Here is a 226,867-nt window from a genome sequence, read left to right on the forward strand (position 1 = left end):
ACCAGCAGGCTGATCAGCGGCGGCGTCAATCCGCCGAACAGCGCATAGGCGACGTTGTACGAGAACGACAACCCGGAGAAACGCACCGCCGGCGGAAACGCCGTCACCATCAGCGCCGGCACCACGCCGGTCACGCCGACTGCCAGCCCGGCCAGCGGGTATAGCAGCAGGAAGTGCGCGGCACCGGAGCGCAGGTCGAGGTACAGCGCATAGCTGCACAGCAGCAGTCCGAGCGCACCGAACAGCAACGCGCGGGCGTAGCCGATCCGGTCGGCCAGCCAGCCGTAGCCCAGACAGCCCAGCGCCAGCGCAAACGAGGCCAGGTTGCTGCCGAGGAACGCCCGCGCCGGCGTGACATGAAATGCCAACTGCACGATCGACGGCGTCATCAGGATGATCACCAGGATCGCCGCGGTGAGCATCCAGGTCACCAGCACCGACAGCAGTACCCCCGGCAGATGCCGCTCGAACACCTGGCGCAGTGGCAGGCCGCTGGCCAGTTCCCTGCGCGCATGCATCGCCTCGAACACCGGCGTCTCGCTGAGCCAGCGGCGCAGCCACACCGCGAAGAAGCCGAACACGCCGCCGGCCAGGAACGGCAGCCGCCAGCCATGGTCGAGCACCTCGGCCGGGGTCATCCGGCTGTTGATCGCCGCGGCCAGCAGCGAGCCGATCAGGATGCCCACGGTGAGCCCCGAGGTGAGGCTGGCGCAGGCAAAGCCGATCCGCTGCGGCGGCACGTGCTCGGCTACGAACACCCATGCGCCGGGCACCTCGCCACCCACCGCGATGCCCTGCACCACCCGCAGCAACAGCAGCAGCAGCGGCGCCAGCATGCCGACCTGCGCGTACACCGGCAGCAGGCCGATGGCCAGGGTCGGCACCGCCATCAGGAACACGCTGAGCGTGAACATCCGCTTGCGCCCCAGCTTGTCGCCGTAGTGCGCCATCACGATGCCACCCAGCGGGCGTGCCAGGTAACCCGCCGCGAAGATGCCGAACACCTGCAGCTGGGCCAGCCACGGCGCAGTGCCGGGCGGAAAGAACAGGTGACTCAAGGGGATCGCGAAGAACACGAACACCACGAAGTCGTAGAACTCCAGCGCACCGCCCAACGCGGACAGCAGCAGGGTTTTCACGTCGCGTGGACGCAAGCGTTCGCGGTCGGCTGCGGGCGACGTATTCATCAACGGACAGTCCCGGTGGTGGAAGGCTCGCACCTTAGCGCAGATTGCCCCGTGTCCGGCGGCAACGACGGCATCCGGCACGGCAGACCACCACCGCGCGCCAATCAGCGCGGCCATGGCTTTTTCAGGCGTTGGAAAACGGAAACGCCAGCACGTCGGCGATCGCGTCGGTACCGGCCAGGCACATCAGCAGGCGCTCCATGCCCAGTGCCACGCCGGCGCAATCGGGCAGCGCGTCGAGCACGCCGAGCAGGTTTTCGTCGAGGGGGATGTCGCGCAGGCCGCGCTCGCGTCGCCGCGCGTTGTCGCGCTCGAAACGCCCGCGTTGTTCGGTTGCATCGTTGAGTTCGTGGTAGCCGTTGGCCAGCTCATAGCGGCCCAGGTACAGCTCGAAACGCTCGGCCAGCGGCGGCTCGCCGGGGCGGAGTCTCGCCAGCGCGCACTGGCTGGCCGGGTAGTCATGGATCACCGTGATGCGGTCGCGCGGGAACGCCGGCTGCAGCTTGTGCGTGATCAGCAGGTCGAGCCAGTCGTCGTGGCCGAGACCCGCCGGGTCGATGCCGAACTCGGCCAGCGGCGTGCGCAGTTCGTCGATACCGGCATGTGCCGGGTCAATCCCCAACTCGTCCAGGAACAGCTGCCGGTAGCTCGTCAGCAGCACTTCCGCACGCCGCTCCACCAGCGCCAGCGCGGCCTCGACCAAGGCAATGGTTTCCTGCATCAGCTGGCGATGGTCCCAGCCGACCCGGTACCACTCCAGCATGGTGAACTCGGGATTGTGCCGGCCGCCCGCCTCGCCGTTGCGGAACACCCGGCCCAGCTCGTAGCAGTCGCCGACGCCGGCGGCGAGCAGCCGCTTCAGCGGGTACTCCGGCGAGGTGCGCAGCCAGCGCTCGCGCGCGCCTGCATCCACGTGGCCGCTGAACGTCGTGCGGAAGCTCTCGATGTTCGGCTCGGTGTTGCCGGCCGCCGACAGGATCGGCGTCTCCACCTCCAGCACCTGGCGCTCGGCGAAGTACGCGCGCACCAGCGCGTACAGGCGCGCGCGCAGTTGCAGGGCGGCGAGTGGTTCGACGCCCATCAACCGGCCTCGTGCTCGCCGAGCAGCGCCAGCAGCTGCGCCTCGTCCCATACCGGCACGCCCAGTTCCTGTGCCTTGTCCAGCTTGGAGCCAGCGGCTTCGCCGGCGATCACCGCGCTGGTTTTCTTCGATACCGAGCCGGAGACCTTGGCGCCCAGCGCTTCGAGTCGATCCTTCGCCTCGTCGCGGCTGAGCGAGGCCAGTGTGCCGGTGAGTACGAAGGTCTGTCCTTCCAGCGGTGCCGTCGCTGCTTTCGCTATGTGCGGGATGGCTGCAAGCAGGCGCTGCATCGCCGCCTCGGCCTCGCGCAGCCCGGCAAGGGCGGTCGGGTCGGCGAGACGGTTTTCCAGGCTGATGGCCGCCGCCTGCGGCACGCCGGCAGTGATCCAGTGCGTCGGCCCACCAGCCAGCAGTTGGTCGAGCGTGGGGAAGTGTTGCGCCAGCAACGTGCAGCTCTTCGGGCCGAGCTTGTTGATGTTGGCCATGCCCAGCAGCACGCCCAGGTCGAGGCGTTCGCGCAGCTGCGGCGACGGCGTGCCCTCGTCGCTGAAGGTGATGCCGGCCTTGAGCAGCGCGTCAACCACCCGCTCGTTGCCGGCCTGGGCGAAGAAGCCGGCGATCGAGGTGGCCACCTCACTGCCGATATCCGGCAGCACGCGCAGCACCGTCGCTGGCGTGCTGCGCACGAATTCCAGACGACCCAACCACGCCGCCAGCGTCTTCGCCGTGCTTTCGCCGATGTGCATGATGCCCAGCGCATACAAGAAGCGCGCCAGCGTGGTGTGCCGGCTGGCCTCGATCCCGGCCACCAGGTTTTCCGCCCACTTGGTCGCCACCTTGCCGGCCTTGACGGTTTCCGGCGTGGTGCCGTCACGCTCGTCGATGCGGCGCTTCATCTCGACGAAGTCGTCCAAGCCAAGGCCGTACAGGTCGGCTGGCGAGCGCACGATGTCCAGTTCCACCAGCGCCTCGGCGAAGCGTTCGCCCAGGCCTTCGATATCCATCGCACGGCGCGAGGCGAAGTGGATCAGCGCCTCCTTGCGCTGCGCGGCGCAGATCAATCCGCCAGAGCAGCGCCATGCGGCGGCGCCCTCCTCGCGCAGCAGCTCGGAGCCGCATACCGGGCAGTGCGCAGGCATGTGCCAGGGATGCGTGTGCGGCGGCCGCAGCTCGGGCATCACGCGCACCACTTCCGGGATCACGTCGCCGGCGCGGCGCACGATCACGGTGTCGCCCACACGCACGTCCAGCCGCGCCACCTGGTCGGCGTTGTGCAGGGTGGCGTTGGTGACGGTGACGCCGGCCACCTGCACCGGAGCCAGCCGCGCCACCGGCGTGGCAGCGCCGGTGCGGCCGATCTGGATCTCGATCGCCTCGACCGTGGTGGTCTGCTCCTGCGCCGGAAACTTGTGCGCGATGGCCCAGCGCGGCGCGCGCGAGACGAAGCCCATCTCGCGCTGGCCGGCGTAGTCGTCCAGCTTGTAGACCACGCCGTCGATGTCGTACGGCAGGCTGTCGCGCTTGCCGCCGATGCGGTGGTAGTAGGCGATCAACCCGTCGAAGCCGCGCGCCGTGTCCACTTCCGGCGATACCGGGAAGCCCCACTCGCGCAGCTGCCGCAGCGTGGCCGAATGGGTCGGCGGCAGCTCACCGCCCTCGACCACGCCGATCGCGTAGGCGAAGAAACTCAGGCGCCGTTTCGCGGTGATTGCCGGGTCGAGCTGGCGCAGCGAGCCGGCCGCGCCGTTGCGCGGGTTCGCCAGCGGCTTCTCGCCGTGCTTGCGGGCGTACTCGTTGAACGCCTCGAAATCCTTGTGCAGCATGATCACTTCGCCGCGCACTTCGAGCACGTCGGGCCAGCTCTTGCCACGCAGCTTCAAGGGAATGGCGCGCACCGTGCGCAGGTTGGCGGTCACGTCCTCGCCGGTCTCACCGTCGCCGCGGGTGGCGCCCTGCACGAACACGCCGTGCTCGTAGCGCAGGCTGATCGCCAGGCCGTCGAGCTTGGGTTCCACCGAGAAAACGGGGTCGCTCCGTTTCGTGGTCTGCTCGATGCGCCGCTCGAACTCGGCCACCTCGCGGAAGCGTTCACGCTCGTTGTCGCCGTCCTGCTCGAACGCGTTGCCCAGCGACAGCATCGGGATCGCATGGCGCACCTCGGCGAAGCCGCCGCTGGCGCGCGCGCCGACCTTGCGCGTGGGCGAGTCGGGCGAGGCCAACGTGGAATATTCGGCCTCCAGCGCTTCCAGTTCGCGCATCAGCCGGTCGTACTCGGCGTCGGTGATGTCCGGGTCGTCGAGCACGTGGTAGCGGTAATTGGCCTGCTCGATCTGCGCCCGCAGCGCGGCGGCGTGGGCGACAGTCTCGGCCGGGGCCGGGCGTTCGGTCATGCAGGTCTCCTTCGGATCTCCCCGCAGTTTAACGACACCGGCGCGCGATGCGGATCAGCGGTGGTAGTGCCCCGCCGCCTCCGGCTGGTAGGCGATCTCCAGCACCTTCAGCCGGCGCTTGCGGCCATCCGGCGTGGGCCAGTCGATCTGCTGGCCCTGTGCCAGCCCGAGCAGCGCGCTGCCCACCGGCGCCAGGATCGACACCGTGCCGGGCGTACCGGTGGCTGCCGGATAGACCAGGGTCAGGGTCAGCTTTTCGCGATTGCTCTCGTCCTCGAAGGTGACGGTGGAATTCATCGTCACGATGTGCTGCGGCATCGCCGCCGGCTCGACCACGTCGGCGCGGTCCAGTTCCGCGCGCAGCGCATCGAGCTTGGCGGCCTCGACGGCCGGCAGGCGTTCCAGCAACGCTTCGATGCGTTCCATGTCGATGCGGGAAACAGTGATCGGTGGCTTGCTCATGGCTATTCCTGGTACTCGCGGCTCCTGCCGCACAAAAGCACACGCCGGAACGAAGCCGCCCCGGCGCGTGTGGTTATCAATGGCCGTCATGCCTATCTGGGCATGACTGGCAGTAAAACAAGACTCACTGTGCGGATACTGCCGACGAAAATCAAGCTGCCGCAGCAGTTACCATGCCGGCAATGGCCCCCCACACCGCCGCGGACCCCCACGCCGTCGCCGCCGACGCCACCGTGCCAACGATGGAGGCGGCTGATCTGCGCGAAATTTCCTCGCGCGAGCGCTTCCGCGGACTGCTGTGGCTGGTGGCCGCCGCGTTCTTCATGCAGTCGCTGGATTCCACCGTGGTCAACACCGCGGTGCCGGCGATGGCCGAGGCGCTCGGGGTGACCCCACTAGGCATGCGCACCGCGCTGACCAGCTACGTGCTGACCCTGGCGATCCTGATCCCGGCCAGCCCGTGGCTGTGCGACCGCTTCGGCACGCGGCGGGTGTTCGGCGCGGCGATCGTGGTGTTCGGCCTGGGCTCGCTGCTGTGCGGCATCGCGCAGACGCTGCCGCAGCTGGTCGCTGCGCGCGTGGTGCAGGGTATCGGTGGCGCTGCGCTGATGCCGGTGGGCCGTTACGTGCTGGTACGCAGCATCGACAAGCGCGAATTCGTGCGCGCAATCAGCACGGTGGCCACCTTCGGCCTGCTCGGCTCGGTGCTGGGGCCGTTGCTCGGCGGCGCGATCGTGGAGTTCACCTCGTGGCGGCTGATCTTCCTGATCAACGTGCCGGTGGCGATCGCCGGCGTGTGGATGAACCAGCGCGACATGCCCGAGTATCGGCTCGACCACGCGAACCGCTTCGACTCGGCCGGTTTCCTGCTGTTCGGCGCCGCCTCGGCGCTGCTGCTCACCGCCTCGGAACTGGCCGGCAGTGCACCGGTACCGTGGCTGCGGATGGGCCTGTGCGCCCTGGTTGCCGTGCTGCTGGGCGCGATCTACGTGTGGCACAGCCGGCGCACCCCGCACCCGGTGGCGGACCTGACCCTGCTGAAGGTGCGCAGCGTGTGGGTGTCGCTGGCCGGTGGGCTGTTCACCCGGCTCGGCATCTCCGGCATGTTCCTGCTGCTGGTGCTGTTCCTGCAGGTCGGCTGCGGCTGGTCGCCGCTGATGGCCGGCCTGATGATGGTGCCGCAGGCACTGGGCTCGATCATCGCGAAGTGGGCGGTCAACCGCACGCTGGTGCACTACGGCTACCGCCGCCTGCTGATCGGCAACACGCTGATCGTGGCCGCGCTGCTGGCAACCTTTGCCCTGCTCGGCCCGGGCTCGCCGGTGTGGATGATCGCGTTGCTGACGTTCGCCTACGGCGCCTTCGCCGGCCTGCAGTACACCACCATGAACACGCTGATCTACACCGACCTGGACATCCAGCACGCCTCGATGGCCTCGTCGATGGCCTCGACCGTGCAGTACCTGGCGATGAGCTTCGGCATCGCACTGTCCACCCTGCTGATGGAAGCGATGCTGCAGGGCCACGCCCATGAAGACTACGTGGTGGCGTTCCGCTGGACGATGATCCTGCTGGCGGCGATCACCGCGGCAGCCAGCCGCGTGTTCAGCCGGCTGCGGCACGATCGCCCGTTGTCCGGCGCTGCATGACGCAGGAGGCTGCATGTAGCATGCAGTCTTTGTCGAAAGTCCGGGCGCACGCCACATGCATCACGCCAGCGAGATCCTGTTCACCCTGTTCGTCGTGTTCGTCGCCGCCCAGATCGGCGGCGAGATCGCGCAGCGGCTGAAGCTGCCCGGCGTGGTCGGCGAGATCGCCGCCGGCTGCGCGATCGGCCCTTCACTACTGGGCTGGATTACCCCGGAGCAGATCGCCACCGGCACCCCGCTCGACGTGCTGGCCGAGATCGGCGTGATCCTGCTGCTGTTCGCGGTGGGCCTGGAAACGCGGCTGGAGGATCTGAAGAAAGTCGGCAAGGTGGCCTTCGTGGTCGGCGTGGTCGGCGTGCTGGTGCCGTTCGGCATGGGCAGCGTGTGGGCCCACAGCAACGGTTTCGACTGGGACCGCTCGCTGTTCGTCGCGGCTGCGTTCGTGGCCACCTCGGCCGGCATCACCGCCCGCGTGCTGCAGGAGCTGAACGCGCTGCAGCGCATCGAGAGCAAGGTGATCCTGGGCGCCGCGGTGATCGACGACATCCTGGCCATGTTGCTGCTCGGCGTGGTGGTCTCGCTGCAGGGCGGCGGCAGCATCGACGCCGTGCACCTGCTGGTGGTGCTGGCCGGCGCGGTCGGTTTCATCGCGGTGATCGGCTGGGGCGGCGCGCGGGTGATGCGCTGGAATTCCAGTTGGCTGGACAAGCCGCTGGGTCCGCATTCGCCGCTGATGATCGTGCTGGCGCTGTGCCTGGGTCTGGCCTGGCTGTCCACCCGGTTCGGCCTGGCCGCGATCATCGGCGCGTTCCTGGCCGGCATGATCGCCTCGGAAACGCGCCAGCAGCACAGCCTGGAAAAGCAGACCCAGCCGCTGCTGGCCTTGCTCACGCCGTTCTTCTTCGTGGTCACCGGCAGCAAGGTCGACCTGCACGAGCTGGCCAGCGGCGAGGCGCTGTGGATGCTGGCCGCGGTTACCGCGATCGCGATCGTCTCCAAGTTCATCGGCGGCTGGCTCGGCTCACTCGGCCTGGGCCGGCGCAGCGCCACCATCATCGGCTTCGGCATGGTGCCGCGCGGCGAAGTCGGCATCGTGGTCGCCACCCTGGGCCTGGCCGCCGGCGTGTTCGACAACCGCATCTACGCGATCATCGTGGCGATGTCGCTGCTCACCGCGATGGTGACGCCGCCGGTGCTGGCATGGCTGCTGCGACGTACGCCGGAAAACACACCGCGCTGATCCGCTCTGGCCCGGAAAGACGAAACGCCCCGGGCGGGGCGTTTCGCATGACGGATCGGCCGGCTCAGAAGCTGACTGTCACCCGCGCATACCAGAAGGCACCGTTGAAACCGAACGGCGAGGTGAGCGCGTACTTGACGCCGAGGTACTGCAACGTGGCGTTCTGCTCCTTGCCGGGGTAGGTGTCGAACACGTTGTTGCCGCCGACGGCCACCGTGAAGGTGTCGTTGAACTTGTAGCGTGCCTCCAGGTCCAGCAGCGTCTTGCCGCTGTAATGGTTCACGTCGTCCGGCGGATTGTTGCTGCCGAACAGGCCGACCGTGGTGCTCCAGCTGCCGTAGTGGTTGATCCGCGCGATGGCGTCGAACTGGTGCAGCCCGTAGTCGAAGGTCAGCACGGAGCGGGTCTTCGGCACCTGGTGCTCGAGGTCGTACACGAAATCGTTGTTGAGCGTGTCCGGCTTGACCTTGACCACGTCCTGCTTGTTGCGGTTGTAGCGGAAGTCGACGTTGAGCGTGCCGTCGCCCAGCTGGTGGTGCGTGTCGACCACGAAGTCGATGCCGCTGACGTGGGAGCCGAACGCATTGCCGAAGTAGCTGGCGTCGCTGCCGAGCAGCAGCGGCGCGTTCGGGTAGCCGCCGGCGGTGAGCTGGTCGACGGTGGCCTGGGTAATGGTCTTGCTGACCAGGCCGATGCGGTTGTCGATCCTGATCCGGTAGTAATCCAGGGTCGTGGTGATGTTGTCGATCGGCGTCCAGACGGCACCGACGGACAGGCTCTTCGACGTTTCGGTCTGCAGCGGTGTCGAGCCGAGCGCGCGCGCCACCGGATTGTTCACCGGATAAGTGCCGCTGGGGATCAGGCCACCCTGGGCGTTCGCCGTGGTGGTGACGTTCAGCGTGTTCGCCTGGCCCGGGGTCGGGGTGCGGAAGCCGGTGTTGAACGTGCCGCGCAGCGCGAACGTGTCGGTGAACGCGTAGCGGCTGGACACCTTGTACACCACCTTGGAGCCGTAGCCGTTCGCATGCTCGTAGCGCACTGCGGCGGCGCCCGACCACTTGTCGGTGAGGTTGGTCTCGGCGTCGAAGTAGGCGGAGTCGCTGTTCTGTGTGAAGCGTCCGGCCGCATCGGTTGGGAAGCCCTGGAAGGCGTCCGAGCCCACGCCGAACACCGAAGCGGTCGGCCCCACCTGGATCGAACCGGGGTCGCCCTGGTGGATGATGTAGGTTTCCTGGCGCCACTGCGTACCGAAGGCGAGCGTGAGCGGCGAGTCGTCGAACGAGCGGACGAAATCCGCGCCGGCTTCCTGCTCGCGCTGGGTCAGCTTGCCGGGGCGGAAACTCGTGGGAGAAAGGCTGCCCAGGCTCGGGTTGATCGAGCCCTGCAACCGGTAGTCGACCTCGTTGCTGCCGGTGCGGTAGTGCGCATCCCACTGGAAGTTGCTCTGCGCGCCACCACGGACGCCGCCGACCAGCTGGTGGTCGGCGATGTCGGCGCCGAACATCGGGCTGTAGCCGCCGGGGAACAGCTTGTAGATCGGGTTGAGCAGCTCCCAACCACTCGGGCTGGCCGCATTGGCCGTGAGGTAGTTCGCCGGGTTGCCGCCGCCGGCGGTGATGCTGTCCACCAGCGACTGCGGTGCGTTCGCCGGCGTCAGGGTGCCGTTGGCGTAGCTGACCAGGGTGGAGCGGCCGGAGATGCCGTCCTGCGGCGGCAGCACTGGGGTGCGGTAGAAGAAGCTGGACAGCACCTTCTTGTCCATGAAGTTGCCGTAGCCGTAGAGCTGCACGTCGTCGGCCAGCGGCAGGCCCGCGTTGACGAACAGCTTGTTCGACTTGGTCTGCGGGTCGCCCCAGCGCTGGCCGAGGCCGTTGTACGGCACCAGGTTCGCTCCCACCACCGCCGCCACGGCCGCCGCGGCATGCTGCGGAGCGCCGCGCGAGGTGGGGTCGGTGGTTTCGCGCTCGGCACTCACATGCACGAAGCCGTCGGTGCCGAGCCGGAACCCCGCATCGGCGTCGTAGCGTCGCAGGTCGCCGTCGCCCTTGCCGTACTTGCCCAGCTCGGCGCTGAGCGTCACGCCCTTGGGTTCCTTCTTCAGGATCACGTTGACCACGCCGGCGATCGCGTCCGAACCGTACAGCACTGAGGCGCCGTCACGCAGCACCTCGACACGTTCGATCGCATTGGACGGGAACACCGAGAAGTCGACCGCTTGCGCGCCCTGGTTGAAGGTGCCGAGCGGATCGATCTGCAGGTTGACCAGCGCCGAACGATGGAAGCGCACGCCGTCCACCAGCACCAGGGTCTGGTCGGGCGACAGGTTGCGCAGCGACACCGGCCGCACGAACGCCGTGCCGTCAGCGATGGGAAAGCGCTGGGTGGTCAGCGACGGCACGATGTTGGTCAACGTGTCGCTCAGGTCCGCCGAAGGCTGCTCCGCAATCTGCTTGCCGCTGAACGCGTCGATCGGCGAAATGGATGCGGTCGGCGACAGGCCAGCCCGATGCGTGCCGGTCACCACCACCTCCTGCAGGTTGGTGGTCGTCTTGCTGTTTGCAGTGTTGCTCTTCCCCTGCACCTTGGTTGCCTGGCCGCTGGTGGACTGCCCTCCCCCATCCACCGCACCCGGTTCCTGCGCCTGCGCCGACCACGCCACCAGTGCAGCGGCGGCAAGTGCCGTGCGCACCGCGCGCAAAAGCACCACGTTGACACCCGTTTGTTTAGGCATCTGTTCCTCCCCTTGAATTAACCCCATTGGCCCCTGCATCGCAACCTACTCCTGCTCGACCCGCCGGAAAAGACTCACCACGGTTTCGACGATCGCCATCCGCAAAAGCGACATGGTGCGGGCTGAGCAAACCGCAATTTGATGTGGTTACGCGAAAACTTGCGGCATGGCGGAGAGACGGAATGCGCAGCTTTTTGTCTGGGCGATGGCCCTATTCGATGGCTCGCCGAGTCCAGGCGTTCGGCGACGATCAACCGTCCTTCGCATCCACGCGATCATTGTGGCGATGTCGCGGGTACTGGCGTGGCCTTCGAAGCGCAGCACCGGTGCCCGCCCGGCCAGGGTTCCCGACGTGCGCGACTGCATGCCGCTTCGACGCGCCGGGTCCGGCGGCGCTACGCTGTCCGCACCGGCGCCGCCGGCACCGACCGGAACCGAAGCATGGACCAGACCACGCCCGACACCGCCGCGCCGCTGATCCGCAACCGCACCTTCGACGAGGTCGCCATCGGCGACAGCGCGACGATCGAGCGCGTGCTGACTGCCGCCGACGTGCAGCTGCTGGCGACCCTCTACGGCGACAGCGATCCGCACCAACTGGATCCGGCGCGCGCCGCTTCGCCCGACGCCCACGACACGATCGGCCATGGCATGTGGGGCGTGGCGCTGATTGCCGCCGCGCTGGGCACGCGTCTGCCCGGCGCCGGTACTACCTGCCTGGAACAGTCGCTGCGTTTCCACGTGCCGGTACGCATCGGCGACACGCTGGCGGTGCAGGTGCTGGCGATCGCGCGGGATGCCGCCACCCGGCAGATCCGTTTCGCCTGCCGCGGCGTGAACCAGCATGGCGTGCTGGCAATCGACGGCACGGTCGAGGTGATCGCGCCCGCCAAGCGCATCGACTACGCCGCCACCCGCCTGCCGGCAGTGCGTCTGCCCGACGGCGACGGCCGCCCGCTGCTGGCCCGCGCGCTGGCGCTGGGCGCGATCCGCGTCGCGGTGGTGCATCCCTGCGACGAAACCAGCCTGGCCGCCGCACTGGACGCACACGCGGCCGGCCTGATCGAACCAGTACTGGTGGCGCCGCGGGCGAAACTCATCGAGGTGGCGCGCCAGGCCAGGCTCGATCTGGCCGGCATCGCCATCGAGGACGTGCCGCACAGCCACGCCGCCGCCGCGCGCGCGGTCGAGCTGGCCGCCGGCGGCCACGTCGACGCGCTGATGAAGGGCAGCCTGCACACCGACGAGCTGATGGCGGCCGTGGTCGCTTCCGCCGCCGGCCTGCGCACGGCGCGGCGCATCTCGCACTGCTACCTGATGCACAGCCCGGCGTATCCGCGCCCATTCATCATCACCGACGGTGCGGTCAACATCGCGCCCACGCTGGAGGAAAAGGCCGACATCGTGCGCAACGCGATCGAGCTGGCGCACATCCTCGGCGTGACCACGCCGCGGGTGGCGATCCTGGCCGCGGTGGAGACGGTCAACCCGCGCATGCAGACCACGCTCGACGCCGCTGCGCTGTGCAAGATGGCCGACCGTGGCCAGATCACCGGCGCCGTGCTGGACGGGCCGCTGGCGTTCGACAACGCGATCTCCGCCGCCGCCGCGCGGATCAAGGGCATCGACTCGGAGGTGGCCGGCCTCGCCGACATCCTGCTGGTGCCCGACCTGGAAAGCGGCAACATGCTGGCCAAGCAGCTGGAATACCTGGGCGGCGCCAGCAGCGCGGCGGTGGTGATGGGTGCGCGCGTGCCGATCGTGCTGACCAGCCGCGCCGACTCGCGCGAATCGCGCATCGCCTCGTGCGCGCTCGCCGCGCTGGTGGCCCATCGTTACCGGCTCAGCCCGCCATGAACGACCGCAACGCAGGCTCACTCATCCTGGTGCTGAACTGCGGCTCGTCCAGCATCAAGTTCGCGCTGTTCGACGCGGGCGCGACGCCGCTGGCGCGCGCGCCGGCGTGGGGTGGCAAGGTCGAGGGCATTACCGGCGATACCCCGGTGTTCAGCGAAAGTGGCACCGCCGCCGAGACGCTGACGCTGGACTGCGAGCACCCCTACCACGCCGCGCTGACCTACCTGCGCCAGCGCATCGTGGCGCGGCTGCACGGCCGCCGCATCGTGGCGATCGCGCACCGCGTGGTGCACGGCGGCAGCAAGTATTTCGAACCGGTGCGGGTCGATGCCGCGGTGCTGGCCGACCTGAAAAGCTATATCCCGCTGGCGCCGCTGCACCAGCCGTTCGCGCTGGAGGCAATCAGCGCGCTGCTGGCCGAACTGCCGCAGCTGCCGCAGGTGGCCTGCTTCGACACCGCCTTCCACCAGAGCATGCCGACCGTCGAGAAGATGCTGCCGCTGCCGCGCTCGGCGTGGGAGCAGGGCCTGCGCCGCTACGGTTTCCACGGCCTGTCCTACGCGTACCAGTCGCAGGTGCTGGGCGAGCGCTACGGCGACGCCGCGCGCGGTCGCACCATCGTGGCGCACCTGGGCAGCGGCGCCAGCCTGTGCGCGATGCGCAACCTGCAAAGCGTTGCCACCACCATGGGTTTCTCGGCGCTGGACGGGCTGATGATGGGCACGCGCTGCGGCGCGCTGGACCCCGGCGCGGTGATCTACCTGATGGAGATCGGCAAGCTGTCGCTCGAACGCGTGGGCCGCATGCTGTACCACGAGTCCGGCCTGCTCGGCGTTTCCGGGGTGTCCGCCGACCCACGCGAGCTGCTGCCGCGCGAAGCCGAGGCGCCGGTGCGCGAGGCGCTGGCGTTGTACGTGCGCAGCATCGTGCGCGAGGTGGGCGCACTGGCGGCCACGCTGGGCGGGCTGGACATGCTGGCCTTTACCGCCGGCATCGGCGAGCACCAGGCGGTGATCCGCGAGCGCGTCTGCGCCGGGCTGGGTTTTCTCGGCGTAGCACTCGACCCGGCCGCGAATGCCGCCAACGCGCCGGTCATCTCCAGCGCCGCCAGCGGGGTCAAGGTGGTGGTGGAAGCCGCCAACGAGGAATGGGTGGCCGCCACGGCCGCCGCGGCGCTCGTCCACGCCTGAGCATTCAGGCCAGCATGCCGGCGTCCTGCGCGCCCCACGCCCAGTTGCGGATCTCCGGCAGGTCCTCGCCGTTGTCGTCGATGTACTGCTTGTGCTCGAGCAGCTTGTCCAGCAGCTTCTGCTTGAGGTAGATGCCCCGCTCGCCCGCCTGCGGCACGCGGTTGATCACGTCGATCACCAGGTGGAAGCGGTCCAGCGCGTTCAGCACGGTCATGTCGAACGCGGTGGTGATGGTGCCCTCCTCCTGGTAGCCGTGCACGTGCAGGTTGTCGTGGTTGGTGCGTCGGTAGGTCAGCCGGTGGATCAGGCTCGGGTAACCGTGGAAGGCGAAGATCACCGGCTTGTCGCGGGTGAACAGCTGGTCGAAATCGTCGTCGTCCAGGCCGTGCGGATGTTCGCTGGGCGACTGCAGCTTCATCAGGTCGACCACGTTGACCACGCGCACTTTCAGCTCCGGCAGGTAGCGCCGCAGGATCGTCACCGCCGCCAGCGTCTCCAGCGTGGGCACGTCGCCGGCGCAGGCCATCACCACGTCCGGCTCGCCGTGCTGGTCGCTGCTGGCCCACGGCCAGACGCCGATACCCAGGCTGCAGTGCCGCTGCGCGGCGTCCATCGCCAGCCATTGCGGCGCCGGGTGCTTGCCGGCGACCACCACGTTGACGTAGTGCCGGCTGCGCAGGCAATGGTCGATCACCGACAGCAGGCAGTTCGCGTCTGGCGGCAGGTACACCCGCACGATCTGCGCCTTCTTGTTGACCACGTGGTCGATGAAGCCGGGGTCCTGGTGGGTGAAGCCGTTGTGGTCCTGCCGCCACACGTGCGAGGCCAGCAGGTAGTTCAGCGAGGCGAGCGGGCGCCGCCACGGGATCGCCGCGGTCATCTTCAGCCACTTGGCATGCTGGTTGAACATCGAGTCGACGATGTGGATGAACGCCTCGTAGCAGTTGAACAGGCCGTGCCGCCCGGTCAGCAGATAGCCTTCCAGCCAGCCTTCGCACTGGTGCTCGCTGAGCATCTCCAGCACCCGGCCCTGCGCGGCGAGGAACTCGTCGTTCGGCTTCAGCGCGGCCTCCCACTGGCGGTTGGTGGCCTCGAACACCGCGTTGAGGCCGTTCGATACCGTCTCGTCCGGGCCGAACACGCGGAAGTTGCGCGGCTGCTGGTTCAGGCGGACCACGTCGCGCAGGAACGGCCCCAGCACATGCGTATCGCCGATGCCCGGCACGCCGGGCTGCGGCACCGCGACCGCGTAATCGCGGAAGTCCGGCAGGCGCAGGTCGCGCAGCAACGTGCCGCCGTTGGTGTGCGGGTTCGCGCTCATCCGGCGCGCGCCGGCAGGCGCCAGCGCGGCGATTTCCGGCTGCAACCGGCCGTGCGCGTCGAACAGCTCGTCCGGCCGGTAACTGCGCAGCCACGCCTCGAGCTGCTGCAGATGCTCCGGCGGGCTGCTGGCGGAAACCGACAGCGGCACCTGGTGCGCGCGGAAGGTGCCCTCGTTCGGCTTGCCGTCCACCAGCTTCGGCCCGGTCCAGCCCTTGGGCGAGTCGAGCACGATCATCGGCCAGCGCGGCCGCGCGGTGGTGCCATGTTCGCGTGCATCACGCTGGATCTGCCGGATCTGCGCCACCACTGTATCCAGCGTCGCCGCCATCGCCTGGTGCATCGCCGCCGGTTCGCTGCCCGACACGAAATGCGGCGTCCAGCCGTAACCGTGCAGCAACTGCTCCAGCTCGTCGCGGCCGATCCGTGCCAGCACCGTGGGGTTGGCGATCTTGTAGCCGTTCAAATGGAGGATCGGCAGCACCGCACCGTCGCCCACCGGATCGAGGAACTTGTTCGAATGCCAGGCCGTGGCCAGCGGCCCGGTTTCCGCCTCGCCATCGCCGACCACGCAGGCTGCGATCAGCCCGGGGTTGTCGAACACCGCGCCGAAGGCATGGCTCAGCGAGTAGCCGAGTTCGCCGCCTTCGTGCAGCGAGCCGGGGCATTCCGGCGAGGCGTGGCTGGGGATCCCGCCCGGAAAGGAAAACTGCTTGAACAACCGCTGCAACCCTGCCTCGTCCTGGCTGATGTCCGGGTACACCTCGCTGTAGGTGCCATCCAGGTACGCGTTTGCCACCACCGCGGGGCCGCCGTGGCCGGGCCCGGAGATGTAGAACATGTCCAGGTCGTACTGCCGGATCGCCCGGTTCAGGTGCGCATAGATGAAGTTCTGCCCCGGCGTGGTACCCCAGTGGCCCAGCAGCATGTGCTTGACGTGCGCCAGCGCCAGCGGCTCCTTCAGCAGCGGATTGGCGCGCAGGTAGATCTGCCCCACCGAAAGGTAGTTCGCGGCACGCCACCAGGCGTCGATGCCGTGCAGCTGGGCGAGGTCGAGCGGCGGACGGGCGAGGGTATCGGTAGTCATGGTCTGGCAACCCCGCGAAGGCAAAGAACCCGGTTCGGTGCACTATGTACACCGCGGCTTGTGAATTTCGCTGCGACACCGCGTCACACCCAGGGTTCGACTGTTCCATCATCCGGATAGGTACCCTTGCCACGGCACCGGGCGGGGCCACACAGCGGAATCAGCAGCATGGCCGTGCGCGAAAACACCGAAGACGGCGGCCCGGAAACCCCGCCCTGGAAAGACCTCGGCGCCGGCCTGATCACCGGCGCCGCCGACGACGACCCCAGCGGCATCGCCACCTACTCGCAAGTGGGCGCGGCGTTCGGCTACGGCATGCTGTGGTGCGTGTTCCTGACCATGCCGCTGATGATCGCCATCCAGGCGATCAGCGCCGGCATCGGCCGCGTCACCGGCCACGGCCTGATGGACGGCATGCGCCTGCACTACCCGCGCAAGCTGGTGTATGCGCTGCTGGTGCTGATCTTCGTCGCCAACGTGATCAACCTGGCGGCCGACATCGGCGCCATGGGCGCGGCGCTGAAGCTGCTGATCGGCGGCCCGGCCCTGCTCTACGCCGCGCTGTTCGCCGTGCTGTCGCTGCTGCTGCAGGTGTTCATTCCATTCACCCGCTACGCGCCGATCCTCAAATTGCTCACCCTGAGCCTGTTCGCCTACGTGGCCACCGTGCTGGTGATCGACGTGCCCTGGCGCGCCGTGCTCGGGAGCATCGTGCTGCCGCCGATCCGCTGGGACGCCGCCTACGCCGTGGGCCTGGTCGCCCTGCTCGGCACCACCATCAGCCCCTACCTTTTTTGCTGGCAGGCCTCCGAGGAAGTGGAGGAGATCGAGACGAGCAAACGACGCAAGCCGTTGCAGGACGCGCCGCAGCAGGCGCCAAGCGCGCTGCGCCGGATCGGCATCGACACCACGGTGGGGATGATCTTCTCCAACCTGATCGCGTTCTTCATCATCCTCACCGCCGCCGTGGTGCTGCATGCGCACGGCAAGACCGACATCCAGTCCTCGGCCCAGGCCGCCGAAGCGCTGCGACCGCTGGCCGGCGAGCTGGCGTTCGCGCTGTTCGCCGCCGGCATCATCGGCACCGGCCTGCTCGCCGTGCCGGTGCTGGCCGGCGCCACCGCCTACGCCGCCGCCGGCACCTTCGGCCAGCGCAGCGGGCTGGAACACAAGCCGCACGAGGCCAGGTTCTTCTACGGCGTGCTGATCGGCTCCGCCCTGCTCGGCATTGCCCTCAACCTCACTCCACTCGACCCGATCAAGGCGCTGTACTGGAGCGCCGTGGTCAACGGCGTCGCCGCCGTGCCGCTGATGATCGCCATGATGCTGATGGGCTCCAGCCGCAAGGTCATGGGCAAATTCACCATGCCGTGGCCACTGAAACTGTTCGGCTGGCTGGCTACCGCCGCGATGGGGGTGGCGGTGGTGGGGATGTTCGTGAGATGGGGATGGTGAATCCGACCCCGCTTTCGGCAACCCCGTTTGGGCAGGCATGACGAGCAGGAAGCCGATCGGTCAGACCCTCCCGAAACCGGCCGGGATGGCCCTCGTCGCAACCATCTACAGCGGACTAGACTGCCCCACCTTCGAGGGACCAGCGCACGGCATCAGCCGCGTGGAGCGCCGTCGTGTCGAACAGCGGCACATGGGCGTCCGTCGGTCGAACCAGCAGGGAGATCTCGGTACAACCAAGGACGATGGCCTGTGCCCCGTTGCCGACCAGGCGGTCAATGATGCCCACGAATTCCTTGCGCGACTCTTCACGCACGACGCCCAGGCAAAGTTCGTCGTAGATCACCGCGTGCACCACGGCGCGATCCTGTTCGCCGGGAACGAGCACCTTGAGCCCATGGCTCTCCAGGCGCTCCCGATAGAAGTCCTGCTCCATGGTGAAGCGGGTTCCCAGCAAGCCGATGCGGGTCAACCCGGCGGCCTTGATCGCTGCAGCCGTGGGATCAGCAATATGCAACAAGGGAATGGAAACGGCCGACTGCACTTGCGTAGCCACCTTGTGCATGGTGTTGGCGCAGATCAGCAGGCCTTCGACTCCCGTCCGCTCCAGTGCGGATGCGGCTTGCGCCAGGACCTCACCAGCCTTTTCCCACTCGCCGGTGCGCTGCAATTGCTCGATCTCGTGGAAATCCACGCTGAAGAGCACCAGCCTGGCCGAGTGCAACCCGCCCAGCTGCCGTTTGACCGCCTCGTTGATCTCCCGGTAGTAGGAGACGGTGGACTCCCAACTCATGCCGCCAATCAATCCCAGTGTTTTCACTTGCACAACCTCCTCGCTGATCTGTAACGCCCGATTTCCGCGATGAAGGCAGACAGCTTCCACCTACCGCGGGAAAAAGTCCTTTGCATGTTAGCGAGCTTGAAACGGGGAACGCATGGGCCGGAATGCACGTCGAGGCATCCGGCGTGCGCGGTGCGGCTGCCGGATCAAGGGATCAGCTGCGATGGCCCCGATGCCTTCGTCCACTTCTCGCGAATGAGTTGTCCGGATAACCAGGTGCCTGGCGCGCTGTTCAATAGTGATACCGCAGCTGCGCAATCAGCAGCGCGTCGGCCGTGGGCTTGTACACCATGCGGTGCTCGTCGTTGATGCGGCGCGACCAGTAACCTGCCAGCCCGTGCCGCAAAGGTTCGGGCTTGCCAATGCCTTCGAGGGGATGGCGCAGGGTGTCGTCGATCAGCTTGTTGATGCGCGCCACCAGCTTGCGGTCGTGGGCCTGCCAGTGGAGGTAATCCTCCCAGGCCGAATCGGAGAAGATCAGCTGCATGCCAGCCAAGCTCAGCGGGCCAGCTTGCGCGGTTTACCGCCACCGGATTCCAGCTGCGCCATCGACTCCAGCAGGCGGCGCGCGTTCCTGGGGCTACGCAGCAGGTACGCGGTTTCTTCCATGGACTGGTAGTCGGCCAGCGACATCATCACCACGGACTCGTCCTTCTTGGTGATGATCACCGGCGCATGATCCTCGCAGACGCGCTCCATCGTCTCGGCGAGACTGGAGCGGGCCTTGGTGTAGGTGATGGTGTCCATGGACTACCTCGATATGTACATTATCCTGTACACAATCTAGCCCATGACATACCGGCGGTCAAATGCCATGAAAGCAAAACGCCCCACTCGGGGCGCTTTGCTTTTCTGGCGGAGAGAGAGAGATTGTTCGGCTCATCCATGAGCCTCACCCCTTCGCGCTGCGCGCTACGGGGCCAGCCTGCGGCTGTCCAAATTTGTTCCAGACAAATTTGTCGAACCCGAGTGGGTCCTCACCTAGTCCCCACCGCCAGAAACGCAAAACGCCCCGAACGGGGGCGTTTTGCGTTTCTGGCGGAGAGAGTGTCATCCGTCAAAGTGACCACCCGAAACCGCACGAACGTCTAGGGACAGTAAAACCTTTGTAGGCGTTGCCGTACAACGTTCCTAGCAGTCCACACTAGACCCTTGACAGCCGCCTAAAGCCGGTTCACCGTAATGGGAACGGCGAGTGGTACGCCGGACTTTGGCGGACACTTTTCATGGCGCACAAAATCAATCGTCTGACCGCGCTGGCGATCAAGAACGCCAAGCCTGGCCGCCATGGCGACGGCGGCAACCTTTACCTGCTGGTGAAGGACGACGGGCGCAAAACCTGGACGTTCCGCTACCGCGCTCCGTTGACCGGCAAGGTGCGGGACAAGGGAATGGGGCCGGCGTGGGACGTAAGCCTGCCGGAAGCCCGCGAACGTGCCGCCGAGTTTCGCCGCATGCTCCGCGACGGCATCGACCCCATCGACTCTGCGAACGAGATCAAACAGAAGGCTCGCACCGAACACGCCAAGCGGATGACGTTCGGGCGATGCTCTGAGCTTTACATAGAGGCCCATAGAAGCGGCTGGCGCAACGCCAAGCATGCCGAGCAGTGGGACAGCACCCTGCGCACCTACTGCGCGCCCCTGTGGCCGCTGGACGTGGCTGCGGTCGATACCGCGCTGGTCATGAAGTGCCTTGACCCGATCTGGACGACCAAGACCGAAACCGCCAGCCGCTTGCGCGGCCGTATCGAGTCCGTGCTGGCGTGGGCAACCGTGCGCAAGTATCGCAGCGGCGACAACCCCGCCGCGTGGCGCAACCATCTAGACCAGTTACTCCCCAAGCGTTCCAAGGTGCAGAAGGTCGAGCATCGGGCCGCGTTGCCCTATGTCGGCATTGCCGAGTTCATGGCGCAGCTACGGCAGCGGCAAGGGCTGGCCGCTCGCGTGCTGGAACTGCAAATCCTGACCGCCACGCGACCCGGCGAAGCATCCGGCGCGCGATGGGAAGAAATCGACCTGGACGGCACGCTGTGGATCATCCCAGAGGAGCGCATGAAGGCCGGCAAGGAGCACCGCGTCCCGCTGTCTGATGCTGCCGTGGCGCTGCTGCGCTCCATGATCCCCAAAACCAAGGGAAAGCCCGTCACGCCGCACGGCTACATCTTCCCCGGCAACAAGGGCAAGGCGATCACGACTGCCGCCGGCATGGGGCTGCTGAAAGAGATGCGGCCCGGTATCACCGCGCACGGCTTCCGTAGCACGTTCCGCGACTGGGCTGCCGAGACGACCCAGCATCCCCGCGAAGTGATCGAGGCCGCGATGGCGCACCGACTCAAGGATGCTGCCGAGGCCGCGTACCAGCGTGGCGACTTGCTGCAACGGCGCAAGCGGCTGATGGCTGACTGGGCCGGCTACTGCGCCACGATCCGCAAGGGTGACAACGTGACACCGATCAAACGCAAGGAAGGCTGACAGAGTTCAAAGCGGCGGGAACGGGTGCCACTAACACCCGCCCCGCCTTCCACTACCAGACCGTAGGAGGTCTAGATCATGGCAACTGAAAGTGTAACTGCAGAACAACTTCCGCCCATCAAGTTCACCAAAAACGCTTGCGGTGTTGACGCGGTTAGATCATGCGAGAGGGCTACCGCCGCGCTAAACGGTGTAGAGGCCATCGCGTCCGTAATTAGCGCAAACGCGCATGACGACTACAAAGGTTTTTGGTCCGATGAACTCATCTACATGCTGCACGAAGGGGAGCAAGCACTCCTGTCCTTCGCGCGCCAAGAAATCCAGTTGATGTCACATGAATTATGGTTTGTGCATGCCCATGCTGGAGATTACGGGCCAGAAGCGCAGGCGCGCGCCAAGGCCGAACTGACGAAGCAAGGCCCCGGCGAAGATCCGCAGTCATGAGCGCGCAGATCATCCCCTTTCCAGTTGTGAGCCGTAGCCACTGGACGGCGTTCAATGATCACTGCTTCGCTCACTTATTGGCCGATGGAATGAACGCTAAGGATGCAGCGGCCCATATCGAGGCAGAGATAACGGACAAGCGCGAAAGCGAGTTGCTGCCGGAGAGGGATCGGCCGCTATTCCTGGCGCGTCGCGCACTCCGGCGGTTGCCGTTGAAACGTTCCTGACCCTTCACACCGCGCTAGCTGGCCCGGCTGGCGCGGTTCTTTTGCAGGGGCGTGAGGTGTGCGCGATGACTACCAAGCGGCAAAAAAATGCACCTGGGTTTCAAGCGAAGGCTGCCGCGCGTTTCGCATTGAGTGGTGAGGAAATGCTGAGCATGCTCGCCCGCGCATCCGAGCGGCGCGAGGCCCGCAACGGGTTTACTGAGGCTATGGAAGTCCTAGTGTCCACATTGCCGAAAGCCTTTGCAAAAACTGGCGGACCTACAGAAGAGGAAGTGCGTCACCGGATCATCGATGAAATTTATGGCCCTATGCTGGATGACCGCGACTTCACCGAATCAGCTATGAAGGAGGGGATGAAGGCGGCTTTCGACAGTGGTGCAAATATAGATATCGTTGAAGAGGCGGTGGCATATTGTGTTTTCGCGATCCGGGCTTACTTCATCGGGAATGACGCACTTTCATGGTCATACGCCTGTGACGCCAGGCACTGGAGCGCCATTGTTTTGACTATCATCAAGCGTGGTGAGATGCCAAAACCGGGCGTACTCCTTGCGCAGATTCGACACAGACAAACGCGTAAGGAATACGAAGCGATTGAGAGTTATTGGAAAGCAAACATCGCTCGCAGGCTTTCCGCGCAGAAAGCGGCCAACGAGATTTTGCTTGCCGGTGCATCCAGTTTAAGCCACAAAAAGATCGCGGAAATTGTTTCCGCCTTGCGCAGAGGGGAAACCTTCCGCTAAGCGGTATCTTTACGCTCACGGGTCGCAATGACCGGATACGTGCCATCAAATAGGCGTCGCCCATCCAAGGGCCGCCCGTAGCAACCCGCTACGGCGAAACCCGCACAAGGCGATGCCATGCAAACCCAAGCCGTACCCGCGCAGCTCCTGCGCTTGCCCGCTGTCATTCAGCGCACCGGGCTTTCTCGCTCGTCCATTTATCGCCATGAAGCCGAGGGAACGTTTCCCCGGCGCGTGAAGATCGGCGCAAGCGCCAGCGCATGGCTTGCGTCCGACATTGATCGCTGGATCACTGGCCGCGTTATCGCGTCGAGGGGGCAGCAATGACCGCCGCAACGACAAACACCCCCGCATACCGCCCATTCCTGGAAGCCTGCCGCGAGCACGGCATAAGCAAGACCGTCGCGTATGAGCTGGCAAACGCCGGCCTGGTCGAAACTTTTAAACTTGGCGCCAAACGCTACATTATCGTCGAGAGCCTGCGCACCCTGCCCGAGCGGCTGGGCAAGGCGGGTGAAGCTTGAACGTCGCGCATACGAAAACCCCCGACAACGGCGGCAACCGTTCCGGGGGCATGTCAAACACTTCGTACATCCATCCTATCGCCAACCACGCCGACCGTCTACTGGATCGGCTGGACGGCGTGCGCAAATCCGGCAAAGGCTGGATTGCCAAGTGCCCCGCACACACTGACCGTTCCGCGTCCCTGAGCATCGCGCAAGGCGATGATGGCCGCGTGCTGCTGCATTGCTTCGCGGGCTGCCTGGTGCATGACGTGCTGGGCGCTGTCGGCTTGTCCATCGCCGATCTGTTCCCGCAGCGGATCACCATGAACATGAGCACCGCAGAGCGCAACGCCCTGCGCGAATACGCCAAACAAGCGCAGTGGAAAGCGGCATTGAACGCCTTGCAGCTTGAAGTCGGCGTGGTGCACATCGCCGCCCGCACGCTCGCCGAGGGGCAAGCCCTGACCGATGACGACCTGAAGCGCGTAGGCGTGGCCTGCGACCGTATCCGCGACGCGCGGGAGGTGCTGACCCATGGCCGCTGAAAAGATTGCCGCAATCGAGGAATTGGCGGCGCGGGAATCTTGGTGCACTGGTGCAAACCCTGAGAATGCACCAACGCACCAAGACGAAAAACCGCCGCGTGAGGTGGTGGTGGTAGACGCTGCCGGCTTGCTATCGGCGAAGTTCCCGCCGCGCGACAAGCTGCTGAAGCCGTGGCTGACCACGCAATCGCTGGCGATGATCTACGCACCACGCGGCATCGGTAAAACGCACATGGCGCTGGGCGTGGCTTACGCGCTCGCGTCGGGGGGCGAGTTCCTGGGCTGGCAGGCAACGGCGCAAACCCCGGTGCTGTATCTGGACGGCGAGATGCCCGGCGCGGACCTGAAAGCCCGCGTTGCGACCGTCATCGCCAGCAATGACCAAGAAGCGGCGGCTGGATACCTGCGGTTTGTCACGCCCGACCTGCAAGAAGACGGCTTGATGCCGAACCTGTATCAACCGGAAGGCCGGGAAGCCATCAACGCGGCGATAGGGGCCGCTCGCGTGGTTATCGTGGACAACCTTAGCTGCCTGGTGCGCGGCGGCAAGGAGAACGAGGGAGAGAGCTGGCAGCCTGTGCAGGAGTGGGCGCTACAGATGCGCTCGCAAGGCCTTAGCGTGGTTTTCGTTCACCACGCCGGCAAGGGAGGCCAGCAACGCGGCACGTCCAAGCGCGAGGACGTACTGGATACCGTTATCGCACTCCGCAAGCCTGCCGATTACGAACCCGACCAAGGTGCACGGTTCGAGGTTCACTTCGAGAAAGCCCGCGCGCTGTACGGGCAAGACGTTTCGCCCTTCGAGGCTGCGCTTACCACGCTGCCGGACGGCACCCAGACATGGGCAACGCGCGCGGTATCCGATGCCAGCGAAGAACAAATGATCGAGCTGGCCGGGCTGGGCCTGACGATGCGCGAGATCGGCGGCGAGCTGGGCGTGAATCACTCGACCGTGGTACGCGCACTGAACAAGGCCAAAGACGCGGGCCGCTACACCCCGAAGCCAAAGCCGGCAAAAAAGCCCGCGACGCCGCGAGGTGACAGCTATGTCGACTGACCAGAACGGCGCTTGGTGCGCTGGTGCACCACTAGGGAACGCACCAACGCACCAAAGCCCTAGAACATCGCTCAAAGCCTTGGCAGACAACGCTTTGCAAGGAAATGACCGCGCACCAAAAGAGGCTGCGTCTGGTGCACGTTCGGCTGCCGCTTCTGGTGCATCTGGTGCCCTTGGTGCAAGCGGTGCGCTTGGTGCATCTGGTGCGGTGGAGTCGATGCAGCGTGACACCGACGACCGCCGCGCCGGACGCGTACCGGCTGGCGACACGGGGCGGATGTTGTGCAAAGGGTGCGGCCCGGTCTGGATTCACCCCGACATTGCGGCGGTGCTGCCTGTTGTGGGCGGCTGGCCGCGTGCGCTGGGCTGCCCGTGGTGTTTCGTTCGCAAGGCTGGCGGTCACGTACCGCGCCCATCCGTGACCTGTGAAGGCTGCCGACACTTCAGCCTGGGCACGATCAACCCTGATGCCGGCATGGGCACCTGTGGCGCTGGCAAGGGCAGCCATTACCCGGCGCAGCGGCACAAATGCGACACCTTCGAGCCGGCGAGGGACTGACCGATGACCCAAGCCTGGCGGGGCGAAACCGTAGCGGCGGACGGCCGCGAACTAACCGTGCGGGGACTGGATACCCCGGACGGCAATCCCCTGGAACCTGAGCCGGAGTTCCTGGCCTTTGCCGATGGCGCGGCATTCCGGCCGGAGGCGATGGCGGTTCATTCCTGCCTGACCGTGACGGCTTCCGGTAGTTGGAGCTATCACACCGACAAGCCGGCCGGCTCGCATATCCCCGTGACCGGCTCCGATTGGGTGCAGTCGGCTGCGCTGAGTTTCACCGGCACATCGCCGCATGACGTGAGGCCGCATCTGCTGGCGCTGGCTCGCTGGGAGCTGCCCGGAGCCATAGAGCCATGCCTGAGCTACGGACGGGCTTACCTGCGCGTCTGGTGCGACCGCAAGGGGCAACGGCCACGACCGGCCGTTATCGCGGCGGCAACCCTGGACGCGCTCGCGCTGGCGTTCTGGGGACGGCGTAGGCAGGGCATGCCGACGATCGAGGATCGCCGCGTGGAGCTGCGCGTGGACAAGGGGCGTTATGCCGACTACCGCGCGCTGATGGTGACGGTGTTCGAGCAGCGACTATCCGAAGCGGCGGGCCGGTACAGAACAATCAGCTATTACCGGGCTACCAAAACCGCCGATTACCGCGCAAATGGATTTGCGGGGAGTTCATGGTGGATCAAGGCGCATGCAATGGCGGGGCCGGTGCTGACGTTAATGCCGGCTATTCAACACCCGCAATCCGACATTATGAAAGATAGGCAGGACTTCACCGCCATGACTGCGCCAGCCTCGCGATCCCGTGCCGCGTAATGCACGGTATTCCTTCCCAGTAACCCGACAAGAGCGAGGCGGTTTGAGATGGCTACTCGACGGGCAATCCATGTTTCGCTCGCCATGCCGCGTGACCAAGCCGAAGCGTTGCCAGTATCGCAGTCAACACAGTCGACAGATGGAACAGCCATGGCTGCACGGTTCCTGGCGGCGACATCGTGAACGCTACCCACCACGACAAGCCGGCGAACAGTGCACGCCACCAGCAGCGCCGCAAGATTCTTGCCGCCAACGCGCCGTACTTGGCGTTGATCCCTATCGGCATCGTCACGTTCTATCCCCCTGTGTACCCATACGCCGGGGCAGTGTACTTCGCCAGTTGCATCATTTTCGGGTGCGCCATTTTCCAAGAGCTGCGGCGCTGGACCGGTAAGGCCGCCAAGCCTGTCAAAACCACTCCCTCTTAACCGCATTTTCTCCTGAGCCCATGAAGCTCTCCGCATTGGTCGGTTGTGTCGTCGCACGCCCGGCTTACCCCGTGGAAGGCTTCCCCTATTTTGGCGCACGAATGCTAACCCGTCCGCCGCATAGACCCGGCAAACCTTTGTCGCCACTAGCTTCAAGTTAGTTCTATCTGCTTTGTTCCCTATTCCGTACCCCCGCTGGCGCATTCGATGAGCGTGCCAACGCTCCACTGTGCCGACCCTCCCCAAGGAATCCCCCATGTCCATGAACGCACAACGTAATGCCGCCGCAGTAGCAGCACTGAAGAAGATCACCCCGCAGCAACTGGCGGGAATACAGCTTTTCGTCGAGCGCCAGCGCGTCCAGAAGCTCGCCAAGTCCACCACGACGAGTGTGCATGTGTGGGGCGGCGCGGCGACCGGCTGGCCAACCCCTTCCCAATTTCGCAAGACCCCATAAACCGAACGAGACAACGCCATGACCCCGAAACCGAACCTTACCGCCGTACCTTCGCCCGCCCAGCGCCTACGCGACGCCATTGCCCATCGCGACGCTGTAGCCGTCGAGATTAACGACAACCGCGCAAAGGCCGCGCTTCTCGATCCACTGATCCAAGAGCTTGCCGACGCCGACGCGGCCCTGAAAGACGTGCTCAAGACTGACGCCGATGCGCTGCATGACTGGGCACTCAATGGCGCTCAAGGGCCGTCGCCCTCCCCCGATACGCGCAGCCGAGACGCAGCCTCCCGCAAGGTCGCGGAGGCGAATGCGAAGTTGAACGCGTCGGGTATCGCACGAAATCAGTTTGACGTGGCCTATCACGAGATAGTCAGCCGCCACGAGGAGGCACAGCACGCGGTGCAGGCCGCAGAGCGAGCGGTAATCGGTGATGAGCTTCTGCGCAGCGGCACAAAGCAAAGGGCCGCCGCCAAGGCGTACCTAATGGCCGAATTCATGCACCAGCACGTCATGCAGGCGGCGCGACAAGTCGGCGGCCTGGATCACTACTTCGCCGAGTTGGAGGAAATCACCAAGCCCCTACTTGCGGCAGATGAAGCGGACATACGGCGCGAGGCCGCTGCAATCGCGGCTCAGCATCTGCAGGCGCTCTTGCATGGAGAGGATCACAACGGATAACGATCGCTTTGGGTCCCCGGCTCCGTGCGAATCGGAGCCGGTCTTTTTCATGCCGACAAATGAGCAATGAAAGCTCCCATAGCGGCCCACGCTGGAATCACACACATGATCGTCATACGAGGCAAGAACATCACCCTGCAGCCATTGGGCGTGCGGGAAATCAGCGAGACGCTGGAAAGCATGAAGAAACTCGGTGCCGGGCCCACAACGTCGGGCATGTACGGCCCTGATCTGCTGCCGCACTTTTTGAACGTGGTAACCGCCGCTGTCCGGCGCCAGGTGCCCGATGCGAGCGTGGATGAAGTAGCCGACGCCATCGACATCACCAACATTACCGAGATCCAGCTTGCGCTGATCGGCCATTCCGTGAGCAACACTCACAAGGGGCTGGGCCATGTCCAATGAAAACGAGATCGTCGTCCAGCTAACTGCTGAAACGGCGCAACTGCAGGCAGGCATGGAGGAAGGCGCTGCTACTGTCGCGAAAGCTACCGAGGAAATGCAGGCGACCATTGCCGAAGAGGCCGCTGCCTTCAATGCAGCCGTACAGCTGAAAGTCGATGCGATGGTGCGGCTCAATGCGGCCTTTGCTGGCGGCATCACCAGCACCGCAGGCATTGCCGAAGCAGAGGCGGCACTTGACCAAGCAATGGCCGCTGGCGCACTCACAGCTGCCGAATATGCCGGGTATGTCGGGACGCTGAACACGGCAGAGATTGACCTAGCCGCCAGCACCACGGCTGCCACGGTGGCGACTGAAGCCAACACTGTCGCGATGACGATCAACGGCGGTGTGGCTCGCGAGCTGGGCGTGATGATCGGCGAGCTGGCGCGCGGCAATTACACGCGTCTGGAAGGCTCCACGATCACACTGGCGAACCGCACCGGCGTGCTTTCGACCGTACTGCAGAGCCTAATGAGTCCGATTGGGCTGGCCACGGTCGCGGCAGCAGCATTGGGTTATGAGGTATTTGAGGCAGGCTCAGACTTCCGTGCCATGGAAGGCGCAGTGATCGCCACGGGGCAGGCCGCAGGATATACGGCCGGACAACTGGACGTCATGGCCAACAGTGTTGGCAAGTCTACCGGCGATGTTGGCGCGGCGGATGAGGCATTCCAGAAGCTTGCCGCTTCCGGTCGCTTCGCCGGGAACGACCTGCGACTGGTGGGCACCGCTGCCGCTGAAATGGCCGCCATGACCGGCCAGAGTGTTGGCTCGATCATCGCGCAGATTGAAAAGCTACAGGAAGACCCGCTAAAGGCGGTCGCCAAGCTAAATGACCAGTTCCATTTTCTGACGGTCGCCGAGTTCGAGCAAATGCAGCAATTGGTGGCCGGTGGAGATACGGCCGCTGCGGCAAGCATCGCCTACGCGGCGATGGCCGACAACATGGGGATCAAGACCGAACAGGTTCACCAGCACGTCAACGTTCTTATCAAAGCCTGGCGCGACCTGAAGAACGTCTGGAATGACACGATGCGTAGCGCAAACGTTGCGCTAGGCGGTGGCGACACGGCGGAACAGCTCGCGGAAGCGCAACGCATCCTGAAAAACATGCAGGAGCAGAATGCCGCCCTGCTACAGATACACAGTCATTCGGCCGGCCTTACCGCCGAGATGAACTTGCAGTCGGCCCGCGTGACTGAACTGACGGCAAAGCTTCGTGAACAGAGTGCGGCGGCTGGCGCCGTTGGCGCTTCGGCGCAGAAGAGCGCCGAGCAGATCGACGCGATGGCAAAAGCGTCCAAGAAGAAAGGCGGTGCCGGTCATGCCGACCACGAACAGGCGCAAGCCGACCGCGACGCCTTCAACGAGCAGCGCCTACAGCACAGCATGTCGCTGGCCGAGGAAAAAACGTACTGGCAGGCCAAGCTAGCGGCGGCGAAGGAAGGGACGGACGCCTACCGCCAAGCGGTGAACGAACTGCTGCAGATCCGTAGCAAGCAGGAGAGCGCCAGCAAGTCGGCGGCTCGGCAGGAGATCGCGGACGCCAAGCACGTCGCAGAGGAACAAAAGCGCGCCATCAGGGATGCTGAAACCGCCGAGGAAGAAGCGTCCAAGAAAGCAACGGCACTGAGCTTGGAAAGGCTCAAGGCATCGCACGATGAGGCAATCGGAGAGCTGGCGAACAAGCGTCAGGGCTATGAGCTGCAGTTTTCCGAAGGCGAGATCAATGCTGCGCAGTTACTACAGCCTGAGCAGCAACTAGCAGCGCAGAAGTTAGCCATAGACCAGCAGTACTCCCGCGACAAGCAAAAGCTCGACTTAGGAGATCAGGTAGCGATCACCAAGGATGGCGAGGCCATCGTCAAGGCGATGCAGCAGTATCAGGCGGAAATGACGGCATCGGAAAAGAATTTCCACAAGAACAGCGCCAAGGAGTGGCAGAGCTACGCCAAGCAAATCGAGGGCGCGATGCAGGGCGCCATCAACGGCATGCTGTTCCAGCACCAGACGTTGCGACAGGGCATTGCCAACATCTCACTGGTTATCGGCGAGGACTTCATCAAGGAAGCGGTAATGAAGCCGCTGGACGCGTGGATTTCCGGAGAGTCCGCGAAAACGGCCGCAGCCCTTGCCGGTGCAACACAGCGGCAAGTTATCGAGACTGGCGCGGCAGAAGTATCGAAAGCTGCGGACGCGGCTACCGGCAGAAGCCAGATCACCAGCGCGGCTGCAACTGCCGGCGCGAAGGCGTATCAGGCCATCGTCGGTATCCCCTTCGTCGGCCCGGTGCTGGCGCCCATTGCTGCGGGCGTCGCCTTCGCTGGCGTGGAAGCGTTCGGCAGCAAGATCTCCAGTGCCCAAGGCGGCTGGGAACGCGTCCCGATCGACGGCGCGATGACCGAGCTGCACAAGGACGAGATGGTGTTGCCGGCACATGTCGCCAACCCTATCCGCGATATGGCCAAGAAGGGTGGCGGCCAGCGAGGTGCGGACGGTGGCGGCAACAACTATCACTTTCACAGCTTCGATTCTCGCGGGATCGCGGATTACGCGCGTAGGCGTCCGGCCGATTTTGCAGCCGCCATGAAGCATGTTGCGCGACGAGGGCATTTGAAATGAGCGAGGCAGCAAGGCGGCCCACCGATGACCACTAGATCCATGCAACCGACACGTCGAGGCGTTCCCGCCGACTACGCGGGCACCGACCCATGTCTATGCAACGCGCGCACGAAGTCAGGCATGCCCTGTCGTGCGGTCGGGCTGGATAACGGTCGATGCAAGTGGCACGGAGGAAAGAGCACAGGCCCAGTGACGGAAGAAGGCCGAGAGGCGATCAGGCGCAGCAATGTCGAGCGTGCGCATCGGCGTCTGAGGAAGGGCTTGGAGGCATGGATCGCGCGTATGGGGATCGGAGATATGCCTAGGAAAGCCACCGAAAAGTGAGTTTCTAGAGCAGTACGTGCGCGCGCGAATGAGTCTGGGCGAAGTTGAGACCTGTTAACAAATGTCAAGGCCTCGCAAGCTGGACAAGGGGCGGGCCGGACTGATTCGGACGAGACCGACCGGGCGCTATAAATCAAATCCGTTCATCGCGGACGAAAGGGACAAGTGCGCAAGTGTCCCAGCGGGCAACCGCGAACAACACGCACAGGCGGCAGCGTAGATCACTCTACGGCGCGCGTGGTCGCTATTCTTCCCGGAAGGGGGAAGCATGCCGACCAATTCTGCGATTTATCTGTATCCACCACTGCTGCGATATGGCGCACTTGCTGGTGGCTGGGTGGAACGCATACGCATCCTTGCCGATGCCGAAAGGGTGCGGGCGCAAATCTTCCGTGTGGACGACGGCATCTTCGGCGGCAAAGATCCCTACGCGATCGCATGGGCTGAGGATTATGGCGCCGATCTTCTAATCGTAGACGCAGCAGGGAATCCGCTGACGGACATTCTGCGCATGCTGATCCGCCAGACAATTGCAACGGCGATGCGCGCCGATGCGAGCCACAAAGAAATGGCCGGCATTCTGCGCAGTATGTATGCCTTCAGTCCCAACGCAGCACAAATAATCGCCACAACTGAGATAGGGCTAGCGAATGGTTACGGCGGGCTCGCTGGAGCAATTGCCGTGGGCGCCAAGGCAAAACGCTGGCTCGTGTCCAATGATCCAGGCGTGTGCGATGGCTGCAGCGCGAATGCCGCACAAGGATGGATCAGCATCGACACGCCCTACGCGTCGGGCGCACTGGCGCCTCTCGATCATGCTGGATGCCGCTGTGATGCGGCCTATCGCAGAAAACTACCGTAGGCTACCTGCTGACCAGCAAGCTGCTGGCAGCGTTTCTAAATTAGACGGCAAATAGATAGCCGAGCCGTCGCGCAGTGCGAGCACCAGCCATTGCGGCCAGCGGGGAACCTTGAAGGGAACAAAAATACACGGCCACAAAAAAACCCCATATTTCAGGGGTTTAGATGCTTTTATGGCGGAGAGAGTGGGATTCGAACCCACGGTAGTGTTACCACTACGGCAGTTTTCAAGACTGCTGCCTTAAACCGCTCGGCCATCTCTCCATAAACTCGTTGTCTGCAGCAAGGTGCGCGTTGCGCGCCACTACGGCAGTTTTGTTCCGGGCATCCTGCCCTCCACCCCTTCGGGGCCAGCGGCTGCGCCGCTGTCCGCTTCGGCATCCTGCCTTCGCGTCAAGACTGCTACCTTAAACCGCTCGGCCATCTCTCCATAAGTTCTCGGCGGCAGAGTCTATCAGGGACTCTGCGGCGGGCGACCGTTGCCACCCTTCTTTGACAACGCCACCAGGCATCCCACCAGGATCGCCACCGGGATCAGCGCACCGAGCAGCGGGAACAGCAGTACCGGCTCGCGTATCACCATCGGCACCAGCTGGGTGGCGCTGGCGAAGGCGATGATGCACAGGCGCCAACGGCGGTTGTGGCGGGCGAACCAGAAGCTGCCGATGACCAGCAGCAGCGCGATGATCGACAGCGCCAGGTCGATCTTCGGCATCTGCCACACGCCATCGAAGCCGAGGCGGGTGCCGATCACCGAGGCCAGCACCGCGAGCAGGAAGTAGCTGGTGTAGAACTCGACCTTGTCCCACCGGCCGCCGGGCACCGCCAGGGTGTTCATGCGATGCGGTCCAGGCCAGCCATGTACGGGCGCAGTGCGGCGGGCACGGTGATCGAGCCGTCGGCGTTCTGGTTGTTTTCCATCACCGCGATCAGGGTGCGGCCGATGGCGAGGCCGGAACCGTTGAGCGTGTGCACCAGTTCGGGCTTGCCGCTGTCGGCGTTGCGCACGCGGGCCTGCAGGCGGCGCGCCTGGAAGTCTTCGCAGTTGGAACAGCTGGAGATTTCGCGGTAGGTCTGCTGGCTGGGCAGCCACACTTCGAGGTCGTAAGTCTTGACCGCGGTGAAGCCCATATCGCCGCTGCACAACAGCATCTTGCGGTACGGCAGGCCGAGTTTCTGCAGCACTTTCTCGGCGTGGCCGACCATCTCTTCCAGTTGCGCGTGCGACTGGTCGGCGCGGGCGATCTGCACCATCTCGACCTTCTCGAACTGGTGCTGGCGGATCATGCCGCGGGTGTCGCGGCCGTAGCTGCCGGCCTCGGCGCGGAAGCATAGGGTGTGCGCGGTCATGCGCAGCGGCAGCGCGTCGGCGTCCTGGATGGTGTCGCGTACCAGGTTGGTCAGCGAGACTTCGGCGGTGGGGATCAGGTAGCGCTTCGTTTCGCCGACTTCGGTGGCGAACAGGTCGTCCTCGAACTTCGGCAGCTGGCCGGTGCCCTGCATGCTGTCCGCGTTGACGATCACCGGCACGTTGCATTCGAGGTAGCCGTGCTCGCCGGTGTGCAGGTCGAGCATGAACTGGCCGAGCGCGCGGTGCAGGTGGGCGAGCTGGCCGCGCAGCACGGTGAAGCGTGCGCCGGACAGCTTGGCGCCGGCGTCGCCGTCGAGCCAGCCGTGGCGCTCGCCCAGTTCGACGTGGTCCTTCACCGTGAAATCGAACTCGCGCGGCGCGCCCCAGCGGGCGACTTCGAGGTTGTCGTGCTCGTCCTTGCCGATCGGCACGGAGGCGTGCGGGATGTTCGGAATGCCCAGCGCGATCTCAGCCAGCTTCGCCTGCACCTCGGCCAGCGCCTGTTCGTTGGCCTTGAGCTTGTCGCCGATGCCGGCGACTTCGGCCATCAACGCTGCCGTGTCCTCGCCCTTGGCCTTGGCCTGGCCGATCGCCTTGGAGCGGGTGTTGCGCAGGTTCTGCAGTTCCTGCGTTTCCATCGCCAGTTGCTTGCGGCTGTTCTCCAGCGACTCGACGACGCTCACGTCCAGCTTATAGCCACGGGTTTCGGCGAGGCGCGCGGCGGTTTCGGCGAGGCGCGAACGCAGCAGGGCGGGATCGAGCATGATCAAAGTCCAGGTGAAGGCTTGAACCGCGAATTATCGCTGGGGGGTGGTAGTGGCTGCAATGTGAGTTCAGGTGGCGTGAGGGGCTTCACCCCTCCCCGGCCCTCCCCTGCTGCACGCAGGGGAGGGAGCAAAGCGGCTCCGTAACAAGTCGGCAGAAGCCGGTTAGCTGGCCAGCTTGCGTTCGCTGCGGCCCAGCCACCAGGCCATCGCGGCGCCGGCGAGCAGCCAGCCGACGAGCTGCTCGACCAGTGCCGCCAGCGTGAAGTCGAGCGGGAAGCGATACCAGTTCCAGTACGGCACCATCGTGCACAGCCAGGTGAACAGCGCCGCTGCAGCGGCAAGTGCCACGCGCCGCCGGAAACCCAGTCCGGCCAGCCCCAGCACGAAGGCGAGGGCCAGTGCGGCGAGTGTGTCGGACGCCCACTGCCGGCCGATCTGCGGACCCATCTGCATCATGTCCTCGCCTTGCGGCAGGTAGACCACGAAGGCGTACGGCGACGTCACCGCCTTTTCCGAGTACGCCTTGAGTACCGCCTTGTCACCCATCTGCTTCGGATCCAGCGACGGCAGGATGTAGACGCCGGGCTGGGTGCCGAGCCCTTCATGCAGGCTGCTCAACACGGCGTTTTCGTTGGCCGGCAGGCGGATGCCGGTATCGCCCAGCCCCAGCGCCATGTGCGCCGCCACGCCCCACACGAACATCACGATGCCGCCGATCAGACCCGCCACGAGTATGCGCATAACTCTCCCTCCCCGCTTGATGCGGCAAATCTATGTCGGGTATCGCGGCAACGGCAAGGATGCTTGCAGCATGCGGGAATTATCTGCCGCGGGCTTTCTCGCGGGCGGCGCGCAGGGCCAGCAGCTTTTCGCGCAGCTGCAGTTCCAGGCCGCGCTCGACCGGCTCGTAGAACACGCTGCCGACCAGCTCATCGGGCAGGCATTGCTGGTCCAGCGCGATGCCGCCTTCGGCGTCGTGGTCGTACTGGTAGCCCTTGCCGTAGCCGAGGCCTTTCATCAGCTTGGTTGGCGCGTTGCGCAGGTGCATCGGCACTTCCAGCGTGCCGCCCTGGCGCACCGCGGCGCGGGCCCTGTTGTAGGCCATGTAGGCGGCGTTGCTCTTGGGCGCGATGGCCAGCCAGATCGCCAGCTGGGCCAGGCCGAGTTCGCCTTCGGGGCTGCCCAGGCGCTCGTAGGTATCCCACGCGTCCAGCGCCATGCGCCAGGCGCGCGGCTCGGCCAGGCCAACGTCTTCCACCGCCATGCGGGTCATGCGGCGGGCCAGGTACAGCGGGTCGACGCCACCGTCGAGCATGCGGCACAGCCAGTACACCGCGGCGTCGGGGTCGGACGAACGCACGGATTTGTGCAGCGCCGAGATCTGGTCGTAGAACTGCTCGCCCTGCTTGTCGAAGCGACGGGTGCGGTCGGCCAACACCTGGGCCAGGGTGGCTTCGTCGATGGTGCGGTCGTCGGCCAGCTCGGCGGCGATTTCCAGCAGGGTCAGCGCGCGGCGCACGTCGCCGTCGGCGGCCTGGGCGATCGAGTCGAGCGATTCGTCGGACACCTGCAGCTGCAATTCGCCCAGGCCGCGCTCGCTGTCGACCAGCGCGCGCTTCAGCGCGGCGATGATGTCGTCGGTCGAGACCGGTTCCAGCACGTGCACGCGGCAGCGCGAGAGCAGCGCGGAGTTCAGTTCGAACGAGGGGTTCTCGGTGGTAGCGCCGATGAAGATGATCACGCCGCGTTCGATGTGCGGCAGGAACGCATCCTGCTGGGTCTTGTTGAAGCGGTGCACCTCGTCGACAAACAGCACGGTGCGTCGACCCTGGGCGAAGTTCACCTCGGCCTCGGCCAGCGCCTTGCGCACGTCCGGCAGGCCGGACAGCACGGCGGAGATCGCGCGGAAATCCGCATCGGCGTAACGCGCCACCAGCAGCGCCAGGGTGGTCTTGCCGCAGCCGGGCGGCCCCCACAGCACCATCGAGTGGATCTTGCCGGCCTCCAGCGCGCGGCGCAGCGCCTTGTCCGGGCCGACCAGGCGCTGCTGGCCGACGATTTCGTCGAGGCTGCGCGGGCGCATGCGCTCGGCCAGCGGCTTGAGCGCGTCGGGTTCGGCGAACAGGCCGGCGCCGGGTGTGGGAACGGGACGGGGCATGCCCACATGATACGTCATGCCGCCGCTGCCCCATGGCGTGGCAGGCGAGCTATCCGGACAGGCGCTGGCGCATGCCTGGTCGGCGACGACGGCCGCGAGCCGCGCGATGGTCACACCTCGTCGGGGCGAATTCCCGCCGTTATCGTGTATTGGCGGTAGATGCCGTAGCCCACGCCGCACAGGCCGGTGAGCGTGGCCGGAATCAGCAGGGTGCGCTCGCCCAGCTGGCGGAACAGCACCGCGCCCACCCCGCTGCCGAAGGTGAAGCTGCCGATCACCAGCAGGCAGACGCGGATGCGCAAGGTGTCCACCTCCAGGCCGCGCAGGCGCTGACCGACATAGATGCCCAGGTCGGTGAACATGCCCGAGACATGGGTGGTGCGGAACACCATGCCGCTGTAGGTGCTGGCCATGCCGTTCTGCAACCCGGCCGCCATCGCGGCCAGGTCCAGGCCGTACGAGCTGCCCTGGTCCAGCAGCGGCACCGCGGCGAACAGCAGCAGCGACTCCAGCGCCAGCGCCACGCCGTAGCGCCGGCCGAGCTTCAGCGTGTTCTGCTGCACGATCAGGCCGCTGAGCACCGCGCCGACCAGGAAGGCACCGAGCGACAGCAGCCAGTGCCACGCCTCGCCGCCATCGCCGGTGCCCACCGCGATACCGAGCAGACTGGTGGAGCCGGTGAGGTTGGTGATCGACTGGTGGCGAAAACCCATGTAGCCGGCGGCGTTGACCATGCCGGCGATGAAGGCGAGTATGCCGCCGCCGATCCACGCCCAGCGCGGCAGCCTGCGCAGCACGGTCATGGCGGCATCAGTCCTTCAGCGGCTGCACGTCGATGACCGGCGCGTCGCCGATCACGTCGGCGCCCTTCGGCGGCACGAAGTTGAAGGTGGCCGGCGGAACCGGCGCGTTGCGCCGCCAGTCGGAGAAACGGATCTCGGTGGTGGAGCCGAGCTGGTCGCGGAACGTCATGCGGGCCAGGCCGTTGGCGTCAAAGCCGAGGTCGGCGTGGTCGAACTGCGGGTCCTTGCCGGTGGAACTGAGCCGCAGCCAGAGCAGGCCGTCGTGCTCGCCCTGCTCGACCACCTTGAAATCCTTGTCCATCTGCTTGAGGTCGGTCAGCACGGTGAGCGGGCTGTGCGCCTCCTCGCTCGACTGGATGCGCACGGTGACCTGCTCTAGCTCCGGGTCGTACAGCCACACGCGGCTGCCGTCGGCCACGATGGTCTGCTTGTACGGCGCCAGCGTGTCCCAGCGGAACTGGCGCGGCGCCTGCAGCGCCAGCGTGCCGGAACTGGTCTTGCTGGCATGGCCATTGACGTCGGTGAGGGTCTGGCTGAAGTGGCCGGTCAGCGAATGCAGGCCGTTGGCGAAGGCGTCCAGCCGCGCACGCGCCGGGCCGGTGGCCGCCTGCGCCACGGTGCCCAGCGACAGCGCCAGCATGATGGCGGGCAGGACAAGCATGAAGCGTTTCATCGGATTCCCGGAAGGTGAAGATGACGGTGAATTGTGGAGCGTATCGGCTTAATGGATCTGTAGGGCGGGCACTGCTCGCCGCTTTTACCCCATCCGCTTTTACCCCATCGGAGAGGAGAGCAGAAGCCGACGGGCGATGCCCGCCCTGCCAAAGGCTCAATTCTTCGGCGGCGGCGGCGCCAGCACCTCGCGGTTGCCGTTGTGCTGGGGCGCGCTGACCACGCCATCCAGCTCCATCTGTTCGACCAGCCGCGCGGCGCGGTTGTAGCCGATGCGCAGGTGCCGCTGCACGCCGGAGATCGAGGCGCGACGGGTCTGCGTGACGACCGCCACGGCCTTGTCGTACAGCTGCGTATCCGCGTCGCCGCCCTCTTCGCCTTCCTGCGGCAGGCCCGAGTCGTTGATGAACTTGCCGTCGCTGGTGGCCTGGACTTCCTCCAGCACGCCCTCGATGTAGTTCGGCGCACCCTGCGATTTCAGCCAGGCCACCACATGGTGCACCTCGTGGTCGTCGACGAAGGCGCCGTGCACGCGTTCCGGCGTGGCGGTGCCCGGCGGCAGGTACAGCATGTCGCCGTAGCCGAGCAGCGTCTCCGCCCCGGACTGATCAAGAATCGTGCGCGAGTCGATCTTGCTGGACACCTGGAACGCGATGCGGGTGGGAATGTTCGCCTTGATCAGGCCGGTGATCACGTCCACCGACGGGCGCTGGGTCGCCAGGATCAGGTGCACGCCGGCAGCGCGCGCCTTCTGCGCCAGGCGGGCAATGAGTTCTTCCACCTTCTTGCCGACGATCATCATCATGTCGGCGAATTCGTCGATGAACACCACGATGTACGGCAGCGGTTCCAGCGGCTCGGCGGCGAGGTTCGGCATCTCCGGATTCGGCCGGAACAGCGGGTCCAGCAGCGGCTGGCCGGCGTTCTCGGCGTCCTTCACCTTCTTGTTGAAGCCGGCCAGGTTGCGCACGCCCACCGCAGCCATCAGCTTGTAGCGGCGTTCCATCTCGGCCACGCACCAGCGCAGTGCGTTGGCGGCTTCCTTCATGTCGGTAACCACCGGCGCCAGCAGGTGCGGGATGCCCTCGTACACCGAGAGCTCCAGCATCTTCGGGTCGATCATGATCATCCGCACGTCTTTCGGGCTGGCCTTGTACAGCAGGCTCAGCACCATCGCGTTGACCGCCACCGACTTGCCCGAACCGGTGGTGCCGGCCACCAGCAGATGCGGCATCTTGCCGAGGTCGACCACGACGGGTTTGCCGCCGATGTCTTTGCCCAGCGCCAGCGCCAGCGGCGATTTCTGCTGGTCGTACTTGTCCGAACGCAGGATCTCGGAGAGATACACGATCTGCTTGTGGGTGTTGGGGATCTCCAGGCCGATCACGTTCTTGCCGGGGATCACATCGACCACGCGCACGCTGACCACCGACAGGCCGCGCGCAATGTCCTTGTCCAGGCTGGACACCTGCGAACCGCGGATGCCCGGCGCCGGCTCCATCTCGAAGCGGGTGATCACCGGGCCCGGATAGGCGCCGACCACCTTCACGTCGATCTTGAAGTCCTTCAGCTTGAACTCGACCTGGCGCGAGAGCACCTCGAGGGTTTCCTCGGAATAACCCGGACCCTGCGGCGGTGCCTCGTCCAGCAGCGACAACGGCGGCAGTTCGCCCGGCGCGGCTGCGCCGACGAACAGCGGAATCTGCGTTTCGAGCTTCGCGCGTTCGCTCTTGGTCACCGGCGCCGGCGGCGCCTCGATGCGCACCGGCTCGCGCTTGGCCTGGCGCACCGCGTCGGCTTTCTTCACCACTTCGCGCTCGGTACGCGCCTGCCGCGCGGCCAGTGCCTGCGGCGCCTCGCGCAGCTTGCCCTTGAGCCAGTCGACCAGCTTCAGCACGCCATGCCCGGTCCAGTCCATCACCTTGAACCAGGACAGGCCGGTGGCCAGGGTCACCGCGATCAGGAACAGCGCCAGCAACAGCAGCGGCGCGCCCTTGGCGCCGAACGCGCTGAGCAGAGCGTCGCCGACCCACACGCCGATGATGCCGCCCACGCCCTGCGGCAGCACCGGCTCGTCGTGGAAATTGAGGTACAGCAGCGCCGGGCCGGTGATGAAGAAAAACACGAAGCCGACCAGCCGCAACGCCGGTTCCCACGGATGCACCACCTGCTCGCCGCGCTGGCGCAGCACCTGCACGCCCAGCAACAGCAGCAACAGCGGGAAACAGTAGGCGACCAGGCCGAAGATCCAGCGCAGCAGGTCGGCGATGTAGGCACCCACGGTGCCGCCGAAATTGCGCGCGTGTTCCAGCTGGCCGGCGTTGGTCCAGCTGGGGTCGTGCGGGTTGTAGCTGAACAGGCACACCAGCAGGTACAGCGCCAGCGGCAGCAGCAGCAGGGCCCCGGCTTCGCGCAGCCGGCGCTTCAGCTCCTCGCTGAGGCCTTGTTTCGGTGATTGTCTGACATTCGTGCTGCGCGCCACGCCTGGTATTCCTTTCCTGCCCAAGGTCAGAGCATACCTTGCAGCGCGGGGTGCACCAGCTTGCCGCCGTCGACGTTGATGCCGCTATTCAGCGGGGCGAACTGGCGCCACTCGCTGCCCGCGGCCAGGCGCTGCACGTACGGCAGGATCGCGGCGGAGATCGCCAGCGACGAGGTCTGCGGCACCGCGCCCGGCATGTTGGTCACGCAGAAATGGGTGACGCCGTGCACGTCGTAGGTGGGTTTCTCCCAGGTGGTCGGATGCGATGTCTCGAAGCAGCCGCCCTGGTCGATCGCGATATCCACCAGCACGCTGCCCGGCTCCATCGTCTTCACCATCGCCTCGGTGACCACGTGCGGCGCCCGGGCGCTGGGGATCAGCACCGCGCCGACCACGATGTCGGCATCGCGCACTTCCTCGGCCACCGACGACTCGTAGGCGTACAGCGCGGTGACGTTGTTGCCCATCGCCATCATCTCGGCGAGGCGGTCGTGGCGCTTGTCGAACACCACCACGTTGGCGCCGGCAGCCGCGGCCAGCGCCGCGGCGTTGCCACCGGCGGCACCGGCACCGAGCACCACCACCTTGCCACGCGGGGTGGACGCCATGCCGCCGAGCAGCTTGCCCTTGCCGCCCTGCGGGCGATGCAGCAGCGTGGTGCCGAGCTGGGTGGCGATGCGGCCGGCGATCACCGACATCGGCAGCAGCAGCGGCAGCATGCCGTTCTCGGTCACCGACTCGAACGCCACGGCGGTGAGGCCGATGTCGAGCAGGCGGCGGGTCAGCGCGGGTTCGGCGGCCAGGTGCAGGTAGCAGAACAGCAGGTGGTGCTTCTGCAGCAGGGCCAGGTCGCCGGTGACCGGCTCCTTCACCTTGACGATCAGCTCGCCAGCCGCGTACAGCGCGGCGGCATCCGCCACCACCGTAATCCCTTCCCGGGCATAGGCTTCGTCGGCAAAGCCGCTTTTCAGGCCGGCGCCGGACTGGATGAATACGTCATGGCCGCGGCGCACCAGGTCGGCGGCGGCGGCGGGAATCAGGGCAACACGCCCTTCCATCGTCTTGGTTTCGGAGGGAATGCCGATGCGCATGGAATATGGTGTCCTGTGAAAGGTTGAACCCATCGCGCCACCGACGCGGTCGTGCCGCCGATCAGCCGATGCCTTGAATCGGTGCCGCGTATTCCCCATTCTTCCGGGGTCGTGTGCTCCATCGTCATCACCTGCTGCGTCCCGAAAGGAAACGGCCGCAGGAGCTGGAGCGAATAGCCACTCAAGTCACCCGAAAACCCAAGGATTATAACCACCATGAGCACCCCCAAACACAGCCGCCTGCTGATCCTTGGCTCCGGCCCCGCCGGCTACACCGCCGCGGTGTACGCCGCCCGCGCCAACCTCAAGCCGACCATGATCACCGGCCTGCAGCAGGGCGGCCAGCTGATGACCACCACCGACGTGGACAACTGGCCGGGCGACGTCGAGGGCCTGCAGGGTCCGGCGCTGATGCAGCGCATGGCCGAGCACGCCGAGCGCTTCCACACCGAGATGATCTTCGACCACATCCACACGGTGGACCTGAAGCAGCGCCCGTTCCGGCTCAAGGGCGACTCCGGCGAGTACACCGCCGACGCGATGATCATCGCCACCGGCGCCACCGCCAAATACCTCGGCATCGCCAGCGAGGAGAAGTTCAAGGGCAAGGGCGTGTCCGCCTGCGCCACTTGCGACGGCTTCTTCTTCCGCGACCAGGACGTGGTGGTGATCGGCGGCGGCAACACCGCGGTCGAGGAAGCGCTGTACCTGGCCAACATCGGCCGCAAGGTCTACCTGGTGCACCGCCGCGACAAGCTGCGCGCCGAGAAGATCATGCAGGACAAGCTGTTCGAGAAGGCCGCCGCCGGCAAGATCGAGCTGGTCTGGAACCACACCATCGACGAGGTGCTGGGCGACCACACCGGCGTCACCGGCGTGCGCGTGAAGGACGTCAACTCCGGCGTCACCCGCGACATCGCCGCCACCGGCTTCTTCGTGGCGATCGGCCACACGCCGAACACCGGCATCTTCGAAGGGCAGCTCGACATGCACGACGGCTACATCAAGATCCACAGCGGCCAGCACGGCATGGCCACGATGACCTCGGTGCCCGGCGTGTTCGCCGCCGGCGACGTGGCCGACCACATCTACCGCCAGGCGGTCACCTCGGCCGGCTTCGGCTGCATGGCCGCGCTGGACGCCGAACGCTGGCTGGACCAGCAGACGCCGGCGGGCTGATGAAGCAGGACTGAGTGGAAAGGAGTGAGGAATGAGCGGTGGCATGAACCGTACCGCTCGTTCCACACTGCATGGCCATGCACGAGATCCGCTTCCACGACGCGATCGCCGAACTGCCTGCCGCGGAATGGGACGCCCTGCGCGCCGAGGCGAACCCGTTCGTGTCGCACGCGTTCCTGCACGCGCTGGAACGCAGTGGCTGCATCCGTCCCGACTGGGGCTGGCAGGCGCATCACCTGGGACTGTACGAAGACGGCCGACTGCTGGCCGCCGCGCCGCTGTACCTGAAGGGTAACTCGCACGGCGAGTTCGTGTTCGACTGGAGCTGGGCGCGCGCCTGGGAGCGCGCCGGTGGCGAGTACTATCCGAAGCTGCTCAACGGCGTGCCCTACTCGCCCGTGCCCGGGCCACGCCTGCTGGCCGGCCATGACGCGCGCACGCCGTCGCTGCAGCGCGAACTGGTCGAGGCGATGCGCGGCGAAGCCGAGCGGCTGGGCCTGTCGTCGGTGCACGCGAACTTCCTGCAGGGCGCCGAACTGGCCGCGTTCGGCGACGACTGGCTGGCTCGCTCGGACGTGCAGTTCCACTGGCACAACCGCGGTTACCGCCACTTCCCGGACTTCCTCGCCGCGCTCAGCCACAAGAAGCGCAAGAACATCCTGCACGAACGCCGCCAGGTGGTGGCGAGCGGACTGGCCATCGAGTGGCGCAGCGGCGACACGCTCGGCCCCGATGAGTGGCAGCGCGTGCATGCGCTGTACGAAGCCACCTTCGACATGAAGGGCAACCACGCGGCGCTGACCGCCGCGTTCTTCCAGCGGCTCGGCACGCTGGGGTCGACCGTTCAGCTCGCACTGGCCCGTGCTGGCGCAGCCATCGTGGCGATGGCGCTGTTCGTGCAGGGCGGCAACGTGCTGTACGGCCGCTACTGGGGCGCGTCGACGGACGTGTCCGGCCTGCATTTCGAGCTGTGTTACTACCGCGGCATCGAATACGCGATCGCGCACCGGCTCGACCGCTTCGAACCCGGTGCGCAGGGCGAACACAAGCTGGCACGCGGCTTCCTGCCGGTGCGCACGCACTCGCGCCACTACCTGGCGAACCCCGGTTTCCGCGCCGCAGTAGCCACGGCGCTTGCCAGCGAGGCCGAAGCGGTCGACGCTTATGCCAACGAGCTGCAAGACCACAGCCCCTATGCCGAACACGGCAAGGTCGAACGATGAACCGGCTGCCGCTGCTGGATGCCGAAGCCTGGGACCGCTTTCCCGATCCGCGCCAGGCGCTGGCCGAACCGAACGGCCTGCTCGCGGTCGGTGGCGACCTGTCGCCGCAGCGGCTGCTGGCCGCGTACAGCCTCGGCATCTTCCCGTGGTTCGGCGAGCATGAACCGATCCTGTGGTGGTCGCCCGATCCGCGTTGCGTGTTCCGTACCGAAACCCCGCGGATCAACCGCAGCCTGCGCCGCCAGCTCAGGGGCAAGCCGTGGCGACTCAGCGTGGACCACGCGTTCGAGCAGGTCATCTGCGCCTGCGCCGCGCCGCGCGCCAACGACTCCGGCACCTGGCTGGTGCCGGCGATGATCGACGCCTATCGGCAACTGCACCGGCTCGGCCATGCGCACAGCGTCGAAGTCTGGGACGGCGAGCGCCTGGTCGGCGGCATCTACGGGGTGGCCATCGGCCGGCTGTTCTGCGGCGAATCGATGTTCAGTGCAGAAAGCGGCGGCTCCAAGCTCGCCCTGGCCGCGCTGGCGCACCTGCTGCGCGACATGGATTTTCCGCTGATCGACGCCCAGGTCAGCAACTCGCATACGCTGGGCCTGGGCGCGATCGAGATGCCGCGCGTGGAGTTCCTGCGGCAGGCTGCGCGGCTCGGCCAGATGCCCGGGCTGGTCGGCAGCTGGGCCGCCTTCACGCCGCGCCTGCTGCAGCCTGCCGCCGGCGGCTGAGCTGTCAGCCGGCCCGCGCGGTGTACTTGCGCGCCACGTAATCGTCGAGGATGCCCACGAACTCGTTCGCGATGTTGTCGCCGCGCAGGGTCATCGCCTTCTCGCCGTCGATGAACACCGGTGCCGCCGGCGCCTCGCCGTTGCCCGGCAGCGAGATGCCGATGTTGGCGTGCTTGGATTCGCCCGGGCCGTTGACGATGCAGCCCATCACCGCCAGGGTGAGGTTCTCCACGCCGTCGTACTTGATCCGCCACACCGGCATCTGCTCGCGCACATGTTCCTGCACGGTCTTGGCGAGTACCTGGAAGAACTCGCTGGTGGTGCGCCCGCAACCCGGGCAGGCGGTGACCAGCGGCGTGAACGAGCGCAGGCCCATGGTCTGCAGCAGTTCCTGCGCCACGATCACCTCGCCGGTGCGCGAGGCACCCGGCTCCGGCGTGAGCGAGATGCGGATGGTGTCGCCGATGCCTTCCTGCAGCAGCACGGCGAGCGCGGCGCTGGATGCAGTGATGCCCTTTGAACCCATGCCGGCCTCGGTCAGACCCAGGTGCAGCGCGTAGTCGCAGCGCGCGGCCAGGTCGCGGTACACCGCGATCAGTTCCTGCACGCCGGAGACCTTGCACGACAAGATGATGCGCTCGCGCGGCAGGCCGATCTTCTCGGCCAGCACGGCCGAATCCAGCGCCGAACGGATCAGCGCCTCGCGGGCCACGTGCGAGGCGTCCCATGGCTCGGCGCGGCGCGCGTTCTCGTCCATCAGCGCGGTGAGCATGCCCTGGTCCAGCGAGCCCCAGTTCGCACCGATGCGCACCGGTTTGCGGTACTGGATCGCCTTCTCGATGATCGCGCCGAACTGGCTGTCCTTCTTCTTGCCGAAGCCGACGTTGCCGGGGTTGATGCGGTACTTCGCCAGCACCTCGGCGCAGGCCGGCTCGCGCTCCAGCAGCTGGTGGCCGTTGTAGTGGAAGTCGCCCACGATCGGCACCTCCACCCCCATCATCGCCAGCCGCTCGGCGATGCGCGGCACCGCGGCGGCGGCAGCCGGCGTGTTGACCGTGATGCGTACCAGCTCGGAGCCGGCACGGGCCAGCTCGGCAATCTGTTTCGCGGTGCTGGCCGGGTCCTCGGTGTCGGTGTTGGTCATCGACTGCACCACCACCGGCGCGCCGCCGCCCACCATCACCTTGCCGATCTGCACGGCCACGCTGGGCCGGCGTAGCGCCGGCGCGGCCGGACGCGGTTTCTGTGCAGCAAGCTCACTCATGGAATCAACCGGAATACAGGTCGCGAAAGCTCGCGGCGATGGCGACAAGAATAACCGATCAGGCTTGCCCTCTTGCGACAAATCAGCGCACGCTGGTGCCTGCGGGGCCGGAGGTAGCCCATTCCCGTCTTTTTTGCACGTGGACGGATTGCCGCAGCGACTTGATCGTGGTCAAGGTGGCGTCGCATTCTTGCCTTAGAATTCGCCAGTTATCCAGCCGGGAAACCCCATGCCGAACACCGAGTATTACAACGACAGGGTCGTGCGCCAGTTCCTGTTGGCCGCCGCCGTATGGGGCATCATCGGCATGTCGGTCGGCGTGTACATCGCCGCCGAGCTGATGTGGCCGGCGCTCAATTTCAACTTGCCATGGATCACCTTCAGCCGGCTACGCCCCGATCATACGTTCGGCGTGATCTTCGCTTTCGGCGGTTCGGCGCTGATGGGCACCTGCTACTACGTGGTGCAGCGTACCGGGCACGCCCGGCTGGCCTTCACCAAACTGGCCGGGTTCACGTTCTGGGGCTGGCAACTGGTCTGCGTGCTGGCCATGACCACGATGCCGCTGGGGCTCACCCAGAGCAAGGAATACGCCGAACCGGAATGGTTCATCGACATCCTGATCGCGGTGGTCTGGGTCAGTTTCGGCGTGGTGTTCTTCGGCAGCCTGGCGCGCCGGCGCATCAAGCACATCTACGTGGCGAACTGGTACTACGGCGCCTTCATCATCGCCGTCGGCCTGCTGCACATCGTCAACAACCTCGCCATTCCGGTCTCGCTGACCAAGTCGTACTCGATCTATTCGGGCGTGGTCGATGCGATGGTGCAGTGGTGGTACGGCCACAACGCGGTGGCGTTCTTCCTGACCGCCGGCTTCCTCGGCATGATGTATTACTTCGTGCCGCGGCAGGCCCAGCAGCCGCTGTGGAGCTACCGCTTCTCGATCGTCAATTTCTGGGCGCTGATCTCGGTCTACATGTGGGCCGGCGCGCACCACCTGATGTACACCGCGCTGCCGGACTGGGTGCAGTCGGTCGGCATGGCGTTCTCGCTGGTGCTGCTGATGCCGAGCCTGGGTTCGGCGGCGAACGGGCTGCTCACCTTCAACGGTTCGTGGCACAAGCTGAAGACCGACCCGGCGGCCAAGTTCATGGTGATGTCGCTGGTGTTCTACGGCGCCGCCACGTTCGAAGGCTCGATGATGGCGGTCAAGACGGTCAACTCGCTGTCGCACTACACCGACTGGACGATCGCCCACGTGCATTCCGGCTCGCTCGGCTGGGTCGCGATGATCACCATCGGCTCGCTGTACGCGATGGCGCCGCGCGCGCTGGGTCGGCCGGAGATGTATTCGCACAAGAGCATGGAGCTGCACTTCTGGCTGCACATCATCGGCACCCTGCTCTACATCGGCTCGATGTGGACGGCCGGCGTCACCGAAGGCCTGATGTGGCGCGCCACCAACCCGGACGGCGCGCTCACCTACGGCTTCCTGGACAGCCTGATCGCGATCAAGCCGATGTACCTCATCCGCTGGCTGGGTGGCGTATGCATCCTGTCGGGCATGTGGGTGATGGCTTGGAACCTGTGGCACACGGCGGCGGACGCGCGCGCGCGGCTGATCAAGCCGATCCCGGTTCCCATCCCCGAGCCGGTACCGCACCAGGTACCCGCGCCACTGCCGGCCGTCGGCTGAGGAACACGTCATCATGGCTTACAAGCATTTCGAAGCAATCGAGAAACACGTCGGCCTGCTCGGCGTCCTGATCGCGATCATGGTCTCGCTGGGCGGCCTGGCCGAAATCACCCCGCTGTTCATGGAGGCGCATTCGGTGAAGGCGCCGCCGGGCGTGCAACCGTACGACCCGCTGCGACTGATCGGCAAGGACGTCTACGTGCGCGAGGGCTGCTACCTGTGCCATTCGCAGATGATCCGCGCGCTGCGCTTCGAGACCGAACGCTACGGCCATTACTCCACCGCGGCGGAATCGGTCTACGACCGCCCGTTCCAGTGGGGCTCCAAGCGCACCGGCCCGGACCTGGCACGCGTGGGCGGCAAGTACTCCGACGACTGGCAGCGCATGCATCTGATGGACCCGCGCCAGGTGGTGCCGCAATCCAACATGCCCGGCTATCCGTGGCTGGCGCACAACAAGATCGATGCGGCCGACGTGCAGGCGCGCATGCGCACGCTGCGCCGGCTGGGCGACCCGTACACCGACGCCGAGATCGCCGGCGCCCCCGCCGCCGTGGAAGGCAAGACCGAGCTGGACGCGCTGATCGCCTACCTGCAGGGGCTGGGCATCAAGAATGAACCGGTCTCGACGGCGGCCGCCAATGCCGCGGCCAGTGACGGAGGCGCGCCATGACACCGATCAACCCGATCTGGGGCCATGTCGCCGGCGTATTCATCGTGCTGATGATGATCAGTTTCATCGGCATCTGGATCTGGGCCTGGCGCAAATATCACAAACCGACCTTCAACCGCATGGCGCACCTGCCACTGGAAGATGAGCCGGAAACCGATGGCCGCACGAAGGAGAATCGCCCATGAGCAGTGGCTGGTCGTTATGGGTGATGTTCCTGGTGGTGCTCAACATGGGCATCACGCTGTTCCTGTTCCTGTGGGGCCCGCGCGCGAAGATACCGACCCTGCCCGACGGCACCAGCGGCCATGTGTGGGCGCACGGCGTGCTGCGCGAAGGCGTGCGCCGGTTGCCGACGTGGTGGGTGGTGTTTTCTGCCAGCATGTTCGTGGCCGGCTTCACCTACCTCTACCTGTACCCGGGTTTCGGCAACCACAAGGGTGCGCTGAACTGGACCTCGCACGGCCAGCTGCAGCGTGACCAGGCCGCCAACAACGCCAGGCTCGAACCACTGCTGGAACGCTTCCGCCTGTACCCGGTGGAAAAGCTGGCCGGCGATCCGGAAGCGCTGGCGATGGGCAAGGTGTTGTTCGAGGACAACTGCGCCGCCTGCCATCAGCGCAGCGGCAAGGGCAACATGCTGCTCGGTGCGCCCAACCTCACCGACAACGACTGGCTCTACGGCGGCAGCGGCAGCGACATCACCACCTCGATCCACGACGGCCGCAGCGGCGTCATGCCGCCGTGGGCCAGCCTGGGCGCGGACAACGTGAAGAATCTGGCGCAGTACGTGCTGAGCCTGTCCGGCTCGCCGCACGACGCGACCAAGGCCGCCGCCGGCCAGCCGCTGTTTGCTACCTGCGCGGCGTGCCATGGTGCCGAAGGCAAGGGCAATCAGGCACTCGGTGCACCCAACCTCACCGACAAGATCTGGCTGCACGGCGGTAGCGTGGCCGACATCGAGAAGACCATCGGCGAAGGACGCCAGGGCCACATGCCGGCATGGAGCCCGCGTCTGAACGACGACCAGATCCATGTGGTCGCCGCCTATGTCTACCAGCTGTCGCACCCTGTCGATGAAAGCAGGCAATGAACCTTCGGCCCGGCACGGATCGGCGTGGTATCGGCAACCGATCGCGTGGCTGGGCGTGTTCGTCTTCGTGGCGTCGATGGCTGGCTGCATCTGGCTGATCGTGGTCGGCAACCGCTACGCCGACACGCCACTGGATACCGCGCACACCGTGTTTGGCGTGCCGGTCAGTGCACACAGCAGCGCCCGTCCGGCACCCAGACCGTCGACTGACCCACCGCCATGAACAGCTACGCGGCGTGGGCCCATCCGCAACTCGCCGCGCAGGTACTGCGCCCCCGCCGCGACGGTTGCAGCGAGATCGCACTCTCGGTCGAGGCGCTGACCGATGCCCGCCAGGTCCTGCAACTGGAACAACTGATCCGCTCACTGCCCGGCGTGCAGCGCGTTGCCATCGATCGTCCGGCGCGCCGGGTGCGGGTGGTGCTGGATGTCGGCCGTACGCCCTTGCCGACCCTGCTGGCGAATTTCGCCGCCGCCGGTTGCCCGGCACAACCGCTGCAGCACGACAGCATCGACGATGCCCGCGCGCAGGAACAGCACGACGCGCTGAAGCGCCTGCTGGTGGCCGGCATGTGCGCAATGCAGGTGATGACCTATGCATTCGTCATCTATATCGGCGTGGTCGACTTCGTCGATTTCAGCACGCGCAACCTGTTCCGCTGGCTCGGCCTGCTGACCAGCGTACCGGTGGTGTTCTACTCGGCCATGCCGTTCTTCCGCGGTGCGCTGCAGGAACTGCGCGAGCGCCGGCTCGGCATCAACCTGCCGGTCGCGCTGGCGGTGGCCCTGGTGTTCCTGGCCAGCATGATCAACACCCTGCGCGGCAGCGGCGAGATCTATTTCGATTCGGTGACCATGTTCGTGTTCCTGCTGCTGGGCGGGCGCTACCTGGAACTGCGCTCGCGCCACCGCAGCGGTGCGATGGGCGATGCGGTGATCGACACCGCGCCGCTGCTGGCGCAACGCCGTCGTGCCGATGGCGAACTGGAAACGGTGCCGGCAATGACCCTGCTGTCCGGCGACCGCGTGCACATCGCCGAAGGCACCCGGGTGCCCGCCGACGGCGTGCTGCAGAGCGCGGATGTCCGGGTGGATGAAGCGCTGCTGTCGGGCGAGTCGCGACCGGTGCGACGCATGCGCGGCGACCAGCTGATCGCCGGCAGCGTGCTGTTGTCCGGCCCGGCCGAACTGATCGTGGAGCACAGCGGCAACACCACCACCGTGGCGCGGCTGGGTGAACTGGCCACGCGTGCGCGGCAGGCACGTACGCTGGGCGCCGCCAGCGATCGCGAGGTCGGCCGCTTCGTCGCCCGCGTGCTGGGGCTGACCGTACTCACCGCACTGGGCTGGTCGCTGGTCGATCCCGCGCGTGCTTTCGAAGCGGCAGTGGCGGTGCTGGTCGTCGCCTGCCCCTGTGCGTTCGCGCTCACCCGCCCGGCCACGCTGACCCGGGCACTGGGCGTGCTGGCCGGTCGCGGCGTGCTGGTCACCCACGGCGAGGCACTCGGCCGGCTGGCCGCGGTCGACTACGCGATGTTCGACAAGACCGGCACGCTGACGGTGCCGCAACTGGACCGCCACGCGGTCGAGCCCTTGCGCGGCGACAGTGCCGAGCAGGTGCTGCAACTGGCCGCCGCACTGGCGCATGAAAGCTCGCACCCGCTGGCCCGTGCGCTGGCCGACACGGCACGCCAGCAGGCGCTGCCGCTGCAGGCGCAATCAGTACAGGTGGCTGCCGCTGCCGGCATCTGCGGCGAAGTGGCGGGCCGCCCGTTGTGGCTGGGGCGGGCTGACTTTGCACTGGCGCCGAGCGGCCAGGCGATTCCCTCCGGCATCAGCGATGCCTTGCTGCTGGCCGATACGCAGGGTGCCATCGCCGCCTTCCATCTGGACGAACAGCCGCGCGCCGATGCCCGCCGCATGCTCGACTTCCTGCGTGCCGACGGCATCGCGACCAGCATGGCCAGCGGCGATGCCGCCAGTCGCGTGGCGACGGTGGCTGATCGCCTCGGCATCGCCGACTGGCATGCACGGCAATCGCCCGCGGACAAACTCGAACGCTTGCAGGCCGCGCACGCCAAGGGACATACCACGCTGGCCGTCGGCGACGGCAGCAACGACGCACCGCTGCTGGCTGGTGCCGATGTCTCGGCGGCGCTGGCCTCCGGCACCGAGCTGGCCCAGGCCCATGCCGACCTGTTGCTGCTGGATGGACGGCTGAGCGGACTGGTCGACGCACGCGCGATCGCCTGCCAGCTGCAGCAGATCACCGCGCAGAGCCGCCGCTGGGCGCTGGCCTACAACCTGTGCGCGGTGCCGTTTGCGGCATTCGGCCTGGTACCGCCATGGCTGGCCGGCATCGGCATGTCGCTCAGTTCGCTGGTGGTGGTGCTGAACGCACTGCGCGTGGGCAGCCGGGAAGCGACTTCGGACGAACGCTCCGGCCCGGCAACCGGCGCACGCGAGTTGCCGGCATGAACATCCTGCTGGTGCTGATTCCGGTAACCCTGGTCATCCTGATCGTGGCCGTGCGGCTGTTCTTCTGGGCGGTCAACCACCAGCAGTTCGACGACCTGGACAGCCCTGCGCAACTGCCGCTGATGGACGACCAGCCCGAGCCGGCGCCACCAGCGGAAACCTCCGAAAGCGATTCCGCCACGCCACCGTAAGGGCGGGCACTGCCCGCCAGCAGACTCCTACGGCTTGCGGCGCAAGGCGGCTTGCAGCAGACGTTGCTGCACGCGTTCGGACACGCTTGCCGGCGCGTCCAGACCCATCCGCGCCAGCGCCTCGCCCTCGCCAGCAGCCACCTCGCCAGGACGCACGACGGCGCCCAGCAATCGCCATTTGCCGCGCCAGTTGCCGCTGCAGGATTTCAGCCATTCCAGTGCCGGCAGCAGGCGCTGCTCGACCCCGGTGAAATCGCTGCCGAACGGAAACGTCGGCAGCAGGCCTTTCTGCCGGAACGGCGCCAGCACCTCGTGCAGGTGGCCCGGGCGATGGCGGCGCCAGGCTTCCGGTATCACGAAATCCGCGGCCAGCTTGCGGTGCGCCTTGGCCTGCGCGCACAGCGCGTCGAGGAAGCGCGCATCGGCGATCGACAGCATCGCCTCGACGCACTCGCCGTCGCTCTTGCCGCGCAGGTCAGCAACACCGTACTCGGTGATGACGATGTCGCGCAGGTGGCGCGGGATGGTGGTCTGGCCGTAGTTCCAGCGGATATTGCTCTCGATGCCGCCGCGACTCTCGCGGGTGGCGCGCAGCAGCAGCACCGAACGACCGTCCGGCAACTCGTGCGCCATCGCCACGAAGTTGTACTGGCCGCCGACGCCGCTGACCACGGCGCCGTCCTCCAGCGTATCGGACACCGCCGCGCCGAGCAGGGTCGCCATCATGCAGGTGTTGAAGAAACGCGCGCCGCGCCGCTGCAACATCGCCAGCGCCTGGTGGTCGCCGTACAGCTGGTTGACGTTGGACACCGCGCACATGTCGATCGCGTCCGGATCGGCCGCCTCGGTGGCGTCGAGCCAGTCGTACAGCTCGCGCGAACCGAGGAAGAACGCGCCGCGCAGGTAGTGTCCGCCCGGCGTGGCCGGGTCCAGGCGGCCGTCCGCGGCGGCGCGTTCCAGCGCCAGGTCGTCCCAGCTGCGCCGCTTCAGGATGCCGCCGCGCTGCAGGTGCATGAAGCCGTCCATCACCATCTCGCTGGCGCCGTACAGGCCGGCCCCGAACGGCGCCAGGCCGCCCAGCTGGCCGGCCAGTGAGTGGGTGGCGCCGCCCGGGTCCAGCGCCACCAGCGCGCGCCGCCATTGGGTGTTGTCGTGCTGGCGCAACAGCAGCGCCTTGACCAGCGCGTCGGACAACGCGCCGATGCCGATCTGCAGACAGCCGCCATCCCTGACCAGCGCGCTGGCATGCAGGCCCAGCGCGTATTCGACGAGATCCACCGGCGACCGCGGCAACGCAAACAGCTGCGATGAATGTTCCGGGCGCAGCTCCACGTCGAAATACGCTTCCGCCACCTCGGCATCGCCGCCCAGGTACGGCAGCTCCGGATGCACCACCGCCACGCACAGCGGCCGCCGGCCGCTCGATTGCGCCTGGCGCAGGAAATCCAGGGTCAGGTCAGGGTTGCACGACAGGCTGTAATGCACGCCGTCCGGCCCTTCGCGCCGCGCCACCAGTTGCACCAGCAGGTTGATGTCCTGCGCCGCCAGGTCGCGCGCCACGTGGGTGTAGTTCTGGCTGATGTAGTTGCGCTGGGCGCTGGCCGAATGCAGCAGCGCGCCGGACTGCAGGTAGAACTCGTGCACCTCGACGTTCACGGGCAGCGCATTGCGCGCCTGGTCGAGCGCGTACTGCGGGTCGATCGCGTCGGCGCCGAAGTGGCGTTCGACGAACGGCCCGAGGAAACGCTGTTCCAGCCCCAGCGCTGGCTGCGGCCGGGTCAGCGACAGCGCGGTATACAGGCGCATCGAGCGCCCGGCGTCGGCGGCGACCAGCCGGTACAGCGCATTGAGCAAGCCATGCGGCTTGCCCAGGCCCAGCGGCGCGGCGATGCGCAGGTGCGGACCCAGTGCATGCGCAAGATGGCGTGCGCAGGCCTCGGTGTCGGCGTAGCGGTACTCGATCGGCATGCGCGCGATCATGCCAGAAGCCCCGCGACGTCGGCGCGCCGACAAGCCATCGCCTACACTCGGGCCATGCCCACGCCACTGATCCCTGCCACCCGGAGCCGCCTGCTGGCCGAACAGGCGCTGAGTCGCGCCGCCGGCGCACCGCTGCTCAGCGGCAACGCGGTGGACCTGCTGATCGATGCCGCCGCCCATTACGAAGCCTGGCTGGCGGCCATCTGCGGTGCGCGCCAGCGCGTACTGCTGGAGAACTACATCATCCGCGACGACGCGGTGGGACGCGCCTTCCGCGATGCGCTGGTCGAACGCGCCCGGGCGGGCGTGTTCGTCGCGGTGGTCGCCGACTGGCTCGGCTGCCTCGGCCAGTCGCGCGGCGCGTTCTGGGCGCCGCTGCGCGCGGCCGGCGGCGAGGTACGCGTGTTCAACCCGCCGCAACTGGGCGAACCGCTGGGCTGGATCAGCCGCGACCATCGCAAGCTGCTGGTGGTCGACGGCGTGCTCGGCTTCCTGTCCGGCGTATGCATCAGTGCGAAATGGCTGGGCGACCCGGCACGCGGCGTGCCACCGTGGCGCGACACCGGCGTGGCGCTGCGCGGCCCGGCGGTGGCCGAGCTGGAGGCCGCGTTCGCGCAGAGCTGGGGCGAGACCGGCGCGGCGCTGCGCCAGCTGCCGGCCGCCACGGAGCCGTCCGCACCGGCTGGCGACGTGGCGTTGCGGCTGATCGCCACCCAGCCGGCCACCGCCGGCATGTACCGGCTCGACCAGCTGGTCGCTGCGATGGCGCGCAAGACGCTGTGGCTCACCGACGCCTACTTCGTGGGCCTCGCGCCCTACGTACAGGCGCTGGTCGCCGCCGCGCGCGACGGCGTGGACGTGCGCCTGCTGGTACCCGGCAGCAGCGACATCCCGGTGGTGGCCGGCATGTCGCGCTCGGGCTACCGGCCGCTGCTGAAGGCCGGCATCCGTGTGTTCGAATGGAACGGTTCGATGCTGCACGCCAAGACCGCGGTGGCCGACGGCCAATGGGCGCGGGTCGGCTCGTCCAACCTCAACATCGCCAGCTGGTTGGGCAACCGCGAGCTTGACGTGGCGGTCGAGGACGCCGGCTTTGCCGGCCAGCTCGCCGTGCAATACGAACAGGACCTGGGCAATGCCACCGAGATCGTGCTGGCCTCGCGCCGGCGCCGGCACGGCAACGGCAGCCGCGAAAAGGTGTGCAGCAGCGAAACGCGGCCGCCGCGGGTACGCCACGGCGGCGGCAGCTCCGGCCGCGCCGCCGCCGGCGCGCTGCGTATCGCCAACAGCGTCGGCGCCGCACTGGCCAACCGGCGCGTGCTCGACGACACCGGCAGCGGCTCACTGGTGATCGGCACGATCGTGCTCATCGTGCTGGCGGTGGTCGCGTTCGCGTGGCCGGCGTGGATCGGCTGGCCGTTCGGCGCCCTCGCTGCCTGGTTCGCGCTGAACCTGGGCATCCGCAGCTGGCGCGCGCGCAAACGTCGCTGGCGCGAACTGCGCGACGCGGATGACGAGTGAGGCCGGCCCGTCCTCTTCAGGCTTTCCCTGCGCTTCCCGTGTCAAGCGGATGTTTTCTCACAACTTGATACAACGCGCATGTTAGGCTCGCGCCCCTATGTCCGCGCCGTTCGACGACACCACGCCACGCCATGTACTGACCCCCAGCTCGCTCAATCGGCTGGTGCGCGACCTGCTGGGCGACGCGCTGCCGCAGGTGTGGATCGAGGGTGAGCTGTCGAACGTGGCCAAGCCAGCCTCGGGCCACCTGTACTTCACGCTGAAGGACAGCGGCGCCCAGGTGCGCTGCGCCATGTTCAAGATGAAGGCGTCCGCGCTGCGCTTCCGCCCGGTCGATGGCATGCAGGTGCTGCTGCGCGCCAAGGTCGGCCTGTACGAGCCGCGCGGCGAGTTCCAGCTGGTCGCCGAATACATGGAGCCGGCCGGCGAAGGCGCGCTGCAACGCGAGTTCGAGCAACTCAAGGCCAGGCTCGACGCCGAAGGCCTGTTCGACCCGGCGCGCAAGCGTGCCCTGCCCGCCTACGCGCGGCGCATCGGCGTGATCACCTCGGCCACCGGCGCAGCAATCCGCGACGTGCTGAGCGTGCTGGCGCGACGCTGGCCGCTGGCCGACGTGGAAGTGCTGCCGGTGCCGGTGCAGGGCCGCGAGGCGCCGCCGGCGATCGTCGCCATGCTGAAGAAAGCCTCGGCCTGCGCACGCTACGACGTGCTGCTGCTCACCCGCGGCGGCGGTTCGCTGGAAGACCTGTGGGCGTTCAACGAGGAAGCAGTGGCGCGGGCGATCCACGCCAGCGCGGTGCCGGTGGTCTCCGCGGTCGGCCACGAGATCGACTTCAGCATCGCCGACTTCGTCGCCGACCTGCGCGCGCCCACGCCTTCGGCTGCCGCCGAATTGCTGGTGCCCGATGCCGTGGCAGTCGATCGCCACCTGCGCCAGCTGCAGCAGCGCCTGGCCACCTTGCAGCAACGCCAGTTACAGGCGCATTCGCAACGCGTCGATCACCTGCTGGCGCGACTGCAGGCGCAGCGGCCACAAGCCCGCTTGCAGCGCGACCGCGAACGGCTGCAGCACCTGCAACGCCGCCTGATTGCCGTGCTGCGCGAACAAGGCCAGCGGCGCCACACGCGACTGGAGCGCCTGCACGCGCGCCTGCTGGCGCAGCATCCGCGTGCGCGCCTGTCGCTGCTGGCACGCCGGCTGGCCGAACAGGATCAGCGCCTGCACCGCGCGATCACGCACATCCTCGAACGCCGGCAGACGACGCTGCACCACGCCGGCCATGCACTGCACGCGGTCAGCCCGCTGGCCACGCTCGAACGCGGCTACGCGATCCTGTTCGAGGCGGACGGCCAGGTGTTGCGCTCGGCCCGGGGTGTCGCCGTGGATACGCGGTTGCGCGCACGCCTCGCCGACGGCGAGTTACCGCTGCGGGTCAGCGACGACTGACCGCCCCGCTCACGCAAACTGAACGCCGCGGCCCGCATCCTTCACGCCTCTCCACGGAGGCGATGCATGAAGGCGGCGGCGTTGTTCGTGAAGGCCCTCGAGGCCGAGGGCGTGCATTGCATCTTCGGCGTGCCCGGCGAGGAAAACCTCGACCTGGTGGAAGCGCTGCGCGAATCATCGATCCGGTTGATCGTGACCCGCCACGAACAGGCCGCCGGCTTCATGGCCGCGACCTGGGGCCGCCTGACCGGTGAGGCCGGCGTGGCGCTGGCCACGCTCGGACCCGGCGCCACCAACCTGGTCACCGCGGCGGCCTATGCCCAGCTCGGCGCGATGCCGATGCTGATGATCACCGGCCAGAAACCGATCCGCACGCACAAGCAGGGCCTGTTCCAGCTGGTCGACGTGGTCGACATGATGCAGCCGTTGACCAAGTACACGCGCCAGCTGGTCTCCGCGCCGACGATCCCGGCGCGGGTGCGCGAGGCGTTCCGCCGCGCGGAGGAGGAGCGCCCCGGCGCGGTGCACCTGGAACTGCCGGAGGACATCGCACGCGACGACGTCGAAGACGCGATCCTGCTGCCCACCGGATACGCGCGCCGTCCCTCGCCCGACGATGCCGCGCTGGTGCAGGCGGCCGAAGCGATCGGCAATGCAGGGAAGCCGATCCTGATGATCGGCGCCGCCGCCAACCGGCAACGCACCGCAGTGGCGTTGCGCGCGTTCATCGACAAGCTGGGCCTGCCGTTCTTCACCACCCAGATGGGCAAGGGCGTGGTCGACGAGGACCACCCGTTGTGGCTGGGCAACGCCGCGCTGTCGGACGGCGACTTCGTGCACCGCGCGATCGACGCCGCCGACGTGATCGTCAACGTCGGTCACGACGTGGTGGAGAAGCCGCCGTTCTTCATGCAGAAAGGCCGGCGCACGGTGATCCACATCAACTTCGCCTCGGCCGAGGTGGACACCGTGTACTTCCCGCAGATCGAGGTGGTCGGCGACATCGCGCATACGGTCGAGCGGCTCACCGATGCGCTGGAGCCGCAAGCGCACTGGGACTTCGCCTGGTTCGACACGGTGCGCCACGCCTTCCACGCGCAGCTGAAGGAACACGCGGACGACGCACGCTTCCCGATGCACCCGGTGCGCATCGTCGCCGACACCCGCCGCTTCATGCCGGACGACGGCGTACTGTGTCTGGACAACGGCATGTACAAGCTGTGGTACGCCCGCTACTACCGTGCGCGCCAGCCGAACACCGTGCTGCTGGACAACGCGCTGGCCACCATGGGCGCCGGCCTGCCCTCGGCGATGGCGGCGAAGATGGTGCACCCGCAGCGCAAGGTGCTGGCGATCTGCGGCGACGGCGGCTTCATGATGAACGCCCAGGAACTGGAAACCGCGGTGCGGCTGAAGCTCGACCTGGTGATCCTGCTGCTGCGCGACGACGCCTACGGCATGATCCGCTGGAAGCAGGCGGAGATGGGCTACGCCGACTACGGCATGCAGTTCGGCAACCCGGATTTCGTGCTGTTCGCCGAAGCGCATGGCGCGCACGGCCACCGCCCGGCCAGCGCCGACGAGTTCCTGCCGACCCTGCAGCGCGCCCATGCGCAAGGCGGCGTGCACCTGATCGACCTTGCCATCGACTACAGCGACAACCACCGCATCCTCGACGAGGAAATCCGTCGACTGAGCGCGGCCGTCTGACCCGGAGACCCCCATGCTGGACAAGACCTATCCCTACTACCTCGCCAACCAGCCGCAGACGTCGAAGAACATGCTCGACGTGCGCGACAAGTACAGCGGCAAGCTCGCCACCCGCGTCGCCGTGCCGGACGCAAAAGCCACCGAGAAGGCGATCGCCGCCGCGGTGAAGGCGGCCCGGCCGATGCGCGAGTACAAGCCGTGGGCGCGCCAGGCGGTGCTGCTGCATTGCGCGCAGCGCTTCGCCGAACGCCGCGACGAACTGGCCGAGGCGCTGTGCATCGAGGCGGGCAAGCCGATCAAGGATGCGGCCGGCGAGGTGACCCGGCTGATCGAGACGTTCCGCATCGCCGCCGAGGAGGCCGTGCGCATCAACGGCGAGACGATCAACCTGGAACTGGCCAGCCGTCTGGACGGCTATCACGGCTACACCAAACGCGTGCCGCTGGGACCAGTGTCGTTCATCACGCCGTTCAACTTTCCGCTGAACCTGGTCGCGCACAAGGTGGCACCAGCGATTGCCGCCGGTTGCCCGTTCGTGCTCAAGCCATCGGAGAAGACGCCGATCGGCGCACTGATCATCGGCGAAGTGCTGGCCGAGACCGACCTGCCGAAAGGCACGTTCTCGATCCTAACCCTGGACGGCGCGCATGCCAGCCCGCTGGTCGAGGACCCGCGCCTCAAGCTGCTCTCGTTCACCGGCGGGCAGATCGGCTGGGACCTGAAGGCCCGCGCCGGCCACAAGAAGGTGACGCTGGAACTGGGTGGCAACGCCGCCTGCATCGTCGACGCCGACCAGGGCCCGAAGCTGGACAAGGTGGTCGCACGGCTCATCTTCGGCGCGTTCTACCAGTCCGGCCAGAGCTGCATCGGCGTGCAGCGCATCTACGCCCATGCCGACATCTACGACGCGCTGAAGCGCAAGCTGGTCGCCGCCACGAAGAAGCTCAAGGCCGGCGATCCGAAAGACAAGAGCGTATTCCTCGGCCCGATGATCGACGAGGCTGCCGCCGAGCGTTTGCACGGCTGGATCCTCGAAGCGAAGAAGGCCGGTGGCAGGATCCTCTGCGGCGGCAGGCGCCAGGGCAACATGCTCGACGCCACTCTGATGGAAGGCGTACCCGCCGACGCCAGGGCAAACCGCCTGGAGGCGTTCGGCCCGTTCGCCCTGCTCGCCCCGTTCCGGAAATTCGACGAAGCGATCGCGCTGGTCAACGACTCCGACTACGGCCTGCAGGCCGGCATCTTCACCGACAGCCTCGCCCACGCGATGCGTGCGTGGAACGAACTGGAACAGGGCGGCGTGATCGTCAACGACATCCCCAGCTTCCGCGTGGACAACATGCCGTACGGCGGCGTGAAGCTGTCCGGCCTGGGCCGCGAGGGCGTGCGCTACGCGATCGAGGACATGAGCGAGATCCGCCTGATGGTGATGCGCGAAGGCTGACGATTACAGCGCGCCGGGTTTCGTGGCCGTGACGTTCCAGCCCATCGCGTTGTACACGTGATAGCGCACGATGCCGGCGTACTCGTGCAGGGCCAGGTCGGCCATGGCGAAGTTGTACGACAGCGGCAGCCAGGACAGCACGCCGTCGACGTGGTCAGCAGGCACCGGCACGGCGTGGATACCGAAGTGCGTGAAGTACAGCATGGCGCGGCGCAGGTGGAAGCCGGACGACACCAGCAGCACGCGGTCGGCACCGTACGCTTTCAGCAGCGGGCCGCTGAACTGCGCGTTCTGCCAGGTGTTCATGCTGCGCGATTCCAGCAGCAGGTCGGCGGCCGCCACGCCGAGCCGCTGCAGCTCGCCGGCGTAGACCGCCGCCTCTGGCCGGCCCAGTCCGCGCGCGTCGCCGCCGCTCAGCTCGACCTTGCACTCGCGCCCGGCCTGCCTACATGCGCGGTACAGCTGCACCGTCTTGCCGATGCGGCCGTAGGCGAACAGGCTGGGCTCGACCTCGCCGCTGCCGGCCACGCGCACGGTGCCGGCGCCCAGCAGCACGATCACGTTGCGCTGGCCCCAGTCGATCGCTGCGGTCGTCGCATGGCCCGATTGCAGCCGCGCCAGCAGCCAGCGCGGTACCGGCCCGCAACCGACCGCCAGCAGCACGATCAGCGCCAACCACAGCAGCACGCGGCTGCAGCGGCACCACTTCAGGCAGGCCAGCACGACGGCCAGCGCAATCAGGGCAAGCAGCACATTCAAGGTCATGACCAGGCCGGTGGAGATGGCGGAATACCGGTGCCATTATGCCGATGCGCCGCACAGCTGGATCGCGATGCACCATGAACCCGCAGCAACAAGCCTTCGACGGACCGAACCTCTGCACGGGAGCTGAGCCATGACCACCCTCGTCTTCGTTCACGGCTGGAGCGTCACCAGCACCTCGACCTACGGCCAGCTGCCGCAGCAGCTGCAGCAACAGGCGTCCGCCGCTGGCCTCTCGTTGACCCTGGCCGACCTGTGGCTGTCCGAATACGTGAGCTTCAACGACGCAGTGACCATGCCCGACCTGGTGCGCGCGTTCGACCATGCCTTGCGCGACCTGCACCTGCTCGATGCCAGCTTCGCCTGCATCACCCACTCCACCGGCGGCCCGGTGGTACGCGAGTGGCTGCGCGCGCAGCGCGACAAGCCGGCCACGCACAGCACGATCCGGCTCAGCCACCTGGTGATGCTGGCGCCGGCGAACTTTGGCTCGGCGCTGGCGCAACTGGGCAAGGGCCTGCTCGGCCGGCTGAAGGCCTGGTTCGGCGGCGTGGAGCCGGGCCAGCGCATCCTCGACTGGCTGGAGCTGGGCAGCGCCGAATCGCTGTCGCTCAACCTCGACTACATCCACAGCGACGACCCGGTGAAGCGCGGGCAGTTCCCGTTCGTGCTGACCGGCGACCGCCCCGACCGCCAGCTGTACGACCACCTCAACAGCTATACCGGCGAGGACGGCTCCGACGGCGTGGTGCGCATCGCCGCGGCCAACCTCAATGCCCACCACGCCGTGCTGTCGCCGCAGGCCGGCAGCGACACGCTGATGCTGAACCTCAGCCGCGGCCCGCGCTGCGCGTTCAAGCTGGTGGCCGGCGCGGCCCACTCCGGCGACGAGCTGGGCATCATGGCCAGCGCCGCGCCGGCCACCGTGCAGGCGATCCTGCGCTGCCTGCAGGTGCGCAGCGTCGACGACTACGAGCGCCTGTGCGACGCCTTCGAGCGCGAGAACGCCGCACGCGATGCCGACAAGGTGGAACTTGAGCCGGCCGGCCCGTTCGCCCCGCGCGTACACATCCACGACCCGCGCAGCCTGCTGATCGTGCGCCTGACCGACGAGGCCGGCGAACCGCTGACCGGCGCCGGTTTCCTGCTCACCGCCGGCGCGCAGGCCAGCGCCGACCTGCTGCCGGCCGGCTTCCTGCTCGACCGCCAGGCCAACTCGAAGCAGCGCACCACCATCTCGCTGTTCCTCGACCACAGCCTGCTCGCCGGCGACGATCGCGTGGCCGACCCGCGCAACAGCCGCAAGACGCTGCGCGCCGCCGTGGCCAGCCACCGCCCCTACGGCGCCAGCGTGCAGCCGCTCGACCTCGGTGGCCTGGTCCATCACGCGCTGGCTACAAGCGCCGCCAGCGACGACCTGTTCGCCCTGCTCGGCCCGCACCAGACCACCGTGCTCGATGTGGTGCTGCCACGCAAGATCCACGAAGGCGTGTTCCGGCTGACCCAGACGCTGACGCCGCAGGATTTCAGCAAGCCGGTGGCGGGGCCGGTAATCGGCTGACCGGGTCCGTACGGGACAAGGCACGCAGATCGGCACGTTCGCCGCAAGCGAGTCCGCGCCTGCCCAGCGGATAGCCAACGCAAACTGACCGACCCTGCCGGCCCGCCGCGTGAAGGGTCTCATATCGGCGATACTGTGCATCCCCGACCCGCGCCAGCCCAGGGCGGTTCCGGGACCCACGCAGAGCCACGCCTGTGGCGTTCGCCGGCCCGACCCTCGCATGCAAAAGAAACCGATTTTCTTCGACCCCACCGGCCGGCGGGCCAGCCACGTCTCGCGGCTGGCGCTGGCCGCCGCGGTGATCAGCACGCTGTTCGTGGTGGCGTGCGCGGCCAGCCTGTTCGTGTGGCCCAGCATGGTCGGCCTGCACATCGGCGAACACAGCCGGACCCGGCACGCGCTGGCCAACGTGAAGGCCGCCGAACCGGAGCTGCTGAAGCCGGCGGCGCGGCTGGCCGCCGAGGTGCGCGCCCGGCAGAAACTGCTGCACCCGCCGCGCACGCATGCCGGCAAGGCTTCCGGGCACGCGCCGCCGCTGTCGCTGGACAAGCCCGCCGGGCGGCCGCTGGCAGTTGCCTTCTACGTCAACTGGGACGAAAGCAGCTACCCGTCGCTGAAGCGCGGCTTGCCCACGCTGGACTGGGTCATCCCCTCGTGGATGTACGTTTCCGGCCCGGACATGGCGTTGCACACCGAGATCGACGCCAAGGCACTGAAGCTGATCCGCTCGCAGAAGCCCTCCACGCCGATCCTGCCGCTGCTGCAGAACATGGTGAACATGGCCTGGGACGGCCCCGGCCTGGCGCGCATGCTGGCCGACCCGGCGGTACGCCAGGAGCGCATCGCGCAGATCGTCGCCTTCATCGACGCCAACCACTTCCAGGGCGTGACCGTCGACTTCGAGGATGTGCCCCCAGCCTCGCAGAAGGATCTGAAGGCCTTCCTCGGCGAGCTCAAGGACGCGTTCGATCCGCATGGCTGGGGCATCGTGCTGTCAGTGCCGTTCGACGATGCCGACTGGGACTACGCCGGCTACGCCGACATCGTGAACTTCGAGCTGCTGATGGCCTACGACCAGCACTGGGCCGGCAAGGACCCCGGCAGCATCGCCGGCCAGGGCTGGTTCGAGGACACGCTCGACAAGCGCATGAAGGTGCTCGACCCGAACCAGGTGATCGTGGCGATCGGCAGCTACGGCTACGACTGGTCGCATGGCAAGAACGCCGAGGCGCTGACCTTCCAGGACGCGATGGATCGCGCCAGCGACGCGCAGGCCACCATTGCGTTCGACCCGGATACGCAGAACCCGACCTTCTCCTACGGCGAGGACGACGGCAGCACGCACCGGGTCTGGTTCCTCGATGGCGTCACCGCCTACAACCAGATCCACGCCGCCGACGACTACCAGCCATACGGCTACGCGCTGTGGCGACTGGGCTCGGAAGACCCCTCGGTGTGGTCGGTGCTGGGGCGCCCCTATGGCACCGCCGCACCGGATGCGCTGCGCACCATCGGCCAGGGCGAGGACATCGACATCCAGGGCCAGGGCGAGGTGCTGGAAATCGCCGCGCAGCCGTCACCCGGCGCACGCACCATCGAGGTCGACAAGGACGACGGCAGCATCGACGACGAGAGCTACAGCGCGCTGCCCAGTTCCTACGTGATCCGCCGCGCCGGCACGCTGCCGCACAAGATCGCGCTGACCTTCGACGACGGCCCGGACGCGCAGTGGACGCCGCAGATCCTCGACATCCTCAAGGCCAAGCACGTGCCGGCGACGTTCTTCATCATCGGTGCCAGCGCCGAGATGTCGCCGAAACTGGTGCAGCGCGAGGTGGCCGAAGGCCACGACGTCGGCAACCACACCTTCACCCACCCCAACCTCGGCGACACCCCGCCCGGCATCGTGTCGCTGGAACTCAACGCCACCCAGCGCCTGTTCGAGGCGCTCACCGGCCACTCGATGCGGCTGTTCCGCGCGCCCTACTTCGGCGATGCCGAACCGACCACCGCCGACGAGCTGGTGCCGATCGGCATCGCGCAGAAGATGGGCTACATCTCGGTCGGCCTGCACGTCGACTCGGAAGACTGGCAGCGCCCCGGCGTGGACCAGATCGTCAACAACGTGCTGACCCAGGTCGCCGCCAGCAATTCCGAGCGCACCGGCCAGGTGGTGCTGCTGCACGACGCCGGCGGCGAACGCTCGCAGACGGTGGCGGCGCTGCCGCGCATCATCGACGGCCTGCGTGCGAAGGGCTACGACTTCGTCACCGTGTCGACGCTGGCCGGGCTCACCCGTGAGCAAACCATGCCGTCGCTGCCGCCCGGCTCGCTGTCGCGCTGGGCCGACCGCTCGGTCTTCCTCGCACTGGGCTGGTTCGGCCACCTGATCGGCTGGCTGCTGACCACCGCCATCACCCTGGGCGTGGCCCGGCTGCTGCTGCTCGGCGGCCTCGCCCTGTTCAACCGCTGGCAGGAACGCCGGCGCGTGATTCCGACCCTGCCGGATGACCCGCCGCTGGTCTCGGTGCTGATCCCCGCCTACAACGAGGAGAAGGTGATCGTCAGCTCGATCCGCCGCATTCTCAAGAGTCGTTACACCAACCTCGAGGTGATCGTGGTCGACGACGGCTCCACCGATGCCACCTCGGCAGTAGTGCGTGAGCACTACGCCAGCGAGCCACGCGTGCGGCTGATCAGCATCCCCAACGGCGGCAAGGCGCACGCGGTCAACACCGCGCTGCGCGAGTCGAACGGCGCGGTGGTGGTGGCACTGGATGCCGACACCCAGTTCGAGCCGCACACCATCTCGCGGCTGGTGCGCTGGTTCGCCGACCCGAAGGTCGGCGCCGTGGCCGGCAACGCCAAGGTCGGCAACCGGATCAACCTGATCACCTTGTGGCAGGCGCTGGAATACATCACCGCGCAGAATCTGGAACGCCGCGCGCTGGCCGCGCTGGGTGCGATCACCGTGGTGCCGGGCGCCGTCGGCGCGTGGCGGCGCGAGGCGCTGGAACAACTGGGTGGCTTTCCTGCCGACACGCTGGCGGAGGACCAGGACCTCACCATCGCGGTGCAGAAGGCCGGCTACCACACCCTGTTCGATGCCGAAGCGATCGCCTGGACCGAAGCGCCTGACACCGCCCGCGGCCTCGCCCGCCAGCGCTTCCGCTGGGCCTACGGCACCCTGCAATGCCTGTGGAAACACCGCGACGCCACCTTCAACCCGCGCTACGGCGCGCTCGGCACGGTGGCGCTGCCGCAGGTGTGGCTGTTCCAGATCCTGTTCTCGGTGGTGTCGCCACTGGTCGACCTGGTGCTGGTGTGGCAAATCGTCAGCACCGGCATGGACTACCTGCAGCACCGCGCCCAGTTCGACGACACAAACCTGCTGCGTATGCTGGCGTTCTACGCCGCCTTCATGGCGGTCGACCTGGGCGCCTCGGCGCTGGCCTTCGCGATGGAGAAGAAGGAGAAGTGGAGCCTGCTGTGGTGGCTCGTGCTGCAACGCTTCGGCTACCGCCAGCTGATGTACTACGTGGTGGTGCGCTCGGTCTGGACCGCCATCCGCGGTCCGTCGGTAGGCTGGGGCAAGCAGGAGCGCAAGGCGACGGTGAATGCCAGCGAGGAATTGAAATCATGAGCGACGCCGGCGGGCACTGGTTCGCCAGCGGCTCCGCCAGCGCGGGCCGTTGCACAGATTGCTGATGGCCCCTGGCGGCAATGTGCGGCGCGACCGGCTCAGCCGGCGCCGCGCACGCGCATGGTCAGCCCCTTCAGGAAATTGCGCAGCAGCTGGTCGCCGCACAGCTTGAAGTTCTTGTGGTCGGTCTGGCGGAACAGCGCGCTCAGTTCGGGCTTGGAGACCGGGAAGCCGGCGCTTTCGAGGATCTGGTGCATGTCGACGTCCTTCAGCTCGAACGCCACGCGCAGTTTCTTCAGCACCACGTTGTTGGTGACGCGCTTCTCCGGCGGGCGCGGCGGGCGGTTGTCGTCCTTGCCGCGGCGATGGAACACCAGGCCGTCGAGGAACAGCGCCAGCACCTTGTTGCTGCATTCGACGTAGCCGGGCTCCTCGTCCTTCTTCAGGAACGCCTGCACGTCCTCCTTCGCGACCGGATAGCCCGCATCCGCCAGGTGGATGAGTTCCACCACCTTGCCGTCGCTGAGATCGAGCATGTAGCGGATGGCGCGCAGTACGTCGTTGTTGATCATGTCGTTCCGATGGGTCACTGAGGACGCCATGCTACCGCGCCACGCCCGTCGCGATTAACCCCGTTCACTGCACGCCCGCGTTTCATCTTCCACCACCGGAGGAGAAACCGCCCCATGACCGCGAAAGCCCTGTTGAGCACCCTGCTGCTGGCCCTGCTGGTGATCCTGGCCGGCTGCGGCATCTCGAAGAAACCCGTCGCGAACATGCCGGTGACGGCCGGTGCGACACCGGCCGAACCGGTACCGGTCAAACCCGTGGCACCCACCGATCAGATGGCGAATGCGGCTGCCACGCCGATGCCGACGAGCCTGCCGCCGGCGCCACCGCAGCAGCCCGCCCCCGCGATGCAGCGCATGATGACGGGCCAGGGCGTGGCCGCCAACGCCTACCTGGCGCACCCGATGCTGATGCTGCCGATGCCCGGCGACATCAACACCGAGAACTACACCCATCGCGACAGCAACTCGGTGCAACTGGTCAGCGAGCAGCCGGTGTCCACCTTCGGCATCGACGTCGACACCGGCTCGTACACCAACGTGCGGCGCATGTTGAACGCAGGCCAGCTGCCGCCGGCCGACGCAGTGCGCGCCGAAGAATTCATCAACTACTTCGACTACGGCTACACGCCGCCCGCCGATCGCGAACAACCGTTCAGCGTCACCACCGAACTGGCGCCGGCGCCGTGGAACGCGCAGCGGCAGCTGCTGCTGGTGGGCATCCAGGGCTACCGCGTGCCGGCCGCGCAGATCCCCGCCTCGAACCTGGTGTTCCTGATCGACACCTCCGGCTCGATGGACGAAGCGGACAAGCTGCCGCTGCTCAAGGCCTCGCTGAAACAGCTGGTGCGCGAACTGCGCAAGCAGGACCGGGTCGCCATCGTCACCTATGTCGGCGCCGCCGGTGTCACCCTGCCCTCCACCTCCGGCGACCAGCACGCCGCCATCGATGCCGCCATCGACAGTCTCCGCGCCGGCGGTTCCACCAATGGCGGCGCCGGCATCGAGCTGGCCTATGCGCAGGCCGAACAGGGTTTCATCAAGGGCGGCGTGAACCGGGTGATCCTGGCCACCGACGGTGATTTCAATGTGGGCACGGTGAGCGAGGCAGCGCTGAAGACCACCATCGAGGACCATCGCAAGAGCGGCGTGGCGCTGACCACGCTGGGCTTCGGCGAGGGCAACTACAACGACGCGATGGCGGTGATGCTGGCCGACGTGGGCAACGGCAGCCACCACTACATCGACAACCTGCAGGAAGGCCGCCGCGTGCTGGTCGACGAGATGTCCGCCACCCTGCTGACGATCGCGCAGGACGTGAAGATCCAGCTCGAGTTCAACCCCGCACAGGTGCAGGAATACCGCCTGATCGGCTACGAAAAGCGCCTGCTGAAGCGCGAGGATTTCAACAACGACCAGGTCGACGCCGGCGAGATCGGCGCGGGCGCCAACGTCACCGCGATCTACGAGATCACCCCGAAAGGCTCGGCTGCCGCGCGCATCGATCCACTGCGCTACGGCGCACGCTCAACGCCGACCGAAGGCGGTCATGAGCTGGCCTTCCTGCGCCTGCGCTACAAGCTGCCGGGACAGTCGACCAGCAAGCTGATCGAACGGCCGATCGCCGCGCATGCCGAAGCACAGGCCAGCGAACGCCTGCGCTACGCCGCCGCGGTGGCCGCGTTCGCCGATGCCCTGCGCGGCGGCAAGTATCTGGACGGCTACGGCTACGCGCAGATCGCGCAACTCGCCGGCGGCGCGCGCGGCAGCGATGTCGACGGCTACCGCGCCGGCTTCGTGCAACTGGTGAAGCTGGCCGACGGACTGGCCACGCACGGCCATGACGACGCCGGCAACACCGCGGCGCGCTGAGGCTGTTTGCCGGGCGGCGCAGGCAGAAGCACCCCACCCCAACCCTCCCCTGCACGCAGGGGAGGGAGCAGGAGTGGCACGCTCCGTACGCGGGAGCCGACTGTCTATGCCTGGCGCGGTGCTGCCGTGCTTTTCTCCTCCCCCTGCGTGCAGGGGGAGGCCGGGAGGGGGTGAGGCTTTGCGCAGAACACCCCACAACCTATCCGCCACCCGGCAATTTGCCTTACCCTCGCCCTCCATGGATGCTGCGGTCGATCCCGATGCAATGCTGATGCTGGCTTACGCACGCGGCGACCTCGCCGCGTTCGAGGCGCTGTACGCACGTCATCGCGGCATGCTTTACCGCTTCCTGTTGCGCAGCATGCGTGATCCGCAGCGCGCCGACGAGCTGTTCCAGGAAACCTGGAGCCGGGTGATCGGCGCGCGGGAGCGCTACCAGCCGCAGGCGAAGTTCAGCACCTGGCTGCTGCAGATCGCGCACAACCTGATGATCGACGGCATGCGCCGCCAGCGGCCGATGGCCGACGGCGACGAGGCCGAAGCCGCGCTGGCCAACGTCGCCATGCCGGAGCAGGAACAGCCCGATCACGCCCTGTCCGCGTTCGAGCGCCGGCGCAGCCTGCAGCGCGCAATCGAGCAGTTGCCGGACGAGCAGCGCACCGCGGTACTGCTGCGGCTGGAACAAGAACTGAGCCTGGAGGAGATCGCCGTGATAACGGGCGCCGGCCGCGAAACGGTGAAGTCACGCCTGCGCTATGCCATGACCCGTCTACGCGAAGTTCTGTCCGAATGACTACCCCACTGCCACCACAGGATCCGCGCGCGCCGGACGAGAGGCTTCCCGGCGAAGCCGAGCTGGCCGCGCTGTATCGCCAGCTGCCGCAGAGCGAGCCCGGCCCGGCGCTGGACGCGGCCGTGCTGCGCGCCGCCGCGCAGGCGCTGGAACCGAATGGCGCGCAGCCCGCCGTCCTCGCTCCCGCAGCGCCAGCCGGGTCGGCCAGGAAACTCCGGCCACGCTGGCTGGTCGGCCTGAGCAGCGCAGCCGCCCTCGTGCTCGCCGCCGGGCTCACCTGGCGCATGCACGAATCGCCCCGAATCGAATCCGCACCGGTCGCGAACGGCAGCGTTGCACCGGTGCAGGCCAAGGGCATCGCTGCGGCATCCAACGCACCTGCGCCACCCGCTCCGGCAGCTGCACCGCCGGAGCAAGCTGCCCCCCTGACCCTTGCCGCAACGCCTCCCGCGCGCATGGCCGCCAGGCCACGCCAGATCGTGGCCGACAAGCAGGCCGCGCCTGCCGCTCGCAAAGAGCAACTGGCAGGCGCGACGCGGCGTGCCACGGCCGAGGCGAATGCACCAGCCGACAGCGGGATTGCCGCCAAGACGGCCCAGCCCGTGGCGGCGGAAGCCGCCGCCGGTATGCCGTCCATGCAGGCCACGATGGTCGCCGCGCCGGCGCCACCCGCCGCTGCAGCCGACACCACGGCGAACACCAGCGACACGCCGGCGCAGGAACTGGACAAGATCCGGCAACTGTTCGCGCAAGGCCACGACGATGAGGCACGGCAGCGCCTGGCCGCGTTCCGGCTGGCGCATCCGCAATGGAAGCTGCCGCCGGAACTGCAGGCGACATTGCGCCAGCCATGAGCGAGGCGTTGTCCACGCTGGCCCAGCCGTGCCGCCACCAGGAAGAGATCAGGAAAAGCCGCTTCCTCGCGCTGGCCGCTCCGGTCGAGTCCACCGAACAGGCAATGGCCTTTGTGCGCGAGGTGGGTGACCCCTCCGCCACGCACAACTGCTGGGCCTGGCGCATCGGCCAGGACTACCGCTTCAACGACGACGGCGAACCTGGCGGCACCGCCGGCCGGCCGATCCTGCAGGCGATCGAGGGACAGGGCATGGACCGCGTCGCGGTCGTGGTAACGCGCTGGTACGGTGGTATCAAGCTCGGCGCCGGCGGCCTGGCGCGTGCCTATGGCGGCACCGCGGCGGAATGCCTGCGCCGCGCCGAACGCGTGACTATCGTGGCGATGGCGCGGCTGGGCCTGCGCTGCGACTTCGCCGAACTGGCCCTGCTCAAGGCCCGCCTGAAAGACCTGCAGGCCGAGGTCGAGCACGAGGCATTCGGCGCCGACGGCGTGGAACTGCAACTGCGCCTGCCGGACAGCCGCGTCGCCGAGGCATGCCTGCGCATCAGCGACATCAGTCGTGGCCGCAGCGAGGCGCGGCGGCTGGACTGAGCCTCCATCGCGCGGCCGCGGATTGAATCGGCGGCAAGCCGCCCCACCTTGAACGGATCGCCCGTGCGCGGGCCCGCGTCATCCTTGATCCGCCTGCGAGAGCCCATGAGCGACGCCGCCACCGACACCTCCCGTCCTGCCCGCCGCATCGGCGCGCTGCGCGAACTCTGGCCGTTCCTGAAGCCGCACCGCGCGCTCGCGCTCGGCTGGCTGCTGTTCCTGGGCCTGTCCTCCGGCGCCTCGCTGGTGCTGCCGCTGGCCTTCCGCCACATCATCGACCAGGGTTTCGGCCACTCCAGCAACACCGTCATCAACCAGACCTTCATCGCGCTGTTCGGCGTGGCGCTGGTACTGGCCTTCGCCACCGCCGCGCGCTACTTCTGCATCACCCTGCTGAGCGAGCGGGCGCTCGCCTCGCTGCGGCAGACGCTGTACGCGCACGTGATCCGTCTCGACGTGGGCTTCTTCGAAAAGAGCCGCGTGGGCGAGCTGCTGTCGCGCCTCAGTGCCGACACCGAGGTGGTGCAGGCGCTGATCGGCTCGGGTGTGTCGGTGGCGCTGCGCAGCGCGGTGATGCTGGTGGGTGCGGCGGTGGCGATGGTGTGGACGGCACCGTCGCTGGCCGGCCTCACCGCACTGGTGATCCCGGCGGTGATGCTGCCGATCCTGGTGTTCGGCCGCCGCGTGCAGAAGCTGTCGCGGGCCAGCCAGGACCGCCTCGCCGACGCCGCCGCGATCGCCAACGAAACGCTCAACGCCTCCACCGCGGTGAAGGCGTATGCGCGCGAGCGTATCGAGAGCACCCGCTACGGCAGCGCGATCGCCCGCGCGCTGGCCACCGCGCGCCGGCGCATCGGCATGCGCGCGCTGCTGACCATGGCGGTGATCGTGCTGGTGTTCGGCGCGATCACGCTGGTGCTGTGGGCCGGCGCACGCCACGTGCTGGCCGGCACCCTGGGCGCCGGTGTGCTGGGCCAGTTCGTGCTGTATGCGGCGTTCGCCGCCGGCTCGGTGGCGGGCCTGTCCGAAGTGTGGGGCGACGTGCTGCGCGCGGCCGGCGCGATGGAGCGCATCGGCGAACTGCTGGGCGAACGCGCCGACATCGTCGACCCGGCGCAGCCGCGCGCGCTGCCGCAACCGATGCGCGGCGAGCTGCGCTTCGACGGCGTGACCTTCCACTACCCCACCCGCCCCGATACGGCGGCGCTGCACGACTTCACTTTGACCGTGCGCCCGGGCGAGACGGTGGCCTTGGTCGGCCCCTCCGGCGCCGGCAAGAGCACGGTGTTCGCCCTGCTGTTGCGCTTCTACGACCCGCAGAGCGGCAGCATCCGCATCGACGGCGTCGACCTGCGCGAAACCACCCTGGCTGGCCTGCGTGGCGCGATCGCGCTGGTGCCGCAGGAGACCGTGATCTTCGCCGGCAGCGCCGCCGACAACATCCGCTTCGGCCGCCAGGATGCCGGCGACGACGAAGTGCGCGAGGCCGCCCGCGCCGCCGAGGCGCACGAATTCATCAGCGCGCTGGAGCACGGCTACGACGCCGAACTGGGCGAACGCGGCGTGCGCCTGTCCGGTGGCCAGCGCCAGCGCATCGCGATCGCCCGCGCGATCCTGCGCGACGCGCCGCTGCTGTTGCTGGACGAGGCCACCTCGGCGCTGGACGCGCAATCGGAAGCCGCGATCCAGCAGGCGCTGGCACGGCTCGAACAGGGCCGCACCACGCTGGTGATCGCCCACCGCCTCGCCACCGTGCAGCGCGCCGACCGCATCGTGGTGATGGACGGCGGCCGCATCGTGGCGCAGGGCACGCACGAGAGTTTGCTGGCCGAGGGCGGCCTGTACGCGGAGCTGGCAAGGCTGCAGTTCGTGGCCTGACCGTAGCTTCCCCCTGCCTGCAGGGGGAGGTTGGAGGGGGTCAAGCTTTTGACTTTGCACCCATGCCTGACGAAGAGCACCCCTCACCTGAAGGACTCCCTTCGGTCGCCCAACCCTCCCCTGTTGCGCAGGGGAGGGAGAAGGCTGGAATCAGCCGGCCAGCGTCGCGTTGTCGATCACGAAACGGTACTTCACGTCGCTCTTCACCATGCGGTCGTAGGCCTCGTCGATCTGCTGTGCCGTGATCATCTCGATGTCGGCGACGATGCCCTTGTCCGCGCAGAAATCCAGCATCTCCTGGGTTTCGGCGATGCCGCCGATCAGCGAGCCGGCGATGGCCCGGCGCTTGAAGATCAGGTTGGCGATGCTCGGCGACGGGTGCGGATGCTCCGGCACGCCGACCAGCACTAGGGTGCCGTCGCGTTTGAGCAGCGAGGTATATGCATCCAGCGAGTGGCTGGCGGCCACCGTGTTGAGGATCAGGTCGAAACTGCCCGCATGCGCCTTCATCTCGTCGGCGTTGCGCGAAACCACCACCGCGTCCGCACCCAGGTCCAGCGCCGCCTGGCGCTTGCTCTCCGAACTGGTGAACGCCACCACGTACGCGCCCATCGCGTGCGCGATCTTCACGCCCATGTGGCCCAGCCCGCCGATGCCGACCACGCCGACCTTCTTGCCCGGGCCGGCGTTCCAGTGCCGCAACGGCGAGTAAGTGGTGATGCCCGCGCACAGCAGCGGCGCGACCGCCGCCAGCTGCTCCTCGGGATGGCGGATCTTCAGCACGAACTTCCGGTCCACCACGATGCGCTGCGAGTAGCCGCCCAGCGTGTGGCCGGGTGCGTCCGAAGTCGGACCGTTGTAGGTGCCGACGAAGCCGTTCTCGCAGTACTGCTCCAGCCCTTCGTCGCAGGACGCGCAATGCTGGCAACTGCCCACCAGGCAGCCCACGCCCACCGTGTCGCCAAGCTTGAAGCCGGTCACCGCGCTGCCCACGGCGCTGACGTGGCCGACGATCTCGTGGCCGGGCACGCAGGGATACAACGTGCCGCCCCATTCGGAGCGCACCGTATGCAGGTCGGAATGGCAGACGCCGCAATAGGCGATGTCGATCTGCACGTCTTGCGGACCAGGCGCGCGGCGCTCGATATCGATCGGCTGCAGCGGCTTGTCGGCGGCGTGGGCGCCGTAGGCTTTGGTCGTCATGGGGTTTTCCTGGCTGGGGAACGGGAGTGGGAACGAAGGAATGGGGTCAGGATGCCAGACCCACAAGGTATTCCTTGTCAGTGACCTTCTCCATCCATTCGACCACCTTGCCGTCCTTCGCTTCCTGGATGGCGATATGGGTCATCGCCGTGGTCGGCGTGGCGCCGTGCCAGTGCCGGTGGTTCGGTGGACAGCTGATGATGTCGCCGGCGTTGATCTCGACGATCGGGCCGCCTTCGCACTGGGTCCAGCCCTTGCCGGAGGTGACGATCAAGGTCTGTCCGAGCGGATGGGTGTGCCAGGCGCTGCGCGCACCCGACTCGAAGGTCACGAAGGCTCCGGAGATGTTCGCGCCGTCGGCACCCTTGAATGGTGAATCGATGCGCACCTTGCCGGTGAAGTACTCAGCCGGCCCGGTGACGGAGGGCTGCGAGCCGTTGCGGATGATGTCCATGGTCGTTGCTCTGATGAATGAAATAGGTGCCAGACATGCGGAATGAGAGCGCGTGGCCATTCGATACTTCGAGGGACCCCGCTCATGCCTGATCGATCGGTCTTGCTCAGGCCGGGGCACCCTCGTTGATCACTTTTATGGCATTCAACGTACGTGGATAACCGATGAAGGGCAAAAGCTGCGTGACGGTTGCGATGAGCGTCTGACGGTCGTTGCCCATGGCCAGGTTGCCCGCGAGGTGAGCCGTCAGCTGCGGCTCGCAGCCGCCGAGCGAGGCGAGGATGGCGAACGTCAGCAGTTCACGTGTCTGCAAATCCAGGCCGTGGCGCGTGTAGTAGTCGCCGAAGCAGTTCGCGGAGAGGAAGCGCGGGATGTGTTCGAGATCCGCGGGTGACTGCGCGGCCGACGTCTTGCTGCGGTCGCCGAAGATCCGCCTCTGCGTCTCCATCCCCTTGTCGAAGCGCGTCTGCGCCGTGGTGGTCGCCTGCGCCGGCAGCGGCAGGTCGATGCCACGTTCCTTGAACACCTCGTTGGTGGCGTGCAGGAAGTCGAACGCCCTGGCCATGCCCACGTAAGGCACAGCCTGATACAGGATCTCTTTCGCCTGCACCGGCGTCACGCCGACGTTGAGCGCGCCGCCAAGCATGACGCAGTATTCGTTCACCGCCTGGCAGGCGATCAGCGCCGCCAGTTGCACCATCAGGCGCAGGCGGATATGCATCTCGGTGGCTTCAATCACCTCGTCGAAGGCCCAGTTGTCGAAGATCTCGATCAGCTCGGGGTCGGTGACCTTCAACGTGGAGACGTGGCCGGGAAACAGTTGCTTGTGATTGCGCAGTGCGGCTTCGGTAATTGCCATGGTGTTGCCTCATTGATCCTGGTTACTTGCCCACGAGCGCAGCCAGGTGGGCCGGATAGCGATCGCCCTGCACCTGGATATGGGCGAGAGCATCCTCGATCTGGCGCAGTTCACTGGCGTTCAAGGTGATTGCGGCGGCGCCGATGTTTTCCTTCAGGCGATGCAACTTTGTGGTGCCCGGAATCGGCACGATCCACGGCCTCTGCGCGAGCAACCACGCCAGCGCAATTTGCGCCGGTGTCGCCTGCTTGCCGGCTGCGATCTTGCCAAGCAGCTCGACCAGCGTCTGGTTGGCCTGGCGTGCTTCCGGCGAGAAGCGCGGCACGATGTTGCGGAAGTCGTCCTTGGCGAACGCCGTGCCCGCATCGATCTTGCCGGTGAGGAAACCCTTGCCGAGCGGGCTGAACGGCACGAAGCCGATGCCCAGTTCCTCACACGTCGGCAGCACGTCTTGCTCGGGCTCGCGCCACCACAGCGAGTATTCGCTTTGCAGCGCGGCGACCGGCTGCACCGCATGCGCACGGCGGATCGACTGCACCCCCGCTTCGGACAGGCCGAAGTGCCTGACCTTGCCTTCCGTGATCAGCTCCCTGACGGTGCCGGCCACGTCTTCCATCGGTACGTTGGGATCGACGCGGTGCTGGTAGAACAAATCGATGCGATCGGTCCGCAAGCGCTTGAGCGACGCGTCAGCGACGGCGCGGATGCGCTCCGGCCGACTGTCCGTGCCGGTCTTCGAATCGCCATCCTTGAAGCCGAACTTGGTGGCGATCACCACCTGGTTGCGGATCGGCGCCAGTGCCTCGCCGACCAGTTCCTCATTGGTGAACGGCCCATAGGCCTCGGCGGTGTCGAAGAAGGTCACGCCGTTGGCAAAGGCATCACGGATCAGCGCGATCGCCTCCTGTTTGCCCGGGCCTGGGCCGTAGCCGAAGTTCAGGCCCATGCAGCCGAAGCCGAGGGCCGAGACGTCAAGGCCGCTACGGCCAAGGGTGCGCGTTTGCATCGCATTGCTCCGCTAGGGAGTGGTGATGCGCCTAGTCTGGACCTCCCGATTTAACTTGATTAGCCGGTGCAATGAGAATGCACTTATGATTTCCACTCATCAATGAGCTCCGGTCATGGCACGCGAAAACTACAACGATCTGCTGGCCTTCCTCGCCGTGGCGCGCGAGCGCAGCTTCTCGCGGGCTGCCGCGCAGCTTGGCGTGTCGCCCTCGGCGCTCAGTCATACCATCCGCGCCCTGGAAGCCCGGCTTGGTCTGCGCCTGCTCACCCGCACCACGCGAAACGTTGCTCCCACTGAAGCGGGCGAACGACTGTCCAGGGAGCTGACGCCGAACTTCGAGGACATCGACGCGGCGCTCGCCAACCTGAGCGAACTGCGCGACAAGCCCAGCGGCACCCTGCGCATCACCACCGGCGAACATGCCGCCAGCACCATCCTGTGGCCGGTGCTGCGCAAGCTGCTGCCGGATTACCCGGACATCCGCGTCGAGGTGATCAGCGATTCCAGCCTGACCGACATCGTGGCCGAACGCTTCGATGCCGGTATCCGTCTGGGCGAGCAGGTAGCCCGGGACATGATCGCCGTACCCATCGGTCCACCAATGCGGATGGCGGTGGTCGGCTCACCAGGCTACCTGGCCTCACGCCCGCCGGTGAAAACACCGCGCGACCTCACCGGCCACGACTGCATCAACATCCGCTTCCTCACCCACGGCGGCCTGTACGCCTGGGAGTTCGAGAAGAAGGGCCACGCCTTGAACGTGCGCGTGGATGGACGGCTGACTTTCAACAGTACTCGCCACATCCTCGCAGCGACACTCGATGGCTTCGGCCTGGCCTGCGTGCCCGAAGATATGGTCGAGACGGACATTGCTGACGGCAAATTGCAACGCCTCCTCGCCGACTGGTGTCCACCCTTTCCCGGCTACCACCTCTACTACCCAAGCCGACGGCAATCTTCGCCGGCGTTCTCGTTGTTGGTGAAAGCGCTGCGAAAAAGCAGCTGACAAAAACGGCGCTGGTCGCGCAACGACAAACCTGTCCCGGCGGAAGAGCGGCCAAGGACAGAGCGGCCCTGCCGATCGACCAGACGCTGCGCAGGGCAAGGGAAGTTCCAACCCCCACGCCTGCATGAGCGAAAGAGGAAACCCGACCATTCCTTCGTGCCGAGTCTGCTGGAGCGCTGGCGGCGGGTGCCCACGGCATGGAAATACTTCGACAGGCCCCGCACGGAACCGATCTCAACGGCAGGCGACATCCCCAGCCTGCCGCGTCGATATCCACGCCATCAGTTCGAGTCGGGTGTAATCCGCTTCGCCGACACCGTGCCGGTGACTCTCCCCAACACCGTTGTGCCATTCGGCGCGAACTGGGTAATCGAGACGCTGCCCGCATAGGTGTCGCCGCCGGCCCCGAGCTGAAGCTGCTCGCGGATATTGGTCGGCCCGATGAAGATGGTCCCGGTCGGGTCCCATGACAGCGCGTAATGGTTGAGCTTGTAGCCGTAGACGCTGGTGTGCCGAAAAACGCCCAGGCAGAAATTGCTGGTCATCGGGGCCCGGCCGGAATTCATGATTTCGGTGCCATCGGCGTGCCAGGACACGAAACCCGCATCCAGCTGGGCGCCGTCCGGGATGCCGACATTGCCCTTCGAGGTGAAGGTGAATTGCCACAGGCCGGTGATCGGATCGAGTTGCTGCAGGAGGTTGTCGGCGCTGACCGCGGCACTATTGGCCGCTGGCGAAGCCTGCAGGGCTGCCGCCGCCTCGACGGCCGCGGCCGCGCTGTCGGGTAGCGCGTGCGGCAACGACCAGTGGGGCGAGCTCATGCTGCGGTAGTCGGTGAGGTTGCAGGCGTGCGCCCCGGTGGAAAGCGTGGCGGCGGCCGTGCCCAGGATGGCAATGGCGATGGCGGTGTGCAGACGGGTATTCATGGCAGGTCTCCTCGCTGGATATTGGACCGGTGACTGGCCGCGCCGAGGCGGCGAGGACGTCACCGTGGAGCGTGCTATGCGCCAATCCGGGATTCATGAGGACGCGATAGGGAAATGATGAGAAATCGCGGCTTAAACGCTTGAACACGCCGTGCCACCCGGCGTGATAATGCGGCCATGGCCACCGGCAAACCCCAGCTATCCGCGCCAGCCGCGGGTTTTTTCTGCTTTGCCGACGTGCAGGTGGATGTCGGCGCGCATCGCCTGACCCGAGACGGCAACGAAATCGACATCGAGCCCAAGGCGTTCGCCGTACTGCTCGAATTCCTGGCCCATCCGGACCAGTTGCTCAGCCGCGATCAGCTGCTCGATGCCGTCTGGGGTCACGTCTATGTCACCCAGACAACGCTGAATCGCCTCGTCGTGCAGTTGCGACGAGCGCTGGGTGACGATATCAAGTCGCCCCGCTGCATCCAGACCGTGCACGGCCTGGGCTACCGCTTCATCGCGCCGCTCACCTGCACGCCTGGCATCACGTCCGTAGCCGTGAGTTTTGCACCACCGGTACACGCGCGCCTGCCCGAACGCACCGGCGCCCTGATCGGCCGCGAGCAGGCGATCATCGAACTGGGGAACCTGCTCGACAGCGCCAGGCTGGTCACCATCACCGGCCCTGGCGGCATCGGCAAGACGCAAGCTGCACTGGAAACAGCGCGGGTCTGCGCGCCGGGCTTTCCCGACGGCGTCTGGTGGTTCGACTTCACGGCCTGCACGAAGGACGAAGGGCTGGCGCAAATACTGGGGGACGCCTTCGGCATCCGCAGCTCGGATGGTGAGGACAACCCGCTGGAACGCTTGGCCGAGGTCCTGCGGCCGCGCCGGGTGTTGCTGGTGCTCGACAATTGCGAGCGGGTAGCCGAGCCGCTGGGGCGGATTGTCGAATCCCTGCTGTCCCTTTGCGCAGACCTTCGCATCCTGATCACCAGCCAGCAGCGCCTGCATTGCCCGGGCGAAGCGCTTTGCTTCCTGCCTCCCCTGGAAACGCCCGCGTCCGGCAGCTGGAGCACTGCCGACGAAATCGCGCAACTGATGACCGTGCCTGCGGTGCAACTGCTGATCACGCGCTCGCGTTCGCTGGCTTCGGGCTTCACGTTGACGGCGGCGAATGCCGCTGCCGTCGCCGAATTGTGCCGACACTTGGACGGCCTGCCGCTCGCCCTGGAACTGGCTGCCGCGCGACTGCGACTGCTCAGTCCCGAACAACTGCTGCTGCGCATGCAGGATCGTTTCCGATGGTTGGCGGATGTGCCCTCGGGCCGAACGCTTCACCATCAGACACTGAGCGCCCTGATCGCATGGAGCTTCGCGCTGCTGTCGGAACGGGAACAGGCGCTGCTGTGCGCCCTGGCCGTATTCGCCGGCGGCTGGACCTTGCATGGCGCCACGACCATTGGCGCCGTGTTCGAGCTCAGCGGCGAACAGACGCTGGATCTGCTGGGCGGACTCGTCGACAAGTCACTCGTCGCGGTCGACACCACGATCGACCCGCCGCGGTACGGCTTGCTCGACAGCGTGCGGCTGTTTGCACTGGAGCAGCTTGGCAAGAGCGGAGACGAGGCGCGCGTCCGGCGCGCGCACCTGAGGCATTGCATCGACTTCACCGCCCGCGTGGATGCGCAAGTGCGCGGCCAGCGCCAGCAGCTATGGGTCGGTCGCGTATTGCGCGAGAAGGCCAACCTGCAGGCGGCCTTCGAGTTTGCGCTGGCGCATGCGGATCTTGCCGATGAGGCGATCACGCTGTGCTCCAACCTGTGCTGGTACTTCCGGATCCAGGGTGACTATCGCCAGGCAAACCAGTGGATGGATCTGGCCCTGCGCCAATCCGATACGCAGAATCTGCATCGCGCGCGCGCGCTGATCGCCAACGGCATAGCCCACCATCATCGACAGACCACCAGCCCCGCCGCCTCGCTGCTTCAGGAAGGCATCGCGCTGGCCACGCGGCTGGGTGACGATGCGCTCGCCGCCTCCGGCCAGGGGGTGCTCGCATTCGAGCATGCGATCCACGGTGACTTCGACGGCTCGGAGCGCTGCGTGGAAGCCGCGCTCGCGGTCGCGCAAGCACAGGGTTCGGGCTGGTTGCGCTCGCTCGCGCTGCTGGGCCGCGGCATCGCCTGTGCGATGCGTGGGCAACATCGCGAAGCCGAGGCATGGATGAGCGAAGCCGCCGAGCTGACGGCGTCACCCGACCATGACGTCTTCCAGCACGGTTACGTGCTCATCAATCGGGCACTGCAGCGGTTCCATCTCGGCGATGCGCGCGGGGCGGCCCGTGACTGGCTGCGCACGCTCGACCTCAGCGTCGGTCTGCAGCACTGGCGCAGCGTTGCCGGCTGCATCGAGGGTGCGGCGTATCTCGTGCTCGGACAAGGCGATGCCGACTTCGCCGCGCGGCTGCTCGCCGCAGCGGCGCGCGCACGCGACCTGACCGGCGCGCCGCTGTTCCCGCAATGGCACGCCGCCCATGCCCAGGCCGAAACCTGCGCACGCGACCTGCTCGGAGAGGCATTCAAGGCCGCCCAGCAACAAGGTGCCGCGACGCGGATCGAAAAGGTGGTCGAGCTGACCCGCGCACGGCTGGCCGAGCTCAGCGCCTAGTTGTTGCGCACGGGCAAAAACAGTCCCGCCGGATCGTACCGCCGGCGCAAGTCCCGCAGGCGCGCGCGCGTGGCGGCATCGTGCGTCTGCGCTTGCCAGTCGCCGGCATCACCGGCGAAGTTCGCCTGCATGGCTGCGCGCGCCCAGAGCACGAGCGAACTGCGCAGGCCGCGGGCCCATCCGCGAATCTCCGGGATTTTCTCCGCCGCGCCGGCATGACCGATCGCGTTGATGAAAAAAGGCGCATCGCGATGCACGAAGGCGCCAGCATCAGCCGGCGCGGAGGCTACCGCGCCGCCAAGGTGATGCACATGCACTTCGCACAGGGGATCGGGCACCGCGGCCGCACTGCCAACCAGCACGTCGATCAGCGCGTCATCGAGCGCGTCGAGGGTCGAGGTTGTCCAGTAGTAGTAATCACCGGCTGGCGCCTGCGCATCGAACGACTGCTGCCAGGCCGCGTAGGGCATCACGCCGCCGATCTTGCCCAGCGGCACGCCGAAGCTGGTGAGCGGCGCGAGCGCCTGCTCGCCGTACGCGGGATCGCCACTCCAGCAGTAGGCCAGCGCAACGACGCGTTGACCGTGCACTGGCGCCGGCAGGAACGGCGCCGGCGGCGCCGTCGTGAACACCAGCATGAAAGTGGCCTGCTCCGGCGCCCGCGGCGTGAACTGGCGGAACGCACGCAGCAGCGCAGGCGCGGCTTCGATCGGATGGAACACGACGCCGGCAAGCACCTCGTTGACCGGATGCACGCGGAAGGCGAACCGCGTCACCACGCCAAGCCCGCCAGCGCCGCCGCGCAATGCCCAGAACAGATCGGCATGCTGGTCGGCGCTGGCGACGACACAGCGGCCATCGGCCAACACCACGTCGGCCGAGATCATGTTGTCGATCGCCAGGCCGCAATGCCGCATCAACCACCCCACGCCGCCACCCAGCGTGAGGCCGCCGACGCCAGTGCTCGACACGAAACCACCGGTGGTGGCGAGCCCGTGCGCTTGCGTCGCCGCATCGACCTCCCGCCACAGCGCGCCGCCTTCGACGTGCACGATGCCCGCCGGCACGTCGACTTCGACGTGATTCAGTGCGCCGAGGTCCAACATCAGCGCGCCATCACGCACGGCAAGACCGGCCACGTTGTGGCCACCGCCACGTATCGAGAGCGGCAGGCGTTCGCTGGCGGCGAACTTGACCGCGACGCTGACATCCTCGGCGTCGGCGCAACGCGCTATCGCCACGGGCCGGCGATCGATGGCACCGTTCCACACGCGCCGGCGCTGTTCGTAGTCCGCCTCGCCCGGGAGCAACAGCGGGCCGCGCATGGCGTCGGCCAATCGCTGCCATGTCTTCGCGTCCAGGCAACCCGGTTCGGCACTCATCATCCACCCCCATGCAACATCGGAAGGCACGCCGCCAGCATTCAGCGCTGTCCGCGGCACCGGGCTGACTATGAACCCGGCGCGACCGTGTTGTCATGAGGAAACGGTGAGAATTCAGCGAGAAGCCGCTCGACGTCCGGCGGGTCAGTGAACCGGTTGACTGGACTCCGCATCCACCGCCCGCTTGACCGCGGCCACGAACGCGCGCCGCGCGGCGACCAGTTCGCTGGACGTCGCGTGCGGCCACGCGCCGACCTGGGCGATCACCAGGTCACGCGCGGGATCGACGTAGACCATCTGGCCGAAGATGCCGATCGCGGCGTAGCTGCCGTCGGTATCGGTCCACCACAGGTAGCCGTAGCCGCGGTCGGGATCATCGACGCTTTCCTGGCGGCGCAGCGCGCCATCGAGCCAGGCCTTGGCGATCACCGGCTTGCCCGCGATGCGGCCGCCGTCGAGCATGAACTGCCCCAGCCGCGCGTAATCGCCCAGCGTGGCCGACAGGCCGCTGCCGCCGGTGTCGCTGCCATCGCATTCGTCCTTGATCCAGTACGCGTCGGCGGCCATGCCATACGGTTTCCAGATCGCCTGCGACAGGTAGGTGGCCAGCGAGCGGTGCGTGGCCCGCTGCACCAGGATGCCGAGCAGGTCGGTTTCCGCGGTGTTGTAGTTGAAGTGCGTGCCGGCCGGCCATTGCCGCGGCTGCTTGGCCAGGTAGGTGAGGATGTGCGCGCGGCCATCGACGCAAGCGTGCAGATACATCTGCGCCACGTCCGATTTCGCGTCGGCGTAGTCCTCGTTCCAGTGCACACCCGAGGTCATCGTCAGCAACTGCTGCACCGTGACCTTGGCGTAGGCGCTGTCGCGCAGTTCCGGGATGTAGGTGCCCAGCGTGTCGTCCATGCCGTGGATATAACCCTGCTGCAGGGCGATCCCCAGCAAGGTGGAGGTGACCGACTTGGCCACCGAGAACGACTCCCAGCGCTGCTCCGGCCCGAAGCCCGGCGCATAGCGCTGCAGGCGGATGCGGCCATGCTGCAGCACCATCACGCCGGCGAGGTGGTGCTGGTCCATGTAGCCGGCCAGCCACGCCGAGGCGTTCTGCTCCGGAACGACCAGCGGCTTGCCCTGCGGCAACGCATGGACGTGCGTGCCATGCGCGGCGCGGTCACTCGGGAACAGCTCGTACATCTTCCGGAACTGCGCCTCGCGCTGCGCCTGCGGCCAGAACAGCACCGTCTCGCGTTGCTGGCCGATGGTCGGGGTGCCCTGTTCGGCGGCTGTCGATGGCAACGGGACAGCAAGGCACAGTGCGGCAGCAAGCAGGCAGGCAAACGGGTTTGAACGCATGGCGCTATGTGTCGGGCAGTGGCGGAACCGCCATCTTACCGAGCCGTGACGCCGCGTCGAAGTACATGAACCGCACCCATGTCTTCACCCGACAGTCACGCGCGTTTTCACGCCATCGTCCGCAACGCGATGCTCCCATCTTGTGCGTACGGGTCGGCGTGCGTGCCATCCGCCGACCCGCACGCGTTGAACCACGCCTGCGCAAGCTGGCGACACCACTTCGTTACCGCACCAAGGAGCTCACCATGATCAAGCGCCTGCTTCCCCTGTTGATCGGACTGTCGGTCTGCGGTGTTGCCCTCGCGCAGACCATGCCGGCTACCAGCCAGCCGGCGACCAAGACCACGCAGACCACGACCACGGTGTCCACGTGGACGACGCAACCGCCCAGCGGCGCGCTGAGCGAAGACGCGATCAAGACCGCGATCGCCAACGCCGGCTACAAGGAAGTGAAGGGCCTTGGGTTCAGGGACGGCGTGTGGCGCAGCAAGGCCCGCGGTGGCAACAAGCAATGGGTCAAACTGGTGGTCGGCCCCGTCAACGGCAAGGTGTACGTTGCCGATGCACCATCCAAACTCAACCAGGACGAGGTCAAGGCCAAGCTCGTGGCGGCCGGCTACCAGGACGTCCACGACGTGGAGTTCGAGGACGGCCTGTGGAGCGCTGACGCCAGCACCGAACACGGCAACAAAGTCGACCTGCTGGTCGATCCGGACGACGGCAGCGTGGTGGCCAGGTCGCGCGATTGACACGCTCCGCTTGCAGTGATCACGGAAAACCCGGCGCCGTGGTGGCGCCGGGTTTCCTTTTTGCCGGGGCACACGCGACGGTTCATGCCGGCCGGTAGACGACGGCCATGGCACCCGAGTCGAAGGGCATCGCGCTGATCAGGCGCAGATCGACCGGACTGCGTAGTGCGCAGAACAGCGGCTGGCCCTGGCCCAGTACCACCGGATGAATGGCCAGTCGATATTCGTCGATGAGGCCGCAGGCAACCAGGCTTTGCGCAAACCGGGCGCCGCCATGCGCCAGGATGTAGTTGCCCGGCTGTTCCTTCAGCCGGAGAACTTCCTCCACCAGATCGCCGCGCGCCACCGCGGGCTCGGCCCAGGACTTGAGGGCCGCCGCGGTCGGCGTGGCGCCATGCCGCGCCGCATTGCGCGCCCTCGCTTCGGCGAGCGCGGCCGTCGTCTGGTCCGCCTGCGGGCCGCGCTCGATCCCCTGCCGCGAGAAAATGATCTTGGGAATGTCGTTCATCGGCGCTGCGATCGGCATCTCCGAATAGGGCCAGAACGCCGCCATGTCGTGATAGCTGCGGCTCCCCATGATGTGCACGCCGGCCCCGCGCAGCGTATCGAGAACCCACGCCGTGGAATCGGCCCCGCCAGAGGAGCGGAAGATCCAGTCGGCCTCGCCGTTTGGTCCGGCGACAAAGCCGTCCAGCGAGACGGACATCTTCAACACCAGCTTTCTCTTTGCAGCCGTTGAGCCAGCCATGATTCCTCCTTGGTCTTGCCGATGGTTTGTCGAGCCGGGACGCCCCTGTCGATGCGGGCCTCTTTGCAGGGTAACGACGAATGGCGGGAGCACGTTTCGACAGGGTCCGGGCACGGGTTCCGGGGAGCTGACCCGAAGCAACGCTTGTAAACCGCCTTCCGGAACAGGATGCTCTGCTCTCCCCCGACGCCTTGAGACAGAAGCACGGCCTCGTCGATCACCTCACCCTGGCAGACCGTCAGGATACCTCCCGCTTCCGAAAGAACCCTGCCAAGCCGGTGCGCCATGAGCAACGTCCTTACCATCCATGAATTCCGCGATGACCTCGCGGTGCACTTCCACGACATCAATGCGGAGTGGATCAACGCCATGTTCCGCCTCGAAGCCACCGATCGGGATGTGCTGGAGAACCCGCGAGCGAAGATCATCGACGCGGGTGGCGTCATTCTGTTTGTCGAGGCAAGCGGACTGGGGATAGTTGGTGCATGCGCCCTCCAGAAAACGGGAGCCACCAGCTATGAGCTCACCAAGATGGGGGTGCGCGAGTCGGCACGCGGCATGAAGGCCGGGGAGTTCCTGCTCGCCGCGATCATCGACCGGGCAAGATCGCTGGGAGCCGATCCCCTGTACCTGCTCACCAACGCCAAATGCGCCGCCGCCATTCACCTGTACGAGAAGCTTGGCTTCCAACACGATGCCGAGATCATGGCCCGGTATGGTGCGCGCTATCAAAGGTGCGACGTGGCCATGCGCTACCACGAGGAAGTCTTGCAGTAAGCCACCAAGGCTTCCGGCTGTGGCGGGCATTCCGCCTGGAGTCGGGAGCGGTCTTTCGCAGATTGAAGGCTGCATGGTTTGAAGCCCCAGCGCGCCCACTTGTTCACAAGACGCTTCAAGCCCACCGCGCGGGCAGAAACCGGCTGTTGCGCAGCAGTCCCGCCGAGACCAGCGACACCAGCACGCCGACCGGGAATATTTCCGCGAAAGTCATCGGTACTGGTCTGGCCCGGTCGGCACGATCGCCCAATTCAATGCCACGGGCGACGCTCCGGAAATTATCCCTGGCACCTTTTCCCGCCGCCGCCATTCACCTGTACGAGAAGCTTGGCTTCCAACACGATGCCGAAATCATGGCCCGGCATGGCGCGCGCTATCAAAGGTGCGACGTCGCCATGCGCTATCACGAGGAAGTCTTGCGGTAAGCCACCAAGGCTTCCGGCTGTGGCGGGCATTCCGCCTGGAGTCGGGAGCGGTCTTTCGCAGATTGAAGGCTGCATGGTTTGAAGCCCCAGCGCGCCCACTTGTTCACAAGACGCTTCAAGCCCACCGCGCGGGTAGGAACCGACCGTTGCGCAGCAGTCCCGCCGAGACCAGCGACACCAGCACGCCGACCGGGAATATTTCCGCGAAGGTCATCGGTACTGGTCTGGCTCGGTCGGCACGATCGCCCAATTCAATGCCACGGGTGACGCTCCGGAAATTATCCCTGACACTATTTTTGCCATTTTGCCACTATCGACTTGAATGAATCGTTAGGCCTCTGGACGCCGAATTGCTCGTAGGCGGGTCAGTTGGTTATCCCCGTATGGTGTAAGTGTCCAGTACGTTGCAGTGTCCTTGACGCTGCGGTTCTTCGTGCTCTTTGTAATGAGACCTAGTGCACGTAGCTGGACCTTAATCGTCTGAAAGTCGTCTCTACTTGCTTTGAACTCTAGAAGGTTCATCCCTTTCAAGGACTTCTGCTTCTCAAGCCCAGGCACCTCCTTGGATCGAACTAGACCGTTGAGGGCGGTTATCAAAGCGGGCTCGTCCGACTCGTTCATCATCAGCGGAGCTAGAGATGAAAAAATTTCATCCCAAGCGAGCGAGGTGCTGGCGCGGTACATCGTGCCATTGTGTGCCCAGCGGTCTTCCGAAGCGGCGAACGTGTAGTCGAGTGAGATCTCATCTTGGCCTTGCGCCAAAAGCCCCGCACCTTCTGGTGCTTCATTAGCTACCGAAGACAGCTTCTTCTCAAGCTCTTCGATGGTCCGGCGTAGAGACAGAATCTCTGTGGTGGCACTCTCTGAGGGAACCTGATCGCCACGAACCCACCCTATCGCAGGATGGGCTTTAATTAGTTTGACGAGACTACGACTAACCTGACTACCAAGATCCGAGGGCGAATCCCAGAACCGGCACATTCGTGTCTGCACGAAGTCACGAAATGATTCAAGCTTTTTCTTCCCCTCCAGAGATGTCTCAGACTTCTTGGCGACAATCTGGGATGGATCTTTATGCACGAAGCCTAGGATTGGCTTTCCATTCTCTAACGCGTAGCGGTACTCCATCTCGGTGTAGCTAAGTCCGTCCGGCCCAATACTGCCGTAACGGCCACCGAGGATGACCATGTAGTAATCGCAATCGTCAATCACCTTCTTTATAAGGGTCCATTGGTCTTCGTTTGCGGCAGGAAATAGCTCCATGCCGGATGGAATGCAGTCGAGCTCAAGCAGCGCCTGCATTACTTCCTGGCGCTCTTCCTGCAGGTCTGCGAAGGTTGAACTTACGAACACTTGATATCGCTTATCCACGGGTAGCTATCCTTAAAAACCTAATGCTATCTAGATTTTAAAATACAGTGCAATCCTATAGCCTATTCTAGGTGGCCACCTTTCAGGATAAGTTCTTAACCTAAAAATCAATGACTTGGCATCGTTGCTGCAACCTAATCCGGACCTTCCTCCGATTGACAGCCTGCCGCCGTAAAAACCTCAGATAAAGCACTCTCTAGGCGACCGTCGAGAGCACCAGGAGCGTTCTCGACGAGCAACCGCCCTCAAACCTCTAAACAATCAAACCGCCGGTCCGCCTCCACCTCTGCCTCGTAGTCCACGTCGTCGCGATCAAACCCGAACAGCTTCAGGAACTCGTGCTTGTATCCCGCGTAGTCGGTGATCTCGCGCAGGTTCTCGGTGGTGACGGTGGGCCAGAGGGTCTTGCAGGCGTCCTGCACGACGTCGCGCAGTTCCCAGTCGTCCAGGCGGATGCGGCCTTCGTCGTCGGTTGGCGCTGGCTTGCCATCGGCGCGATAGAGGCGATCGTGGAACAGGCGGTTGGCCTGCTCGATCGGGTTTTCGTGGATGCCCTGCTCTTTCATGATCTTGAAGGCGATGGACACGTACAGCGGGATCACCGGGATGGCGGCGCTGGCCTGGGTGACCACGGACTTCATCACGCCGACGTAGGCTTCGAGACCGGGATGACGGCTGCGCAGTTGCTTGGCCGTGTTGTCCAGGTGCTGTTTGGCCTGGCCGAGGGTGCCGTGCCAGTACATCGGCCAGGTGATCTCGGTGCCGATGTAGCTGTAGGCGATGGTCTTGGCGTGGTCGGCGAGCACGCCGGCCTTGCTCAGCGCGTCGATCCACAGCGCCCAGTCCTCGCCGCCCATCACGGTGACGGTGTCCTTGATCTCCTGCTCGGTAGCCGGCTCGATGGTGGCTTCGATCACCGTGTCCTTGTTGGTGTCGACCGAGGTGTTGTGGAACGGCTCGCCGATGGTCTTCAGCGCCGAGCGCACCATTTCGCCGGTGTCCGGCAGCTTGCGCACGGGCGAGGCCAGCGAGTAGACCACCAGGTCGATCGGGCCGCCCATCTCGTTCTTGATGATCTCGATGGCCCTGGCGCGGGTTTCGTGGGCGAACGCGTCGCCGTTGATCGACTTGCTGTACAGGCCGGCCTGCTTGGCGGCCTTGTCGAACGCGGCGGCGTTGTACCAGCCGGCGGTGCCAGTCTTGTCCTCGCTGCTGGGTTTCTCGAAGAACACGCCGAGCGTGGCGGCGCCGTAGCCGAAGGCGGCGGTGATGCGCGAGGCCAGGCCGTAGCCGGTGGAGGCGCCGATCACCAGCACGCGCTTGGGGCCTTTGCTCTTGTCGTGGCCGGCGGCCTGGGTGATCGCGATCTGCTCGAGCACGTTGTGTTCGCAACCGACCGGATGGGCGGTGACGCAGATGAAACCGCGGACTTTGGGCTTGATGATCACTCGATGGCTCCTGCTGCTATTCGGCAATTCGCCATCTTAACCAAGCCGGGGGCCATGCGCTGCCGTAGGGAGTCTCAGGCGACCCGGTTTATTCGTCATCCCGGCGAAGGCCGGGATCGCATGTGGCTGTTGCGGAAGGCCGAGGGATGGCCGGCTGCGTCGGTGAAGAGCGATTCCAGCCTTCGCTGGAATGACGATAGAGGGAGGGAATGACGACAGGGGGAGGTTTTTCGAGATGCGTCGTGGAGGCCGTCTCCGACTGAAACGCGCTCAGCTTCCGGTCGGCTGGCGCGCCAGCGTCTCCAGCACGGCGGCCAGCGCACGCACCTGCCCGGCATCGCTGCGCAGTTCGCCGGCTTGCATGTCGGCCAGCAGCGAGGGTCGATGGCGTATGGCCGAGGGAAGCTGGCGTTTGGCGGAGGCATGGAACTCGCGTGCGCCGGTGGCGGCGGCCAGCGCCGCGATGTTCTGCGCGGTGACGCCGGCGCCGGGCATCACCGCCAGACGTCCTGCGGCCTGCGCCACCAGGTCGCGGATCAGCGCAGTGCCCTCCACCGCGCTGGCCTGCGCGCCCGAGGTCAGCACGCGCTCGCAACCCAGCGCGACGATGTCTTCCAGCGCGCGTGCCGGGTCGCGGCTCAGGTCGAAGGCGCGGTGGAAGGTCACGCCCAGTGTCCCCGCCGCAGCGATCAGCGCGCGGCAGCGCGACATGTCCACGTGGCCTTCGGCATCGAGCATGCCGAGCACCACGCCATCGCAGCCGAGCGCCACACAGGTCTCGATGTCGCGCTGCATCGCCTCGCCTTCCAGCTCGCTGTAGAGGAAGTCGCCGGCGCGCGGGCGGATCAGCACGTACAGCGGAATGCGCAGGCGCTCGCGTGCCAGCGCGATCTGCGCGTGCGACGGTGTCAGCCCGCCCAGCTCCAGCGCCGTGCACAGTTCGACCCGCCCCGCGCCGCCTTCCTGGGCGGCCAGCGCGGAGGCGACCGAGTTGGCGGCGATCTCCAGTATCACGAATAGCTCGTGGTGTAGACGCTTTGCGACGGGATCAGGGCGTCCTGCTTCTGCGCATCGCAGACGGCGTAGGAGAAGCCGTGCTGGATCGCGTAGGCGCCGACTTCGCCCGCGCGGTTCATCGCGAGGAAACCGACCTGCAGGGTCTTCGATGCCTCGCGGCGCTTGTTGACGATGCGCATCACCGCTTCCTTGCAGGCCTCGTGCGGCGAGCGGCCCTGGCGCATCAGCTCGACGACGAGGAAGCTGCCGGCGTTACGGATCACTTCCTCGCCGACGCCGGTGGAGGTGGCGCCGCCGACCTCGCCGTCAACGTACAGGCCGGCGCCGATGATCGGGCTGTCGCCGACGCGGCCGCGCATCTTCCATGCCATGCCGCTGGTGGTGCAGGCGCCGGCCAGGCGGCCCTGCGCGTCGATCGCCAGCATGCCGATGGTGTCGTGGTTGTCCTTGCCGCCGGGCATGCCGGTACGGCCGTAGTCGTGCACTTCGCTGTTGATCGACGGCTGGTAGTGCGCCGTCTTCTGCCACTCGTGCCAGGCTTTTTCGGCTTCCGGCGTGAGCAGATTTTGCTTACGGAAGCCCTGCTCCAGCGCGAACTGCAAGGCGCCCTCGCCGACCAGCAGCACGTGCGGCGTGCGCTCCATCACGCGCCGCGCCACCGAGATCGGATGCTCGATGTGTTCGAGCGCGGCCACCGCGCCGCAGTTGCCGTCGGCATCCATGATGCTGGCGTCGAGGGTGACGTGGCCGTCGCGATCCGGATAGCCGCCCTTGCCGACGCTGTGGTTCTTCAGGTCCGACTCGGGCACCTGCACGCCGGTCTCGACTGCATCCAGCGCGTGGCCGCCCTGGCCCAGGATCGCCCAGGCCGCCCGGTTCGCGGCAACGCCGAAATCCCAGGTCGAGACGACCCGTACGGTCGACGCCTTCGCCCCACGCGCCGCCGGCCCGGCGACCAGCCCGCCTGCCCATGCCAGCATCGGCGCCGAGGCGCCGAGCAGGGATGCCTTGAGGAAACGCCTGCGGTCAGTCATGGCCTTCTCCGTGTCTGCAAACAAAAAACCCCGCACAGGATGCGGGGTTTCGCTTTTGCCTTGCAACGTTTGTCTGGCTGATCAGGCAGCTTCGACCGCCGATGCCTGGGCGCCCTTCGGACCCTGGGTCACTTCGAACTTGACGCGCTGGCCTTCCTGCAGGCTACGGAAGCCCTTGCTGGTGATCGCCGAAAAATGGACGAATACGTCCGCACTGCCGTCCTCGGGTGCGATGAAGCCGAAACCCTTGGCATCGTTGAACCATTTGACCGTACCGAAACTCATCTGAGCGAACCTCTGGATCCATGGAATGGGTGCGCCAGGAACTGCGCTGAACCACTAGCCCCCTAGGTTCGCCGCCCCGGCGGGAGGAAAGTATCAATATGTGAAGGCCGAACGCAATACGAATATGTTCCGCCGGTCCACGAATTCGCCGCGGTGCTCAACTTTTCAGCATCGCCGCCAGGATGCGTGGCACCTCGGCGGTGGCTGCCGCCAGGTGGGCGAAAATTTCCTCGATGCTGATCTCCGCCTCGTCGCCGCAGCCGGCGGCAAAGTTAGCCACCAGCGCCAGGCAGGCGTATTCCAGTTGCAGTTCGCGTGCCAGCGCCGCTTCGGGCATGCCGGTCATGCCGACCAGGTCGCAGCCGTCGCGCTTCATCCGCGCGATCTCGGCACGGGTTTCCAGCCGCGGTCCCTGCGTCGCGCCGTAGCAGCCGCCGCCGATCACCTCCACGTTCACCGCGCGCGCCGCCGCCAGTAGCTGCAGGCGTAGCGCTTCGGTGTATGGCTCGCTGAAGTCGATGTGCTTCACCTCGGCGCCCTCGACGTCGCAGTAGCTGGTGGTGCGGCCGTGGGTATAGTCAATCAGCTGGTCGGGCACCACGATCACCCGCGGCCCCATGTCGCCGCGGATGCCGCCCACCGCGTTCACGCCAATCACCCGGCGCGCGCCCAGGCTGTGCAGCGCCCACAGGTTGGCGCGGTAGTTCACCCGGTGCGGCGGCAACGTGTGGCCCTCGCCGTGGCGGGCCAGGAAGGCGATGCGCTTGCCGGCGAAGTCACCGAGCACCACGTCGCCCGAAGCCTCACCGTAGGGCGTATCCACCGTCTGCCGCGTGGCGTTTTCGAGGCCCGGAAAGTTGTACAGGCCGCTGCCGCCGATGACGGCGAGGTCGATGGTGGCGTGGTTGGGGTGAGGCATCGTGGTGATCCGTTGCAGTCTGGAGTTGAAGGGCACATTTACTCCCTCCCCTGCTTGCAGGGGAGGGTTGGGGAGGGGTGGCTCTTCGTCAGGAGGTCAAAGGCCAGTCAAGAGCTTTACCCCCTCCCGACCTCCCCCTGCAAGCAGGGGGAGGAGCAAATACGCCTTACTCTCCGGCCTCACCTTTCAGCGCATAGATCGCCGGCAGGTTGCGGCCTTGTTCGTAATAATCCATGCCGTAGCCGAACACGTAACGGTCCGGCAGTTCGACACCGTTGAAATCGGAGGCGATGCCTTCGACCAGGCGGTCGTGCCGCTTGGTGCACAGGCTGGCGATCAACACGCGTTTGGCGCCGCGCCGGTAGCAGTCCTCGCGCACCGCCTTCAGCGTGTGGCCCTCGTCGAGGATGTCGTCGACCAGCAGCACCGTGCGACCGGCCAGCGACACCACCGGCTCGCGCAACCAGTGCAGGTCGCTGCCGGAGGTGGCGCCGCGGTAGCGGGTGGCGTGCACGTAGTCGAATTCCAGGTCGGTGCGGATCGCCAGCGCGAGCTGCCCGGCGAAGATCAGTGCGCCGTTCATCACGGTGAGGAACACGGCGCGCTCACCGTCCAGCGCGGCGTCGATGCGCCGGCCGATGTCGGCGATCACGCTTTCCAGGGTGGCGCGGTCATGCAGCAGCTCGGCCTGCGCCAGCGCATCGGCCAGGGGCGGGATCGGAGTATTCATGCGGTTCCTTGGTCGGCGTTCAGCGCCGTGATGCGCGCGACGAAACGCTCGCGCTGCGGGTTGTTGGTGAGGCCGTCCCAGCTTGAGCCCAGCGACCCGCGCATGGCGGCCAGTTGCGGCGGCATCGGCGAAGCGTCTTCAGGCATCGCCGCGATCGCCTCGTCCACCACCTCGGGGAAGCAGGCCAGCACCAGGTCACAGCCGGCGTCCAGGTGCGCGCGCACCCGCTCGCCCACGCTGCCAGCCGCACCGGCGGCGGCCATGCTGATGTCGTCGCTGATCACCGCGCCGGCAAAACCCAGCTCGCCGCGCAGGATCTGCTCGATCCACACCTTCGAGTAGCCCGCCGGGCGGCTGTCCACCGCCGGATAGGTGACGTGCGCCATCATCACCGCCTCGACCCGCGCCTCGATGCACTCGGCGAACGGCAGCAGGTCGTCGCGGCGGATCTGCTCCAGGCTGCGTGGGTCGATCGCCTGCGCCTTGTGCGTGTCGGCGGCGACCGAGCCATGCCCCGGGAAGTGCTTGAGTACCGCCGCCATACCGCCCAGGTGCATGCCGCGCACGTAGGCCTGGGCCAGTTCGGCGGTCACCGCCGGGTTGGCGTGGAACGCGCGCAGGCCGATCGCCGCGTTGCCACGGGCCAGATCCACCACCGGCGCGAAGCTGAAATCGACGCCGCTGGCGCGCAGCTCGCTGGCCATCACCCAGGCGTGTTCCTCGGCCAGACGAACCGCCTCGGCCGGATCGCGGTCGTAGACCGCGCCGATCGCGGCCAGCGGCGGCAGGCGGGTGAAGCCGTCGCGGAAGCGCTGCACCGGGCCGCCCTCCTGGTCGACCGCGATCAGCAGGTCGTCGCCACCGGCCTCGCGGATCGCCTCGCACAGCGCGATCAGCTGCTCGCGCGACTGATAATTGCGCGCGAACAGCAGCACGCCGGCGACGCCCGGCGCGGTGAGCCAGCGCTTCTCGTGCTCGGCCAGTTCCAGCGTGGCCACGCCGATCATCAACATGCGGCATCCTCGGCGGCGCGCTCCGCCGGTGACCATTGCCGGTACGGATGCGCGATCAGGTTCACGTTGTAGTAGCGCGTCAGCGCGCTCACCTCGCGGCCCAGCCACGACGGCCGCGGGAACGGCGCATCGACCGCTGGCAGCTCGACTTCGGCCACGACCAACCCCGCATTGTCGCCAGCGAATTCGTCGACCTCGAACAGCACGCCGTCGACCCGCACGTAATGGCGGGTCTTCTCCAGCACGCCGTCGCACAACTCGCCCAACAGTATCCGCGCGTCGGCCACCGGTATCGGATAGTCGAATTCGGTACGGGCGATGGCTGAGCTGGCCGCCTTGATGTTGAGCCACGCCACGTCGCCGGCGAGGCGGGCGCGCACCGAAGCGCGCGCTTGCCCAGCCCGCAGCGCCTGCGCACCCACCAGATAGCCCTGCGCGATCGGTTCGCTACGTTCGACGCTCGCGCGCCAGCCGTCGTTGGCTAGCAGAAATTTGCGTTCGATCTCGATGGGCACGGATAGCTGCTCTCAGCCTGCGACAAAACCCGGATGGAACCGGGTTTTATTGAAGAGTGCGGCCATGGATGGCCGCTTTTTGATTCTCGCGCTCATGGATGGCGCTCGAATAAAGCTATCGACTCGACGTGCGAGGTATGCGGGAACATGTCCATCACGCCGGCCGAGGCCAGCCTGAAGCCGTGCTGGTTGACCAGGATGCCGGCGTCGCGCGCCAGCGAGGCGGGATGGCAGGATACGTAGACGATACGCTGCGTCTGCTTGTGTGGCAGGTACTCCAGCACCTTGTCGGCGCCGGCGCGTGGCGGGTCGAGCAGCAGCTTGTCCCACGGCTGCTTCGCCCAGTCGGTGGCGCGCTGGTCTTCGAACAGGTTCGCGACGTGGAAGCGTGCGTTGGCGATACCGTTGCGCGCGGCGTTCTGCGCCGCCCGCTCGACCAGTCCGTGCTCGCCTTCCACGCCCGCCACTTCGGCCACGCGGCGGGCGATCGGCAGGGTGAAGTTGCCGAGGCCGCAGAACAGGTCCAGCACGCGGTCGGTCGGCTGCGGATCGAGCAGCTCCATGGCGCGCGCCATCATCAGCTGGTTCATGCCGGCGTTGACCTGCACGAAGTCGAGCGGCTGGAACTCCAGCTCGACGTCGGCGAAGCGCGCGTCGCCGCTGGCGATGCGGAAGGCCAGCCGCGGGTTCTCCGGCCACAGCGGGTGCACGCTGCTGGTGCCGCCCGGCTGCAGGTAGATGGCGAAACCGTGCTGCTGGCCGAACGCGGTCAGCGCGGCCAGGTCGCGTTCGGAGAGCGGCTGCATGTGGCGGAACACCAGCGCCATCAGCTCGTCGCCGGCGGCGAACTCGATCTGCGGGATGTCGTTGACCGCATCCATCGTGCCGAGCAGGTCGGCGAGCAGACCGACCTTGGGGCCAAGCGCCGGGTGCATCACCTCGCACTGCTGGATCTCGGTGACGAAGCGCGGGTTCTGTTCCTCGCGGAAACCCACCAGCACGCGGCCCTTCTTCGCCACGTTGCGCACCGACAGCCGGCCCTTGCGCCGGTAGCCCCACGGCTCGGCGGTGAGCGGCGGCAGCCAGGCCTGTGGCGCGACCTTGCCGATGCGCTCGAAATTCTCCGCCAGCACGCGCTGCTTGGTCCCGATCTGCGTGGCCGCGTCCAGGTGCTGCAGCGAGCAGCCGCTGCACTCGGCGAAGTGGCGGCAGCGCGGCTCCACGCGGTGCGGCGAGGCCACGATCACCTCGACCACTTCCGCCTCGTCGAAGTGGCGGTGGCGCTTGCGCAGCTTCGCCGTCACCTGCTCGCCGAGCAAGGCGCCGCTGACGAACACGGTCTTGCCGTCGACCCGTGCCACGCCGCGGCCGTCATGGCCGAGGTCGGTGATGTGGGCTTCGAAAGGCGTCGACGGAACGGAGTTGGATCGGGACATGGGGCGCAAACGATGGGGCCATGCTGGCTGGCCCCCGATTATCCCAGATCGGCCCGGATGGCGCCTGCGACCTACTTCTTCTGCCAGGCGCCCGATGCGTTCTGGTAATACCAGCCCGCGTGCGCCTTCTCGATCCAGCTCTTGGCGAAGGTGGCGCGGATCTGCGCTTCCCATTCCGGGTGGTTGTTGGCGTTGGCGATCTCGCGGTACAGCGCGGTGCGGTCGCGGTTCTCGTCGGCCACCGTGGCGTTCGCCTGCGCGCGCTGGCTCAGTGGCACCTTGGTGGCATCGCGCATGGCCACCATGCCGTCACGGGTGAAGCCCACCGCGCCGCTGTCGAGCAGGTCGCCCAGTGCGCCCTGGAAGCGGCCCTGCATGCGGTCGCTGATCGCATCGGTGGCGGCGGTCCGGATGCGGATGTCCGGCGTGTCGGCGGCATGCGCGGCCGGCACCAGCAGGTCGAGCAGCATCGCCGACGGCCGCTGGCCGCCATTCTTCGCCGACGGCTGCTGCGCCTTCGGTGCCGGCGTGGCGGGCGCCGCCTGGTCCAGCACGTTGCCGATGAACTGGTCGGCGGCCTTCTGCGCGGCGGCCTCGGGGAAATACACGTTGATGGTGACGCAGCCGACCAGCGCCACGGCCAGCGAGGTCAGGATGACGTAGACGAGCTTGCGCATGACGAACTCCAGCAGTTGAAAAGAGTGAAAGAGCCAACGCCCGTGCCCGGTTCAGCGGATTTGCGGTGCCGCTCCATGGATCGCTTCCTGCAGGCGCCGCACCAGGGTCGGCCAGTCGACCTGGGTCTGGTGACCAACCACCTGCAGCCGCGGCAAGCCACTGCCTTCGACGATAGTGTAGCCGTCGTCGGTGGTCTCCAGGCCGCTCATCCGGCACAGCGTGCCCTGCAGCGTGCAGTTGAGCCCGATGCGCTTGTAGCCGAAGGTCTTGAACAATTTCAGCACGGCGCCCTGCAGGCCCGCGGCAATGCCGCCGCCACCGACAGCGGTGAGGTTGTTCACCGCGCGCTGGCTGATCCGGCCGCCCGCGCCCGCCAGCAGGCTGGCCTTGAACGCGACCGGGTTCCAGTTGACCAGGCGCAGGTTCTGGATCGAGCCGTCCAGCGGGCCGGTAATGCTGCCGAAGTCGAACACGCTGGTGATCGCGGCCAGGTCCAGTTGCTTCAGCGTGATATCGCCATTCAGCACCGGCGTGGCGCCGAACGGCTGTTGCAGCGAGAGATCGGTGATGTCGACGAAACCGCCGAACACGCTGGCCGACAGGCCACCATCCAGCTCGAAACGATCGTCGACCCAGCGCAGCGACGGGATCGCCCCGCCCAGCGTGCCGGGAAATGCCGGCCAGCCCATCGCCCGGCTGAACGCAGCCATGTCGACGCCGGTCAGCGCCAGCGAAGCCGCCAGCCGTTGCCCCCTGGCCGCTGCCGGACGCCAGTCCAGCTGGCCGATACGCAACTGGCCCTGCAGGATCGGCACCTGCAGCGGCTGCTGCAGGCTGAGTGTGCCGGCGCGACTCTGCCACTGCGATTGCGCGGCGCCGTTCGCTATGCGGTAGAACTGCAGGCTGCGCCAGCCCAGTGTCGTGGCCTGCCGCTCGCCATCGCTTGCCCAGTCCAGCCCGCCCTGCAGGCCATCGACCGCCAGCCGGCCATCCGCGTCGGCCAGGCTCAGCCCGTCGGTGTTGAACGCGAAGCCGTGCGGGCCGTCCGCGCGCAGGTCCAGGCTGCCGCTGAGCTGGCCGGCGATGCGCATGTTGCGCAGGCCCAGCGTGCTCAGCCAGGCCTCGCCGTAGCGCTGATAGGCGGCGGGGAAATTCGCGTGCATGTGGTCCAGCCGCAGGCTCTTCAGCGCGCCTTTTGCATCGAAGGCCAGCGTGCCGTCGAGTTGCAGTGCATCGGCATCGTTCACGCGCAGGCGACTCAATTCGAACGCGCCGTTCTGTGCAATCGCATGCAGCCCCAGCTGCACCGGATGATCCGGCAACCTGGCATAGATCGGCCCCAGCAACAGCTCGCCGCCATGCAGGCTGGCATCCAGCTCGATCCGGGCCGGGCCGGTCGTGGTGTCAAGGTTGAAACGCCCGCTGCCGCCCAGCCCCTGCCCGGCCAGGGTACCGCTGGGGGTGTCGAAGCCCAGGCCGGCCAGGGTGAACTGCCCGGACGACTGCAGGCCCTGATTGCGCAGGTCCAGCGCCAGTTCGGCATCCAGCCGGCCGCCGGTGGGGCGCCCCGACCAGACCGTGCCGAGCAGGCCCTGCAGCCAGCCGGCGGGGAGGTTGTCCAGGCTGATCTGCGCGTGGGTGGGCTGGTCCAGCGGCAGCGCGGCGTTGGCATGCGCCTTGCCCTGCAGGATATCGACCTGCACGGTGTTGGCCGCCTCGCTGAGCAGGATGTTCACGTGGGCATCGCTGAGCGCGCCACCCGGCGCACCCGAAAGGCGCACGTTGCCGTCGAGGATCCAGCTCAGGCGGGCGTCCCGTTGCAGGTTGCCGTCGAGGGTCAGGCCCAGCCGTCGCCAGCCCATCGCTGGCACGTCAGCCTGCCCGGCGCTCAACTGCAGCCGCAGTCCGCCGCCGGCCTCCTCATCGAGGCGCAGGGTCACTGCCTGCAGACGGACGCCGGGAACGCTGATCGACTTCGCCGTCAGCAGCACCTGCGCCCGTACAGGCAGCGCCCAGCCGACCCCCAGCAACAGGCAGCAGCACAGCAGGAAATGGCTTGAAGTCGGGCGCATGTCGGGCCATTCTGCCAAATCAGGATGAACGATATGGATTTCGTCATGAGCAGCCTCCTCGCCAACACCGATTCCGACCCTGCCAGCGCCACCCGTATCCGGGTGCTGGTGGCCGACGACGACCCCGGCAGCTGCCGTTTCCTGTGCGACGGGCTGGACTCCATGGGCGCCCGGGCGGAAGCCTGCATGGACGGCATGACGGCCCTGCAACGGGCACGCACCGAGCCGTTCGACCTGCTGCTGCTGGATTGCCGCATGCCCGGCGCCGGAGCGCTGCAGATCCTGACCGCACTGCGCGAAGACGAACAGGCGTGCTCGGCGGAAAGCATCGCAGTGGCCACCACGGCCGAACTGGAACCGGGTACCCGGCAATCGCTACTCGACGCCGGCTTCAGCGAGATCCTGTTGAAGCCCTGCGGCCTGGCCAAGCTGCAGGACGTGCTGGCACTGGTGCAGCCGGATCGCCGCGACGTCCGCGTGCTGGACGACCGGGCTGCGCTGACCGCCACCGGTGACGCCACCACCATGCGCGCCCTGCGGCTGCTGCTGCGCGAGGAGCTGGCCCTGCTGCATCAGGAACTGGATGCGCTGAGCCGCGACCGTGCCGGTTTCAGCGAGCGCCTGCACCGGCTGCGCTCATCCTGTGGCTTCTGCGGCGCGGCCGCGCTGTCCACCCAGACCGTGCTGTTGCAGCGGCAACTGCTGCTGCGTGGCGCCACGCCGATCGCACTGGCGCGCTTCCACAAGGCCCTGCTGGCGACGCTGCAGGCGCTGGACAGTTAGTCGGGTATCCCGCGGCGGCCCGAAACCGCCATCGCCAGTACCCGCCAGGCGCGCAGCTCGCCGCCACCCAGATGGAAGCGGATCACCTCGCGCATCATGTCGCGCAGGGACTTCAGGCCGCTGGTGTCGGGCGTCCGGTCCTGCCCCAGCGCCAGCAGGTCGCTGCCGCGCAGCGCGTGCGGGCTGCTGGCGGCGCAGCGCACGGCACCCTGCTCGACCAGGTAGCGGTAGGACGCCTGCGCCTCCAGCGGTTCGCCGGAGTCCGCCTCGTGCTGCAGTTGCAGGCCGTAGCCGAGCGCCTCCAGCAGGTCGCGCTCGAAGCGGCGCAGGCTCCACGCCAGCGGCTCGTCGGCGCCCAGCCGCGCCAGGGTCCGGGCGTAGGCATCGAACAGTCGCGGGTAGGGATCCTGCCGGCCGGTCAGGCGCACCACCAGTTCGTTGAGATACAGCCCGGCCAGGCCGGCATCGCCGGGCAGCCGCGCCGGCGTGCCCACCGCTTCAACCGCGGTCAGCGTGGCCATCTCGCCGCGCAGCAGCAGGTCCATCGTCAACGGCTGGAACGGCTCCAGCTGGGCCCGCCGCAAACGCGCCCGCTCGCCGCGCACGCCGCGCGCCACCACACCGAGCCGGCCGTGTTCGCGGGTCAGGCATTCGAGCAGCAGCGACGTCTCGCGATACGCACGCGCGTGCAGGACGTAGGCGGGTTGCTGTTCGATGCGCATTGGCAGGGAATCGGGAATGGGGAGTCGGAAATCGGAAAAGCCGGGACCCGCTCCAACGATTCCCTATTCCCCATTCCCGATTCCCGCGTCAATCCGTATAGCCGAACTTCTTCAGCATGTTCTCGTCGTCGACCCAGCCTTCGCGCACCTTCACCCACAGCTTCAGGAACACCTTGCGCTCGAACATGCGCTCCATGTGACGCCGCGCACTCGTGCCGATCGCCTTGAGCTGGGCGCCGCCGTTGCCGATCACGATGGCTTTCTGGCCGGCACGCTCGACCCAGATGATCGCGTGGATCTCGGCGATGCCGTCGGGACGGTCGTTGAACTGCTCGACCTCCACCGTGGTTGCGTACGGCAGCTCCTGGTCGAGCCGCAGCATCAGCTGCTCGCGCACCATCTCGGCGGCGAGGAAGCGTTCGCTGCGGTCGGTGACCTCGTCCTCGCCGAACACCGGCGGCTGCACCGGCAGGCGCTTGAGGATCGCCTGCTCCAGTTCCTTCAGGCCCTGCCCCTTGAGCGCGCTGACGTAATGGATCTCGTCGTAGCTGTGCTTCGCCACCAGCTCGGCCACGAACGGCAGCATCACCGTCTTGTCCTTGTTGAGGTCGACCTTGTTGATCACCAGCAGGCGCGGCGACGACTGTTCGACCAGGGCGGCGTACAGCGCCTCGTCCTCGTCGGTGAAGCGGCCGGCCTCGATCACCTGCACCACCAGGTCGACGTCGCTGATCGCCGAGCGCGCGGCACGGTTCAGGCTGCGGTTCATCGCGCGCTTGGCGCCGCGGTGCAGGCCCGGCGTGTCGACGTACATGATCTGCCCGGCCTCGCTGGTGTTGATGCCGAGGATGCGGTGGCGGGTGGTCTGCGGCCGCGGGCTGATGATCGACAGGCGGAAACCGATCAGCGCATTGAGCAGGGTCGACTTGCCCACGTTCGGGCGTCCGGCCAGCGCGACCGTGCCGCAGCGGAAATTCTCATGCGGCAGCTTGCCGCCGGCGGGGTCCAGTTCGTGGTTCATGACGTGGTGTGCTCGACGAGTCGGATGGCAAGTGTAGTGCTTCGCCGGAAAGGCAGGCCGGTGGGCCACGCGGCGGCGCCGCCAGACCGGCGGCAGCCTCGGCGGAAACGGGGGAATCAGGGAGTGCGCTGCTGCTCCAGCAGCTGGTTCAGCACGATTTCGGCCGCGTCCTGTTCGGCGGCGCGGCGGTTGCCGGCATGCGCTTCGACGGTGAACGCCATCGGCTCGCTGACCGTGCAGCTGACGTCGAAGGTCTTGGCATGGTCCTCGCCGTGGCTGGCGACCAGCTCGTACTGCGGCAACGGCAGGCCCTTGGCCTGCAGCCATTCCTGCAAGCGCGTCTTGGCGTCCTTGGAGGAGCGGCGCAAGGCGCTGATGCGCTCGGCGAACAGCCCGCGAACGGTCTCGCGGCAGGCATCGAAACCACCATCCAGGTACACCGCGGCGACCATCGCCTCGAACGCGTCGGCCAGGATCGAATCACGCCGGAAGCCGCCACTCTTCAACTCGCCGGGGCCGAGCTTCAGCCCGTCGCCCAGGTCCAGCTCGCGCGCCACCACGGCCAGTGCCTGGCCGTTGACCAGTTGCGCGCGCAGCCGCGACAGCTCGCCTTCGCTGGCCTTGGGGTGGGCTTCGTACAGCATCTCGGCGACGATCGCACCGAGCAGTGCATCACCGAGGAACTCCAGTCGCTCGTTGTTTGGCTTGCCGATGCTGCGGTGGGTCAGCGCCAGCTGCGCCAGTGCCGCATCGCGAAAACGATAGTTCAGTTCCAAAAGTTACTGGCCCACATTGCCCTGCAACTGCACGCTCTTGTCGAAGTGCAGCAGGAAGTCGATGTTGTACATGAACGGAATCTGCTTGTCGTAGGCCACGCGCAGCTTGTTGGCACCACCGCTGTCTCGCACGATGGTGATGTCCTTCGGCTGGATGGTGGCGTCGTCGACGTACTGGAAGCCCATCTTGAACATCAGGCCACGACGGATATCGTCCAGCGACCTGCCATTGGTGCCCTCGGTGGCGACCTGGTTCATCGCCTTGACCACGCCCATGTACTCCGAATACGACGGCAGCAGCTTCATGCCCATGTAGGCCAGGAAGCCCACGATGGCCATGATGATCAGGAACCCGATCAGAGTGACACCCGACTGCTTCGATTTCATAGTCCCCTCGCTATGCCGCCTGTTCGGCGTGCCTGTCTGTGGATGGTGATCCGGGCATGGCTGACGTCGCCGCACGTGCCGGTATGCCGATTATGCCTGCGGATTCTCGCACTGTTGGCGGCCGCGTGTGCGCAACGCTTCGACCGCGTCACGCTTTCGCCCGCCGGGCCTGCCGCGGCAGGCCTCAGTGAATGACCGTGCCGATCCGCGAGAAATCCACGCCACCGGTACCCCAGCCCTTCCAGCTCATCCAGATCAGGAAGGCCTTGCCGGCCAGGTTCTGCTCCGGCATGCAGCCCCACCAGCGGCTGTCCAGGCTGTCGTAGCGGTTGTCGCCCATCACTAGGTAGCAGCCCGGCGGCACCTTCGAGGGCACCCGGTCGTTCGGTATCGAATTGGGCGTGGTGTAGGCCGGCATCCGCGCGATCATGTGGTTGACCTTGCCCAGGTGCTCGGTCCATACCGTCGCACCCATGTTCAGCATGATCTGGTCCACGCTGCGCTGCGGGTTGCCCACGTAGGGGCCGATCTCGTCGGCGGTCACGCGCTGGCCGTTGACCCACAGCTCGGCGCCGTGCACCTCGATGCTGTCGCCCGGCAGGCCGATCACCCGCTTGATCCAGTTCTGCGCCGGCACCGGCGCCTGCGGGTCGTTGCAGCTCATGTCGCCGCTGCGCACCAGCTTGCCGCCGTCCTGGCACAGGTAACCGGGGAAGCGGAATACCACCACGTCGCCGCGCTGCGGCTCACCGAGGTCGACCAGCTTGTTGTTGAACGCCGGCATGCGCAAGCCGTAGGCGAACTTGTTGACCAGGATGAAGTCGCCCACATCCAGCGTCGGCATCATCGAACCGGACGGGATGCGGAAAGGCTCGGCCACGAACGAGCGCAACAGCAGTACCACCAGCACCACCGGGAACAGCGAGCGCGACCAGTCCACCGGCATCGGGTCGCGGTATTCCTCGCCGGCCGCCTCGAGCCGTGCCTTGCGCTTCTTGTACAGGAACAGCCGATCCAGGCCCCACACCACGCCGAACAGCACGGTGAGGCCAAGCAGAATCGCCGAAAAATCGAATTCCATGCCTTAACTCCAGGTTGCCTGACGGATCATCGCTGATCGCACTTGTTATTTGTCGACCTTCAGTACAGCCAGGAACGCTTCCTGCGGAATCTCCACGCGACCGACCTGCTTCATGCGCTTCTTGCCTTCCTTCTGCTTTTCCAGAAGCTTCTTCTTGCGGCTGACATCGCCGCCGTAGCACTTGGCCAGAACATTCTTGCGCAAGGCTTTCACCGTGGAGCGCGCGATGACCTGCGCGCCGATCGCGGCCTGGATCGCCACGTCGAACTGCTGGCGCGGGATCAGGTCCTTCATCCGCTCGACCAGATCGCGCCCGCGGCGGTCGGCATGGCTGCGGTGCACGATCAGCGACAGCGCATCCACGCGCTCGCCGTTGATCAGCACGTCCACGCGCACGAACGGGCCTGCCTCGAAGCGGTCGAAGTGGTAGTCCATCGAAGCGTAGCCGCGCGAGACCGATTTCAACCGGTCGAAGAAATCCAGCACCACCTCGGCCAGCGGGATCTCGTAGCTGATCTGCACCTGGGTCGCCAGGTACTGGATCGAGCGCTGCACGCCGCGCTTCTCCTCGCACAGGGTGATCACGTTGCCGATGTAGTCCGGCGGCGTGAGGATGTTGGCGACGATGATCGGCTCGCGGATTTCCTGCACCAGGCTGGAATTCGTCGGCAACTTGGCCGGGTTGTCCAGCATCAGGATCGAACCGTCGGTCTTGAGCACCTCATACACCACGGTCGGCGCGGTGGTGATCAGGTTCAGATCGTATTCGCGCTCCAGCCGCTCCTGCACGATTTCCATGTGCAGCATGCCGAGGAAGCCGCAGCGGAAGCCGAAACCCATCGCCTCGGAGGATTCCGGCTCGAAGAACAGCGCGGCGTCGTTGAGGCGCAGCTTGTCCAGCGCCTCGCGCATCGCCGGGAAGTCGTCCGAGGACACCGGGAACAGGCCGGCGAACACGCGCGGCTGCATGGTCTGGAAGCCGGGCAACGCCTTCTCGGCCGGCTTCGCGGCCAGGGTCAGCGTGTCACCGACCGGCGCGCCGTGCACGTCCTTGATCGAGGCGTTGATCCAGCCCACTTCGCCGGCGCCGAGCTTGTCCAGCTTCTTGCGCTTGGGCGTGAACACGCCGACGTCGTCCACTTCGTGGGTGCGCCCGGTGGACATCACCAGCAGCTTGTCGCCGGGCTTGATCTCGCCCTGCATCACGCGCACCAGCGACACCACGCCCAGGTAGTTGTCGAACCACGAGTCGATGATCAGCGCCTGCAGCCGGTCGGTGTCACGCGGCTTCGGCGGCGGGATGCGCGCGACGATCGCCTCCAGCACCTCGATCACGTTGAGCCCGGTCTTGGCGCTGATCGCCACCGCATCGGTGGCGTCGATGCCGATCACCGCCTCGATCTCGCCCTTCACCTTCTCGATGTCGGCGGTGGGCAGGTCGATCTTGTTCAACACCGGCACCACTTCCAGGCCCATCTCCACCGCGGTGTAGCAGTTGGCGACGGACTGCGCCTCCACGCCCTGGGCAGCGTCCACCACCAGCAGCGCGCCCTCGCAGGCGGCCAGCGAGCGGCTGACTTCGTAGGAGAAGTCGACGTGGCCGGGCGTGTCGATGAAATTTAGCTGGTAGGTCTTGCCGTCGCGCGCCTTGTACGGCAGCGACACCGACTGCGCCTTGATGGTGATGCCGCGCTCGCGCTCGATCGGATTGTTGTCCAGCACCTGCGCCTCCATCTCACGGTCGGCCAGGCCGCCGCAAAGCTGGATGATGCGGTCGGCCAGGGTCGACTTGCCGTGGTCGATGTGGGCGATGATGGAGAAGTTGCGGATCAATTCCATGGAGCGCTGGCGGCCTGTCGTCGGGCTTGGGTCCTGCCGCCACGCACCATGCGTGGCGGCGCATCACCATAAAGCGACGCTAACCCGGCATTATCGCATGGAACCCGCCGCCACCACGCACGAACTCGCGCGGCCAAGGTACCGCCTGCCCGGCCGCGCACTGCCGCCCGCTCACTTGTCCTCCGGTACCGTCAGGCCGACGAAGTTGCTCTGCTCGCCGCGGCGCACCAGCAACAGCACCGTGCTGCCGGCCTTCACGCCCTTGGTCGCCGCCTCGAACTCGGCCACGCTGCCGATCTTCTGCTGGTTGACCATCAGGATAACGTCACCGGCGCGCAGGCCAGCCTGCGCCGCCACCGGCCCCGTGATGTCGCCGATCACCACACCCTGCCCCGGCTTCAGTCCCAGTTGCGTGCGGGTGTCGTTGTCGATCGACTGCACGGTCAGGCCCAGCGCGGCCGAACCGCTGCGGCTCGACGAGGGCATGGCGCCCTGGTTGTTCACCGCAGTCTTGTCGCGCGAGGCTTCGCTGATGGTGACATCCAGCGTCTGCTTCTTGCCGTTGCGCAGAATTTCCACCGGCACCTTGCTGCCCGGCTTGGTCATGCCCACCAGCGGCGGCAGGTCCGCCGCCTGCTGCAGCGGCTGACCGTTGTAGGCCAGGATGATGTCGCCGGGCTGGATGCCGGCCTTCGCCGCACCACTGCCGGGGCTGACGTCGACCACGGCGGCGCCCGCGCCATTCTCCAGGTGGAAGGCCTTGACGATGTCGTCGTCGACCGGCTGCATGGTCACGCCAAGCATGCCGCGCGAGACGTAACCCTTGCTCTTGAGCTGCTGCACGGCATTCATCGCCACGTCGATCGGGATCGAGAACGACACGCCGAGGTAGTCGCCGGTGTTGGAATAGATCTGCGAATTGATGCCGACCACGCGGCCCTGCAGGTCGAACAGCGGGCCACCGGAATTGCCGCGGTTGATCGGCACGTCGGTCTGGATGAACGAGGTGTATGGCTGGTCGCGCTGGCCCAGGTTGCGGCCCACCGCGCTGACGATGCCCTGGGTGACGGTGTAGTCGAAGCCGAACGGCGAACCGATCGCCAGCACCCACTGGCCGGGCTTCAGGCTGCGCGAATCGCCGAGGGTCACCGCCGGCAGCGCGCCGCCGGCATCCACCTTGAGCAGGGCGATGTCGTAGGTCGGGTCGGTGCCGATTACCCGGGCAGTCAGCGTGCGCCGGTCCTGCAGGCGCACGGTCACTTTGTCGGCGTGGTCGACCACGTGATTGTTGGTGAGGATGTAGCCGTCACTGGAAATGATGAAGCCCGAGCCCAGCGAGGTGTGTTTCTGTTCCTGCGGCGACGGCATCATCGGCATGCCGAAGAAGCGTCGCAGGATCTCCGCCTGCGGATCATCCGGCATGCCCTGGCCGGGCATCATCTGTCCGCCCGCACTGCGACTGTCGCCCTGCCGCTCGCCGTTGTAGCGGGCTTCGACATGCACTACGGCCGGTGCGTTCTTCTGCACGATCCCGGTGAAGTCCGGCAGCGCCGCCACAGTCGGCACCTGCGCCTGCAGCGTGCCGGTACCGGCGATGCCCAGCAGTGCGCAGCACGCCAGGTTGCGCAAGATGGAATGGTTCATGGCTCCTCCTTGGTTGATTTCAGCCAACAGGCTTCAAGTGGATGGATGACACGGGTGGCGCCGTGCCCGCTCGGGACACATGCCACCGATCGACCCGTGCGACGGGTCGATGGAGGCGAAAACTGGTGAGGACAAGCCGCGGGCAATCACGCGCGGCCGTGCTTATTGCGCGACGGCGGAAGCCCGGCGCGAGGTAGCCGGCGCAACCTGCTGCTCCGGGTCGAGCAGCAGCAGGTAGCTGCCGTCGTTGTTGTCGAGCGTCCGGTAACGGGGCATCGACGGGTAAGCAGACAGGCGCTGGGCATAGGCCGACTGGCCCTGGCCGAACGGCGCACCGAAGGTGGCCGAGGCCTGCTGGCTGAGCAGTCCGGCGGAATTGCCGCTGAGCCATGGCGGCACCGTGGCGGGAGCGGCCGGCTTGTTAGCCGGTGCGGTGGCAGCGGCGACCGCACTGGCCTGCCGGGTGGTCGATGCAGTCAGGCGCTCGGCATCGCCGGTCGGTTGGCCGATCATCAGGGCAGCGGCAGCCACGCTGGCAGCGATCGCGCCACCGGTGGACCAGCGCAGCCAGTGGTTGCGCCGGGCCGATGCCGCGACGGGCTTCGACTCCTGCTCGATCGCCAGCATCACCCGCGCGGAAAAACCGGCTCCGGCCAGCGGCGGCAACTGCTGGCGCAGGCTGTCACGGGCGATGTGGTAGCGGCCCCAGGCCTGCTGCAGCGAGGCATCGTGATCGAGCCGGCGCAGCAGGAAACGCAGCTGCTCCTTCGACAACTCGCCATCGATGCCCGCGGAAAGACTTTCCCGGGTGTCCTGATTCATGCCTGCCTGATTCATGTCTGATCCTCGCGGTCCGACAACAGGGGCCGCAGCTTCTCGTCGATCGCCTCGCGCGCCCGGAAGATGCGCGAACGCACCGTACCGATCGGGCAGCCCATCGCTTCGGCGATTTCATCGTAGCTGAGGCCATCCACTTCGCGCAGCGTAATGGCGGTCCGCAGCTCTTCGGGCAGGGCTTGGACAGTGGAAAACACGGATTGTTCAATTTCCTGGCGCATCAGCTCGCGCTCGGGCGTGGCGCTGTCGTGCATGCGCTCGGCGCCGGCCATGAACTCGGCGTCGTCGGCATCAATGTCGCCGGATGGCGGGCGCCGCCCCATCGCCACCAGGTGGTTCTTGGCGGTGTTCACCGCGATCTTGTACAGCCAGGTGTAGAACGCGCTGTCGCCGCGGAACGAGCCGATCGCCCGCCACGCCCGGATGAACGACTCCTGCGCGATGTCCTCGCACTCGGCGTGGCTCCTCACGTAGCGCGAGACCAGCCCGATCACCTTGTGCTGGTATTTGCGCACCAGCAGGTCGAAGGCCCGCTTGTCTCCCTGCTGGACCCGCTCGACCAGCGCGCGATCCAGTTCGTTTTCGCCCGTACGGGCCGTATCCGTCGTCAATGCCGTCTTCCGCTGCGGGAGCTTGTTTTGAACTGAACGCGGCGCTCAGACCACAGTCTGTTGCCCGAGTTCAGCATGCACCTGGGTATCGTCTTCACCATAACGCACAGCCTGTTGGCAGGTTGTCATGCCTGGCCAGGCACCCCGGACCCGTGACGGGCCGGATCAGTTATGGGGACGTCCGCCGCCGGCTCAAGCCGGCTCGGCCACCCGCGCCTCCAGCAGGCGCTGGCGCTCGGCCAGCAGCTTGTCGAAACTGGCCGGCGGCAGCGGGCGGCAGAACAGGTAGCCCTGCAACTCGTCGCAACCGTGCTGGCGCAGGAACTGCAGGTGCTGCTCGATCTCCACGCCTTCCGCCACCACGGCCCGTTTCAGCCGGTGCGCCATCTCGATGGTGGCGCGCACGATCGCCTCGTCGTCGGGGTCCACCCCGATGTTGCGCACGAAGCTCTGGTCGATCTTGATGCGGTCGGCCGGCAGCCGGCGCAGGTAGTCCAGCGAGGCGGCGCCGGTGCCGAAATCGTCGATCGCGATGTGGCAGCCCAGCCGGTGCAGCGCGTGCAGGTTCTCGACCAGGTTCGGCGCTTCCTTGATGCTGATGCTCTCGGTGACCTCCATTTCCAGCAGGGTGGGATCGAGCCCGGTTTCGCGCAGCACGGTGGCCACGGTGTCGAGCAGTTGCGGCTCCATCAGCTGCACCGCGGACAGGTTCACGCCCAGGCGCAGGCGCAGGCCGTAGTGCTGCTCCCACTCCTTCGCCTGGTGACAGGCCGTGCGCATCACCCACTCGCCGATCGAGACGATCAGGCCAGTCTCCTCGGCCAGCGGGATGAACACCGCCGGGCTGATCATGCCCAGTTCGGGATGCTCCCAGCGCACCAGCGCCTCCATCCCCATGATGTCTTCGGTCTCGGTGTTGACCTGTGGCTGGTAGACCACGCGCAGCTCGCCGTTGCCCTCGGCATGGCGCAAGCGCGTCTTCAGCGCCATGCCGTGCTGCTGGGCGTACTCCGGGCTGACCTCGTAGATCTGGAACGTGTTGCGACCCTGGTGCTTGGCCGCGTACATCGCCTCGTCGGCATGCTTGAGCAGGGTCTGCGCGTCGCCGGCGTCGTCGGGGAAGAAGCTCAGGCCCATCGACGCGGTCACCTGCAGCTCGGTGCCGTCCTCGAGGTACAGCGGCGTCTCCATCACCTGCACGATCTTCTCGGCCACGCGCAGCACGTCGTCGTTCTTCACGATGTGGCGCAGCACGACGGTGAACTCGTCGCCGGCATAACGCGCCACCGTGTCGGAAGCGCGAATGCTGCCGCACAGGCGCTGGGTGACCGTGCGCAGCACCTGGTCGCCGGCGGCATGACCGTAGGTGTCGTTGATCGCCTTGAAACGGTCCAGGTCGACGAACAGCACGGCGAAACACTCGCCGTTGCGGGTTGCCTCGCGGATGATCGTGTCCAGCCGGTCGTTGAACAGCAGCCGGTTCGGCAAGCCGGTCAGGGCGTCGACCAGGCCCTCGGCGCGGCCCTGTTCACGGGTGCGGCCCAGTTCCAGCATCTGCGCGAAGCGCGCCGCGGCACAGCGCAGCACCGGCTCGATGATGCCCATCTCGCCGAAGCCGCGCCGGCTGCCGGCCAGCATCGCGCCGAGCACGGTATGGCGTTCGTCGTACAGCGGCAGGCCGGCAAACCCGGACAGCTCAAGTTGCTGCAGCAGCGGGTCCATCGACGCCAGCCGTTTCGCGTCGGTGCGGTGCAGGAGCGGCTTGCCGCCCAGCACCAGTTGCAGCGAACTCTGCAGTTGCGCCGACGGCCACTGCAGGGCGTCGCCATTCCACAGTTGCAGCATCTGCACCGGCGCGTCGGCGCCATCCTGGCGCGCCGACCAGACAGCCAGGTAATCCAGGCCCAGCTCGTCGAACAGCAGGCGGCCGGCGGCGGTCTGCGCGTCAACCCCGCTGGTCGAGGCGAAGATGCGCGACAGCAGCGACAGCGCGGCCTCTGCCCGCAGGTCGGCGCGATCACTGCGGAACATCAGGGCCAGCGCCTCGCGTCCGGCGTGCTGGATGCGCCGCACGCTGGCCTGGCCGGTGTCGACACCCACTGCCGACTTGCGCTGGCAGGGATACCAGCCGCGGTTGGCCTCGGCCAGCACCTGCTCGATCGCGATGCCCTCGAAGCGCAGCACCTCGGCCAGCGGCAAGCCCTCCCACTGGCTGGCATGCATGCGGCTGTGCCGTGCCACCGTGGGACTGACCTCAAGCAGACGAGCGGTCTGTGCGTCGGCGATCAGCCACTCACTGTCGCCTTCCTCGAATACGTAGCGGTAATCCTCATGCGCACCGTCGTCCGGTGCAGCGGCCAGCTGGCGCGGACGCTGGGCGTTGCCGGCCTGCGAGCGTCGCCAGCGTGGTACCAGCTCGCTGCTGATCTGCGCGGTCGAAAGCCAGTCGACGATGCCGGCCGGCAGCTCGGCGGGATTCAGCGTGGCGTCCTCGCCCAGCACCACGATCAGCGGCGTGTCCGCACCGCCCGGCAGGCGGCGCAATTGCTCGCAACTGTTGCGCGCCTGCTGCTCGTCGCCGGCCAGTACCGCCACGATCAGCTGCAGCGGTGGCAGCGACGCACGCCCCTCCAGCAGGATCGCCGCGTGCGATATGTCGCGGGCACTATGGATCTGCGGATAACCCGCCTGATCGAGCGCATCGAACAGGCTGCGGCGCAATTCGCGCTGTGCGGCGACTACCAGAATGCCGGAATTCATCTGCATGCCTGCCTAAACCAGCCAGCGGCCGTCGCGCAGGCGCAGGCGACGCGGCAGGCTGTCTTCGCTGCCTACGCGCACTGCCAGTTCGCCCAGGTGCTCGACCAGCGCCACCGGCGCGTCGATCAGCACGACACGGCGCAAATGGCCCTTGGGCGCGCGGGCAAGCTGACGCAGCAAGGTGGCGTCCATCGCCGACAGGGGCAGCTCCAGCCCGAACAGGAAGTACACGCCGAAATGCATGCTCTGCTGCATGTAGCGCAACGCATTGCCCAGTCGCTGGCAGTCCGGCACCCGTACCTGCGCATCGCGCAAACTGCCCAGGCCGGTATCGGGCTGCCACAGGTACACCGCCTGCCCGGTATGCCGGGCGATCGCGCGGAACTGCTCGATCAGGGTCGGGACGTCCTTGCAGTCCAGCACCACGAGGCCACTCGCAGCCGCCAGGATCCGCTCGAAAATCTCGGCGCCGGCTTGCGGTGGAACAGAGGCCAGTGCTGGAGTCATTGCGTCACCGTCCTGCCGTGTCGGCGATAGTGCACTGGTGAAATCGGCCTGCCGGCGACTGGCCGGAGGGCTGGCCGGGCGATACCCGGCCGTTGCGAGGCCCATTGAACCACGGTGGATCGTTCCATTGTCCTGCAACCCCGGGCCGTGCCACCGATGACCGACCCGCTGCCCGCCCGGCCAGCCACGACGGGCCGTTTTCCCGGAACAGGCCCGATTTCACACCGGCGCCGGCACAGGGTCAAGCAAGCACGTCACATCTCGCAATCATGGCGGCGGAACGGTATGGTTCAGGCCTCGACCACCACGCCTGTACGCCCATGTTCGAAGGACTGCGCTTCAACCACTGGAAGACCAGCGAAGCCGACGACGGCGTCGTCACGCTGACCCTGGACCGCGCCAACAGCAGCGTCAACGCAATCTCCCGCGCGGTGCTGGACGAACTCGAGCAGATCGTCGAGCGGCTGGCCATCGAGAAGCCGGCCGGCGTCATCATTCATTCGGCCAAGCCCTCGGGGTTTGCCGTCGGCGCCGACGTCAAGGAATTCATCGAGTACGCGAAGCAGGACACCGTGCTGGAGAACATCGAGCACGGCCAGCGCGTCTACGAGGCGCTGGCGCGGCTGCCCTGTCCCACGGTGGCCGCCGTGCACGGCACCTGCATGGGCGGCGGCACCGAGCTGGCCCTGGCCTGCCGCCAACGCATCGCCGCCGATGACGACAGGACCCGGATCGCCCTGCCCGAGGTGATGCTGGGCATCCATCCCGGCTGGGGCGGCACCGCGCGGCTGCCGCGCCTGATCGGCGCCACCGAGGCGCTGCCGCTGATGCTGACCGGAAAATCGCTGTCGGCAAGGCGCGCGCTGGCGTTGGGCGTGGTCGACCGGCTGGCCCGTCCCGACGAGTTGCTGGCCGAAGCGAAACTGCTGTTGCGCCACCCTGCAGCGCGCCCGTTCACCCGACGCGCCATGGCCTGGGCCAGCAACACCTGGCTGGCCCGGCAGATCCTGGCACCGATGGTGTACAAGCAGACCGCCGCCAAGGTGCGCAAGGAACACTACCCCGCGCCGTTTGCGATGATCGACGTATGGAAGCGCGGCGGCTCGGCCATCCAGCAGCGGCTGAAGGTCGAGGCGCGCTCGGTGGCGAAGCTGGCGCAGACGCCGACCGCGCAGAACCTGATCCGCATCTTCTTCCTGCAGGAACGGCTGAAGGGCCAGGGCGGCGGCATCGAGCATGGCATCAAGCACGTGCACGTGGTCGGCGCCGGCGTGATGGGCCGCGACATCGCCGCGTGGGCGGCGTTCAAGGGCTTCGAGGTGAGCCTGCAGGACCGCGAAATGAAATTCGTCCAGCCGGCACTGGACCGCGCCCGGGCGCTGTACGAGAAGAAGCTGAAGACACCCGAAAAGGTCGAGGCGGCCATGCGCCGTCTGCGTGCGGACATCGAGGGCGCCGGCGTGGCTACGGCCGACCTGGCGATCGAGGCGATCTACGAGAACGCGCGGGCGAAGGAAGCCCTGTACGCCGGCATCGAACCGCAGTTCCAGGCTGACGAGATCCTCGCCAGCAATACCTCCAGCATCCCGCTGGACGAGTTGCGCAAGGATCTGAAGGCGCCGCAGCGCTTCCTCGGCCTGCACTTCTTCAACCCGGTGGCGCAGATGCCGCTGGTCGAGGTGGTGCGCCACGACCAGCTCGACCCGGCCATCGAGAAACGCGCGCTGGCGTTCTGCAAGGCCATCGGCAAGCTGCCGGTGGCGGTCAAGGGCACCCCGGGCTTCCTGGTCAACCGCATCCTGATGCCCTACCTGCTGGAGGCCATGCGGCTATATAGCGAAGGCGTGCCCGGCCCAGTGCTCGATCGCGAGGCGAAGAAGTTCGGCATGCCGATGGGCCCGATCGAGCTGGCCGACACGGTGGGCCTGGACGTCTGCGCCTCGGTCGGCAGGGAACTGGCGCCGTTCCTGGGACTGGAACTGCCGCCAGGACTCGACGAAAAACTCGAGGCCGGCAAGCGTGGCAAGAAGGACGGCCAGGGTCTGTACGTGTGGCAGGATGGCAGGCCGCAGAAGCCCGAGGTCGACAAGGAGTACGTGACGCCACCGGACGTGCAGGAGCGGATGATCCTGCCGATGGTCAACGAGGCGATCGCCTGCCTTGCCGACGGCGTGGTCGACGACGCCGACCTGCTCGACGCCGGGGTGATCTTCGGCACCGGCTTCGCGCCGTTCCGCGGCGGCCCGATCCAGTACGCACGCAGCGAAGGCGCCGACAAGCTCAAGGCCAGGCTCGAACAGCTGGCACAGCGCTACGGCGACCGGTTCAAGCCGAAGAACGGCTGGGATCTTCCGGTGCTGGCACAGCGTGGTTTCGAGTTGCCGGCCGCGTCCGTGAACTGACCGATTCGCGATTACCGACACGAAAACGACCGGCATGACCGGGCGTTTTCGTTGACACAGATCGGCATCACCACATCAGGTCGTCGGGCACGCCGTCGTCGCCCACACCAGCGGCATTCGGGTCCACCAGCAGTGCCAACTGGTGCGGGTCGATGTCGCGCACCTGCACGGCGATGTCGCGGCTGACCAGCAGGTAGCGGCCACCCTGCTGCACCACGCCCAGTTCGCCGGCATTGAGCGCCGCCAGTTGCGCGGCATCCACGTGCACGCGGCGGATCTTGCCGCCGTATTCGAAATTGCGCGGCTGGTCGGCGTCGGCCTTGTTCAGCGCCTTGCCTTCGAGCAGTTGCTGGATCTTCTGCTTGCGCTCACGCCGCAACCTGGCCAGCTCGGCGGCCTCCCGCTCGATCCGCTGGCGTTCGCGGGCTTCGGTTTGTGCACGCAACGCATACGCCTTGGCCAGGTCGATGTCCTGCTGGCTCTGCCCCGCTGGCCGTGCGGCGGGTGGCTTGCCGCCCTTGCGTGCGGGCTTGCCGCCCTTGCGTGCGGGCTTGCCGGACGACGGTGGCGGCGGACGCTTCGGCTCGCGCGCCCGGTCCTGCTGGACCTGTTTGACGATGCCGCTCTTGAGCAGCTGATCGCGCAGGGAATCGGCCATGCGGGTGTTCCGTGATCGGTAGGCGGGATGGGTTCGGGTCAGTAATGCGGCGGTGGCGGTTCGTTGTGCGGATCATCGCCCTGGGCAATCCGCATCGACGCCATCTCGCCGCGCAGGTCGCGCAGGGCGCGCTCCAGCGCGGCAATCCGCTGCGACTGGTCAGCGTCCGCCGTGGTCAGCGCCTGCACCGCCTCGTCGATGAAGGTCAGTTTGACCTCCATCTCGTCGAGTCGCCGGGCGAGCGTACCGTTCGGGTCGTTCATCGCGGCACTTGCAGGCTGCGGCCACGGCCGATGCCGTAATAGGCCAGGCCCGCCTCCTCCACCACGGCCGGGTCGTACAGGTTGCGCCCGTCGAAGATCGCCGGCACGGCCAGTGCAGCACGGATCGCCGCGAAATCGGGGCTGCGGAACGCCTTCCACTCGGTGACCACCGCCAGCACGTCGGCACCCTGCAGGGCATCCATGGCGTGCTCGCACAGCACCAGGTCGGCGCGGTTGCCGTACAGCCGCTGCGTTTCCTCGCGCGCCTCCGGATCGAACGCGCGGACTTTTGCGCCGGCTTCCCACAGCTGTTCCATCAGGCGCCGGCTGGAAGCCTCGCGCATGTCGTCGGTATTCGGCTTGAACGCCAGGCCCCACAGGGCAACTGTCCGGCCGGCCAGCTGGCCGTCGAAATGCCGTGAAATCAGCTCGAACAACTTGCCCTTCTGCTGCCGGTTGACCGCCTCGACTGCGCCGAGCAGGTGCGCCTCGTAGCCATGGGCGTGCGCGGTGCGCTCCAGCGCCTGCACGTCCTTGGGGAAGCACGAGCCGCCGTACCCGGCGCCCGGATAGATGAAGCTGTAGCCGATGCGCGGGTCCGAGCCGATGCCCTGGCGCACCAGCTCGACGTCGGCACCCACCCGTTCGGCGATATTCGCGATCTCGTTCATGAAGCTGATCTTGGTCGCCAGCATCGCGTTGGCGGCGTACTTGGTCAGTTCGGCCGAGCGCTCGTCCATCACCACCATGCGATCGTGGTTGCGGTTGAACGGTGCATACAGCTTGCGCAGCAACGCCACTGCACGCGCGCTGGAAGCACCCACCACAATGCGGTCGGGGCGCAGGCAGTCTTCCACCGCGGCGCCTTCCTTCAGGAACTCCGGATTCGACACCACGTCGAACTCCACCGCGGCATGGCGTGCCGCCAGCTCGGCCGCGACGGCTGTGCGCACACGGTCGGCAGTGCCCACCGGCACGGTCGACTTGTTCACCACCACTGCGTAGTGGTCCAGGTGGCGGCCGATGGTGCGGGCCACGGCCTGCACGTACTGCAGGTCGGCGCTGCCATCCTCGTCCGGCGGCGTGCCGACGGCGATGAAGATCAATTCGGCATGCGCGATCGCCGGCGCCGCCTCGGTGGTGAAGCCGAGCCGGCCACTGGCGTGGTTGCTCTGCACGATCGACTCCAGACCCGGCTCGTAGATCGGGATCTCGCCCTGCTTCAACCGCTCGACCTTGCCCGCGTCGATGTCGACGCAGACCACGTGGTTGCCCATCTCGGCCAGGCAGGCACCGGTGACCAGGCCGACATAGCCGGTACCGAAAATAGTGACCTTCATCATCGTTGCAGCAATCCCTTGAACGTGAGCCGCCTATTCTAACCGCTGGGGCGCGCGGCGCCTGCCACCGGCACAAAAGCAGAAGGGCGCGAATCGCTTCGCGCCCTTCCGGTTACCGATTTTTGCAGCGAACCCGCTTACTTGTCGCCCGGGGCGGCGGCCGGCGTCGGGCCCGTCTTGACCAGCGTCACGTCGAAGATCAGCGTGGCGTTTGGCGGCATCGGCGGCTGCGGCTCGGCGCCATAGGCCAGCGCGGCCGGGATGAACAGCTTGTAATGACCGCCCACCTGCATCAGCTGCAGGCCTTCGCGGAAGCCCGGGATCACGCCGGCCAGCGGAATCTTGGCCGCACCCGGCGGATTGTGCTTGGCGGAGGCATCGAACACCTGGCCGTCGACAAAGGTTCCGGTGTAGTTGATCTCGACGGTATCGTTCGGACCCGGACGGGCACCCGTGCCCTGGCTGAGCACCTGGTACTGCAGGCCCGACGCGGTCGTCTTCACGCCCGGCGCGGTCTTGTTCTTGGCCAGGAAGGCATCGCCCTCGGCCTTGTTCTTGGCCGCCAGCTTGGTCATCTCGGCCTGGTACTTGGCCTGGATCTTGGCCATGAAGGCCTCGTGCACCTGCTTGGCTTCGGCATCGCTCATGGTCGGCTTCTGGCCGGACAGCGCCGCCTTCACCGCATTCGCCACCGCATTCGGATCCAGTTCGTCGCGCATGATCGGCGGAACCTGGGAAGCAATCTCCCAACCCACAACATAGCTGGCCTTCGCCTTGTCGACGGTACCGGCAGCGCCAGCCGTCTGGGCGGCGACGCCGGCCGTCATGCCCAGCGCAACGGCCATCGCGACCGCCGTCAGCGTGGGACGCAGAAAGTGCTTCATTCGTAACTCCCTCATGTATGGATATGCCGGTATTGCCGGCCGGGCCCCCCCGATGGGGGCAGGCTCCGCATTGTGCGGTGCTTGTCCGGTCTTGGCAACGATTCAGGGCTCAGACCGTCAGTCGGTATAAAGGTTCCACCTGTCCGGGCCTGGCCCGCCCATCAGCCTGCACCGCCCGCGGAGGGGCCGGGCTTTTCGAGGGTCTCCTTCAGCGCCGCCTGCAGGCGCGCATGCATCCTTACCAGGCTGCGCCACAACACCACGGCCACCACCACGCCCAGCACGACCAGGGACAGCGCGATGCCGCGAGGCGGCAGGATGGCCGAACTGAGCGCGCTCACCAGCAACGCCAGCGCAAGCAGCGTCGCCAGCGGGATGACCCTGGCCAGCACGTTGCGGATGGCCTGGGTATAGGCGCCGGCAAACCGCTCGCGGATGCCGATCTCCGCCAGCAGCATGCCCAGCGCCTCGGCCTTGCGATAGACCGCGATCAGCATGGGCAGCGACAGGAACAGCGCACCGGCCCAGATCAGCGTGTGACGCAGATCGCGGTCGATGCCGAGCATCGAGAACCAACTCCAGTTGTGCGCATTGATGTAAGCACCGATGACGAACAGGGCTACCACCAACAGCACGTTGATCCCGATATGCCACAGCAGGCGGCGGAACATGGCGGCGATCGCCGCGTTTTCGTTGACCGGCTTGAGATTTTCCAGCCAGCCGCTGTAACTGGTCGCCAGCAACCGCAATGAGCGCGGCGCCACCCGGCGCAGGCCATTCGCCAATCCGTCGGCCGAACGATTGAGGTGCGGGGACGCGGCCATGCACAGTATCGAGACCGCCACCGCAATCGGATAGATGAAGTCACTGATCACGCCAAGCGAAAGCCCGAGCGTGGCGATGACGAAGGAGAACTCGCCGATCTGCGCCATGCCCAGCCCGGAGCGCAGCGCCGTACGCGCATCGTGCCCGACCACGAAGATACCCAGGCTGCACGCCAGCGTCTTGCCGACGATGACGACCACCGCGATGAGCAGCGCCGGCAGTGCGTACTGCAGCAACATCGCCGGATCGATCTTCAGGCCGATCGCCACGAAAAACAGCGCGGCGAACATGTCGCGCAGCGGCTCCACCAGTTGCAGCACGCGCCCCACGCTGCGCGACTCGGCCACCACCGCACCTGCCAGGAAGGCGCCCAGTGCGACGCTGAAACCCATCCAGGCCGCGAACAGGCTGGCGCCGAAACAGATGCCGAGCACGCTGACCAACAGTGTTTCGTCGCGCTCGAAGCTCGCCACGTAATCCACCAGGCGCGGCAACAGCAGCAGCCCCAGGATCATCCCGACGATCACGAACAGGCCCAGGTGGCCGACCAGGGTCAATGCCGTCTCTGCCTGCACGGAGCCCCCGATCGCCACCGCCGTGAGCAAGGTGAGCATCACGATGGCCAGCATGTCCTCGGCCACCAGCAGCCCCGTCACCAGGTACGCGAATTTCTGCTGGCGCTGGCCCGACTCGGCCAGGGTGCGGGTGGCGACCATCGTGGACGAGAGCGAGATGATCGCGCCAAGAAAGAGCGCGTCCCTGCCGGACCAGCCGAACAGACCACCGATACCGTAGCCGACCCACAGCATCAGCCCCACTTCGGCCACCGCCACCGCAAGCACGCCGATGCCTACTTCGCGCAGCTTGCGCACGCTGAATTCCAGGCCCAGCGTGAACATCAGCAGCACCACGCCGAGATTGGAGATATCGTCGATCGCGCGCGGATCGCCAACCAGCACACCCGGCGTGTGCGGCCCGATCAGCACGCCGGCCAGGATATAGCCCAGCAGCACCGGCTGCCGCATCCGCTGGAACACGATGGTGGTGGCACCCGCCACAATCATCACGACAGCGAGATCACGAATGAAGCCGATTTCGTGCATTCAACAACTCTTCTGGAATGATGCCTGTCGCTCCAGCTTAAACGAAGGACCGACAACACTCGCCCGCTTGCTGGACACCTCATTGGGCACGAAGCAACTTCCCGATCGAAAACGTGAAAAAAAACTTGACGGATATCCGGAGCGCACCTATTCTTCTCGGCTTCCAGCGGCGGGGCCATAGCTCAGCTGGGAGAGCGCCTGCATGGCATGCAGGAGGTCGGCGGTTCGATCCCGCCTGGCTCCACCAACTTAATCCGTCCCCATCGTCTAGAGGCCTAGGACATCACCCTTTCACGGTGGCGACCGGGGTTCGAATCCCCGTGGGGACGCCAAGTTGGCTCGCGAAAGCTGGAAACTGTTGCAAATGCGGAGTGGTAGTTCAGTCGGTTAGAATGCTGGCCTGTCACGCCGGAGGTCGCGGGTTCGAGTCCCGTCCACTCCGCCACTATTCAAGCAAAAAGCCCGCCTTGCGCGGGCTTTTTGCTGTGGTGACACCAGTGCATTCGTCCCCGAATGCGAAAGTGAGAAGGCGGCCATCCCCGGCTGCACGCTCAATCAGAGCCACCGTCTTCCAGCCATCCGCGTTGCGGCTCCAGCGTGCCGATGGAATGCCCCTGCTCCGCCAGGTACTCCAGCCAGCGTGACAGGAAGCCGTTCATGCGCAGCCGATGCTGGAACACGGTATGTGCCGGCGAAAACGGCCCCAGCACCTGCCACAGGTGCCGCCCGGGATGGCAGTGCAAGGCCTCGGCCACGTGCGCATCGGTATACATGCGCAACTGCGCCGATGGCGCGCGCTGCCCGGTATGGGCATCCACGAAATCGTAGGTGAGCTCCAGCTCCAGCGTGTACGGATGGCACTCCTGCACGTGCAGGTGCACGTCCAGCTCGTCGCCCACGGCGGAGACATACCGGCCAGGCGCCAGCTGCTGTGGCGCGAACAGCCGCGTCAGCCGGTGATAGTTTTCCGCATACAGCCCCATCAGGAACTCGAAACGTCCGGGCAGCAGGCTGTGGCGATTGTCCAGTACGGCGCTCATGGCGGGGCGCAGGCTCCAGTCAGAACATGGTCCGCTCGATACCGAAGCGGTCGAAGATCTTGCTGGCGATCTCCTCGATCGACACGTGCGTGGTGTTGAGGCTGGGAATGCCGGCCTGGCGCATCAGCCGGTCAGCCTGCTCCAGCTCCCAGCGACACTGCTGCAAGGTGGCGTAGCGGCTGCCGGCCCGGCGCTGTTCGCGGATCTGCGCCAGCCGCAGCGGATCGATGGTCAGTCCGTACAGCCGGTCCCGGTAGGGGCGCAGGCGCGCCGGCAGTTCAAGCTTCTCAAGATCCTCGTCGGTCAGCGGATAGTTGGCGGCACGCACGCCGTAATGCAAGGCCATGTAGAGGCAGGTCGGCGTCTTGCCGGAACGCGACACGCCGACCAGGATCAGGTCGGCTTCGGCATAGTTCACGTCGATGCCGTCGTCATGCGAGAGCGCATAGTTGGTCGCATTGATGCGCGCCTCGTACTTGCCGAAGTCGACCATGCCGTGCGAGCGGTTCACCAGGCCGGTACGCTTGGTCCCCAGTTCTTCCTCCAGCGGGCCGATGAACGGCGCGAACACGTCCAGCATCAGCGCGCCGCTGGCGGCCACGATTTCGCACAGTGCGCGATCTGCCATGGTGTTGACCACGATCGGTCGTTGCCCGCTCTGCGCGTACTTGGTCTTGATCCGCAGCGCAGCGGTTTCCGCCTTGTGCGCGTTGTCGGTGAAAGGCAGCCGGTGCTTGTCGAACTGCACGCCCTCGAACTGCGCCAGGATGCTGTTGCCAATCGTCTCCGCGGTGATGCCGGTGGAGTCGGAGATGAAAAAAACCGTTCGCTGCATACAGGGTCCTGATCGCGGGGAAGCGTTTGCCGGCACCTTAGCGCAAGCACGAAATCCACCGCCAGCTGACTGGTATGCCGGTGGAATGACATCTGCCGGCATTGGTCTTCTTGTGCTGCGCACCATCCACAGCGGACAATACCAGTTCTTTGCAACCCGCTCCGGGCCTTCGTGCCGCGCCCATTCCACTTATCTGCAGTGCTTTCCTTGAGGAGACACCCTTGAACGACCTGGTGCTTTGGCTCGACCAACTGCGCATGACCGACCTGGGCAAGGTCGGCGGCAAGAACGCCTCGCTCGGCGAGATGATCGGCAACCTCGCCAAACTGGGTGTCTCCGTGCCGGGTGGTTTCGCCACCACCGCCGACGCGTTCCAGCAGTACCTGGAAAAGAGCGGCCTGGCCAGGCGCATCCAGGATCGACTGGCGTCGCTCGACGTCGACGACGTCGACACCCTGGTCGCGGCGGGCAGGGAAATTCGCGGATGGATCGTCGACACCGCCCTTCCCGCCGAGCTCGAGCAGGCGATCCGCGAGGCCTATATCAAGTTGTGCAAGGATGCCGGCGCGCAGGACATCGCAGTGGCGGTGCGCTCCTCGGCGACGGCCGAAGACCTGCCCGACGCTTCGTTCGCCGGCCAGCAGGAAACCTTCCTCAACGTGGTCGGCATCGACGACGTGCTGCACAAGGTGAAGGAAGTCTTCGCCTCGCTGTACAACGACCGCGCCATCGCCTACCGCGTGCACCAGGGCTTCAAGCACGAGGACGTGTTCCTCTCCGCCGGCGTGCAGCTGATGGTGCGTTCGGACGTGGGCGCGTCCGGCGTGCTGTTCACGCTGGACACCGAGTCAGGCTTCCGCGACGTGGTGTTCGTCACCGGTTCCTATGGCCTTGGCGAGATGGTCGTGCAGGGCGCTGTCAATCCCGACGAGTTCTACGTGTTCAAGCCGACCCTGCGCGCGGGCAAGCCGGCCGTGCTTCGCCGCAACCTGGGCGCCAAGCAGTTGCGCATGGTCTATTCCAGTGCGCCGGGCGAGCGCGTGAAGACCGAAGACACCCCGGCCGAACTGCGTCACAAGTTCTGCATCAGCGACGACGACGTGCAGGAACTCGCCCGCCAGGCGCTAATCATCGAAAAGCATTACGAGCGCCCGATGGACATCGAGTGGGCGAAGGACGGCCACACCGGCAAGCTGTACATCGTGCAGGCGCGCCCGGAGACGGTGAAGTCCCGCTCGCACGCCACCCAGCTCGAGCGCTTCCACCTCAGCGAGAAAGGCAAGGTGCTGGCCGAGGGCCGCTCGATCGGCCAGAAGATCGGCGCCGGCAAGGCGCGCGTGATCCGCTCGCTGGCCGACATGAACAAGGTGCAGGTCGGCGACGTGCTGATCGCCGACATGACCGATCCCGACTGGGAGCCGGTGATGAAGCGCGCCTCGGCGATCGTCACCAACCGCGGCGGCCGCACCTGCCACGCGGCGATCATCGCACGCGAACTGGGCGTGCCGGCCGTGGTCGGCACCGGCAACGCGCTGGAGCTGATCCCCGATGGCGCCGACGTCACCGTGTCCTGCGCCGAAGGCGACACCGGCACGATCTACGCGGGCATCCTGAAGTTCGAGCGGATCACCGCCGACCTGGGTGACATGCCCGAGGCGCCGCTGAAGATCATGATGAACGTGGCCAACCCCGAGCGTGCGTTCGACTTCGGCCAGTTGCCGAACGCCGGCATCGGCCTGGCCCGCCTGGAGATGATCATCGCCAGCCACATCGGCGTGCATCCGAAGGCGCTGCTGGAATACGCCAAGCAGGACGCCGAGACGAAGGCGAAGATCGACGAGCGCATCGCCGGCTATGCCGGCCCGGTCGAGTTCTACGTGGACCGCCTCGCCGAAGGCATCGCCACCATCGCCGCCTCGGTCTACCCGAAGCCGGTGATCGTGCGCCTGTCCGACTTCAAGTCGAACGAGTACGCCGGCCTGCTCGGTGGCTCGCGCTACGAACCGCACGAAGAGAACCCGATGATCGGCTTCCGCGGCGCCAGCCGCTACGTCGACCCCAGCTTCGCCGAGGCGTTCGCACTGGAGTGCCAGGCAGTCAAACGCGTGCGTGAGGTGATGGGACTGACCAACGTGTGGGTGATGATCCCGTTCGTGCGCACGCTCGGCGAAGGCCGCAAGGTCATCGACGTGCTGGCAAAGAACGGCCTCAGGCAGGGCGAGCACGATCTGAAAGTGATCATGATGTGCGAAGTGCCGTCCAATGCCCTGCTCGCCGACGAGTTCCTCGACATCTTCGACGGCTTCTCGATCGGCTCCAACGACCTCACCCAGCTCACCCTGGGTCTCGACCGCGACTCCAGCATCGTCGCCGGCCTGTTCGACGAACGCGACCCGGCGGTGAAGAAGCTTCTGGCCATGGCGATCAAGACCGCGCGGGCCAAGGGCAAGTACATCGGCATCTGCGGCCAGGGCCCCAGCGACCATCCAGACCTGGCCGAATGGCTGATGGAACAGGGCATCGAGTCGGTATCGCTCAACCCGGACACGGTGGTCGACACCTGGCTGCGGCTGGCGAAAAAGAAGGCCGGCTGAGCCACTACCGGTTACGCACCTTCAAGCCGCAAACGACGAAAGGGCCGGAATCATCCGGCCCTTTCCGTGATGGACTGTTCTGGGCTGGATTCAGCTGGAACGCACGATCAACACCGTGACGTTGTCGTCGCCACCACTGTCGAGGGCACTCAGCAGCAACTGATCCACACACTCCTGGGCGGCCAGATCGGTGCGTGCCACCACGCACGCGATCGAGGCATCGCCGACGCCCTCGGTCAGGCCGTCGCTGCACAGCAGGAAAACCATGCCTGGCTCCAGCTGCCCCCGTGCCATGCCGATATGCAGTTGCTCGATGGCAGTCACGCCCAGGGCCTGGGTCAATACGTTGCGCTGCGGATGCCGGGCGGCCTGTGCCGGATCGAGCTGGCCGGCCTCGACCAATGCCTGTACCAGCGAATGGTCGTGGCTGATCTGCCGCAGTGCCTTCTTCCACAGGTAGATCCGGCTGTCGCCGACCCAGGCGACCTCGTAACCCTCACCGCTGATCCGCAACGCGGCGATGGTGGTGCCCATTGGCAGCACGTCGAAGCTGGGCCGGGCATGCGCCAGCAGCCGTTCGGCGGCGCCATGCACGGCTTCGATCAGGCCTTGCCCCTTGCCGACCAGCTCGACCACAGCGTCGCGCACCAGCGCCGACGCCACCTCGCCATGCTGGTGCCCGCCCATGCCATCAGCCACCAGGAACAGGCCGAGCGAAGCATCGGCGTAATAAGTGTCCTCATTGCGCGTGCGGCGCAAGCCGACATGCGTTCCGTGTCCGAATTCGATCATGGGCTTTCAGTAAGTGCGAGCCTTCGCAGCATGCCGCAAGACCCGGTTGTTGTCACGGCAAGTTCGCTCGCGTATGATTCCCGGCTCGCATGCGCCACCATGCACCGCACCGGAGAGGTGGCAGAGTGGTCGAATGTACCTGACTCGAAATCAGGCGTACGTGTAAGCGTACCGTGGGTTCGAATCCCACCCTCTCCGCCAGAAAAGCAAAACGCCCCCATGTGGGGCGTTTTGCTTTTCTGGCGGTGACGGCGGGGACGAGAACCCACCGGGTTATTCGGCGCATCCTGCGCCTCACCCTTCGGGCCGTCGGCTTCACCGACGTTCGCTCCGGCATCCTGCCCCCGCAGTCGACAAATTCGTCTGGAACGAATTTGGACAGCCGCAGGCTGGCCCCGCAGCGCGCAGTGAGGAGGGGTTCGGCCCAAGGATGGGCCGAACAATCCCGCCAGCAATCCCACGGCATCCGCCCTCTTGCCCTTCTGACCACGACAGTCGTCACCAAGCCCTGGCACCACACCACTTCACCCCAACCGCCGCCACACGCTCTGCCCATCCACACTGCCCTTGTCCAGCGCATCCAGACGCTGCTCGTGTGCCGACACCTCCCCTGCCGAGGCATGCAGCACCCGCGGCCGCGCATGCAGCACCACCGGTGCCGTCACCACTACATCGTGCTGCTCGCCGGTCCCCTCGAAGCCGAGGTCGAACGCTACCTGCCCCGAAGTCATCGCCAGGTACACGTCGGCCAGCAGCTGCGCGTCGATCAGTCCGCCGTGCAGGTCGCGTCGCGAGTTGTCCACGCCCAGCCGCTTGCACAAGGCGTCGAGGCTGTTGCGCTGGCCAGGGTAGCGCTCGCGCGCCATCGCCAGAGTATCGAGCACGCTGCAGCGATCGCCGATCCGGCCCGCGCCGTTGCCCAGACGCGCCAGCTCGGCATCGAGGAAGCCGATGTCGAAACTGGCGTTGTGGATGATCAGTTCCGCGCCGTCAATGAAGGCCAGGAACTCCTCCACCACTTCGGCAAAGCGCGGCTTGTCGAGCAGGAACTCGTCTTCGATGCCAGTGACTTGCCGGGCACCTTCGTCGATCGCCCGATCCGGGTTCAGATAGGTCTGGTAGTGCCGGCCGGTCAGCCGGCGCTCGACCATTTCGACACAGGCGATCTCCACCAATCGATGGCCCTGGCGTACTTCGAGGCCGGTGGTTTCGGTATCGAGAACGATCTGCCTCATGCCCTGCCCTTCATCCGCTCGGCCTGTTCACGCGCGGCCTGGTCGACCCGCTCGTTTTCGATGTGGCCGTTGTGGCCCTTCACCCACTTCCAGCGCACCTGATGGGCGCCGACCGCGTCGGACAGTCGCTGCCACAGGTCCTGGTTCTTGACCGGCTTCTTGTCGGCAGTGCGCCAGCCGTTCGCACGCCACTTCGGCATCCACTGCTCGATACCCTGCATCACGTAGCGCGAGTCGGTGGTGAGGGTGACCTGGCACGGCCGCTTCAACGCTTCCAGCGCGCCGATCGCGGCCATCAGCTCCATCCGGTTGTTGGTGGTGGCCGGCTCACCACCCGCCACCATGCGTTCGCTGCCCTTCGCGCGCAACAGCGCGGCCCAACCGCCAGGACCCGGGTTGCCCAGGCAGGCCCCGTCGGTGAATGCTTCCACTTCGCTCATCGTTGCTCACGTATTCCATTGATAGTCACAGCGCCGAGCTGCGCCGGGTACCCGGCGACAGCCGACCATTCGCCGGTACGCGCACCGGCGCCGGCTTGAGCCGCAGCGGCGTGGCCAGGCGTCGACGCTTGCGCGCCACCAGCACGTAGCCGCCACCGAAAACACCGGCAAGTGCCCGCCACATCGTCTTCAGTCCCGGTGCTGCGCTGCCGACCCGCTGTGCCTGCTCGATCGCCAGTCCGGCCTGCTCGAGTTGATGCCGAAGCCGCCAAGGCATCCGTAATGCCGGCAGCTTGCCGCGCACATGCCAGTAGAACCACGGCGACCAGCCGCTGAGCGGATGCACGCCAGTCAATGCCAGCACGCCGCCCGGCGCCAGCACGCGAATGGCTTCATCGAGCAGGCTTGCGGGCAGCGGCGCCACTTCCAGCGCATGCCGCAACAGCACCAGTTCGAACGCGTCGTCGACGAAAGGCAACGGCTCATCCGCGGCCGCCCGCAGATCGCCCCGGTAACCGCCGCTCACCAGGTGCAAGCTGGTCCAGCAGCCAAACATCGGCAACGCCGGCGGCACATCGTCGCAAGGAGCGCCCAACAACAGTGCGTGAGTGCCGAAGCAACGCTGCAGCGCCGGCTTCAGCGCGCACGTCTGCGCATCCAGCAGGCGGCGCAGCGGCGCGCTGGCATAGATGTCGTCGTCACGTTGCTGCATGCCGCCAACCCGGTCTTTCATCTGTCCGAGAGTGTAGCGGCTGACGGCATCGGGCAGCAGGTCGCAAACGGGATGGAACTGCCGCACGCTGCTGAACAGTCGCCCGCTTGGTTAACGTTCTGCTAACGAGTTGACACCGACACCCCTTTATATTCGACCGCCTCATGCGCGCCCCGGACGGCTGCGTCTGTCGTTCCACAGGGAAAACACCCGGCCTGCCGGATGTTCCTCAAACGCAGCGGAGCCCGCCTTGCATCTCATCTCGTTACCGGCGCTGGCCGACAACTACATCTGGCTGCTGCACGACGACGACGGCAACGCCATCGTGGTTGACCCGGGTGACGCCGTGGTCGTCGAGCAGGCGCTGGCTGCACACCGCCTGCAGTTGCGCGCGATCCTGCTGACTCATCATCACCACGATCACATTGGCGGCGTGTCGGCCCTGCGTGCGCGCCACGATGTGCCGGTGCATGCTCCCGTCGATGCACGCATCGTCGAGGCCACCGAACGGGTGCGCGATGGTGACCGGCTCGAACTGACTGCGCCTTCCGCGTGCTTCGAGGTGATCGCGATTCCCGGCCACACGCTCAGCCATGTGGCCTACGTGGGCGCCGGCCTGCTGCTGTGCGGCGATACCTTGTTCAGCCTCGGCTGCGGCCGCCTGTTCGAAGGCACGCCGGCGCAGATGCTCGCCTCGCTGGACCGCCTGTCGCAACTGCCGGGAGCCACCATGGTTTGCGGCGGGCATGAGTACACCGAAGCAAACGGGCGTTTTGCACGCACCATCGAACCGGCCAACCTCGACTTGCTGCAACGGCTGCAGGAAGTCGCCGCACTGCGCGAACGCCTCCAGCCCACGTTGCCGGTACCGCTCGCCCGCGAACTGGCGACCAATCCCTTCCTGCGTATCGACAGCGCTGCCGTCATCGCATGGTGCCGGCAGCAGGACGCCGGCGACGACCGGGTCGCCCGCTTTGCCGCCGTGCGCGGCGCCAAGGACGGATTTCGCGCATGAGACAACACCTTCGATTCCTGCCGCTGCTCCTGCCGCTCCTGCTCGCTGCCTGCGCCGGCGTGCCATCGCACACCCGGCAACCACCAGCCGGCGGGACCTTGCCGGCAACGACCGCTTCCCCCGAAATCACACCACCGTCCGACGAACAACCTGCGCCGCCACCCGCAACCGACGTATGGGATCGACTGCGTAGCAGCTTTGCCATGCCCGGCTGCGATGCCGATCCGGCGGTGTTGGCCTGGGCCAGGCGCTACACGCGCCACCCGCAGCAGTTCGAAAGCCAGCTGCAGGCCGTTCTACCGCGCCTGGTCTATGTCCAACAAGTGGCCGATCGCTACGACGTCGCCGGCGAATTCGTGCTGTTGCCCTGGGTGGAAAGCCACTTCCAGCCGGTGCCTGCCCGCAAGCGCCGACCGGCCGGCATGTGGCAGATCATGCCGGTGACGGCCGGTGCGATGGGGCTGCGCGTCGACGGCCACTACGACGGCCGACTCGACGTACCCGCCGCCGCCAACGCCGTGATGAAACTGCTCGAGCAGTATCACGAACAGTTCCACGACTGGCGGGTGGCCGACTACGCCTACAACGCCGGCGAGTTCACGATACGCAAGATGATCCGCACGCACGGCATGCCGGCGCAGCAGCCGGCGATCCCCCCCTGGCCGGTGCGCAAGGTGACACGCGAGCACCTGACCAAGCTGCTCGGCATGGCTTGCGTGGTGCGCGAACCGGGGCGCTTCAATGTCAGCCTGCCCACGCTGCCGGACGAGCAGCATCTGGTGCAGACCGGGATTTCCCACTCGATGCCGATCGCGCGGGCAGCCGACCGTGCCGGCATGTCGGTGGCGGCGCTGAAGCACCTCAACCCGGCGTTTCGCAACGACATGATCGATGCCGGCACTGCCCCGTACCTGATCCTGCCTGCCAGGCACGCCCGCCAGTTCAGCGATGCCCTGCTGGAGCAGGCCAGCAGTGCCGGCGGTGACCTGCTGGCTGACCTGGACGCCAGGACCACGACCGTGCCGACGCCTGACGCGAACACGACGCGGAAGACCCACACCGTGAAGCGCGGCGACAACCTGTGGCAGATCGCCCGCGACTATTCGGTCAACATCGGCCAACTGCAGCGCTGGAACCACCTGAGCGACCACACGCTGAAACCCGGCCAGAAGCTGACGGTAAGCGCCCCGAACTGACACCGCAGCAAAATCGAGGACCACCTAGACGCGGCGACTGATCCATCCATATCGCTGGCCCTCACCGCATCATCTGGCGGTTCATCTTTCACAAACGAAAAAGGGGCGGCCGATGGATGGCCGCCCCTCCTGCATGACGGTGGCCGCAGCGGGCCGCCAGCGCTTACAGTCGCTGCTGGTTGATCTTGATCTTGGTCTTCGCCTTGAGCTGGTCGATCAGTTCGTGCGTCGCCTCGTAGCCATAGGCCTGGGCCATCTGCTGACGCAGCGACTCGCGCTGCTCCGGCGGCACCTTGGACAGGTCGCCGTCCTGCACCTTGTCCACGGCCAGCAGCACATAGCTGCCGTCCAGCATGTCAACGGCGGCGAACTGCGGCTTGCCCGCCACCGGATGCGGCAGCAGGAACGCCTGCGTCAGCAACGGCGCCGGCATCTGTGCGCGCCGGACCACCTCGTTCGCTGTGGTGATGCTGGCGCCCAGCGACTTCGCCACGTCGTCCATCGACTCGCCCTTGCGCAGGCGCGCCAGTGCCTCGTCGGCCTGCTTCTTCTCGACGGCGGCGGCACGCGCGTCGAGGATCTTCTGCCGTACATCGGTCCGCACTTCCGCCAGCGGCTTGGCTGCCGCGGGCACGTGCTGGTCGACATGGATCACCACCGAGTGGTTGTTGCCCAGATCGATCAGGCTGGAATTGTTGCCCTGGACCAGCACGTCATCACTGAACGCCGCCGCGACCACCTTCGGGTTGGCGGCCACGCCCACGCCACCCTTGCGCGTGAACAGCGCCGTAGTCTTGATCGGCAGCTTCAGCGCGACCGAGGCCGGCTCCAGCGAAGTCGGATTCTGGTAGGTGTTGTCGGACATCTTGCCCGCAACTTCGTTGTACGTGCGGTCTCGATCGGCCGTGGTCGCTTCCTTGACCAGCTGCTCGCGCACTTCCTCGAACGGCTTGGATTCCCCGCTGCGGATGTCGCGCAGCCAGATGATGTGGTAGCCATCAGACGACAGCACCGGTTTGGAAATCTGGCCTTTCTGCATCGCGAACAAGGCCGAATCGAAGGCCTCGTTGGTCACGCCTTTTTCCAGCCAGCCGAGGTCGCCGCCCAGACGACGGGAACCCAGGTCCTGCGAATCCTGTTCGGCCAGCTTGGCGAAGTCGCCCGGGTTGGCCTCCGCCGCAATCTTCTCGGCCCTGGCCAGGGCGGCCTTCTGCTGTTCCGGCGTGGCATTGGCCGCCACGTTGATCAGGATGTGCGAAACGAGCCGCTGTTCCGGCTGCGCGAAACGCTGCTTCTCGCTCGCATAGCGCTTCCTCAGGTCGTCGTCGCTCGGCTCGGCAGCCAGCGGCAGGTCGGCACCGACGACCTCGACGTACTTCACCGAGACCTGCTCGGGGTTCATGTAGTCGGCCTGGTGCGCCTTGTACCAGGCTTCCATCTCGGCATCGCTGACCGTGCTGTTGTCCAGCGCGGGACGCGGCAGCTGGAAGTAGCGCAAATCGCGGCGTTGGCTCAGCAGCTTCAGGAAGTGGTCGAGCTGGACGTCGCTGACGCCGGTGCTGGCGTTGATCGCCGTCGGCAGCAACTGGATGGCCAGCGACGAACGGATTTCGTTCTCGAACATTTCCGGCGTCTTGTACTGGCTGGTGAGCCACGCGCGGTAACTGGTGCCGTCGAACTTTCCGTTGACCTGGAACGCCGGGATCGAGGCGATGTAGTCGCGCATGGCCAGGTCCGAAACCCGCAGGCCCCAGTCCGTATTGGCCTGCAGCAGCAATTGCTCGTCGATCATCCCGTCGAGGATGCGCAGCTTCGTCTCGTTCTTCTCGAAGGTGCTGGCGTCGAACTGCTCGCCCTGCTGTTCGACGGCCTGCTGCCGCAACTGGTTCACGCGGTCCTGGAATGCGCGCTGGTCGATCTCGTGCTTGCCGACCTTTGCCACGAAGGCATCGTCGTTCGACATGAAGTAGCTCTCCATGCCGAACAGCGACATCGCCAGGACGGCGAGGCCAAGCACAATGATGGACGGCCATCCGTGCATCTTGTTACGCATTGCCTGCAGCATTGAAATCTTCCCGCAAGGTAGTGAAAGCGCGTGGCGCGCGAATGGTACAGACCGCCGTGCCGCCGTGCGTGCGTTCAACAGAAGCACGGACGCGCCACCCAAATGACAAGGGCGCCACACGGGCGCCCTTGCGAACTGTGGCGGAGTGGACGGGACTCGAACCCGCGACCTCCGGCGTGACAGGCCAGCATTCTAACCGACTGAACTACCACTCCGCATTTTTCTGGTGGGTGCTGTAGGGATCGAACCTACGACCACCGCCTTGTAAGGGCGACGCTCTACCGCTGAGCTAAGCACCCGAAACCAAGCGTTAGCCGCTTAGTTTAGGGCATCCTTGAGGGTCTTGCCAGCCTTGAAGGCAGGCACCTTCGAGGCCTTGATCTTGATCGCTTCGTTGGTGCGCGGGTTACGGCCGGTACGGGCAGCGCGCTTGCGCACAGTGAACGTACCGAAGCCCACCACCGAGACGTCCTCGCCTTTCTTCAACGACTTCTGCACGGTCTCGAAGAAGGCTTCGAGGGCACGACCAGCGTCGGCCTTGGTCAGCTCGGCCTTTTCGGCGATGGCATTGATCAGATCGGTTTTATTCATTGAAAAACTCCTTGTTCGGATTTCGTCGGCACGGTCGGTCTGGAGACGGACAGCACCGGCATGGATGGTTGGCTCTTGTCTGGGCCGTAACGCAACCCCGCATCGCTGCGCTGACATTCAACGCCGGGACTACGGTGTCGCCTTTATACCAGTGCCTTGCTGGACTCCGCAACACAAGCCACAGCAACGTTTCCGGAAGATTCGCGAGTTGCGCAACCGCTTGCAGAACCTGCGCCAGAGGGCCAGGGGGAAACTTCGCCGACCAACGGCGAAAAACAAAAAAAGTGCCCTGCACGGCAGGGCACTTCGGATGGAGCACGGCTGGACGAGAGCCAGCCGGCGGGTCAGTGCGTCAGTGAGTGCCCTTCCGTCGGCTCGCCGGCAACCGCCGCGGGAGCCACTTCCTTGGCCGGGATCGGCTGCAGCGGGCGTTCCAGGGCGATATCCAGCACCTCGTCGATCCAGCGCACCGGATGGATCTCCAGCGACGAGGTGATGTTGGCCGGCATGTCCGCAAGATCCTTCTTGTTGTCCTCCGGGATGATCACTGTGGTGATTCCGCCGCGATGTGCCGCCAGCAGTTTCTCCTTGAGGCCGCCGATCGGCAGCACGCGGCCGCGCAGCGTGATCTCGCCGGTCATCGCCACCTCGGAGCGCACCGGCACCTTGGTCAACGCGGACACCAGCGCGGTGCACATGCCGATGCCGGCGCTGGGGCCGTCCTTAGGCGTGGCTCCCTCGGGCACGTGCACGTGGATGTCGAACTTCTGATGGAACTCCGGATCGATACCCAGCCGGTCGGCGCGCGCGCGCACTACCGACAGCGCCGCCTGGATCGACTCCTTCATCACGTCACCGAGCTGGCCGGTGTGCACCAGCCGGCCCTTGCCCGCCACCACCGAGGCTTCGATGCTGAGCAGTTCGCCGCCAACCTGGGTCCAGGCCAGCCCGGTGACCAGGCCCACCTCGTTCTGCAGTTCCTTGCGACCGAAGTCGAACCGGCGCACGCCCAGGTATTGATCGAGGTTGGACGAATCCACCCTGACCTTGCCGGGACTGGCCTTCGCCCTGCCCTTGGCTGCCTTCGCGGGCGCCGCCTTCGCCTTGGCCTTCTTCACCTGTCCCAGGGTCAGCTCCTTGACCACCTTGCGGCAGATCTTGGAGATTTCGCGCTCCAGGTTGCGCACGCCCGACTCGCGCGTGTAATAGCGCACAATGTCACGCAAGGCGTCTTCGCTGACGCTGAGTTCCTCCGGCTTCAGGCCATTCGCCTTGAGCTGCTTGGACAGCAGGTACTTCTGCGCGATGCCGAGCTTCTCGTCCTCGGTATAGCCAGGGATGCGGATGACTTCCATGCGGTCGAGCAGCGGACCGGGGATGTTCAGCGAATTGGCGGTGGCGATCCACATTACCTCGGACAGGTCCAGGTCGACCTCGAGGTAGTGATCATTGAACGCGTGGTTCTGCTCCGGATCGAGCACCTCCAGCAGCGCCGACGACGGATCGCCACGGAAGTCCATCGACATCTTGTCGATCTCGTCCAGCACGAACAGCGGATTCTTGGTGCCTACCTTGTTGATGTTCTGCACGATGCGGCCTGGCATCGAGCCGATGTAGGTGCGCCGATGACCGCGGATCTCGGCCTCGTCGCGCACACCGCCGAGACTCATGCGCACGAATTTCCGGTTGGTTGCCTTGGCGATCGACTGTCCCAGCGAGGTCTTGCCCACGCCGGGCGGGCCAACCAGGCACAGGATCGGCCCCTTCATCACCGATACGCGCTGCTGCACGGCAAGGTATTCGAGGATGCGATCCTTGACCTTCTCCAGGCCAAAGTGATCGGCGTCGAGCACCTCCTGCGCCATCTGCAGGTCCTTGCGCACCTTGCTGCGCTTCTTCCACGGCACGCCGACCAGCCAGTCGAGGTAGTTGCGCACCACGGTGGCCTCGGCAGACATCGGCGACATCTGCTTGAGCTTGCCGAATTCCTGCCGCGCCTTGGCCAGCACGGCCTTGGGCATGCCGGCGCCTTCGATCTTCTTCTGCAGCTCCTCGACCTCGTTCGGACCATCCTCGCTGTCGCCGAGCTCCTTCTGGATCGCCTTCATCTGTTCGTTGAGGTAGTACTCGCGCTGGCTCTTCTCCATCTGCGACTTGACCCGACCGCGGATGCGCTTCTCCACCTGCTGCAGGTCCATCTCGCCGTCGACCAGGCCGATCAGCAACTCCAGCCGCTGGCCGACGTCAGCGGTCTCCAGCACTTTTTGCTTGTCGGCCATGCGCACGGACAGGTGCGCGGCAATGGAATCGGCCACGCGCGAGGGGTCGTCGATGCCGGACAGGCTGGCCAGCACTTCCGGTGGCAGCTTGCGACTCTGTTTGACCAGTTGCTCGAACAGCGAAATCAGCGTGCGCGAGACCACGTCGAGCTCGCGCTCCTTGGCGTTGTAGACCGGCTCGATCACACGCGAACGCGCGGTCAGCATGCCGTCTGCTTCCTTGAAATCCTCGACCGCCACGCGCGACTGGCCCTCGACCAGCACCTTGACCGTGCCATCGGGCAATTTCAGCAATTGCAGCACGCCGGCCAGCGTGCCGACCTGGTGCAGGTCAGTGATCTCCGGATCGTCGATATCCGGACTCTTCTGCGCCACCAGCAGAATCTGCCGCTCGCCCTCCATCGCGCGCTCCAGCGCGCGCATGGACTTGTCGCGGCCGACAAACAACGGAATGACCATGTGCGGATAGACCACCACGTCGCGCAACGGCAACACCGGCAGAGCGTCCAGCGCAACAGGAAGGGGGGCGTTCTTGGCCATGAAAGAGGGGTCCCTCGAATTCGGATCTGGTTTCGTCCCGACACTGCGCCGGGCCTGTCAACTCGTCAAGTGGAGGCGGCCGGCGGCCTGCACAAGGCAGGCGGGCCGCCAAAAACAGAACGGCCCCGGCGAAATCGCCGGAGCCGTCATCATCATTGCCGCACCAGGATCAGGCAGCGTCGTTGCCGTCACTTGCGACCCGTTGCTGCAGGTTGCCGCGATAGATGAGATAGGGCTCGGCCTGGCCTTCGATGACGGCGTCATCCACCACCACCTTGCTGACATGCTCCAGCGACGGCAGTTCGTACATCGTGTCCAGCAGCACCTGCTCCAGGATGGTGCGCAAGCCGCGGGCGCCAGTCTTGCGCTTGAGCGCCTTGCGAGCGATCGCCTGCAGCGCCTCGGGGCGGAACTCCAGCTCCACCTCCTCCATCTCGAACAAGCGCTTGAACTGCTTGGTGACGGCATTCTTCGGCTCGGTGAGGATTTTTACCAGCGCCGCTTCGTCCAGCTCGTCCAGCGTGGCCACCACCGGCAGGCGCCCGACGAATTCGGGGATCAGGCCGAAGCGCACCAGGTCGGCCGGCTCCACGTCGGCCAGCACCTTGCCCAGGTTCTCGGTGCGCTCCTTGCTGCGCACTTCGGCCGAGAAGCCGATGCTGGTGTTCTCGGAGCGCTGCTGGATGACCTTTTCCAGGCCCGCGAACGCCCCGCCGCAGATGAACAGGATGTTCTTGGTATCGACCTGCAGGAACTCCTGCTGCGGATGCTTGCGCCCGCCCTGCGGCGGTACCGAGGCCAGCGTGCCCTCGATCAGCTTGAGCAACGCCTGCTGCACGCCTTCGCCGGACACATCGCGGGTGATCGACGGGTTCTCGCTCTTGCGCGAGATCTTGTCGATCTCGTCGATGTAGACGATGCCCGACTGCGCCTTCTCGACGTCGTAGTCGCACTTCTGCAGCAGTTTCTGGATGATGTTCTCGACATCCTCGCCCACGTAACCGGCTTCGGTCAGCGTGGTGGCGTCGGCGATCGTGAACGGCACGTTGAGCAGGCGCGCCAGCGTCTCGGCCAGCAGCGTCTTGCCCGAGCCGGTCGGGCCGATCAGCAGGATGTTGGACTTGCCCAGCTCGATGTCGTCGCTCTTCTGGCGCGACTCGATCCGCTTGTAGTGGTTGTACACCGCCACCGCCAGCGCCTTCTTGGCGCGGGTCTGGCCCACCACGTACTGATCCAGCGACTCGCGGATCTCCTTGGGCTTGGGCAGCTGGGTGCGGCCGGAAGCAGCCTTTTCTTCCAGTTCCTCGCGGATGATGTCGTTGCACAGCTCCACGCATTCGTCGCAGATGAACACGGACGGACCCGCGATCAGCTTGCGCACTTCATGCTGGCTCTTGCCGCAGAAAGAGCAATAGAGAATCTTGCCGCTGTCGCTGGAACGCCCCTGACGGTCGTCGCTCATACTCTCGATCCCGCTGGTAAATCTGGATGCGCCGCGAGAATAGCACAGGGCTCCGCGTCTGCCTGCAGACGCAGAGCCCATCCCGCGACCCTGGGGTAAAACCTCGAAATCAGGCCGATTTCACCGTCTCGCCGGCGCGCTTGTCGAGCACCTCGTCGATCAGGCCATAGGCCTTGGCGTCAGCCGCACTCATGAAGCGGTCGCGCTCCATGTCCGCCTCGATCTTCTCCAGCGGCTGGCCGGTGTGCTGGACATACAGCTTGTTCAGCCGCTCGCGGACGTAAAGGATTTCACGTGCCTGGATCTCGATGTCGGTGGCCTGGCCCTGCGCGCCGCCGGAAGGCTGGTGGATCATGACGCGCGAGTTCGGCAGGGCGAAACGCTTGCCCTTGGCGCCAGCCATCAACAGGAACGAACCCATGCTGCAGGCTTGGCCGATGCACATCGTGCTGACGTTCGGCTTGATGAACTGCATGGTGTCGTAGATCGCCAGGCCGGCGGTGACCGCACCGCCCGGGCTGTTGATATAGAAGTTGATGTCCTTGTCCGGATTCTCCGACTCCAGGAACAGCATCTGCGCGACGATCAGGTTGGCGACCTGGTCGTTGACCTCACCCACCAGGAAGATCACCCGCTCCTTCAGCAGGCGCGAATAGATGTCGTAGGAGCGCTCGCCGCGAGCGGTCTGCTCGACGACCATCGGTACCAAATTGAGGTTCTGGATCGGATCCATGGCCATGTTTGCAGCTCTCCGCTCGATGGGCCCGATTGCTCAGGCGTTGGCTGGGCGCATCACGTCGTCGAAGCTCAAGTCCAGCTGGGTGGTGCTGGCGTGTTCCGCCACCCACTCGGCCACCTGATCTTCCATCACGCGATTCTGCAGCCCGGACATCAGTTGGGGGTCGCCGTTGTAGAGTTCAATGACCTTTTCCGGTTCCTCGTAGGTCGAGGCGATCGCCGCCAGCTGTTCGGCCACGCGCTTGCGGTCGATCTTGATCTCCTGCTTGCGGGCAATCTCGCCCATCAGCAGGCCGGCGATCACGCGCTGGCGCGCGATCGGCATGGCCGCCTCGATCAGCTGCGGCGGCGGCTGCTGGCCCTGCGGCACGCTGCCGGCGGCCATGTTGCGCGCCTCGGACTGCACCATCAGCTTCGGCACGTCCAGCCCGGCGTGCGCGATGGACAGCTTTTCCGCCACCTCGGACTTCAGGCGCGCCATCAGCGCCGCCTTCAACTCACGCTCCAGGTTCGCACGCACTTCCTTGCGGAACGTCTCCAGATCGCCGTCCACAATGCCGAACAATTTCGCAAACTCGGCGTCGATCTCGGGCAGCTTCGGTTCCTGCACCTTGAGGATGCTGAAGCTGACCCGGGCGCTCTTGCCGGCCAGCTGCTCGTTGCGGAAATCTTCCGGGAAGGCGATCTCGGTTTCAAAGGCATCGCCGGCCTTGCGACCGGCCAGCGCATCGTCCAGCGCCTTGAACAGGGTGCCCGAGCCCAGCACGCTGCCGGCACGCTCCAGGCCTTCGACCGGGAAGCGGTAGTCGCCGGCTTCGGCCGAGTACTCGAACATGACGAAGTCGCCCTCGGCCGAGGCACGATCCACCTCGTCGAAGCTGCGGCGCTGCTGGCGCAGGGTTTCCAGCATCTTGTCGATGTCGGCGTCGGTCACCACCGCCACCGGGCGGCTGATCTCGAGCGCGTTCACGTCGACCACCGGGAACTCCGGCATGATCTCGAACGTTGCGGTATAGGCAATTTCACCGTTTTCCGGCCGGCCGGTGGTGTCGATGGCGGGGTTCGCAATCGGCTGCAGCTTCTCCTGCGCCACCGCCTCGCGCAGCGTGCTGCCGATCAGGTCGGACAACACCTCGCCACGCACCTGGTCGCCGAAACGCTGCTTGATTACCGTCGTTGGCACCTTGCCCGGGCGAAAACCCTTCAGGCGAACCGTACGGCCCATTTCCGCAATGCGTGCGCTCACCTGTGTCTCGAACCGCTCTGCGGGAAATTTCACCGTGAGCTTGCGCTCGAGCGTGCCGATGTTCTCAACCGAAACCTGCATGACGTCTCCTGGTACTACCTGATGTTGTGGGCCTGTCACCGGCGCCATGGCGGCCGTGCCGCCTGAAAACAAAGAAACCAGCGGGGCATGGTGCGAAAGGGGGGACTCGAACCCCCACGGGGTTAACCGCCAGAACCTAAATCTGGTGCGTCTACCAATTCCGCCACTCTCGCCTTGCCACACTCGCCAGACGCGCGTAACCACTGGATTCTGAAAACGATTGTCGCCTGCCGGAGCAACTCCGCCTGCGACTCGCCTCGCCCCCCGCAGCCACGCCCGCCTAAGTCGATGATTCCCTTATACGAAAGCGGATCATTTTACGGTTGCACGACCATGCAGCACAAGCGCTGACAGTAGTGCCGAACCGCGCCAGCGCCGGCATGCCGCAGCTTCGTTCCGCCGGCGCAAAGCAGAACGCCGATCGCAAGCGATCGGCGTTCTGTCGATTGGTGGGCCGTGAAGGATTCGAACCTTCGACCAATTGATTAAGAGTCAACTGCTCTACCAACTGAGCTAACGGCCCAGGAAACCTGGGTTGAAACTGGGGTGGATGATGGGATTCGAACCCACGACAACCGGAATCACAATCCGGGACTCTAACCAGCTGAGCTACATCCACCATCGACCTGATACTGGTGCGCCAGACAGGACTCGAACCTGCAACCGTCGGCTTAGAAGGCCGATGCTCTATCCGGTTGAGCTACAGGCGCAGTCGCTGCAGGCAGAACGTCTCGCTGGTCGGGGTAGAGGGATTCGAACCCCCGACTTTTGCGTCCCAAACGCAACGCTCTACCAGACTGAGCTATACCCCGCTTTCGAACCACCGGCCATGCCATCACCGGAGCCTTGAAATGTTACGGGTGCTGCCTCGCTCAGTCAATCCGTATCGAAGCACACCTTGTGTTTCTTCATCACCGTTTTCGCGGGGAGCCATACAGGTCTCCCGTTGAAAACAAAACGGGGTGCAGGCACCCCGTCTCACAGAATAAAAATGGTGCGCCCGGAGAGATTCGAACTCCCGACCACCTAGTTCGTAGCCAGGTACTCTATCCAACTGAGCTACGGGCGCACTGAAAAATCTTTGCTTCGCAAGCAGGATGTCTGCACATCGAAGCTGTTGAAGCAAGGAGCGGAATTATTCAGGCTCCGCCCGCTTGCGTCAACCCTTTTCGTGAAATTTCTTCACCGAATTTCTCATGCCCTGCGGATGGCGGCCTGCCGAACGTCATTCCCTCACGCGCCGCCCGCAGCGGGGCACCACAGGAAATCCGCCCTTGCACGAAGAGGGCGGCCAGCGGCCGCCCTCTTTACACTGCATCGAATGGCCGTCCAAACGGCGTCAGCCGTCGAGACTGGTCCGATTCTGCGGTGCCGGATCGCCAACCTTGCCGACAGTCGAGTCGGCGCCACCCTTCGGCGGCGGAGGCGGCGGCGTGGCCCCGGCCGAGGCGTTTTTCGTCCAGTCAGCCGGAGGCCCAGGCACACGCCCAGCCATGATGTCGTCGATCTGCCGTGCGTCAATCGTCTCGTACTGCAGCAAGGCCTCGGCCATGGCATGCAGCTTGTCGAGGTTCGCGGTCAGCAATTCCTTGCTGCGCGCATAGGCACGATCCAGGATGCCGCGCACCACCTCGTCGATCTTGCTGGCGGTCTCGTTGGAGATGCTCTTGTGCTGGGTCACCGAGCGGCCCAGGAACACCTCGTCCTCGTCCTCGCCGTAGGTGATCGGACCCAACTCGTCGGAGAGGCCCCACTTGGTCGCCATGTTGCGCGCCATCTTGGTGGCCCGCTCAATGTCGTTGGAAGCACCGGTGGTGACCTTGTCGTTGCCGAAAATCAGTTCCTCGGCCACGCGCCCGCCGTACAGCGAGCACAGCTGCGACTGGATCGCCACGCGGTTGATGCTGTACTTGTCGCCCTCCGGCAGGTACATGGTGACGCCCAGCGCACGCCCACGCGGGATGATGGTGACCTTGTAGACCGGATCGTGCTCGGGCACCAGCCGGCCGACGATGGCATGGCCGGCCTCGTGGTAGGCGGTGAGCTTCTTCTCGTCCTCGCTCATCGCCATCGAGCGGCGTTCGGCACCCATCAGGATCTTGTCGCGCGCCTTGTCCAGGTGGCTCATGCGCACTTCGCGCGCGTTCTCGCGCGCGGCGAACAGCGCCGCCTCGTTGACCAGGTTGGCCAGGTCGGCACCGGAAAAACCGGGCGTGCCGCGCGCAATGGTCATCGCGTCGACGTCGCTGGCGATCGGCACCTTGCGCATGTGCACCTTGAGGATCTGCTCGCGACCACGCACGTCGGGCAGACCCACCACCACCTGGCGGTCGAAGCGGCCCGGGCGCAGCAGCGCCGGGTCCAGCACGTCGGGACGGTTGGTCGCGGCGATCACGATGATGCCTTCGGTGCCCTCGAAGCCGTCCATCTCGACCAGCAGCTGGTTCAGCGTCTGCTCGCGCTCGTCATGACCACCGCCCAGGCCGGCGCCGCGATGGCGGCCGACCGCGTCGATCTCGTCGATGAAGATGATGCACGGCGCGTGTTTCTTGGCCTGCTCGAACATGTCGCGCACGCGGCTGGCGCCGACGCCGACGAACATCTCGACGAAGTCGGAACCGGAGATCGCGAAGAACGGCACCTTGGCCTCGCCCGCGATGGCTTTCGCCAGCAGGGTCTTGCCGGTGCCGGGCGGGCCGACCATCAGCACGCCGCGTGGAATCTTGCCGCCGAGCTTCTGGAAGCGGCCCGGATCGCGCAGGAACTCGACCAGCTCGCCGACCTCCTCCTTCGCCTCGTCGCAACCGGCAACGTCGCTGAAATTGACCTTGATCTGGTCCTCGCCCTGCAGCTTGGCGCGCGAGCGGCCGAAGCTCATCGCGCCACGGCCACCGCCGCCGGACTGCATCTGGCGCATGAACCAGATGAACACGCCCACGATCAGCAGCACCGGCAGCCAGCTGATCAGCAGGCCGATCAGCGAGAAGCCCTCGGACGGATCCTGGCGAACCTCGACGCCCTTGTCCTGCATCTGCTTGACCACCGCATTGGTGGAGAAGCCGAGCATCGGCGCGACCGTGCGGAACGCGCTGCCGTCCTTCAGCTTGCCGCTGATGGTGGCCGGCTGGTCGGCACTGATCGTGGCGTTGGCGACGTTGCCGTTGTCGACACTCTGCACGAACGAGCTGTAAGGCAGGTCGGACGAGGCCGCGCCATGCGGATTGAAGCTCTGGAACACGGTGAACAGGACCACCGCGATGATCACCCAGAGCAACACATTTTTAGCTGTTTCGTTCATGCACGGTTCTCGCCCGGTGACACCGTGGCAGGCTTGCGGCCCACCGCCAGTGCGTACACCTCACGCGAACGCGCGCGGGAGGCCTTAGGTTTACGCATGGTTACGCGGGTGAAGTCCGCGCGCAAGCTGCGCAAGTAATCGTCAAAGCCGACTCCCTGAAACAACTTGATCAGGAACGAGCCGCCCGGTTTGAGCCACTGCCGACTGAAATCCAGCGCCAGTTCGGCCAGAGCCATCGCCCGGATCTGGTCGGCCAGCGCCACACCACTCATATTGGGGGCCATGTCGCACAGTACAAGATCCACCTTGAGCCCTTCCAGGCGCGATTCCAGCTCGTGCAGCACGGACTCTTCACGGAAGTCGCCCTGCAGGAAATCCACCCCGGCGATGCTCTGCATCGGCAGGATGTCCAGCGCGAACACCTTGCCGCTGTCGCCCATCCGGTTGCGCACCAGCTGCGACCAGCTGCCCGGCGCCGCGCCAAGGTCGACCACGTTGATGCCCGGCTTCAGCAGGCGGTCGCGCTCGAGCAGTTCCTCCAGCTTGTACACCGCACGCGAACGCAAGCCCTCGGCCTGGGCTTTCTTCACATATTCGTCATTGAAGTGTTCGCGCAGCCAGACTGCGCTGCTCTTGCTGCGGGCCATGTCGTCACAGTCGCCGATTGGGGAACGGGATGGCGCATGATACCCTTTGCCGTTCATTTACCGCGAATCGAGCACCCGCGCATGGCCCTTTCCTCCTCGCAGATCCGCTACCTGCGCAGCCTTGCCCATGACCTGAGCCCGGTCGTCCTGCTCGGCAACAAGGGCGCCAGCGAAGCCGTGGTGAAGGAACTGGGCCAGGCGCTGGACATCCACGAGCTGGTCAAGGTGAAGCTGTCCGGCGGCGACAAGGACGAGCGGCAGGCCCAGATCGACGTGCTGACCGGAGGCACCGGGGCCGAAAAGATCCACCAGATCGGCCATGTCGTCGTGCTGTTCCGCCGCAACGCCGACGAGCCGAAGATCGCCCTGCCACGCTGATGGACCTGTCGCTCGAACGTCCCGAGGGTTATCTCTACGTACGCCGCGTCGGCGCGCGTGGGGTCACGCTGATCGACCGCGAGCTCACCAGCAGTTTCCTGCTCGCACCCGATCGGGCGATCGAGAACTGGCCGGTCACCGCCGCCGGCACGCTGGACGCCAGTCATGTCGAAACCCTGCTGGCGCTGCAACCCGAACTGGTGATACTGGGCACCGGCGAGCGCCAGGCATTCCCGGCTGCCGCGTTCATGGCCGGCTTCCTGCGCAAGGGCATCGGCATCGAAGTGATGGATAACGCCGCTGCCGCGCGCACCTACAACCTGCTGGCCGGCGAAGGGCGGCGGGTGGTGGCCGGGTTCATCCTGCCGCTGGCCTGATGGCCGACGCCGCGATCAACGCGGCGGCAGATAGCCCAACGGATCGACCGGGTTGCCGTCCTTGCGGATCTGGAATTCCAGTTCATTGCGGGCGGTGCCGGTCGAACCCATCTCGGCGATCTGCTGGCCCATGCTGACCCGCTGACCTTCCTTGACCAGGCGCTTGCGATTGTGGCCGTAGGCGGACAGGAAGCTGTCGTTGTGCTTGATGATCACCAGCTCGCCATAGCCGACCAGGCCGTTGCCGCTGTACACCACCACGCCATCGGCGGCAGCGCGTACCGGGTCGCCGGACTTGCCCGCAATCTCGATGCCGGGAATCGCGTCGCCACCCTGGAAACGCCCCACCAGGCTGCCATCGGCCGGCCAGCGCCATTGCACGCTGCTGACCACACGCGAGACTCCCGCAGGCGGCGGCGACGGTGCCGGCATGGTTGCCGGCACGGCGGCCGGCATGCCCGCCACCGGTACCACGGACGTCGTTGTCGCAGCGACGGCGGGCGCAGCCGGCTTTGCCGGTAGCGGCACGCTCGCCGGAGATGTGGCCGGCACGCTCGCGGACGTGGCCGCCGATGGATGTGCCGGCGGCGGCGTGGCCGGTGCAGCAACCGGCTCGAATACCGGTGCCGATGATGCCGCGGGTGCCGACGCACCGCCGACATGGCCAGGCGTGGCAGTCACCGGCGCGACGGCAGTTTTCGCCGGTGGGGAAAGCGTCAGTCGCTGTCCCGGCCAGATCGTGTATGGCGCGGCGATGCCGTTCCACTGCGCCAGGTCGCGGAAGTCCACGCCCTTGCGGAACGCGATCGAGTACAGCGTATCGCCCTGCACCACGTCATAGCTGCCGCCGGGAATCGGCGTGCGGGCCGGCGCCGTCGTGGCGGTGACAGGGCGGTGGTCGTCGTAGCTGCCGGCCGCCGGTTCCACCACGACCGAGCTGCGCATGGTGCCGCAGGCGGCAAGCAGCACGGTCACGGCCAGGGTTGCCAGGCACTGGAGATATCTATCCATGCGCACCAGCATACCGAGGCGGGCGGTCTTTTTCATGCGACGCCACTCCGCGGGGCAACGCCGCTCAACGCAGCCAGAACCACCACACCAGCAGCAGGGCCAGTATGGCCAGCGCGGCCCAGCCGATCCATTCGACGTACTTGTGCAGGATCCGCTCGGCACGTTCGCCGAACAGGCGGATCAACAGCGCCAGCAACCACACGCGCTTGCCGCGACCGAGCCCGATGCAGGCCAGGAACGGCAGGATCGGTACGCCGATGATGCCGCAGGCCCAGGTGATGAACTTCATCGGCACCACCGGCTGCAGCGCGGCCAGGATCAGCACGCCGTACATGCCCCAGTGGTGCTCGACCATCTGCCGGCTCAAGGTCGCCACGCCCTGCTCGATCGGCGCCAGCAGGTGCAACGCGTCGAGTACCGGCCGCAGGGCATGGAACGCCCAGTGGCCCAGCACGTAGCCCACCAGCGCGCCCAGCAGCGAGAACAGCAGGCTGATGTTGGCGAAGAAGAACGCCTTGTGCCGCTTGCCCAGCATCATCGGCGCCAGCATCACTTCCGGTGGAATCGGGAAGATGAACGACTCGACGAAACTCAGCCCGGACAGGTAATACAGCGCCCTTGGCTCGCGTGCCCAGCTCAGCGCACGCGCATAAAGTGCCCCGAACAGACGCATCAGCCGATCCCGCCCAGCAACGGCACGAAACTGACCGCGCCCAGTTCCTCCTGGATGAAATCGCCGTGGCCATCGCCGCGCATGCGGATCAGCGTCTGCCGGCTCGGCGAGCCGACCGGCGCCACCAGCACGCCGGTGGGGCTGAGCTGGTCGAGGATGCGGGTGGGAATGGTGTCGCCGGCGGCGGTGAGGATGATCGCGTCGAACGGCGCCTCGTCCGCCCAGCCAAGCTTGCCGTCGTCGTAGCGCGAACGCAGGTTGGTCAGGCCGAGCTGGCGGAAGCGCCGGCGCGCCTGGCGCAGCAGGGCCTCGATCCGCTCCACCGTGAACACCTGCGGCACCAGCGCGGCCAGCACCGCGGCCTGGTAGCCGGAACCGGTGCCGATCTCCAGCACCTTCTGTGGCATGCCGAACTCCAGCAGCGCCTCGGTCATGCGCGCCACCACCCACGGTTGCGAGATGGTCTGGCCGTGGCCGATCGGCAGTGCGTCGTTTTCATAGGCGCGCGAATGCAGCGCCTGGTCGATGAAGTGATGGCGCGGCAGGTCGCGGATCACCTCGATCACCCGCGCGTCGCGGATGCCGCCCTCCTTCAGGGTCGCCGCGAGGCGGTCGCGCGCGCGTTGCGAGGTCATCCCCTCGCCTTTCAAGTCCGCGGCAGGCAATGGATACGTGGTCATGGCTCAGGCCGCCTCGTCGTTGCTGGTGCGGCTCACCGCCATCGCGTCGCTCAACGGCTGCATCCAGCTGCTGACCTTCTCCAGCGCCTGGAAGCGGGTCAGGTCGACATGGATCGGCGTAACGGAAACAAAACCGCGCCGCACCGCATTGAAATCGGTGCCGGGACCGGCATCGTCCACCTCGCCGGCCGGACCGATCCACCAGATCGGCCGCCCGCGCGGGTCGGTCTGCGCGATGCATGGCGCGGCACGATGGCGGCGGCCGAGCCGGGTCACCTCGAAGCCTTCGATCTCCGCCCACGGCCGATCCGGCACGTTGACATTGAGGATGGTGTCGGCCGGCAGCGGATCGACCAGCAGGCGCTGCATCAGCAGCAGCACCGCCTTCGCCGCCGAGTCGTAATGCTCGCCCTTGTGGTCACGGCTGACCAGCGACACCGCGATCGCCGGCAACCCCAGGAAACGCCCTTCCATCGCCGCCGACACCGTGCCGGAATAGATCACGTCGTCGCCCAGGTTCGCCGAATTGTTGATGCCGGACACGACCATGTCGGGCTCTTCGTCCAGCAACCCGGCCAGCGCCAGGTGCACGCAATCGGTCGGCGTACCGGCGACGCGATAGTAACCATCGCCCATCGGCAGGACGCGCAGCGGCGCATCGAGCGTGAGCGAATTGCTGGCACCGGAGCGATCGCGGTCGGGCGCCACCACCGTCACCTGCGCCACTTCGCCGAGACGTTCGGCAAGCACGCGGATGCCAGGTGCATCCACGCCATCGTCGTTACTTACCAGAACTCGCATGATGCTCCATCGAAAACGGATTGCGGACACGCTTGTCCATGACCTCACGGCGCGCGCCACACCCGCCGAGTTTACCGGAGCGTGGCGCTGGTTTCACTGCGCCGCGATCTTCGCCTTCCCGTCATGCACGCGCTTTGACTTAGCATGCAGGCATGAAGCGCCGCCCCTCCGCACCGGTCGATGACGACGACAGCCGCCTGTTCCGCGAGGCGATCGGCGATGTGCGGCCGCTGGCGCCGGTGCCGGCGCCCCCAGCGGCTGCGAAACCCGCACCGCACCCGCACATGCTGGAAGCGGACGAGGCCGCGGTGCCTGGCGAATTGCTGGACATGGCGTTCGACCCGGCCCTGCTTGAAGTAGGCGAGGAACTGGGCTACCTGCGCGACGGCTACCCGCCGAAGCTGCTGCGCCAGCTCAAGCGTGGCCAGTTCAGCGTGCAGGACGACCTCGACCTGCACCAGATGAACGCCGCCGCCGCACAGGCCAGCATCGTGGCCTTCCTGGCCGAGGCGAAGCAGCACGGCCTGCGCTGCGTGCGCATCGTGCACGGCAAGGGCCTGCGCTCGAAGGCCGCCGGACCGGTGCTGAAAGGCCTCACCGACCGCCTGCTGCGCCGGCGCGACGACGTGGTTGCGTTCGCTTCGGCGCGGCCCGCGCTGGGCGGCACCGGCGCGGTGATCGTGCTGCTGCGTTCAAGCTGACTTTCCCGACACACCCGGACCATCGCGCCACCCATGAGGATCTCCCATGCGCCCGCTCGGCCAACGTTTCCTGATGATCTATTCCGGCGTGCTTACCGCCGTCTTCGCCGTCACGGTCCTGGGCGCCGCCGTCTCGCGGACGAAGTTCGGCACGCTTGACGTGCAACGCATCAACATCGTCGAGCCCGACGGCACGCTGCGCATGGTGATCGCCAACCACGCCCGTCTGCCGGGCATCATCGTGAAAGGTCACGAACAAGCCTTCGACCGCCCGCAGGCGGGCATGCTGTTCTACAACGACGAAGGCTCGGAGACCGGCGGCCTGATCTTCGGCGGGCATCGCAATGCCAAAGGCCAGGTGGTGGATTCCGGCGGCAGCCTGTCGTTCGACCGCTACAACGCCAACCAGGTCGTCCAGTTGCTCGGGGTGGACGACCACGAAGATCGCATGGCCGGCCTAGCTGTATCGGACAGCCAGGAGAACGGACAAGGACATCGGCGCATCTGGGTTGGACGCGACGACGACGGTGTCGCCAGGCTCGCCCTGATGGACGGCGCCGGGCACAAACGACTGTTGCTGGAGGTGCCCGACACAGGCGCGCCGAGCCTGACTTTCCTGGACAGCGACGGCAAGGTCATGCAGCGCATCGCACCGGTCGCCGGTTCAAGCGGCAGTCGATGAGGCCAGCTCGCGCACGACCACCGTGGCGTACGCGCCGGCCGGCAGCTCGAACGACAGTTCCAGCGCGTCGTCGCCCAGCCAGCGCCAGCGCAGGTCGTTCGGCAGCAGCCGCAGCGGGCGGCGTTCCTGGTCCATCCGCGCGGCCGCCAGACCGGCGGCCAGGTCATCGTTGGCGGCACCGATCTCGCGCTCCAGCGCGCCCGCCTCGCCCTGCGTGGGTGGCTCGCCCTGTCCCCACAACGGGCCGGACGGATGGATGTCGGCGCGCGCCAGCCGCTCGGCCAGCAGGTCGGTGAACGGTTCCGGACCGAACCAGGAACGCGAGCCGGCCAGCGACCAGATCTCGCCTTCCAGCGGGCTGTCCCAGACGCCACGCTCGACCCGTGCCGCCAGCACGCTGTTGAAGATGTGCGAACGCGCCGCCGACAGCAGGAACGAACGCTTGTCGCGATCCACCCGGCGCCCGCCGAACATCGCCCGTGCCTGCGCCACGTTGCCGCCCTCGCGGCCGAAACGCTGCTCGCCGTAATAATTGGGTACGCCACGTGCGGCGATCTGCGACAGCACCTGCTCGGCCGCCGCGCGATCACCTTGCACATCGCGCAGCACCAGCACGAAACGGTTGCCGCGAAGCGCGCCGCGTTTGAGCTTGCGCGAATGCCGTGTCGACGCCAGCACTTTCACTTCCGCATGCGGAAACGTCGACCAGTCCGGATCGGGCTTGCCGGCCAGTTGCACCGAAAACGTCTGCCGGGTCACGGCATGACGATCCTTCATGCCTGCGTAGCCGACCGCGACCTGCGATACACCGGCAAATTTCGCCAGCTCGCGCGCGACCCAGTCGGTATTCGCCCCGCGCTTCTCCACCCACAGCAGGGCATGCTCGCCCGCGCCATCGGCATCGTAGCCGAGGATCTCCTCGACCTGGAAGTCTTCGGGGGCCACGCGCAGGCGGGCGGTCAGTGGCGGTTCGCCGAAGGCGTACGGAAGTTCGGACATGGCATGCTCAACGACAAGGGATGATCCAGCGCGTGCGGATCGGGTGGTTCACATCAGGAAAATCGTGGCCAGGCCAAGGAAGATGAAAAAGCCACCACTGTCGGTCATCGCGGTGATCAGCACGCTGGAGCCCAGCGCCGGGTCACGGCCGAACTTCGTCATCAGCACCGGGATGCCGACACCGGCGAACGCCGCCAGCAGCAGGTTGAGCGTCATCGCCGCGGTCATCACCAGGCCCAGCGACACGCTGTCGTACAGCACCCACGCCACGACGCCGATCACCCCGCCCCAGATCAGCCCGTTCAGCAGCGACACGGTCAGTTCCTTGCGCCACAACCGTTTCGCGCTTTCGGCGGTGATCTGGTTCAGCGCCAGCGCGCGCACGATCATGGTGATGGTCTGGTTGCCGGAGTTGCCGCCGATGCCAGCCACGATCGGCATCAGCGCGGCCAGCGCCACCAGCCGCTCGATCGAGCCCTCGAACAGGCCGATCACGCGCGAGGCGATGAAAGCGGTGACCAGGTTGATCGCCAGCCACGACCAGCGGTTCTTCAGCGAGGCCCACACCGAGGCGAAGATGTCTTCTTCCTCGCGCAGGCCGCCGCGGCTGAGCGCTTCGCTCTCGCCTTCCTCGCGGATCACGTCGACCATCGCGTCGATGGTGATGCGACCGATCAGGTGGCCGCGCTCGTCGACCACCGGCGCGGTCACCAGGTCGTAGCGCTCGAAGGCCTGCGCCACGTCGTACGCGTCGTCGGTGGGATGGAAGGTGTTGACGTCCGGCGCCATCACCGCGCTGACCATCTTCTCCGGCGGGTTCACCAGCAGCCAGTGCAGCGGCAGCACGCCGGTGAGCAGGTTGTCGTGGTTGATCACGAACAGCTTGTCGGTCTGCGCCGGCAACTCGTCCCAGCGGCGCAGGTAGCGCAGCACCACTTCCAGGCTGACGTCCTCGCGGATGGTGACCATCTCGAAGTCCATCAGCGCGCCGACCTGGTCATCCTCGTAGGACAGCGCCGACTGCACCTGCTCGCGCTGCTGCGTGTCCAGGCTCGCCATCAGCTCCGGCAGCATCGCGGTCGGCAGGTCCTCGACCAGGTCAGCCAGTTCGTCCGCGTCCAGCGGCTCGACCGCGGCGAGGATCTCGTGGCGGTCCATGTCCGCGATCAGCGACTCGCGCACCGCGTCGGACACTTCCAGCAGGATCTCGCCGTCGCGATCGGCCTTCACCAGCTGCCAGACCGCCAGGCGGTCGTCCAGCGGCAGCGATTCGAGGATGAACGCAATGTCAGCCGGGTGCAGCTCGTCCAGCTGCCGGCGCAATTCGGCCTGCGACCCGGCCGGCAGCGGGCTCTCGTCGTCGTGCCGGCGCAGCACCTCGACGATGGCTTCGAGCTGATCGTGCAGCCGGCTGGCGGCGCTGCGGGCTTCTACTTCGCTCACGCGCGCTCCAGCAGGACGCACGCCTGCGCGGCGATCCCCTCGCCCCGGCCACAGAAGCCGAGCCTTTCGGTGGTGGTGGCCTTGATGCTGATGCGGCCGATCTCGCTGTCCAGGTCGGCGGCGAGGTTCTCGCGCATCGCCTGCGCGTGCGGGCCGACCTTCGGCGCCTCGCCGATCACGGTGATGTCGGCATTGCCCAGCGCGTAGCCGTGCTGCGCCATCAGCATCGCCGCGTGGCGCAGGAACTGGCGGCTGTCGGCACCGCGCCAGCGCTCGTCCCTGGGCGGAAAGTGCTGGCCGATGTCACCCAGCGCCAGCGCACCGAAGATCGCGTCGCACAGCGCATGGATCACCACGTCACCGTCCGAGTGCGCCACCACGCCATGGCGATATGGCACACGCACGCCGCCCAGGGTGATGTGGTCGCCCTCGCCGAATGCATGCACGTCGAAACCCTGGCCTATGCGCATCATGCTGTCCTTGAAAGCAGGAACTCGGCCAGCGCGAAATCCGCTGCCGTCGTCACCTTGATGTTGTCCTCGGCGCCCTCGACCAGCAACGGCGCGAAACCGGCCAGCTCCATCGCCATCGCCTCGTCGCTGACGTTTACGCCACGTCGTGCCGCCCCGCGCAGCGCTGCCGCCAGTTGAGCACGCCGGAACATCTGTGGCGTGAAGGCGCGCCAGCGCAGGTCGCGTGGCTCGGTCAGCTCGCTGCGGCCGGCCGTATTCGCCCGCTTCAGCGTATCGCGCAGCGGCGCGCCGAGCAGGCCGCCGTCGGCCGCACCGGCCCGTTCGATCAACTTGCCGATATCGGCCAGCCGCACGCACGGTCGCGCGGCGTCGTGCACCAGCACGAAATCGCCCGTACCCACCGACGCGGGCAACGCGTCGATTCCGGCCAGCACCGAATCGCTGCGCTCGGCCCCGCCGATCGCGGTCAGCACCGGCTTGCCGTTGAGCGTGCCGATGCCGGACCAGTGCGCATCGGCCGCCGCCAGCGTCACCAGCAGGCCGCCGATCCGCGGATGTGCGGCCAACCGCTCCAGCGTGTGCGCGATCAGCGGCCGCCCGGCCAGCGGCAGGTATTGTTTCGGGCAGTCGCCGCCAACCCGGGTGCCGCGCCCCGCGGCCGGCACCACGCACCACAGCGTCGGCGCGCTCATGGCGATCCGGCAGGCGTGGCGGGTGGCGGTGGCGGCAGCGAGCTACTGCTGCGGGCCGGTGGTTCGACCACCTGGTAGAACACTTCGCCCGGCTTGATCAGCCCCAGTTCGGTGCGCGCCCGCGCCTCGACCGCCTGGTCGCCATGCTTGAGGTCCAGCACGTCGGCGCCGACCGCCTGGTTGCGCTGCAGCAGCCTGGTGTTCTCATCGGCCTGTTTCTTCACCGCCACGCGCAAACTGTCCACCTCGTGCATGCTGCCGCTGCCGGTCCACAGCTTCAGCTGCAGTCCGATCAGGAGCAGGATCAGAACCAGGGCGATCCAGCGCAGCATGGGCGGCCGTTCAGCCCGGCAGGCGGGTCAGGTTCGGAAACGCATCGCGACCGGCATAGCGCGCGGCCGAACCCAGCGCCTCCTCGATGCGAAGCAGCTGGTTGTACTTCGCCACGCGATCGCTGCGGCACAGCGAGCCGGTCTTGATCTGGGTGGCCGTGGTGGCCACCGCGATGTCGGCGATGGTGGTGTCCTCGGTCTCGCCGGAACGGTGCGAGATCACCGCCGCGTACTTTGCCGCGTCGGCCATCGCGATCGCTTCCAGCGTCTCGGACAGCGTGCCGATCTGGTTCACCTTGATCAGGATCGCGTTGGCGATCTTCTTCTCGATGCCTTCGCGGAAGATCGCCGGGTTGGTCACGAACAGGTCGTCGCCAACCACCTGGATGCGATCGCCGATCGCATCGGTGAGCAGCTTCCAGCCGTCCCAGTCGCCTTCGGCCATGCCGTCCTCGATGGTGACGATGGGGTACTGCTTCGCCCAGCCGGCGAGCAGGTCGACGAACTGCGCCGAGCTGTACTGCTTGCCTTCGCCGGCCAGGTCGTACTTGCCGTTCTTGTAGAACTCCGAGCTGGCCGCGTCCAGGCCGAGCAGGATCTCGCTGCCGATCTTGTAGCCGGTCTTGTTGACGGCTTCGAGAATCGTGTCGATCGCCTCGACGTTGGAGCGCAGGTTCGGCGCAAAGCCGCCCTCGTCGCCCACCGCCGTGCTGAGGCCGCGGCCGTGCAGCACGCTCTTCAGCGCGTGGAAGATTTCCGCACCGGCGCGCAGCGCCTCGGCGAAGCTCGGCATGCCCACCGGCAGTATCATGAACTCCTGCACGTCGACGTTGTTGTCGGCGTGCGCGCCGCCGTTGATGATGTTCATCATCGGCACCGGCAGCGCGCCCGGCTTGCCATGCGACAGGTACTGCCACAGCGGCTCGCCGCGCGAGGCCGCCACGGCATGCGCCGCCGCCATCGACACGCCGAGCAGCGCGTTGGCACCCAGCTTGCCCTTGTTCGGCGTACCGTCCAGCGCAATGAGTTTGGCATCCAGACCCTTCTGGTCGGCCGCATCGAAACCCTTCAGCGCTCCGGCGATCGCGCCGTTGACGTTGGCTACCGCGTTCTTCACGCCCTTGCCACCGTAGCGCGACTTGTCGCCGTCGCGCAGCTCGACCGCCTCGCGCGAACCGGTGGAAGCGCCGCTCGGTACCGCGGCACGGCCGAAGGCGCCATCGGCCAGGGTGACTTCGGCTTCCAGCGTGGGGTTGCCGCGCGAGTCGAGGATTTCACGGGCGTGGATGCGGGTGATCTGGGTGCTCATGCGGTTTCCGTAAGCTGATGGTGAAAGAGTTGGAACGGGCGCATCGCTGCGCCCGGTGTTTCAGGAAACATCCTGCTCCAGGAAGCGGTGCCGCTTGGTCACGGCATCCAGTTCCATCAAGGTTTCCAGCAGCGCCTCCATCTTGCCCAGCGGCCAGGCGTTCGGGCCATCGGACAGCGCCTTGCTGGGATCGGGATGCGTCTCGGCGAACAGGCCGGCCACGCCCACGGCGACCGCCGCGCGCGCCAGTACCGGCACGAACTCGCGCTGGCCGCCCGACGTCGCACCCTGGCCGCCAGGCAGTTGCACCGAGTGGGTGGCGTCGAACACCACCGGGCAGCCGGTCTCGCGCATCACGCTGAGCGAGCGCATGTCCGAGACCAGATTGTTGTAGCCGAAGCTGGCACCGCGCTCGCACACCATGATGTCGTCGTTGCCGACGGCTTTCGCCTTGGCCACCACGTGCTTCATGTCCCACGGCGCCAGGAACTGGCCCTTCTTGATATTCACCGGCTTGCCGGCGCGCGCCACCTTCTGGATGAAATCGGTCTGCCGACACAGGAACGCCGGCGTCTGCAGCACGTCGACCACCGATGCCACTTCATCGAACGGGGTGTATTCGTGCACGTCGGTGAGCACCGGCACACCGATCTGGCGCCTCACTTCGCCCAGGATGCGCAGCCCTTCTTCCATGCCCGGCCCGCGGAAGCTGTCGCCGGAGGAGCGGTTCGCCTTGTCGAAGCTGGACTTGAAGATGAAGTTCACGCCGAGCCGCGCGGTGATCTCCTTCAGCGTGCCGGCGGTGTCCAGCTGCAGCTGCTCGGACTCCACCACGCAGGGGCCGGCGATCAGGAACAGCGGCCGGTCCAGGCCGACCTCGAAGCCGCACAACTTCATGCCACATGCTCCTTCGCCAGCTTCTCGCCGTCGCGCACGGCCTTGAACTCGCGCGCGGCGCGCACGAAGCCGATGAACAGCGGGTGGCCGTCGCGCGGGGTCGAGGTGAACTCCGGGTGCGCCTGGCAGCCGAGGAACCACGGATGTTGCTGCTGCGGCAGCTCCACGATCTCCACCAGCAGGTCGTCCATCGATTTGCCGGAGATCACCAGGCCCAGGTCCTCGAACGGCTGGCGGTAGCGGTTGTTGAATTCGTAGCGATGGCGATGGCGCTCGCGCACCACGTCCTGGCCGTACAACTCGCGCGCCAGCGTGCCGGCCTTGAGGCGGCACTCCTGCGCGCCCAGGCGCATGGTGCCGCCGAAGTCGGAACGGTCGCTGCGCTGCTCGACCTCACCGCTGGCGGTGGTCCATTCGGTGATCAGCGCGATCACCGGATTCGGCGTGTTGCGGTCGTTCTCGCTGGAGTCGGCATCTTCCAGGCCGGCAACGTGACGGGCGAAATCCACTACCGCCGCGTGCATGCCGTAGCAGATGCCGAAGTACGGCACGCCGTGCTCGCGCGCGTACTTCGCCGCCAGCACCTTGCCCTCGAAGCCGCGCTTGCCGAAGCCGCCGGGCACCAGGATCGCATCGGCCTTGCCGAGCACCTTGGCGGCGCCTTCGGCCTCGACCTGCTCGGAGTCGACCCAGTCCAGGTTCACCCGCGTCAGCTGCTTGATGCCGCCGTGGCGCAGTGCTTCGCCCAGCGACTTGTAGGCGTCCTTGTGCTCGACGTACTTGCCGACGATGGCGACGGTGATCTCGTCCTTCGGATGCTCCACCGCATCGACCGTGCGCTGCCACGCGGACAGGTCCGCCGGCTTGGCGTCCAGCCCGAGGCGCTTGACCACGATGTCGTCCAGGCCCTGCTGGTGCAGGTACAGCGGCTGCTTGTAGATGATGTCCACGTCGGCGGCACTGATCACGGCGTTTTCCGGCACGTTGGTGAACAACGCAATCTTGCGCCGTTCGCCCTCCGGCAGCGGTTGCTCGCAGCGGCACAGCAGGATGTCCGGCTGGATGCCGATCGAGCGCAGTTCCTTCACCGAGTGCTGGGTCGGCTTGGTCTTGATCTCGCCGGCGGCCTTGATGTACGGCACCAGGGTGAGGTGCATGAACACCACCTTCTCCGGGCCGTGCTCGATGCGCAGCTGGCGGATCGCCTCCAGGAACGGCAGCGATTCGATGTCGCCCACGGTGCCGCCGATCTCCACCAGCGCCACGTCGAAACCGCGGGTGGCCTCGTGGATGCAGTGCTTGATCTCGTCGGTGATGTGCGGGATCACCTGCACGGTGGCGCCCAGGTAATCACCGCGGCGCTCCTTGCGGATCACGCTCTCGTAGATCTTGCCGGTGGTGATCGAGTTCTTGCCGGTCAGGCGGGTGCGGACGAAGCGCTCGTAGTGGCCAAGGTCGAGGTCGGTCTCGGCGCCGTCGTCGGTCACGTAGACCTCGCCGTGCTGGAAGGGACTCATCGTGCCCGGATCCACATTGATGTAGGGATCGAGCTTCATCATGGTGACCGAGAGGCCCCGCGCTTCGAGAATGGAAGCGAGCGACGCCGCAGCAATGCCCTTGCCAAGCGAGGACACCACACCGCCGGTGACGAAAATCAGGGGGGTCATGGAAAGCAGCCGTGCGGAAATTGGCATTTTAGCTGCAGAAGCGCCGCACTGCGAGATGGCAACGAAGAATTCTCCGGCTTTGGTTCATTTCCGGGCTGATGCGAAGCGCTCTGCAGGGCGGGCATTGCTCGCCAGCTCTGCGCTGGCCAGGCTGCGGCGGGCAGTGCCCGCCCTACGCCGCCGGCGCCCTCTGCTAGCATTTCGGACATGAACAACCCCGTCCCCGCCCGTCTCGCCGCCCTGCGCGCGGCCATGCAGCAGCACGGCGTCGCCGCCGTGCTCGTTCCCAGCGCCGACCCGCACCTGTCCGAATACCTGCCGGCCCATTGGGCCGCGCGCGAATGGCTGTCCGGCTTCACCGGTTCGGCTGGCACCCTGATCGTCGGCCGCGACCAGGCCGGGCTGTGGACCGACTCGCGCTATTTCGCGCAAGCCGAGCAGCAACTGGCGGGCAGCGGCATCGGCCTGATGAAGCTGCGCGTGCCGCACACGCCCGAGCATCTCGAATGGCTGCAGCAGCACCTCCACGAGGGCGACGTGCTGGCCGTGGCCGGCGACAGCGTGGCCGTGACCACCCAGCGCCAGATCGAACGGCGCCTCGCCGCCAGCGGCGCCACGGTATGCACCGACCTGGACCTGCCCGGCGCGATCTGGACCGACCGCCCGGCCCTGCCGCAAGCGCCGGTGGTCGAACACGACCTGGCCCACGCCTGCATCCCGCGCGCCGACAAGCTGGCCCGCCTGCGCAAGGCGATGCACAAGCTCGGCGCCACCCATCACCTGTTGTCCAGCCTCGACGACATCGCCTGGCTGACCAACCTGCGCGGCAGCGACGTGGAGTGCAACCCGGTGTTCCTGGCCCACTTGCTGGTGCAGGCGGAACGGCGCGCCACGTTGTTCGTAGGCCGCGCCAAGCTGAGCGACGCGCTGGTTGCCCGGCTGGCCGCCGACGGCATCGGCATCGCCGACTATGCGGCAGTCACTTCGACCCTGCAGGAACTGGGCCCGGATGATCGCCTGCTGCTGGACAGCGGCCGGGTGGTCGGCGCGATAGCCGCGGCGATCGCACCCGCCGTCACCCGGATCGAAGCGGCCAATCCGAGCACCGCCTTCAAGGCGGTCAAGAGCGCTGCCGAACTCGACCATATCCGCGACGTGATGCGCCGCGACGGCGCCGCCCTCGTGCGCGGATTCCGCCGGCTGGAACAACGCCTCGCCGCCGGCATGACGGTAACCGAGCTGGACGTCGACACCTTGCTGCACGAGGAACGCTCGGCTCAGCCCGGCTGGGTCGGCGAAAGCTTCGCCACCATCGCCGGCTACCAGGCCAACGGCGCCCTGCCGCATTACCGCGCCACACCGGAATCGCACAGCACGCTGCAGGCGAAGGGCCTGCTGCTGATCGACTCCGGCGGCCAGTACCTGGGCGGCACCACCGACATCACCCGCGTGCTCGCGCTGGGCGAGACCACGCCGGAACAGCGCCGCGATGCCACCCTGGTGCTCAAGGGCATGATCGGGCTGTCGCGCGCACGCTTCCCCAGGGGCGCCAGCGGCCCGCAACTGGACGCGCTGGCGCGCGCGCCGCTGTGGGCTTCGGGCATGGACTACGGCCACGGCACCGGCCACGGCGTGGGCTACTTCCTCAACGTGCACGAGGGGCCGCAGTCGATCCGCCCGCCGGTCGCCGGCGGCGCACTGGTGGCGCTGGAGCCGGGCATGATCAGCTCGATCGAACCGGGCCTGTACAAACCCGGCCGGCACGGCATCCGGCACGAGAACCTGGCAGTGGTGGTCGAGGCCGACCGCACCGAATTCGGCGAATTCCTCGCCTTCGAGACGCTGACGATGTGCCCGTTCGACCGCCGCGCACTGGAGCCGGGTCTGCTCAACCCTGAAGAACGCGCCTGGCTGGACGACTACCATGCCAGCGTGCGCGCCGCGCTCAGCCCGCTGCTGGAAGACGCCGACCTGGAGTGGCTGAACCGCCACTGCGCGCCGCTGTAGGCGGCGACTTCACTGGAAGTGCGTGGCGTCCACGTCGGCGGCGGCCGCCTGCATGAAGTACTCGTGCAGGTATTTCTCGCCCTCGTCGCAGAACACCGTGACCACGGTCTTCAGCTCCGGGAAGTTCTCCCGGATGCGTTTGGCGGCCAGCAGATGCGCACCGGAACTCGGCCCGCAGAACAATCCGTACGTGCGCGCCAGCCGTTTCATCTCGGCCACGGCATCGGTGCTGGACACGCTCAGCACCTCGTTCACCAGCCCCGCGTGGCGCTGGAAGATGCCCGGCACGAAGCCGTCCGAAATGCCCTCGATGGTATGCGCGGCAATCTCGCCGCAGAGGATCGTGCACGATTCGGACGGCTCCATCGCGAACAGCCGCACGTTCGGGTTGACCTCGCGGAACGCCTGGCCCACGCCGATCAGCGTGCCACCGGTGCCCACGCCCAGCACCAGCGCATCCGGCACGCGGCCCGATGGCAGCTGGGCGAGGATTTCCGGGCCGAGGATCAGCCGGTTCTCCTCCACGTTCCATTCCGACTCGAACTGGCTCGGCGCGAAGTAGCCCGGCTGCTGGCCGAGCCGCTGCGCGCGCACCAGCGCCTCGTTGACGTGGAAGTTGCCGCAGAACAGCACATCCGCGCCGTACGCCCGCGAGATCGCCACGCGCTCGCTGGACAGGCCCTCGGGCATCACCACCAGCATGTGGTAACCCTTCACCGCCGCCACCATCGACAGCGCGTTGCCGGTATTGCCGCTGGTCGCCTCGACGATGGTGTCGCCGGGCTTGAGCAGGCCCTCCTGCTCCGCTCGTTCGATCATGTACTTGGCGATGCGTGCCTTGATCGAGCCGGAGGGGTTGAGGAACTCGATCTTCGCGTAGACGCCCTCGATCTCCAGCAGCGGGGTGTCGCCCACCGCGTCGAGGATGCTGTCCGATACCGTGACAAAGCGCTTGGCCATCTCAGCCGGCCTCGTGCGCGTGCTGCATCGTGTCCAGCGCTAGCGTGGAGTGCGCATAGGCTGCACCCGCGCGCATCTCGGCGGCGACCCAGATCGCTTCCATGACCTGCTGTTCGCTGGCGCCCTGCTTCAAGGCTTCGGCGGTGTGGCCCTTGATGCAGTACGGGCATTGGGTGACGTGCGCCACCGCCACCGCGATCAGCTGCTTGGTAACGTTCGGCAGCGCGCCATCGGCGAACACCGCGGCGCTGAACGCCTTGAACGCCTTCAGCGGTTCCGGCGCCAGTTCACGGCGCTTGTGCGCCAGCTCCGCTGTGGATGAGGGATACATCGGATGTTCCATGGCGACACTCCTTAAGCAGGTGATCGGCCGCAGGCTGCCTACACGCTCAGCTGCAGTCCGAGATTGTTGTGCTCCAGCACGCGCTCGGCGCGATAGCTCGAACGCACCAGCGGCCCGGCAACTGCCTCCAGGAAACCCATGCCGAGCGCCAGTTCGCGGTAGTGGCGGAACTCGTCCGGCGTGACGAAACGCTGCACCGGCAGGTGGTGCGGGCTGGGCCGCATGTACTGGCCCAACGTAACGACGTCGACGTCGGCGCCGCGTATATCGCCCAGCGTGAGCTCGACCTCCGCGTCGGTCTCACCCAGGCCCAGCATCAGGCTGGTCTTGGTCAGCGTCTGCGGCGCGTGCCGCTTGGCGAAGGCCAGCACGCCGAGCGTCTGCGCATAGCCGGCACGCGGGTCGCGCACGGCATGGGTCAGCCGCTCCACTGTCTCGATGTTCTGCGCGTAGGTGACCAGGCCGGCGTCGAGCACGGTCGCCACCGCGGCGTGGTTGCCGGCGAAGTCCGGGGTCAGCGCCTCCACCGCGGCCTGCGGCGCGCGCTGGTGGATCGCCCGCACGCAGGCGGCGTAGTGCGCCGCGCCGCCGTCGGCCAGGTCGTCGCGGTCGACCGAGGTCAGCACCACGTACTTCAGCCCCATCAGCGCCACCGCGTCGGCCACCTGCAGCGGCTCCAGCGGATCGAGCCAGCCCTGCGGGTTGCCGGTGCTGACCGAGCAGAACTTGCACGCGCGCGTGCACACCGAACCCATCAGCATCAGCGTGGCGGTGCCGCGGCCCCAGCACTCGGCGATGTTCGGGCACTTCGACTCGGCGCACACGGTGTTCAGCTTGTGGCTGCGCACGATCTCGTGCACCGCCTCGTACTGCGCCCCGCCCGGCAGCTTGACCCGCAGCCACGGCGGCTTGCGCTCGACATCCGGCACGTCGCTGGCATGGTTCGGGCGGATGCCGCCCTTGACCGCGCGGGTGCCCTGCGGGCTGACGTATTTGCTGCCGTCGGGAATGCGTTCGCTGCTGGACATGGGAGGCACGATCCGTGGAATCCATGCAGTCTCCCGCGGCATCCCACCGGGCGCCCTGATGCATATCAAGGCACCGGGCATGGCTCCGTGGCTGGCGCGCCGGATCAGTGGCGCTTCGGCGGCACCAGCCTCAACCGTGTCGGTACCGGCGGCTGGTTCGGGCACAGCAGGTGCTGCACTTCCCCGGGCCGCAACGGGTAGGAATACAAATAGCCCTGCCCCTCGACGCAGCCACTGCGCTGCAGGAACTCGTGCTGTGCCTCGGTCTCGATACCCTCGGCAATCGTGATGAGGCCGAGGCTCCTGGCCATCACCAGGATCGCCTCGGTGATCGCCGCATCGTTGCTGTTGCCCGGCAGGCCGGTGACGAAGGAGCGGTCGATCTTCAGGTAGGCCACTGCCGGCAGCTTCAGGTAGGCCATCGAGGAATAACCGGTACCGAAATCGTCGATCGCCACATCGATGCCGAGCGTATGCAGGGTCTGCATGGTGCGCTCGACGTCGTCGCCCAGGCGCAACATCGCGCTCTCGGTGATCTCCAGCAACAGGCGGCCGGCTGACAACTGTCGCGACTGCAGGGTCCGGCTGACCCCGTCGACGAAAGCCGGATGGCCGAACCAGCGCGCCGAAATGTTCACCGCCACGCGGATCGGCGGCACACCAGCCAGGTCCCAGGCCTGGATCTGGGCACAGGTGGCCTGCATCACCCATTCGTCGATGCGGCGGATCAGGCCCAGGCCCTCCGCCACCGGAATGAATTCGGCCGGCAACACCTCGCCACGCTCGGGATGCTGCCAGCGCACCAGCGCCTCCACCGCCACGATGCGGCCGGTGCGCAACTCGACACTGGGCTGGAACACCAGCTGGAATTCGTTGCGCGCCAGCGCCTGGCGCAACTCGGCCGCCAGCTGCAGGCGCCGGCGGGTGTCGGCGTGCATCATCGGCGTGTAGAAACGGAACGCGTTGCGCTCCTCGATCTTCGCCGCGTACATCGCCGCGTCGGCGTTCGCGATGAGCGCCAGCGCGCTGTCGCCGTCCAGCGGATAGCCGGCCACGCCGATGCTGGCGCTCAGCACGATCTCGTAGTCGTCCACCAGCAGCGGTTCGGACAAACTGGTGAGCAGACGGCCGACGATCGCCCGCGCGTCCTCGCGCAGGATCAGCCGCGGGATCAGCACGGTGAACTCGTCGCCGCCGATGCGTCCGGCCACGTCGCCCTCGGACAGCTGCCGGCGGATTCGCTCGGCCACCTTGACCAGCAGGCGGTCGCCGATCGCATGGCTGTAACTGTCGTTGACGATCTTGAACGCATCCAGGTCGATGAACAGCACCACCACGGCCAGCCGCTCGCGCTCGGCCACCGCGATCGCCTCGGCGCAGTGCCGCTCGAATTCCGCCCGGTTGGCCAGGCCGGTCAGCGGGTCGTGCCGCGCCATTTGCTCCAGCCGATGCTGGTTCGCCTTCGCCTCGTGGATGTCGGTGAGCACGGCGACGTAGTAGACCACCTGGTCGTCCGCATCGCGGATCGTGCTGAGGCTGAGGTGCTCGGGATAGCTGCTGCCGTCGCTGCGGGTGCTCAATACCTCGCCCATCCAGTTGTGGCCGGCAGCGACGCTGTCCCAGATCGACTGCGGCAGTGGCTTGCCGTTGGGCAGGCGGCGGCTGTCGTCGAGACGCTTGCCCTGCAGTGCCTGGCTGGTGAAGCCGGTCAGCGCGGCATGCGCCGCATTGGTCGAGATCACCTGCCGCCCGGCGTCGGCGATGATCACGCCTTCGGCGATGCTGGCCAGTGCCTCGGCGGCGATCCGGCGCTCCCGCTCCATCACCACCCGCTCGGAGATGTCGCGGATGATCGCCTGGCGCACCGGCTGGTTGCCCCAGTTGACCAGGCTGGTCTGCGTTTCCACCGGGCGGGTCTGGCCCTTGGCTCCCAGCAGCACGTTGGCGGCGGCCCGTCCGGCCTGCTGGCCCACCATGGATTGCGCGAAAAGGTGCACGTAACGGTCACCGACCAGTTCGCCCGCACGGCGCCCGGTCCACGCCGAAGCGGTGCGGTTGACGTCCAGGATCCGCCCGCTGGCCTCGTCGATCATCACGATCGCGTCGGCGGCGCTGTCGAACAGCAGGCGGTAACGCTCCTCGCTGCCGCGGATGCTGGCTAAGATCCGGCGCGCCATACCAAGCCATAGGAGGGCCGCGATGGCCGCCGCTGCTAGTACGCCGCCAAACAGCACCTCCCCTATCCAGACGGCACCGTCGGCGATCGAACGCGAGAACAATTTGCTGCGCGGCTCGATAAAGCTATTGATCTGGGCGATGCGTTCGCGCTGGCTGGCGATCTCCGCCTGGGTAATCCTCCCGGTGGCATACCCCCCTTCCAGCGAAGCCGCTATGTTGTTGAGTTGCGCAATGGAGTCGTCGGTCGAGCGCCAAGCCCGCAGCGCGTCGCGCATGTAGGGCGCGTTCGGAAAATGGTGCAGCATGAAGATCACGCTGGGAATCGCTATCGTGACCGTCCTGCTGCGGCGCAACGCACCGGCCACCGCCTCGTAATCGTAGTCGCCCGTCGCAATCTGGTCGCGCGCCCACTGATCGGCCATCAACACGCCGTAGTTGAGCTTGTAGTTGGCCAGATCCGCCGCTTCGCCTTTCGCCGCGTAGACATCCAAGGATATGACGACCTGCTTCTGCGCCTTGGACCAAATGCTCTCGCCGTTCAGGAACCCGGCGAGAGCCACTTGGACCTGCAAAGCCACCCACGTCAGCGCCAGGATCAGCCCGACCACTCCCACCAACCCGTACGCAAGCGGCATCAAGCGTCGCGACAGCGGCCGTTGCAAGTTGATCGTGGAGTTACGCATTGCATCCCCTGTTTCGCGTCTGGCGAATCAACCTCTGGGCATTGCACCAAAGCGTAATCAGCCGTCAGGCAGCGGCGGCGCTCGCCACCTCCAGCAGGCGACGCGGCTCGACGCAACGATCAGCGAGTATCCGCATGCAGGTATAGCTGCGCTTGATGCACTCGCTGATATGGGCGACTTCGTCGGCTGCCGGGTTCATGCCCATCAGTGTACAGACTATCTCCAGCGCCTCCCATGGATGGGTGTCGTCGTAGGCAGCGTGAAGCTGCAGCCAGCGCAACGTTCCCGCCCTGGTCCCCGGCGGGAAGCTTTCCGTGTAGCTCTTGTTCTCGAAGATCAATTGCGACCATTCTCCCGTAGCCCCTTCGACCGCGTAGTTGGTAGCCGCGATGCTCGCAGCCAGCGAATCACGGGTGCTGACATCCTCGCACCAGTCCGCCAGCACCTCGGTACCCCGGGGCGGAACTCCCTTCAACAACTCTTCACGAGGAATGCCTGCCCCCTCCGCCCAGTTGAGCCAGTATTCAGCGTGGTTCTGCTCGACCCGGATATTACGCACCAGCCAGCGGCGCGCAAGGTTGTCCCCGAGGCTGCGGCCGAAGCGCGTCTTCAGCAGACTCTTGGCCATGTAACCCGGAAAGCGTTCGATCACCGGCCAGATACCCACCATGAAATTGGTGGTGCCGGGCATACCCAATGTTCCATTGCTCATCTTTTCCCACAGCTCATGAGTGACCACGCTCTGCTTGGTGCTTTCGCAGTCGGCCACCATGTCCTGCGCCCATTGCGGGTAGCTGCCCAGCTCGGTCAGCGGGCCGGTGCGTTCAAAAGGGGTATTCATGTGATTTTTCCTCGGTCATCAATGAGTGCTGCAGTCGGCTGCAGCGTCTATGGCCGGCGCGGAAAACAGAAACCCCGACGCCGGCCGCCATCCGGCATCGCGAGCGATGCCGAAATTCCTTTGTGCATGGCCATGGTGGCGATACCCCCTTTTTGCACACGCTGTCCGAGCCGTGGCTGCCGCCGATGCGGCGCGAGACCCCGGCGGGGCTTTACCCTCCCCCTGGATGGCCGGTGCGGCACAGCCTTCACACATCCTGCACGGAAGCAGGAAAAAGCTTGCCGCGGCAATCCTGAGTGGATCCGCAGCAGGCACAATCCGGTTCCGGCACGGGCGGCGACTGTGTTCCCGATACCGCCTGATACTCGCCCACACATCGCGGAAGGGGAAGCACCATGAGCATTGCCGCCCAGCCACTGACCCCCGAAGACCCCGAACTGTCTCCCTGGTGGCTGCGCACGGTGCTGATCGTGATGGTGCTGGGCTTTGCCGGGTTGCTCGCGATCACCGCACTGGCCTATCGCAATGCCCCGCCGATCCCCGCCCGGGTGGTGGATGCGCAGGGTAACCAGGTGTTCAGCGGCGACGACATCCGCAACGGCCAGGCAGTTTTCCTGAAATACGGGCTGATGGACAACGGCAGCATCTGGGGCCACGGCGCCTACCTGGGGCCAGATTACTCGGCCGCGGCGCTGCATCGCATCGGCGAGGACGCCGCCGATGCCATCGCGCAGCAGCAGTATCACCAGCCGCTGTCTGAACTGGCGCCAGCCCGGCAGGCGGCAGTGCGCGCGGAAACCGCGGTGGAACTGAAGACCAATCGCTACGACCCGGTCAGCGACACGCTGCAGCTGACCGCGCCGGAAGCCGCAGCCTATCGCCAGCAGGTTTCCCACTGGACCGACTACTTCCTGCACCCCGAACGCAACGGCGGCCTCAAGGCCGGGCTAATCACCGATCCGGCCGAGCTGCATCAGTTCACCGCGTTCGTGACCTGGGCGGCCTGGGCCTCGGTGGCGAACCGCCCCGGCGAGAACTACTCCTACACCAACAACTTCCCCTACGACCCCGCCGTCGGCAACACGCCAGTGCCAGGGGCGTTGCTGTGGAGCGCGCTGAGCCTGATCGTGCTGCTGGCCGGCATCGCCGTGGTGCTGCTGATGTTCGGCAAGTTCGACTACCTCGGCTGGATCAGCCGCGGCCAGCACATCCACCCGCACCTGCTGCCGGGCGTGGCCAGCCCCGGCCAGCGCGCACTGGTGAAGTTCTTCGTGGTGGTGGCGCTGCTGTTCCTGGCGCAGACCCTGGTCGGCGGTGCGGTGGCGCACTACCGCGCCGATCCGGGCAGCTTCTACGGCTTCCAGCTCGAAACGATCTTCCCCAGCAACCTGATGCGCACCTGGCACCTGCAGACGGCGATCTTCTGGATCGCCACCGCCTATGTCGCGGCCGCGCTGTTCCTGGGCCGCACGCTGCGCAGCGACGAGCCGCGCTGGTTCGCGCCATGGGTGCACCTGCTGTTCGGCGCATTCGTGGTGGTGATCGGCGGCAGCCTGCTCGGCGAATGGCTGGGCATTGCGCAGATGCTCGGCAAGTGGTGGTTCTGGCTGGGCAACCAGGGCTGGGAGTTTCTGGAGCTGGGCCGCCTCTGGCAGCTGCTGCTGGTGGTCGGCCTGCTGGTCTGGTTCGCCCTGCTGTGGCTGCTGGTGCGCCCGCGCTCGCTGGCCAAGCCGGAGTCGAAGCCGCTGGTGAAGATGTTCCTGTTCGCCGCGGTGGCGATCCCGGTGTTCTACATCCCCGCGCTGTTCTTCGGCGCCAAGACGAACTACACCGTGGTCGACACCTGGCGCTTCTGGATCATTCACCTGTGGGTCGAGGGTTTCTTCGAGTTCTTCGCCACCACTGTGGTGGCGCTGACCTTCTACCAACTGGGCCTGACCCGCCGCAACGTGGCGCTACGGGTGATCTACCTGGACGGCATCCTGTACTTCCTCGGCGGCCTGATCGGCACCGGCCACCACTGGTATTTCAGCGGGCAGACCAGCGTCAACATGGCGATGTCGGCGATGATCTCCGTGCTGGAGGTGGTGCCGCTGACCCTGCTCACGCTGGACGCCTGGGACTTCGTGCGCACCACCCGCGGCCAGTGCGACGTCTGCGGCAAGTCGGTGGCGGTGCCGCACCGCTGGACGTTCTACTTCCTGATCGCGGTGGGTGTGTGGAACTTCGTCGGCGCCGGCATCTTCGGCTTCCTGATCAACCTGCCGATCGTCAGCTACTACGAAGTCGGCACCCAGCTAACACCGAACCACGGCCACGCCGCGATGATGGGCGTGTTCGGCATGCTGGCGCTGGCGCTGATGGTATTCGTGCTGCGCCAGACCAGCAGCGACGAGCGCTGGGCCGGCATGGAGAAGTACGTGCGGACCGGCTTCTGGGGCAGCAACATCGGCCTGGCCATGATGGTGGTGTTCAGCCTGTTCCCCAGCGGCGTGCTGCAGGTGTGGGACGTGGTCCAGCACGGCTACTGGCACGCCCGCTCGCTCGACTACATCGGCAGCCCGCGCTCGCACCTGATCGAGTGGATGCGCCTGCCCGGCGACCTGGTGTTCATCATCTTCGGCGCGATCCCGCTGACCATCGCCGCGATCAAGGGCTGGCTGGGCGTGCGTGCAGCGCCACCGTCCGCCTGAGCGCAGGCCGGACTCTGGCGCCACCGACCGATGGCGGCAGCCGCGCTGCCGCCGGTATGGCCGGGGCAGCGCGGTAATGCCGGAACAGCATGCTCAGGCGTCTTCCCGTCGACTGAACCCGTCCGCACTCCACGCCTCGCTGCCCACGCCGTGGTGCACGAAGAACAGCCCGGCCGGATCGTACTTGCGCTTCACCGCCGCCAGCCGCGGGTAATTCGTGCCCCAGAACGCGTGTTGCCAGTCGCGTTCGAAGTAGTCGCTCTCCGATACATACGAACCGGCGCCGGGCTCCGCATGCCGCAAGGCGTCGATCGCCTTGCCCATGGCGGCGGCGCGATCGCGGGCACGCGCCAGGTCCGGCTTCGGTCCGGGCATGCCGGGGAAGGCCGGCGGCCCGTCGCCGGCGATGATCGCCAGCGCGAACGCGTCCAGCACCTGCGGGTTCGTCGCGGTATCGCGCGCGGCGGCAATCTCGGCCGCCGACGCACCGGCCAGGCCCTTGTTGAAATGAAAGCCCACGCCCCAGTGGCGGGTGCAGGCGAACAGGGCGTCGACCAGCCTTGCCTGCCGCTCCTTCTGCAGCAGTGACGCCGGCAGCCACGCCGACTTGTAGCCGTGGATGAACCAGCCGACCTGACCCTGGTCGCCCGCCCACAGCACGTGGTTCCGCGGCGCGCCGGGGCGGTCGTCACCGACCTGGACACCGGGCGCGTGCTGCCGGAAGAACTCGGCGTCCCACATGTGCCGCGCCGGCAACGCCTGTGCCTGAACCGGTTTCACCAGGCTGTATTCCTTGCGCGCCCGGACCCAGTCGAGCAAGGGTGCCCAGACCTGCTCCGCCTGCGGCTGGACCAGGCCCTGGAACACCATGTTGATGTGCACGGTGTTATCCGAGCCGAAACTGATCTGCTCGCCCCAGTGCGGGTTGAACAGCGCTTCCTGGTAGAAGCCGATCAGCCTCGCGATCAGGGCGCGGTAGGCCACATCCGAGGCAGCCTTGATCGAGCCGGACACGGCGCCGAAGAACTCCGGCAACTCGCGCGTGCGCAAGGTCAGCCGGGTGACCACGCCCAGGCTGCCGCCACCGCCGCCCTTGATGCCCCAGAACAGGTCGGGGTTCGTGCAGGCATTGGCGACAAGCACCTGGCCGTCGGCGGTGACGATCTCCGCCTCGATCAGGCCCGCTGCCGCGGTGCCGTAGCGCTTGGAGAAGCTGCCGAACCCGCCGCTCTGCACCAGCCCGGCCACGCCCACCGTGGTGCAGCCGCCGCCCTGCACGTAGCGGCCGCCGCGGGTGGTCACCGCGTCGTAGGCGTCGATCCACATCGCGCCGGCACCTATCGACACCGCCGGCTGCGGCGCCTGCGTGCCGGCACAGCCCTGCCCCGTGAAGGCGTCGTGCAAGCGGATGTCACGCATGTGCCGCGTCCACACCAGCAGCGAATCCGGCGCGTCGGAGGTGCCCTGGTAGCTGTGCCCGCCGCCCTTCACCACCAGGCGCAGGTGGTGCTCACGTGCGAAGTTCACTGCCGCGACCACGTCCGCCGTGCTTTCGGCGGCCACCGCATACGCGCTCGGCTGCGACGTCCACGCGTCGACCCAGCCGCTGGTCTGGGTCAGCGCCGGCTGGTCGCCCAGGTAGAACGGATTGTCCAGGTGCTTCAGCGCCTCGTTGCAGGCGGCGCTGGCCGGTACCGGGCCGCAGCCGGCAAATGGCGACTCCAGCTTGAGCAATCGCCCGCCCACGTCGTGCCTCAGCTGCTCCCAGCTGGCGGCGGAGGGCCACATCGGGTCGCCGGGGCGTACCCGCGAGCGAAAACGCGCCGGCATTGCGGCTGCCGCCCGGGCCACCGCCACCACGCCGCCGGAAAGCAGGCGCGGCAGCAGCGGGATCGCCAGCGCAGCCTTCAGCAGGTCTCTTCGTTTCATCGCATCGTCCTTCCGGAAAGTTCGTGGGAGCGGCGCCACGATGAAACGAACCCACCGCGCACGCCAGCCACCAGTGACGAATGGCACCGACCCGGTGACCAGTGGCGGCAAGTCGGGATGGATGGCTGACACCAGCCGGCCCATAGGCATGCCCAAGGACCGGGCCGGTCAGTCGTGGTGCTCGCGCAGCTGCCGGGGTGTTCCGCCGCGATCCAGCCCACCCCCTTCGAGCCAGCGGCCAGTCTCCGTCCTGGCGCGGGCGATCAGTCGGGCCGCCGCGGAGTAGTCGTACGGCGAGACATCGAGCGGGCACAGGCTCGGCACGATGCGCAGCTCCACCGTGGCATCCGCTGCAAAGCGATCGGCGTCATGCACCAGCTGGCGCGCCACCAGCAGGCTGAGCGCGTGCATCGCGCGCGCGACCGCACCCGACGGCGCCTGCTCGAGCGCACAGGCAAACCCGGTGGGCAGCACGATCACGCGCGTGGCACCGAGGCCGAACGCCACCGAGATCGGCGTGTTGTTGGCCACGCCACCGTCGACCAGCCAGCGTCCGTCGATCTGCACCGGCGGATACACGCCCGGAATCGCGGCACTGGCCAGCACCGCGTCGACCACTGGTCCCGTGGACAGCAGCACCTCCCGTCCGTTCAGCATGTCCGACGCCACCAAGTGGACCGGCAGGGCCGCGTCCTGCAGCTGCCGATAAGGCAGGTGGCGTTCGAGCAGGCGGCGCAGGCCGGACGAATCCACCAGATGGTCGCGTCGGCGCAGCAGGCCGAACACGCTGCCCAGGTTGAACGGAAGCACCTCGCGCCGTGTCAGCGCACACCAGATCCGTTCCAGCTCACGGGCGCCGGCGGCAGTCGGGTCGCCGGCGAAATACGCCGCGTTGATCGCACCGGCCGAGGCGCCGACCAGGAACGCCGGCACCTCGCCCCAGTCAAGCAGCGCCTGCAGCATGCCCACCTCGACCGCGCCGAGGCTGCCGCCACCGGCCAGCACGAAGGCGGTACGCCGCTGCGCACTCCCGACGACCGATTTTGCCTTTGCCATCTCCGCCACCTGCATGAATCGATATTACGGCGCACCCGATCATCTGACGCACACCGTGGCGGCAGGTTCCTCGTGCGGGCCCGCAGCAGGCAATAGGTGGTCGCTGTGCCGTCAGCCGGCCGGCGTGCTCGGCACCAGCACCATCCACGACACGCCAAAACGATCGGCCAGCATGCCGAAGCTGGAGGCGAAGAAGGTGGACATCAGCGGCTGCTGCACCTGGCCGCCATCGGCGAGCGCATCGAACAGGCGCCGCGCCGCGACATCGTCATCGGCGGTGAGCGCCAGCGAGAAGCCGTCGAACTTGGGCTGGCCGCCGCAGAAACCGTCCGAGACCAGCACCTGGCTGGCGCCGATCTGCAGGCAGGCGTGCATCACCTTGTCCGCCGGCGGCTGCGTGCCATCGGGGCACTGGGCGGAGCCGTCAGGGCCATCGGCATAGCGCATCAGCATGACCACCTCGGCGCCGATCGCCTGGCGGTAGAACGTGATGGCCTCTTCGCAGCGGCCGTCAAAGAACAGGTAGGGCTGGACTTGCATGGGGGCATCCTCATCGTGGTTGGCCGAGCCGATACCTCGGCTCGGAAGGATGACGAATGGCCCGAACGCAAATCGACAGCGCTCAGCGCATGCTGCCGCTGTCCAGGTAGCGCTGGTGCCAGGACAACGCCTCGTTCAGCAGGTGCGGCGTGTGCTTGCCGTAGCTGTCGCGGCAGGCGCGGTCGAAGTAGTCCTGCAGCATCGGCCGGTAGTCCGGATGCGCGCACTGCGCGATCACCGCCCGCGCCCGCTGCTTCGGCGACAGTCCGCGCAGATCGGCCAGACCCTGCTCGGTCACCACCAGTCCCACGTCGTGCTCGGTGTGGTCGACGTGGCTGACCATCGGCACGAGCGCCGAGATGGCGCCGTTCTTGGCCGTACTCGGGCTCATGAAGCAGGACAGGAAACCGTTGCGGGCGAAGTCGCCGGAGCCGCCGATGCCGTTGATGATGCGGCTGCCGGCGACGTGGGTGGAATTGACGTTGCCGTAGATGTCGGCCTCGACCATGCCGTTCATCGCGATGCAGCCGAGCCGGCGCACCAGCTCGGCGTGGTTGGACATCTCCTGTGGGCGCAGCACAATGTGCTGGCGGTAGAAGTCGATGCGGCGCACGAACTCCTCCACCCCCTCGGGACTCAGCGACAGCGAGGTGGCCGAGGCCATCGCGATGGTGCCGTCGCCGAGCAGCTCCAGCATGCCGTCCTGGATCACTTCGGTGAACGCGGTCAGGCCGCGGAAGCCGCCCTCGCGCAGGCCACCCAGCACCGCATTGGCGATGTTGCCCACGCCCGACTGCAGCGGCAGCAACTGTTCGCCCAGCCGCCCGGCGGCGATCTCGTGGCGGAAGAACTCCACCAGGTGTTCGGCGATGCGTCGCGACGCCTCGTCCGGCGGCGCGAAACGGCCCAGCCGGTCGGGCGCATCGGTTTCCACCACCGCGACCACCTTGTCCAGGTCGCAGCGCAGGTACGGCTCGCCGATGCGGTCGCCCGGCTGCAACAACGGGATCGGCCTGCGATGCGGCGGCAACGCGGTGCCGTAATAAATGTCGTGCATGCCGTCGAGCCCTTCGGGCTGGCGCCGGTTCACCTCCAGGATCACCTTGTCGGCCAGGTCCAGCCAGGTCTTGTTGTTGCCCACCGAGGTGGACGGTACCAGCCGACCATCCGGCAAGATGCCGGCGACCTCGACCAGCGCCACGTCGATCTTGCCGAGGAAACCGCACCACGCGTACTGCGCCACCTGGCCCAGGTGGATGTCCATGTATTCGATCTGACCGGCATTGATGCGCGCGCGCAGCTCGGGATCGGACTGGTACGGCAGGCGGAAGTCGATGCCGCCCACGCGCGCCAGCGCGCCGTCCAGCTCCGGCGCGGTGGAGGCCCCGGTGAGGATGCGCAGCGCGAACTTGTCGCCGCGCTCGTGCGCCGCGGCGATGCGCGTGGCCAGCGCCAGCGGCACGGCCTTGGGGTAACCGGCGCCGGTAAAGCCGCTCATGCCCACCGTCATGCCCGGCAGGATCAGCTCGGCCGCCTGCTCCGCCGACATGCGGCGCGCGGCCAGGCCGGCATGTGCAATGCGTGTCGTCATGGTTTTCCGAATCGTCAAAAGAGGCTTGGACAGGAAACGGCCGCCGGCGTGATACCCGGATCGCGACGGTGCCAAAAACCCATTCTGGACGCGCAGATGCGGCCCGCCAAGGCGACCTTCGGCGCATGCGTCAAAGCGTCGCCACGCCGCGGTTCTGCAAGCGCAGCGTGATAATGGTCAACGCCGCGCGACATGGCGGCACCGACGACCACCAGATGCGCACCGTGGCTGCCGGTTCCCCGTGTCACCCATCGCAGGTACTCCTCAAGCACGAGTCCGCGCAACGGCTGCGTAGTCAGATCGACACGGCGATCCGCCCCACTTCGGCCAGCACCACGTTGCGTGCGTCGGCATCGGCGGTGGACTCTGCGTAGTACGCCGCCACCAGCAACGGCTTGCGTTGCGGCGGCCAGATGATGGCGACGTCATTGGTGGCGGCATGGTTGCCGCTGCCGGTCTTGTCGCCCACGCGCCAGCCGGCCGGCACCCCCGCGCGCAGGCGCGCGTCACCGGTGGTATTGGCGCGCAGCCATCCGGCCAGTTGCCCGCGCGATGCATCGGACAAGGCCGTCCCCAGCAGCAGCGCGTGCAGGTTCGCCAGCATCGCCGCCGGCGTCGTGGTGTCGCGCGGATCGCCTGGGCGCGCCTCGTTGAGTTCGGTCTCGATGCGATCGAGCCGGCTCACGCCATCGCCGAGGCTGCGCGCATACGCGGTCCATCCCGCCGGCCCGCCCAGGCTGTGCAGCAACAGGTTGCCCGCGGTGTTGTCGCTCATGGTGATCGCGGCATGGCAGAGCTCGGCCATCGTCATGCCCGGCGCGCCGACGCGATGGCTGGTGACCGGCGAATACGTCACCAGCGCGTCCTTGTCGAAAACGACGCGCCGCTCCAGCCTTTCCACGCCGCGATCCACCCGCGCCAGCACCGCGGCCGCCGCCAGCAGCTTGAACGTGCTGCACATCGCGAAACGCTCGTCGACGCGATGGCCGATACGGCGCCCGCTGCCGGTATCCAGAACGGCCACGCCTAGGCGACCGCCATGCCGGCGCTCCAGCGCGACCAGGCGGGCGCTCGCGTCGCCATCGCGCAGGACTTCCAGTGCAAGGGTTGGACGAACCAGCAGCGATGCGGCGCCGATCACGGCACCCTTGAGCAGGCTTCGACGATTCATGGCATGGCCTTCAAGCGGGGAAAGCCGATCCTGCAGGGTAACGCGGGCGCTCCGCGGCGGGAGTTCGGGCAATTCCCGGGCAACCGCGATCACTTGCGCTGGTGCCGCCCGGGCTCCTAGTGTTGCGACGGATCCGGACCATTGCAGGGGAAATTCATGCCGACAGGTTTCACCAAACTCCCGCGCCGGCTGGCGCGACTGCTGCCGCTTGCCCTGCTCGCCTTCGGCCCCGCCACCGGCGCCCACGCCGAGACATCCGAACAGGCGCGCTGGCAGCACGAGGTGCAGGCCGTGACGATCACCCGCGACGACTGGGGCATTGCGCACGTGCACGGCCGCACCGACGCCGACGCGGTGTTCGGCATGGCCTACGCCCAGGCCGAGGACGACTTCAACCGGGTCGAGACGAACTACCTCACCTCACTCGGCCGGCTCGCCGAGGCCGAGGGCGAAGCCGCGCTATGGCAGGACCTGCGGCAGCGGCTGTTCATCGACCCGGTCGAGTTGCAGGCCCTGTACGCGAAGAGCCCCGCCTGGCTGCAGGCGCTGATGAACAGCTGGGCCGACGGACTCAACTATTACCTCGCCACGCATCCGGACGTGCATCCGCGCGTCATCAAACATTTCGAGCCGTGGATGGCACTCAGCTTCAGCGAAGGCAGCATCGGCGGCGACATCGAGCGGGTGTCGCTGAAGCAGCTCGAAGCGTTCTACGGCCGCAACCCCGCCGCGCTGGCACGCGCGGACACGCCGTCCAGTTGGGTCGAGCCCACCGGTTCCAACGGCTTCGCGATCGCGCCCAGGCTCACTGCCGACGGCCACGCGCTGCTGTGGATCAACCCGCACACCTCGTTCTTCTTCCGCTCCGAACTGCAGATGACCAGCGACGCGGGGCTGGATGCCTACGGCGCGGTGACCTGGGGCCAGTTCTTCGTCTACCAGGGCTTCAATCACCACATCGGCTGGATGCACACCTCCACCGGCGCCGACGTGGTCGACGAGTTCGCCGAAACCATCGTGCACCAGGGCGGCAAGCTGTTCTACCGCTACGGCAAGGAGCTGCGGCCGGTCACCACGCGCACGATCCGCGTGGCGTACCGGGCGAAGGACGGCGCGCTGGCCACGCGCAGCTTCGACGCGCACTTCACCCACCACGGCCCGATCGTGCGCGCGGCCGACGGCAGGTGGATCGCCGTGGCGATGATGAACAAGCCGCTGCAAGCGCTCGAGCAGAGCTGGCTGCGCACCAAGGCCAGCGACTACGCCAGCTACCTGAAGGTGGCCGAGCTGAAGGCCAACTCGTCGAACAACACCATCTTCGCCGACGACAAGGGCGAGATCGCATACATGCACCCGCAGTTCATCCCCAGGCGCGACAACCGCTTCGACTATACAAAGCCGGTCGACGGCAGCGATCCGGCCACCGACTGGCAGGGCCTGCATGCGCTCGACGAGGCGCCGCACCTGCTCAACCCGCCCAACGGCTGGATCATGAATACCAACAACTGGCCGTACTCCGCCGCCGGCGCGTTCAGCCCGAAGCAGGCGGACTACCCGCGCTACATGGACAGCTTCGGCGAGAACCCGCGCGGCATCCACGCCACCCGCCTGCTCACCGGCGCGCACGACGTCACGATGGCCTCGCTGATCACCAAGGCGTTCGATTCGTACCTGCCGGCGTTCGCGCGGCAGTTGCCGATCCTGATCGCCGACTACGACTCGCTGCCCGCCAGCGATCCGCTCAAGTCACGCCTGAAAGGTCAGATCGCGCTGTTGCGCGATTGGGATTACCGCTGGGGCATCGCCTCGATGCCGACCACGCTGGCGGTGTTCTGGGGCGACACGCTATGGGACCAGGCCAGCAAGGCCGACACCGCCGAAGGCCTGACGATCTATGACTACATCGCCGACAAGGCCGGTGCGAAGCTGCGCCTGCAGGCGCTGGTCGAGGCATCCGATCGATTGACGAAGGATTTCGGCAGTTGGGGCGTGCCGTGGGGCGAGGTCAACCGCTTCCAGCGCAACGACGGTGCCATCGTGCAGAAGTTCGACGACGCCAGGCCGAGCATCCCGGTGCCGTTCGTCTCCTCGCGCTGGGGTTCGCTGGCCTCGTTCGGCGCGCACCGCTGGCCCGGCACGAAGAAGTACTACGGCACCAGCGGCAACAGCTTCGTGGCGGTGGTGGAGTTCGGCCCGAAGGTCGGCGCGCGTGCGATCACTGCCGGCGGCGAGAGCGGCCACCCGGGCTCGAAGCACTTCAACGACGAGGCCGAGCGCTACACCACCGGCAACCTGCGCACGGTGTACTTCTGGCCCGAGCAGCTCAAGGGCCACACCGAGCGGGTCTACCACCCCGGCGAATGAGCCATCGCGCTACGGGCCGCCGCGTTACGCGGCGGTGCCGAACAGCATGCCCACGCCGGTGGTGACCGCCATCGCCAGCGCGCCCCAGAACGTGATGCGCATGGCGCCGACGCCCATCTTCGCGCCGCCGGCCCACGCCGCCACCGCGCCGAGCACGGCGAGGAATACCAGCGAAGTGGCGAACACCAGCCACAGCAACGCCGTCGCCGGCGCCAGCGCCACCACCAGCAGCGGCAGCGCGGAGCCCACCGCGAAGCTCAGCGCCGAGGCTCCGGCGGCCTGCAGCGGTCGTGCCTTCAGCGCTTCGGTGATGCCCAGCTCGTCGCGGGCGTGGGCATCCAGCGCGTCGTGCGCCATCAGCTGGTCGGCTACCTGCCGCGCCAGCTGCGGGTCGAGCCCACGGCCGACGTAGATCGCCGCCAGCTCGCGATGCTCGGCTTCCACGTCGGCCTGCAGTTCCTGGTGCTCGCGCTCGAGTTCGGCGTGCTCGCTGTCGGCCTGCGAATGCACCGACACGTACTCGCCGGCGGCCATCGACATCGCCCCGGCCACCAGCCCGGCGACACCGGCGACCAGGATGTTCTGCCCGCTGGCGTGCGCTGCCGCCACGCCCAGCACCAGGCTGGCGGTCGACACGATGCCGTCGTTCGCGCCCAGCACCGCCGCGCGCAGCCAGCCGATGCGGTCGGTGCGATGTCGTTCGTGATGGTGTCGGGGCATGGCGATCTCGCAGGTCGGATGGCGGCATTGTGCGCAGGTTTGCGCAGGCCCGTGCAAAAGCTTCTCGTCACCGCCACGGCCGGTGCCCCAGCCATCGCGAAAATTCAGCCGCGGCCGGGGATCTTCAGCCCTCGCTGTACCGCCGGGCGCGCCAGGCCGCGTTCGAGCCACGCGGCGACGTTCGCGAAGCGCTCGAACTCCACCAGCTCGCGCGCCTCGTAGAACGTGATCAGGTTGTTCACCCAGCCCAGCGTGGCGATGTCGGCAATGGTGTAGTCGTCGCCCATGATCCAGCGACGACCGTCGAGGCGGCCATCGAGCACGCCCAGCAAGCGCTTTGATTCGTCGACGTAGCGCTGCAGCGGACGCTTGTCCTCGTACGCCTTGCCGGCGAACTTGTTGAAGAAACCAACCTGGCCGAACATCGGGCCGATCGACGCCATCTGGAAGAACAGCCACTGGATCGTCTCCCAGCGCCGCGCCGCATCGACCGGGATGAACTGGCCGGCCTTGTCCGCCAGGTACAGCAGGATCGCGCCCGACTCGAACAGTGCCAGCGGCTCACCGCCGGGGCCCTGCGGGTCGATGATCGCGGGGATCTTGCCGTTCGGGTTCAGCGCGAGAAACTCCGCCGTGTGAGTCTCGTCCCGCATGATGTCGATCAGGTGCGGCTCGTACGGCAGGCCGGTTTCCTCCAGCATGATCGATGCTTTCACGCCGTCCGGCGTGTTCAGCGAGTAGAGCTGGATGCGGTCGGGATGCTGCGCGGGCCAGCGCGCGCTGATGGGAAAGTCGGACAACCGGGTCACGTGGTGCTCCTGCAGTGTGGGGACCACTGCAAGGTGGGTGCCTGCCCCGGCCGGTTCAACCGCGGAGCATCCGGTGGCGCGCCGACCTCCTGCTTCCGGCGTCCTTACCAGGTCGCCTTCAGTGCGCGCTCGATCTCTTCCAGCGGCGCACGGAACAGCGACTTGTTCAGTTGCTCCACCATCCGCCGGGTGGTTTCCTCGTGCAGCAAGGGACGCATCTGCCCCAGCGTCTGCGGATCAGCCGCCAGTACCAGGTGGGAAAACTCGTTCTTCAGCGCAGCGGCGTTCAGGCGTTGCGCCAGCTGCTTGGCGAAAGTGGCCTCGTCGATCTCGGCGCTGCTCCGCTCGGGCGGCTGGCGCCCGGCCGGGCCGTCGTTGAGGAGATCCTTCGGCCCGACCAGCTTCACCTGTTCGAGCGATACGTTGAGGCCCTTGCCGACGTTGCGCAGGAGGCGCGCGCCGGTGCCATCGGCCACCACGACCCATGCACCCGTGGGAATCTTCTTCATCGGAATCTCCTCGGTGATACGGCGCCCGGGCGACCGCGTGCCGTACCACTCACGCTAGCACCGGGGATGTGATGCCGATGGGAACGGGCCGCGGTTCAGCCTGCCCGCCGCATGCAGCGCTGCCAGCGCTCGTCGACGCGTTTCGCGAACCACGCGGTGGTCAGCTTGCGGGTGATCTTCGGGCTCTCCAGCGTGATGCCGGGCAGCACCGCACGCGGCAGCGGCCTGCCCTCGCTGCGTTCGGCCAGCGCGAATACCCGGGCGTAGAGCTGGCTGTCGGCGAAATCCTGGCGCGTGCCCTGCTCCAGCGCACGGTGGATCGCCGGGTCGCCCATGTCCAGCCGTGCGGCCAGCGAACGCACGGCCAGCTCGGTCGCACCGGGCGGATCGCCGAAGCCGGCATCCGGCGGCAGCAGGTCGCCGTCCAGCGCCAGCGGGATGCCCGAGGCGATGCTGACCGCCCGCTGGAACGCGGCATTGCGGCTGGCATACCAGCCGGCGTTGAAATCGGCGTAGCGGTAGATCGGTTGCGCATAGTCCACCGGGTAACCGAGCAGGTGCGCGATGCCGAAGTACATGCCGCCGCGCCGGCTGAACACCTCGTCGCGGATCGAACCCTGCACCGGATACGGGTAGTCCCGGGCATGCGCCTCGGCGAACGCGATGCTGACCTGCATCGGCCCGCCGGTATGCACCGGGTTGAAGTTGCCGAACAAGCGCCGGCCCAGCGGCACCATGCCGATGAAGTCCTGGAACATCCGGCTCAGGTCCCTCTCGGTGCGCGCGGCCGTCAGTCGTTCGCTGTAGCGCCTGCCGTCCGGCGACTTCAGCCACAGCGCCGCATCCACCACGAATCCCGGCACGTGTTTCGCCGCGGCGCGACGGTCGATCTCCCGCCGGGCGATCTGCGCCAGCCCCGGCACCACCGGATCGACCTGGAAGCCCGACTCCTGTTGCGCCACCGCCAGTACCGCGCACAGGTTCGAGCCGGTCGGCGCGATGCCCTGTGCCGCGAACGCGACCTGGATGTCGGTGGCCCAGCCTTCGCGATCGCCCGCGTCGGCCGGCATCAGCCGCACGATCTGCGCGCGCACCTGCGCCGGACTGCGCGGCGCTTGCGTGTGCTGGGCAGCGCAGCCGGCCAGCAGCGCCACGGCCAGCCATGCAGTCCATGCCGCCAGGCGACGACTCACGCCGGCGCCCGCTGCAGCGACCAGAAGCCGATGTCGCGCCGGTGGACATAACCCATCTGCTCATACAGCGATTTCGCGCGCCGGTTCTGGTGGCTCACGTGCAGGAACGGCAGGCGGCCGCGCTCGAGGTTGTCGTTCGACAGCAGCGCCAGCAGGCGGCGCGCGTAGCCGCGGCCGTTGAAGTCGGGGTGCGTGCAGACCGCGCTGATTTCCTGCTGTGCGTCCATGCCCAGCCGCTCGCCGATCATCGCCGCCAGCCGACCGTCCTGGTAGATGCCGAAATAGCGGCCCAGCTCCATCGTGCGCGGGCGGAAATAGTGCGGATACACCAGCGCGGTCAGCGCCAGCACGTCGGCGCGATGCACCTCGGTCAGCTCGATCACCGGCGGCCCGTCGATCACCGCGGTCGGCGTCGGGCAGATCATCTGCGCCAGCGGCGCGAATGCATCGAGCGCCCAGCCGTGCGGCAGAGTGGGTGCCACGCCAAGCAGGTAGACGGATTCGCCCGCGCCGACCAGCGACGCGATCGCCGCGGCCACGTCGGCCTGCGCACTCGCCACGCCCAGGAACGGAGCGAACTCCGCCGGGTAACGCGCCGCCTCGCCGCGGCGCAGCGCGATGGCCTGGTGCCGGCTGCGCAAGGCGAACCAGAACGGGTTGTCGAGTTCCGCAGCGATCATGTTCATGCCATGGCTGGTCTGCCGCACAGCTTGCCACGTGGACCGGCCGATGGCGGTGCCCGCGATCAGATGATCGGGAAGATCCAATGCAGGGTCACATACACCAGGATTTCCGCCGTGACGAACACGGCGAAGCCGAGGCAGAATTTCCCCACCGGCTTTTCATGCCAGAGCTTGTAGGTATCTTCGAGCGCTGTCCCCGCTGCAACATGCCCGTTTGCGTCGGTGCCTGCAGCCTTGCCTGTGCCCATGTGCATGTCCTTCTACTGGAAGTCCGAGCAAGCGTGGAAGATGTCTGTCGACGCTCATCATCCGCCACCCGGGGAAAGTGGGGCAAGCCCCCGCTCCATCGCCTGCGCCGGCCCTGTTTTTCCAGCGGTCCCATACCCATATTCCGCGCATGACCCCGTTGCAGCGATTCATCGAAGCCCATCCGCGCCTGTTCGTGCTCACCGGCGCGGGCTGCAGCACTGACTCGGGCATTCCCGACTATCGCGACCGTGACGGTCAGTGGAAACGCCCGCCACCGGTGAATTACGCCGCCTTCATGCATGAACCGGCCACACGCCAGCGCTACTGGGCGCGCAGCATGGTCGGCTGGCGGCGCTTCGGCAGCGCCTTGCCGAACGTCGCGCATCACGCGCTGGTCGCACTGGAACGGCACGGCCGGATTGAACTGCTGGTGACGCAGAACGTGGACCGCCTGCACCAGCGCGCCGGCAGCGAGCGCGTGCTCGACCTGCACGGCCGCCTCGACGAAGTGCGCTGCATGAACTGCGACTGGCGGCTGGCCCGCCACGCGTTCCAGCGGCTTCTGGTCGAGCGCAATCCGGCCTGGGCGCAACTCGATGCCGCCGATGCGCCGGACGGCGACGCCGACCTGGAAGGCCACGACTTCGCCTCGTTCGACGTGCCGCCCTGCCCGCACTGCGGCGGCATCGTGAAACCGGACGTGGTGTTCTTCGGCGAGGCGGTGCCGCGCGAGCGCGTGGAAGCCGCCACGCGCGCCTGGCAGGCCGCCGATGCGGTGCTGGTGGTCGGCTCCTCGCTGATGGTTTATTCCGGCTACCGCTTCGTTGACGCCGCGGCGCGTGCAGGCAAGCCGGTCGCCGCGGTGACGCTGGGCCGTACCCGTGCCGACGCGCTACTCACGCTGAAGGTCGACGCGCCCTGCCACGAGGCGCTGGCGTTCCTGCAGACGGGCAAGCGGCCGGAAACTGCACTGCGCGAGTAACGCAACGCTTCAGCCGGGGCCGCAAGCTGCGGAAACCATGCGGCCTCGCCGGAATTCACCCGGCATCAAAACCACTCTCCAAAGCAACCAGGAAGTTGCATTTCCCATGCTGCCGACGCAGGCTCACCTGCAACCGGGAGGTGGCATATGAACGACCGCATCGAGAAACGCATCCAGCTGAAGGCACCGGTATCGCGCGTATGGCGGGCGCTGACCGACCATCGCGAATTCGGCGCATGGTTCCGCGTCGCCCTGTCCGGACCGTTCGAGCCCGGCCGGGAATCCGTCGGCCACATCACCTGGCCCGGTTACGAGCACATCGTCTGGCGCGCCGTGGTGCAGGCGATGGAGCCGGAGCGGCTGTTCAGCTTCACCTGGCATCCCTATGCCATCGAGCCGGGCGTGGACTACTCCGCCGAGCCGCCGACCCTGGTCGAGTTCCGCCTCGAACCGCACGGCGACGGCACCGTGCTGACCCTGGCCGAGTCGGGTTTCGCCGACATCCCGGTCGATCGCCGCGCCGAGGCGTTCCGCATGAACGACGACGGCTGGGGCATCCAGATGGAGAACATCCGCCAGCATCTCGAAGGCACCGCCGCCGCAGCCGGCCATGGCGGCTAGCGCACAGGCACGCCTGGCGCGGCGGTCGCGGCGGGCTGCCACCGTGTTCGCCGCGCTCGGCGACTGCACGCGGCTGGCGCTGGTGGTCCGGCTGTGCGACGGCTCGCGCCAGTCGATCACCCAGCTCTGCGACGGCCAGTCGCTGACCCGGCAGGCGATCAGCAAGCACCTGCGCGTACTCGAGGATGCCCGCCTCGTGCGCAGCGAGCGCGCAGGCCGCGAAAGCCTGTACGCGCTCAACCCGCAGCCGATCGCGGAACTGCGCGACTACATCAACCTCGTGTCGAGCCAGTGGGACAGCGCGCTGGCACGGCTGAAGGCGTTCGTGGAGGAATGAGCCGGCGGCTCAGCTGGTGTGGTCCAGGATGATCTTCCAGCCGTCGGCGGTCTTCTCCCACAGCAGCGAGAACACGCCATCGTCCTGGGCCACCTCGCCGTGCGCCGCGCGATCGAGGTGGAAGCGGCCGGTCACCGCGGCGTAGCGCACCTCGCCGTCGGTGCCGGGCAGCAGGCGCACGTCCAGTTCGAAGAACGTGAGCCGGCCCATCTGCTGCGCCGTGGCGTAGTGCTTGCGGTAGCCGTCGAGAATGGTGCGATAGCCCTTGCGCACCTTGCTGCCGACGAAGGTGGTGTCAGGCGCGTCCTTGTAGCCGCGCATGTAGTTCGCCACGTCGCCGCGGTTCCACGCCACCGCCTGTTGCGCCATCACCTGGCGGATCGCGGCGGCATCGTCGCCGCCCGCCCGGGCCGGAACGGCAACCGCCCAACCAGCCATCACCACGAGCAACCCGCACAGGAGGAAAAATCTTTGCCCGTTCATCGCGTACTCCGTTGCGTGTCATGGCCGGATGGCATTCCGGAGCAAGGTTGCCTTGATCCGCAAGGGCCGACAAGAGCGAGTCGCCTCCTTCACGCGGAAATGCAATCGCGTCCGGTTCCATGTCGATCCGGTCCACGCCCGTTCGTCACAACCATGAAGGCGACCGTTGCGGCCGCCATGCTCCCAGGGAGACAGCCATGTCCTACATCGACGGTTTCGTGATCGCCGTACCCCACGCCAACCGCAACAAGTTCATCGAGCACGCCAGGACCTTCGACCCCATTTTCCTGGAGTACGGCGCCACCCGGGTGCTGGAGTGCTGGGGCGACGACGTGCCCGAGGGCAAGCTCACCGACTTCCACCGCGCCGTGCAGGCGCAGCCGGATGAATCGGTGGTGTTCTCCTGGATCGAGTGGCCGGACAAGGCCACCCGCGACGCCGGCATGGAGAAAATCATGCATGACCCGCGCATGCCCGCGGCCAGCGACATGCCGTTCGACGGCAAGCGCATGATCTTCGGCGGCTTCATGCCGGTCGTGAACCTGCCGGCGTAGCCACATCGACCGCTTTCATCCCGCCCGTCCGGCGGGCGGAGCGCGAACCCCTCACTCTTGCCACGGGAATCACCATGACCACCCACACCGTCCGCCTGCACCGCGTGCTGCGCGCACCGCCGGAACGTGTCTACCGTGCCTTCCTCGACGCCGACGCCAAGGCCAAGTGGCTGCCGCCGAACGGCTTCACCGGCAAGGTGCACCATCTCGACGCCAGGGTCGGCGGCAGCTACGCGATGTCCTTCACCAACTTCGCCACCGGCCAGAGCCACCGCTTCGGCGGCACCTACGTCGAACTGGTGCCGCACCAGCGCATCCGCTACACCGACCGTTTCGACGACCCCGACCTGCCGGGCGAGATGAGCGTCACCGTCACCCTCAAGGCCGTCTCCTGTGGCACCGAGCTGCACATCGTGCAGGAAGGCCTGCCCGCGGTCATACCACTCGAACCGTGCTACCTGGGCTGGCAGGAATCGCTGGTGCTGCTGGGCAAACTGGTGGAAGCGGACATCCCGGACTGACCGGCGCGTCAGCAGCCATCTGCCGGCGTGGCCGCGTACGCTGGAGATGTCGGGGCTGCTGTGGCTAGATGGGCCGTGCGGAAAACCGGGGATGCTCCGCCGGGCATTGCCCACGACACCTTTCCACGCGAGGAACCCGTCCATGATCTATCCACGACAACTCCCCGCCACCGGCAGCTGCCGCTGTGGCCGCGTGCGTCTGCGCGTCAGCAAGCCGGCCATGCTTACCATGGCGTGCCACTGCCACGGCTGCCAGAAGATGACCGGCAGTGCGTTTTCGCTATCGCTGGCGATGCCCGCCGACGGCGTGGAGGTGATCGAAGGCGAACTGGTCTGCGGCGGCCTGCAGGGGGAACACAGCCACCTGTACTGCGCGTTCTGCAAGTCGTGGGTGATGACCCGCCCGGCAGGGCTCGACTGGCTGCTCAACCTGCGCCCCTCGGTGCTCGACCCGCACGAAGACTTCGTGCCGTTCATCGAAACCTGCACCGACGCCCGGCTCGCCTGGGCGTCGACCCCGGCGAAACACAGCTATGCCGGCTTCCCGCCGATGGAGGCCTACCAGCCGCTGGTCGAGGCCTTCGCCGCCGAAACCGCGGATGCCTGACTGGCGCGCCCGAAAAGCCGGGCCAGCCCGGTTTCGTGCCCATCGCCATCGCCGCTGACGGAGCATCGCATGCGCCTGCACATCCTGTCAGACCTGCACCTGGGCGTGCACGGCATGCCACCACCCGAAGTGGTGGCGGACGTGACGATCCTTGCCGGCGACATCCGGCGCCCGGCATCCGACGCGATGCAGTGGGCGGCCGGCCTGGGGCGCCCGGTGCTGTATGTCCCCGGCAATCACGAGTTCTACGGCGGTTCGATCCCGGAGGTGCGCCAGGCACTGGCCCGCAGCGCCCGCGAACACGGCGTCCGGCTGCTGGACCAGGCCGTGCAGGTGATCGACGGCGTGCGCTTCGTGGGCACCACGCTGTGGACGGACTTCGCGCTGTTCGGCGCCGAAAACAAGAGCCTGGCAATGACGCAGTCGGCAAAGTTCATGCGCGACTTCACCGTCATCCGCAACGCCGACAGCAGCGCGTTCACCCCGGCCGACGCCTGCGCGCTGTTCGCCGAACAATACGCATGGCTCGCCACCGCGCTGGATGAACCTTTCGCCGGGCCAACCGTGGTCGTCACCCACCATGCGCCGACCCCGCGCAGCGTGCATCCGCGCTTTGCCGATACGCCAGTCAGCGCCGCCTTCGTGTCCGACTGCAGCGCACTGATGGGCCGCGCCGCACTGTGGGTCCACGGCCACACCCACGACAGCTTCGACTACACCGTGAACGGCACCCGCGTGGTGTGCAATCCGCGCGGCTACGGCTCCGACGGGGTGAACGAGAACCCGCATTTCGACCCGTGCCTGTGCATCGAGGTGGCGGCAGGCCGCCAAGCGGCGTAATGCGGCGGCGTCATGTCGATCTGCACGCCCGCCGTTCGTCGGTAGCAGGAAGAGCCGCTTCCCCGACCGACTCAGGAGCACCGGCATGATGAACAAGAACACGATCTGTCTCTGGTACGACGGCGCCGCGCTGGAGGCGGCGACGTTCTACGCCGCGACGTTCCCGGACAGCCGCGTGGGCGCCGCCCATCGTGCGCCGGGCGACTATCCGGCGGGCAGGCAGGGCGACGTGCTGATGGTCGAATTCACGGTCATGGGCATCCCGTGCCTGGGCATGAATGGCGGCCCCGGCGTGCCGCACAACGAATCGTTCTCGTTTCAGGTGGCCACCGAGGACCAGGCCGAAACCGACCGCCTGTGGAACGCGATCATCGACCACGGCGGCCAGGCCAGCGCCTGCGGCTGGTGCAAGGACAAGTGGGGCCTGTCGTGGCAGATCACCCCGCGCGCACTGATGGCAGCGGTCGCCGACCCCGACCCGGCCGTGGCAAAGCGCGCATTCGAGGCGATGATGACGATGACGAAGATCGACATCGCCGCGATCGAGGCCGCCCGGCGCGGCTGACACACCCCGACCATTCGTGCCGGGCGCCGCCCGCGCAACGATGACGCCATGCCATCACCCGGAGTTTTCCGATGTCCCCCATCATCACGGCTTTTGAAAGTTCACCCGATCGCGGCCAGGGCCTCGCGCGCGACATGCGCGTGCGCTGGGCGCTCGAGGAAGTGGGCCAGCCTTACAACGTTCGTCTTGTTTCGTTCAAGGCGATGAAGGAACCGGCGCATCGCGCGCTGCACCCGTTCGGGCAGATCCCCACCTACGAGGAAGACGGGCTCGCCCTGTTCGAGTCCGGCGCCATCGTGCTGCACATCGCGAAGCAGCACGCGGGCCTGCTGCCGGACGAGGCGAACGCCCGGGCGCGCGCCGTCATGTGGATGTTCGCCGCGATCAACACGGTGGAACCGCCGATCCTCGAACTGCAGACCGCCAAATTCGCCGAGGGCGACAAACCCTGGACCGCCGAACGCCTGCCGCTCATCAAGCAGCGCATCCGTCACCGGCTGGACGAGCTTGCGGTTCGCCTCGGCGACGCCGACTGGCTCGACGGCGCGTTCAGCGCAGGCGACCTGATGATGATGCACACCCTCCAGCGGTTGAAGCCCTCGGGCCTGCTTGGCGACTACTCGAATCTCGCCGCCTACGTCGCCCGTGGCGAAGCAAGGCCCGCATACAAACGTGCCTTCGCCGCCCAACTGGCGGTGTTCACCGGCAAGCCGCCGGCCGGCTGACAGGGTGCGCCACAGGGCCGTGGATGCGACGGGTCCACGACACCGGGGCTCCGTCCCTTTGGCCCAGACGGCAGACCCTAGCGTGCGCGGCAATGGCGATCGATGTACTCGGCCTGGGTCGGCATCGTCGTCACGACCTGCTCCATCATCTGCCGCAGCTCGGCCAGCCGGCTCGGTGCGTCGATGGTGGTGCGCAGGTCCACCAGCGGGTCGTAGCGCGCGGGCCAGACTTCCTGGCCGATCATCACCGCCAGCCAGTTCGGGTTCTGGAACAGCTCCAGCGGCTCGGCCACGGTGCGGCCGCAACTGCGGAACTGGTCGAGCTTGTATTGCAGCGTGTCGGGAATCGCCATCGCGCGGCAGTCGCGCCACAGCGGGGCGTCGTCGCGCGTCGTGGCGTGGTAGTGCAGGATCAGGAAGTCGCGGATGCGCTCGTGCTCGGCATGCGTGATGCGGTTGAATTCGCGCGCGGCCAGCGGATCGAAGTCGCGGTCGGGGAACAAGGCCAGCAGGCGCGACAGCGACGACTGCACCAGGTGGATGCTGGTCGACTCCAGCGGCTCCATGAAGCCGGCCGCCAGGCCCAGCGCCACGCAGTTGCGGTTCCAGGCAAGCCGCCGCCGCCCGGTGACAAAGCGCAGCAGGCGCGGTTCCGCCAGCGCCTCGCCTTCGAGCCTGGACAGCAGCAGCGCCGTCGCCTCGTCATCACTGATGTAACGGCTGCCGTAGACCATGCCGTTGCCCATGCGATGCTGCAGCGGAATGCGCCACTGCCAGCCCGCCGCATGCGCCGTGGCGCGGGTGTACGGCACCGGCGCCTCGCCGTGCGCGCTCGGCACGGCCACCGCGCGGTCGCACGGCAGCCACTGCTCCCAGCTCTCGTAGCCGGTCTTCAGGGCGCCCTCGATCAGCAGGCCGCGGAAACCGGAGCAGTCGATGAACAGGTCGGCCTCCAGCACCGCGCCGCCGGCCAGCGTCACCGATTCGATGAAGCCGTCCCCGCCGCGCAGCGTGACGTCCACCACCTTGCCTTCCGTGCGCACCACGCCGCGCTGTTCGGCGTAGCCGCGCAGGAAGCGCGCGTACAGGGTGGCGTCGAAGTGGTAGGCGTAGTCGAACGTGGCCTGCACGTGCTGGCGCCCGCCCGATGGCCGCTCGAACCGGCCCTTGCGCGCGGCCACCCAGGCAAGGGCGTAATCCTGCAGTGGCGTGGTATCGCCGCGGGCGCGCTCGCGCAGCCAGTACTGGTGCAGCGGCACCGCGTCGAACGACATGCCGATCTGCCCGAAGGGATGGAAATAGCGGTGCCCCAGGCTGCTCCAGTCGACGAACTCGATGCCGAGCTTGAACGTGCCCTGGGTGGCGGCGACGAACGCGTTCTCGTCGATGCCGAGGATCTGGTTGAACAACTTGATCGGCGGCAGCGTCGCCTCGCCGACGCCGATGGTGCCGATCTCGTCGGACTCCACCACGTCGATGCGGCAGTTGCCCTGCAGCCCCCTCGCCAGCGCGGCGGCGGCCATCCAGCCAGCGGTGCCTCCTCCAACGATCACGATGCGGCGGATACGGCGGTCGGTCATGGCGCGAGGGCGGTGGCGGGCGGGAATGCCCTTGCATCTTTACCGGAAGCGGGGAGGCCCGCAAACCCCCGGAGCCATCGCGTCTGCCTTGCTCCGCCTTCCCGCAGAGAAAAGGGGGACGTACCCAGTCAAGCCAGTCGACCTGGCGTGCCGGCAAGGGTCACCGCCGGGATCCAATTTGCCACGTCCCGTTTAATTGGCAGGAATGGCTGCGGGGTCCATCCAGAACGGCCCCCACACATGCCCGTCGGGATCGGTCAGGTCGCGGCCGTACATGAAGCCCAGGTCCTGCACCGGATTGATGTCCGCGGTGCCGCCGTGGGCGGCGGCCGCCGCGTTCATGGCATCGACCGCCGCGCGGCTGTCCAGCGCCAGCGCCAGCGACACCTCGCTCGACGTCGCCGGGCAAATCGGGCGCTCGGTGAACGTGCGCCACTTGCCATGCGTCAGCAGCATCACGTAGATCGCCTCGCTCCACACCATGCAGGCGGCCGTGTCGTCGGTGAACTGCGGATTGTTGGTGAAGCCCAGCGCTTCGTAGAAGGCCATCGAGGCAGCCAGGTCGGCGACTGGCAGGTTGACGAAGATCATGCGGTTCATGGCGATTCCATTTCGGTGAGGTGCCCATGCAACGAACGGCGAGGCTGGAAATCGACAAGTTACGCAGCTATCCGGAACGGGTTCCGGAGACCTTCCCGCCGCTTCCCGACGGGAGGAAGTGAACCGGGCACCGTTGCCCTCATCGGGCATGCGTTGCCCTGACCTTAATTGACGCGCCCGAAAAAGCCGGGCCACCTCAACCTGACCCTGTTTTTTGCCCTTGAAAATTGTCCCTGACACCTTTACGGTTCTGGGCTCACCGCCGCCCTCACCGGGGCGCCTTCGACCGTTCTCCAGCCGATCACCAGGAGAAAACGCCCAAGCGCGAAGGCCGCAGGCTTGCACGCAAACCAACAACCCTGAAGCGCAAGGTTCGAAGCATTGGACCGCGAGGGTCATCCACCTCGCACGCAAGGTTCAAACCCTCGTGCGCAACGATTCGACGGAGCGGTCGGCGTTTCGGACGGCCCACGCGGCACGGATGCGCCGGCACCGGACGTCACGTCTCGTCGGTGCAGGGTTCCGGCACTACGCCCGGTGCCACCGTCATCACGTCCTGCCAGGCCGGGTTCTTCAGATAACGCGCACGGACGTAGGGGCAGAACGGAATGATCCGGAAGCCCTGCCCGCGCGCGTCGGCGATCAGCCGATCGACCAGCGCCGACGCCGCGCCGGTGCCCTTCAGGCTCTCCGGGGACAAGGTGTGGTCCGCGCTGATCAGCCCCGGCCCGCGATGCGTGAAAACCAGTTCGGCTTCGGCCTCGATACCGGTCACCGTTGCGACATAGCGGCCATGCCGGCCATGTTCTTCCCGGGTGATGTGAACGTCAGTCATGGCTCGACTCCTGGGCTTGAACCCGTGGGGATGGCAGCAGTGTGCCATGCGCACGCTGGTCGGCCACCGACGTGCCGCCGCTGGCGCGCCCAACGGGCCAGTCGAATTTTCCAGGGCCCAGGAAGTGAACCTGATCTGGCCCCGTTTTTGAGCACCGTGAACACGCCGAAAATGTCCCTGCCAAAAAAAGTCCCTGACACCTCTTTCTGCAGTCTTCGCCCTGGTTTCGCCCATGGATTTAATTCGCCACGTCCCGTTTAATCGTTTAATCTGAACGGTGACTGGCGCGATCTTGGCGCCGCATGAAACATAGCGGCTGGTGGTCAACGACAAAACGGGCGCCTACTCCTGGCGATCACCGGGGAAGAGCAAGTGCGGGCCTATTGACTACGGATGGCGAAATGGTGACCTCTGTTTTTTTTAAATTATATACGAGTCAGTCGCCCCTATTTCTGATCTTGTCGATAGATATTCTGACGCCGATAAAGCTACTCGCCATGAAGCGCCGAACCCGGGGTATGAGCGTGACTTCTTGTTGTGAGACGCGTTCAATCATCCGAGCCACCTCAGCGCGCTGCTTGGACGTCAAGTCTTCCAAGCCTCCGCTACGCCCCAATTCCTCACGAATTCTCTGGCGATTCGCGCGGGCCAATCGGCCTTGCTCATACTGGTTGTACGCCGAAGAAACCGAAAGCACTGCACTTGGAAGGTACTTCAGCACTAACCACATAATCACGAGCGGGGAGGAGTTGGTGGCGACGCCGAGCGCCTCCCGGGCTATTAGCTCCCACGAGCCTTGCTGACATTTAGCAAACTTGAAGTGTCCAGTCTGGCGACGAGAGTAAGAACGAAAGTCCTTATGTGATCGACCGTATATACGATCAATAAATTCTAAAAACGCCGCAAAATCTCTTGCGACAATATTTTCTGCTGAGATGCTCACAATAAGGTGCAAATAAGCGTCGCTGGAAACCTCATCAATCTCGGGCAAGACACTCTTCGTAATAGCACGAACCGAGGAATGAGAGATAGCAATGAGCTGACCAGTCATCTTGGCAATCCATTAGAAGATGGAAACATGACAGAGAAATGAGAGCATGTAAAAAATTGTGCAGCCGAGGCTATGATTACACAGATGAATTCACCTTCAGGGCAAAAAGAACCTTATTCACTGAAGCGCCACGCACCGCCTGAGTAAAAACTCGCTCACCTTCACCACCGACAGCACCAACCGTAGAACTCCTTGCACGTCCTCCTAGACAAAATCCGGTTCGTTTGAAAACGATGGGGGCCGAAGCCCCCATCGTCCTTAGCAGCGAACCAAAAAGCAAAAATAGTCAGCCGTTTTCGGGTAGACCAATTTGCCGGTCCGATAGTGCTTGAAGCACTTAACGAACACCCACCGATACCCCGGTGGAGGGGGAGGACGTGACCCAGTCATGGGCTTTGCTCCAGGCGCTCCTTGACACTTCAGCCATCCCCACATCAGACTTTAGTTGTTGACACCGAAGACTGAGGGAAAGGTAAAGCTCCCTTGGGGCAGCGCCAGATGCACCCCTTGGAATTCGGAGCCGCCTACTGCTCGAAACAGTAGGCGGCTTTTTTATTGTTCATCCAAACGTTGCACCAGAACCTTTTTCACCTTCTTTAGCATCGCTTCGACGATCAGCAAGTCCTCTTCTTCAGCAACGACGATCGTAGAGTTCAGCCCAGGACCCTTGAATGTGATCGCGTAGTCGGTGGGGCCAAGCGGCTCTACCTTGGCTGCAACCGGATTGGGGGAGACAGCAACCTGACTTTCGTCATCATCAGCGGAGCTACTTTCTGGCTCGGCTAAGTCACTTGATGATGTCATGGTAGCCAAGACGTTCCCTGCTTCGATAATTCCGGCTTGATCGGCGCCTTCCAAAAAGTACGCGCTGACCTTAGATGCCTGATCTTGAGGAACGTCAAACTCCCTAATCAACAGCTTCCCGAAGTGCTCAACCGGTAGCGGCTTTCCCTCGAAGCGCTTGTAAATTGCAAGAAACATGGGAGGCGACAGCAACGCAGCCCGTAGAGCATTGCGCTTCTCGACGTCGTTGTACGCCAGCTTGTAATCACGGTAGACCTGTTGAACCGCCAGCCTGCCGCCTTTTGAGCTAATCAATCCATACTTGGTTGCCGCTGATATCAACGCCGTGAAAGCTCCGCCCTCTTTCCGGTTCAAGCGCTCTGCCGCCATCAAAGCTGTACTAGAGCCACCCAAACTGCTCACGGCATCGGCAAGTTCGATGCTGTTCAATAACGAAGCTCGTGGGTAATCGACAATCTTAGGCATGGCAGCGTCTCCAGTTTTATCTAGCTTAACTAGCTAAAAACCAGAAGTCAACTACAGCTGCTAGTAGCTAATAACGAGAGGTCACACCTTGACCGTTACGTCATCGGCAACTTCAGCCCCATCTCCCTCGCACACTCCACCGCCACCTCATACCCCGCATCCGCATGCCGCATCACCCCGGTTCCCGGGTCATTCCACAACACCCGCGCAATCCGCTCATCCGCTTCCTTGGTCCCGTCGCAAACGATCACCACCCCGGAATGCTGCGAATACCCCATCCCCACCCCGCCGCCATGATGCAGCGACACCCACGTTGCACCACCAGCCACATTCAACATCGCATTGAGCAGCGGCCAGTCGGACACCGCATCCGAGCCATCCTTCATCGCCTCGGTCTCGCGGTTCGGTGAGGCCACCGAGCCGGAATCCAGATGATCGCGACCGATCACCACCGGCGCCTTCAGCTCGCCGTTGCGCACCATTTCGTTAAACGCCAGCCCCAGCTTGTCGCGCAGACCCAGGCCGACCCAGCAGATACGCGCCGGCAATCCCTGGAAGCTGATGCGCTCTTTCGCCATATCCAGCCAGCGATGCAGGTGCTTATCGTCGGGGATGAGTTCCTTGACCTTGGCGTCGGTCTTGTAGATGTCTTCCGGATCGCCGGACAGCGCGACCCAGCGGAACGGGCCGATGCCTCGGCAGAACAGCGGGCGTACGTAGGCGGGGACGAAGCCGGGGAACGCGAATGCGTTTTCGCAGCCCACGTCCTTGGCCATCTGGCGGATGTTGTTGCCATAGTCGAAGGTGGGGATGCCTTGCGCGTGGAACGCGAGCATCGCGTCCACGTGGGTCTTCATCGACAGCTTGGCGGCGCGCGCGGTGCCGACCGGATCGGACTTGCGCCGCTCGAACCACTGCTCGACCGTCCAGCCCTGCGGCAGGTAGCCGTTGACCGGGTCATGCGCGCTGGTCTGGTCGGTGACGGCGTCGGGGCGCACGCCGCGGCGCACGAGTTCCGGCAGCACGTCGGCGGCGTTGCCGAGCAGCGCGATGGATTTCGCCTCGCCGGCTTCGGTGTACTTCCTGATGCGTGCCAGCGCGTCGTCGAGGTTCGTGGCCTGCTCGTCGACGTAGCGGGTCTTCAGGCGGAAGTCGATGCTCTTCTGCTGGCACTCGATGTTGAGGCTGCAGGCGCCGGCCAGTGTGGCGGCCAGCGGCTGCGCGCCGCCCATGCCACCGAGACCGGCAGTGAGGATCCAGCGTCCCTTGAGCGAGCCGTGGTAGTGCTGGCGGCCCATCTCGACGAACGTCTCGTAGGTGCCCTGCACGATGCCCTGCGAGCCGATGTAGATCCACGAGCCGGCCGTCATCTGGCCGTACATCATCAGGCCCTTCTTATCGAGCTCGTTGAAGTGCTCCCAGGTGGCCCAGTGCGGCACCAGGTTGGAGTTCGCGATCAGCACGCGCGGCGCGTCGGCATGCGTGCGGAACACGCCGACCGGCTTGCCGGACTGCACCAGCAGGGTCTCGTCGTCGTTCAGTGCGCGAAGGGATTTCAGGATCGCGTCGAAGCACTCCCAGTTGCGCGCGGCGCGACCGATGCCGCCGTACACCACCAGCTCCGCCGGGTTCTCCGCCACCTCCGGATCGAGGTTGTTCTGCAGCATGCGGAACGGCGCCTCGCTGAGCCAGCTCTTGCAGGAAAGCTCGCTGCCGCGCGGCGCGCGGATGGTGCGGGTGGTGTCGATGCGGGTGGGTGCGTTCATCACGAAGGGCTCCGGTGAGTCAGACCACCGAGTATAGGTCAGCGGCCGGCGCACCCGAACGGTGGCCCCCGGGGCTATAAGCAGGCGTCGAGCCGAATCGACAAGCCGCATGTAACGAAGTGCCGCCACAGAGCGAAGACCTGACGGCACGGCCAGGAAACCCACCGCCGCGCCTTCCCCGATCACACGAGGCCCTGCGGCCAGGAGTCGAGCATGCACGATCCCGCCCCACCCGATTCGCCGGCTCGCCGGTTCGGATCATGGACCCTGATCGCCGCAGCCGTCGCGGTCGCCGCCGTCGCGTTCGGCTACGTCGGCGGCTGGCTGGCGCCGCAGCGGCTCACGCCGGAAAAACTGGTGGACCAGTTCCAGCACAACGCCGGCACGTTCGTCGGCTACCGTCGCAACCACGCGAAGGGCGTCTGCGTGACGGGTTATTTCGACAGCAACGGCCAGGCGCAGGCGTACTCCATGGCGCAGGTGTTCGCACCCGGGCGCACGCCGGTGGTCGGCCGCTTCGCGCTCCCCGGCAGCAATCCGTACGCGCCGGACGGCAGCGTGCCGATCCGCAGCATGGCGCTGCGCTTTGCGCTCGCGAACGGGCAGCAATGGCGCACCGGCATGAACAGCATGCCGGTATTCCCGGTCGCCACGCCGCAGGCGTTCTTCGCGCAATTGCAGGCGCAGCAGCCTGATCCGGCCACCGGCAAAGCGGACCCGGCGAAGGTGGCCGCGTTCTTCGCCGCGCATCCGGAAACCGCCGCGTTCCGCGCCTGGGCGAAGACGGCGGAACCGTCCGCCAGCTTCGCAACCGAAAGCTACTGGAGCCTCAACGCGTTCGTGTTCGTCGACGCGAACGGCAAGCGCCAGCCGGTGCGCTGGCGCATGGTGCCGGAAGCGACTGACGCCGGCAGCGGGTTGAACAAGGCCGGCAACGCGAACTATCTGGCCACCGACCTGGCCGAACGCCTGGCGCACGGTCCGCTGCGCTGGCATCTGCAGGTCACGCTTGCGAACCCGGGCGACCCGACGAACGACGCGACGAAGACGTGGCCGGACGACCGCCGCACGATCGACGCCGGCACCCTGGTGCTGGAACGCACCGAGCCGCAGGACAGCGGCCCCTGCCGCGACATCAACTACGACCCGCTGGTGCTGCCGGCTGGCATCGAAGCCTCCGACGATCCGCTGCTGCCCGCGCGCTCGGCCGCGTATGCGGACTCGTACCTGCGCCGCACCAGCGAGGAAGCCCGCCTGCCCGGCACAGCCACGCCCTCAGCGGAGATGAAACGATGAAGGCCGCCACGAACACGTTCACGCTCGCCGCGCGCGTGCTGCACTGGCTGATGGCTGCGATGATCCTGGCAATGCTGTTCATCGGCGTCGGCATGGTCGCGTCAGTGTCCGAGCGACACGAATGGCTGCTCGCGATCCACAAGCCGCTCGGCATCGCAATCCTGATCCTGGCCGTGGTGCGGCTGGCGGTGCGCCTGCGCCACCCGCCGCCGCCCCTGCCCGCTGACCTGCCCGCGCTGCAGAAACTGGCGGCGCTGGCGTCGCACTGGCTGCTGTATTTCCTAATGCTGGCGATGCCGCTGATCGGCTGGGCGATGCTGTCGGCCGGCGGCTATCCGGTGATGCTCGGCACGTCATTGCGGCTGCCGTCGATCCTCCCGGCCAACGCGACCGCGTTCGCCGTGCTGCGCCACCTGCATGGCACGTTCGCGCTGCTGCTGTTCCTCACGTTCCTGGCGCACATGGCGGCGGCGCTGTACCACGGCCTGATCCGTCGCGACGGCGTGCTGTCGGGCATGCTCGGGCGGCGCTGATCCGGCAGCGAGGGCTGCGTCGTGTTCGCCGGCGACGACGCCGGCGAACCGGTGCACATGCCTGCCGGCAGCCACCGCCCGCCCCGGCCATCGCGCCGATTGACCGCGCCATGACAGCGGCACAGACTGTCCGGCGGGAACCCCGGAGTGACCGTCACAAGTCACCGTGAGGAGGTTGTCATGCGTACCACAGGCTGGAAAAAGCAAAGCTGGAAGAACGGAGCCATCGTCGCCGCTGCCTTGTTCGCCGTCGGGGGCGGAGTGCTCGCGGCGGAACATCCCGCACCGAGCGATGCGCAATTGATCGCGAGCGCGATGCACGCAGCGCCGGCACGCGTCGCGAAGGATGCGACGATCGTGGCCATGGGCGCGGATGGCGCGATGCGCACGCTGCGCAAGGGCACGAACGGGTTCACCTGCATGCCGGACAACCCGTCGACGCCGGGGCCGGACCCGATGTGCATGGACCAGAATGCGCTGGAGTGGATCAACGCGTACATGGCGAAGAAAACACCGCCGGCCGGCAAGCTCGGCATGATGTACATGCTGGCCGGTGGCACGGACGCGAGCAACACGGACCCGTATGCGCAGAAGCCGGACAGTGGCAACCACTGGATCAGGACCGGGCCGCATTTCATGATCGTCGGCGCGGACCCGGCGTTCTACGCGAACTATCCGAAAAGCGCGGACCCGGAAACAGCGGCACCGTACGTGATGTGGGGCGGCACGCCGTACGAGCACCTGATGGCGCCGATCAAGTGAAGCGCCAAAGCAAGGCACGCGCGATGACTGCGTGGATCGATCACGCGAACTGATGTCCTGGACCGGTTGAACGTACCGCCCCGACCGGCCCGTTTGCATGCAGCATGGATGTCCGAAAACGGCGAGTCAGCCTGCGCAGGTGGTGCTAGCCTGCCGCCATGAACGAACCACCCACCCTGCCCGCCCCGCATGTCTGCGAACAGGCCCGACTCAGCCGCGACGCGCGCTTCGACGGGTTGTTCTTCACCGCCGTGCGCAGCACCGGCATCTATTGCCGGCCGGTGTGCCCGGCGCCGGCGCCGAAGCGCGAGAACGTGCATTACTACGCGAACGCGGCCGCCGCGGCAGCGGCCGGCTTCCGGCCGTGCCTGCGCTGCCGGCCGGAACTGGCGCCGGGCAACGAGCAGTGGCAGCGCGGCGATCATGTCGTGGCGCGCGCGTTGAAGCTGATCGAGGCCGGCGCGCTGGCGGAGCAATCACTGGACGAACTGGCGGCGCGCGTCGGCATCGGCGCGCGGCAACTGCGCCGGCTGTTCGTCGAGCGCATCGGCGCGCCGCCGGTCAGCGTGCACACGACGCGCCGGCTGCTGTTCGCGAAACAGCTGCTGACGGAGACGGCGCTGCCGGTGACGGAAGTCGCGCTCGCGTCCGGTTTCCGCAGCCTGCGCCGGTTCAACGCGGCGTTTGCGCAGGCGAACCGGATTGCACCGCGCGAACTGCGCCGGCACCCGCGCGCGGCGGCCGATGCGCCGCTGGTGCTGCGGCTCGGCTACCGGCCGCCGTACGATTTTCCGGGGCTGCTCGCGTTCCTGCGCACGCGCGCGTTGCCGGGCGTGGAACTCGTCGACGAAGGCAGCTACGCGCGCGTGTTCGGTCCGGCGGATGCTCCCGGCTGGCTGCGGCTCAGTGCGTGGCCGGGCGGCGAGCATGCGTTGCAGCTGCAATTGCATTGCCCGCAGCCGACGCGGCTGCTCGGCGTGGTGACGACGCTGCGGCGCATGTTCGACCTGGACGCGAACCCGCAGGCGATCGCGGACACGTTCCGCCACGACGCCGTACTCGGCCCGCGGCTCGCGCGCCACCCCGGCCTGCGCCTGCCCGGCGGCTGGGACGGTTTCGAGATCGCGGTGCGCGCGGTGCTCGGCCAGCAGATCAGCGTGCCGGCGGCGCGCACGCTGGCAACGCGCATCGTGCAGCGCTGGGGCGAGCCGCTGCCGGCGGCGCCGCTGCCGGGGTTGCAGCGGCTGTTTCCGACGCCGGCCGCGCTGGCGCAGGCGGACCTGCGCGAGGTCGGCCTGACCACGACGCGCGCCACCACGATCAGCGGCATGGCGCAGGCGCTGCTGGACGGCCGTGTGGACTTCGGTGCAGGGCAAGCGCTGGAGGCGTTCGTGGCGCGCTGGGTCGCACTGCCCGGCATCGGCGAATGGACGGCGCACTACATCGCGATGCGCGCGTTGAGCGCGCCGGATGCGTTCCCGGCGGCCGACCTGATCCTGCGCCGCGAAGCGGCAGCGGATGCCACGCCGCTCAGCACGAAAGCGCTGACCGCACGCGCGAACGCGTGGCGCCCGTGGCGCGCGTACGCCGTCATCCATCTGTGGCGCGGCGCAGTGGAAGCGCCGTCGCCGGCACGCCAGAAAAAAGCGGAGGCGATTGCATGACGAACCTGCCTGACACCATTTACTACGACGAGATGGACAGCCCGGTCGGCACGCTGCGCCTGGTCGCCGACGGCCACGGCCTGCGCCAGATCTGGTTCGAGCGCGAACGCCATCCGAAGCAGGCGCACCCCGGCTGGGTCCGCGCAGCCGCACCGTTGAAGTTCGCGCGCGTGCAGCTGGAGCAATACTTCGCCGGCGAACGCCAGCACTTCGAACTGCCGCTGCATCCCGTCGGCACGCCGTTCCAGCTGGAGGTGTGGCACGAGCTGGGGCGGATTCCGTACGGCGTCACGATCAGCTACGGCGAACTGGCCCGGCGCATCGACAAGCCGCTGGCGGTGCGCGCGGTCGGCGCCGCGAACGGACGCAACCCGCTGCCGATCGTGCTGCCGTGCCACCGCGTGATCGGCGCGAACGGCAGCCTCACCGGCTTCGGTGGCGGCCTGCCGACGAAGCGCTACCTGCTGGACATGGAAGGTCGCATCGCGCACGGCGATCTGTTCGGCTGACGCGCGACTCTTGCCGCTTCCCGTACGGCGGGCAGTGCCCGCCTGCGACCGCCCGCTTGAACGTCAACCGCCGCTGCGCGACGCCGCCGGCAACGCCTGCGGCACCACCCGCGGCAGATCGGGCGTGTCGCGCTCGCGGTCGAGCAGATCCTGCTGCCGGACCCGATCGCGCTCGCGTTGTGCCTGGTCGGCCTGGTCGAGCTGGCGCTGGGCGCGGGCGTCATTCGCCGCCGGACGTTTCGCGTTGTCCGACACACCCTGATGCAACTGCTGCTGCAGCTGGCTCTTTTGCAGTTCGTCGCGCACCTGCTGCTGTTGCGCATCCTGCTGGAAGCGCACGCTCGGCGACACCGGCCGGGTCGCCGGCTGCGTGCCGGACTGTTGCCAGGCACAGACGGCGCCCAGCGGGACAAGCGCCAGCACACCCGTCAACAGCGTGCGCAGCAACGGGGAATACCAGGCGTGGCGTGTAATGGTCATCATGGTGCGCGATCATGCAGGGATGGTTTGAATACATCGTAAGGTCCCCCGCATGAAAATCCTGTTTCGCCTGCTGCTGTGCTCGCTGGCAGCATTCTGCTTCGGCTGCGCCACGCAACACCCCACCACACCTGCAGCCACCACCGCCGCGTCCGGCAGACCCGTACCGCTGCTGCTGATCTCGATCGACGGCTACCGCCCCGACTACCTGCAGCGCGGGCTCAGCCCGACCCTGGCGATGCTGGCGCAAGGCGGCGTGCAAGCCGCGTCGATGCAGCCGGCGTTCCCGTCGCTGACGTTCCCGAACCACTACACGATCGTCACCGGCCTCACTCCGGACCATCACGGCGTGGTCAACAACACGATGTTCGACCCGCAGCTGGGCAAGTTCTCGCTGAGCAGCCGCAAGGCGGTCAGCGACGGCCGCTGGTGGGCCGAGGGCACGCCGATCTGGGAGACCGCCGACCGGCATGGCCTGCGCACCGCCACCATGTTCTGGCCCGGCTCGGAGGCGGATATCCACGGCCATCACCCGGATTACTGGAAGCCGTTCGACGGCAGCGTGACGGCCGACCAGCGGGTGGACCAGGTGCTGGCCTGGCTGGATCTGCCGGCGGCCGAACGGCCCGGCTTCCTCACCCTGTACTTCGATGCGGTCGATCACGCCGGCCATCTCTACGGACCGGACGCGCCGCAGGTGAACGCTGCGCTGCGCGAGACCGACGCGGCGCTGGCGCGGCTGGTCGCGGGGCTGAAGCAGCGCGGCCTGTTCGACCGCATCAACCTGATCGTGCTGTCCGACCACGGCATGGCCGGCGTGCCGGAAGCGAACAGCGTGATGATCGACCAGCTGGTCCCGCTCGACCGCGTGCAAACGGTGAGCATGGGCATCCTGGCCGGCTTCAACCCGACGTCGGACAGCGCGGAGGCGCGCGCCGATTTCGCGAAGGTCGAGCAGACCCTGGAGCAGCCGCACCCGCACATGCAGTGCTGGGACAAGACCCGCGTGCCGGCGCGACTGGCCTACGGCAAAAACCCGCGCGTGCCGCAGCTGCTGTGCCTGGCGAACGTGCACTGGCGCATCACCACCAGCGACTACGCAGCGAAACGCAAAGGCCGGTTGAGCCTGGGCGAGCACGGCTACGACAACGCCGAGCCGCTGATGCAGGCGCTGTTCGTGGCGCATGGCCCGGCGTTCCGTGTTGGCGCGAAGGTGTCGGCGTTCCCGAATGTGGACGTCTATCCGTTGATGACCCACCTGCTCGGCGTCCCCGCCGCCGCGAACGACGGCGACTACGCGGCGGTGAAGGACATGCTGAAACCCGCCGCGCGCTGAGCCTTTCTCCCTCCCCTGCGCGCAGGGGAGGGTTGGGGTGGGGTGCTTCTTGCCCGGACCTCAGATCAAGAGCTTTACCCCTCACCTGAAGGACTCCCTTCGGTCGCCGACCTCCCCCTGCGAGCAGGGGGAGGAGTAGTGCAGACCCTACGGCATCGCGCCTCGGCTCATCGGCGTGGGCGGCGTCGCCACGTTGACCAGCGGCGGCAGGCGGAACAGCCGCAGCGCGACCAGCAGACCGGCCAGCACCAGCAGGCCGACGAACAGCGCCACCCCGCTCCAGCCATGCGACGCGTAGAACAGCCCGCCGCTGGCGCCGGCGATGCTGGAACCCATGTAGTAGCAGAACAGGTAAACCGAGGCGGCCTGCGCCTTCGCCGCGCCGGCGCGCCGACCGACCCAGCTGCTGACGATGGAGTGGCCGCCGAAGAAGCCGAACGTGATCGCCACGATGCCCAGCATGATCAGTGGCAACGGCCGCGTCATGGTCAGCGCCACGCCGGCCAGCATCAGCGCGAACGCGGTCCACAACACCTTGCGCCGCCCGAGCTGGCCGGCCAGGTGGCCCATCCACGCCGAGCTGAATGTGCCGATCAGATAGATGCCGAAGATCAGCCCGACCACCGCCTGGCTCAGCTTGTACGGCGGCGCCATCAGCCGGTAGCCCAGGTAGTTGTAGACGGTGACGAACGCGCCGAGCAGCAGGAAACCCTCGACGAACAGCCACGGCAGGCCGCGGTCGCGGAACATGCCGGCGAAGCGCCCCAGCAGCGCGCGCCAGCGCAACGGCTGCGCCGTGAAATGCCGCGACGGCGGCAGCGCGCGCCAGAACACCAGTGCGGCCAGCACGCCGATCACACCGACCACCGCCACGCCGATGCGCCAGCCGAAGAAATCGGCCAGCACGCCGCTGATCAACCGCCCGCCCATGCCGCCGACCGCGCTGCCGCTGATGTACAGGCCCATGCCCAGGCCGATCGACTCGGTGTCCATTTCCTCGCCGAGATAGGTCATCGCCACCGCCGGCAGGCCACTCAAGGTCAGTCCCAGCAAGGTGCGTACGGCCAGCAGCGCGGTCCAGTCCGGCATCACCGCGGTGACCAGCACCAGCAACGCCGAAGCCAGCAGCGAGGCCACCATCACCGGCTTGCGCCCCCACGCGTCGGACACACCGCCGGCGAACAGCATCGCGAACGCGAGCACGCCGGTGGTCAGCGACAGCGACAGCGCCGCACCCGCCTCGCTGACCCCATAGTGCCGACTGAACTCCGGCATCAGCGGCTGCACGCAGTACAGCAGCCCGAACGTGGCGAAGCCGGCGGCGAACAGCGCCAGGTTGGTCTGCCGGAACGCCGGCGTCCCGTGGTGGATGTACGGCGCCAGCGCTTCGGCTTCCAATGGCCCTGCCGCTTCCGGCTCCGCGTCACGCTTCATTTCGCTCACCCTGGTGGCTCAACCCGGCAAGGATAGAGCGAGACGGCCGAACGATGGATGACGCTCCCGCAGCTCAGGCGCTGCGGTCGCCACGCAGCGCGCGAACTTCCTCGTCGTGCCCCGCCGCGCCGCGCCCGCTGGACCAGCCGAACAGCGCGATGCCGACGACGATCGCCAGCGCGCCGATCGCGGCGTAGCCGTGCGGCCAGGCCTCGCCGAGGAACCATGCGCCGAGCAGCGTGGCGAACAGCAGCTCGGCTGCCTGCATCGCCTCCACTGCGGCCAGTGCGGTAGGTTCGCTGCGCACCATGTCGGTGGCGCGGAAGAACAGGATCGTGGCGATGGTGCCCGAGGACAGCGCCACGCCAGCAGCCAGCAGCGCCTCACGCCACGTCGGCGGACCGATCGTGAACCACGCGACCAGCGCGAACACCAGCCACAGCGGCCAGCTGCACAAGGTCATGCCGAACACCCGCTGCACCGCGTTGAGCCGGCTGTCGCAATGTTCCAGGTGCAGCAGCAGCTTGCGGTTGCCCAGTGGATAGGCGAACGCGGACAACACCACCGCACCGATCGCCAGCCAGTCACCAGCGCGCAATTGCCCCTGCGCATGGCCCCATTGCAGTGCGAACACGCCGACCACGATCAGCGCACCGAGCGCCAGCGTGCGCCAGGCCAGCCGGCGCCGTTCGTCGCGATAGATCAGCGGCGCCAGCAGCGGCCCGGCCAGCACGGTGGTCTGGAAGCTGCCGGCGACCAGCCACGACGGCCCGCTGCTGGCCGCCCAGGTCAGCGGCACGCCGAACAGCACGAAACCCATGCTGCTCCACAGCAGCCACGGCCGGGCGTGCCGGCGCAGCTCGCGCGGCAGTTCGCCCAGCCCGCCCTGCAACGGCAGCACCATCGCCAGCAGCGGCAAGGTGATCAGGTAGCGCAGGATCACCGCCCACGCCCAATGCCCGCCGCCGGCAACGATGCCGCGGTTGAGCACGTAGGTCAGCGTGAAAAACAGCGCCGAGCACAGCGCCAGTCCTGTCGCGGCAAGGGCATTCGTACGCATGCGGCGCTATCGGGCAAAGGATCGAGTGTGGCAAATCGCGCCGCGCCGGCGAAGCATCCGGTCGCGACTGCATGAGCGCATGCGGAACGCCCGCCGTTGCCGGTGGGCGTTCCGGTCAAGCGATGGCGGATGGAAAGCCGCTCAGTTCCAGCGGCCGTTGCTGCCGCCGAGGCTGTAACGGCCGGCGCCGAGCAGCATGATCGCCAATGCGGTGCCGAGGAACATGCCCTGCAGTTCCAGCGCCCAGCCGCCGGTATCGGCCAGCGTGGCGAGCTGGCCCATATGCACCAGCCCGATCGCCACCAGCATGTTGATCACGATGATCAGCCCGCCTACCCGCGTCCAGTACCCGGCCAGCAGCAGCAGCGGCGCCACCACCTCGCCCACGTACACCCCATAGGCGATGAACGACGGCAGGCCGGCACCGGTCACCACGCCGATGATGTAGCCAGGCCCGTGCATCAGCTTGGACACCCCATGGAACAGGATCAGCACACCCAGTACGACGCGAAGCACCAACTTGCCCAGATCGGTGGAACCTTGCATGGCAACTCCCCCTTGACTGACTCGTTGAGAAAATCAGACACCCCTTCGACACGCTGACTGTCGCCGTGGAAGTCCACTGGCGGGCGATGCCTCTGGCAGGAAACCGTGAAGGGTCACCTGCCAGCAGGCTCCCGCAGATGAACCGGCGTGGATCAACGCAGCCGTGATACTACACCGCGATAACGCGCCGCGATGCGCTCCTCGTCGCGATGGCGGAAACCGCGCACCTGCCAGCGCCCGCCGACCATCACGTCGCGCACCAGCGGCGTGTTGCCGGCGAACAGGAAGCTGTCCAGCAGCGAACGCGCATCGCGCGCGGCGAGCAGCGGCGAGCTGTCGTCCAGCACGATGAGATCGGCGCGCGCGCCCTCGCACAGTTCGCCGACCGGTCGGCCCGAAGCCTGGGCGCCGCCACGCAGCGCGGCGCGCCACAGCGTCTCGCCCACGCTGTCGCCCTCGTGCCGCGCGGCGATGTTGCGGTGGCGGGTCGAAAGGCGCTGGCCGTATTCCAGCCAGCGCAGTTCCTCCACCGGCGAGATCGAGATGTGCGAGTCCGAGCCGATGCCAAGCGTGCCGCCGGCGTCCAGGTAATCGGCCAGCGGGAACAGGCCGTCGCCCAGGTTCGCCTCGGTGGTCGGGCACAACCCGGCCACGGCGCCGCTGCGCGCCAGCTGCGCGGTCTCCGCCGCGGTCAGGTGGGTGGCGTGCACCAGGCACCAGCGTGGGTCGACCGCGGCATGCTCGAACAGCCATTCCAGCGGCCGCGCGCCGCGGGTGGCCAGGCAGTCCTGTACCTCGCCGACCTGCTCGGCGATGTGCAGGTGGATCGGCCCGCTGGCCGCCAGCTCGCTGGCCAGCACCTCGCGCAACGCCGGCTCCGGCACCGCGCGCAGCGAGTGCAGCGCGATGCCCACGCTGACGTCTTCGTTCTGCTGCCGGCGCAGCGTCTCCAGCAGGCGCAGCCAGGCCTCCACGGCATGGCCGAAGCGGCGCTGGCGCGCACTCAGCGCACGACCGTCGAAGCCACCGCTGATGTACAGCACGGGCAGCAGGGTCAGGCCGATGCCGGCCTCGCGCGCCGCCTCGATCAGTGCCAGCGACATCGCCTCAGGCTGCGCGTACGGCATGCCATCCGGCTGGTGGTGCAGGTAGTGGAACTCGCAGACGCTGGTGTAGCCGGCCTTGAGCATCTCCACGTAGAGCTGGGCGGCGATCGCCTGCAGTTCGTCCGGACCGATCGTGGCGGCGAACGCGTACATCGTCTCGCGCCAGCTCCAGAAGCTGTCGTCGGCCTTCCCCCGCCGCTCGGCCAGCCCGGCCATCGCGCGCTGGAACGCATGCGAGTGCAGGTTCGGCATGCCCGGCAACACCCAGCGGCCCAGCGGCTTGGCGGTCGTGTCCGCCGGCGCCAGCAGGTGCCCGTCGGCAGCCACGCCCAGCGTCGCGCCGGCCTGCCAGCCGCCTGCCCGCCACAGCTGATCGGCCTTGAAGTGGGCAATGGCAGTGCTGTCACTCATTGGTCTGGCTCCCGTGCGCGATGCCGCGCAGTGTAACCGGCCCGGTGAAACCGCTTTCACCTGCCCTCACCGCCGGGCCGGGCATAATCGCCCGATGGCCCGAAAAACCAGCGAAAACACCCCGAAACTGCGGCTGCGCCAGGCCACCCCGGCCGACGTGCCGGCCTTGGTCGAACTCACCGCGCGCGTCTACACGCCCGAGTGGGGCCACTCCGCCGAGATGCTGCGCTCGCAGCAGACGCACTTCCCGGAAGGTCAGTTCGTGGTCGAGTACGAAGGTGCGATCGCGGGCTACTGCGCCACCTTCCGCATTGACGAGGCCACCGCGCTCGGCGCCCACACCTGGATGCAGGTCACCGGCGGCGGCATGGGCTCGCGGCACAAGCCGGACGGCAACTGGCTGTACGGCATGGAAGTCGTGGTGCACCCGGACTACCGCGGCATGCGCATCGGCCAGCGGCTGTACCGGGCGCGCAAGCGCCTGTGCATGGATCTCAAGCTGCGCGGCATCGTGTTCGGCGGGCGCATCCCGGGGCTGGCGCGGAACATCCAGCGCTATGGCAGCGCCGAGGCCTACGTGCAGGCGGTGGTGGAAGGCAAGCGCCGCGACCAGACGCTGAGCTTCCAGCTGGCCAACGATTTCGAGGTAATCGGTGTGTTACGCGCCTACGTGCCTTCCGACCATGAATCGCTGGGCTATGCCGTGCACCTGGTCTGGCGCAACCCGCAACTGCTCGACCAGCCCGACATCCCGCCGATCACCTCGGCGCGGCTGCTGCCCGATTCGGTGCGGGTGGCTTCGGTGCAGTACCAGCAGCGGCGGATCGCCTCGTTCGAGGAATTCGCCACCCAGGTCGAGTACTTCACCGACATCGCCGCCGACTACGGCGCCGACTTCGTCACCTTCCCCGAACTGATCACGCTGCAGCTGCTGTCGATCGAGAACACCGAGCTGTCGCCGGTGGAGTCGATCCGCAAGCTCAGCCACTACACGCCACAGGTGAAGGAGCTGTTCAGCCGTCTGGCCGTCCATTACAACATCAACATCATCGCCGGCACCCATCCGACCGAGCAGGCCAACGGCGACATCCACAACGTCTGCTACGTGTGCCTGCGCGACGGCTCGCTGCACGAGCGCGAGAAGCTTCACCCCACGCCGAGCGAGCGCAACGTGTGGAACATCGCCGGCGGCGACAGCGCGGCCACCGTGCAGACCGACTGCGGCCCGATCGGGGTGATGATCTGCTACGACGCGGAGTTTCCCGAGGTGGCGCGCTACCTCACCGACCAGGGCGCGCTGATCCTGTTCGTGCCGTTCTGCACCGACGTGCGCGAAGGCTACCTGCGCGTGCGCTACTGCGCGCAGGCGCGGGCGATCGAGAACCAGTGCTACGTGGTGATGTCGGGCAACGTGGGCAACCTGCCGGGGGTGAACAACTTCGACATCCAGTACGGCCAGAGCTGCATCCTCACGCCGAGCGACTTCCCGTTCGCGCGCGACGGCATCGCCGCTGACTCCACCCCGAACATCGAGACCGTGCTGTTCGCCGACCTGCGCCTGGAAAGCCTGGCTCGCGCACGCAACGCCGGCGCGGTGACCAACCTCAAGGATCGCCGCTTCGACCTGTACGAGACGCGCTGGCGGCCGCACTGAACGCACGCCTCCGGTTCGCAGGGCGGGCACTGCCAGATACCATCCGCAGCGAGTCTGCGATAATCGCAAGATGCCCGAGTCGCCCGACCCCGTATCGAAATCGTCCAATCCGCGCCTGCAGGCGCTGCTAGGGCACGAGTTCTTCGCGCCACACCACTGGAAACGCCGGCTGGTGCTGTGGTCCGGCGCGGTGCTGGTGGCGCTGGCGGCGATCCTGTTCGCCAAGGCCAGCACCTGGTCCTACCACCTGTTCCTGCGCGTCCTCGGCCACGGCAGCTGGATCCCGCTGATCCTCACCCCGCTGGTGTTCGGCCTGCTCGCCTGGGCCACCGAAGGACGCCTGCGCGCCACCCGCGGCAGCGGCATCCCGCAGGTGATCGCCACGCTGCACGTGGAGGACGCCGGTTTTCGCGCGCGCATGCTGGCGCTGCCGATCGCCGCCGGCAAGATGGTGATGACCCTGCTCGCGCTGGCGGTGGGCGCCTCGATCGGCCGCGAGGGGCCGACCGTGCACGTCAGCGCGGGTCTGTTCCACGCGTTGGGCCGGCGCTTCGGCTTCACCGATCCCAAGGCCGCCTCGCGCTTCATCCTGGCCGGCGGCGCCGCCGGCATCGCGGCGGCGTTCAACACGCCGCTGGCCGGCGTGGTGTTCGCGATCGAGGAACTGGCCGGTACCTTCGAGCACCGCTTCAGCGGCCTGCTGCTGACCGCGGTGATCATCGGCGGCGTGGTTTCGCTGGGCATTATGGGCAACTACTCGTACTTCGGCGAAGTCGAGGCCAGCCTGCCGCTGGGCCACGCCTGGCTCGCGGTGCTGCTGACTGGCGTGGTCTGCGGCCTGCTCGGCGGGCTGTTCGCGCGGCTGATCCTGCTCAGCCGGCACGGTCCGCTGGCGCAGGTCGGCCGCCTGCGTGCGCGCTGGCCGGTGTGGTTCGCCGTGGGTTGCGGCCTGGCGCTGGCGCTGCTCGGCGTGTGCACTCACGGCAGCGTCTACGGCACCGGCTACGACCAGGCCCGCGCGATCGTGCAGGGGGCGGCCAGCATGCCGGACCAGGGTTTCGGCATCGCCAAGCTCGTCGCCAACGTGGTCTCGTACTGGGCCGGCATCCCCGGCGGCATCTTCTCGCCGGCGCTGGCGGTCGGCGCCGGGCTGGGCCAGAACATCGCGCACTTCCTGCCCGGCGCACCCGCCGCGGCGGTGGTCCTGCTGGGCATGAGCGCCTACCTGGCCGGCGTCACCGGCGCGCCGCTGACCTCGGCGGTGATCGCGATGGAACTGACCGACAACCAGGACATGGTGATCCCGATCATGGCCGCCTGCCTGCTGGCGCGTGCCGCGTCGTCGCTGTTCTGCCCCACGCCGGTGTATCGCGATTTCGCCGAGCGCATGGTGCGCGACTTCGAGCAGCAACAGGCCACGCCCGCCGACCAGGCGTCCGCCGAGGCGCTGCCCGCCGCCGGCGAAACCAGCGCCTACACCGAACCTGCCGCGCCGGCGGACCGGGCACGCTCCAGCCAGCCATGACGGAAGAATGAAGCAATGACCGAACCCCGCTGGGACCGCCTGCTGCTGAACGCCACGCTGGCCACGTTTGCCGGCGACGAACCCTATGGCCTGATCGCGCACGGCGCGATCGCGCTGCACCACGGCCGCATCGCCTGGGTCGGCCGGCAGGACGAACTGCCGGAGGCTCCGGCCAGTCTCGCCGCCACGGTGGAGTCGCTGGACGGCGCCCTGGTCACGCCGGGGCTGGTCGACTGCCACACCCATCTGGTGTTCGGCGGCGACCGCGCGCACGAGTTCGAGCTGCGCCTCAACGGCGCCAGCTACGAGGAGATCGCCCGCGCCGGCGGCGGCATCGTCTCCAGCGTCAACGCCACCCGCGCCGCCAGCGAGGAACAGCTGTTCGCGCAATCGCTGCCGCGCGCCCGGGCGTTGCTGGCCGACGGCGTGACCACGCTGGAGATCAAGTCCGGCTACGGGCTGGATCTCGACAGCGAACGCCGCATGCTGCGGGTGGCGCGACGGCTCGGCCGCGAGTTGGGCATCGGCGTACGCACCAGCTTCCTCGGCCTGCATGCACTGCCGCCGGAATACTGCGACCGGCGCGACGACTATGTGGCGCTGGTCTGCGACGACATGCTGCCCGCGCTGGCCGCCGAAAAACTCGTCGATGCGGTCGATGCGTTCTGCGAAGGCATCGGCTTCAGCCGCGAGGAAACCCGCCGCGTGTTCGAACGCGCAAGGCAGCTCGGCCTGCCGGTGAAATTGCACGCCGAGCAGTTGTCCGACCTCGGCGGCGCCGCGCTGGTCGCCGAGTACGGCGGCCTTTCCGCCGACCACCTGGAGCACCTGAGCGAAGCCGGCATCGCGGCGATGGCCGCGGTCGGCACCGTCGCGGTACTGCTGCCCGGCGCGTTCTACGCGCTGCGCGAAACGCAGCTGCCGCCGATTGCGGCGCTGCGCGAACACCGCGTGCCGATCGCCGTCGCCACCGACTGCAATCCCGGCACCTCGCCACTGCTGTCGTTGCGGCTGGCTGCCGGAATGGCCTGCACCTTGTTCCGGCTGACACCGGAGGAAGCGCTGCGCGGAGTGACCGTGAACGCCGCGCGCGCGCTTGGCCTCGACGACCGCGGCACGCTGGCGGTTGGCCAGCGCGCCGACCTGGTGGTGTGGAACGCGCGCCAGCCGGCCGAACTGTGCTACTGGATCGGTGGAAACCTGGCCCGCAGGGTCTACGTGGCGGGCGAACCGGTTTCGCGGCGCAAACCGTCCAGGCGCTCGCCCAGCGCCTCGTAAAACGCCGCCGGCAAGTACGCCTGCACCGGCACCCGCCACCAGCCTGGCCGGGCGAAACGCCGGCATTTGACCGCGTCCTTGTCGGTCATCAGCAACGGCAGGCCATCGGCGAAATCCAGGTCGGTCGGCATGAAACCATGATGATCGGCGAAGGCATGCTCGATCACCTCGATGCCAGCGGCGCGCAGGCTGTCGAAGAAACGCCGCGGGTTGCCGATCGCCGCCACTGCATGGACACGCTGTCCGCTGAAACCGGCCAGTGCCTGCGTGCGGCCGTCGTCCAGCGCGATCACGTCGCCGCCGCGCAGTTGCATCGGGTACTCGCCCGGCTCGGCCACGCCGCCATTGCAGACGCGCAGGTCGACGCGCTGCAAACGGCTCAACGGTTCGCGCAATGGCCCGGCCGGCAGCAGCCGACGGTTGCCAAAGCGGCGGGTGCCGTCGATCACGCAGATTTCCACGTCGCGCGCCAGGCGATAGTGCTGCAGGCCGTCGTCGGCGACCAGCACATCGCAGCCGGCGTCCAGCAGCAGTCGTGCCGCCGCCGGCCGGTCGTGCCCTACCGCCACCGGCACGCCGCTGGCGTGGATCAGACAGGGTTCGTCGCCGACCTGTGCCGGGTCCGGCGCGTCGCCGAGCAACAGCGGTTCACGCTGGCTACCGCCGTAGCCGCGGCTGACCACGCCAGGCCGGTAACCGCGTGCACGCAGGGCACCGGCCAGCGCGATCGTCAGCGGCGTCTTGCCGGTGCCGCCGACGCTGAGGTTACCGATCACCACCACTGGCGCAGGCAAGCGCACGCTGCGCAGGATGCCGCTACGGTAGAGGCCACCGCGCAGACGGGTCACGACGCCATAAAGCGCTGCCAGCGGTGGCGCCCACCACGGTACCCGGCCGTTGCCGTACCAGGCTGATTCGAGCGTGTCGATCAGCGCCACGGGCGGCCCTCAGTCGCTGCCGAGATTCGCGGCGTGGTCGTGGAACTGCATCCGGTGCAATGCGGCGTACTGGCCGTCCAGCGCGATCAGCTCGGCGTGCGTGCCGCGCTCGATGATGCGGCCCTGCTCCATCACCGCGATCTGGTCGGCGCCTTCGATGGTGGACAGGCGATGTGCGATCACCAGCGTGGTGCGGTCGCGCATCAGGCGCTGCAGTGCCTGCTGGATCAGCTGTTCCGATTCGGTGTCGAGCGCGCTGGTCGCCTCGTCCAGCACCAGGATCGGCGCGTTCTTCAGGATCGCGCGGGCGATCGCGATGCGCTGGCGCTGGCCGCCGGACAACGTGTTGCCGCTCTGCCCGATCGGCGTGTGGATGCCTTGCGGCAGGCGCGCGATGAACTCCATCGCATTGGCCGCCTCGGCGGCGGCCACGATGTCCGCCTCGCTGGCGCCGGCCAGCTCACCGTAGGCGATGTTGTTGGCCACGGTGTCGTCGAACAGCACCACGCTTTGCCCGACCCAGGCGATCTGGCGGCGCAGCGAGGCCAGTGTGTAATCCTGATAGTCCTCGCCATCAAGCACGATGCGGCCGGCGCTGGGCGCGTAGAAACGCGGCAGCAGGCTGACCAGGCTGCTCTTGCCGCTGCCGGAGCGGCCGACCAAGGCGGTCACCGTGCCGGGGGCGCAATCCAGGTCGACACCGCGCAGGGCTTCGAAATCATTGCTCGGGTAAGTCAGGCGTACATCCTCGAAACGCAGGTCGCCACGCGTGCGCACCAGCTCGCGCGAACCCTGGTCGGTTTCCGGCGGCAAGTCGATGACCTCGAACAGGTCCTCCGCCGCGGAGATCCCGCGCTGGATGTTCGCCTGCACGGTGGCCAGACGCTTCAGCGACGGCATCATGGCGCCCATCGCGGTGAGCACGGCGATGAAAACGCCGGAAGAAATCTGGTCGATGACGCCCGGTCGCGTGCCCAGGAACACCAGCACCGCGAGCGCAAACGCCGCCACCGTCTGGATCGCGGTGCTCGAGCTGGCATTGGTTGCCGCGATCTTCAGGTTGAGTCGGCGCGCGCGATGGGTGACCTCGTCGAAACGGGCCGCTTCATGCTGCTGGCCGCCGTAGATGCGCACCTCGCGATGGGCACCGACCGATTCCTCCACCGTACCGGTGACCGACCCCATCATGCCCTGAATGCGCCGGCTGATCTGCCGGTAACGCCGGCTGACCACGGTGGCGATCAGCATGATCGCCGGGATCATTACCAGCAGCGCCAGCGTGAGGTAGGCACTGTTGTGCAACATCACGTAGAACATGCCGATCACGGTGACGCCTTCGGTCACCGCGATCTTCACCGCATCGGTCGAGGCCGAGGCGACCTGTTCGCTGGTGTAGGTGATGCGGGAAATCTGCTGACCGGACGGCTCGCGGCCGAAGAAGGTCGCCGGCAGGCGCAGGTAGGACGCAAACACGTCGTGCTGTATGGCCTGCACGATGTTGCGCCCAATGTAGGAGATGCCGTAGCTGCTGACGAAAGTGCCGATGCCGCGAATCGCAAAGATGGCCAGGATCCAGATCGGCATCCAGAAAATCAGGTATGGATCCTTGTTCAGGAACAGCTCGTCGAACATCGGCCTGAGCAGGTTGGTGAAAACCGCCAGGCCGCCGCCGTCCACCGCCATGCCGACCAGTGCGATCAGGCCCACCGCCCAGTAAGGCCGGGTGTAGCCAAGCAGGCGCTTGTAGACGCGCCGACTCTCGGCATCCCACACACCAGTCTTGCTGGTGCTCACCGAGCGCTGCCCGGCTTGCTCGGCGTGGTGGCGATCGACAGCCGGGTGAAGCCGAGCTGGCCCAGCGCGTCCATCGCGGTGACCACGTCCTGGTGCGGCGTGTTCGCATCGGCACGGATCGTCACCTGGCGCTCGCGCTCGGCGCCCGCATTGCGCGCGATGGTCTGCTTCAGCGCCTCGATGCCCTCGCCCATCACCTCGTCGCTGCCCACGTAGAAGCGGCCATCGCGGTCGATCATCACCGTCAGCGTCGGGGCGTTCATGTCCCGATCCTGCGTGCTCGCCTGCGGCAGGGTCACCTGCAGGCGCGAGTGCTGGATGAAGGTACTGGTCAGCACGAAGAACATTAGCAGGGTCAGCAGCACGTCGATCAACGGGATCACGTTGATCTCGAACTCGTCACCGCGGCGGTCGTTGCCGATACGCATCGGTGCGCCTCAGCCCGCGCTCGGTGCAGTCGGCACCGCCGCGCGCCGCGGCCGCGCCGGCGCCGCGGCAGGACTCGGGGTCAGCGTCAGGTCGTCGAGCAGCGCGGTGGCCTGCTTTTCCATCTCTATGCGGTAACCGGTCACGCGCGAGCGGAAGTAGCGGTGCAGCACGTAGGCGGGAATCGCCACGGTCAGGCCTGCCGCGGTGCAGATCAGCGCCTCGCCGATGCCGCCGGCCATCTTCGCCGGATCGCCGATACCGCCGGCCATCACGTCCATGAACATGCGGATCAGACCGATCACGGTGCCGAACAGGCCCAGCAGCGGGCCGATCAGCGCGATCGTGCCCAGTGTGTTGAGGTAGCGCTCCATCCGGTGCACCACATGCCGGCCGGTATCCTCGATGCGCTCCTTGATGATATCGCGCGACTGCCGGCGCACGGTCAGCGCAGCGGCCAGCAGTTCGCCCAGCGGCGAACCGTTTGCCAGCGCCTCGACATGCTTCGGATCGAGCTGGCCGGAGCGCGCCCACTGGCGCACTTCGTCGCCCAGGCCCGGTGGCAGCACCGACTTGCGGCGCAGGGTCCAGCAGCGCTCCAGCACGATCGCCAGGGCAATCGCCGAGCAGATCAGGATGGGTGCCAACGCCCAACCACCAGCCAACAGGATTTCCAGCACTTTTCGACCCCAACGCGCGACCCGACAGGAAGCGCGCATGATAGCAGTCTCGCCCCGCGGTACTGCTGCATGCGTGGCATTCCCCGCCGGCCCGGTCACTCGCGCCAGTAGCGTGCCTGCCGCTGGCGCCAGCCCGGCTCGCGCCGCGGTGGCGCGTCGGCGGGAAAATCCAGCGGGATCGCGCCTTCCCGGGCCGTATCGAACACCGGCACGTGGGCATCGGCGTAGCGCGCCATCACCTCCGGCCTGGGGTGGCCGAAGCGGTTGTGCCAGCCCGCCGACACCACCGCCAGCCGGGGTCGCACGGCGGCGATGAAAGCGGCGCTGGACGAAGTCCGGCTGCCATGGTGTGGCACCAGCAGCACCGGTGCCGGGCCGGGGCCGAGTGCCACCGCCACCAGCGGCTCCACCGCGGAGCTGATGTCGCCGGTCAACAACAGGCGCCCGCCACGGCCCTCGACCAGCAACACGCAGGAACTGTCGTTGTCGCGGTCGCCCGCGCCGCGGGTCGGGTTCAGCATGCGAAAGCTCACGCCATCCCACTGCCATGCCTGGCCAGCCACGCACTGCTGCATCGGCACACGTACTCGCGATGGCTCGCCCGCATAGCGTTGCGCCTGCGGGAATGCGTTCGCCACCGCTTCGGCGCCACCGGCGTGGTCGTTGTCGCCGTGGCTGACCATCAGCATGTCCAGCCGGCCGATGCCCAGCGCGTGGATCGACGGCAACACCACCGCCTCGCCCAGGTCGAAGCCGGACGGGTAACGCGCACCAGCGTCATACACCAGCACGTGGTCGCGGGTACGCAGCAGCACCGACAGGCCCTGCCCCACGTCGAGCACCCATACCTTGAACGCGCCCTCCGGCGGCGACGGATTCGGCGGCCACAGCAATGGCAGGAACAACAGCAGGCCAAGCCAGCGCAGCGGCACGCCGCGCGGCAGGAACAGCCACAATGCGCCGAGCACGGCCAGCAGCAGCGCGTGCGCCTGCACCGCGGGCAGATACCACTGTGCACCGGGCCAGCTCGCCATCTGCTCCAGCAGCCACCATTGCGCATGCGCGATCCGTGCGGCCAGCCACAGCACCGGCGCGGCCAGCGGCGGGCACAGGCCCAGCAGCAGCATGCCGAGCAAGGCGCACGGCACGATCACGAAGCTGACCACCGGCACCGCGACCAGGTTCGACAACGCGCCCACCAGCGAGGCCTGGCCGAAGAACCACAAGGTCAGCGGCAGCAGGGCCACCGTCATCAACAATTGCCCGGCGGTCAGTTCGTGCAGGAACGCGCGCAAGCCACGCCCGCGCGACTGCAGGCACAGCATCAGGAACGCCACGCCCACGAACGACAGCCAGAACCCTGCCGCCAGCACCGCCAGCGGATCGGCCAGCAGGATCGCGATCAGCGCCAGCGCCAGCGACTGCGCGCCGCTGCTGCCGCGCCGGCTACAGCGCGCCAGCGCCACCACCGCGATCATCAACAAGGTGCGTACCGTAGGCAGGCCGAAGCCGGCCAGCGCGCTGTACAGCGCGGCCACTAGTAGCGCCGCCGCAGCCTGCACCTGCGGCCGCGGCCACCACAGGCCCAGCCGCGGCCACAGTACGTAGGCCAGCCAGGCCAGCCACACCCCGAACACCGCCGCCACGCCGACGTGGAAGCCGGAAATCGCGATCAGGTGCGACACCCCGTTTGCGCGCGCCACGGCCCAGTCGCGCTGCTGCAAGCCGCGTGTGTCGCCAACCGTGAATGCCTGCAGCAGTGCTGCGTCGTGCCGGTCACGCACCCGTGCCGCGATGCCGCGGGCCACCGCGTCACGCACCCCATCGATGCACCAGCGCGCGCCGGCCAGCGCCGCATTGTCCGGATCGTCGCGCACGTAACCGGTGGCGACGATGCCACGCTCCAGCGCCGAACGTTCACTGTCAGCGCCACCGGGATCGAGCAGCCCGCGCGGCCGCTTCAGGCGCAGCGACAGTCGCCAGCGCGAACACGGCCGCAGCGGCGGCGCATCCTCGTACCAGGCCACCGTGACGCGTCCACGCAACGCGACTGGCTGGCCATCCAGCATGGCCTGTTCCACCTGCAGCGTGAAGCGGCTGGCGTCCGGATGCGCCAGCGGCAGGTCGGCGATCGTGCCGATGGCCACCAGGTCACGCCCTTCCAGCGCCCGCGGCAACCGCGCATCCATCGCGAGGCCGCCATGCCAGGCCGCCCACACCATGCCGAACAGCAGCCAGGCCAGCCAGCGCCAGCATGGGCAGCACCAGGCCAGCACGCCGGCCACCAACAGCGACAGGGCCAGGCACCAGTACGGCGGCAGTTGCGGCAGCCACTGCACCAGCAGCACGCCAGCCAGCAAGGCCAGGGCTGCCGTGACTGCCGTCATTCGCGTCATGCCGCGCGCCTCATTCCATCCTGGAAGAGTGCGAGCCTAGCGCGGCGGCCGCAGCGGTGAAGATGAAAAATGTGTAGGCGCACGCCCGGGCGACTTGCCGAACCCGTCAGGATGGGTTCCCTCCCCTGCGCAGCAGGGGCGGATCAGGGAGGGGTGGCTCTTGATCTTGCCGTCTTGCCGCAAGCTCGGACTACCCCACCCAACCTCCCCCTGCATGCAGGGGGAGGAGCGGAGCGTCAGGCGTTCGCGCTTTCCTGCAGCACGCCGTTGTGCAGCACCAGGGTGCGGTCCATCTTCGCCGCGAGGTGCGGGTCGTGGGTGACCAGCACGAAGCTGGTGCCGATCTCGCGGTTGAGCTCCAGCATCAGCGCATAGACCTGCGCGGCGTTGCCCTCGTCGAGGTTGCCGGTGGGCTCGTCGCCGAGCACGCAGGCCGGCCGCGTCACCAGCGCGCGCGCCACCGCGCAGCGCTGGCGTTCGCCGCCGGAAAGTTCGGACGGCTTGTGATGCGTGCGCCCGCCCAGCCCGACACGTTCCAGCAAGGCCGCGGCCTGCTTCTGCGCCTCGGCGATCGCCGTGCCGCGGATCAGCAGCGGCATGCACACGTTCTCCAGCGCGGTGAACTCGGGCAGCAGGTGGTGGAACTGGTAGATGAAGCCGAGCGAGCGGTTGCGCACGCGGCCGCGCTCGGCGTCGGACAGCTTCGACAGCACGCGGCCGTCCACTTCCACTTCGCCGGCGGTCAGCGTATCCAGCCCGCCGATGATGTGCAGCAAGGTGCTCTTGCCCGAGCCGGAGGCGCCGACAATCGCCATCGTCTCGCCGCGCTTCAGGGTGAAGCTGACGTTACTCAGCACGTCGGTGCGCAAGCCGCCTTCGGCGTAGGTCTTGGCGACGCCACTGGCGCGCAGCACGTGTTCGGTGGCGGGTTTCATGATGGTCTTATTCATAACGCAGCGCCTGCGCCGGCTGCGTGCGCGAGGCGCGCCACGCGGGATAGAGGGTGGCCAGCAGCGAGAACGCGAAGGTCAGCAGCGCAGTCCAGCCCACGTCGTGCCAGTCGAGCCGGCTGGGCACCTCGCTGATGTAGTAGACGTCCGGCGACAGGAAGGTGACGTGGAAGGTGTGCTCGATCCACTTGATGATGCCCGGCAGCTTCCAGGACAGCAGCGAGCCGAAGCCCACGCCGAAACCGATGCCGACGAAACCCACCAGCACGCCCTGCACCATGAACATGCCCATGATGCTGCGCGGGGTGGCACCCAGCGTGCGCAGGATCGCGATGTCGGCCTGCTTGTCGGTGACCAGCATCATCAGCATCGAGATCAGGTTGATCACGGCGACCAGGATGATCAGCGACAGGATGATGAACATCACCATCTTTTCCATCGACAGCGCGGCGAACAGGTTTGCGTTGGTGTCCATCCAGGTCTGCACGCGGTAGACCTGGCCCAACTGGTCGGCCAGTTCGCGTGCGACCGGGCGGGCGTTGAACAGGTCGTCGAGCTTCAAGCGGATGCCGGTGGGGCCGCTCAAGTCGTTGAGCTTCTCGGCGTCGCTCATGTTGACCAGCGCCAGGCCGGAGTCGAACTGCTCCATGCCCAGCTCGAAGGTGCCCACCACGTGGAAGACGCGCATGCGCGGCACGCTGCCCATCGGCGTGGCGCGCAACTGCTGCACCGCCATGGTGACGCGGTCGCCCACGCTGACACCCAGCGTCATCGCCAGTTCACGGCCCAGCACGATGTTCCAGCTGCCGGGAGTCAAGTCGGCGAGCTTGCCGTCGAGCATGTGCCTGTCGATGTCGACGACCTTTGGCTCCTGCGCCGGCTCGATGCCGCGCACCAGCGCGCCGCTGGAGCGCCGTGCCAGCAGCATCGCCTCGCTCTCCACGTACGGTGCGGCGCCCAGCACGTGCGGGTTGGCCTCGGCGATCTTGAGTGCGCGCGGCCAGTCCTGCACGCTCTCGCCGATGCCGGACACGGTGGCATGCGAGATCGCGCCGAGGATGCGTGAGCGCATCTGGTAGTCGAAGCCGTTCATCACCGACATCACCGTGATCAGCGCGATCACGCTGATCGCGATGCACACGATCGATACGGTGGAGATGAAGGAGATGAACTGGTTGCGCCGTTTGGCACGGGTATAGCGCAGGCCGATGAAGAGTTCGAGCGGTCGGAACATGGGCGGGTCGCTGGTGGGAATCGCAGGGCGGGCCGCCCGGTCGCCCATTATCGGGCATTCGCTCGGACCGTGCTGCGGCGGCAAAGTTGCCGGACGGTCACAGCCGCGGCAATGCCTCACCCGGCTGGATCGTGGCCAGGCGCATGCGCAGGCGCCGGCGGATGTCCGCGTCGCTGTTGTCCGGCGCCAGCAGCAGCACCTGCATGCCACGCTCCGCCGTCCGCAGGCGCAGCAGCACGAACGCGCCGAGCACGCGGGACGAGGCCAGCGTGGCAGCCATGTCATCGTGGTTGCGCATGCGCAGCGTCCAGGCGTCGTCGGCGCCCCAGCCAGCCGCCACGACCGGACCCGCGGCCAGGCGGCGAAGCGCATGCCACGTGGCCAGCAGCACGAGCACCGCCAGCAGCAGCTTCAGCCACATCGGCAACGCACTCAGCGCCACCGCGAGCAACGCCAGTGCGGCGACCAGCACCAGGGTCCGCCGCAACCATCGCGACGGCCGGTATTCAAAGCCGATGGCGGGTGCGGATGTCATCGATGATCGCCTGCCAGTCCGCCCGCTGCGGACGCGCATGACCCATCACCCAGTCCCACAGGTCCGGGTCCTGCACGTCGAGCAGCTCGTCGAACGCCTGCCGGCGCGCTTCGTCCGCATCGGCGAAGCATTCGTCCAGCCAGCCGCCGAACAGCGCATCCAGTTCGCGCGTGCCGCGGCGGGTGCGCCAGCGCAGGCGCTTGATGCGTGCTTCATCCATCACGAGGCTCGGTCGTTGTCCATGAAGGCGGAGTGTAGCCGTTGCACCAGAACGTGACAGGCCGCACATGGCGGCCTGTCACGTGCGGAACTTTGGCAGGGCGGTCAGACCGAGCGCCGCTCCACCATCAGCTTCTTGATCTCCGCGATCGCCTTGGCCGGGTTGAGGCCCTTCGGGCAGGTGCGCGTGCAGTTCATGATGGTGTGGCAGCGATACAGCTTGAACGGGTCTTCCAGGTCGTCCAGTCGGTCGCCGGTGGTTTCGTCGCGTGAGTCGACGATCCAGCGGTAGGCCTGCAGCAGGATCGCCGGGCCGAGGTACTTGTCGCCGTTCCACCAGTAGCTGGGGCAACTGGTGGAGCAGCACGCGCACAGGATGCATTCGTACAGGCCGTCGAGCTTCTTGCGGTCTTCCGGCGACTGCAGGCGTTCCTTGTCGGGCACCGCGCTCTGCGTGCGGATCCACGGCTTGATCGAGGCGTACTGGGCGTAGAAATGGGTGAGGTCGGGCACCAGATCCTTCACCACCGGCATGTGCGGCAACGGGTAGATCTTCACGTCGCCCGACGCCACCTTGTCGATCGCGCAGATGCAGGCCAGCGTGTTGGTGCCGTCGATGTTCATGGCGCACGAGCCGCAGATGCCTTCGCGGCAGGAGCGACGCAGCGTGAGCGTGGGGTCGATCTCGTTCTTGATCTTCAGCAGCGCGTCCAGAACCATCGGCCCGCACGCGGCCAGGTCGACCTCGTAGGTGTCGATGCGCGGGTTCTGGTCGTCGTCCGGACTCCAGCGATAGATGCGGAAGGTACGCGGCTTCTTCGCGTCCTTCGCCGGGTAGTGCTTGCCCGGCTGGATCTTGGAATTCTTGGGTAGCGAAAACTCTGCCACAGTGGCTCTCCAGTCCGGATATCAGTAAACGCGCTTCTTCGGCGGCACCACTTCGACCTCGTCGGAGAGGGTGAACATGTGCACCGGGCGGTAGTCGAAGCTGGTCTTGCCGTGCTCGTCCACCTTGACCAGGGTATGTTTCATCCACTCGGCGTCGTTGCGATCGGGGAAGTCCTCGCGCGCATGGGCGCCGCGGCTCTCCGGACGCTGCTCGGCCGAGTGCATGGTGCCCACCGCCTGGTCCAGCAGGTTGGCCAGCTCCAGCGTCTCGATCAGGTCGGAGTTCCACACCAGCGAACGGTCGCTGACCTTCACCTGCTGGAACGAGGCGTGCACCTTGTCGATCTTCGCGCAGCCTTCCTTCAGCGTCTCGCCGGTGCGGAACACCGCGGCGTCGGCCTGCATGGTGCGCTGCATGTCGAGACGGATCTGCGCGGTGGGCAGTTCGCCATCAGCGTGGCGCAGGCCGTCGAAGCGGGCCAGCGCCTTGTCCAGCGCGCTGGCCGGCAGATCCTTGTGCGCGGCACCGGGCTGGATGAGTTCGGCGCAGCGATGCGCCACCGCGCGGCCAAACACCACCAGGTCGAGCAGCGAGTTGGAGCCCAGGCGGTTGCCGCCATGCACCGATACGCAGGCCGCTTCGCCGATCGCGAACAGGCCCGGCACCACGGCGTCGACGTCGTCGCCCTTCTTCTGCACCACTTCGCCGTGGTAATTGGTCGGGATGCCGCCCATGTTGTAGTGCACGGTGGGCAGGATCGGGATCGGCTCGCGGGTCACGTCCACGCCGGCGAAGATGCGCGCCGACTCGGCGATGCCCGGCAGGCGCTCGTGGATCACCTCGGGGCCGAGGTGCATCAGGTTGAGGAAGGCGTGGTCCTTGTGCTCGCCCACGCCGCGGCCTTCGCGGATCTCGATGGTGATGGCGCGGCTGACCACGTCGCGCGAAGCCAGGTCCTTCGCGCTGGGCGCGTAGCGCTCCATGAAGCGCTCGCCCTTGGAATTGGTGAGGTAGCCACCCTCGCCACGCACGCCCTCGGTGATCAGGCAGCCGGCGCCGTAGATGCCGGTGGGGTGGAACTGCACGAACTCCAGATCCTGCAACGCCAGGCCGGCACGCAGCACCATGCCGCCGCCGTCGCCGGTGCAGGTGTGCGCCGAGGTGGCGCTGAAGTAGGCGCGGCCATAGCCGCCGGTGGCCAGCACCACGGCCTGGCCGCGGAACACGTGCAGCGTGCCCTCGTTCATGTCCAGCGCCAGCACGCCGCGGCAGACGCCTTCCTCATCGAAGATCAGGTCGGTGGCGAAGTATTCGACGAAGAACGTGGCGTCGTGCGCCAGCGCCTGCTGGTACAGCGTGTGCAGGATCGCGTGGCCGGTGCGGTCGGCCGCGGCGCAGGTGCGCTGCGCGGTGCCCTTGCCGTAATGCGTGGTCATGCCGCCGAACGGGCGCTGGTAGATGTGGCCGTCCTCGGTACGCGAGAACGGCACGCCGTAGTGCTCCAGTTCGATCACCGACTGCGGCGCGTTCTTGCACATGTACTCGATCGCGTCCTGGTCGCCCAGCCAGTCGCCGCCCTTCACGGTGTCGTAGAAGTGGAAGCGCCAGTCGTCCTCGCCCATGTTGCCCAGCGCGGCGGCGATGCCGCCCTGCGCCGCCACGGTATGCGAGCGGGTCGGGAACACCTTGGTGATGCAGGCGGCCTTCAGCCCCTTCTCGGCCAGACCGAAGGTGGCACGGAGGCCCGCGCCGCCGGCGCCGACCACCACCACGTCGTACTTGTGCTGCTGGATCTTGTAGCTTTCCACGGTCTCAGACTCCCAATGCGATGCGCAGCACGGCCAGCACGCCCGCGAGCGCGCACAGCACCGCGAGGAACTTGATCGCCACCAGCAGCACCACTTCCTTCCAGCGGGTGTGCACGTAATCCTCGATCACCACCTGCAGGCCGAGCACGGCATGCCAGAACGCGGTGACCACGAACAGTATCAGCAACAGCGCATTCCACGGCTTGGCCACCATGGCCTTCGCCGTGGCGTAGTCGGCGTGCAGCAGGGAGAGCACGGTGACCAGGAACCACAGGCCGAGCACGATCAGCGCGGCGGCGGTGACGCGCTGTACCCACCAGTGATCCACGCCGTGCTGCGCCGAGCCCAGGCCACGCGCATGCTTCATCGGATGGCGCAGCTGGCTGCGCACGTCGTCGGTACCCACGCGCAGGTTCATGCCACACCTCCTTGAGCAAGCACGCAGGCCCAGATGAGTATCGTGAGCACGAAGCTACCGATCACCGACAGCCAGCTCGAACGCACGAACTGGGGAATCGCGTAACCGGCGCCGGTGTCCTGCACCAGGTGACGGATGCCGTTGCACAGGTGATAGCTGAGCGCCCAGCTCCAGCCCACCAGGAGAATGAGGCCGATGGGACTGCCGGTGCAGGTCTTGAACTGCTCGAAAGCCGCCTCGCCGGAGGCCAGCGCCAGAAGCCCCCACACCACCAGCAGAGTGCCGATGGCCAGCGCGATGCCGGTGGCGCGATGCAGGATAGAGGTCACCATCTGTATCTGCCACCTGTAGACCTGCAGGTGCGGGGAGAGCGGTCGTTGCGTATCTGCCATGGCGGCCATCCTGTGTGGAATCGCTGATGTCCATGCCGCACCTTCCCCTGTCCTTATGCGCGACGACAACGAGCGCCGCGCGGTCGTTCAGAAGTCGATACAGCGCCCGTTCTTTTCCCAATCGCCATAACGCGTGGGATCGGGGGCCGGCTTCTCCTCCGACACTTTGTCCGCCACCGGCGTGACAGGCACGACAGTCGTCTCCGTCGAAACGGAGGCAGGTGTGGACTCGGCGGGAGAGGAGGTATCGGACATGGTTTTTGTAAGCCGCCAAAGGTTAATACTTGCGGCAATGCAGTACAACCATGCGACACGCCCGGCGAAGCCTCGACTGGCGGATCGCACTTGTGCCCGACGCCACCTGCCCCCAATTCTGGCTGACTCATGCCGACATACCATCCTGCCGAAACCCTGTTGATCGAAGGTCCTGACGCGACGACTTTCGCGCACGCGCAGTTCAGCAGCGCAGTCAGCCCGCTCGCCACCGGCCAGTGGCAATTCAGTGCATGGCTCGACCCGCAGGGACGCGTGCGTGCGCTGTTCCAGTTGGCCCGGCTTGCCGACGAGCGCTACCTGCTGCTGCTGCGCGGAGGCATCGCCACGACGCTGGCCGATGCGCTGCGACGCTTCGTGTTCCGCTCGAAACTCGGCGTGACGGCATTGCCGCCGCGCATGCTCGCGACCGGTCCGGCACTGCCGCTGCACACGGTCGTCGACGATGGCGAAGCCGTGTCACTCGGCTGCGACACGCACAGTCTGCGCATCATCGCCTCCGCTGTGGGCGACGACGCATGGCGCTTGCCGCAACTGCGCGCAGGCTGGCCCTGGTTGCCGACACCACTGCTGGGCGAACTGTTGCCATCGGCCTTGTCGCTGCAGCGCCTGCATGCAGTCGCCGTTGACAAGGGCTGTTATCCGGGCCAGGAAATCGTCGCGCGGCTACATTTTCGCGGCGGGCACAAACGACACCTGCATTGCGTCAGATTGTCGCAAGCGGTGAGTGCCGGCGACACACTGCGACGTGATGGCCGCGATGTCGGCTGCGTGCTCGATGTCGTCACGACAGGCGACGGCATCGAGGCACTCGTCGTGTTGAGCGATGACGTCGCTGCGCAGGCCACCACCGGACATGCACAAACATTCGACGACGATCTTGCGATCGAAATCCTTGCGTCATGGCCAGCGTGAGCGATAGCTGTCGACGCAGATGAATTTCGCGTGTGGACCTTGTCAATGAATCGTGAGCCTCAGTTAAACTTCGCCACCCCGGCACTTGCCAGCGGCAGATTCCGCCACTAGGCTCCGCCGATCGAATATCGCGGCATCCGGAACACGGGGTGCCGATACACGCGACGAACCGGAAGAATCCGAATCGGCGCGACCCGGCAGCAGCAACGCCGGATGGAACACGCCTCGCAGCCAACGAGTGCGCAGTAGTCGAAGGCAACACGGCCGAACGGCCGCACGACGCCCGACAACATCAAAATCCCCCGATCGGCGCAACCCCGTCGTTCGACCCGCCACAGTCCCGTGGCAAAGCACCATGGCCACAAGTTTCGGCCATGGTGATTGATCCAGGTGGAACGGCCTGCCCGCCCGTCCACCGCAACGGCGCACAAAGCTGCAGTCTGCTTTGTGCGTACAGCACGCTGGAGGCAGAACCATGAAACTTTCCATGCTGTTGTGGCTGACGACACTCATGCCCCAGCCCGTCGCTGACCAGGCCTGCCTGGCCACCACTGTCTATCTCGAGGCACGCAGCGAACCGACCAACGGCCAGCTCGCCGTGGCGGAAGTGGCACTGCGACGACGCGACCGCGGGCGCTGGGGCGACACCGTGTGCAAGGTGGTGACTTCGCCTCACCAGTTCGCCACGACGACTACGCCTGGCTCGTTCGAGATCACCAACCTGGAAGCCTTCAACAAGGCATGGCAGGTAGCCGGCACGTCGATCCGGAACTGGCAACTGCCGCTCGCGCAACGCCGCATGCTGGTACCGCGCGCCGATCACTTCGCCACGACCGCGATCGCACCTGCCTGGTCGCGCAACCGCCCCAGCGTGACGATCGGCGAACATGCGTTCTATGCCGTGAACTGATTCGCGCATCGGCAAAGAAATAAAAAAGGCCCTCTTTCGAGGGCCTTTTTATTCAGACGTCCAGACGTCCAGACGTATTTACTTAACGCGGATAGACCTGATCGCCGCGTACCTCGACATAGTCGCCGTTGCGCACGCCGGGGTTCTCGCGCTGGGTCACCGTGGCGTACTGGCCGTTGTCCAGCCGCACCACGATGCGCCAGGCGACGTCGCTGCCGCTGTTGCGCTTGCCGATCTGGTTGCCGACGACGCCACCGGCCACCGCACCGACCACGGTGGCGGCCTTGCGGCCATCACCCTTGCCGACCTGGTTGCCGAGCACGCCGCCGGCCACCGCACCGATGATCGCGCCCAGCGTGCCACCGTTGCCGCTGCTGCCATCGATGTAGACCTGCTGCACCTCCTGCACCACGCCACAAGCCTGGCAGCGGCCGCTGCGATCACCATAGCCGTAGCTGCCCTGCTGCCCCTGGTAGCCACGGTTGTAGTTGCCATTGTTGCCGTACGGTGCGGAGGCGCAGCCGGCGAGGGCCAGACCGGCACTCATCGCAGCGGCCAGGGCGAACTTGCTGGTCAGTGCATTCATGGGATCACTTCCTTTTCTGGGTCGTTTCAACGGGCGTCGGACACAGCCGTCACGCCTTCCTGCACCTGCACGCGGTCGCCCGGATCGTGGTCCATCCGCACGGTGCGGGTGACGCCGTTGTATTCGTAGCGGACGTCGTAACCGACGATCTTGCTGCTGGTGTCGTTGACGGTTTCGCACTTGCGCTCCACCGTCGATTCCACCTGGGCGTGCTGGCGGCTGGCCTGGATGCGGTTGCCGGCATAACCACCGCCGACCGCACCGGCCACCGTGGCCAGGGTCCTGCCCTTGCCGCCGCCGATCTGGTTGCCGACCAGGCCACCAACGACCGCGCCGATCGCGGTGCCGGCGATGCGGTGCTCGTCCTTCGGCGGCTCGGTGTGCGTGACCGTCTCGTCATGACAGACCTGCTTCGGGTGGTTCACCGTCGAGTGCACCGGATCGACGCTAACGACCTTGGCGTACTTGACCCCGGCATCCGCGCCCGCACTGGTGCCTGCATCGGCGGAAGCGTTGGAAGCGCCTGCGTCCGCATTGCGGTTGCAGGCCGAGAGGCCAGTCGCGAGTACCGCCGCGATGGCGACATTGAGTACATTGGCTGTCAACCTGTTCATCACAATCCTCTCCTCTGTTTGTTGGCGGCATCGCCGGCGCCTGCCGCACCAGCGCAATAACGTGCGTATCCATTGGACCGTTGTTCAACTGAATCGCAGCTAGCTCACGCTCGTTACATTATCTTCACGTTGCAGCCGCGGAACTCTCTGCCAGTGCACGAAAAGCGAACCATGTCTCATCTCGTCGACAGTCACGTCCATCTCGATGACGACGCCTTCGGCAGCGATCGTGACGCGATCATCGCACGCGCCCGCCTGGCCGGGGTCGGCACGATGGTCATTCCTGCCGTCGATGCCGGCAGCTGGCCGACGATCCGCGATCTCTGCGCCCGCCATGTCGGGCTGCACCCTGCCTACGGGCTGCACCCGATGTTCCTGTCGCAGCATGCGCCGGAACATGTCGACGCGCTGTCTTCCTGGCTGAACGAAAACCATCCGGTGGCGGTCGGCGAGATCGGCCTGGATTTCCACGTGGACGGGCTCGACCGCGAGCTGCAGCGGTACTACTTCTCGCGCCAGCTGCAGCTGGCGCAGGAGCATGACCTGCCGGTGATCGTGCACGCCCGCGGCGCACTGGAGGAAGTCACGCTGACCTTGCGCCGCAACGGCAAGCTGCGCGGCGTGGTGCACAGCTTCTCCGGCAGCGAGCAGCAGGCACGCCAGTTGTGGGATCTGGGTTTCCACCTGGGCATCGGCGGCCCGGTGACCTACGAACGCGCGCAGCGCCTGCGCCGGATCGTGGCGCAGATGCCGATCGAGTTCCTGCTGCTGGAAAGCGACGCCCCGGACCAGCCCGGCGCCGCCCACCGCGGCGAGCGCAACGAACCGGCCCACGTCACCGAGGTCCTGCGCTGCATCGCGGCGCTGCGCCATGTGCCGGAAGCGGACATCGCCGCCGCCACCAGCACCAACGCCCGCCGCCTGTTCGGGCTCGGCTGACGCACATGCCATCCGTCACTTGCCAACGGTGACCGGGGTCTGCTAATTTTTATTTCACTGGTGAACTATGAGTCAGTGAAATGGCACGTTTGGCAAACTGCATCACGATGATGGACGAAGGCGTCGGCCGGGTCAGCCAGATCATCCCGCAGGTACCTGCGCTCGAAGCGCGGCTGTGCCGGCTGATGCTGATGCTGGGCGACGACATCGAGGAAGAGCTCGAATTCAAGCTGAAGGCGCACAAGCTCAACCACAGCGAATTCCTGACCCTGATGATCCTGTACAGCCGCCCGGACGGCAGCTCGACCCCGGGCGAACTGTGCGAGTACACCTCGCAGGGCGCCACCAACATGACCCGCATCGCCAACACGCTGGTCAAGCGCGGGCTGATCACCCGCGGCGGCAGCGAAGCGGATCGCCGCCGCGTGCTGATCCGCATCACCGCAGCCGGGCGGCGCTTCGTGCAGAAGATGCTGCCGCCGATGTTCCCCCGCGTCGCCACCATGTTCGCCGGCTTCAGCGACACCGACAAACGCCAGTTCGACCGCCTGCTGCGCAAGCTGGCGGGCAACCTCGACCAGCTGGGCGAAAGCCGCCTCCCATGAAGGACATCCTGATGAAACATGCCCCGCTCCGCGGTCGCACGGTGCTGGTCGCCGCAATGGTGCTGGCGCTGGCCGGCTGCGCCGCCGTGCCGGCCAGGCTCGGCGCGCCGGCGCTGCGCGACGATGTGCCGCTGGCCGGCCTGCAGGCTCCCGTTCGCGCCGGCTGGCCAAGCACCCAATGGTGGCGCCAGTACGGCGACCCGCAACTGGACGACCTGATGGATCGCGCCATGCGGCAGTCGCCGGACCTGGCGCTGGCGCAGAGCCACGTGCAGAACGCCGAGCAGTCGGCGAAGCTCGCCGCGGCGCAGCTCGGGCTGTCGGTCAACGGCAGCGCGCAGGTGTCGCGCCAGCGGCTGAGCGACCACGGCCTGATCCCCAGCCAGTTCCTCGGTTTCAGCTGGTACAACCAGGCCGACCTCGGCGTGCAGTTGCAGTACGACTTCGACTGGTGGGGCAAGCAGCGCGCGACGATGGAAGCTGCGCTGGACCAGGCGCACGCCGCGGAGGCGCAGCGCAGCGCCGCCGCGCTGGCGATCCAGTACGCCGTCGCCGACACCTACTTCGGCTGGCAGGCCGACCAGGCGCGGTTGCAGCTGGCCGACCGCTTGCTGGCCACGCAACAGCAGTTCGCCGATATCGCCGAGCTGCGCGTGCGCCAGGGCGTGGACCTGCCCGATGAAGCACAGAAGGCCCGCGGCCAGCTGGCCGCGGTGCGCGAGATGCGCGTGGCGCTCGATGGCTCGGCGCAGATCCGCCGTGCCGCGCTGGCCTCGCTGCTCGGCGTGGCGCCGGCCGACCTGGCCGGTCTGCAGCCGCGGCCGCTGCCGACGATCGAACGTGGCGTCCCGGCGAACGGCGGGCTGGACCTGATCGCGCGCCGCCCCGACATCGCCGCCAGCCGCTGGCAGGTCGAAGCCGCGCTGAAGCAGACCGACGCCGCGCGCGCCGAGTTCTTCCCCGACATCAGCCTCACCGCCCTGGCCGGCCTGTCCAGCATCGACATGGGCAAGCTGCTCACCGCCGGCAGCCGGACCTTCGCGCTGACCCCGGCGCTGCACCTGCCGATCTTCAACGGCGGCGCGCTCGAGGCGAACTACGGCGTCAGCAAGGCCCGGCTCGATGCGGCCGTGGCGCAGTACGACGGCACCGTGCTGGCCGCCGCGCGCGAAGTGGCGACGCAAGCCTTGAGCGCCGAGCAGGTCGCCGCCCGCCAGCGCGAGCAGCAGGCCCAGCTCGACGCCGACCAGCGCCTGCTGGCGAATGCGCAGGCGCGGGCTCGCCAGGGCGTGCGCGACCTGCGCGAAAGCCTGGGCGCGCAAGCTGCGCTGCTGCAGCAACGCGACGCCGCCGCCCAGTTGCAGGCACAGGCGGTGAGCACCGACCTGGCCCTGATCAAGGCACTCGGCGGCGGCTACCGCGCCACCGCCGACGCCGCCACCTCCCCTTCCTCTTCTGTTACCGCCGGAGCCGCCCAGCATGAGCGCCACTGAATCCGCCAAGTCCTCCGTCGACGCCAGCGACAGCGGCATGGCCGCGAAGAACCCGGCCAAGCGCCGCCGCGCACTGCTGATCGTGTCCGGTATCTTCATCCTGGCCGGACTGCTGTGGTTCCTGCTGTGGTTCTTCGTGCTGTCGACCCGGGTGAAGACCGACAACGCCTATGTCGGCGGCAACCAGGTGGCGATCTCGGCCCAGGTGCCGGGCACGGTGGTGGCGATCCTCGCCGACGACACGCAGCACGTCGAGGCCGGCCAGGTACTGGTGAAGCTGGACAGCACCGACGCCGACACCCGCCTGGCACAGGCGCGCAGCGCGCTGGCGCAGGCCGTGCGCGGCGTGCGCCAGCAGACCAGCTCGGCCACCGGCGCCGATGCCCAGGTGGTCGCCGCGAAGCTCGACCTGAAGAAGGCCGAAGCGGACCTGCAGCGCCGCCTGCCGCTGATCGCCGCGCAGGCCGAATCGCCGGAGATCGTGCAGCACCTGCGCGACGGCGTGGAGCAGGCGCGCGCCGCGGTGAACGCCGCCGAGGCGCAGGCCGCTGCCGCGCACGCAGCGATCGAAGGCACCGACGTGGCGCAGAACCCGGTGGTGCTGCAGGCCCGCGCGAACTTCCGCGCCGCCTGGGTCGCCGCGCAGCGCAACGCGATCTACGCGCCGGTGTCCGGCTACGTGGCCGAGCGCAGCGTGCAGCTGGGCAACAGCGTGCAACCAGGCCAGCAGCTGATGACCGTGGTGCCGCTGCACGACCTGTGGATCGATGCGAACTTCAAGGAAGGCCAGCTGCGCCACATCCGC

Annotated in this window: 211 protein-coding genes and 13 tRNA genes (2 of these 224 running past the window's edge); 88 read left to right on the forward strand and 136 right to left on the reverse strand. The window is 66.9% G+C overall.

Features of this window, described 5'->3' with window-relative positions; translation table 11 throughout:
- The 4 genes from QQA13_RS08480 to rnk form a co-directional block, all read right to left on the reverse strand.
- On the reverse strand, positions 1–1,187 hold the 5' portion of the coding sequence (locus QQA13_RS08480; protein WP_108472884.1) for an MFS transporter. Its footprint begins 127 nt before the window's first position; 1,187 of the gene's 1,314 nt are visible here — the first part of the coding sequence; the start codon lies at positions 1,185–1,187; its stop codon lies beyond the left edge, outside the window.
- Positions 1,188–1,311: 124 nt separating this feature from the next.
- Positions 1,312–2,268 (reverse strand): EF-P lysine aminoacylase EpmA, encoded by a 957-nt coding sequence (epmA, locus tag QQA13_RS08485; protein WP_108472885.1) that lies wholly within the window; start codon positions 2,266–2,268, stop codon positions 1,312–1,314.
- A complete protein-coding gene (gene ligA / locus QQA13_RS08490) occupies positions 2,268–4,658 on the reverse strand; it encodes an NAD-dependent DNA ligase LigA (protein ID WP_108472886.1) in 2,391 nt (796 codons plus the stop codon). Before ligA ends, epmA begins: the two co-directional genes overlap by 1 nt.
- A gap of 54 nt (positions 4,659–4,712) precedes the next feature.
- The gene (gene rnk / locus QQA13_RS08495; protein WP_108472887.1) at positions 4,713–5,120 is read right to left on the reverse strand and encodes a nucleoside diphosphate kinase regulator; all 408 of its coding nucleotides are present in this window, start codon (positions 5,118–5,120) and stop codon (positions 4,713–4,715) included.
- A 173-nt stretch (positions 5,121–5,293) separates the two neighbouring features.
- Here rnk and QQA13_RS08500 point away from each other — a divergent pair, with 173 nt between their 5' ends.
- On the forward strand, positions 5,294–6,769 hold the full coding sequence (locus QQA13_RS08500; protein ID WP_108472888.1) for an MFS transporter: 1,476 nt from the start codon (positions 5,294–5,296) through the stop codon (positions 6,767–6,769).
- 55 nt (positions 6,770–6,824) lie between these two features.
- Positions 6,825–8,009, forward strand: coding sequence for a cation:proton antiporter (locus QQA13_RS08505; protein ID WP_108472889.1), 1,185 nt, complete (start codon positions 6,825–6,827; stop codon positions 8,007–8,009).
- Between the two features lie 64 nt (positions 8,010–8,073).
- On the opposite strand, the gene QQA13_RS08510 is transcribed toward QQA13_RS08505, so the two are convergent.
- On the reverse strand, positions 8,074–10,740 hold the full coding sequence (locus QQA13_RS08510; protein ID WP_108472890.1) for a TonB-dependent receptor plug domain-containing protein: 2,667 nt from the start codon (positions 10,738–10,740) through the stop codon (positions 8,074–8,076).
- Between the two features lie 441 nt (positions 10,741–11,181).
- On the opposite strand from QQA13_RS08510, the gene QQA13_RS08515 reads away from it, so the two are divergent.
- The gene (locus tag QQA13_RS08515) at positions 11,182–12,597 is read left to right on the forward strand and encodes a bifunctional enoyl-CoA hydratase/phosphate acetyltransferase (RefSeq protein ID WP_108472903.1); all 1,416 of its coding nucleotides are present in this window, start codon (positions 11,182–11,184) and stop codon (positions 12,595–12,597) included.
- Positions 12,594–13,787, forward strand: a complete 1,194-nt coding sequence (locus QQA13_RS08520; RefSeq protein ID WP_108472891.1) for an acetate/propionate family kinase — start codon at positions 12,594–12,596, stop codon at positions 13,785–13,787. The genes QQA13_RS08515 and QQA13_RS08520 overlap by 4 nt, the downstream gene beginning before the upstream one ends.
- Before the next feature lie 4 nt (positions 13,788–13,791).
- Here QQA13_RS08520 and QQA13_RS08525 read toward each other — a convergent pair whose 3' ends face one another.
- A complete protein-coding gene (locus QQA13_RS08525) occupies positions 13,792–16,194 on the reverse strand; it encodes a phosphoketolase family protein (RefSeq protein ID WP_108472892.1) in 2,403 nt (800 codons plus the stop codon).
- A 168-nt stretch (positions 16,195–16,362) separates the two neighbouring features.
- Between QQA13_RS08525 and QQA13_RS08530 the strand changes: the two genes are divergently transcribed.
- Entirely contained in the window at positions 16,363–17,649 is a 1,287-nt protein-coding gene (locus QQA13_RS08530) for an NRAMP family divalent metal transporter (protein ID WP_108472893.1), read from the forward strand.
- A gap of 115 nt (positions 17,650–17,764) precedes the next feature.
- Here QQA13_RS08530 and QQA13_RS08535 read toward each other — a convergent pair whose 3' ends face one another.
- The 3 genes from QQA13_RS08535 to QQA13_RS08545 all read right to left on the reverse strand — a co-directional run bounded on the left by QQA13_RS08535 (position 17,765) and on the right by QQA13_RS08545 (position 19,234).
- Complete coding sequence (locus tag QQA13_RS08535; protein WP_286042670.1) at positions 17,765–18,439, reverse strand: aspartate/glutamate racemase family protein; 675 nt, start codon at positions 18,437–18,439, stop codon at positions 17,765–17,767.
- A gap of 280 nt (positions 18,440–18,719) precedes the next feature.
- Positions 18,720–18,974, reverse strand: coding sequence for a Txe/YoeB family addiction module toxin (locus tag QQA13_RS08540; protein ID WP_108472894.1), 255 nt, complete (start codon positions 18,972–18,974; stop codon positions 18,720–18,722).
- Positions 18,975–18,985: 11 nt separating this feature from the next.
- Complete coding sequence (locus QQA13_RS08545) at positions 18,986–19,234, reverse strand: type II toxin-antitoxin system Phd/YefM family antitoxin (RefSeq protein ID WP_108472895.1); 249 nt, start codon at positions 19,232–19,234, stop codon at positions 18,986–18,988.
- 479 nt (positions 19,235–19,713) lie between these two features.
- Here QQA13_RS08545 and QQA13_RS08550 point away from each other — a divergent pair, with 479 nt between their 5' ends.
- From QQA13_RS08550 to QQA13_RS08625, 17 genes are all read left to right on the forward strand, one after another.
- Entirely contained in the window at positions 19,714–20,961 is a 1,248-nt protein-coding gene (locus tag QQA13_RS08550) for a tyrosine-type recombinase/integrase (RefSeq protein ID WP_108472905.1), read from the forward strand.
- Positions 20,962–21,039: 78 nt separating this feature from the next.
- Positions 21,040–21,405 (forward strand): hypothetical protein, encoded by a 366-nt coding sequence (locus QQA13_RS08555; RefSeq protein ID WP_159082223.1) that lies wholly within the window; start codon positions 21,040–21,042, stop codon positions 21,403–21,405.
- Entirely contained in the window at positions 21,402–21,632 is a 231-nt protein-coding gene (locus tag QQA13_RS08560) for a hypothetical protein (RefSeq protein ID WP_108472906.1), read from the forward strand. Before QQA13_RS08555 ends, QQA13_RS08560 begins: the two co-directional genes overlap by 4 nt.
- Before the next feature lie 65 nt (positions 21,633–21,697).
- Entirely contained in the window at positions 21,698–22,375 is a 678-nt protein-coding gene (locus QQA13_RS08565; protein WP_159082224.1) for a hypothetical protein, read from the forward strand.
- 117 nt (positions 22,376–22,492) lie between these two features.
- Positions 22,493–22,702, forward strand: coding sequence for a helix-turn-helix transcriptional regulator (locus QQA13_RS08570; protein WP_108472908.1), 210 nt, complete (start codon positions 22,493–22,495; stop codon positions 22,700–22,702).
- A complete protein-coding gene (locus tag QQA13_RS08575; protein ID WP_108472909.1) occupies positions 22,699–22,899 on the forward strand; it encodes a hypothetical protein in 201 nt (66 codons plus the stop codon). Before QQA13_RS08570 ends, QQA13_RS08575 begins: the two co-directional genes overlap by 4 nt.
- Complete coding sequence (locus QQA13_RS08580) at positions 22,896–23,426, forward strand: hypothetical protein (protein ID WP_199909881.1); 531 nt, start codon at positions 22,896–22,898, stop codon at positions 23,424–23,426. The genes QQA13_RS08575 and QQA13_RS08580 overlap by 4 nt, the downstream gene beginning before the upstream one ends.
- Positions 23,416–24,483, forward strand: coding sequence for an AAA family ATPase (locus tag QQA13_RS08585; protein ID WP_108472910.1), 1,068 nt, complete (start codon positions 23,416–23,418; stop codon positions 24,481–24,483). The genes QQA13_RS08580 and QQA13_RS08585 overlap by 11 nt, the downstream gene beginning before the upstream one ends.
- A 217-nt stretch (positions 24,484–24,700) precedes the next feature.
- Positions 24,701–25,042 carry a hypothetical protein gene (locus tag QQA13_RS08590; RefSeq protein ID WP_159082225.1) on the forward strand — a complete coding sequence of 114 codons (342 nt, stop codon included), beginning with the start codon at positions 24,701–24,703 and terminating at the stop codon, positions 25,040–25,042.
- Positions 25,043–25,045: 3 nt separating this feature from the next.
- Entirely contained in the window at positions 25,046–25,858 is an 813-nt protein-coding gene (locus QQA13_RS08595; RefSeq protein WP_108472912.1) for a hypothetical protein, read from the forward strand.
- Between the two features lie 179 nt (positions 25,859–26,037).
- Positions 26,038–26,286, forward strand: coding sequence for a hypothetical protein (locus QQA13_RS08600; RefSeq protein ID WP_108472913.1), 249 nt, complete (start codon positions 26,038–26,040; stop codon positions 26,284–26,286).
- A 256-nt stretch (positions 26,287–26,542) separates the two neighbouring features.
- On the forward strand, positions 26,543–26,743 hold the full coding sequence (locus QQA13_RS08605) for a hypothetical protein (RefSeq protein ID WP_159082226.1): 201 nt from the start codon (positions 26,543–26,545) through the stop codon (positions 26,741–26,743).
- An 18-nt stretch (positions 26,744–26,761) separates the two neighbouring features.
- On the forward strand, positions 26,762–27,421 hold the full coding sequence (locus tag QQA13_RS08610) for a hypothetical protein (RefSeq protein WP_108472914.1): 660 nt from the start codon (positions 26,762–26,764) through the stop codon (positions 27,419–27,421).
- Between the two features lie 105 nt (positions 27,422–27,526).
- Positions 27,527–27,826, forward strand: a complete 300-nt coding sequence (locus QQA13_RS08615) for a hypothetical protein (RefSeq protein WP_159082227.1) — start codon at positions 27,527–27,529, stop codon at positions 27,824–27,826.
- Positions 27,816–30,488: a phage tail length tape measure family protein gene (locus QQA13_RS08620; RefSeq protein ID WP_108472916.1), complete on the forward strand. Its 2,673-nt coding sequence runs from the start codon at positions 27,816–27,818 to the stop codon at positions 30,486–30,488. Before QQA13_RS08615 ends, QQA13_RS08620 begins: the two co-directional genes overlap by 11 nt.
- A 120-nt stretch (positions 30,489–30,608) precedes the next feature.
- Positions 30,609–30,812, forward strand: a complete 204-nt coding sequence (locus tag QQA13_RS16205; RefSeq protein WP_428998014.1) for an HGGxSTG domain-containing protein — start codon at positions 30,609–30,611, stop codon at positions 30,810–30,812.
- Positions 30,813–31,080: 268 nt separating this feature from the next.
- A complete protein-coding gene (locus tag QQA13_RS08625) occupies positions 31,081–31,674 on the forward strand; it encodes a hypothetical protein (RefSeq protein ID WP_159082228.1) in 594 nt (197 codons plus the stop codon).
- 173 nt (positions 31,675–31,847) lie between these two features.
- Here QQA13_RS08625 and QQA13_RS08630 read toward each other — a convergent pair.
- From QQA13_RS08630 to ald, 9 genes are all read right to left on the reverse strand, one after another.
- Positions 31,848–31,937 (reverse strand) — tRNA-Ser (locus QQA13_RS08630).
- A gap of 190 nt (positions 31,938–32,127) precedes the next feature.
- Positions 32,128–32,511: an LrgA gene (locus QQA13_RS08635; RefSeq protein ID WP_108472918.1), complete on the reverse strand. Its 384-nt coding sequence runs from the start codon at positions 32,509–32,511 to the stop codon at positions 32,128–32,130.
- A complete protein-coding gene (serS, locus tag QQA13_RS08640; RefSeq protein ID WP_108472919.1) occupies positions 32,508–33,788 on the reverse strand; it encodes a serine--tRNA ligase in 1,281 nt (426 codons plus the stop codon). The genes QQA13_RS08635 and serS overlap by 4 nt, the downstream gene beginning before the upstream one ends.
- Positions 33,789–33,953: 165 nt before the next feature.
- Positions 33,954–34,532: a hypothetical protein gene (locus QQA13_RS08645; RefSeq protein WP_108472920.1), complete on the reverse strand. Its 579-nt coding sequence runs from the start codon at positions 34,530–34,532 to the stop codon at positions 33,954–33,956.
- Between the two features lie 79 nt (positions 34,533–34,611).
- On the reverse strand, positions 34,612–35,949 hold the full coding sequence (locus tag QQA13_RS08650; protein ID WP_108472921.1) for a replication-associated recombination protein A: 1,338 nt from the start codon (positions 35,947–35,949) through the stop codon (positions 34,612–34,614).
- Positions 35,950–36,059: 110 nt separating this feature from the next.
- A complete protein-coding gene (locus QQA13_RS08655; protein WP_108472922.1) occupies positions 36,060–36,752 on the reverse strand; it encodes a YoaK family protein in 693 nt (230 codons plus the stop codon).
- A 7-nt stretch (positions 36,753–36,759) separates the two neighbouring features.
- Positions 36,760–37,425, reverse strand: a complete 666-nt coding sequence (lolA, locus tag QQA13_RS08660) for an outer membrane lipoprotein chaperone LolA (RefSeq protein ID WP_108472923.1) — start codon at positions 37,423–37,425, stop codon at positions 36,760–36,762.
- Between the two features lie 156 nt (positions 37,426–37,581).
- On the reverse strand, positions 37,582–39,906 hold the full coding sequence (locus QQA13_RS08665; RefSeq protein WP_108472924.1) for a DNA translocase FtsK: 2,325 nt from the start codon (positions 39,904–39,906) through the stop codon (positions 37,582–37,584).
- Positions 39,907–39,932: 26 nt separating this feature from the next.
- A complete protein-coding gene (gene ald, locus QQA13_RS08670) occupies positions 39,933–40,997 on the reverse strand; it encodes an alanine dehydrogenase (protein WP_108472925.1) in 1,065 nt (354 codons plus the stop codon).
- A 216-nt stretch (positions 40,998–41,213) separates the two neighbouring features.
- Here ald and trxB point away from each other — a divergent pair, with 216 nt between their 5' ends.
- The 3 genes from trxB to aat all read left to right on the forward strand — a co-directional run bounded on the left by trxB (position 41,214) and on the right by aat (position 44,124).
- Positions 41,214–42,176, forward strand: a complete 963-nt coding sequence (gene trxB / locus QQA13_RS08675) for a thioredoxin-disulfide reductase (protein WP_108472926.1) — start codon at positions 41,214–41,216, stop codon at positions 42,174–42,176.
- A 77-nt stretch (positions 42,177–42,253) separates the two neighbouring features.
- Positions 42,254–43,399, forward strand: a complete 1,146-nt coding sequence (locus QQA13_RS08680) for a GNAT family N-acetyltransferase (RefSeq protein WP_108472995.1) — start codon at positions 42,254–42,256, stop codon at positions 43,397–43,399.
- Entirely contained in the window at positions 43,396–44,124 is a 729-nt protein-coding gene (gene aat, locus QQA13_RS08685) for a leucyl/phenylalanyl-tRNA--protein transferase (protein ID WP_108472927.1), read from the forward strand. Before QQA13_RS08680 ends, aat begins: the two co-directional genes overlap by 4 nt.
- Positions 44,125–44,128: 4 nt before the next feature.
- Here aat and ispG read toward each other — a convergent pair whose 3' ends face one another.
- Positions 44,129–45,388: a flavodoxin-dependent (E)-4-hydroxy-3-methylbut-2-enyl-diphosphate synthase gene (gene ispG, locus QQA13_RS08690; protein WP_108472928.1), complete on the reverse strand. Its 1,260-nt coding sequence runs from the start codon at positions 45,386–45,388 to the stop codon at positions 44,129–44,131.
- A 229-nt stretch (positions 45,389–45,617) separates the two neighbouring features.
- On the opposite strand from ispG, the gene ccoN reads away from it, so the two are divergent.
- Genes ccoN through ccoS form a run of 7 tightly spaced genes read left to right on the forward strand, consistent with a single transcriptional unit; the run spans position 45,618 to position 51,516 of the window.
- Positions 45,618–47,084: a cytochrome-c oxidase, cbb3-type subunit I gene (gene ccoN / locus QQA13_RS08695; RefSeq protein WP_108472929.1), complete on the forward strand. Its 1,467-nt coding sequence runs from the start codon at positions 45,618–45,620 to the stop codon at positions 47,082–47,084.
- 13 nt (positions 47,085–47,097) lie between these two features.
- Positions 47,098–47,757, forward strand: coding sequence for a cytochrome-c oxidase, cbb3-type subunit II (gene ccoO / locus QQA13_RS08700; protein WP_108472930.1), 660 nt, complete (start codon positions 47,098–47,100; stop codon positions 47,755–47,757).
- Entirely contained in the window at positions 47,754–47,942 is a 189-nt protein-coding gene (locus tag QQA13_RS08705; RefSeq protein WP_108472931.1) for a cbb3-type cytochrome oxidase subunit 3, read from the forward strand. Before ccoO ends, QQA13_RS08705 begins: the two co-directional genes overlap by 4 nt.
- Positions 47,939–48,847, forward strand: a complete 909-nt coding sequence (ccoP, locus tag QQA13_RS08710) for a cytochrome-c oxidase, cbb3-type subunit III (protein ID WP_108472932.1) — start codon at positions 47,939–47,941, stop codon at positions 48,845–48,847. The genes QQA13_RS08705 and ccoP overlap by 4 nt, the downstream gene beginning before the upstream one ends.
- Positions 48,831–49,070 carry a hypothetical protein gene (locus tag QQA13_RS08715; RefSeq protein ID WP_108472933.1) on the forward strand — a complete coding sequence of 80 codons (240 nt, stop codon included), beginning with the start codon at positions 48,831–48,833 and terminating at the stop codon, positions 49,068–49,070. The genes ccoP and QQA13_RS08715 overlap by 17 nt, the downstream gene beginning before the upstream one ends.
- A complete protein-coding gene (locus tag QQA13_RS08720; protein WP_108472934.1) occupies positions 49,067–51,325 on the forward strand; it encodes a heavy metal translocating P-type ATPase in 2,259 nt (752 codons plus the stop codon). Before QQA13_RS08715 ends, QQA13_RS08720 begins: the two co-directional genes overlap by 4 nt.
- The gene (gene ccoS / locus QQA13_RS08725; protein WP_108472935.1) at positions 51,322–51,516 is read left to right on the forward strand and encodes a cbb3-type cytochrome oxidase assembly protein CcoS; all 195 of its coding nucleotides are present in this window, start codon (positions 51,322–51,324) and stop codon (positions 51,514–51,516) included. Before QQA13_RS08720 ends, ccoS begins: the two co-directional genes overlap by 4 nt.
- A gap of 27 nt (positions 51,517–51,543) precedes the next feature.
- Here the strand turns inward: ccoS and QQA13_RS08730 are convergent, their stop codons facing one another.
- Complete coding sequence (locus QQA13_RS08730; protein WP_108472936.1) at positions 51,544–53,496, reverse strand: acetyl-CoA hydrolase/transferase C-terminal domain-containing protein; 1,953 nt, start codon at positions 53,494–53,496, stop codon at positions 51,544–51,546.
- Between the two features lie 54 nt (positions 53,497–53,550).
- Between QQA13_RS08730 and QQA13_RS08735 the strand changes: the two genes are divergently transcribed.
- From QQA13_RS08735 to QQA13_RS08750, 4 genes are all read left to right on the forward strand, one after another.
- The gene (locus QQA13_RS08735) at positions 53,551–55,017 is read left to right on the forward strand and encodes a phospholipase D-like domain-containing protein (RefSeq protein ID WP_108472937.1); all 1,467 of its coding nucleotides are present in this window, start codon (positions 53,551–53,553) and stop codon (positions 55,015–55,017) included.
- 97 nt (positions 55,018–55,114) lie between these two features.
- Positions 55,115–56,464, forward strand: a complete 1,350-nt coding sequence (gene xseA, locus QQA13_RS08740; protein ID WP_108472938.1) for an exodeoxyribonuclease VII large subunit — start codon at positions 55,115–55,117, stop codon at positions 56,462–56,464.
- A 66-nt stretch (positions 56,465–56,530) separates the two neighbouring features.
- Complete coding sequence (locus tag QQA13_RS08745; RefSeq protein ID WP_108472939.1) at positions 56,531–58,174, forward strand: acetolactate synthase large subunit; 1,644 nt, start codon at positions 56,531–56,533, stop codon at positions 58,172–58,174.
- 13 nt (positions 58,175–58,187) lie between these two features.
- Positions 58,188–59,618, forward strand: a complete 1,431-nt coding sequence (locus QQA13_RS08750; protein WP_108472940.1) for an aldehyde dehydrogenase family protein — start codon at positions 58,188–58,190, stop codon at positions 59,616–59,618.
- 3 nt (positions 59,619–59,621) lie between these two features.
- On the opposite strand, the gene QQA13_RS08755 is transcribed toward QQA13_RS08750, so the two are convergent.
- Positions 59,622–60,383, reverse strand: a complete 762-nt coding sequence (locus QQA13_RS08755) for a YdcF family protein (RefSeq protein ID WP_108472941.1) — start codon at positions 60,381–60,383, stop codon at positions 59,622–59,624.
- Between the two features lie 130 nt (positions 60,384–60,513).
- Here QQA13_RS08755 and QQA13_RS08760 point away from each other — a divergent pair, with 130 nt between their 5' ends.
- Together QQA13_RS08760 and QQA13_RS08765 are read left to right on the forward strand one after the other, a co-directional pair.
- Positions 60,514–61,941, forward strand: a complete 1,428-nt coding sequence (locus QQA13_RS08760; RefSeq protein WP_108472942.1) for a phospholipase — start codon at positions 60,514–60,516, stop codon at positions 61,939–61,941.
- A gap of 220 nt (positions 61,942–62,161) precedes the next feature.
- Positions 62,162–65,584, forward strand: a complete 3,423-nt coding sequence (locus QQA13_RS08765; protein WP_108472943.1) for a glycosyltransferase — start codon at positions 62,162–62,164, stop codon at positions 65,582–65,584.
- A 98-nt stretch (positions 65,585–65,682) separates the two neighbouring features.
- Here the strand turns inward: QQA13_RS08765 and QQA13_RS08770 are convergent, their stop codons facing one another.
- The gene (locus QQA13_RS08770) at positions 65,683–66,156 is read right to left on the reverse strand and encodes a DUF1456 family protein (RefSeq protein WP_108472944.1); all 474 of its coding nucleotides are present in this window, start codon (positions 66,154–66,156) and stop codon (positions 65,683–65,685) included.
- Between the two features lie 114 nt (positions 66,157–66,270).
- Between QQA13_RS08770 and QQA13_RS08775 the strand changes: the two genes are divergently transcribed.
- The 5 genes from QQA13_RS08775 (at position 66,271) to QQA13_RS08795 (ending at position 72,143) form a co-directional block, all read left to right on the forward strand.
- A complete protein-coding gene (locus QQA13_RS08775; protein WP_108472945.1) occupies positions 66,271–68,025 on the forward strand; it encodes a vWA domain-containing protein in 1,755 nt (584 codons plus the stop codon).
- Positions 68,026–68,263: 238 nt separating this feature from the next.
- Entirely contained in the window at positions 68,264–68,818 is a 555-nt protein-coding gene (locus tag QQA13_RS08780; RefSeq protein WP_108472946.1) for an RNA polymerase sigma factor, read from the forward strand.
- On the forward strand, positions 68,815–69,672 hold the full coding sequence (locus tag QQA13_RS08785) for a hypothetical protein (protein WP_108472947.1): 858 nt from the start codon (positions 68,815–68,817) through the stop codon (positions 69,670–69,672). Before QQA13_RS08780 ends, QQA13_RS08785 begins: the two co-directional genes overlap by 4 nt.
- Positions 69,669–70,265, forward strand: coding sequence for an IMPACT family protein (locus QQA13_RS08790; protein WP_108472948.1), 597 nt, complete (start codon positions 69,669–69,671; stop codon positions 70,263–70,265). Before QQA13_RS08785 ends, QQA13_RS08790 begins: the two co-directional genes overlap by 4 nt.
- A 105-nt stretch (positions 70,266–70,370) precedes the next feature.
- On the forward strand, positions 70,371–72,143 hold the full coding sequence (locus QQA13_RS08795) for an ABC transporter transmembrane domain-containing protein (protein WP_108472949.1): 1,773 nt from the start codon (positions 70,371–70,373) through the stop codon (positions 72,141–72,143).
- Positions 72,144–72,293: 150 nt separating this feature from the next.
- Here QQA13_RS08795 and QQA13_RS08800 read toward each other — a convergent pair whose 3' ends face one another.
- The 4 genes from QQA13_RS08800 to QQA13_RS08815 form a co-directional block, all read right to left on the reverse strand.
- Positions 72,294–73,346: an NAD(P)-dependent alcohol dehydrogenase gene (locus QQA13_RS08800; RefSeq protein WP_108472950.1), complete on the reverse strand. Its 1,053-nt coding sequence runs from the start codon at positions 73,344–73,346 to the stop codon at positions 72,294–72,296.
- Between the two features lie 46 nt (positions 73,347–73,392).
- Positions 73,393–73,800, reverse strand: a complete 408-nt coding sequence (locus tag QQA13_RS08805; RefSeq protein WP_108472951.1) for a (R)-mandelonitrile lyase — start codon at positions 73,798–73,800, stop codon at positions 73,393–73,395.
- Between the two features lie 106 nt (positions 73,801–73,906).
- Positions 73,907–74,596, reverse strand: coding sequence for a carboxymuconolactone decarboxylase family protein (locus tag QQA13_RS08810; RefSeq protein WP_286041947.1), 690 nt, complete (start codon positions 74,594–74,596; stop codon positions 73,907–73,909).
- 85 nt (positions 74,597–74,681) lie between these two features.
- Positions 74,682–75,665 (reverse strand): aldo/keto reductase, encoded by a 984-nt coding sequence (locus tag QQA13_RS08815; RefSeq protein ID WP_108472953.1) that lies wholly within the window; start codon positions 75,663–75,665, stop codon positions 74,682–74,684.
- A gap of 115 nt (positions 75,666–75,780) precedes the next feature.
- On the opposite strand from QQA13_RS08815, the gene QQA13_RS08820 reads away from it, so the two are divergent.
- Entirely contained in the window at positions 75,781–76,674 is an 894-nt protein-coding gene (locus QQA13_RS08820; RefSeq protein WP_108472954.1) for a LysR family transcriptional regulator, read from the forward strand.
- A gap of 281 nt (positions 76,675–76,955) precedes the next feature.
- Here QQA13_RS08820 and QQA13_RS08825 read toward each other — a convergent pair whose 3' ends face one another.
- Entirely contained in the window at positions 76,956–77,600 is a 645-nt protein-coding gene (locus QQA13_RS08825) for a hypothetical protein (protein ID WP_108472955.1), read from the reverse strand.
- A gap of 177 nt (positions 77,601–77,777) precedes the next feature.
- Here QQA13_RS08825 and QQA13_RS08830 point away from each other — a divergent pair, with 177 nt between their 5' ends.
- On the forward strand, positions 77,778–80,258 hold the full coding sequence (locus QQA13_RS08830; protein ID WP_108472956.1) for an ATP-binding protein: 2,481 nt from the start codon (positions 77,778–77,780) through the stop codon (positions 80,256–80,258).
- Here the strand turns inward: QQA13_RS08830 and QQA13_RS08835 are convergent.
- Together QQA13_RS08835 and QQA13_RS08840 are read right to left on the reverse strand one after the other, a co-directional pair.
- Complete coding sequence (locus QQA13_RS08835) at positions 80,255–81,583, reverse strand: FAD-binding oxidoreductase (protein ID WP_159082229.1); 1,329 nt, start codon at positions 81,581–81,583, stop codon at positions 80,255–80,257. The two genes, QQA13_RS08830 and QQA13_RS08835, sit on opposite strands and share 4 nt — an antisense overlap.
- A 201-nt stretch (positions 81,584–81,784) precedes the next feature.
- Positions 81,785–82,990, reverse strand: a complete 1,206-nt coding sequence (locus QQA13_RS08840) for a serine hydrolase domain-containing protein (protein WP_108472958.1) — start codon at positions 82,988–82,990, stop codon at positions 81,785–81,787.
- A gap of 245 nt (positions 82,991–83,235) precedes the next feature.
- On the opposite strand from QQA13_RS08840, the gene QQA13_RS08845 reads away from it, so the two are divergent.
- Positions 83,236–83,739 carry a PepSY domain-containing protein gene (locus QQA13_RS08845; protein WP_108472996.1) on the forward strand — a complete coding sequence of 168 codons (504 nt, stop codon included), beginning with the start codon at positions 83,236–83,238 and terminating at the stop codon, positions 83,737–83,739.
- A gap of 82 nt (positions 83,740–83,821) precedes the next feature.
- Here the strand turns inward: QQA13_RS08845 and QQA13_RS08850 are convergent, their stop codons facing one another.
- On the reverse strand, positions 83,822–84,445 hold the full coding sequence (locus QQA13_RS08850; RefSeq protein WP_234411389.1) for a dihydrofolate reductase family protein: 624 nt from the start codon (positions 84,443–84,445) through the stop codon (positions 83,822–83,824).
- 327 nt (positions 84,446–84,772) lie between these two features.
- On the opposite strand from QQA13_RS08850, the gene QQA13_RS08855 reads away from it, so the two are divergent.
- Together QQA13_RS08855 and QQA13_RS08860 are read left to right on the forward strand one after the other, a co-directional pair.
- The gene (locus QQA13_RS08855; RefSeq protein WP_108472960.1) at positions 84,773–85,264 is read left to right on the forward strand and encodes a GNAT family N-acetyltransferase; all 492 of its coding nucleotides are present in this window, start codon (positions 84,773–84,775) and stop codon (positions 85,262–85,264) included.
- Between the two features lie 146 nt (positions 85,265–85,410).
- Positions 85,411–85,689, forward strand: coding sequence for a hypothetical protein (locus tag QQA13_RS08860; protein WP_234411390.1), 279 nt, complete (start codon positions 85,411–85,413; stop codon positions 85,687–85,689).
- Between the two features lie 330 nt (positions 85,690–86,019).
- Here the strand turns inward: QQA13_RS08860 and QQA13_RS08865 are convergent, their stop codons facing one another.
- The 12 genes from QQA13_RS08865 to QQA13_RS08920 all read right to left on the reverse strand — a co-directional run bounded on the left by QQA13_RS08865 (position 86,020) and on the right by QQA13_RS08920 (position 98,207).
- Positions 86,020–87,060: a DUF4062 domain-containing protein gene (locus QQA13_RS08865; protein ID WP_108472961.1), complete on the reverse strand. Its 1,041-nt coding sequence runs from the start codon at positions 87,058–87,060 to the stop codon at positions 86,020–86,022.
- Positions 87,061–87,305: 245 nt separating this feature from the next.
- Positions 87,306–88,508, reverse strand: coding sequence for an enoyl-ACP reductase FabV (fabV, locus tag QQA13_RS08870; RefSeq protein WP_108472962.1), 1,203 nt, complete (start codon positions 88,506–88,508; stop codon positions 87,306–87,308).
- A 270-nt stretch (positions 88,509–88,778) separates the two neighbouring features.
- A complete protein-coding gene (locus tag QQA13_RS08875) occupies positions 88,779–89,522 on the reverse strand; it encodes a copper homeostasis protein CutC (protein ID WP_108472963.1) in 744 nt (247 codons plus the stop codon).
- Positions 89,519–90,559, reverse strand: coding sequence for a N(4)-(beta-N-acetylglucosaminyl)-L-asparaginase (locus QQA13_RS08880; RefSeq protein ID WP_108472964.1), 1,041 nt, complete (start codon positions 90,557–90,559; stop codon positions 89,519–89,521). Before QQA13_RS08880 ends, QQA13_RS08875 begins: the two co-directional genes overlap by 4 nt.
- 81 nt (positions 90,560–90,640) lie before the next feature.
- Positions 90,641–90,844 carry a cold-shock protein gene (locus QQA13_RS08885; RefSeq protein ID WP_108472965.1) on the reverse strand — a complete coding sequence of 68 codons (204 nt, stop codon included), beginning with the start codon at positions 90,842–90,844 and terminating at the stop codon, positions 90,641–90,643.
- Positions 90,845–91,001: 157 nt separating this feature from the next.
- The gene (locus QQA13_RS08890; protein WP_108472966.1) at positions 91,002–91,763 is read right to left on the reverse strand and encodes an S-methyl-5'-thioinosine phosphorylase; all 762 of its coding nucleotides are present in this window, start codon (positions 91,761–91,763) and stop codon (positions 91,002–91,004) included.
- A gap of 166 nt (positions 91,764–91,929) precedes the next feature.
- Positions 91,930–92,493: a hypoxanthine-guanine phosphoribosyltransferase gene (locus tag QQA13_RS08895; protein ID WP_108472967.1), complete on the reverse strand. Its 564-nt coding sequence runs from the start codon at positions 92,491–92,493 to the stop codon at positions 91,930–91,932.
- The gene (nagZ, locus tag QQA13_RS08900; protein WP_108472968.1) at positions 92,490–93,506 is read right to left on the reverse strand and encodes a beta-N-acetylhexosaminidase; all 1,017 of its coding nucleotides are present in this window, start codon (positions 93,504–93,506) and stop codon (positions 92,490–92,492) included. Before nagZ ends, QQA13_RS08895 begins: the two co-directional genes overlap by 4 nt.
- Positions 93,500–94,021: a CYTH domain-containing protein gene (locus QQA13_RS08905; protein ID WP_108472969.1), complete on the reverse strand. Its 522-nt coding sequence runs from the start codon at positions 94,019–94,021 to the stop codon at positions 93,500–93,502. Before QQA13_RS08905 ends, nagZ begins: the two co-directional genes overlap by 7 nt.
- Positions 94,022–94,113: 92 nt before the next feature.
- A complete protein-coding gene (gene rlmD, locus QQA13_RS08910) occupies positions 94,114–95,457 on the reverse strand; it encodes a 23S rRNA (uracil(1939)-C(5))-methyltransferase RlmD (RefSeq protein ID WP_108472970.1) in 1,344 nt (447 codons plus the stop codon).
- A gap of 71 nt (positions 95,458–95,528) precedes the next feature.
- Positions 95,529–96,134, reverse strand: a complete 606-nt coding sequence (locus tag QQA13_RS08915) for a YdbL family protein (protein WP_108472971.1) — start codon at positions 96,132–96,134, stop codon at positions 95,529–95,531.
- A 51-nt stretch (positions 96,135–96,185) separates the two neighbouring features.
- Positions 96,186–98,207 (reverse strand): hypothetical protein, encoded by a 2,022-nt coding sequence (locus QQA13_RS08920; protein WP_108472972.1) that lies wholly within the window; start codon positions 98,205–98,207, stop codon positions 96,186–96,188.
- Between the two features lie 45 nt (positions 98,208–98,252).
- On the opposite strand from QQA13_RS08920, the gene QQA13_RS08925 reads away from it, so the two are divergent.
- Positions 98,253–98,990 (forward strand): response regulator, encoded by a 738-nt coding sequence (locus QQA13_RS08925; RefSeq protein ID WP_325051475.1) that lies wholly within the window; start codon positions 98,253–98,255, stop codon positions 98,988–98,990.
- On the opposite strand, the gene recO is transcribed toward QQA13_RS08925, so the two are convergent.
- The 11 genes from recO to QQA13_RS08980 all read right to left on the reverse strand — a co-directional run bounded on the left by recO (position 98,987) and on the right by QQA13_RS08980 (position 111,175).
- The gene (gene recO / locus QQA13_RS08930; protein ID WP_108472974.1) at positions 98,987–99,712 is read right to left on the reverse strand and encodes a DNA repair protein RecO; all 726 of its coding nucleotides are present in this window, start codon (positions 99,710–99,712) and stop codon (positions 98,987–98,989) included. The two genes, QQA13_RS08925 and recO, sit on opposite strands and share 4 nt — an antisense overlap.
- An 88-nt stretch (positions 99,713–99,800) precedes the next feature.
- Entirely contained in the window at positions 99,801–100,733 is a 933-nt protein-coding gene (gene era, locus QQA13_RS08935; RefSeq protein ID WP_108472975.1) for a GTPase Era, read from the reverse strand.
- Between the two features lie 116 nt (positions 100,734–100,849).
- Entirely contained in the window at positions 100,850–101,509 is a 660-nt protein-coding gene (gene rnc / locus QQA13_RS08940) for a ribonuclease III (protein ID WP_108472976.1), read from the reverse strand.
- Between the two features lie 3 nt (positions 101,510–101,512).
- Entirely contained in the window at positions 101,513–101,896 is a 384-nt protein-coding gene (locus tag QQA13_RS08945) for a DUF4845 domain-containing protein (protein ID WP_108472977.1), read from the reverse strand.
- Positions 101,897–102,080: 184 nt separating this feature from the next.
- Positions 102,081–102,977, reverse strand: a complete 897-nt coding sequence (gene lepB / locus QQA13_RS08950; RefSeq protein WP_108472978.1) for a signal peptidase I — start codon at positions 102,975–102,977, stop codon at positions 102,081–102,083.
- A gap of 45 nt (positions 102,978–103,022) precedes the next feature.
- Positions 103,023–104,816, reverse strand: a complete 1,794-nt coding sequence (gene lepA / locus QQA13_RS08955; protein WP_108472979.1) for a translation elongation factor 4 — start codon at positions 104,814–104,816, stop codon at positions 103,023–103,025.
- 171 nt (positions 104,817–104,987) lie between these two features.
- On the reverse strand, positions 104,988–106,460 hold the full coding sequence (locus tag QQA13_RS08960; protein ID WP_108472980.1) for a Do family serine endopeptidase: 1,473 nt from the start codon (positions 106,458–106,460) through the stop codon (positions 104,988–104,990).
- Positions 106,461–106,622: 162 nt separating this feature from the next.
- Entirely contained in the window at positions 106,623–107,297 is a 675-nt protein-coding gene (locus QQA13_RS08965) for a sigma-E factor negative regulatory protein (RefSeq protein WP_108472981.1), read from the reverse strand.
- Positions 107,294–107,908, reverse strand: a complete 615-nt coding sequence (rpoE, locus tag QQA13_RS08970; protein WP_108472982.1) for an RNA polymerase sigma factor RpoE — start codon at positions 107,906–107,908, stop codon at positions 107,294–107,296. Before rpoE ends, QQA13_RS08965 begins: the two co-directional genes overlap by 4 nt.
- 192 nt (positions 107,909–108,100) lie before the next feature.
- Entirely contained in the window at positions 108,101–110,668 is a 2,568-nt protein-coding gene (locus tag QQA13_RS08975) for a putative bifunctional diguanylate cyclase/phosphodiesterase (protein ID WP_108472983.1), read from the reverse strand.
- 12 nt (positions 110,669–110,680) lie between these two features.
- Complete coding sequence (locus QQA13_RS08980) at positions 110,681–111,175, reverse strand: hypothetical protein (RefSeq protein ID WP_108472984.1); 495 nt, start codon at positions 111,173–111,175, stop codon at positions 110,681–110,683.
- 320 nt (positions 111,176–111,495) lie between these two features.
- Here QQA13_RS08980 and QQA13_RS08985 point away from each other — a divergent pair, with 320 nt between their 5' ends.
- Positions 111,496–113,577 (forward strand): 3-hydroxyacyl-CoA dehydrogenase NAD-binding domain-containing protein, encoded by a 2,082-nt coding sequence (locus tag QQA13_RS08985; RefSeq protein WP_108472985.1) that lies wholly within the window; start codon positions 111,496–111,498, stop codon positions 113,575–113,577.
- 67 nt (positions 113,578–113,644) lie between these two features.
- Here the strand turns inward: QQA13_RS08985 and QQA13_RS08990 are convergent, their stop codons facing one another.
- The 5 genes from QQA13_RS08990 to QQA13_RS09010 all read right to left on the reverse strand — a co-directional run bounded on the left by QQA13_RS08990 (position 113,645) and on the right by QQA13_RS09010 (position 118,650).
- Positions 113,645–114,235, reverse strand: coding sequence for a DUF2058 domain-containing protein (locus QQA13_RS08990; RefSeq protein ID WP_108472986.1), 591 nt, complete (start codon positions 114,233–114,235; stop codon positions 113,645–113,647).
- 38 nt (positions 114,236–114,273) lie between these two features.
- The gene (locus QQA13_RS08995) at positions 114,274–114,498 is read right to left on the reverse strand and encodes a SlyX family protein (RefSeq protein ID WP_108472987.1); all 225 of its coding nucleotides are present in this window, start codon (positions 114,496–114,498) and stop codon (positions 114,274–114,276) included.
- Positions 114,495–115,838 (reverse strand): UDP-glucose dehydrogenase family protein, encoded by a 1,344-nt coding sequence (locus tag QQA13_RS09000; protein ID WP_108472997.1) that lies wholly within the window; start codon positions 115,836–115,838, stop codon positions 114,495–114,497. Before QQA13_RS09000 ends, QQA13_RS08995 begins: the two co-directional genes overlap by 4 nt.
- 137 nt (positions 115,839–115,975) lie before the next feature.
- Positions 115,976–116,722 carry an FKBP-type peptidyl-prolyl cis-trans isomerase gene (locus QQA13_RS09005; protein WP_108472988.1) on the reverse strand — a complete coding sequence of 249 codons (747 nt, stop codon included), beginning with the start codon at positions 116,720–116,722 and terminating at the stop codon, positions 115,976–115,978.
- A gap of 161 nt (positions 116,723–116,883) precedes the next feature.
- On the reverse strand, positions 116,884–118,650 hold the full coding sequence (locus QQA13_RS09010; RefSeq protein WP_108472989.1) for a cation:proton antiporter: 1,767 nt from the start codon (positions 118,648–118,650) through the stop codon (positions 116,884–116,886).
- Between the two features lie 171 nt (positions 118,651–118,821).
- Between QQA13_RS09010 and QQA13_RS09015 the strand changes: the two genes are divergently transcribed.
- The 3 genes from QQA13_RS09015 (at position 118,822) to QQA13_RS09025 (ending at position 119,095) form a co-directional block, all read left to right on the forward strand.
- Positions 118,822–118,897, forward strand: a tRNA-Ala gene (locus QQA13_RS09015).
- Positions 118,898–118,906: 9 nt separating this feature from the next.
- Positions 118,907–118,982, forward strand: a tRNA-Glu gene (locus QQA13_RS09020).
- 36 nt (positions 118,983–119,018) lie between these two features.
- Positions 119,019–119,095, forward strand: a tRNA-Asp gene (locus QQA13_RS09025).
- A 106-nt stretch (positions 119,096–119,201) separates the two neighbouring features.
- Here the strand turns inward: QQA13_RS09025 and QQA13_RS09030 are convergent.
- Positions 119,202–119,690 (reverse strand): DUF1249 domain-containing protein, encoded by a 489-nt coding sequence (locus tag QQA13_RS09030; RefSeq protein WP_108472990.1) that lies wholly within the window; start codon positions 119,688–119,690, stop codon positions 119,202–119,204.
- A 19-nt stretch (positions 119,691–119,709) separates the two neighbouring features.
- Positions 119,710–120,525 carry a posphoenolpyruvate synthetase regulatory kinase/phosphorylase PpsR gene (gene ppsR / locus QQA13_RS09035; RefSeq protein ID WP_108472991.1) on the reverse strand — a complete coding sequence of 272 codons (816 nt, stop codon included), beginning with the start codon at positions 120,523–120,525 and terminating at the stop codon, positions 119,710–119,712.
- Between the two features lie 221 nt (positions 120,526–120,746).
- Here ppsR and ppsA point away from each other — a divergent pair, with 221 nt between their 5' ends.
- Positions 120,747–123,119 (forward strand): phosphoenolpyruvate synthase, encoded by a 2,373-nt coding sequence (ppsA, locus tag QQA13_RS09040; RefSeq protein ID WP_108472992.1) that lies wholly within the window; start codon positions 120,747–120,749, stop codon positions 123,117–123,119.
- 90 nt (positions 123,120–123,209) lie between these two features.
- On the opposite strand, the gene QQA13_RS09045 is transcribed toward ppsA, so the two are convergent.
- Positions 123,210–123,911 carry a PP2C family protein-serine/threonine phosphatase gene (locus tag QQA13_RS09045; RefSeq protein WP_108472993.1) on the reverse strand — a complete coding sequence of 234 codons (702 nt, stop codon included), beginning with the start codon at positions 123,909–123,911 and terminating at the stop codon, positions 123,210–123,212.
- A gap of 111 nt (positions 123,912–124,022) precedes the next feature.
- Between QQA13_RS09045 and QQA13_RS09050 the strand changes: the two genes are divergently transcribed.
- A tRNA-Ser gene (locus tag QQA13_RS09050) sits at positions 124,023–124,112 on the forward strand.
- A 323-nt stretch (positions 124,113–124,435) separates the two neighbouring features.
- On the opposite strand, the gene dnaQ is transcribed toward QQA13_RS09050, so the two are convergent.
- Genes dnaQ through QQA13_RS09065 form a run of 3 tightly spaced genes read right to left on the reverse strand, consistent with a single transcriptional unit; the run spans position 124,436 to position 126,298 of the window.
- Positions 124,436–125,146: a DNA polymerase III subunit epsilon gene (gene dnaQ / locus QQA13_RS09055; RefSeq protein ID WP_108472998.1), complete on the reverse strand. Its 711-nt coding sequence runs from the start codon at positions 125,144–125,146 to the stop codon at positions 124,436–124,438.
- The gene (gene rnhA, locus QQA13_RS09060; RefSeq protein WP_108472999.1) at positions 125,143–125,586 is read right to left on the reverse strand and encodes a ribonuclease HI; all 444 of its coding nucleotides are present in this window, start codon (positions 125,584–125,586) and stop codon (positions 125,143–125,145) included. Before rnhA ends, dnaQ begins: the two co-directional genes overlap by 4 nt.
- Before the next feature lie 25 nt (positions 125,587–125,611).
- Complete coding sequence (locus tag QQA13_RS09065) at positions 125,612–126,298, reverse strand: class I SAM-dependent methyltransferase (RefSeq protein ID WP_234411391.1); 687 nt, start codon at positions 126,296–126,298, stop codon at positions 125,612–125,614.
- Positions 126,299–126,548: 250 nt separating this feature from the next.
- Between QQA13_RS09065 and gloB the strand changes: the two genes are divergently transcribed.
- Both gloB and QQA13_RS09075 read left to right on the forward strand, forming a co-directional pair.
- The gene (gene gloB / locus QQA13_RS09070; RefSeq protein ID WP_108473001.1) at positions 126,549–127,313 is read left to right on the forward strand and encodes a hydroxyacylglutathione hydrolase; all 765 of its coding nucleotides are present in this window, start codon (positions 126,549–126,551) and stop codon (positions 127,311–127,313) included.
- Between the two features lie 203 nt (positions 127,314–127,516).
- The gene (locus QQA13_RS09075; RefSeq protein ID WP_108473002.1) at positions 127,517–128,509 is read left to right on the forward strand and encodes a LysM peptidoglycan-binding domain-containing protein; all 993 of its coding nucleotides are present in this window, start codon (positions 127,517–127,519) and stop codon (positions 128,507–128,509) included.
- Positions 128,510–128,672: 163 nt separating this feature from the next.
- On the opposite strand, the gene QQA13_RS09080 is transcribed toward QQA13_RS09075, so the two are convergent.
- From QQA13_RS09080 to rlmE, 16 genes are all read right to left on the reverse strand, one after another.
- Positions 128,673–130,574 carry a SurA N-terminal domain-containing protein gene (locus tag QQA13_RS09080; protein WP_108473003.1) on the reverse strand — a complete coding sequence of 634 codons (1,902 nt, stop codon included), beginning with the start codon at positions 130,572–130,574 and terminating at the stop codon, positions 128,673–128,675.
- 138 nt (positions 130,575–130,712) lie between these two features.
- Positions 130,713–130,789 (reverse strand) — tRNA-Asp (locus QQA13_RS09085).
- 9 nt (positions 130,790–130,798) lie between these two features.
- Positions 130,799–130,873, reverse strand: a tRNA-Val gene (locus QQA13_RS09090).
- Positions 130,874–130,892: 19 nt separating this feature from the next.
- The gene (locus QQA13_RS09095; protein WP_007511239.1) at positions 130,893–131,165 is read right to left on the reverse strand and encodes an HU family DNA-binding protein; all 273 of its coding nucleotides are present in this window, start codon (positions 131,163–131,165) and stop codon (positions 130,893–130,895) included.
- A gap of 344 nt (positions 131,166–131,509) precedes the next feature.
- Positions 131,510–133,984, reverse strand: coding sequence for an endopeptidase La (lon, locus tag QQA13_RS09100; RefSeq protein ID WP_108473004.1), 2,475 nt, complete (start codon positions 133,982–133,984; stop codon positions 131,510–131,512).
- A 169-nt stretch (positions 133,985–134,153) separates the two neighbouring features.
- Positions 134,154–135,446, reverse strand: a complete 1,293-nt coding sequence (clpX, locus tag QQA13_RS09105; RefSeq protein ID WP_108473005.1) for an ATP-dependent Clp protease ATP-binding subunit ClpX — start codon at positions 135,444–135,446, stop codon at positions 134,154–134,156.
- Between the two features lie 109 nt (positions 135,447–135,555).
- Positions 135,556–136,185, reverse strand: coding sequence for an ATP-dependent Clp endopeptidase proteolytic subunit ClpP (gene clpP / locus QQA13_RS09110; RefSeq protein WP_108473006.1), 630 nt, complete (start codon positions 136,183–136,185; stop codon positions 135,556–135,558).
- 33 nt (positions 136,186–136,218) lie between these two features.
- Positions 136,219–137,511 carry a trigger factor gene (tig, locus tag QQA13_RS09115; RefSeq protein WP_108473007.1) on the reverse strand — a complete coding sequence of 431 codons (1,293 nt, stop codon included), beginning with the start codon at positions 137,509–137,511 and terminating at the stop codon, positions 136,219–136,221.
- Between the two features lie 88 nt (positions 137,512–137,599).
- A tRNA-Leu gene (locus QQA13_RS09120) sits at positions 137,600–137,684 on the reverse strand.
- A gap of 274 nt (positions 137,685–137,958) precedes the next feature.
- Positions 137,959–138,034, reverse strand: a tRNA-Lys gene (locus QQA13_RS09125).
- A 19-nt stretch (positions 138,035–138,053) separates the two neighbouring features.
- Positions 138,054–138,130, reverse strand: a tRNA-His gene (locus tag QQA13_RS09130).
- Positions 138,131–138,144: 14 nt separating this feature from the next.
- Positions 138,145–138,221 (reverse strand) — tRNA-Arg (locus QQA13_RS09135).
- A gap of 25 nt (positions 138,222–138,246) precedes the next feature.
- Positions 138,247–138,323 (reverse strand) — tRNA-Pro (locus tag QQA13_RS09140).
- A 180-nt stretch (positions 138,324–138,503) separates the two neighbouring features.
- Positions 138,504–138,580: transfer RNA gene (locus tag QQA13_RS09145), tRNA-Arg, on the reverse strand.
- Positions 138,581–138,850: 270 nt separating this feature from the next.
- On the reverse strand, positions 138,851–140,809 hold the full coding sequence (gene ftsH, locus QQA13_RS09150) for an ATP-dependent zinc metalloprotease FtsH (protein ID WP_199909882.1): 1,959 nt from the start codon (positions 140,807–140,809) through the stop codon (positions 138,851–138,853).
- The gene (rlmE, locus tag QQA13_RS09155) at positions 140,806–141,456 is read right to left on the reverse strand and encodes a 23S rRNA (uridine(2552)-2'-O)-methyltransferase RlmE (RefSeq protein ID WP_108473009.1); all 651 of its coding nucleotides are present in this window, start codon (positions 141,454–141,456) and stop codon (positions 140,806–140,808) included. Before rlmE ends, ftsH begins: the two co-directional genes overlap by 4 nt.
- An 81-nt stretch (positions 141,457–141,537) precedes the next feature.
- Here rlmE and yhbY point away from each other — a divergent pair, with 81 nt between their 5' ends.
- Positions 141,538–141,834 (forward strand): ribosome assembly RNA-binding protein YhbY, encoded by a 297-nt coding sequence (gene yhbY / locus QQA13_RS09160; RefSeq protein ID WP_108473010.1) that lies wholly within the window; start codon positions 141,538–141,540, stop codon positions 141,832–141,834.
- Positions 141,834–142,211, forward strand: coding sequence for an Mth938-like domain-containing protein (locus QQA13_RS09165; protein ID WP_108473011.1), 378 nt, complete (start codon positions 141,834–141,836; stop codon positions 142,209–142,211). The genes yhbY and QQA13_RS09165 overlap by 1 nt, the downstream gene beginning before the upstream one ends.
- Before the next feature lie 15 nt (positions 142,212–142,226).
- Here QQA13_RS09165 and QQA13_RS09170 read toward each other — a convergent pair whose 3' ends face one another.
- From QQA13_RS09170 to surE, 4 genes are read right to left on the reverse strand one after another with little or no spacing between them, the layout of a single operon-like run.
- Positions 142,227–143,234 carry a peptidoglycan DD-metalloendopeptidase family protein gene (locus tag QQA13_RS09170; RefSeq protein WP_108473012.1) on the reverse strand — a complete coding sequence of 336 codons (1,008 nt, stop codon included), beginning with the start codon at positions 143,232–143,234 and terminating at the stop codon, positions 142,227–142,229.
- Positions 143,235–143,286: 52 nt separating this feature from the next.
- The gene (locus QQA13_RS09175; RefSeq protein ID WP_108473013.1) at positions 143,287–143,895 is read right to left on the reverse strand and encodes a YqaA family protein; all 609 of its coding nucleotides are present in this window, start codon (positions 143,893–143,895) and stop codon (positions 143,287–143,289) included.
- On the reverse strand, positions 143,895–144,575 hold the full coding sequence (locus QQA13_RS09180; protein ID WP_108473014.1) for a protein-L-isoaspartate(D-aspartate) O-methyltransferase: 681 nt from the start codon (positions 144,573–144,575) through the stop codon (positions 143,895–143,897). Before QQA13_RS09180 ends, QQA13_RS09175 begins: the two co-directional genes overlap by 1 nt.
- A gap of 3 nt (positions 144,576–144,578) precedes the next feature.
- On the reverse strand, positions 144,579–145,376 hold the full coding sequence (gene surE / locus QQA13_RS09185) for a 5'/3'-nucleotidase SurE (protein ID WP_108473015.1): 798 nt from the start codon (positions 145,374–145,376) through the stop codon (positions 144,579–144,581).
- 152 nt (positions 145,377–145,528) lie between these two features.
- Here surE and QQA13_RS09190 point away from each other — a divergent pair, with 152 nt between their 5' ends.
- Complete coding sequence (locus QQA13_RS09190; RefSeq protein ID WP_108473016.1) at positions 145,529–146,077, forward strand: Smr/MutS family protein; 549 nt, start codon at positions 145,529–145,531, stop codon at positions 146,075–146,077.
- Positions 146,078–146,123: 46 nt separating this feature from the next.
- A complete protein-coding gene (locus tag QQA13_RS09195) occupies positions 146,124–146,759 on the forward strand; it encodes a hypothetical protein (RefSeq protein ID WP_108473017.1) in 636 nt (211 codons plus the stop codon).
- Here the strand turns inward: QQA13_RS09195 and truD are convergent.
- The 8 genes from truD to QQA13_RS09235 are packed head-to-tail and all read right to left on the reverse strand — an operon-like array spanning position 146,742 to position 154,571.
- On the reverse strand, positions 146,742–147,758 hold the full coding sequence (gene truD, locus QQA13_RS09200) for a tRNA pseudouridine(13) synthase TruD (protein ID WP_108473018.1): 1,017 nt from the start codon (positions 147,756–147,758) through the stop codon (positions 146,742–146,744). The genes QQA13_RS09195 and truD overlap by 18 nt on opposite strands.
- Positions 147,759–147,806: 48 nt before the next feature.
- Positions 147,807–149,201 carry a magnesium transporter gene (mgtE, locus tag QQA13_RS09205; protein ID WP_108473019.1) on the reverse strand — a complete coding sequence of 465 codons (1,395 nt, stop codon included), beginning with the start codon at positions 149,199–149,201 and terminating at the stop codon, positions 147,807–147,809.
- On the reverse strand, positions 149,198–149,671 hold the full coding sequence (gene ispF, locus QQA13_RS09210) for a 2-C-methyl-D-erythritol 2,4-cyclodiphosphate synthase (RefSeq protein WP_108473020.1): 474 nt from the start codon (positions 149,669–149,671) through the stop codon (positions 149,198–149,200). Before ispF ends, mgtE begins: the two co-directional genes overlap by 4 nt.
- Positions 149,671–150,366, reverse strand: a complete 696-nt coding sequence (gene ispD / locus QQA13_RS09215; RefSeq protein WP_108473021.1) for a 2-C-methyl-D-erythritol 4-phosphate cytidylyltransferase — start codon at positions 150,364–150,366, stop codon at positions 149,671–149,673. Before ispD ends, ispF begins: the two co-directional genes overlap by 1 nt.
- Positions 150,363–150,698, reverse strand: coding sequence for a cell division protein FtsB (gene ftsB / locus QQA13_RS09220; protein WP_108473022.1), 336 nt, complete (start codon positions 150,696–150,698; stop codon positions 150,363–150,365). Before ftsB ends, ispD begins: the two co-directional genes overlap by 4 nt.
- A 10-nt stretch (positions 150,699–150,708) precedes the next feature.
- Positions 150,709–152,007: a phosphopyruvate hydratase gene (eno, locus tag QQA13_RS09225; RefSeq protein WP_108473023.1), complete on the reverse strand. Its 1,299-nt coding sequence runs from the start codon at positions 152,005–152,007 to the stop codon at positions 150,709–150,711.
- A 60-nt stretch (positions 152,008–152,067) separates the two neighbouring features.
- Positions 152,068–152,904 carry a 3-deoxy-8-phosphooctulonate synthase gene (gene kdsA / locus QQA13_RS09230; protein WP_108473024.1) on the reverse strand — a complete coding sequence of 279 codons (837 nt, stop codon included), beginning with the start codon at positions 152,902–152,904 and terminating at the stop codon, positions 152,068–152,070.
- Positions 152,901–154,571, reverse strand: coding sequence for a CTP synthase (locus tag QQA13_RS09235; protein ID WP_108473025.1), 1,671 nt, complete (start codon positions 154,569–154,571; stop codon positions 152,901–152,903). The genes kdsA and QQA13_RS09235 overlap by 4 nt, the downstream gene beginning before the upstream one ends.
- Positions 154,572–154,778: 207 nt before the next feature.
- Here QQA13_RS09235 and QQA13_RS09240 point away from each other — a divergent pair, with 207 nt between their 5' ends.
- Positions 154,779–156,578 carry an aminopeptidase P family protein gene (locus QQA13_RS09240; RefSeq protein ID WP_108473026.1) on the forward strand — a complete coding sequence of 600 codons (1,800 nt, stop codon included), beginning with the start codon at positions 154,779–154,781 and terminating at the stop codon, positions 156,576–156,578.
- A 9-nt stretch (positions 156,579–156,587) separates the two neighbouring features.
- On the opposite strand, the gene QQA13_RS09245 is transcribed toward QQA13_RS09240, so the two are convergent.
- The 5 genes from QQA13_RS09245 to QQA13_RS09265 all read right to left on the reverse strand — a co-directional run bounded on the left by QQA13_RS09245 (position 156,588) and on the right by QQA13_RS09265 (position 162,611).
- A complete protein-coding gene (locus QQA13_RS09245) occupies positions 156,588–157,538 on the reverse strand; it encodes a PLP-dependent cysteine synthase family protein (protein WP_108473027.1) in 951 nt (316 codons plus the stop codon).
- A 1-nt stretch (position 157,539) separates the two neighbouring features.
- Positions 157,540–157,881, reverse strand: coding sequence for a carboxymuconolactone decarboxylase family protein (locus QQA13_RS09250; protein WP_108473028.1), 342 nt, complete (start codon positions 157,879–157,881; stop codon positions 157,540–157,542).
- A 38-nt stretch (positions 157,882–157,919) separates the two neighbouring features.
- Positions 157,920–158,909, reverse strand: coding sequence for a lipoyl synthase (gene lipA, locus QQA13_RS09255; protein ID WP_108473029.1), 990 nt, complete (start codon positions 158,907–158,909; stop codon positions 157,920–157,922).
- Positions 158,910–159,013: 104 nt separating this feature from the next.
- Positions 159,014–161,722 carry a putative bifunctional diguanylate cyclase/phosphodiesterase gene (locus QQA13_RS09260; protein WP_108473030.1) on the reverse strand — a complete coding sequence of 903 codons (2,709 nt, stop codon included), beginning with the start codon at positions 161,720–161,722 and terminating at the stop codon, positions 159,014–159,016.
- A 112-nt stretch (positions 161,723–161,834) separates the two neighbouring features.
- Positions 161,835–162,611, reverse strand: a complete 777-nt coding sequence (locus tag QQA13_RS09265; protein ID WP_108473031.1) for a TenA family transcriptional regulator — start codon at positions 162,609–162,611, stop codon at positions 161,835–161,837.
- Between the two features lie 395 nt (positions 162,612–163,006).
- Between QQA13_RS09265 and QQA13_RS09270 the strand changes: the two genes are divergently transcribed.
- Entirely contained in the window at positions 163,007–165,304 is a 2,298-nt protein-coding gene (locus QQA13_RS09270) for a nitric-oxide reductase large subunit (RefSeq protein WP_108473032.1), read from the forward strand.
- Positions 165,305–165,397: 93 nt separating this feature from the next.
- On the opposite strand, the gene QQA13_RS09275 is transcribed toward QQA13_RS09270, so the two are convergent.
- From QQA13_RS09275 to bla, 5 genes are all read right to left on the reverse strand, one after another.
- Entirely contained in the window at positions 165,398–167,233 is a 1,836-nt protein-coding gene (locus tag QQA13_RS09275) for an FAD-dependent oxidoreductase (protein WP_108473092.1), read from the reverse strand.
- A 168-nt stretch (positions 167,234–167,401) separates the two neighbouring features.
- Positions 167,402–168,289: a patatin-like phospholipase family protein gene (locus tag QQA13_RS09280; RefSeq protein ID WP_108473093.1), complete on the reverse strand. Its 888-nt coding sequence runs from the start codon at positions 168,287–168,289 to the stop codon at positions 167,402–167,404.
- 111 nt (positions 168,290–168,400) lie between these two features.
- Positions 168,401–168,829: a VOC family protein gene (locus tag QQA13_RS09285; protein WP_108473033.1), complete on the reverse strand. Its 429-nt coding sequence runs from the start codon at positions 168,827–168,829 to the stop codon at positions 168,401–168,403.
- An 82-nt stretch (positions 168,830–168,911) separates the two neighbouring features.
- Positions 168,912–170,420 (reverse strand): acetyl-CoA hydrolase/transferase family protein, encoded by a 1,509-nt coding sequence (locus QQA13_RS09290; RefSeq protein ID WP_108473034.1) that lies wholly within the window; start codon positions 170,418–170,420, stop codon positions 168,912–168,914.
- A 295-nt stretch (positions 170,421–170,715) separates the two neighbouring features.
- Complete coding sequence (gene bla, locus QQA13_RS09295; protein ID WP_108473035.1) at positions 170,716–171,591, reverse strand: class A beta-lactamase; 876 nt, start codon at positions 171,589–171,591, stop codon at positions 170,716–170,718.
- Positions 171,592–171,747: 156 nt separating this feature from the next.
- Here bla and QQA13_RS09300 point away from each other — a divergent pair, with 156 nt between their 5' ends.
- Positions 171,748–173,955: a penicillin acylase family protein gene (locus QQA13_RS09300; RefSeq protein WP_108473036.1), complete on the forward strand. Its 2,208-nt coding sequence runs from the start codon at positions 171,748–171,750 to the stop codon at positions 173,953–173,955.
- 24 nt (positions 173,956–173,979) lie between these two features.
- On the opposite strand, the gene QQA13_RS09305 is transcribed toward QQA13_RS09300, so the two are convergent.
- The 6 genes from QQA13_RS09305 to QQA13_RS09330 all read right to left on the reverse strand — a co-directional run bounded on the left by QQA13_RS09305 (position 173,980) and on the right by QQA13_RS09330 (position 178,117).
- Positions 173,980–174,675, reverse strand: coding sequence for a VIT1/CCC1 transporter family protein (locus QQA13_RS09305; RefSeq protein ID WP_108473037.1), 696 nt, complete (start codon positions 174,673–174,675; stop codon positions 173,980–173,982).
- A 104-nt stretch (positions 174,676–174,779) separates the two neighbouring features.
- Complete coding sequence (locus QQA13_RS09310) at positions 174,780–175,484, reverse strand: glutathione S-transferase N-terminal domain-containing protein (protein WP_108473094.1); 705 nt, start codon at positions 175,482–175,484, stop codon at positions 174,780–174,782.
- Between the two features lie 104 nt (positions 175,485–175,588).
- On the reverse strand, positions 175,589–175,993 hold the full coding sequence (locus tag QQA13_RS09315) for a host attachment family protein (RefSeq protein WP_108473038.1): 405 nt from the start codon (positions 175,991–175,993) through the stop codon (positions 175,589–175,591).
- Positions 175,994–176,088: 95 nt separating this feature from the next.
- Positions 176,089–177,186: a DUF1615 domain-containing protein gene (locus tag QQA13_RS09320; protein ID WP_199909883.1), complete on the reverse strand. Its 1,098-nt coding sequence runs from the start codon at positions 177,184–177,186 to the stop codon at positions 176,089–176,091.
- Positions 177,183–177,872, reverse strand: coding sequence for a GNAT family N-acetyltransferase (locus QQA13_RS09325; protein ID WP_234411392.1), 690 nt, complete (start codon positions 177,870–177,872; stop codon positions 177,183–177,185). Before QQA13_RS09325 ends, QQA13_RS09320 begins: the two co-directional genes overlap by 4 nt.
- 59 nt (positions 177,873–177,931) lie before the next feature.
- A complete protein-coding gene (locus QQA13_RS09330) occupies positions 177,932–178,117 on the reverse strand; it encodes a hypothetical protein (RefSeq protein WP_159082230.1) in 186 nt (61 codons plus the stop codon).
- Positions 178,118–178,266: 149 nt separating this feature from the next.
- Between QQA13_RS09330 and QQA13_RS09335 the strand changes: the two genes are divergently transcribed.
- The 3 genes from QQA13_RS09335 (at position 178,267) to QQA13_RS09345 (ending at position 180,058) form a co-directional block, all read left to right on the forward strand.
- Positions 178,267–179,100, forward strand: coding sequence for an NAD-dependent protein deacetylase (locus QQA13_RS09335; RefSeq protein ID WP_108473041.1), 834 nt, complete (start codon positions 178,267–178,269; stop codon positions 179,098–179,100).
- Positions 179,101–179,247: 147 nt separating this feature from the next.
- Positions 179,248–179,721, forward strand: coding sequence for an SRPBCC family protein (locus QQA13_RS09340; RefSeq protein ID WP_108473042.1), 474 nt, complete (start codon positions 179,248–179,250; stop codon positions 179,719–179,721).
- Positions 179,711–180,058, forward strand: a complete 348-nt coding sequence (locus tag QQA13_RS09345) for an ArsR/SmtB family transcription factor (protein ID WP_108473043.1) — start codon at positions 179,711–179,713, stop codon at positions 180,056–180,058. The genes QQA13_RS09340 and QQA13_RS09345 overlap by 11 nt, the downstream gene beginning before the upstream one ends.
- Before the next feature lie 9 nt (positions 180,059–180,067).
- Here the strand turns inward: QQA13_RS09345 and QQA13_RS09350 are convergent, their stop codons facing one another.
- Positions 180,068–180,541: a YybH family protein gene (locus QQA13_RS09350; RefSeq protein ID WP_108473044.1), complete on the reverse strand. Its 474-nt coding sequence runs from the start codon at positions 180,539–180,541 to the stop codon at positions 180,068–180,070.
- Positions 180,542–180,738: 197 nt separating this feature from the next.
- On the opposite strand from QQA13_RS09350, the gene QQA13_RS09355 reads away from it, so the two are divergent.
- From QQA13_RS09355 to QQA13_RS09380, 6 genes are all read left to right on the forward strand, one after another.
- Entirely contained in the window at positions 180,739–181,095 is a 357-nt protein-coding gene (locus QQA13_RS09355; RefSeq protein WP_108473045.1) for a DUF1428 domain-containing protein, read from the forward strand.
- Positions 181,096–181,169: 74 nt separating this feature from the next.
- A complete protein-coding gene (locus QQA13_RS09360) occupies positions 181,170–181,616 on the forward strand; it encodes an SRPBCC family protein (protein ID WP_108473046.1) in 447 nt (148 codons plus the stop codon).
- Positions 181,617–181,758: 142 nt separating this feature from the next.
- Complete coding sequence (locus QQA13_RS09365) at positions 181,759–182,223, forward strand: GFA family protein (RefSeq protein WP_108473047.1); 465 nt, start codon at positions 181,759–181,761, stop codon at positions 182,221–182,223.
- Between the two features lie 69 nt (positions 182,224–182,292).
- Positions 182,293–183,063, forward strand: a complete 771-nt coding sequence (locus QQA13_RS09370; RefSeq protein WP_108473048.1) for a metallophosphoesterase — start codon at positions 182,293–182,295, stop codon at positions 183,061–183,063.
- 85 nt (positions 183,064–183,148) lie between these two features.
- Positions 183,149–183,628, forward strand: coding sequence for a VOC family protein (locus QQA13_RS09375; RefSeq protein ID WP_108473049.1), 480 nt, complete (start codon positions 183,149–183,151; stop codon positions 183,626–183,628).
- Between the two features lie 71 nt (positions 183,629–183,699).
- The gene (locus QQA13_RS09380) at positions 183,700–184,353 is read left to right on the forward strand and encodes a glutathione S-transferase family protein (RefSeq protein WP_108473050.1); all 654 of its coding nucleotides are present in this window, start codon (positions 183,700–183,702) and stop codon (positions 184,351–184,353) included.
- 77 nt (positions 184,354–184,430) lie between these two features.
- On the opposite strand, the gene QQA13_RS09385 is transcribed toward QQA13_RS09380, so the two are convergent.
- From QQA13_RS09385 to hutU, 6 genes are all read right to left on the reverse strand, one after another.
- On the reverse strand, positions 184,431–185,933 hold the full coding sequence (locus QQA13_RS09385; protein WP_108473051.1) for a tryptophan halogenase family protein: 1,503 nt from the start codon (positions 185,931–185,933) through the stop codon (positions 184,431–184,433).
- A gap of 192 nt (positions 185,934–186,125) precedes the next feature.
- Positions 186,126–186,533, reverse strand: a complete 408-nt coding sequence (locus tag QQA13_RS09390) for a VOC family protein (protein WP_108473052.1) — start codon at positions 186,531–186,533, stop codon at positions 186,126–186,128.
- A 499-nt stretch (positions 186,534–187,032) separates the two neighbouring features.
- Positions 187,033–187,368: a GNAT family N-acetyltransferase gene (locus QQA13_RS09395; protein ID WP_056764644.1), complete on the reverse strand. Its 336-nt coding sequence runs from the start codon at positions 187,366–187,368 to the stop codon at positions 187,033–187,035.
- A 436-nt stretch (positions 187,369–187,804) separates the two neighbouring features.
- Entirely contained in the window at positions 187,805–188,419 is a 615-nt protein-coding gene (locus tag QQA13_RS09400; protein WP_159082231.1) for a hypothetical protein, read from the reverse strand.
- A 552-nt stretch (positions 188,420–188,971) separates the two neighbouring features.
- On the reverse strand, positions 188,972–189,688 hold the full coding sequence (locus QQA13_RS09405) for a hypothetical protein (RefSeq protein ID WP_159082232.1): 717 nt from the start codon (positions 189,686–189,688) through the stop codon (positions 188,972–188,974).
- Between the two features lie 95 nt (positions 189,689–189,783).
- On the reverse strand, positions 189,784–191,454 hold the full coding sequence (gene hutU, locus QQA13_RS09410; RefSeq protein ID WP_108473054.1) for a urocanate hydratase: 1,671 nt from the start codon (positions 191,452–191,454) through the stop codon (positions 189,784–189,786).
- A gap of 213 nt (positions 191,455–191,667) precedes the next feature.
- On the opposite strand from hutU, the gene QQA13_RS09415 reads away from it, so the two are divergent.
- From QQA13_RS09415 to QQA13_RS09435, 5 genes are all read left to right on the forward strand, one after another.
- A complete protein-coding gene (locus QQA13_RS09415) occupies positions 191,668–192,750 on the forward strand; it encodes a catalase family peroxidase (protein WP_108473055.1) in 1,083 nt (360 codons plus the stop codon).
- A complete protein-coding gene (locus QQA13_RS09420; RefSeq protein WP_108473056.1) occupies positions 192,747–193,283 on the forward strand; it encodes a cytochrome b in 537 nt (178 codons plus the stop codon). Before QQA13_RS09415 ends, QQA13_RS09420 begins: the two co-directional genes overlap by 4 nt.
- A gap of 147 nt (positions 193,284–193,430) precedes the next feature.
- Positions 193,431–194,045, forward strand: coding sequence for a hypothetical protein (locus tag QQA13_RS09425; RefSeq protein ID WP_234411393.1), 615 nt, complete (start codon positions 193,431–193,433; stop codon positions 194,043–194,045).
- Between the two features lie 158 nt (positions 194,046–194,203).
- On the forward strand, positions 194,204–195,709 hold the full coding sequence (locus QQA13_RS09430; RefSeq protein ID WP_108473058.1) for an AlkA N-terminal domain-containing protein: 1,506 nt from the start codon (positions 194,204–194,206) through the stop codon (positions 195,707–195,709).
- Positions 195,706–196,218, forward strand: coding sequence for a methylated-DNA--[protein]-cysteine S-methyltransferase (locus tag QQA13_RS09435; RefSeq protein ID WP_108473059.1), 513 nt, complete (start codon positions 195,706–195,708; stop codon positions 196,216–196,218). The genes QQA13_RS09430 and QQA13_RS09435 overlap by 4 nt, the downstream gene beginning before the upstream one ends.
- Before the next feature lie 63 nt (positions 196,219–196,281).
- Here the strand turns inward: QQA13_RS09435 and QQA13_RS09440 are convergent, their stop codons facing one another.
- Entirely contained in the window at positions 196,282–196,701 is a 420-nt protein-coding gene (locus QQA13_RS09440) for a hypothetical protein (RefSeq protein WP_234411394.1), read from the reverse strand.
- A gap of 49 nt (positions 196,702–196,750) precedes the next feature.
- Here QQA13_RS09440 and QQA13_RS09445 point away from each other — a divergent pair, with 49 nt between their 5' ends.
- Positions 196,751–198,034 (forward strand): ectonucleotide pyrophosphatase/phosphodiesterase, encoded by a 1,284-nt coding sequence (locus QQA13_RS09445; protein ID WP_108473060.1) that lies wholly within the window; start codon positions 196,751–196,753, stop codon positions 198,032–198,034.
- Between the two features lie 147 nt (positions 198,035–198,181).
- Here QQA13_RS09445 and QQA13_RS09450 read toward each other — a convergent pair whose 3' ends face one another.
- The 4 genes from QQA13_RS09450 to QQA13_RS09465 form a co-directional block, all read right to left on the reverse strand.
- Entirely contained in the window at positions 198,182–199,468 is a 1,287-nt protein-coding gene (locus QQA13_RS09450) for an MFS transporter (RefSeq protein WP_234411395.1), read from the reverse strand.
- 73 nt (positions 199,469–199,541) lie between these two features.
- On the reverse strand, positions 199,542–200,528 hold the full coding sequence (locus QQA13_RS09455) for a DMT family transporter (protein ID WP_108473061.1): 987 nt from the start codon (positions 200,526–200,528) through the stop codon (positions 199,542–199,544).
- Between the two features lie 141 nt (positions 200,529–200,669).
- Positions 200,670–201,074 carry a DoxX family protein gene (locus QQA13_RS09460; RefSeq protein ID WP_108473062.1) on the reverse strand — a complete coding sequence of 135 codons (405 nt, stop codon included), beginning with the start codon at positions 201,072–201,074 and terminating at the stop codon, positions 200,670–200,672.
- A gap of 152 nt (positions 201,075–201,226) precedes the next feature.
- A complete protein-coding gene (locus QQA13_RS09465) occupies positions 201,227–202,591 on the reverse strand; it encodes a formimidoylglutamate deiminase (protein WP_108473063.1) in 1,365 nt (454 codons plus the stop codon).
- Between the two features lie 94 nt (positions 202,592–202,685).
- Here QQA13_RS09465 and QQA13_RS09470 point away from each other — a divergent pair, with 94 nt between their 5' ends.
- The 3 genes from QQA13_RS09470 (at position 202,686) to hutI (ending at position 207,048) form a co-directional block, all read left to right on the forward strand.
- Positions 202,686–204,245: a carbon-nitrogen hydrolase family protein gene (locus tag QQA13_RS09470; protein ID WP_108473064.1), complete on the forward strand. Its 1,560-nt coding sequence runs from the start codon at positions 202,686–202,688 to the stop codon at positions 204,243–204,245.
- Between the two features lie 70 nt (positions 204,246–204,315).
- Positions 204,316–205,770: a chloride channel protein gene (locus QQA13_RS09475; protein ID WP_108473065.1), complete on the forward strand. Its 1,455-nt coding sequence runs from the start codon at positions 204,316–204,318 to the stop codon at positions 205,768–205,770.
- A 15-nt stretch (positions 205,771–205,785) separates the two neighbouring features.
- Positions 205,786–207,048, forward strand: coding sequence for an imidazolonepropionase (gene hutI, locus QQA13_RS09480; protein WP_108473066.1), 1,263 nt, complete (start codon positions 205,786–205,788; stop codon positions 207,046–207,048).
- Here the strand turns inward: hutI and lpxK are convergent.
- The 14 genes from lpxK to QQA13_RS16175 all read right to left on the reverse strand — a co-directional run bounded on the left by lpxK (position 206,985) and on the right by QQA13_RS16175 (position 220,126).
- Positions 206,985–207,986 carry a tetraacyldisaccharide 4'-kinase gene (gene lpxK, locus QQA13_RS09485; RefSeq protein WP_108473067.1) on the reverse strand — a complete coding sequence of 334 codons (1,002 nt, stop codon included), beginning with the start codon at positions 207,984–207,986 and terminating at the stop codon, positions 206,985–206,987. The two genes, hutI and lpxK, sit on opposite strands and share 64 nt — an antisense overlap.
- Positions 207,987–207,995: 9 nt before the next feature.
- Positions 207,996–209,780, reverse strand: coding sequence for a lipid A export permease/ATP-binding protein MsbA (gene msbA, locus QQA13_RS09490; protein ID WP_108473068.1), 1,785 nt, complete (start codon positions 209,778–209,780; stop codon positions 207,996–207,998).
- Positions 209,777–210,208 (reverse strand): ExbD/TolR family protein, encoded by a 432-nt coding sequence (locus QQA13_RS09495; protein ID WP_108473069.1) that lies wholly within the window; start codon positions 210,206–210,208, stop codon positions 209,777–209,779. Before QQA13_RS09495 ends, msbA begins: the two co-directional genes overlap by 4 nt.
- 9 nt (positions 210,209–210,217) lie before the next feature.
- Positions 210,218–210,925, reverse strand: coding sequence for a MotA/TolQ/ExbB proton channel family protein (locus QQA13_RS09500; protein WP_108473070.1), 708 nt, complete (start codon positions 210,923–210,925; stop codon positions 210,218–210,220).
- Between the two features lie 56 nt (positions 210,926–210,981).
- On the reverse strand, positions 210,982–213,282 hold the full coding sequence (locus QQA13_RS09505; RefSeq protein WP_108473071.1) for a DNA internalization-related competence protein ComEC/Rec2: 2,301 nt from the start codon (positions 213,280–213,282) through the stop codon (positions 210,982–210,984).
- Positions 213,283–213,518: 236 nt separating this feature from the next.
- Positions 213,519–214,232: a lipoprotein-releasing ABC transporter ATP-binding protein LolD gene (gene lolD / locus QQA13_RS09510; protein WP_234411396.1), complete on the reverse strand. Its 714-nt coding sequence runs from the start codon at positions 214,230–214,232 to the stop codon at positions 213,519–213,521.
- Positions 214,225–215,466, reverse strand: a complete 1,242-nt coding sequence (locus QQA13_RS09515) for a lipoprotein-releasing ABC transporter permease subunit (protein ID WP_108473073.1) — start codon at positions 215,464–215,466, stop codon at positions 214,225–214,227. The genes lolD and QQA13_RS09515 overlap by 8 nt, the downstream gene beginning before the upstream one ends.
- A gap of 97 nt (positions 215,467–215,563) precedes the next feature.
- Entirely contained in the window at positions 215,564–216,001 is a 438-nt protein-coding gene (locus tag QQA13_RS09520) for a protein YgfX (protein WP_108473074.1), read from the reverse strand.
- Complete coding sequence (locus tag QQA13_RS09525) at positions 215,973–216,221, reverse strand: succinate dehydrogenase assembly factor 2 (protein ID WP_108473075.1); 249 nt, start codon at positions 216,219–216,221, stop codon at positions 215,973–215,975. Before QQA13_RS09525 ends, QQA13_RS09520 begins: the two co-directional genes overlap by 29 nt.
- Before the next feature lie 104 nt (positions 216,222–216,325).
- On the reverse strand, positions 216,326–217,108 hold the full coding sequence (locus tag QQA13_RS09530) for a succinate dehydrogenase iron-sulfur subunit (RefSeq protein WP_108473076.1): 783 nt from the start codon (positions 217,106–217,108) through the stop codon (positions 216,326–216,328).
- Between the two features lie 21 nt (positions 217,109–217,129).
- Positions 217,130–218,917 carry a succinate dehydrogenase flavoprotein subunit gene (gene sdhA / locus QQA13_RS09535; protein ID WP_108473077.1) on the reverse strand — a complete coding sequence of 596 codons (1,788 nt, stop codon included), beginning with the start codon at positions 218,915–218,917 and terminating at the stop codon, positions 217,130–217,132.
- A gap of 4 nt (positions 218,918–218,921) precedes the next feature.
- Positions 218,922–219,335, reverse strand: coding sequence for a succinate dehydrogenase, hydrophobic membrane anchor protein (gene sdhD / locus QQA13_RS09540; RefSeq protein ID WP_108473078.1), 414 nt, complete (start codon positions 219,333–219,335; stop codon positions 218,922–218,924).
- Positions 219,332–219,727, reverse strand: a complete 396-nt coding sequence (gene sdhC, locus QQA13_RS09545; RefSeq protein ID WP_108473098.1) for a succinate dehydrogenase, cytochrome b556 subunit — start codon at positions 219,725–219,727, stop codon at positions 219,332–219,334. Before sdhC ends, sdhD begins: the two co-directional genes overlap by 4 nt.
- 87 nt (positions 219,728–219,814) lie before the next feature.
- Entirely contained in the window at positions 219,815–220,126 is a 312-nt protein-coding gene (locus tag QQA13_RS16175; RefSeq protein WP_325051478.1) for a DUF1674 domain-containing protein, read from the reverse strand.
- A gap of 15 nt (positions 220,127–220,141) precedes the next feature.
- Between QQA13_RS16175 and QQA13_RS09550 the strand changes: the two genes are divergently transcribed.
- Positions 220,142–220,915, forward strand: coding sequence for a YgfZ/GcvT domain-containing protein (locus QQA13_RS09550; protein WP_234411397.1), 774 nt, complete (start codon positions 220,142–220,144; stop codon positions 220,913–220,915).
- Positions 220,916–221,390: 475 nt separating this feature from the next.
- Positions 221,391–221,825, forward strand: a complete 435-nt coding sequence (locus QQA13_RS09555) for a cell wall hydrolase (protein ID WP_234411398.1) — start codon at positions 221,391–221,393, stop codon at positions 221,823–221,825.
- Positions 221,826–221,907: 82 nt separating this feature from the next.
- On the opposite strand, the gene QQA13_RS09560 is transcribed toward QQA13_RS09555, so the two are convergent.
- Complete coding sequence (locus tag QQA13_RS09560; protein ID WP_108473082.1) at positions 221,908–222,411, reverse strand: glycine zipper 2TM domain-containing protein; 504 nt, start codon at positions 222,409–222,411, stop codon at positions 221,908–221,910.
- 26 nt (positions 222,412–222,437) lie between these two features.
- Complete coding sequence (locus tag QQA13_RS09565; RefSeq protein WP_108473083.1) at positions 222,438–223,025, reverse strand: glycine zipper 2TM domain-containing protein; 588 nt, start codon at positions 223,023–223,025, stop codon at positions 222,438–222,440.
- A gap of 171 nt (positions 223,026–223,196) precedes the next feature.
- On the opposite strand from QQA13_RS09565, the gene QQA13_RS09570 reads away from it, so the two are divergent.
- The 4 genes from QQA13_RS09570 to QQA13_RS09585 form a co-directional block, all read left to right on the forward strand.
- Positions 223,197–223,964 carry a TatD family hydrolase gene (locus tag QQA13_RS09570; RefSeq protein ID WP_108473099.1) on the forward strand — a complete coding sequence of 256 codons (768 nt, stop codon included), beginning with the start codon at positions 223,197–223,199 and terminating at the stop codon, positions 223,962–223,964.
- An 80-nt stretch (positions 223,965–224,044) separates the two neighbouring features.
- The gene (locus tag QQA13_RS09575) at positions 224,045–224,569 is read left to right on the forward strand and encodes a MarR family winged helix-turn-helix transcriptional regulator (RefSeq protein WP_108473084.1); all 525 of its coding nucleotides are present in this window, start codon (positions 224,045–224,047) and stop codon (positions 224,567–224,569) included.
- An 11-nt stretch (positions 224,570–224,580) separates the two neighbouring features.
- Entirely contained in the window at positions 224,581–226,062 is a 1,482-nt protein-coding gene (locus QQA13_RS09580; RefSeq protein WP_108473100.1) for an efflux transporter outer membrane subunit, read from the forward strand.
- Positions 226,049–226,867, forward strand: partial view of an HlyD family efflux transporter periplasmic adaptor subunit gene (locus QQA13_RS09585; RefSeq protein WP_108473085.1) — the 5' portion only. The gene runs 390 nt beyond the window's last position; 819 of the gene's 1,209 nt are visible here — the first part of the coding sequence; it begins with the start codon at positions 226,049–226,051; the stop codon falls past the right edge of the window. The genes QQA13_RS09580 and QQA13_RS09585 overlap by 14 nt, the downstream gene beginning before the upstream one ends.

Origin of the sequence: Rhodanobacter thiooxydans (assembly GCF_030291135.1) — a bacterium.
GTDB classification, from domain to species: Bacteria; Pseudomonadota; Gammaproteobacteria; order Xanthomonadales; family Rhodanobacteraceae; genus Rhodanobacter; species Rhodanobacter thiooxydans_A.

Bases quoted from the DNA above. Each gene is read 5' to 3' on its own strand.
- QQA13_RS08800 (WP_108472950.1), bottom strand. From the start codon at position 73,346: ATGACGACCAAAGCCTACGGCGCCCACGCCGCCGACAAGCCGCTGCAG.
- sdhC (WP_108473098.1), bottom strand. From the start codon at position 219,727: ATGGCAGATACGCAACGACCGCTCTCCCCGCACCTGCAGGTCTACAGG.
- QQA13_RS09470 (WP_108473064.1), top strand. From the start codon at position 202,686: ATGGCCCGAAAAACCAGCGAAAACACCCCGAAACTGCGGCTGCGCCAG.
- QQA13_RS09430 (WP_108473058.1), top strand. From the start codon at position 194,204: ATGAACGAACCACCCACCCTGCCCGCCCCGCATGTCTGCGAACAGGCC.
- QQA13_RS09315 (WP_108473038.1), bottom strand. From the start codon at position 175,993: ATGAAGAAGATTCCCACGGGTGCATGGGTCGTGGTGGCCGATGGCACC.
- QQA13_RS09370 (WP_108473048.1), top strand. From the start codon at position 182,293: ATGCGCCTGCACATCCTGTCAGACCTGCACCTGGGCGTGCACGGCATG.
- lon (WP_108473004.1), bottom strand. From the start codon at position 133,984: ATGGCCAAGAACGCCCCCCTTCCTGTTGCGCTGGACGCTCTGCCGGTG.
- QQA13_RS09570 (WP_108473099.1), top strand. From the start codon at position 223,197: ATGTCTCATCTCGTCGACAGTCACGTCCATCTCGATGACGACGCCTTC.
- QQA13_RS09560 (WP_108473082.1), bottom strand. From the start codon at position 222,411: ATGAATGCACTGACCAGCAAGTTCGCCCTGGCCGCTGCGATGAGTGCC.
- lipA (WP_108473029.1), bottom strand. From the start codon at position 158,909: ATGTCCAGCAGCGAACGCATTCCCGACGGCAGCAAATACGTCAGCCCG.
- QQA13_RS08845 (WP_108472996.1), top strand. From the start codon at position 83,236: ATGATCAAGCGCCTGCTTCCCCTGTTGATCGGACTGTCGGTCTGCGGT.
- QQA13_RS08525 (WP_108472892.1), bottom strand. From the start codon at position 16,194: ATGACTACCGATACCCTCGCCCGTCCGCCGCTCGACCTCGCCCAGCTG.
- QQA13_RS09340 (WP_108473042.1), top strand. From the start codon at position 179,248: ATGAACGACCGCATCGAGAAACGCATCCAGCTGAAGGCACCGGTATCG.
- QQA13_RS09175 (WP_108473013.1), bottom strand. From the start codon at position 143,895: ATGCGTCTGTTCGGGGCACTTTATGCGCGTGCGCTGAGCTGGGCACGC.
- QQA13_RS09360 (WP_108473046.1), top strand. From the start codon at position 181,170: ATGACCACCCACACCGTCCGCCTGCACCGCGTGCTGCGCGCACCGCCG.
- QQA13_RS08605 (WP_159082226.1), top strand. From the start codon at position 26,543: ATGTCCATGAACGCACAACGTAATGCCGCCGCAGTAGCAGCACTGAAG.
- QQA13_RS09385 (WP_108473051.1), bottom strand. From the start codon at position 185,933: ATGACCGACCGCCGTATCCGCCGCATCGTGATCGTTGGAGGAGGCACC.
- bla (WP_108473035.1), bottom strand. From the start codon at position 171,591: ATGAATCGTCGAAGCCTGCTCAAGGGTGCCGTGATCGGCGCCGCATCG.
- QQA13_RS09275 (WP_108473092.1), bottom strand. From the start codon at position 167,233: ATGAAACGAAGAGACCTGCTGAAGGCTGCGCTGGCGATCCCGCTGCTG.
- QQA13_RS08720 (WP_108472934.1), top strand. From the start codon at position 49,067: ATGAACAGCTACGCGGCGTGGGCCCATCCGCAACTCGCCGCGCAGGTA.
- QQA13_RS08560 (WP_108472906.1), top strand. From the start codon at position 21,402: ATGAGCGCGCAGATCATCCCCTTTCCAGTTGTGAGCCGTAGCCACTGG.
- QQA13_RS09450 (WP_234411395.1), bottom strand. From the start codon at position 199,468: ATGAAGCGTGACGCGGAGCCGGAAGCGGCAGGGCCATTGGAAGCCGAA.
- QQA13_RS09460 (WP_108473062.1), bottom strand. From the start codon at position 201,074: ATGCAAGGTTCCACCGATCTGGGCAAGTTGGTGCTTCGCGTCGTACTG.
- ccoS (WP_108472935.1), top strand. From the start codon at position 51,322: ATGAACATCCTGCTGGTGCTGATTCCGGTAACCCTGGTCATCCTGATC.
- QQA13_RS09575 (WP_108473084.1), top strand. From the start codon at position 224,045: ATGGCACGTTTGGCAAACTGCATCACGATGATGGACGAAGGCGTCGGC.
- QQA13_RS09180 (WP_108473014.1), bottom strand. From the start codon at position 144,575: ATGACCACGTATCCATTGCCTGCCGCGGACTTGAAAGGCGAGGGGATG.
- QQA13_RS09345 (WP_108473043.1), top strand. From the start codon at position 179,711: ATGGCGGCTAGCGCACAGGCACGCCTGGCGCGGCGGTCGCGGCGGGCT.
- lepB (WP_108472978.1), bottom strand. From the start codon at position 102,977: ATGGAATTCGATTTTTCGGCGATTCTGCTTGGCCTCACCGTGCTGTTC.
- sdhD (WP_108473078.1), bottom strand. From the start codon at position 219,335: ATGAACCTGCGCGTGGGTACCGACGACGTGCGCAGCCAGCTGCGCCAT.
- epmA (WP_108472885.1), bottom strand. From the start codon at position 2,268: ATGGGCGTCGAACCACTCGCCGCCCTGCAACTGCGCGCGCGCCTGTAC.
- QQA13_RS09520 (WP_108473074.1), bottom strand. From the start codon at position 216,001: ATGACATCCGCACCCGCCATCGGCTTTGAATACCGGCCGTCGCGATGG.
- QQA13_RS08680 (WP_108472995.1), top strand. From the start codon at position 42,254: ATGCACGAGATCCGCTTCCACGACGCGATCGCCGAACTGCCTGCCGCG.
- QQA13_RS08615 (WP_159082227.1), top strand. From the start codon at position 27,527: ATGATCGTCATACGAGGCAAGAACATCACCCTGCAGCCATTGGGCGTG.
- QQA13_RS09350 (WP_108473044.1), bottom strand. From the start codon at position 180,541: ATGAACGGGCAAAGATTTTTCCTCCTGTGCGGGTTGCTCGTGGTGATG.
- QQA13_RS09405 (WP_159082232.1), bottom strand. From the start codon at position 189,688: ATGCCTAAGATTGTCGATTACCCACGAGCTTCGTTATTGAACAGCATC.
- QQA13_RS08780 (WP_108472946.1), top strand. From the start codon at position 68,264: ATGGATGCTGCGGTCGATCCCGATGCAATGCTGATGCTGGCTTACGCA.
- serS (WP_108472919.1), bottom strand. From the start codon at position 33,788: ATGCTCGATCCCGCCCTGCTGCGTTCGCGCCTCGCCGAAACCGCCGCG.
- QQA13_RS09465 (WP_108473063.1), bottom strand. From the start codon at position 202,591: ATGAGTGACAGCACTGCCATTGCCCACTTCAAGGCCGATCAGCTGTGG.
- truD (WP_108473018.1), bottom strand. From the start codon at position 147,758: ATGTCCGAACTTCCGTACGCCTTCGGCGAACCGCCACTGACCGCCCGC.
- dnaQ (WP_108472998.1), bottom strand. From the start codon at position 125,146: ATGAGGCAGATCGTTCTCGATACCGAAACCACCGGCCTCGAAGTACGC.
- QQA13_RS09285 (WP_108473033.1), bottom strand. From the start codon at position 168,829: ATGCAAGTCCAGCCCTACCTGTTCTTTGACGGCCGCTGCGAAGAGGCC.
- ftsH (WP_199909882.1), bottom strand. From the start codon at position 140,809: ATGAACGAAACAGCTAAAAATGTGTTGCTCTGGGTGATCATCGCGGTG.
- QQA13_RS09250 (WP_108473028.1), bottom strand. From the start codon at position 157,881: ATGGAACATCCGATGTATCCCTCATCCACAGCGGAGCTGGCGCACAAG.
- QQA13_RS09080 (WP_108473003.1), bottom strand. From the start codon at position 130,574: ATGCTGCAGGCAATGCGTAACAAGATGCACGGATGGCCGTCCATCATT.
- QQA13_RS09245 (WP_108473027.1), bottom strand. From the start codon at position 157,538: ATGGCCAAGCGCTTTGTCACGGTATCGGACAGCATCCTCGACGCGGTG.
- ispD (WP_108473021.1), bottom strand. From the start codon at position 150,366: ATGAGCGCGCCGACGCTGTGGTGCGTGGTGCCGGCCGCGGGGCGCGGC.
- QQA13_RS08735 (WP_108472937.1), top strand. From the start codon at position 53,551: ATGCCCACGCCACTGATCCCTGCCACCCGGAGCCGCCTGCTGGCCGAA.
- QQA13_RS09380 (WP_108473050.1), top strand. From the start codon at position 183,700: ATGTCCCCCATCATCACGGCTTTTGAAAGTTCACCCGATCGCGGCCAG.
- QQA13_RS08795 (WP_108472949.1), top strand. From the start codon at position 70,371: ATGAGCGACGCCGCCACCGACACCTCCCGTCCTGCCCGCCGCATCGGC.
- QQA13_RS08825 (WP_108472955.1), bottom strand. From the start codon at position 77,600: ATGAATACCCGTCTGCACACCGCCATCGCCATTGCCATCCTGGGCACG.
- QQA13_RS08705 (WP_108472931.1), top strand. From the start codon at position 47,754: ATGACACCGATCAACCCGATCTGGGGCCATGTCGCCGGCGTATTCATC.
- QQA13_RS09395 (WP_056764644.1), bottom strand. From the start codon at position 187,368: ATGACTGACGTTCACATCACCCGGGAAGAACATGGCCGGCATGGCCGC.
- QQA13_RS09240 (WP_108473026.1), top strand. From the start codon at position 154,779: ATGAACAACCCCGTCCCCGCCCGTCTCGCCGCCCTGCGCGCGGCCATG.
- QQA13_RS08770 (WP_108472944.1), bottom strand. From the start codon at position 66,156: ATGATCAACAACGACGTACTGCGCGCCATCCGCTACATGCTCGATCTC.
- QQA13_RS09280 (WP_108473093.1), bottom strand. From the start codon at position 168,289: ATGGCAAAGGCAAAATCGGTCGTCGGGAGTGCGCAGCGGCGTACCGCC.
- rlmD (WP_108472970.1), bottom strand. From the start codon at position 95,457: ATGTCCCGATCCAACTCCGTTCCGTCGACGCCTTTCGAAGCCCACATC.
- QQA13_RS09415 (WP_108473055.1), top strand. From the start codon at position 191,668: ATGCACGATCCCGCCCCACCCGATTCGCCGGCTCGCCGGTTCGGATCA.
- QQA13_RS08765 (WP_108472943.1), top strand. From the start codon at position 62,162: ATGCAAAAGAAACCGATTTTCTTCGACCCCACCGGCCGGCGGGCCAGC.
- ccoN (WP_108472929.1), top strand. From the start codon at position 45,618: ATGCCGAACACCGAGTATTACAACGACAGGGTCGTGCGCCAGTTCCTG.
- QQA13_RS08570 (WP_108472908.1), top strand. From the start codon at position 22,493: ATGCAAACCCAAGCCGTACCCGCGCAGCTCCTGCGCTTGCCCGCTGTC.
- QQA13_RS08715 (WP_108472933.1), top strand. From the start codon at position 48,831: ATGAAAGCAGGCAATGAACCTTCGGCCCGGCACGGATCGGCGTGGTAT.
- QQA13_RS08850 (WP_234411389.1), bottom strand. From the start codon at position 84,445: ATGTCCGTCTCGCTGGACGGCTTTGTCGCCGGACCAAACGGCGAGGCC.
- QQA13_RS09365 (WP_108473047.1), top strand. From the start codon at position 181,759: ATGATCTATCCACGACAACTCCCCGCCACCGGCAGCTGCCGCTGTGGC.
- QQA13_RS09030 (WP_108472990.1), bottom strand. From the start codon at position 119,690: ATGAGCGCCGTACTGGACAATCGCCACAGCCTGCTGCCCGGACGTTTC.
- QQA13_RS09235 (WP_108473025.1), bottom strand. From the start codon at position 154,571: ATGACCCCCCTGATTTTCGTCACCGGCGGTGTGGTGTCCTCGCTTGGC.
- QQA13_RS09440 (WP_234411394.1), bottom strand. From the start codon at position 196,701: ATGATGACCATTACACGCCACGCCTGGTATTCCCCGTTGCTGCGCACG.
- QQA13_RS08550 (WP_108472905.1), top strand. From the start codon at position 19,714: ATGGCGCACAAAATCAATCGTCTGACCGCGCTGGCGATCAAGAACGCC.
- QQA13_RS08895 (WP_108472967.1), bottom strand. From the start codon at position 92,493: ATGAATACTCCGATCCCGCCCCTGGCCGATGCGCTGGCGCAGGCCGAG.
- QQA13_RS09330 (WP_159082230.1), bottom strand. From the start codon at position 178,117: ATGGGCACAGGCAAGGCTGCAGGCACCGACGCAAACGGGCATGTTGCA.
- QQA13_RS09075 (WP_108473002.1), top strand. From the start codon at position 127,517: ATGCCCGGCTGCGATGCCGATCCGGCGGTGTTGGCCTGGGCCAGGCGC.
- lepA (WP_108472979.1), bottom strand. From the start codon at position 104,816: ATGGAATTGATCCGCAACTTCTCCATCATCGCCCACATCGACCACGGC.
- QQA13_RS08620 (WP_108472916.1), top strand. From the start codon at position 27,816: ATGTCCAATGAAAACGAGATCGTCGTCCAGCTAACTGCTGAAACGGCG.
- QQA13_RS08545 (WP_108472895.1), bottom strand. From the start codon at position 19,234: ATGGACACCATCACCTACACCAAGGCCCGCTCCAGTCTCGCCGAGACG.
- QQA13_RS09355 (WP_108473045.1), top strand. From the start codon at position 180,739: ATGTCCTACATCGACGGTTTCGTGATCGCCGTACCCCACGCCAACCGC.
- QQA13_RS08530 (WP_108472893.1), top strand. From the start codon at position 16,363: ATGGCCGTGCGCGAAAACACCGAAGACGGCGGCCCGGAAACCCCGCCC.
- QQA13_RS09265 (WP_108473031.1), bottom strand. From the start codon at position 162,611: ATGAATACCCCTTTTGAACGCACCGGCCCGCTGACCGAGCTGGGCAGC.
- ligA (WP_108472886.1), bottom strand. From the start codon at position 4,658: ATGACCGAACGCCCGGCCCCGGCCGAGACTGTCGCCCACGCCGCCGCG.
- QQA13_RS08815 (WP_108472953.1), bottom strand. From the start codon at position 75,665: ATGCAAACGCGCACCCTTGGCCGTAGCGGCCTTGACGTCTCGGCCCTC.
- QQA13_RS08575 (WP_108472909.1), top strand. From the start codon at position 22,699: ATGACCGCCGCAACGACAAACACCCCCGCATACCGCCCATTCCTGGAA.
- QQA13_RS08595 (WP_108472912.1), top strand. From the start codon at position 25,046: ATGACCCAAGCCTGGCGGGGCGAAACCGTAGCGGCGGACGGCCGCGAA.
- QQA13_RS08535 (WP_286042670.1), bottom strand. From the start codon at position 18,439: ATGAGTTGGGAGTCCACCGTCTCCTACTACCGGGAGATCAACGAGGCG.
- QQA13_RS09555 (WP_234411398.1), top strand. From the start codon at position 221,391: ATGAAACTTTCCATGCTGTTGTGGCTGACGACACTCATGCCCCAGCCC.
- QQA13_RS08920 (WP_108472972.1), bottom strand. From the start codon at position 98,207: ATGCGCCCGACTTCAAGCCATTTCCTGCTGTGCTGCTGCCTGTTGCTG.
- QQA13_RS09045 (WP_108472993.1), bottom strand. From the start codon at position 123,911: ATGATCGAATTCGGACACGGAACGCATGTCGGCTTGCGCCGCACGCGC.
- lolA (WP_108472923.1), bottom strand. From the start codon at position 37,425: ATGAAACGCTTCATGCTTGTCCTGCCCGCCATCATGCTGGCGCTGTCG.
- QQA13_RS09445 (WP_108473060.1), top strand. From the start codon at position 196,751: ATGAAAATCCTGTTTCGCCTGCTGCTGTGCTCGCTGGCAGCATTCTGC.
- rnk (WP_108472887.1), bottom strand. From the start codon at position 5,120: ATGAGCAAGCCACCGATCACTGTTTCCCGCATCGACATGGAACGCATC.
- clpP (WP_108473006.1), bottom strand. From the start codon at position 136,185: ATGGCCATGGATCCGATCCAGAACCTCAATTTGGTACCGATGGTCGTC.
- QQA13_RS08755 (WP_108472941.1), bottom strand. From the start codon at position 60,383: ATGACCTTGAATGTGCTGCTTGCCCTGATTGCGCTGGCCGTCGTGCTG.
- eno (WP_108473023.1), bottom strand. From the start codon at position 152,007: ATGAGCACCCAGATCACCCGCATCCACGCCCGTGAAATCCTCGACTCG.
- era (WP_108472975.1), bottom strand. From the start codon at position 100,733: ATGAACCACGAACTGGACCCCGCCGGCGGCAAGCTGCCGCATGAGAAT.
- clpX (WP_108473005.1), bottom strand. From the start codon at position 135,446: ATGAGCGACGACCGTCAGGGGCGTTCCAGCGACAGCGGCAAGATTCTC.
- QQA13_RS08880 (WP_108472964.1), bottom strand. From the start codon at position 90,559: ATGACTGACCGCAGGCGTTTCCTCAAGGCATCCCTGCTCGGCGCCTCG.
- hutI (WP_108473066.1), top strand. From the start codon at position 205,786: ATGACCGAACCCCGCTGGGACCGCCTGCTGCTGAACGCCACGCTGGCC.
- QQA13_RS08835 (WP_159082229.1), bottom strand. From the start codon at position 81,583: ATGCGCGGCCCGCTGTTGCTCCCGGGCGAGGCGGACTACGAACAGCGC.
- QQA13_RS09475 (WP_108473065.1), top strand. From the start codon at position 204,316: ATGCCCGAGTCGCCCGACCCCGTATCGAAATCGTCCAATCCGCGCCTG.
- QQA13_RS09300 (WP_108473036.1), top strand. From the start codon at position 171,748: ATGCCGACAGGTTTCACCAAACTCCCGCGCCGGCTGGCGCGACTGCTG.
- QQA13_RS08790 (WP_108472948.1), top strand. From the start codon at position 69,669: ATGAGCGAGGCGTTGTCCACGCTGGCCCAGCCGTGCCGCCACCAGGAA.
- QQA13_RS08625 (WP_159082228.1), top strand. From the start codon at position 31,081: ATGCCGACCAATTCTGCGATTTATCTGTATCCACCACTGCTGCGATAT.
- QQA13_RS08650 (WP_108472921.1), bottom strand. From the start codon at position 35,949: ATGCCCCGTCCCGTTCCCACACCCGGCGCCGGCCTGTTCGCCGAACCC.
- QQA13_RS16205 (WP_428998014.1), top strand. From the start codon at position 30,609: ATGCCCTGTCGTGCGGTCGGGCTGGATAACGGTCGATGCAAGTGGCAC.
- lolD (WP_234411396.1), bottom strand. From the start codon at position 214,232: ATGAATAAGACCATCATGAAACCCGCCACCGAACACGTGCTGCGCGCC.
- QQA13_RS08890 (WP_108472966.1), bottom strand. From the start codon at position 91,763: ATGCCTCACCCCAACCACGCCACCATCGACCTCGCCGTCATCGGCGGC.
- QQA13_RS09260 (WP_108473030.1), bottom strand. From the start codon at position 161,722: ATGCCGCTTGCGTACGGGTTGGTGGGAGTGGTCGGGCTGATCCTGGCG.
- QQA13_RS08925 (WP_325051475.1), top strand. From the start codon at position 98,253: ATGAGCAGCCTCCTCGCCAACACCGATTCCGACCCTGCCAGCGCCACC.
- QQA13_RS08840 (WP_108472958.1), bottom strand. From the start codon at position 82,990: ATGCGTTCAAACCCGTTTGCCTGCCTGCTTGCTGCCGCACTGTGCCTT.
- QQA13_RS08980 (WP_108472984.1), bottom strand. From the start codon at position 111,175: ATGACTCCAGCACTGGCCTCTGTTCCACCGCAAGCCGGCGCCGAGATT.
- QQA13_RS08965 (WP_108472981.1), bottom strand. From the start codon at position 107,297: ATGAATCAGGCAGGCATGAATCAGGACACCCGGGAAAGTCTTTCCGCG.
- QQA13_RS08515 (WP_108472903.1), top strand. From the start codon at position 11,182: ATGGACCAGACCACGCCCGACACCGCCGCGCCGCTGATCCGCAACCGC.
- nagZ (WP_108472968.1), bottom strand. From the start codon at position 93,506: ATGTTGATGATCGGCGTGGCCACGCTGGAACTGGCCGAGCACGAGAAG.
- QQA13_RS08610 (WP_108472914.1), top strand. From the start codon at position 26,762: ATGACCCCGAAACCGAACCTTACCGCCGTACCTTCGCCCGCCCAGCGC.
- QQA13_RS09290 (WP_108473034.1), bottom strand. From the start codon at position 170,420: ATGACGACACGCATTGCACATGCCGGCCTGGCCGCGCGCCGCATGTCG.
- hutU (WP_108473054.1), bottom strand. From the start codon at position 191,454: ATGAACGCACCCACCCGCATCGACACCACCCGCACCATCCGCGCGCCG.
- QQA13_RS09495 (WP_108473069.1), bottom strand. From the start codon at position 210,208: ATGCGTATCGGCAACGACCGCCGCGGTGACGAGTTCGAGATCAACGTG.
- QQA13_RS08540 (WP_108472894.1), bottom strand. From the start codon at position 18,974: ATGCAGCTGATCTTCTCCGATTCGGCCTGGGAGGATTACCTCCACTGG.
- QQA13_RS08500 (WP_108472888.1), top strand. From the start codon at position 5,294: ATGCCGGCAATGGCCCCCCACACCGCCGCGGACCCCCACGCCGTCGCC.
- QQA13_RS08520 (WP_108472891.1), top strand. From the start codon at position 12,594: ATGAACGACCGCAACGCAGGCTCACTCATCCTGGTGCTGAACTGCGGC.
- QQA13_RS08855 (WP_108472960.1), top strand. From the start codon at position 84,773: ATGAGCAACGTCCTTACCATCCATGAATTCCGCGATGACCTCGCGGTG.
- QQA13_RS09335 (WP_108473041.1), top strand. From the start codon at position 178,267: ATGACCCCGTTGCAGCGATTCATCGAAGCCCATCCGCGCCTGTTCGTG.
- QQA13_RS09565 (WP_108473083.1), bottom strand. From the start codon at position 223,025: ATGAACAGGTTGACAGCCAATGTACTCAATGTCGCCATCGCGGCGGTA.
- QQA13_RS09505 (WP_108473071.1), bottom strand. From the start codon at position 213,282: ATGACGCGAATGACGGCAGTCACGGCAGCCCTGGCCTTGCTGGCTGGC.
- ppsR (WP_108472991.1), bottom strand. From the start codon at position 120,525: ATGCAGCGAACGGTTTTTTTCATCTCCGACTCCACCGGCATCACCGCG.
- ccoP (WP_108472932.1), top strand. From the start codon at position 47,939: ATGAGCAGTGGCTGGTCGTTATGGGTGATGTTCCTGGTGGTGCTCAAC.
- QQA13_RS09195 (WP_108473017.1), top strand. From the start codon at position 146,124: ATGCGCCCGCTCGGCCAACGTTTCCTGATGATCTATTCCGGCGTGCTT.
- QQA13_RS08585 (WP_108472910.1), top strand. From the start codon at position 23,416: ATGGCCGCTGAAAAGATTGCCGCAATCGAGGAATTGGCGGCGCGGGAA.
- QQA13_RS08655 (WP_108472922.1), bottom strand. From the start codon at position 36,752: ATGACCGTGCTGCGCAGGCTGCCGCGCTGGGCGTGGATCGGCGGCGGC.
- QQA13_RS08565 (WP_159082224.1), top strand. From the start codon at position 21,698: ATGACTACCAAGCGGCAAAAAAATGCACCTGGGTTTCAAGCGAAGGCT.
- QQA13_RS09390 (WP_108473052.1), bottom strand. From the start codon at position 186,533: ATGAACCGCATGATCTTCGTCAACCTGCCAGTCGCCGACCTGGCTGCC.
- QQA13_RS08990 (WP_108472986.1), bottom strand. From the start codon at position 114,235: ATGGCCGATTCCCTGCGCGATCAGCTGCTCAAGAGCGGCATCGTCAAA.
- QQA13_RS08945 (WP_108472977.1), bottom strand. From the start codon at position 101,896: ATGAAATCGAAGCAGTCGGGTGTCACTCTGATCGGGTTCCTGATCATC.
- QQA13_RS09580 (WP_108473100.1), top strand. From the start codon at position 224,581: ATGAAACATGCCCCGCTCCGCGGTCGCACGGTGCTGGTCGCCGCAATG.
- QQA13_RS08775 (WP_108472945.1), top strand. From the start codon at position 66,271: ATGACCGCGAAAGCCCTGTTGAGCACCCTGCTGCTGGCCCTGCTGGTG.
- rnhA (WP_108472999.1), bottom strand. From the start codon at position 125,586: ATGAGCGAAGTGGAAGCATTCACCGACGGGGCCTGCCTGGGCAACCCG.
- tig (WP_108473007.1), bottom strand. From the start codon at position 137,511: ATGCAGGTTTCGGTTGAGAACATCGGCACGCTCGAGCGCAAGCTCACG.
- aat (WP_108472927.1), top strand. From the start codon at position 43,396: ATGAACCGGCTGCCGCTGCTGGATGCCGAAGCCTGGGACCGCTTTCCC.
- QQA13_RS09005 (WP_108472988.1), bottom strand. From the start codon at position 116,722: ATGAAGCACTTTCTGCGTCCCACGCTGACGGCGGTCGCGATGGCCGTT.
- ccoO (WP_108472930.1), top strand. From the start codon at position 47,098: ATGGCTTACAAGCATTTCGAAGCAATCGAGAAACACGTCGGCCTGCTC.
- ald (WP_108472925.1), bottom strand. From the start codon at position 40,997: ATGCGCATCGGCATTCCCTCCGAAACCAAGACGATGGAAGGGCGTGTT.
- yhbY (WP_108473010.1), top strand. From the start codon at position 141,538: ATGGCCCTTTCCTCCTCGCAGATCCGCTACCTGCGCAGCCTTGCCCAT.
- trxB (WP_108472926.1), top strand. From the start codon at position 41,214: ATGAGCACCCCCAAACACAGCCGCCTGCTGATCCTTGGCTCCGGCCCC.
- rlmE (WP_108473009.1), bottom strand. From the start codon at position 141,456: ATGGCCCGCAGCAAGAGCAGCGCAGTCTGGCTGCGCGAACACTTCAAT.
- QQA13_RS09170 (WP_108473012.1), bottom strand. From the start codon at position 143,234: ATGCTGGTGCGCATGGATAGATATCTCCAGTGCCTGGCAACCCTGGCC.
- QQA13_RS09065 (WP_234411391.1), bottom strand. From the start codon at position 126,298: ATGCAGCAACGTGACGACGACATCTATGCCAGCGCGCCGCTGCGCCGC.
- QQA13_RS08760 (WP_108472942.1), top strand. From the start codon at position 60,514: ATGACCACCCTCGTCTTCGTTCACGGCTGGAGCGTCACCAGCACCTCG.
- ftsB (WP_108473022.1), bottom strand. From the start codon at position 150,698: ATGCTGCGCTGGATCGCCCTGGTTCTGATCCTGCTCCTGATCGGACTG.
- QQA13_RS08960 (WP_108472980.1), bottom strand. From the start codon at position 106,460: ATGAACCATTCCATCTTGCGCAACCTGGCGTGCTGCGCACTGCTGGGC.
- QQA13_RS08975 (WP_108472983.1), bottom strand. From the start codon at position 110,668: ATGAATTCCGGCATTCTGGTAGTCGCCGCACAGCGCGAATTGCGCCGC.
- QQA13_RS09525 (WP_108473075.1), bottom strand. From the start codon at position 216,221: ATGGATGAAGCACGCATCAAGCGCCTGCGCTGGCGCACCCGCCGCGGC.
- recO (WP_108472974.1), bottom strand. From the start codon at position 99,712: ATGCGCATCGAACAGCAACCCGCCTACGTCCTGCACGCGCGTGCGTAT.
- QQA13_RS09455 (WP_108473061.1), bottom strand. From the start codon at position 200,528: ATGCGTACGAATGCCCTTGCCGCGACAGGACTGGCGCTGTGCTCGGCG.
- QQA13_RS08590 (WP_159082225.1), top strand. From the start codon at position 24,701: ATGCAGCGTGACACCGACGACCGCCGCGCCGGACGCGTACCGGCTGGC.
- QQA13_RS08505 (WP_108472889.1), top strand. From the start codon at position 6,825: ATGCATCACGCCAGCGAGATCCTGTTCACCCTGTTCGTCGTGTTCGTC.
- QQA13_RS08995 (WP_108472987.1), bottom strand. From the start codon at position 114,498: ATGAACGACCCGAACGGTACGCTCGCCCGGCGACTCGACGAGATGGAG.
- xseA (WP_108472938.1), top strand. From the start codon at position 55,115: ATGTCCGCGCCGTTCGACGACACCACGCCACGCCATGTACTGACCCCC.
- QQA13_RS08750 (WP_108472940.1), top strand. From the start codon at position 58,188: ATGCTGGACAAGACCTATCCCTACTACCTCGCCAACCAGCCGCAGACG.
- QQA13_RS08820 (WP_108472954.1), top strand. From the start codon at position 75,781: ATGGCACGCGAAAACTACAACGATCTGCTGGCCTTCCTCGCCGTGGCG.
- QQA13_RS16175 (WP_325051478.1), bottom strand. From the start codon at position 220,126: ATGGTATGTCGGCATGAGTCAGCCAGAATTGGGGGCAGGTGGCGTCGG.
- QQA13_RS09515 (WP_108473073.1), bottom strand. From the start codon at position 215,466: ATGTTCCGACCGCTCGAACTCTTCATCGGCCTGCGCTATACCCGTGCC.
- QQA13_RS09095 (WP_007511239.1), bottom strand. From the start codon at position 131,165: ATGAATAAAACCGATCTGATCAATGCCATCGCCGAAAAGGCCGAGCTG.
- QQA13_RS09400 (WP_159082231.1), bottom strand. From the start codon at position 188,419: ATGACTGGTCAGCTCATTGCTATCTCTCATTCCTCGGTTCGTGCTATT.
- QQA13_RS08510 (WP_108472890.1), bottom strand. From the start codon at position 10,740: ATGCCTAAACAAACGGGTGTCAACGTGGTGCTTTTGCGCGCGGTGCGC.
- QQA13_RS08830 (WP_108472956.1), top strand. From the start codon at position 77,778: ATGGCCACCGGCAAACCCCAGCTATCCGCGCCAGCCGCGGGTTTTTTC.
- QQA13_RS08730 (WP_108472936.1), bottom strand. From the start codon at position 53,496: ATGATCGCGCGCATGCCGATCGAGTACCGCTACGCCGACACCGAGGCC.
- QQA13_RS09375 (WP_108473049.1), top strand. From the start codon at position 183,149: ATGATGAACAAGAACACGATCTGTCTCTGGTACGACGGCGCCGCGCTG.
- QQA13_RS08555 (WP_159082223.1), top strand. From the start codon at position 21,040: ATGGCAACTGAAAGTGTAACTGCAGAACAACTTCCGCCCATCAAGTTC.
- QQA13_RS09190 (WP_108473016.1), top strand. From the start codon at position 145,529: ATGAAGCGCCGCCCCTCCGCACCGGTCGATGACGACGACAGCCGCCTG.
- QQA13_RS09000 (WP_108472997.1), bottom strand. From the start codon at position 115,838: ATGAAGGTCACTATTTTCGGTACCGGCTATGTCGGCCTGGTCACCGGT.
- QQA13_RS09420 (WP_108473056.1), top strand. From the start codon at position 192,747: ATGAAGGCCGCCACGAACACGTTCACGCTCGCCGCGCGCGTGCTGCAC.
- QQA13_RS08645 (WP_108472920.1), bottom strand. From the start codon at position 34,532: ATGCGCATACTCGTGGCGGGTCTGATCGGCGGCATCGTGATGTTCGTG.
- QQA13_RS09435 (WP_108473059.1), top strand. From the start codon at position 195,706: ATGACGAACCTGCCTGACACCATTTACTACGACGAGATGGACAGCCCG.
- surE (WP_108473015.1), bottom strand. From the start codon at position 145,376: ATGCGAGTTCTGGTAAGTAACGACGATGGCGTGGATGCACCTGGCATC.
- QQA13_RS08915 (WP_108472971.1), bottom strand. From the start codon at position 96,134: ATGCGCAAGCTCGTCTACGTCATCCTGACCTCGCTGGCCGTGGCGCTG.
- QQA13_RS09010 (WP_108472989.1), bottom strand. From the start codon at position 118,650: ATGCACGAAATCGGCTTCATTCGTGATCTCGCTGTCGTGATGATTGTG.
- QQA13_RS08785 (WP_108472947.1), top strand. From the start codon at position 68,815: ATGACTACCCCACTGCCACCACAGGATCCGCGCGCGCCGGACGAGAGG.
- kdsA (WP_108473024.1), bottom strand. From the start codon at position 152,904: ATGAAGTTGTGCGGCTTCGAGGTCGGCCTGGACCGGCCGCTGTTCCTG.
- QQA13_RS09305 (WP_108473037.1), bottom strand. From the start codon at position 174,675: ATGCCCCGACACCATCACGAACGACATCGCACCGACCGCATCGGCTGG.
- QQA13_RS08985 (WP_108472985.1), top strand. From the start codon at position 111,496: ATGTTCGAAGGACTGCGCTTCAACCACTGGAAGACCAGCGAAGCCGAC.
- ispG (WP_108472928.1), bottom strand. From the start codon at position 45,388: ATGAGTGAGCTTGCTGCACAGAAACCGCGTCCGGCCGCGCCGGCGCTA.
- QQA13_RS08885 (WP_108472965.1), bottom strand. From the start codon at position 90,844: ATGAGTTTCGGTACGGTCAAATGGTTCAACGATGCCAAGGGTTTCGGC.
- QQA13_RS08745 (WP_108472939.1), top strand. From the start codon at position 56,531: ATGAAGGCGGCGGCGTTGTTCGTGAAGGCCCTCGAGGCCGAGGGCGTG.
- QQA13_RS09500 (WP_108473070.1), bottom strand. From the start codon at position 210,925: ATGCGCGCTTCCTGTCGGGTCGCGCGTTGGGGTCGAAAAGTGCTGGAA.
- QQA13_RS09270 (WP_108473032.1), top strand. From the start codon at position 163,007: ATGAGCATTGCCGCCCAGCCACTGACCCCCGAAGACCCCGAACTGTCT.
- QQA13_RS08635 (WP_108472918.1), bottom strand. From the start codon at position 32,511: ATGAACACCCTGGCGGTGCCCGGCGGCCGGTGGGACAAGGTCGAGTTC.
- QQA13_RS09165 (WP_108473011.1), top strand. From the start codon at position 141,834: ATGGACCTGTCGCTCGAACGTCCCGAGGGTTATCTCTACGTACGCCGC.
- QQA13_RS08805 (WP_108472951.1), bottom strand. From the start codon at position 73,800: ATGGACATCATCCGCAACGGCTCGCAGCCCTCCGTCACCGGGCCGGCT.
- ispF (WP_108473020.1), bottom strand. From the start codon at position 149,671: ATGCGCATAGGCCAGGGTTTCGACGTGCATGCATTCGGCGAGGGCGAC.
- QQA13_RS09325 (WP_234411392.1), bottom strand. From the start codon at position 177,872: ATGAACATGATCGCTGCGGAACTCGACAACCCGTTCTGGTTCGCCTTG.